Origin of the sequence: Rheinheimera sp. 1928-s (assembly GCF_029269265.1) — a bacterium.
Lineage (GTDB): Bacteria > Pseudomonadota > Gammaproteobacteria > Enterobacterales > Alteromonadaceae > Pararheinheimera.
On the sequence record NZ_JARIXP010000001.1, the window covers coordinates 173015 to 401094 of the forward strand.

A 228080-nucleotide genomic window follows, 5' to 3' on the forward strand; every position below is an offset into this window, starting at 1 on the left:
GCTACTGCTGCAATTGCCGATTATAACTTCAGAGGGAACAGCATGATCCGTATAGGTTTATTAGGCGCAGCCCGTATTGCCGACCGGGCCATTATTCAGCCCGCAGCAAAGCGTAATGACGTGGTGATAGCTGCAGTGGCTGCATCGAATCTTGAAAAAGCTCAGGCTTTTGCGCAACAGTTTGGTATAGAGCACGCATTTGGCAGTTATGACGAGCTTATTGCCCGCGATGATATCGATTTAATTTACAACGCCTTACCGCCATCTTTGCATGCAAAGTGGTCAATCAGAGCTTTATTGCATGGTAAACACGTTTTGTGTGAAAAACCTTTTGCGATGGACGTTGCTGAAGCCAAAGACATGGTGGCTACAGCGAAGATCAGTGACCGTTTACTGATCGAAGGTTATCACTACCGCTTTCATCCTGTCTTTGCTGAAGTTCAGCGTTTAGTGGCCAGTGGCGAGCTTGGCACTATTCACACAGTGCGCAGCAATTTTTCAGTGCGCATTGCCGAAACACCAGGTTCTTTGCGCCATAACGCGCCTTTAGGTGGCGGCGCTTTAATGGATTTAGGCTGCTACCCACTGCACTGGTTACGCACTTTATTTGGCGGCACACCGCAAATTTTATGGGCTGACGCCATTTGCCCTAAACCTCAACTCGACAGCAGTTTTGAGCTTCGCCTGCAGTTCCCGAACGGCCCGCTTTGTTATGTCGGCTGCGCTATGAGCGAACATTTAAGCCGCCACCACGATGCATCCTTGTATCTTGAAGGTGATAAAGGCCAACTAGAAGTGCTGAACCTGGTCGCCCCACATCAGGGCCACAAGTTATGTCTCACCAAAGGCGGCGAGGCCCATGAGTATCAAATCAAAGGCGACTCCACCTACGACCACCAACTGGCGCATGTAGTCGCCTGCATCAAAGGCGAAACCAAACCGCTGACAGGTGGCAAAGATGCTATCGACCAAATGCAACTGATTGATGATGCGTATAAAGCTGCGGGCTTGTTGCCTCGGGGGCTTTGTAGGTAGTTTTGGGTTGATGCTGAATTTGGAAGCCGCCATCGATGGTTCTTATTCAATCAGCTCTATTTATCCGAATGGGACTATATTCCTACTAAGCTATGATTTTATGGGAATATAGTCCCATTTTCACTTTCCGAATCAGGCGCTACCTTAGATTGAAATAAACCACAAAGAGGACTATATTCCCTATATAGGTCAAGTAAAGGGAATATAGTCCCATTTTGGATGGTTTTTATGTCAAAGCGCGATATGCACAGAGTGTTATTTCCTAAGCAGCAAAAAATACTCGCTACTTTTGGTGAAGACTTGCTGTTAGCTGCCAGACGTCGTGGTTTTAATAAACAAACCATCTGTGACAGAACAGGCTTTGATAACAAGACTGTCAGTAAAGTATTTGCCGGTGATCCAGGTGTCTCCATAGGGGCCTATCTGAAGGTCATGGCTGTGCTGGGTATGGAAGATAATTTTGCTGAAGTGGCGGCACATGATGAAGTTGGTACCAAACTGCAAAACATCCAGCTGTTGGAGCGAGCACGATGAGCCGAACTCTGGTAGACGTTTATGCAGCATGGATGCCGATAGCAGAGCCCTTACTTATAGGGCAACTGACCTTTGCTGAAACAACCAGAGGTGGCATTTTTAGTTTTGCCTACGACAAAAGTTTTCTTAGTTCTAAATATCGTCTGCAAATCGACCCACTGTTAGCGCTGCATAGCGGTGAGCTTTATAACGACTTGCCCGATCAAAATTTTCGTGCCTTTTTAGACTCATCGCCAGACCGTTGGGGGCGTTTATTAATGCAACGACGGGCTGCGATTGAATATCGTAAAGGCATTCGAGCTTCGGCCAGATTAACAGAGCTGGATTACCTGTTAGGTGTGCATGATACCTATCGAATGGGTGGGATCCGTTTTAAAATTGCCGGATCGCCAGACTTTCTGGATAACAACGCCGAGTTTGCCGCTCCACCTATCACATCACTCAGAGAGCTTGAATATGCTGCTATGAAAATTGAGCAGGATGAAAACATCGACAGTGACGAATACTACCGCTGGTTAAAGATGTTAATTTCTCCAGGCTCATCATTGGGTGGAGCCAGACCCAAAGCTTGTGTGACTGATGCTGATAACAACCTTTGGATAGCCAAATTCCCTAATCAAAACGATAACGTCGACGTTGGTGCCTGGGAAATGTTGTGCCATGAACTTGCGCTAGCCTCTGGCATTGAAATGTTTCCCTGCAGCGTACAGCGCTTTTCTTCCAACCATCATACCTTTCTGACCAAACGCTTTGATCGGGTGGGTGACCAACGAATTCACTTTTCCTCGGCCATGACGCAGCTGCAATACTATGATGGTGAACATTCAGCAGGAGCAAGCTACTTAGAAATTGCCGAGTTCCTGAGTAACAACGGCGCTCAGACTAAAGCAGACCTTGCGCAGTTGTGGCGGCGAATAGTCTTTAACATTGCAGTGTCGAATACCGACGATCACTTACGAAACCACGGTTTTTTATTGACGGAAAAAGGCTGGAAACTTTCTCCGGCCTACGATTTAAACCCAAGCCATGACAAACAAGGTTTGCACCTGAACATTACTGACAACTCCAACGCTCTTGATTACCAGCTGGCTTTTGAAGTGAAAGATTTCTTCCGTTTAAGTGAGGCTGAAGCTACCGCTATTTATGACGAAGTACTCAGTAAGGTGAAGCACTGGCAAGCCGTGGCAACCAAACTGGGGATCAGCCGCAGTGAGCAAATAACAAAACAAGGGGCTTTTAATCTTTAGCACTGCACTTTAGCCATCGCTGGCTGTTGAACGTTTTGGTTGTTTTGATAGTGAACCTACTGCGTTCATGGTATGGGAAAACTCTACTTTTGACGTCAGTTAGTTTGAGGGGGATTACCATCGAGTTTATGTACGTCAGGCATTTCCAGCTCAGAATTTGTTTTTTATGGTGGTAGTGGTTATTGAACTTGATGTTCGTTTCTTGAATGGGTATCGTGAGATAACAGTTGTGACAAGGCCTCAAAAGCCAATGTATGCTAATAAAGTATAAACAGAAACAAGGATTTATCTGTGCACACTATAATTACGGAGAACGACGAGTCGCAATGGAAAGACGAAACTGGTGTGCTCTATCACTTCCCAAAACGTTACCTGAGGTTTCTTCAGCCAGATACTGCTGTTATCTATTATAAAGGCAAATTGAGGCGCTCCGAGTTTAGGGATATGCGTTTATCGCCTGAACCACATTATTTTGCTAAAGCAAGAATACACACTATTTATCCGGATCCGGATAACTTAAAAGACGAAAATTATTACGCACTGATTACCGATTATTCTGCTTTTGTCCAACCCGTAATGGCTAAAATTAGTGGCGAATACTTAGAGAATATCCCTGTCGCCAAGGTGAGAAATTACTGGCGGGATGGAGTTCGTACAATTGAGAAAAATGTCTATGAGAGCATTTTAGCTAGAGTCGAATATCAGGCGGTTCTACAAAATGAAGCTCGATACGATGAGTTGGTTGCTAAACCAATAATCGCTGACGTTGATTTGGAGTCGGCGAAAGAAGGACATCCCAAGCTTAGATTCGTTACTACCTATGAACGCAATCCTGTCTATCGTAAGGCCGCTTTATTAATCCATGGAACCTGTTGTAAAGCATGTGGATTTGAGTTTGGCAGCGTCTATGGTAACTACGCTAAAGGATTTATTCACGTACATCACATCAATCCAGTATCACAAATAGAAATACCATGCGCGATTGATCCTATTACTGATTTAGTGCCTGTATGCGCGAACTGCCACGCAGTAATTCACCGGAGAAAGGATAAAACTCTAACTGTTGATGAGTTGGTAGAGATGATTAAAGAAAATACAAAGCTTTGAGCTGACAATATAATAAACATGTTTATAGACCAAAAGTTAAAAATAAAAGATCTGGCCGGTATTGAGTATTACGGCACTGCGGGAATTACTGCTCGTTGCTTGCGGGTGTTAACCATGGCTATTCAAGCTGGCGATACCATTGAAAAAGCCTATCTACTCTCCGATTTCGATAATAAATCTGGCTGTGGTACCCATTGTTTTTTGCTTTTCGCTAAACATGGTGACCCTATAGCAATAAAATCTGGCTTTGCATCCGGTTATAGCGGTGAAGGCCCACGTGGGCTGTCCAGTGCGCTGCAAATTCTAATTCGTCACAATATCGATATTGAAGAATATGACATCGATAAAAGTTTTATTGAGAGAGTGGATAGTTCCTGCCTGACACAAGCAGACTTAGAGATGCTCGAAGCTAAGCGTCCTGCGCGTCCAACCCGGTTCTATGGTTTTATTTTGCTGCATGATGATCATCATCTTTACGACGATAACTTAGTAAAAGGCTTGTTTGCTCAAGAGGTGCCATACCATATCGTCGATAACCGCATCATGAAAGAAGCAATTGATTTAAAGTACAACCCAGATGCAAACCTGATGACCTGCTACCGACGCCTGGAAGACATCATTCGCAAAAGAACTGGCCTTGATGGCCAAAGCGGCACTAAGTTGTTTTCACAAGCATTCTTAAACAATGATGCCCCGTTACATTGGCCTGATTTACCAGATGCAGAAGCAAAAGGCCTAGCCTCGTTGTTTAGTGCGGTGTATATGGCTTACCGAAATAGCCGCGCGCACAAAGAAAATGAAACCACTCCAGCTGATGCCATGCGAGAGTTCTTGCTGATAAACCAACTATTTATACTTGAAAGCGAAGCGCATACGCGACAACTTTAAAAAAGCTTAGGTTGTTATGTATAGGGAGTAATAAAATGAGTCTGACCTTTCCCCGAAAATGTTAAACCCAGCGAATGCCGGGTTTTTGTTTTCGTGAAACATCACTCAATATTCTGAATTTGTTCCCGCATCTGTTCAATTAAAACCTTGAGCTCTACCGCTGTATTGGTGATCTCGGTTGAGATAGCTTTAGAGGACAAAGTGTTCGCTTCGCGGTTGAATTCCTGCATCATAAAATCGAGGCGGCGGCCTATGGCTCCGCCTTGTTTTAAGCTGTGGCGGGTTTCTTTGATATGAGCGTCTAAACGGTCCAGCTCTTCTGCCACGTCAGATTTTTGCGCTAAAAAGGCCATTTCCTGCTCGAGGCGGTTTTGGTCCAGTTCGGCTTTTACTTCCTGCAGGCGGTTGAGCATTTTGTCGCGTTGCCATTGCAGTGCTTGTGGTAAATGGGTGCGTAAAGTGCTGACATGAGTGCCAATTTGATCCAGACGGTCGCGGATCATTTGCTCTATGGCTACACCTTCACGGCCACGGCCGGCAACGAAGTCGACTAAGGCGGCGTCAAAAGCGGCCATCAGTTCAGCTTGTAAGCTGTCGATGTCTTCTTCCTGAGTTTCCATCACACCAGGCCAGCGCAGAATATCAAGCACGTTAAGCTGGGCTTTGCCGCTTTGCTCGGCTAATACACTGGCGCTTTGCATCAGTTGTTTGGCCAAAGCTTCGTTAATTTTTAACTCACCAGCTGTGTGTGATGCGCTGTATTTCAGGTTGATTTCCAGTTTGCCGCGGTGCAGTTTCTGCCGCAGTTTGTCGCGTAATAAACCTTCTAAGCAACGAAACTGTTCTGGCAGGCGGAAATAGCTTTCCAGATAACGTTGGTTAACGGAGCGGATTTCCCAAACGGCATTGCCCCAGCTGGCACGAATTTCGTGGCGGGCATAAGCGGTCATACTGTGGATCATAATGAAGTCCTGAAAAACAAAATAATGCCGAGTATACCCAGTTCCGTGATGTTTCGTCTAATAGATGGCACTGCAAGGGTGAAATCCCTATAATGAAGCACTTTTAATATCAGGTTGAGGCTTCACCATGCGTCCTAGCGGCAGAACAGCGAGTCAAATTCGTCCTATTACTTTCACCCGTCAATTTACGGCTCATGCTGAAGGTTCAGTATTGGTTGAGTTTGGTAACACCAAAGTTATTTGTACTGCCAGCGTGATTGAAGGTGTGCCACGTTTTATGAAAGGCCAGGGCAAAGGCTGGATCACAGCTGAATATGGCATGTTGCCACGCGCAACTCATACCCGTAACGACCGTGAAGCGGCTCGTGGTAAACAGGGTGGCCGTACTATGGAAATTCAGCGTCTGATTGGCCGCGCTTTGCGTACTGCTGTGGATTTAAAGCTGTTGGGTGAAAACACCATTACTATCGACTGTGACGTGATCCAGGCCGATGGTGGCACCCGCACGGCCTCAATTACTGGTGCTTGTGTGGCTTTAGTGGATGCGCTGAATTTTATGCGTGCTAAAGGCATGATCAAAACCAACCCGTTGAATTTTATGGTCGCTGCGGTTTCTGTTGGTGTTTATAAAGGCACAGCAGTTGCCGATTTAGACTACGCCGAGGATTCAAACGCTGAAACCGATATGAACATTGTCATGACTGAAACCGGCAAAATCATCGAAATTCAGGGCACGGCCGAAGAAGCGCCATTTAGCTTTGAAGAAATGCAGCAGATGATGGAATTAGGCAAACACGCCATCCGCGAAATTATTGACGAACAAAAACGCGTTTTAGCTTAAGTTTTGCGTAAGGTTTTGAGGTCACACTAAGTTATGAAACAGTTTCAAAAAGACTTTATTGAATTTGCATTGTCGCGTCAGGTATTGAAGTTTGGCAGTTTTACGCTGAAATCCGGCCGTACCAGCCCGTACTTTTTTAACGCAGGTTTATTTAATACAGGTGGCGACTTAGCCCGTTTAGGCCGGTTTTATGCGGCTGCTTTAGAAGACGCTGGCGTAGAGTTTGACCTGCTGTTTGGCCCTGCCTACAAAGGTATTCCTATAGCAACGACTACAGCTGTGGCTTTGTTTGATCAGTATGGTAAAGATGTGCCTTATTGCTTCAACCGCAAAGAAGCGAAAACCCATGGTGAAGGCGGCAACTTAGTTGGCTCGCCTTTGCAGGGTAAAGTGATGCTGGTGGATGATGTGATCACGGCCGGTACTGCGATTCGTGAATCGATGCAGCTTATTCAGGCGCAAGGTGCCAGTTTAAGTGGCGTGTTGATTGCGCTGGACCGTCAGGAAAAAGGGCAGGGCGAACTTTCAGCTATTCAGGAAGTCGAACGCGACTTTGGCACTCAAGTGGTTTCTATCATTTGTTTAAACGACTTAATCAACTACCTGCAAGGCAAACCAGAGCTGGCCCAGTATTTAGAAGCTGTGTCTGCTTACCGTGCCCAATATGGTGTTAGCTAAGGTTTAGTTAGATCCAACAAGGACAAGCTATGAGTAAGCCAAATGGCACAGGTTTTGGGCGTATTATTAAAGCTGCAGATTGTAGCCGTAAAGGTTTTACTGCAGCTTGGGTGAACGAAGCCGCCTTTCGTCAGGAAGCCGGGCTTACTTTAGCTGCTATTCCTTTTGCCTGGTATTTAGCGGCTGATTTTGGTCACTTTGCTATTTTGATGGGGGTTTGGTTATTGGTGATTATTGTGGAGTTATTAAACTCTGCCATTGAAGCCTTAACCGACCGTGTCAGTTTAGAGCGGCATGAGTTATCAGGCCGGGCTAAAGATATGGGCTCAGCTGCTGTGACTTCAGCTTTGGCGTTCGTAACTTTGGTATGGGCAGCCGCTATCTGGCAAAAGTTCTCATAACCCTTCGTACTTGAAGCCGTAGCTTTGTTGACTTCGCTCGTAGCCCCAGTCACATAGGACAACTATGCTCCTGGGGTCTCCTTCACTTGTCGCCTCGCCACAACTCCAATTACTTTGGCTTAATGGCTTTGTTTGAGTGAGCTGTGTTTAAACAGAAAACAAAAACCGGTCAAACTGACCGGTTTTTTTTATCTCTCGCTTAAACAGCAATCTTTAAACCGCAAAGATGGTCTTTTGCAGTAAAGCCCATTGGTTTGGCCATTGAGCTGTAGGCAAGCGGGCAAACCCTGAACGGACAAACTGCTGCATTTTGCCTTCACAAATACCCAGCAACAGGTTGGCTAAATCACCTTCATCCACAGTAAAACTTTTGCCTTCACGTAACTTACGTTCGCGTAAACATTGTTTCAGCTGAGTTTCCAGTTTTTCATACAAGGCGCTGATGCGCTCCTGCAAACGCTCCTGTTCACCCTGCAAGGCATCACCGGTCAGAATGCGGCAGATACCAGGGTTACGCTCGGCGAAGATCAGCAACAGCTGCATAATCAGCTCGATACGCTGCTCGGTTTGTTTGTGTTCCTGCACTATCGCGTTAATACGCGACAACAAGGTGTCTTCAATGAAGTCGATTAACCCTTCAAACATCCGGGCTTTGCTGGGGAAATGCCGGTACAAAGCCGCTTCGGATACACCAACCTGAGCAGCCAAAGCTGCTGTGGTGATACGCTGGCCCGCATGGCTTTGCAGCATAGCGGCCAGAGCCTGCAAAATATCTTCTTTGCGGTTGGGACGTTTTGTCGTTGCCATGGATATCCTTGTCACTAATTACTGACGGCCAGAGTGACCAAATCCACCTTCGCCTCTGTCTGAAGCGTCAAAATCTGAAACTATGTTAAATTCTGCCTGTACCACCGGCATAAACACCAGCTGAGCAATACGATCGCCCGGGTTGATAGTGAAGTGTTCCTGCGAACGGTTCCACATAGACACCATTAACTGGCCCTGATAATCCGAGTCGATTAACCCCACTAAGTTACCCAGCACTATGCCGTGTTTGTGACCTAAACCAGAGCGTGGCAGTATAGTGGCGCATAAATTCGCATCACCAATATGAATAGCCAAACCTGTTGGGATCAGCGTGGTTTGGCCCGGAGCCAATTGTACTTCTGCATCCAGACAAGCCCGTAAATCTAAACCAGCACTGCCCGGTGTGGCATAAGCCGGTAAAGGGAACTCAGTGCCGATACGTGGGTCGAGAATTTTTAAATCAATGGCTTTTTTCATGCAGATAACGCTCGTTAATCAATAAAAGAAGTTGGTGTGCCAGCTCTGATTTGGCTTGTAAGCCAAACTGCTGTTCGCCGTCTGCCCAAAATACAGTGAGGGCATTGTGTTCGCTGTTAAAACCCTGGCCTGAGAGCGATACGTCGTTGGCGCAAATCAGATCCAGTTTTTTCTTCGCCAGTTTCTGGCGGGCATAATTGGCCACGTCCTGAGTTTCAGCGGCAAAACCTACAGTAAAAGGACGTTGTGATGTTAATGCGGCCACGGCGGCAATAATGTCCGGGTTTTTCACTAAGGTAAGATTTGTGCTGTCGTCGCTGGTCTTTTTCAGTTTCTGCTCTGCAACCTGAGCCACTTTATAATCTGCTACAGCAGCGCAGCCAATAAAGATGCTTGCGCTGGTCGCCTGCTCTAATGCGACCTGATACATCTGGTCGGCCGTGACCACATCAATACGTTTTACCTGATCAGGAGTCTTAAGCTGCACTGGTCCTGCAATTAAAGTGACCTGTGCACCCAATTGCACAGCGGCTTCAGCTAATGCAAAACCCATCTTGCCCGAGCTGTGATTGGAGATATAACGCACCGGGTCTATCGGCTCGCGGGTCGGGCCAGCAGTAATCACCAGTGATACGCCAGTTAAAGGCTGAACTTTAGGCGCAAAATGCTGCAGTACTAAATCCACCAGCTGCAAAGGTTCTAACATCCGGCCCATACCGACATCGCCACAGGCTTGTTCGCCTGCTGCAGGGCCCCAAATGTAAAAATTGCGTGACTTTAATGTGTCTATATTGTGTTTGGTGGCTATATTTTTATACATCTGCTGATTCATTGCAGGAGCCACTGCCACTGGGGCATCAGTTGCCAGCACACAAGTGCTCAGCAAGTCGTTGGCCAGTCCATGAGCTAAGCGGGCAATGAGATCAGCCGAAGCCGGGGCTATCAGTAATAAATCGGCCCATTTTGCCAGCTCAATATGACCCATAGCGGCTTCAGCAGCAGGGTCGAGCAGGCTGTTGGCCACCGGATGACCGGATAAGGCCTGCAAGGTTAAAGGCGTAATAAATTCGCGCGCTGCATCGGTTTGAATGACCCGAACTTCAGCGCCACGTTCTTTCAGACGGCGAATTAAGTCGGCACTTTTGTAAGCGGCAATACCGCCGCTAATGCCTAATAAAATGCGTTTTCCTGCCAGTAGTAGTGCCATGTCTGTCGCAGCAAAAAGTGGTTAAGTTGGCGTTAAGATAACACGGAAAGATGAAGGAAAACAAAAACTCAAGGAGGCGAAGATGAGTATCAAAAGCTGGCCTGAAGGTGAAAGGCCAAGAGAAAAACTGCTGGCGCATGGCGCAGAACATTTATCGGACGGCGAATTGCTGGCTATTTTTTTACGTACTGGTGTGGCCGGTATGGATGCGGTGGAATTGTCCCGCACTTTATTGCATCAGTTTGGTGGCCTGCGGCCTTTATTAGCTGCAAGCCAGGCTGACTTTTGCAAAGGCCATGGTTTAGGTCAGGCAAAATATGTGCAATTACAGGCGGTTATGGAGCTAAGCCGACGTTATTTAGTGCAAAGCCTGCAACGCGATACAGTGTTTACCGAACCCGCTATGGTGAAGCGTTATCTGCAGCAAAGTTTAGCGGCGCAAAAACGCGAAGTTTTTATGTTGCTGTATTTAGACAGCCAACATCGGCTAATTTGCGCCGAGCCGTTATTTTTCGGCACTATTGACGCATCTCCTGTGTATCCGCGTATTGTAGTTCAGAGTGCTTTAGCGCATAATGCCGCCGCCGTTATTTTGGCTCACAATCATCCATCCGGAGTTGCAGAGCCGAGCCGTGCCGATCGGGTTATAACGGAACGCCTGACTCAAGCCATGTCTCTGGTCGACATTAAGTTGCTGGATCATTTTGTGGTAGGTGATGCAGAGGTTATTTCCTTTGCGGAACGCGGCTGGCTATAAAGGTCTGAAGTTTGGATGTGCAAACGATCGCCTGAACCGTACAGATTTGCTTGAATTTGATCAGGCTTTCGTGTATAAATTGCGCCCTTTCAGAAATCCGGGGCATTCTTCTTGGCCAGAAGGATGAACGAAGCTCGAGCTGAAGTAATTTTGGAGAAACATTGACATGTCTAGAGTGTGCCAAATCACTGGTAAGGGTCCGATGGTAGGTAACCGTCGTTCACACGCCAACAACGCAACTAAGCGCCGTTTCCTGCCTAACCTGCAAACTCACCGTTTCTGGGTTGAAAGCGAAAACCGTTTTGTGACTTTACGTACTTCCACTCGTGGTATGCGTATTATCGACAAAAAAGGCATCGATACTGTTTTAGCCGATTTGCGTGCTAAAGGTCAGAAGGTTTAAGGAATTAAATTATGCGCGATAAAATTCGTTTAGTTTCTTCTGCTGGTACTGGCTTCTTCTATACAACTACGAAGAACAAACGCACCATGCCGGAAAAAATGGAAATCAAAAAGTTCGATCCTAAAGTGCGTAAGCACGTGATTTTCAAAGAAGCGAAAATCAAGTAATTGAACTTAAAAACCCGACGCAAGTCGGGTTTTTTTTATCTGCGCTTTAGCCCTCTGTATTTCTTCTGGTTGTTCCGCCTGTCTCTGGTTTACACTGCTGTTTTTCTTCTGTCTCGGTTTTTATCTTTATGATCCGTTTAAGTCAAAAAGGCTGGAATAACGTCATGATTTATACAGTGGTGATTTTAATCGCCCTGTTTATTGGTTTGCCTGAATACTTTAAGCAAGGGCGCAACGAACCTCAGCCGCAACTTGTTTCTGCAAATCAGACACTACTAGCTTTGCATTTTCCACAGCATCAGATTGAGCGGGCCGGGCCAAACTGGCGTGTGCAACCTGCGGTGCTTACCGACGAAGAATTAACGGTTTTATTGCTGCAGTGGCAACAAGCGGCTTTGCCGGACCAGTCACCGTTAAATCCAGTCAACCCTGTGCTGATCACCGAAGTATCAGTCTGGCTGACCGGCAAACCGGCACAGCAGCACTGGCAGTTGTATCAGGCTGGTGAGTATCATTGGCTGAACGCCGTTGATGCAGAATTGTGGTACCGCTTGCCAGCAGGCCAGGCCGACTTATTATTTCCAGCCGTTTTACGTTGAGGGTGTTATGCCAGAATTACCAGAAGTAGAAGTCTCCCGTTTAGGTATCTGCCCCCATTTGCAGCAGCAACGTATCGAAAAAGTCGTAGTACGGCAACGTCAGTTGCGTTGGTTGATTCCAGATGAAGTACTGCAGATTAGCCAGCAGCCAGTGCTTGATGTCACAAGACGAGCTAAATACCTGTTAATCCATTTGCCGGACGGCGAATTGATTATCCACCTTGGCATGTCTGGGCATTTGAAAGTAGTACCTGCAGTGACGCCTGCCGGAAAGCATGATCATGTAGATATTCACTTGAGTAATGGCTTAGTGCTGAGATTAAACGACACCAGACGCTTTGGTGCTGTGCTTTGGCAGCCAAAAGACACTATGCATACACTGATGGCGAACTTAGGGCCTGAACCTTTGCTGGGGGATTTCCACGGGGCTATGTTGCTGGCCGCCTGCCAAAAACGCAGCAGCGCGATCAAATTGGTGTTGATGGATAATCATGTGGTGGTTGGGGTAGGGAATATTTATGCCAATGAAGCTTTGTTTCAGGCCGGTATTCATCCAAAAATGCCTGCTAATCAACTGACAGCAGAACAAGCTGAATTGCTGGCGCAGGTGGTGAAACAAATTTTGGCCAAAGCTATTACCCAAGGCGGTACAACGCTGAAAGACTTTAGCCAAACCGATGGCAAGCCGGGCTATTTTGCCCAGCAATTGTTGGTCTATGGCCGGGGTGGTGAGGAGTGTTTCAGCTGCCAGACTGAACTGAAAGAAATACGTTTAGGTCAGCGCAGCACAGTCTATTGCCCACAATGCCAAAATGAGCACTAGAAACTACTTTTAGCTAACACTCGCCACTCTACTCCGGATAAGTCGTTATCACCGCCATAAGCTTTGGTCAGGTCGATATGGATCATGGTGCCACGGCTGCTGTGGCTGGACAGCAAACGTATACCGGCACCTATGCCATATAAGGTTTGATCACCTGAACTGCCAGGTAAATCCGGATTGTCACCCCAGGTGCGGCCGACATCAGCAAAAGTGGCGTAGCCTACATCAAAAATCTGCGCTATGGATAAATTGCTGTAGTAACGATATTCCATGGTTGCAAGGGCTAAACGTTCACCTGTTTGATAATACAACGGGAAAGCCCGCAATCCAGTATCTCCACCCAAACTTAAACGCTCATCACGGAATAAGTCATTACCATATTGATACGTCAGTTGGCCCACCAGGCTATGCTGTGGATCCAATTTGTGGACCCACATTAAATGACTTTTCAGCAAGGTTTGGCTCAGTTCTGCCTGTTCCAGCTGACTGGCTGACATTGACGTCAGCAGATAGTTATCCACTGTGAGTTCAGTTGCTTTATACGCAGATGCCTTCACTTGCCAGCCATGATCGTCTGCGCCCAGCACCGGCGTCAGATAAGCCAGTTTTACATCGGCCTGCCAACCCAGATTAATATCTTCAACCCTGTTAAATTGGTAAATATTAAACATCTGACGGTAGTTGGATTGCAGGTATTGCCATGCCAGCCAAAATTGCGATAAGTCGCGTCTTTCCGGAATGCCAAACAAAGTATCCTGTGTTTCTTTGAATTGCACTTCGTTGTGGGTTGCGCCGATAAAAACCCGTTGTACCCAATTATCCGCAGAGAATAGTTTCAGGCCGCCCTGAACCTCAAAGTATTTTTTTTGTTTTTGATATTCGTTGGCTTCGTCACCTAACAGATACTCGTTAATATCCTGACTGTCCTGATCCAGAGTTAAGGCAAAAGACCAGGGCGCATGCAGGCGATAAAACGGCTTTTCGATGGCGATTAAATAAGATTCACCATCTGATTTTTCAGCGTAACGGGTATTTAAACCCCAGTGGCTGCCAAACATATTCGGCGAACGGAAATTGAGCAGGTAACTGGTACGCTCACTGTCGTGCTCGTAATCCAGATTCACCTGATTACCGCTACCAAACAGGTTATCTTCCGCCAAACCAAAGGTAGAACGACTTTCTCCGCCTTCCCGACTCAAGGATACTTTTGGTAAAAGCGACCAGTTATCCCAGCTGTGGACTGTGACTATAACTTGTTGATCCGGGCACTGATGACTCACCCGAACTTCTACTTTACGTAAATAGCCTCTGGTTCTTAATAAACGTTCGGTTTCTGCCAGACTTTCGGCATCCAGTGGCTCACCGGTTTTAAACAGCACATCTTCCAGCAAGGTTTCTTCAGTCGTAATCATATGAGTACGATTAGCTAAGCGATGAAACCAGTAGGTATTAGGCTGTTCCAAATCAAAGACATCGTTGCGGATAAAACGCACTTGCGAAATAGTTTGCCCCTGATAGGCACTAAAATCAGTGGTTTGAGTTACTTCTGTACATAAGTCAGATGCCAGCACATGACTGCTGAACAATAGTGAAGAAACAGCAAAAGCTGCGGTTTTTGTCGGACGTAAAATACGGCTATACATCATCAGCATCGATAACACTACAATATCCATTTCTGTTGATTGAGTTTTATCATGACACAATTTACAGCAAGAGGTAGCAGAAAAGACTGAGAACACTATCGTTCTCAGTCCGCAACAGTAAAACTGGTTTATTTTGCAGCAGCTTTGATAGCTTCAATCTGCTTTTTAGAAAGGCGGATGGCACTACCTGGATAAGGTTTTCCCATAGGGTAATCCCATGCTTTTGGTCGTGTTTCAGCTACTACTTCTTTAAAGGCGTTACAGACTTTTTTAGAGGGAGCATCTCCAAGCTTTTTGGCGTAAGCCTCTAACATTCGGCTATCAACATCTTCATTGGCCAATACACAGTAACCTTCAGTTGAATAAATCACTTCTTCTTCAGCTACAGTGGCAAAAGTTGTTCCCAAGCAAAGTAACGCAACACAGATTTTATTTATATTTCTCATATGAGTCCTTGATTTAACTACACTTACCAAAGAGTTAGGTAAGCCAAATTAACTCTAGGACAGTTTCAGCGCTTTGCCAGTTTATCCTCAGGTTTTGTCATGTCTGTTTTGCTGCAACAAGGCTACAGTGTCTTTACTCAGGTTAAGATCACGTTGTGGGAAGGGGATCTCTATACCTTGCAGATCAAAAGCTACTTTGATTTCTTCCAGCAACGAAGTACGCAGTTCCCGGTAATTTTCTTTCCTGGTCCAGACAGAGAATTGTAAATCCAGGGAAGAATCAGCAAAACTTAAAAACTGAAATACAGGATTGGGTTCATCCAGGCTTAGCGGATTTTGTTCGGCAACCTGAAGCAGCACCTGCCGAACCTGACTGATGTTTTCTTTGTATGACACCCCAATTTTTAAATCCAGTCGTCGGATAGGAAAGCGGGTTAAGTTGGTTACTTCAGTTTTGATCAAGCTTTCATTTGGTATGCGAACAAAAAGGTTATCGAAGGTACGTAATTTAACGGAAAGCAGGTCAATCGACAAAATTTCGCCTGTGGTGTCGCCTACCCGAATGGTGTCGCCAATCTGAAAAGGCCGTTCGCCAATTAAAAATAAGCCACTAATCAGATTCGACACTGAGGTTTGAGACGCAAAACCTATGGCGACGGATAAAACACCGGCAGCTCCGAGCAATACACCTAAGTTAAAACCCAACTGTTTTAAACCGCTGGCAATAAACAAGGCTAACACCAGCCAGTACACCAGGCGGCGGCTTAAACTGGCGTGATGCGGGCTAAAGCGTTTTAAGCAGATTTTAAAAGTGGCGCGGGATAATAAGCTGGCCGCTAAAAAGCCGACTGAAAATAACAGGCTTGCCTGCAGCAAAGAGAAAAACTTGTCGGAATCTAAATAGTTAATGACCAGGTCGATCATAAAGAACCTCTGCTGGCAGCATGAGCAAATAAATCACTAAAGGCACGGAACAAGCCGTGTTTTTCCATATACAAACGCGGTTTTGCAAGGCGCTCAGCACCATCTGACCCTGCGGGCATTTTTTTACTGATTTGTAATCGACTCAGCTCTGCGTCGTCATGATGATCCAACAGTACTTGATCTGTCCATAAGCTGCCATCGGCAAGACCATACAAGGATAAATAAGGTACAGGTAAGCTGAGTTTTTCAATACTCATCATCTGGCTTGAATTATTTTTGACTGTGACAGGGGTAACGGCTTTATGCACTCGTTTTGGCAGTTCTTCTTTGCTGTGTCTGGCCTGAGTTTTATCGGCATAACAAAGTTCACCTATTTGTGTATCGGGACCAAACCAGGTATCGGATAAGCGCTGGGTCTGTACTTCCTGCAGCAATAAATTGGGCTGCTGTAACTCGATACGAATACTGACCGGGCTGCTGATATAAAAAGTAACTTGTTCACCAGGCGGTACATAAACAGGCTGGTGAGTTTTAACTACCACAGGTCGGTCTGCCAGCACTGGCTTCAGACAAAACTGCAGGGGCTCATTTTCAAAGACAAAGCGGCTGGCCTGACGATGTTGTGGCCACTGGGTTAGCAGTTGCGATTCCACATGCTGATGCTCTGCTTGTGTCAATAATTCTGTAGCAAGCCGCCATTCTCCGGCATTACGCTGTAAAAAAATCTGTAAAGGCCCAAGCAAAATTTTACAGCTTTGTTCATTCAGCAGCGTTTGGGGTTGCCACCACAGCGCCTGATTTTCAGCAAACATGCACAATCCTTGCAGCGAAAGAGTACGGGCAGAATTTAATCGCGCACTAATGACCGCTATTAAGTTGAGGTTAAGTGGTTACAGGAGTAAAATGATGCTCGTTTTTTACTGTATCAGCAATAAGTTAAGCTGATATTCCTGCCTAATCATGAAAAGAAAGGAGAGTTCCGTTTTTATGGACCTTCCCAGTCACAGGCCTAGCCTGATACATAACTTAGCATTGTAGTTTTGCTGTAGACCGCTGGTTTGTCCTGACCTTGCGACTACGGCCCGTAGTTCGAGGTGAAAACATGGAACCCTTAGTTCTGATCCATACATTACGTGCGGCTCTTGAGAGCGGCGATTTATCTGTGTTGTCTGTTCGTTTGGCTGATACTCACGCCGCCGACTTAGCGGGCGCTTTGGCTGAGTTTTCCACAGAGCATGTGTGGCAACTGTTAAGCTGTTTTCCGTTAAGCACACAAGCGGACGTGTTCAGTTATTTACCTGAAGACCAACAGGTAGAGCTGGCCCATAATGTCAGTCGGCAGGATTTTATGCCCGTGATCCGGCAGATGTCGTCGGATGAACGAGCTGACTTATTTAACCAGTTGTCGGATGCACAAAAACAAGCTTTGTTACCTGCCTTGGCTCAGGCAGAGCGCGATGATGTATTAAGTTTATCTGCGTATTCAGAAGGCACTGCAGGTGCCATTATGAGCTCAGATTACGCCATGCTATCGCCAGACTTAACCGCTGCGCAGGCTATTGAAGTGCTTCGTAACGAAGCGCCGGATAAAGAAACCATTTACTTGTCGTACGTGGTGGATCAAGACCGCACTTTAATTGGGGCTTTGTCGTTACGTGAATTAATTCTGGCGCCGACTTATGCGTTGGTTGATGACGTGATGAAACATGATCCTATTCATGTCAAAGTCGATACGGCGCAGGAAGAAGTGGCCACGCTCGTGGCTAAATATGACTTAATAGCTATTCCGGTGGTCAATGCGCAAGGTCAGTTAGTTGGTATTGTCACTCACGATGATGCAATGGACGTAGCCGCCGCTGAAGCCACTGAAGACTTTCACAAAACCGCCACTATAGGCAAGCTGGAAGGCAGTGTCAGAGATGCCAAAATCAGTTTGTTATACCGCAAACGTGTGGTCTGGCTGGTGGTGCTGGTGTTTGGCAATATCTTCTCAGGCGCAGGTTTAGCGGCCTTTGAGCAGATTATTTCTGACCATATAGCTCTGCTATTTTTCCTGCCATTACTGATTGCCAGTAGCGGTAACGCCGGTGCTCAGGCTGGCACTTTAATGGTGCGGGCTTTAGCGACTGGCGACATTAAACTACGACACTGGGGCAAGATGTTGGGTAAAGAAGTACTGGTGGCTGGTTTATTAGGTATGACTATGGCTGTTGCTGTCTACGCGCTGGGCTACTGGCGTGGCGGGCTGGACATAGCGTTAGTGGTGGCTGCCACCATGCTGATTGTGGTGCTGGTGGGCAGTTTAGTTGGCTTATCTTTACCTTTTTTACTCAGCCGTTTTGGTATGGACCCTGCAACCGCCAGCGGACCTCTTATTACGTCTATCGCCGATGTGGCTGGCGTCGTGATTTATTTCTCTATTGCCAGCTGGTATTTACCTGCTTTGGTTTAATTCGTAAGCCAGATCTGTATAAAGTTACAGATCTGGCAATTGCCTGTCTGAAAAAAAGCCGTTACACTCCGCCGCGAACCAAGGGGTGCTTTTAGCTGAGACGCCGTCAAACGCGAACCCTTCGAACCTGATCCGGATCATACCGGCGGAGGGATGGTACTTCTGTATTCCTTTTGCTTTGGTGATCCTACTTTTTGATATGGAGTAGAATCATATGTCTCGAGTTTCCTGTTTGTCTTTGGCCATTCTGGCCGCGTTATCCACAACTGTGAGTGCTGAAGAGAACCCTGTGTCCGAACAGGCTGTTGAACGCATTCTGGTGCAGGGCGATTTCCGTCAAGAGCAACTGCAAAAGCTACCCGGCAGTATTCTGGTATTGAGTCAGCAGGATATCAGCCGTCAGAACGCCCAGCATTTAGATGATGTATTGCAACAAGCCGCCAACGTGAACTTTTCAGCTGGTGCGTCCCGTGGCCGTTTTTTACAAATTCGTGGTATAGGCGAGCGCAGTGAATTTGTCGACAGTATCAATCCTTCAGTGGGCGTGCTGATTGACGGCATTGATTATTCAGCTTTAGGTGTCAGCTCTTTAGCTGATGTGCAGCAAGTTGAAATTTTTCGTGGCCCGGAAGCAACTCGTTTTGGTGCCAATGCGATGGCCGGTATGCTGAATTTAACCTCCAATGCCCCCAGCTTTGACGGCGAAGGTCAGCTCAATGCCACCCTGGCAAATTACGATAGTTATCAACTAGCTGGCGCATACAGCAATGCGATAAACGAGCAGTGGGCTTATCGGCTGGCTGTCGATCATCAAAGCTCAGATGGTTTTATCGACAATATCTTTTTAAACCGTGACGATACCAACCATATTGACGAAACCTCGGCCCGTGCTGCGCTGCGTTATCTGGCAAACAAAGAACTGACACTGGATTTCATTGCTCACTACCGCGATATTCACAATGGCTACGATGCGTTTTCACTGGATCGTAACCGCACCACCTTATCGGATAAGCCTGGCCAGGACTTACAACAAAGCCGGGCTTTAGCAATAAAAGCCGATTATCAGGGCTTTGATTGGGCTAATGTCTATACGCAATTAAGTGGCCTGACAGCTGACACTGACTATGGTTTTGATGAAGACTGGAGTTATGAAGGTATTCATCCTGATGGCTATGCCACTGAAGACCGCTATTTACGAGTACGTGATCAGTGGAGTCTCGAGCAACGCTTTTTAGGCAAAGATCAAAAGGATTGGGTGCTTGGCTGGTATGCCAGTGGTCAAAAAACTGAGCTGGAGCGCCAGTTCTGGAACTGGGATTTATGGCAGGCCGCACAGTTTTTCAGTGATTTTAAACGCCAGAATATGGCGGTATTTGGGCAGTGGTCGACAGATTTAGGCGATGGCTGGAGTTTAACTTCCGGCGCCAGGGCTGAGCGTTATGATGATGAGTACAGCGACAGCAATGGCATCACCCAGCAAAACGACGAACTGATGTGGGGCGGAAAACTAAGTTTAAGCTTAGCGCTGACGGATTCAACCAGTTTGTATCTGTTGGGTTCACGAGGTTACAAAGCCGGTGGTGTTAACGGTGAAGCTCTTGGTAAAGCGCTGGGCAGTGGCGTGGATGAGCTTTCTGAGTACTTAAACAGCAAAGCTAATTTTTCACCTGAAACCTTATGGAATGCTGAGTTTGGTGTCAAAGGCAGTTCTGCCGATCAGACTATTGTCAGTCGAGTGGCGCTATTTGCCATGTGGCGTGATGATATGCAGGTGAATAGCTGGGTAACACGAGATCAGTCTTTTGTCGGTTTTATTGATAACGCCGCTTCAGGCCGCAATCATGGACTGGAGCTGGAAAGCCGTGTTCAACTGACGGACAGCTGGACTTTATTCGCCAATGCCGCCTGGCTTGAAAGTGAAATCCGTGGTTTTATCACTGAAGAGGGTGTAGATAAAACCGGTCGTGATCAGGCCCATGCGCCGCACTACCAATACAGTGTCAACAGTGAGTGGTTACTGACTACTGATCTGAGTTTTAATCTGGGCGTGCAAAGCAAAGCCGCTTTTTATTATTCCGACAGTCACGACGCGCGTTCAGAGCAAATGCACTTAGTGAATTTACGTTTGCAGTACCAGTGGGATCAAGTTCAGCTGGCTTTATGGAGCCGCAATGCATTGGATGAAGAATACGGAGTGCGGGGCTTTTATTTTGGCAACGATCCACGGGATGGTTACGAGCCTCATACCTATGAACAATTGGGTGAACCGCGCCGTATAGGTTTCACCGCCAGCTATCAGTTTTAAAAGGTGAATCATGAAATTATCTATTGAAATCAGTAAGTACCCACTAACCAGTGACTATATAGAGCCTATAAAAGGTTTTATCGAATTGCTGAACAGCAATCCAAATGTACTGGTGATCACCAATACATTAAGCACTCAGGTGTTTGGTGATTACGACGAAGTGATGGCGTTGTTACAGCAAGGCATTCGCTGGTCTTTTGAGACCTATGGCAAAGTGGTGTTTGTGGTGAAATTTCTGCATGGTGATTTACGACCATGACACAAGAGTGGCAACAGGTATTTAGTGGCTGGCAAACGCTGACTCAGCTCGAGCTTGCCGCTACTTTGCTGGCGCTGGCTTATGTGCTGCTGGCGATGAAGCAAAGCTTATGGTGCTGGCCTGCCGCTTTACTCAGCACTTTGTTGTACACCCATATTATGTGGCATTCGGCGTTGCTATCTGATGCCTTACTGCAGGTGTATTACGCAGGTATGGCGTTGTATGGCTGGTACAGCTGGCGGCAACAACAGCTACAACTACCTGCTGGACAGTCGGGGATGACCGAATGGTCGGCAGGGACTCATCTGAATTTAATTGGTGGTACAGCGCTCTGTGGATTGCTGTTGGGTTATCTGATGGATCAGTACACTCATGCAGATTTTGCTTACATAGATGCGCAAACGACGGCCTTTAGCGTGATGACGACCTATCTGGTGGCACGTAAAGTGGTGTCCAACTGGTTGTATTGGGTGGTGATCGATGCCATCTGTATTTATGTGTATATACAAAAACATCTGTATTTTACGACGGCACTTTTTGTACTCTATACCATTATTGCATTGATCGGATTTTTTGTATGGCGCAGCAGTTATCAGCAACAACAGCAGATCAACCCCGCCTGATCTGGCATTTATGCCAGCAACTGGAGTTTTTTGCTGATCACCAGCCGTTGTTGTTAACGCAACTGACGCAAGGTAAAAGAACCAGCTCTTATCAGGTGCAAACCAACAGAGGCCATTATGTGTTGCGCCACTATGGCCCTTCGGTGCTGGGCGTTTGTCGTCAGCAGGAACTAAGGTGTCAGCATGCGGCCGCAGCTGCAGGCTTAGCGCCAGCTCCTTTGTGCCTGAATAACCATCAACGTATGTTGATCACCGAATTTTTACCAGAAGCTCAAAGCCCTTCCGTAGCCTATGTCCGGCAGAGTATTCCGGCCTTAGCTAACAAGCTGGCCACGTTACATCAGTTGCCAGTGCAAACCGCTGTGCTGGATCCCTGGCTGTATTTGCAGCAACTAAAAACTCAGCTGGAACCGCATTGGACGGATCAAGCTCAGAAAATCTGGTTGCCATTAATCAACGCTGCCCGCGATTTACAGTATTTTCAGGCGGACATTGGCTTGTGTCATATGGATTTGCACCAGCAAAATTTGTTGCTTTGGCAACAGAAATTGTGGCTGATTGATTTTGAATACTGCCAGTTGGCTGATGTGGTCTTTGATTTAGTGGCAATCATGGTGCAGTTTGACTTGTCAGACACCGAACAACAGCAACTACTGGATAGTTACAGAGCAGCCAGAGGTTCGGCTTGCAGCGTGCAGTTACTGGAAAAAGTGGCGCTGGCGAAAATAGTGTATTCAGGCTTTTGCTGGTTGTGGTACTGGCAGGAAGAACTGGACAATCAGGATCCCAGATACAAACAAGCCGCAGCAGACTGCTATCAGCTGTTACTGCGGCTTGTTCAAGCTTAGGGTTTTAAAGTCCGCCTAAACGCTCGGCCAGAATTTTGTAACGTTTTACATCTTCCTCATCGAACACTGGTTTGCCTTGTTCGTCCTTGCCATTTGCAACCAACAGATTTTCGCGTGCCAGACGTTCAACACGGATCTCCTGAATACCTAAAAAGGCGGCGACTTCTGCAACGTTGAGTATTGCCATAATGAGTTCCTGCAGTAATTATTTGAATTAATTTAAGCTGATATTTTTATTTTAGTGAATAAAGTTTAACAAGCACTGATGTTTTACTTACTTTTTTCCGGTGTGACAACTGATGCGCTGTGAAATTTGTGTTTTTTTTGAGTTTTCTTTGTTTTACGTCCAGGACATTGTATTTCGTCGGCAAAATTGAGTTTTTAGTCAGATTTAGTGGCAAAGCCGGGGTTGGTCTTTTTGTTTATTGTTTTAGTCTCTTTGTTCCTGTTGTCTGTCTGGACAAAAACAAGGGCACTGGGTATAACAAACTGAACTACCTAATAATTTTTGTGTAGTTGTCATCACCATTACACAGATTTGAACTATGGTAAATAACAAAACCTAAATCCAACGCGCAACAATCCGAACCTGAGTAATCATTATGAAAGCATCCGGCATGTCATTAGCCTTGTACAATAATTTTCTTGGGCAGGCACCCAACTGGTACAAACTGTCTATCATCGCGTTTTTGTTTATTAATCCTCTATTGTTTTTACAAAACCCTTATTTAGCGGGTTGGGTTTTAGTGGTGGAGTTTATCTTCACTCTGGCTATGGCGCTGAAGTGTTATCCGTTGCAGCCTGGTGGCTTGCTGGTGCTACAGGCTATTGCGATAGGTATGACCAGTACCACCAAAGTGATGCATGAAATTGAAGTTAATATTGAAGTGATTTTATTGCTGGTCTTTATGGTGGCCGGCATTCACTTTGTCAAAGACTTGCTGTTATTTGTCTTTACCAAGCTGTTGATCCGGGTGCGTTCCAAAACATTATTATCTTTGGCATTTGTTTGTATGGCGGCTTTTTTATCGGCATTCCTTGATGCTTTAACTGTAGTCGCCGTTATTATTGCTGTGGGTATAGGTTTTTATGCTATTTACCACAAAATATCCTCGGGCAAAAAGTTTCCTGACCCTCACAATCATAATGAAGATCATGAAGTCGCAGAGTTGTCCCGTGCAGATTTAGATGCTTTCCGTGGTTTTTTGCGTAATTTACTGATGCATGCCGGGGTGGGAACCGCTTTAGGTGGTGTTTCTACTATGGTGGGTGAGCCACAAAACCTGATTATTGCCGAAGCTGTCGGCTGGGGCTTTGGCGAGTTTGCATTACGCATGGCTGCTGTCAGTATTCCTGTGCTGATAGCCGGTTTGATTACGACTGTAGTGCTGGAGAAATTCCGCTTATTTGATTTTGGTGTGCGTTTGCCTGTAGCGGTGCAGGATGTGCTGATTGCCTATGATAACTATCAGACTGAGCGTATGACGGCTTCGGATATCAGCAAGTTATGGGTGCAAAGTGTTATTTCCGTTCTGCTGATCCTGTGCTTAAGTTTGCATCTCGCTTCTGTGGGTTTAATTGGTTTAATGGTGATTATTCTGGCCACTACTTTTTGTGGTGTAACAGATGAGCACGCTATAGGTAAAGCCTTTCAGGAAGCCCTGCCTTTTACCTCTTTATTGGTGGTGTTTTTTGCCGTGGTCGCCGTTATTATCGACCAGCACTTATTTAAACCTGTGATTGATTTTGTTTTAACCTTTGATGGGCAGCAACAAACGTCAGTATTGTTTCTGGCCAACGGCTTATTGTCTATGGTCAGTGACAATGTGTTTGTCGGCACCGTCTATATCAATGAAGTTAAAGCAGCCTGGCAGGCCGGCGACATTAGTCGGGAGCAGTTTGAAATGCTTGCTATCGCTATTAATGCCGGAACAAACTTGCCGAGTGTAGCTACACCTAATGGTCAGGCTGCATTTTTGTTCCTGCTGACCAGTGCATTAGCTCCGCTTATTCGCTTGTCCTATATGAAAATGGTCTGGATGGCTGTGCCTTACACCATAGTGCTGGCAGTAGTAGGGCTGTTAAGTACGACTTTCCTGTTGCCTGAAGTGATTCATTGGCTCTACGCAGCAGGTTGGATCCAGCCTTATGATGCGGCAGCGGCTGCTGCTACAGTAGTTGGCGGACATTAAGTTGTTATGGATCAGAGGTCTAATTCCTCTGATCCATATTTTTACCCCCTTCAGCTTGTTGCAGGTCAGAACGTCTGGACAGCTTGTATTCAGACAGGTATAAAGTACGGCATGTAAAATTTTCAGGGCATTTTACCCTCTGTCAGGCGCAATAGCTTTTGTTGCTTGCCATATTGCTCAGGGTGTTTTCTTTGCAAATACAAGTGAACACAACTCAGCCCGCTAAGAGGATGCAAGTACATGATTGAGCTTCTGTTTATAGTCTTATTTCCTTTAATAGGCTCTTTAGTGCCAGTACTGACAGCGCGATGGTCACGTAGCCACAGTGCTCTTGCAACAGCTTTATTACCCCTGGCCGCTTTAGTTGTCGTATTGCAGCTTGCTCCAGCAGTATTTTCCGGTGAAACCTTATTTTATAAATTGCCTTGGGTTGAGGCTTTAGGCTTGTCTTTAAGCTTCCGGCTGGATGGTCTGTCTCTTTTATTTCTGTTTCTGATCCTCGGCATTGGTTTGCTGATCATTTTATACGCCCGTTATTACTTGTCTGAAAAAGATTCGATGGCGCGTTTTTACGGCTTTTTAATGCTGTTTATGACGGCCATGCTCGGCATAGTGTTGTCGAATAACCTGCTGCAGTTGTGGGTGTTCTGGGAGCTGACCAGTATCAGTTCTTTTTTACTCATTAGTTTCTGGTGGCACAGAGCTGACGCGCGTTTAGGCGCCCGCATGGCGCTGATGATCACAGGTTTTGGTGGTTTAGCCTTGCTGGCCGGTATCTTATTGATTGGCAATGTACTGGGTAGTTTTGAACTGGATGTAGTGTTGTCTCAGGCCTATGTGTTGCAACAACACTCCTTGTATCCGGTGATTTTAATTCTGGTATTGCTCGGCGCTTTCACTAAGTCTGCGCAATTCCCGTTTCATTTCTGGCTGCCCAATGCGATGTCTGCGCCAACCCCGGTCAGCGCTTATCTGCATTCGGCCACTATGGTGAAGGCTGGTATTTTTTTGCTGGCCCGGATGTATCCGTTACTGGCAGGCAGTGATTTATGGTTTTTGATGGTCACTATCACCGGCATGACCACTCTGCTGGTTGGTGCTTATCTGGCGTTGTTTCAACATGACTTAAAAGGCTTGCTGGCGTATTCCACCATCAGTCACTTGGGTTTAATTACCTTATTGTTTGGCTTAGGCACAGATCTGGCTGCTGTTGCTGCTATTTTCCACATTATCAATCACGCTATTTTTAAAGCCTCGTTGTTTATGGCTGCAGGTATTATTGACCATGAATCGGGTTCGCGTGATATGCGAAAACTCAACGGTCTCTGGCAATTTATGCCAGTGACCGCCACTCTTGCCATGGTGGCATCTGCTTCTATGGCGGGTGTGCCTCTACTTAACGGCTTTTTATCCAAAGAAATGTTTTTTGCCGAAACTCTGCATCAGGAAGTATTAGGGGCCTTGTCCTGGTTGATCCCCGTGCTTGCTACTGTAGCTGCAACTTTGTCTGTGGCTTATTCAGCGCGCTTTATTCACGATGTGTTTTTTAATGGTCAGCCTAAGGGGTTGCCACGCACTCCTCATGAGCCGCCTCGTTATATGAGGGTGCCAGTTGAAGTGCTGGTCGCGCTTTGTATTTTGGTCGGACTGGCACCTGCCTATGTAGTAGGGGATTTATTAGCCGTTGCTTCCACAGCTGTGCTCGCTGGTCCTTTACCCTTGTACAGTTTGTCGATTTGGCATGGCGTCAATTTGCCATTAATGATGAGTGTATTGGCTTTAACTCTGGGTATTGTGTTGTATTTCAACCGCAAGCATCTGTTTCGTTTTCAGGCTGAATTGCCAGAGCTGAACCCGTTGCAGTTTTTTGAAGTAAAAATTAATGCCTTATTAGGCTTCGCAAAAAAATGGCATCACCGTATTGAGTCCGCCGCGCTGCAACGCTACCTGATGTGGATGTTTGTCATAGTGGCCATACTACTGATTTGGCCTTTGCAGCAAATGGGAGAATTCACCCGCCACAACGCTGTGCAAGCGCCTGATACATTGATGTTTGCCGCCACTTTTGTCGCCGCTATAGCTGCTGTAGCTACTGTGTTATGTCAGCGCCAGCGCCTGCTCTCTTTAGTAATGATTTCTATTGTTGGTTTAGTGGTCACGCTGATTTTTGTGCGGTTTTCAGCACCTGATCTGGCTTTAACTCAGTTGTCGGTGGAAGTGGTGACTATAGTTCTGTTGATGTTGGCGTTATTTTTTCTGCCGCATAAAATCAGCAGGGCATCCAACGCTGGCCGATTGATCCGTGATGGTGCCATTGCTTCCATCTGTGGTGTGGTGATTGGCAGTTTAAGTTATGCATTGATGCTGGAACCGCAGCAACGTATCTCAGATTTTTTCCTCGCTAACTCTAAAATTGGTGGCGGTGGCTATAACGTCGTCAACGTTATTCTGGTCGACTTCCGCGGTTTTGATACCCTCGGCGAAATTACAGTGTTGGGTATTGCCGCTTTGGGCATCTTTAAACTACTGACACGTTTACCTTTGTTCAGATCCAGCTCAGATTCACAAGGGCGACAATGGGCGCTGGATAAACATCCGATGTTGCTGGCAGTGGTCTCTCAAGCCTTGTTACCTTTAGCCTTGTTAGTCTCTGTGTATATTTTCTTCCGTGGTCACAACTTACCTGGTGGCGGATTTGTCGCTGGTTTAGTGACTGCTATAGCCATCATTTTACAGTACGTGGCGCAAGGTGTGGATTGGGTGCGTGAACGTTTAACGCTGGAGTATCATCGTCTGGTTGCGGCCGGAGTGCTGATATCCACCTTAACCGGGGTTGCCAGCTGGGCTTTTGGACGACCATTTTTAACCTCCTGGTTTGATTATTTCCAACTGCCACTTTTTGGCGAAATTGAACTGGCCAGTGCTATCGCTTTTGATTTAGGGGTTTATCTGACAGTAGTAGGGGCGACTCTGATGATTTTGGCTAATTTAGGCAAAATGACCACTGAACACAGACCTGTAAATAAGGGGCAAAGCTAATGGAATTACTGGTCGCTATTATTATAGGTGTACTCACCTGCTGTGCTGTTTTTCTGATTTTACGGGCCAGGACCTTTGCTGTCATGCTGGGTTTGACCATGTTGTCTTATGCCGTAAATTTATTTATCTTTTCCAGCGGTGGATTAAAAATAGGCGTTGGAGCTGTGCTCAATGCCACAGAGGAATATGCCGATCCTTTGCCTCAGGCTCTGGTGCTCACTGCTATTGTGATTGGTTTTGCGATGACGGCTTTTCTGGTTGTATTGTCTATCCGTGCCCGCGCTGATTTAGGCAATGATCATGTGGATGGTAAATTACCCGTAGCGAAAAACACCCGACAGGGAGCTTCGTCATGAACCATCTGATTATTCTGCCGATCATTTGGCCTTTGCTGGTCGCTTTGCTGACCTTGCTGCCGCCTTTTGACCGAAGCTTGTTATTACGCCGGTATTTAAGTGTTGGTGGTTCTGTGGTGTTGCTGGTGTTCAGTGTTTTGCTGGCGATACAAAGCACCAACAGTCCGGCACAACTCTATCAACTAGGCAATTGGGCTGCACCTTTTGGTATCAGCTTATTATTAGATCAGGTCAGTAGCCTGATGTTATGCCTGACTGCTGTGCTGGCAGTCGCATCCAGTTTATATGCCAGCAGCGGTGAAGATGAAGGGGGCTTCTTTTTTCACTCTTTGTTGCATTTCCAACTGATGGGCATCAACGGCGCCTTTTTAACCGCAGATTTGTTTAACCTCTTTGTATTTTTTGAAGTGCTGTTGATTGCGTCCTACTCCTTACTGATCCATGGCGGTGGCAAGGCAAAGACAAAAGCTGCTGTGCATTATGTCATTCTGAATCTGGTCGGCTCCGCCTTGTTTTTATTTGCTCTGGCGCTGATTTATGGTGCATCAGGCACCTTAAATATGCTGGATTTGGGCACTAAAGTCGCGACTTTGTCTGACACTCAACTGCAGTTATTGCAGGCCGCTGTAGCGCTGTTGTTGGTAGTCTTTGGCTTAAAAGCCGCAGTGATGCCGCTGCATTTCTGGTTAGGCAGTGCTTACTCTTCAGTGACGCCAGCTGTGGCTGCTTTGTTTGCCATTATGACCAAAGTGGGAATTTACAGTTTGCTGCGGGTTTTTGCCATGGTGCTGCAGGATGCTGGTTTTGTCGCGAGCTGGGTGTTTCCGGTGCTGTGGTGGACTGGTCTTCTGACCATTGTAATGGGTGTGCTGGGCGTTTTAGCCAGTGAAGATTTGCGTAAAATGGCCAGTTATCTGGTGGTCGTATCAGTCGGGACTTTAGTCGCTATGCTGTCGTTAGGCACGCCAGAGTCTGTGCAGGCCTTGTTGTATTATCTGGTGCATTCAACCTTAGCCACTGCGGCTTTATTTTTACTGGCCGATCTGATTGCTCATCAGCGTGGCAAAGCCGGTGACCGTTTGGTTAATGGCCGGAAAATTGTCCAGCCTGTGTTGCTTGGTTCTGCCTTTATTGTAGTGGCTCTGAGCATAGTAGGGATGCCACCATTTTCTGGTTTTATCGGTAAGTTATTGCTGTTGCAAGCAGTACCCCAAGGTCATGCTATGTTGTGGTACTGGTCGGCCTTGTTAGGCAGCAGTCTGTTATTGCTGATTGCGCTGAGCAGGGCTGGCAGTATTTTATTCTGGCAGGTTGCAGGTGCTGATACCGAAGCCCGTATGGCAGGTGGACGCAGAGGTACTGCCTTAGTGCTGCTGGTGTTGGCCAGCCCGTTGTTAAGTTTGTTTGCCGGGCCTTTAACTGACTGGTGTCAGGCTGCTGCGGTTCAATTGCAGACTATTGTTAATCTCAGTCCGGGAGCCCTCTGATGAACTCATTAAAGAAGTGGTGGCCAACCCCTGTCCGTAGTCTGTTTTTATTTCTGGTTTGGTTATTACTGAATAACAGTGTGGAGTTTTTTCATCTGTTTTTTGGTTTGGTGCTGGCATGGTTGATCCCGCAGCTTATTCATAAATTCCGCCTGATCCAGCCGGGCATGAAAAACCCTGGTGCAGCGCTGCGTTATGGTTTTATGGTGCTTTGGGATATTGTTGTGGCTAATATGCAGGTTGTGAAGCTGGTTTTGGGACCGAATAAACGCTTACGGCCTGCTTTTATTAAAATCCCGCTGGATTTAACCGACAATTTGTCCATTACTATTTTGGCCAGCACAGTGTCTTTAACGCCAGGTACTGTCAGTGCCGAAGTTTTAGCTTTGAATGTAGGTGTTGATGAGCCCAGGTATTTGCTAGTGCACGTACTTGATTTAGCTGATGAAGCTGAATTAATTCAGCAAGTGAAACAACGCTACGAAGCTCCATTAAAGGAGATATTTTAATGCTTGATCTGATTTTGCAAGGCTGCTTCTTCGTGGTCGGACTCGCCTTGTTGATGAATTTATACGCGGCTATTCGCGGGCCTTCGGTGATCGATCGTTTGTTGGCGCTTGATACTATGTATATCAACAGTATAGCGCTGTTGTTGCTGTACGGCATTTATCTGGGTACCAGTTTGAATTTTGAAGTGGCTTTGCTGATAGCCATGTTGGGTTTTGTCAGTACTGTGGCTGTATGTAAGTTTCTGCTGCGTGGCGACATCATTGAGTAAAGCGCTGATACTGAGGAGTGAGATATGAGTTGGCTTGAATGGCTGGTAGCCTTGTTAGCTGTGGCAGGGTCGTTATTTGTGTTGTTAGGATCCTTTGCGCTGGTGAAACTACCTGATTTTTATACCCGCCTGCATGGGCCAACCAAAGCCACAACGCTGGGTTTAGGTGCTCTGGTGTTGGCCTCTATGGTCTATTTTAACTTTGTCAAAGCGGAGTTGAGTTTACAGCAGTTGCTTATCGCTTTATTTTTATTTATTACCGCACCTATTACCGCTCATATGCTAATCAAAGCTGCGCTGCACTTAAAGCTGAAGACATCTGCATCAACCTCAGGAAAGCAAAACGCCGATCTTTAACTGAATTTTGCAGTAGCCTTAGTTTTCTTCGTCAAAGCCGTTTTCGATTAAAGTCACTACAGCTGTTAGTGCTTCTTGTGCCTGAGAGCCTTGGGTACAAACTTCCAGAGTTTTACCTTTGCTGCTTGCCAGCATCAGGAGTGCAAGCACACTGCTGGCATCCGCAGTCTGACCTTCCTGCTGTAACTCTATTTTGGCGTCAAACTGACGGCACAATTGCACTAACTTAGTGGCCGCTCTGGCATGTAAGCCGAGTTGATTGACGATAGTGACGGTTTTCTGAAGTTTATCGGCCATGATGTCTTACCAATTCGCGGTGACGAATTTGCACGTCTTCCCGCTGTAAGCGGTAACTCTCAGCCAGAGATTCAGCGATATACACTGAACGGTGTTGGCCACCTGTGCAGCCGATGGCAATGGTCAGGTAACTGCGGTTATTGCGCTCTAAGTGGGGCAGCCAGGTGCCGATAAACTGATTAATTTGCCAGATATACTGAGCCACTACAGCTTGTGACGACAGATAGTCCTGCACAGGTTTATCCAGCCCCGTCAGTATTTTTAACTCTGGTTCCCAATGTGGATTTGGCAAAAAGCGGGCATCAAATACATAGTCAGCGTCTTTGGGAATACCGTATTTAAAGCCAAAGGATTCAAACAATATAACCAGACGTCCGGTTTTTTGCCCCAGAATACGTTCCCTAAGCTGCTCTGCCAGCTGATGTACGTTCAGCTCTGTGGTATCCAGGTATAAATCGGCACGGCTGGAGATAGGGTCTAACAGCTGCTGTTCGCGTTGTATGGCTTCATCCAGTGACATGGCCTGATGCGACAAAGGATGCAGGCGGCGAGTCTCACTGAAGCGTTTAATTAAACTGGTATGGTCGGCGTCGAGGTAAAGAATGGTCAGGTCAACTTTGTGCGGTAGATAAGACAGAATATCTGTGAGTTCTTCAGGGTCTTGCGGTAAATTCCGTACATCTATACTGACCGCGACTCTTTCATACTGACCCATAACGGCGTTAGCCAAAGTGGGCAGTAAATTAACCGGGATGTTGTCTACACAATAATAACCAAGGTCTTCCATGACGCGCAGGGCAACAGACTTGCCCGAACCCGATCGACCACTGACGACCAGTAACTTCATTTTGCTATCACCTGTTCAGCACTTGTCATCAATAACTGATACAAATCGTGGCTGGTTGCGCTATGACGGATTTTTTTGGTGAAATCTTTCTGGCTCAGCATACGTGCTATGCCTGATAAGGTGGATAAATGGGTTTGACATTGATTTTCCGGGATCAGGATGGCGCAGAAAATATCCACAGCCTGATTATCAATAGCATCAAACTGTATTGGATCTTTGCTGACAACAAACACCAGCATAGGTGTGGTGACATTTTTTAATTTGCCATGGGGAATAGCAATACCACCGCCAATACCTGTAGAGCCAAGCTTTTCACGGCTCATCAGGGCTTCGAGTATGTTGTACTCAGGAATTTCCGGTAAACGCTGATGTGCCAGTTCAGCTATGTATTCCAGAATGCGTTTTTTACTATTAAAAAGGACCGCACTCTTGGTGCAGTCCTCCGATAACATTGAGCTCAGGTTCATAGTTTCAGAATCAATGACGAGAAATTTTCTCTTTATGTTTAATAACTTGGCGATCCAGTTTGTCGATCAACTGGTCTATCGCAGCGTACATATTTTCGTCTTCCGATACAGCGAATACTTCACCTCCGTTGAGGTGCATCTTAGCCTCTGCAATCTGCTTCAATTTTTCCACGTTCAGCACTACATGTACATTGTTAATATGATCAAAATGACGTTCAAGTTTGGAAAATTTGCTATCGACGTAATCTCTCAGTGCTTCAGTGATTTCTACATGACGACCAGTTAAGTTGATTTGCATAGACTCTTCCTTCTTTGTAGAGCTGTTAAAGCAAGCTCTTGCGCTGATTAGACGGCGGAATAAACAAGGCTTCACGATACTTGGCAATGGTACGCCGTGCGACATTAATCCCTTGTTCTGACAGTATTTCTGCCATCCTGCTGTCACTTAAAGGTTTGGCAGGATTTTCCGCCGCCACCAATTTTTTAATAAAGGCGCGGATGGCGGTGGATGAACATTCACCACCACTCTCTGTACTTACATGACTGGAGAAAAAGAACTTAAGTTCAAATATTCCTCTGGGAGTGTGCATATATTTTTGTGTCGTAACACGGGAAATTGTTGATTCATGCATTCCCACCATTTCAGCGACATCGTTTAATACCATGGGTTTCATGGCTTCTTCACCGTGTTCAAAGAACGCCTGCTGCTGCTGTACTATGCAGTTCGCTACTTTGAGTAAAGTTTCGTTGCGACTTTCCAGACTTTTTAAAAACCATTTGGCTTCCTGCAAATGGGAACGGATAAACTGACCATCGGAGGCGTTACGGGCATTACGTGACATGGCGGCATATTGCTCGTTAATTCTGATCTTTGGCATCGCATCAGGATTTAACTCAACCATCCAGCGTCCTTTAATTTTCGCTACCGATACATCAGGGATCACATACGACTGTTCTTGTCGAATCACATCTGCCCCAGGTCTTGGGTTCAGGCTGTGGATAAGGCGCATCACTTCTTTTAAGTCGTCTTCTTTGAGTTTAGTCACACGCATCAGAGAACGGAAATCTCTGTTGGCTAAAAAGTCAGTATATTCTTTAATAATATGCCGGGTTTCGGCCAGATAAGGTGTTTTAGGGTCAAACTGACGCAGTTGTACCAATAAACATTCCTGGATGGTACGGGCTCCAACACCTACAGGGTCGAATAGCTGGATACGTTTGATCACAGCTTCGACTTCGTCGGCCTCTACATCAGGCATTCCCAAAGATTCGAGGATCTCTTCTGTACCTATCGTCAATAAACCGTTTTCGTCTATGGCTTCGATAATAATTTCAGCAATGGTGCGGTCTGTGTCTGAGAACGGGGTTAGCTGCATCTGCCAGCGTAGGTAGTCTTGCAGAGTTTCGCTGGTTTCGCCCTGAAATACCGTATCTTCATCACCGTTGTAGTTATTGGCTCCTGATACAGGGGCTGCACTGACTAAATCATCCCAGTGGCTGTCCAGCGGTAAATCTTCTTTAATATTTTGCTCGGACATCGCTTCGCTGCTGTCCTTTACCTCAGGCTCGTAGTGCTCATCATGGCTGCTGTCGTAGTCGGGGGCGTCAAACTCTGCACCATGATTTAAATCTTTAGAGGAGGGTTCCTGAAGTACAGCATAGTCATCTTCAGCTTCCAGCAATGGATTAGCATCCAGCGCTTCCTGAATTTCCTGTTGCAGTTCAATAGTAGACAATTGCAGCAGTTTAATTGCTTGCTGCAATTGAGGAGTCATTGTGAGCTGCTGACCAAGACGAAGTTGCAGAGACGGTTTCATGTACTTCTTATTTTCTCCAAACAACCCTATTCGGATGTTGTTTTAAACTATAACCTGAATTGCTCACCAAGGTAGACATCCCGGACTTGTTGGTTTGCTAAAACCTCAGCCGGCGTACCTGCAGCAATCAGTTCTCCATGACTTACAATATAGGCAATTTCACAGACATCAAGCGTTTCGCGCACATTGTGGTCGGTGATAAGCACTCCAATGCCTCGTTGGCACAGATGCTGAATAATTTTTTTAATATCTAACACTGAAATAGGATCAACACCAGCAAAAGGTTCATCCAACAGGATAAATGCCGGATCTGCAGCCAGTGCCCGTGCTATTTCCACTCTGCGGCGTTCACCACCGGATAAACTCATGCCAAGGCTGTTACGGATATGACCTATATGGAACTCGTCCAGCAGGGCGTCGGCTTTTTCTTCGCGCTGCTCTTCGGTCAAATCTTTACGGTGCTGCAAAATGGCTAACAGATTGTCGTAAACCGTCAGTTTGCGGAAAATTGAGCTTTCCTGCGGTAGGTAGCCAATACCGGCACGGGCACGGGCATGGATAGGGTCAAAAGTGATCTCTTTCTCATCCAGCGTGATTTTGCCTTTGTCTGATGGCACCAAACCAACAATCATATAAAAGGTGGTGGTTTTTCCTGCACCGTTCGGACCTAACAAGCCAACAATTTGCCCTGCATTCACTTCCAGACTGACGTCTTTGACCACCTGACGGCCTTTGTAGCTTTTCGCCAGATGGGACGCGACTAACTTCATTATTCTTTTCCTTCCGGGCTGAATACAGTGGTGACTCGTTCGGTTTTTTTGCCGTCAGACTCTGCTTCCAACTCTTGTTTTTCCAGATTGTATTTGATGATCGCGCCTTGCACCATGCTGCCATTCTGGCTCAGTTCAGCATTGCCTGTCAGCACCAGCGTACCGTTGGCTACATCGTAGCGAATTTCATTGGCACTGGCTTTAATCGGCTTTTCACCATCCAGTAACTGCGAATAAGTGGCAGGCTGACCTGAAGCAATAAACACTTCTTTGCCTTTACCAGCAGTGGCCAGAACTTCGAGTTTATCTGCTTCAATCAGTAAGCTGCCTTGTTCTACTTTGACGTTATCAACAAAGGTCATCACCTTATCTTTAATAGAACCAAACTGACGATCCGAACCGACCTGGATTTCTTTTTTAAAGTCATCAGGACCTGCCAGAGAAGCGCCACTGAAGGCGAAAAAGATGCTGAGTAAAATAATGTTACTTTTCATTGTAATAAACCGTTTTTGTGTGCTGTTTCAGCTCTACATTCTGTGCGTTCAAATCGGCCAGCATACCTTTACCTGTGATTTGAAAGCCCAGTCCAAAAATCCGTACCTGCTCGTTCGATTGCAGCGTATTGCTGTTGAACAGAAGCTCAACTGCATTGGTTTCTATTCGGGTAAAAAGTGGGTCAGTCGACATATTGCGCAGCTCCACTCTGTGTTCAAGAATGAGTTTGTCATCAGGATAAAGCACAGCCTGCTCGCTTGTCACTTGCCATAATGGCACTTTTTCCTGATAAATGGTGTAGATAGGGAAATCAAACTGTAAAAAGCCAAAACGCTCGAAGTGTTCCATACGTTGAGCACGGATCAGATCCGACAAATGGCCTTCTTCATCATAAATCATTCGGGTCAGGTCTACAGCCACATAGTCAGGCTGATTGTCCTGATTGCCCGGAGTGCCACTTTGCTCCTGATCCAGCACCTGCCAGCTATAAAAACCGGCAGCGGCAGCCACAATAAGCACTAACCATAAAAATTGACGGATCATGTACTGCTTCCTGAAAATTCAGCAAATTTGTTCTGACTGGTCAAAAGCAAATCACAGAGTTCACGCACTGCACCAAAACCACCTGGTAATTTACAACGGTAATTTGCATGCAAGGTAAGGTAAGGGTGAGCGTCCTGCACCGCAACACTTAAACCACAATGCTGCATGACGGCCCAGTCGGCCAAATCATCGCCGATAAAGGCAATTTGTGAGGCTTCGAGTCCAAGCGTTTGTTTGAGTTCAGCAAAAGCGGCGAGTTTATTTTCCTGGCCTTGATAAATGTACGGTACTGTTAAGGAGGTCATACGTTGCTGCACTATTTCTGAGCGACGACCTGTGATCACCGCCACTTCAATACCGGCATGGCGTAGGGCTTTAATACCGTAACCGTCGCGGGTGTGAAAGGCTTTTAGCTCCTCTCCCTGATTGCCTAAATAAATACGGCCATCAGAAAACACGCCATCTACATCACAAATTAATAAGCGGATCCCTTGGGCTTTTTGCTCCAGTTCCGGGCTGATGGCCTGATACATTTGGCTAAATAAAACAGACATCAGAGCACCCCGGCTTTCAGCAAGTCATGCATATTTAACGCACCTACAGGTTCATTTTGTTCGTTTACCACAATGAGACCATTAATTTTACGTTGTTCCATGATTTGTAAGGCTTCTGCTGCCAGCATAGCAGGTTTAGCGGTAATACAGTTTTTAGTCATCAGGCTGGCAATGCTGGCTTTGTGTAAATCAACCTGTTGATCCAGTACCCGGCGTAAATCGCCATCGGTAAATAAGCCCGCCAGCTTACCCGAATCATCCACCACAGACGTCATACCCAGGCCTTTGCGGGATATTTCCAGCAAGGCCTCTTTCAGGCTGACCTGCTGATGTACCACTGGCAAGGCATCACCAAAATGCATTACATCTTCTAAGCGTAACAATAAACGACGGCCTAAGCTGCCACCAGGGTGGGACAAAGCAAAATCATCAGCGGAAAAACCACGAACATCCAGCAAAGCAACGGCGATAGCATCACCCATAGCTAAGGTAGCAGTCGTACTGGCGGTAGGTGCCAGTCCCAGTGGACAAGCTTCTTGCTCAACCCGCACACATAAATGCACATTAGATAAAGTAGCTAAGGTAGATTCAGGACGGCCTGTCATTGCTATCATTTTGATACCGCGGCGTTTTAATACCGGCACTATAGTCAGAACTTCAGCGGTTTCGCCTGAGTTAGAAATAGCCAGCACAATATCATCCTGGGTGATCATGCCTAAATCGCCGTGGCTTGCTTCAGCCGGATGAACAAAAAACGCCGGCGTGCCGGTAGAGGCTAAGGTGGCGGCAATTTTATGAGCAATATGGCCGGATTTACCCATGCCAATCACTATCACCCGGCCTTTGCAGTCAAACATCATCTGGCAAGCCAGATTAAAACTTTCGTCTATATAAGCTGCAAGTTGGGTTACAGCTGCGGCTTCAATCTGCAACACCTGCAGGGCCTGAGGGCGAAAATCCAGAGTCATGCAAAAATCCCCATCAATTAGTTGTTGCCGGCTTTTTCGGATCTGCAGTTCTTTGGAAAGGATCCAGTAAGAGAACCTGTCAGATCATAGAGATAGCTTAAGCATTAAGCTGCGATTCATTTTCAGCGCGGCACACTTTGCGGCCAGATAAAGGCTGATATTTTCGTGTTTATTGGGCGTAAATGCAAAAGATTACGTAAAACAAACTGATTATTCTGTTTTTGCAATCAGTTGTTACTATTTTTTATAAGGTCGTCGTTGCGAAAAACCTATACAATAGCCGTCTTTTACGAGTCCGCTTGGCTTGAAGTCGCTGTTGTGCATAGGTATATTGCGCGCCTTTAATTTTAGCGATAAGCGCTATAGTCTTTGAATGAGGATCAACGTGTCAGATATTCTGGTAGACATTCAGCACCTGACGTTTAAACGCGGTGACCGTGTGATCTATGATGACATGAGCATGCAGTTTCAGCGTGGCAAAGTGACCGCCATCATGGGGCCTAGCGGTATTGGTAAAACCACATTGCTGCGCCTGATCGGTGGTCAGTTAAAACCTGAACAAGGGAAAATTCTGATCAATGGTCAGGATATACCTCAGCTCAATCGTAAAGATTTGTATAAAGCCCGGCAAAAAATGAGCATGTTGTTCCAAAGCGGCGCTATGTTCAGTGATATGTCGGTTTACGACAACGTAGCCTTTCCTATTCGGGAACATACCCGCTTACCGGAAGATATTATCCGCCTGATGGTGTTGATGAAATTAGAAGCTGTAGGTTTACGTGGTGCGCGGGATTTAATGCCTGCTGAATTGTCTGGTGGTATGGCGCGTCGTGCTGCGTTAGCCCGTGCTATCGCCTTAGATCCACAACTTATTATGTACGATGAGCCTTTTGCGGGGCAGGACCCGATTTCAATGGGCGTGATAGTCCGTCTGATCCGTTCTTTGAATAATGCGTTGGGTTTAACTTCTGTTGTGGTATCCCATGACGTCAATGAAGTGATGAGTATTGCTGACTATGTCTATGTAGTGGCTGAGCAAAAAGTAATAGGACAGGGCACACCTGAAGAACTGCGGGCTCATCCTTCAGCTTTAGTGCAGCAGTTTTTACAGGGTGAGTCTGATGGCCCTGTACCTTTCCACTTTAAAGCGGCCAGTTACAGTACTGAATTAATGGAGTTAGCCAAGTGATAGTGGATAAGTTACAGCAACTCGGACAAAAGAGTATTGCTAAAATTCAAGGCATGGGCCGGGCCACCGTTATGTTGTTTGGCGCTTTAGTCGCCTGGCCAACACCGCGCAAAAGCTTCCCTTTATTGTTGAAGCAGTTGTATGTGGTTGGTGTGTTGTCTTTATTGATCATTCTGGTCTCTGGTTTGTTTATCGGCATGGTGCTGGCATTGCAGGGTTACACAGTGCTGTCGAAATTTGGCGCTGAACAAATGTTAGGCCCCTTGGTTGCGTTAAGTTTACTGCGCGAGTTGGGTCCTGTGGTGACAGCTTTGTTATTTGCCGGCCGGGCAGGTAGCGCTTTAACAGCTGAAATTGGGTTGATGAAAGCGACTGAGCAGTTGTCAGGTATGGAAATGATGGCTGTGGACCCGCTGCGCCGTATTATCGCGCCGCGATTTTGGGCTGGCGTGATCAGCATGCCATTGCTGGCGATGATATTTACTGCCGTAGGCATTTTAGGTGGTCATCTGGTGGGTGTGGACTGGTTAGGTGTGGATAGCGGCGGTTATTGGTCTGCAATGCAAGCCAACGTTGATTTCCAGCAGGATATTATGAACGGCGTGATTAAAAGTGCTGTGTTTGCTTTGATTGTGACCTGGATAGCCTTACATAAAGGCTTTGATGCGGTGCCAACCTCTGAAGGCATTAGTCAGGCCACCACACAAACTGTGGTGACATCTTCTCTGGCGGTCTTAGGTTTTGACTTTATATTAACAGCAGTAATGTTTGGTGGATAAAAAATGACATCTCGCAAAATCGAAGTGTTGGTAGGTTTGTTTGTTGCGCTGGCTATAGCAGCTTTTATGTTGTTATCCCTGAAAGTGGCGAACAGCGGTATGGCGGGGTCTGGCGAAACTTATATGTTGTATGCCAAGTTTGAAAACATTGGCGGTTTAAAAGTTCGGTCCCCCATTAAAGTGGGTGGAGTGGTGGTTGGCCGTGTGCGCTCCATCAATCTCGACACTGAAGAATATTCTCCTGTAGTGGCTATGGAAATTGACAGCCAATACAACAACTTCCCTGAAACCAGTTCAGTTGCCATTTTGACCTCTGGTTTATTGGGTGAACAGTATCTTGGATTACAGCCTGGTTTTGTTGATGAAACCGTCTCCATCCTGAAAAGTGGCGATTATGTTGAAGACACCAAGTCCGCTATTGTGCTGGAAGAGTTAATCGGCCAGTTCTTATTTAACAGAGGAAGTAACTAAGCATGAAAAACTTGCTGGTAAAAATTGCAGCTACTGCGTTGATTTCATTAGGCCTGGTTGCTCAAGCATCCGCCGTGGAAGTCAAAACTTATAACGACCCGTACAAAATGATCGAAGCTGTGGCCGATCAGGCGTTTCGCCGTATTGCTAACGATCAGCCGAAGATCGAAAAAGATGTCGAGCATTTACGGGTGATAGTGAATGAAGAATTGGTGCCTTACATCGACAGTCGTTATGCTGCTTTTCGTGTGATAGGTAACTACATTAAACAAACTAAACCAGAAGAGCGTGATGCTTTTGTCGTGGCCTTTAAAGATTATATGGTAGCCACTTACGCTGGTGCTTTAACTCAGTATAAAAATCAGAAAGTGATTTTTGAACCAGCCCGCGCTGTAGGCACGCAAAATATTGTCACCATTAAAACCCGTGTTATTGATCCGGGCAAGCCAGATATCAATATCGAGTTTAAACTTCGTCGTGCCAAAGATTCTGAAAACTGGCAGGTATTTGATATGGTGGCTGAAGGTATCTCTTTGTTAGACAGCAAGAGAGCGGAGCTTGGCAACATGATCCGTCAGCAAGGTTTAGCCAGCGTGACCGCATTGTTAGTGGAGAAATCAAAAGCTCCTATCACAGCTCCTATGCAGGGTAATAATGCTAAAAATTAGTCAACAACAACAGACTCTGGTGTTTTCCGGTGCTTTGGATCGGGATACAGTACCAACACAGTGGCCATTTAAATTATTAAAAAAGTTAAGTGGCACTGTAGTCTTTGATTTCCGTGAGCTTGCATTGGTAGACACTGCAGGTCTTGCCTGGTTACTTCATCAGGTCGCTCAGGCGACTAAACTGGGGTTAACCATCCAAATGTGTCATGCGCCAGAGCAATTAATTTCTCTGGCTAAATTGTCCGATGTTCTGGCCTTGTTGCCACTGGTAGAAGAGGGTAAAGGCAATGCAGTGTAATGATATTGAGCTTCTGTTAACAGAAGAGCTGAAACTGGCTGAAGTTTATGTAAAAGCCGAAGGCAATCATTATGCTGTGACAGCAATTGGGGATTGTTTTGATGGCATCAGCCGGGTGAAACAACAACAAATGATTTATGCCCCTTTGATGGCAGCTATTGCTGATGGTAGTATTCACGCCGTTTCAATTAAAACTTTCACGCCGACTCAATGGCGCCGTGAAAAATTACTTAACCCACCTGTATAGTAGCTAAAGATGCAACAATTTCTGGTTTCAGGCGGCGCCACCTTAAAAGGTGACGTTGTTATTTCCGGCGCTAAAAATGCCGCACTTCCTATTTTATTTGCCACTATTTTGGCAGAGCAGCCGTCAGTGCTGAGCAATGTCCCTGTATTAAAAGACATTGATACCACCTTTAAATTGTTGCGCATTTTTGGTGCTGAAGTCAGCCGTGACGGCCATCAGGTGACAGTGGATGCTACTGCTATTCATAGTCAGATGGCTCCCTACGAACTGGTGAAAACCATGCGCGCTTCTATTCTGGCTTTAGGTCCTTTGTTAGCCCGTTTTGGTCATGCTGAAGTGTCGTTACCTGGCGGTTGCGCTATAGGTGCGCGACCGGTGAATTTGCATATCGACGGTTTACGCAAAATGGGCGCTGAAATCACGGTAGAGGCTGGTTATATCAAAGCCAAGGCAAGCCGCTTGCATGGTGCTCATATCTTTATGGAACTGGTCAGTGTGACCGGTACTGAAAACCTGATGATGGCGGCAGTGCTGGCTGACGGTTTAACTATTATTGAAAACGCAGCTCGTGAACCTGAAGTGGTTGATTTAGCCCGATACCTTATTGCTATGGGGGCTGATATTCAGGGCGCAGGCACTGATACTATTCGCATTACGGGTAAAGAGAAGCTGCATGGCGCTTGTCATACAGTGTTACCAGACCGCATTGAAACCGGTACTTTTTTAGTGGCAGCTGCTGTTACAGGCGGGGACGTGACCTGTTTAAATGCTTCTCCGGCAGAACTGGAAGTGGTGCTTGAGAAACTGCGTGAAGCAGGTGCTGAAGTGACAACAGGCTCGGATTGGATCCGTCTGAATATGGCGGGTCGTACGTTAAAATCAGTCAATGTAAAAACTGTACCTCACCCTGGCTTTCCTACCGACATGCAAGCGCAGTTTACTGTGTTGAATGTGGTGGCAGAAGGTGTGGGCATGGTGACAGAAACGATTTTTGAAAATCGTTTTATGCATGTACCAGAGCTGCAACGTATGGGGGCGGATATCCAACTGGAAGGCAACACAGCGCTGATTAAACACAGCGACAAGCTGACAGGTGCTCAGGTGATGGCAACAGACCTGAGAGCTTCCGCCAGTTTAGTGATTGCAGGCCTGGTCGCTGAAGGTGAGACTGTGGTTGATCGTATCTACCATATCGATCGGGGTTACGAGCAAATAGAGCATAAGCTTAAAGGCTTAGGTGCCAATATCCAGCGGATCAATGCTCCTGCATAATGCTGTGAAGTAGAACGCCATAAAAAAAGCCAGTGCTCAATCACTGGCTTTTCTATTTCAGCTCGTTGGAACTAAGTTAGTTCAGTTCTCTAATTACCACGGGCACAGTCAGTGCCTTGCCATTACGTTCAATCGACATTTGCAAAGTGGTATCTGGTGGAGTCTCTGCGATTAAATCCAGCGCATGATGTACGCTGGTTAAAGTCACACCATTAATTTTCTGTAATATATCGCCAATTTCTAAACCCGCTATAGCGGCAGGGCTTAAAGGCTCTATGGCGCTGATTTTGACACCAAATAAGGTTTGGGCTGTGGATATCATCGGATCGCCTGCAGGATTAACGACAGGGTCCCCACTGACACCTAAATAACCACGGATCACGCGACCATGCTGGATCAGTTTCTGCAGCACATTACTGGCTAAGCTATAAGGCACCGCAAAAAATATACCCTGAATGTCCAGATTACGCTGGCGTTGGAAAGCCGCAGTGTTGATACCGACTAACACGCCATTGCTGTTAATTAAAGCACCGCCTGAGTTACCCGCATTAATGGCTGCGTCCATTTGCATAAAGTCGGCATAACCGTTTGCCGGGCTCAAGCCGCCTCGGCCTGTTGCACTGATGACACCCTGAGTAATGGCCTGACCTAAATTAAAAGGATTGCCTATTGCCAGTACCACATCTCCAACCTGAGGCTCTAAGCTATCATCCTGTGGGATCACAGGTAAGTTGTCGGCTTCGACATACAACACAGCTAAGTCTGTCAGTTGGTCCTGACCAATCAGTATCGCATCAAAGACACGACCATCCTGCAACGCCACTGAAATCTGGTCAGCTCCATACACCACATGATAATTAGTCAGCACATAACCCTGGGCATTCATAATGACACCTGAGCCAAGCTCCTGACGCTCTATAGTTCTGCTTTGGTAAGAACGGGGATCCTGAGTGGTGCTTTTGGTATAGACATTAACAACAGCCGGTGCCGCGGCGCGTACTGCTCTGGAATAAGACACAGGTGCGGGCACGGATTCTTTCTGTTGCCAGAAATTCAGGTTTAATCCCTGACCCTGGTTGAAAAAAACCAACCACAGCATGGCAAGTGCAAGACCATAAGCAACACTTTTTAATAGACTAATCAGAAGTTTGGGCACTGGGAGAAGTTATGAAACAAAAGATTTTGCAAGCATAACACTAAATAGGGAGTTGCAGTAGCAAGCCACAGGCTTGCTACTGCAAAAAGTTAACGTATCAATACATAAAGGATGCGATTACCGCGTTGAACCTGTAATGCTATGATACCGGAGCTTTTGTTCAGCAGCTCTCGTAACTCTTTGGTGCTGGTCACTCTGCTGCGACTCACGCCAATAATCACATCGCCTTTTTCCAGTCCTAATGCAGCAGCAGGGGAGCGAGCCGCTACTTCATCCACAACGATGCCATTTTCACCGTCCGGTGTTTTACCATCAGTTAAACTGGCCCCTTCAAGCATTGGATGTAGCACTTTGGCTTCTGCTGTGGCGGCTTCTGCAGCTTCCAGCGTTACTTTCACCGTCAGCGCTTTATCATCCCGCAAAATACCTAGAGCTATTTCTTTGCCTACGCCCAGAGTAGCTATTTTGGCGCGAACTTCAGTAAAAGACTCAACTTTTTTGCCATTCAGATGGGTAATAATATCACCACTTTTCAGGCCGGCTTTATCGGCTGCTGAACCTGGGATCACTTCTTGTACCCAACCACCTTTGCTGGTTTTAGTTTTCATGGCCTTGGCAATTTCAGCGTTTAAATCACCGCCACGTACACCTAAAGCACCACGACGCACTTCACCGAATTCAACAAACTGGGCGACCAGGTTTTTCATCATATTGGCAGGAATAGCAAAACCTATGCCTATATTGCCGCCATTAGGACCTATGATGGCGGTATTGATACCAATCAATTGGCCTTTGAGGTTGACCAGAGCACCGCCTGAGTTGCCACTGTTAATGGCTGCATCGGTTTGAATAAAATCTTCATAACCTTCAATGCCTAAACCACCACGGCCTAAAGCACTGACAATACCTGAAGTGACGGTTTGCCCTAAGCCAAAGGGGTTGCCTATCGCTATGGTAAAATCACCCACTCGTAAAACATCTGAATCTGCCAGTTCAACCTGAGTCAGATCGTCAGCTTCAATTTGTAGCAGGGCTATATCGCTTTCTGGATCTTCACCAATTTTTTTCGCTTTGTAGCTGCGACCATCTTTTAAGGTCACCTGAATTTCAGAGGCTTCATTAATCACGTGATGGTTAGTCACCACATAACCTTTTTTAGCATCGATGATGACACCTGAACCCAAACCACGGAAAGGTTGTTCCTGGCGTAACTCGCCACGGCGGCCAAGGAATTGCTCTAAACCACCGGGTAAGCGTTGACGAACTTCGCGGCTACCAGCCACTGAGATATTGACTACAGCAGGAGTCACATTCTCCAGCATAGGCGCCAGACTTGGCATTTCCTGATCGCCAGCGCCAAAAAATGGCAACTTGGCCTGAGCTGGCGCGGGTTGCGCCAGCAGAAAGGCGGTTAAAATACTGACAGTAACTAAAGATAACTGCGACTTCATATAGGTAATGCTCCTTCGTACGGATGACGCCACTAAGAATGCTTTACCAGTCGAAAAGTTCAGTTGTCCGATGAGTTCCGCTCAGTTTTATTTTTCATTAAGCCACTGGCTGTATTGGAATAATCCAGTGGCTGATAGGACGGTTCGTCCTTCACTTTGCGACGCTCATCCAGTTTATGGATCGACTGGCGTATCTGTGCCGTAGTGTCTGCTGCGAAATAATTCAGCTCGCTACGGTTGTCAAAAGTTGGTCTTTCGATCAACTGCATCTTGGTCTGAGCCATATGGCGGGCAATTTTTTCGTAGTTTTCGTGAAGCTGACTCATCAGTTGATGCGTTGTTTCCACGTGCTCTGTGACATCGCTACGGTATTGCTGCAGCTGCTGTTTGGTTTCGTTTAGCTCCACCTGCAGTTTGCTTTGATTAAATTGACGCAAACAATACAAGCGGGTTGCCACTATGCCAACCACTAAGCCAGCTACTAACCAGGCCAAGGCAAAAGTAACAGTCATAACAACTCCTGAAAAATTAGTTAGTTCAACAATAGTTTAACCTATCTTCTTATCCAGAGTGGTAAGGCATGTTACTATTACGACCATTATTTAAGGTTAATTGGCTTATTTTTCAATATCCAGCATGACTACACCACTGCAAAAATATCAACAAGACCTCCAACGTGATGATTTTCTGTTTGATGCTGCCCAGCAAAATGCAGTGCAGCACCTGGAACGTCTGTATCAGCAATTTGTGCAACAGAAGCCTTTGAAACAAGGTTTTCTCGATAAGTTGTTGGGTAAAAAGCCAGAAGCACAACCATTGAAAGGCCTGTATTTCTGGGGCGGAGTAGGCCGGGGTAAAACCTATCTGGTGGACACTTTTTATGAATGTCTGCCGACCACACGTAAGTTGCGAATCCACTTTCACCGCTTTATGCACAAGGTGCATCAGGAGCTAAAATCCCTGCCTGGTGTGTCTGATCCGTTAAAAGTAGTAGCCGACAGGTTTAAAGCCGAAACCGATATTTTGTGTTTTGACGAGTTTTTTGTCTCTGACATTACAGACGCAATGATTTTAGGCACCCTGATGCAAGAGTTATTTGCCCGTGGTATTACATTGGTGGCCACCTCAAACATTGAGCCTGACGGTTTGTACCGCAATGGTTTGCAGCGAGCGCGTTTTTTGCCTGCGATAGCTTTGATTAAGCAACATACGGAAATAGTGAATGTAGACAGCGGTATCGATTACCGTCTTCGCACTTTAACTCAGGCCGAAATTTATCATTCGCCGCTGGATGAAAAAGCAGATTGCAATCTGGCTGAATACTTTTTGGCCTTGTCGGTGGAGCCTCGTCAGGATAAAGCACAAATAGAAATCGCAGGCCGCACACTCACCAGCCGCAAAGAAGCGGATGGTATTATCTGGTTTGATTTTCCAGAGCTATGCGAAACAGCCCGTAGTCAATATGACTATATGGAGCTGAGTAAGTGTTATCACACAGTTTTGCTGTCGAATGTGACGCAGATGGGGCAAACCCGTGATGATGTGGCCAGACGTTTTATTGCATTAGTAGACGAGTTCTATGAGCGCCACGTCAAACTGATTATTTCAGCCGCAGTGCCAATGGATAAGCTCTATACAGAGGGCATTTTGTCCTTTGAATTTAAACGTTGCTTAAGCCGTTTACAGGAAATGCAATCGCACGACTATCTGGCGAGTGAACATTTACCGTAATTTTTTACAGAAATGGCTGTTTTTTGTCATTGGTTACTATATAATCCGCGCCCGGCCCACGTTACAGCCTGAAATTGCCGTAGCCTGGCAGTTTATGTACTCGAAGGGGTGCGATAAGCGACACAATGAAGATTGTGTTAGGTGTAACAGTGTTATTTTTTTTGGGTAGTTTTTAGATGAAAACTTTTACTGCTAAGCCAGAAAGCGTTCAACGTGACTGGTTCGTTGTTGATGCAACAGGTAAGACACTTGGTCGTATCGCAACTGAGATCGCTCTTCGTTTACGCGGAAAGCACAAACCAGAGTTCACTCCACACGTTGATACCGGTGATTACATCATCGTTGTAAATGCTGATAAAGTGACTGTCACTGGTAACAAAGCAAAAAACAAAATGTACTACTCTCACAGTGGTTTCCCAGGTGGTATCAAAGAAATTAACTTTGAAAAACTGCTTGTGAAGAAGCCGGAGATGGTATTGGAAGCAGCCGTAAAAGGTATGTTGCCTAAAGGTCCTCTGGGCCGCGCTATGTTCCGTAAGTTAAAAGTATATGCAGGCGCCGAGCATCAACATGCTGCTCAGCAACCGCAAGTTTTAGATATCTAATCGGAGCAGAACATGGCAACTAATCAATATTACGGTACTGGTCGTCGTAAGACCTCTACAGCTCGTGTATTCATCAAAGCAGGTTCAGGTAACATCGTTATCAACCAACGCTCTATCACTGAATACTTCGGTCGTGAAACTGCTCGTATGGTTGTTATGCAACCGTTAGAGTTAGTGGAAATGGTAGGCAAGTTTGACTTATACGTCACTGTTAAAGGTGGTGGTATTTCTGGTCAGGCTGGCGCAATCCGCCACGGTATCACCCGCGCTCTGATGGAGTTCGACGAGTCTCTGCGCCCTGCATTACGTAAAGCTGGTTTCGTCACTCGTGACGCCCGTAAAGTTGAACGTAAGAAAGTGGGTCTGCATAAAGCTCGTAAGCGTCCACAGTACTCAAAACGTTAATTCGTTTTTTGTTGCAAAGAACCCGGTCTTGTACCGGGTTTTTTATTTTCGGCCCTAAACCACCTACTTCAGTAGGTGGTTATCATCCAAAAGGCTTTGCCTGAAACTCTGTTTGTATTTTTCTTATGAGCTATACCAAGCTGGGATTAGGCATCAAGTTCTTTGGCACAGACTAAATAAAAAAGTAACGGACGCTGCAGTTGCTCAGTTACTCGACAAAGGGCCCCTTTTAGGGGCTTAACACAAAGCCACCTTCTTCAGAAGGTGGATTCTTTACTTGTGCTTTGCGCAAAATACTCATCGGGCTATAGTGGTCTTGCTTCTCTTCTTCTATTTTCATTTTTTGTCCGTCAATTTGAACTCTGGTGGATTTTGAAGCTGCTCCTTTTGCGCCTGATCACAACAGAATGGTCTTTTTCCGGTTAAAACATGGTGATGCAAAGTTTTACTGACTATTCTGGTTTCGTATTTCGTCGAAAAACTGGTGTCATAACAAAGAGAATTCGGCTAAATCCTTGTGTAAAGCAGGGCTTTTCATTATGATCCGCCGTATTTTTCAACTTATAATAATCGCTGTAATTCAGCCGCTTAAAATATCAGTATTTAAGCGTTTAACGTGGAGATGAGTGGATGAGCAATGCGCCTGTAGATCATGGTCGCCGTCGCTTTCTGACCATAGCAACTTCTGTAGTTGGTGGGGTTGGTGCGATTGGAGCTGCTGTTCCCTTTATTGCTTCCTGGAATCCGAGTGAAAAAGCTAAACAAGCTGGTGCTGCAGTCACCGCTGACATTAGCAAACTCGAAGACGGGCAGTTAATTCGGGTTGAGTGGCGGGGCAAGCCGGTGTGGATCGTTAAACGGACTCCAGCCATGCTGGAAACCTTAACCAATTTCGATGATAAACTTCGTGACCCAGCGTCAGAAGACCCGCAACAGCCTGATTACGCAAAAAATACTCACCGTTCAAAAAAACCAGAAATTTTTGTCGCTGTGGGGATCTGTACTCACCTCGGTTGTTCTCCAACTTATATCATGAAAGATTTTGAAGCTCAGGTGGAAGGCATGCCTTCTGGTTTCTTCTGCCCATGTCACGGTTCTACTTATGATATGGCTGGTCGTGTGTTCTCTGGCGTTCCGGCACCTAAGAACCTGATGATCCCACCTTATATGTTTGTCGATGACACCACCATTTTGATTGGTGAAGATGAGGGGACAGCTTAATGTTTAAAAACTTTATGAGCTGGATTGAGTACCGCATGCCATTCATGGAGAAAATGAATCTCCACGTGATGCAGTACCCGGCACCAAAAAACTTTAACTTCTGGTATTTCTTTGGCTCTTTAGCCATGTTAGTGCTGGTGAACCAAATCCTGACCGGTATCTGGTTAACGATGAACTTCGTGCCAAGTGCTGAAGGTGCGTTCGCTTCTGTTGAATACATCATGCGCGATGTGGAGTACGGCTGGTTGTTGCGTTATATGCACTCTACCGGCGCTTCAGCCTTCTTTGTTGTTGTTTACCTGCACATGCTGCGTGGCATGATGTATGGCTCTTACCAGAAACCACGGGAACTGCTGTGGATCTTCGGTATGTTGATTTTCTTAGTCTTAATGGCTGAAGCTTTCATGGGTTACTTATTACCATGGGGTCAGATGTCGTTCTGGGGCGCTCAGGTTATTATCTCGATCTTCGGTGTAATTCCGGTGATTGGTGATGATTTAACGCTGTGGATCCGTGGCGACTATGTTATTTCAGGTGCAACTTTAAACCGTTTCTTTGCTTTACACGTCATTGCCTTGCCACTAGTTTTAGTGGTTCTGGTATTCCTGCACATCATTGCTTTGCATGAAGTGGGTTCAAATAACCCGGATGGTATTGATGTAAAACGTGAAAACAACGGTGAAAAAATCGAAAACAACGTCTCTGACAAGTTTACCTTTCACCAGTACTTCACCAAAGGCGGTAAAAAAATTATCGTTGATGCTATTCCTTTCCACCCGTATTACACGGTGAAAGACATAGTGGGTGTGGTTGGTTTCCTGTTTATTTTCTGTTTTGTGATCTTCTTTGCACCTGAAGGTGGTGGTTACTTCTTAGAGCCGCCTAACTTTGAACCAGCAAACCCAATGAAAACACCTGACCATATAGCGCCAGTCTGGTATTTCACACCTTTCTACGCCATTTTACGTGCTGTGCCTGATCAGTTGTTAGGAGCAGTCTTCATGTTCCTGGCTATTGTCTTCCTGGCCTTGTTGCCTTGGTTGGACCGTTGCCCGGTGCGTTCTGTTCGTTACCGCAGTACTCTGCACAAAGTGAACCTGGTTAATTTCTGTATCAGCTTTGTAGCTTTGGGTGTGTTAGGTGTGTTACCTGCAACTCCAACTTATACCTTGTTAGCGCAGATTTTCTCTTTCACTTATTTTGCTTACTTTGGCCTGTTATGGTTCTACAGCAAAAATGAGAAAACCAAGCCGTTGCCAGTGAGGTTATCCTGATGATTAAAAAGTTATTTACTGTCTTAGCGCTGGTTGCTTCCAGCGCTGCTATGGCGGCAGGTCCAACAGTACCTCTGGATAAAGCCCCTATTGATTTGACGGATAAGGAATCACTGCAACGTGGTGCCCGTATATTCCAGAACTATTGTCTGGGTTGTCACCAGATGGAATACCAACGTTATTCACGTACCTTTCGTGATTTAGGTATTCCTGATGATATTGGTATGGAGACTTTAGGTTTTACGGCCAATAAAGTAGGTGACCACATTAAAAATGCGGCTCCTAAAGCGGATCTGGCAAACTGGTTTGGTGCTGCACCACCAGATTTAAGCAACGTAGCCCGTGTACGTGGACCTGATTGGTTGTACACTTATATGCGTTCTTTCTACGCTGATCCAACACGCCCATTTGGTGTGAACAACGAAGTGTTCCCAATGGTTGGTATGCCTCATGTGTTACAAGAGCTGCAAGGTATTCCTTATAAAGCCACTGAAACACGTTTAGTTGATGGTGTATCAACAGAAGTTTATGTAGGTATTAAGACAGATGGTTCTGGTGAGCTGAGTACTGAAGAATACGACAGTACAGTGGCTGATCTGGTGAACTATCTGGAATATGTAGGTGAGCCTTCCAAACTGGAATCGCGTAGCTTAGGTATTAAAGTTCTGATCTTCTTAGGTATTTTCTTTATCTTCGCATTCTTGCTGAAGAAAGAATACTGGAGAGACGTCCACTAAGGACACAAGTGTTAGCCTTTAAAGGGGCCGCGAGGCCCCTTTGTATTTTTGCTTATAACCGGAGGATCCTATGGCGATTTCTGCCAACAGACGTGCTGTGATGACCTTGTTTTCAACAGCCAATGACATGTACTGTCATCAGGTCAGAATGGTACTGGCGGAGAAAGGCGTCACAGTCGATATTATTCAGGTCAGCACAGACTGCCTGCCTGAAGATGTCTACGAGGTTAATCCTTATGGTTCTTTGCCCACTTTGATGGACAGAGATTTAGCTTTATTTAAAGCCGATATTATTAACGAATACCTGGACGAGCGTTTCCCACATCCCCCTTTAATGCCTGTCTATCCAGTGGCTCGCGCTAACGCCCGTTTAATGATGCATCGTATCGAAAAAGACTGGTATGGTTTAGCTGACAAGATTCTGAAGAATGCTCCGGATGCCGCTATAGCACGTCGTGATTTACGTGAAGGTTTACTGGCGATGGCGCCGTTGTTCCAGGAACATCCGTATTTTATGAGTGACGAATACAGCCTGATTGATTGTTATCTGGCGGCTTTGCTCTGGCGTTTGCCCATGCTTGATATTGAACTGACCGGAACCGGCAGCAAGTTATTGCAAACTTATATGACCCGTATTTTTGAACGCGACGGTTTTCAGCAGTCTTTAACTGAAGCCGAACGTGAAATCCGTCGGGGGCGTGGTTACTGATGGATATGACCCCGAATAAGCCTTATTTAATCCGGGCTTTTTACGAATGGATAGTGGATAACAATTTAACGCCTTACCTGGTCGTGAATGCCAGTATTCAAGGCTGCAAAGTACCGACTCAGCATATTCAGAACGGCCAGATAGTGCTGAATATTCTGCCTTCAGCTGTAGGCAATATGTTGATGGGTAATGATGCCATCACTTTTAACGCCCGTTTTGGTGGTAAACCTTTTGCTCTGACTGTGCCTATCAAAGCTGTTTTGGCTATTTATGCCCGTGAAAATGGCGCAGGTACTATGTTTGATGCAGAAGACGATGGCGATGAAGATATCCATCATTTAGAAGCAGTGTCAGATGATGAAGAGATGGATAGTCCTGAGCGCAGTCCGTCAGATGACGAACCTACGGATCCAAACAAAGGTAAAAAAGTGTCTCATCTTCGGGTGATCAAATAAGCATCAGAGCTAAATAAGCTCAGATGCGACCTGCCAGAATGCTCTTAATAGCGGCTCATGCAGCCGCTTCGATAAAATACATAAACCTAAATCAAAAGGGGCAAACTCATCGCCCTGAGTTAAATAACGCACTCTGTCCCGTGCCGGGCTTTGCTGCGCCACTATAGCTGGCACTAAGGCCACGCCAGTGCCTAAAGCCACCATACTGACCATAGCCTCATGACCTTCCACTTTGGCGACTACTTTAGGTTCGGCAATGCGGGGTTTACGCCACAACTCAAAACGACTACGCACCGGGCCATGCTCTGGCAGAATAAAAGGCACTTGCTCCCAGGGAATAGGGCTTTGGCTAAGCAAATCATTGGTTTTGCATGGGATCACCGGAGCTATCAATTGCAGTGGTACTTTGGCAATACTGCGAAACGCCATATTCAGCGGAAAATGCTCCGGATAAACAGCCAAAGCTATATCAGCTTCGTCTTGTTTGACTTTCTCCAACGCGGCAGAGGCGTCTCCAGTAATAAGCTTAATTTCTGCCAAAGGGCACACCAGACGGAATTTATCCAATATAGCGGGCAGGTGGCTGAAGCTGGCGGTGACAGTGCAAAATAGCCGGATTTCACCACTTAATGACGCACTGGTTTCGCTCAGAGCAATTTGCAGTTGATGCCATTGTTCTAAGTAATTTTTCACAAAAATCTGTACTTTTTGCCCGGCCAAAGTCAGTCGCACCGATCTGTTATCGCGTTGAAATAATTCGACGCTTAGCTCTTCTTCCATTCGCTGGATCACCCGGCTTAGGGTGGAGGGGCTGACATACATTTGCTCGCTGGTGCGGGCAAAGTTCAGGCTACTGGCCAGATGCAAGAAAAGCTGGGCGTTGCGAATATCCATGGGAGTCTCTGCGATGATGCTTTGTGTTGCATAAAGTGAAATACTGTATTGTGAATATATCACTTCACGCAATCATTGCACTGTTTTATTCTCAAAGGCATCAAAACAGTGCATGACTTCTCTGCCCTGTTACGCTGAGCCCAACAGATAGCCAGCTAAAAGAATTCGTCGGGATTTGTTATGAGTAACTACTTCAATACATTAAATTTGCGTCAACAGTTAAAACAGTTAGGTAAATGTCGTTTTATGGCCAAAGAAGAGTTTGCTAAAGGCTCTGATTTATTAAAAGGCTGGAAAGTGGTGATCGTAGGTTGTGGTGCTCAGGGCTTAAACCAGGGCCTGAATATGCGTGACTCAGGCATTGATATCTCTTATGCCTTGCGTGCTGAAGCTATTGCTGCCAAACGTAAATCGTTCCAGAACGCTTCTGACAATGGTTTTAAAGTAGGTACGTACGAAGAGTTGATCCCAACTGCAGATTTAGTATTAAACCTGACGCCGGACAAGCAGCACACCAGCGTTGTTAAAGCTGTGATGCCATTGATGAAACAAGGTGCAACTTTAGCTTATTCGCACGGTTTCAACATTGTGGAAGAAGGCACACAAATTCGTAAAGACATCACTGTGGTGATGGTGGCGCCTAAGTGCCCTGGTACTGAAGTACGTGAAGAATACAAAAGGGGTTTTGGTGTACCAACATTGATTGCAGTGCACCCGGAGAACGACCCTAAAGGTTTAGGTTTAGAGATTGCCAAAGCGTACGCTTCAGCAACTGGCGGCGACCGTGCCGGTGTACTTGAGTCGTCTTTTGTCGCTGAAGTGAAATCCGACTTAATGGGCGAACAGACCATTTTATGTGGCATGTTACAAACCGGCTCTATTCTGGCGTACGACAAGTTAGTGGCTGAAGGTGTGGAAGCAGGTTATGCCGCCAAGTTAATCCAGTTTGGCTGGGAAACTGTGACTGAAGCTTTAAAACACGGTGGCATCACTCATATGATGGACCGTTTGTCGAACCCAGCCAAAATCAAAGCTTATGATTTGGCGGAAGAATTAAAAGTAACCTTACGTCCGCTGTTTGAAAAACATATGGACGATATCATCAGCGGTGAATTCTCCCGCACTATGATGGCAGACTGGGCCAATGATGATAAGCAGCTGTTTGGCTGGCGCGAAGAAACCCGTCAATCTGGTTTTGAGAATGCGCCTGTATCCAGTGAACAAATTCCAGAGCAGGATTACTTCGACCGCGGCATTTTGTTTGTTGCTATGGTCAAAGCCGGTGTTGAGCTGGCGTTTGAAACCATGGTTGCTGCAGGTATCGTGGAAGAATCAGCTTATTACGAGTCATTGCATGAAACACCGTTAATCGCCAATACCATAGCGCGTAAACGTTTGTATGAGATGAACGTGGTTATTTCTGACACTGCGGAATACGGTAACTACCTGTTCAGTAACGCTGCAGTGCCGTTGTTACGTGATTTCGTCAACAAGCTGAGCACTGACTATGTAGGCAAGGGCTTAAGCTCTGCTGCCAATGGTGTCGACAATATTCGCCTGATTGCTGTGAACGAAGCAATCCGCCTGCATCCTGTAGAGCTGGTTGGCAAAAAGTTAAGAGGCTATATGACCGCGATGAAAAAAATCGTCGGTTGATAGATTAACCTCAAGTACCGAGTTTTTACGTGGACCTTGGTTGTTTGCCCGGCTTTGCCGGGCTTTTTTTTATTCGCAGCCATCCATGGCGCTCACCCTGTCGGGCCATCGTCGCTGCGCTCCGATGTTCACAAAAAGCAGGATAGCTGTTTTGCACAGCTTCAGCTGCCGTTGGCGAACATCATGGACGATGTGAGTGAAAATCGCTCCAGACGATTTTGTTATTTTCAGACTTTGGTGCTGAACTCTATGCAAAACTCGGTGTATGCTTGCAGCAATCTTAAGGGGGAGAACAATGAAAACTATAGCTTTAGTAGCGCATGATGGAAAAAAGGCTGAATTGCTGGCTTGGGTAAAACAACATGCTGATTTTTTTCAGGATAAACAATTGGTGGCGACAGGCACCACGGGGCGTTTATTGAACGAAACCTTAAACAAAGAAGTACTGTGTTTGGCCAGCGGGCCTTTGGGCGGCGACCAGCAAATTGGTGCTTTAATTGCCGAGCAGAAAATCGACTGGCTGGTATTTTTTTGGGATCCGCTATCGTCTCAGCCTCATGATCCTGATGTTAAGGCACTGATCCGTTTAGCTGTGGTATGGAATATCCCTGTCGCTTGTAATAAAGCCACAGCGGATTTTATTGTCACATCAACATTAGTGGGGCAGGACTATCAGCGCACTGTGCCGGACTTTTCAGCCCACAATAACAGATTGTCTTGAGTCGTCCTGCCACAGAGATCAGAAGCCAGTTAAGACCAGTTTACCTATGGCTTGTTGGCTTTCGATCAACTGATGGGCTTTGCGCAGGTTTTCGGCGTTAATTTTGCCAAAGTCTGAGTTCAGGGTGGTTTTTAACTTACCTGCGTCAACCATATCCGCTACCTGTTGTAATAGCTGCTGTTGAGCAATCATATCTTCGGTTTGATACAAAGAACGGGTAAACATCAGCTCCCAGTGCAGCGACAGACTTTTGCGTTTCAGTAGTCGTATATCAATAGGCTCTGGATCATCAATCAGCGCCAGTTTGCCCTGAGGTTTAATCAACTCCAGTATGTCGTTAAAGTGATAGTCGGTATGAGTCAGACTGATCACATAATCCACTTCAGCCAGACCAAGTTCTTTCAGCTGCGCAGCCATCGGCTTTTTATGATCCAGTACTAAATCCGCACCTAAAGTTTTTATCCATTCGGCGCTTTCTGCTCTGGACGCAGTGCCAATAATCTTTAACTGAGTTTTATGCTTTGCCAGTTGTAACAGCACTGAACCTACGCCGCCAGCAGCACCAATCACCAGTAAAGATTTACCTTTGCTGTTGTGTTCATTCAGTTCCAGTCGGTCAAATAACAGCTCCCATGCTGTGATGGCTGTTAAAGGTAAAGCTGCGGCTTCGGTAAAACTTAAGCTTTTTGGTTTGTGGCTGACAATACGCTGATCCACCAGCTGAAACTCGTTGTTTGAACCTGGCTTATCAATAGCACCTGCGTACCAAACTTCATCACCCGCTTTAAAGGTAGTCACTGCGCTACCCACAGCAACCACAACACCTGCAGCGTCCCAGCCTAATACTCTTTGTTGGCCTTGGGTGTCGGCATTGCGGCGGATTTTGGTATCGACCGGATTAACGGAAACAGCTTTAACTGCGACTAGCAGGTCATGTTCACCCGGCGTTGGAGTGGGCAATTCTGTATCGTATAAAGACTGAGGATCTGTGGCTGGTAAATTCTGGCTGTAAACTATGGCTTTCATCTGGATGCTCCATTGGGTTGATGCTGTTAGTTTAAGGGCGCTGACTATTTAGAAAAATATGCTAAATTTGAATTCAGTTTCAAAAATAATTTGATAATGATGCTTAGAACCGACGATTTACAACTTTTTGTGCTGACAGCTGATTTAGGTTCTATTTCTGCTGCTGCGCGTGAGCTGGATCTTTCCCCTGCGTTGGCCAGTGTGGCGTTAAAACGATTGGAGCAGCAGCTGAATACTCAGCTTATTTTACGCTCCACCCGCAGTTTAAGATTGACCACAGCAGGTATGGCCTATCTGGATTATGCCCGCCAAGCTATCCAACTGCTGGGGCAAGGCCAGCAGTTATTACAATTGGGTAAAGAGCAGTTATCCGGTGAGTTGACCTTATCTATGCCGTCAGATTTTGGCCGCAATAGCATGGCCGTCTGGCTGGCGGAGTTTCAGCAGCAACATCCTAAATTACAGCTGAAAATCCGGGTCAGTGATCGCTTAGCTGACTTAGGGCGACAGCCTGTGGACCTGGCGATACGTTATGGTGAACCTAAAGACTCACAGCTGATTGCTATGCCTTTGGTGCCGGATAATCATAGAGTGCTTTGTGCTTCTCCTGATTATATTCGCCGCTGTGGTACTCCAGAGCAACCACAAGACATCAGCTCGCATCAGGTATTACAGCTGGTGTTGGGTGAGGCTGTGCATAGCAAATGGCAATTCTGGCTGGATGGGCAATTACAACAGGTGCAGGTGCGTGGAGCTTTAGTGGCAGACGACGGTGATGTGGTGCGGCGCTGGGCAGTGGCAGGTTTAGGTATTGCCTATAAATCCCGTTTAGATATTCTGTCCGACTTACGCTCTGGCGCTTTGCTGAAGTTGTTACCTGAGTATCAAACTGAACAAGCACCTTTGTATTTGCTGGCTGTACAGCGATTGTCTTCATCCCCTGTACTTAAAGCTTTATCAGAGTTTTTACTGCAAAAGTTGCGGCTGCATTGGCAAGGTGAGTGAGAGGCTGGGTGAAAAACTTACAAATGAAGGATTAGAACAGATGACATGGTTACACAATGAGGTGTTAGAAGGTGAGTTTGTCCGGCTGGAGCCTATGGCGTTGTCGCATATTGCAGATTTGCAGCAGGCTGTTGCTGATGGTGAAAGCTGGCAGCTCTGGTATGCCATGGTGCCGACAGTGGAGGAAATGCCAGCTTATGTACAGGCTGCTTTGGCAGGCAAAACCCAGGGGGATTCACCTTATGTAGTGCGCTGCAAAACCACTGGCCAGATTGTTGGCACCAGTCGTTATTATATGGTCGACGCAGCCAATAAAAGGGCTTTAATAGGTTACACCTGGTATGCCGAGTCAGTACGGAGAACACCCATCAATACTGAAGCTAAACTGTTGTTATTGCAGAACTTGTTTGAGCAGTATGGCGCTATAGCAGTAGAGTTTCGCACCCACTTTTTTAACCACAGCTCCCGCAAAGCTATAGAACGTCTAGGCGCGAAAATGGATGGTATCTTACGTCAGCATATGATTTTAAAAGACGGCTCAGTACGCGACACTGTGGTCTATTCCATCATAGCCTGCGAATGGCCGACGGTAAGACGGCATTTATTGTCGAAATTAGGCCGGGACTAAGGCGTCAAATGTAGGATGCAATCGCCACGAAGTGGCATTGCATCATTACCATAGGATCAAAACATCAGCCCAGATAACTCCTTTAAGTACAAAGGCGTCGCTGGGTGTTGGCTTAATTCAAAAAACAAAAAAGCCGTCAGGAAGATACTAACTACAGAACCCCAGAACCAGTGGTGTTTAGGTTTATCCTGCTCTTTGTGTTGCAAGTATTTTTTCAGCAAATAACTGCTTAATACGGCCAATAGCACTGAGCCTGCCAGTAAGCTGTAAAACAAGGTCAGGTTAGTGCCTTTGAGCTGCCAGGCTACACCAGCCAGAATACCTGGCAGGAAATAAGCGATAGGCCATAACACACAAGCCAGAGTGGCCGCAGGGAAATAACGTGATGGCGGTAACTGCAACATACCAGCTAACAAAGGCAATAAAGGCCGGCTTGGGCCGATAAAACGCCCTGCAACTATAGCCAGCCAGACATTATTTTCTAAAGCACCGCTTATTTTATCCAATTCTTTTTGCTGACGGGATAACCAGTTCCAGCTTTCCAATTGAGGTCTGAATTTGCGCCCAGCCAGATAAGACAATGAATCGCCAACTAAACCTGCTGCTGTAGCTACCATGCAGGCTGTCCAGAAGCCCATTTGTTCTGCACCAATCAGCACACCAAAACTAAACATCAGCGCTGTACCTGGCACTAACAGCCCCAACACGGCGACAGACTCAGCAAAAGTCAGTAAAAATAAAATCAGCAGGGCATAAGCCTGATACTCAGTCAGCAACTGCTGTAACCATTGTTCCATCTAGCACTCACATCAATTGAGAAAAGCCTTTATTAAGGCAGTATCAGGGCTGAGGTAGCCATATTCAAGCAACTTTGCCGCCAGAACAACAAAGAGATCAGATAAATCTATTGGCGAATGGAGATGTTATATTGTATCATTTTGGCGTTTTCTTTATCGATTCAGCCCACGTCTTTGTTGTTACTGGACCCAAAACATCATGCCAAGCCTAAATTTTAAACTTTCCTTTCTTATGCTCTCTCTTGGCTTTATTGCCACAGTTCCTGTCGCTGCAGCAGAATCGCAGGAGGATATTGAGCGTATTGAAGTGCTGTATCGTCAGGCTTACCGTGGCGATATCCCTGCCCAATCTTTACCTCAGTCCATTACCGTCATCGACAAAAGCTTATTACAAGACAACGCCTTAACGCGTTTTCAGGATGCTTTGGATTTTTCAGCCAGTATTTCCCGGCAGAATAACGGCGGTGGTTTATGGGATAGCTTTTCACTGCGTGGTTTTCCGGGCAATGAAAATATGCCGTCCGGCTATTTAATTAATGGTTTTAACGGCGGCCGCGGTTTTAGTGGTCACCGTGATTTATCCAATGTGGAATATGTTGAAATTTTAAAAGGGCCAGGTTCAGCACTTTATGGTCGATCAGAACCTGGTGGCACCATCAATGTGGTGACTCGTAAACCACAAAAGGAGCAGGAGGGTTATCTGCAACTCTCTACTGGTCGTTTTGATCAGCATAGAGTAGAAGCCGATTACACCAATGGTGTCAGCGACAATGTGGCAGTGCGGATTAATGGCGCGGTACAGGACTACGGCAGTTTCCGTGATCATGTCACCAGCAAAAAACAAGTCTTTACCCCTTCAGTGCGTATTGATCTGGATGACCAATCCGCCTTGTTGTACGAGTTTGAATTTCTGAAGCAGGAGCAGTTGTTTGACCGCGGTATAGTGGTGTTAAACGGCGATTTTAATACTGTGCCACGTTCCCGTTATTTAGGTGAACCTGGTGACGGCCCCACAGAAATTGAAGCAACAGGCCATCAGTTGTCTTATGAAACCAGCCTGAGCAACGACTGGTCTTTTTTGGCAGGTTTAGGTTATCGCGACTCGTCGTTAAATGGCTTTTCTTCTGATGCTGAGTTAGCAGCAGCTCGTCAGTCCTTATTTGACGACGGCCAAACCTTAACCCGGCAGCGTCGTTACCGTGATTATCAAGCGGAAGACACTTCTGTGCGGTTTGAGTTGAGTGGCCACCTGACTACAGCTGGTATTGTGCATCATCTGCTGTTGGGAGCTGATGCCTACGACTATGATTTATATACCTTATTGTCACGTTTTCGTGGTCCGAAAGGCAGCTACGCTTTAGATATTTTTAACCCTGTTTACGGCGGTACAGCCACAGATCCGGCGCCTTTGTATGAAAACAAAGAATCGCAACAAGCCTGGGGTATGTATCTGCAGGACCAGATGGATTTAAGCCAAAACTGGAAGTTGCTGCTGGGCTTACGCTTTGATAGTTATCAGCAGGAAATTCAGGAGCTACTCAAAGCGACTCGATCGGATAAAAAAGGCTCTCAGCTTAGCCCTCGTATTGGTTTAGTCTATGAAGTAAATCCGCAATTAAGCTTCTACAGCAGCTATTCCGAAGGTTTCCTGCCGTTAAGTGGCACCGACTATGCTGGCAATTCCTTTGACCCTGAACAAAGCGACTCCTTTGAAGTGGGGGCCAAATTTGCAGCTGCAGGTATCACAGGCACAGTCGCGTTATTTGACGCAAAAAAGTCCAATATCCTGACCTCAGATCCGGTGAATGTCGGTTTCTCTGCCACCTTAGGCGAAGCGACCAGCCGTGGTATTGAACTGGACTTACAAGGCCAACTGACAGATCAGTTAGCTGCCCAATTGTCTTATGCCTTTTTAGATACCCAAACCGCCAACGATATGATTAACCTGGAATGGGGTGTGAATGTGCCTGCGGGCAGCCGTTTGGTGAATATTCCTAAACACAATGCCAGCCTGATGCTGACCCAAACTCTGGCTTTGGGCTCTGTTGAAAGCCGCTTAGGCCTGCGGGTCAATCATGTGGCGAAACGATTAGGTGATTCAGTCGACAATAGCTATATGCTGCCGTCCCATACCTTATTTGCTTTGTCTTGGGCGGCTGATCTGGACCAGAACTGGAAAGCTCAGTTGAATGTCGACAACCTGTTTGATAAATATTACATCCATAACTCGTATTCGGCACTGTGGACTGTGCCGGGTGAACCACGTAGCTACCGTATGAGCCTGACCTATGCATTCTAACCCCGTCGTACTTGAGGCCGTAGCTTCGTTGACTGCGAGCTCTCGCCCCAGTCACATAAGACTTCTATGCTCCTGGGGTCTCACACTCTTGTCGCCTCGCCACAACGTCAATTACTTAGGGGTTGGGAAATGATTGTCCGTAGTCGTATTCAAAGCATCGATATGATGCGGGGTCTGGTGATGCTGATTATGCTGCTGGACCATGTGCGGGAGCGATTTTTTTATCACCTGCAGGTGTCTGATCCTATGGATCTCGACATTACCTCTGCTGGCCTGTTTTTCAGCCGCTTTGCTGCGCATTTATGTGCGCCGGTTTTTGTGTTTTTAACCGGTTTGTCGGCTTGGTTGTATGCCAATCCAGCCAATGGGCCTGTGCGTTCCCCGCGCAGCTTTTTGCTGAAAAGAGGACTCTTCCTGATAGCACTGGAATGGATAGTGTTGCCCCTTGCCTGGATGGGAAACTATGACACCATTTGGTTGCAGGTGATTTGGGCTATTGGCCTGAGTATGGTGGTGTTGGCGCTGGTGAATCAGTGGCCAAAAGCTGTGTTGGCCCTGCTGGGTTTTGGCATAGTCTTTGGGCACAACCTGCTGACGCCTATCAATTTCCAGCCGGATGAATGGGGCTATACGCTCTGGACCATTTTGCATGACCGCAATTATCTGATCAGTGAGGGCGCCATTAAGATCAGAGCAAGTTATCCGGTATTACCCTGGATAGGCGTGATTCTTCTGGGTTATCTGGCGGGGCCTTTATACAGTAAAACAATGTCTGCAGAACGTCGTGGCACTTTATTGCTGCAGATAGGAGCCAGCTGTTTGGTACTTTTTATGCTGCTGCGCGGTTTTAACATCTATGGTGAAACTTTGGATTGGCAATGGTACCCAGACTTGATCACCAGCCTGATGTCGATACTGAATCTGACCAAGTACCCACCTTCGTTAAATTTCCTGCTGGTGACTTTAGGTCTGATGTTTTTCTTGCTCTGTGCGCTGGAGAAACGACAAGGTCGGTGGAGTCAAATCCTGGTGAACTTTGGCTCTGCTCCTATGTTTTTCTACATACTGCATTTGTATGTACTGTTGGCGCTGCACTGGCTTTTATTAACTCTATTTGGCGCGAATCAGGGAGACCGATTTGGTATGGAGCATATGGGCTGGATCTGGCTGACTAGCGTGGTATTAGCTGCAGCTTTGTATTACCCAACCAAGCAATTCTCTTTGTATAAAAAACGCAGCCAGCAGGCCTGGATACGTTATTTGTAAACTATGAAAATGCAGCTTCTGCGGTTTGGCTTTGGCCAGCCGCAGCAGCTTGCCACTGCTGCATTTCAAATAAACGTGACTCGCAGCGGGCAAAAGCAAACTCCAGCTGTTTCGCCTGGTACAGCTCTGAAATCGCTACAGCTGAGGTCAGTAGCAATAAACAGCCTCTGTCATAACATTCATCCACTAATGCAATAAAACGCCGGGCTTCGTTGTCCAGCTTGCTGATATAAATATCCTGATGCTCGCGCTGATAACTGTCTTCCACACCATGCAAAATAGCAGTGTCCGATACAGCACTAAATTGCGGTACGTCCAGCACTGCTATCGCCTTGTAGCGGCTTGCCAGCTGCATATAATCCAGCTGACTGCGTGGCCCGGAGCAGAGCGCCATAAAATCAAAGCCGATGATCTGTTCGTTACTCCATAAAGCCGGAAAGCTCCGGCCCAACAATTCAAAGTCTTGCAGGGGATGCACTTCACCAAACAGCTGCTCTGCCTGCTGTTTTAGCTCAGCTTCAGTGCTTCCCAGGCGGTAATAACGCATCGGGCTTTGTGTTAAGCGGCGGTAATCTACACCGTTATCCAGTGCTAAAATCTTGCAGTGTTGACGCAGCAAATCAATAGTGGGCAAAAAACGCTGCCGTTGCAGACCGTTTTTATACAGCTCTTCAGGTACTGCGTTAGAGGTGGTGACCAGTACCACGCCACACTGGAACAAGTAACGCCATAAGGTGCCCAATAACATGGCATCACCTATGTCGTTAACAAAAAATTCGTCAAAACACAGCACTTTGTATTGTTGCGCCCAGTCTTTGGCGATTTGTAATAAAGGGTCGGCTTCGCCCTGATGCTGTGTTAATTCCTGATGCACCCGCGCCATAAAATGATGAAAATGCAGCCGGATTTTGCCATCCACAGGCAATTGCTGGTAAAACAAATCCATCAGCATGGTTTTGCCACGACCTACAGGGCCATGCAGATACAAGCCCACAGTTGGGATGTCACAAACCAACTGATCGGCAATCTGCTGCAGCGCTAATACCGCCTGATATTGTGGCTCGTCATACAACAACAGGCCCTGCTGGACCTGTTGCTGATAAAGCGAGGTGAAAGAGTCAGAACTCAATCTGTTGGACCCGCCGGCACATAACGTTTTAACCAACTGGTGAATTCGTTAAACCAGAAAATGGAGTTGTTGGGTTTTAAAATCCAGTGGTTCTCATTCGGGAAATACACCAAACGTGCATCTAAGCCTTTACCTTTGTAGACACCATAAATCTCCAGCCCCTGAGTCACGGGTACGCGGTAATCCTGCTCACCATGCATAATCAGCATAGGGGTGACAAACTTATCGGCAAACATAGCCGGGCTCCACTGCAGCATAGTGTCCAGTCCACTCCAGGGGGCGCCACCATAAGCGTGTACCCGGTGTGAGGTGCCATCTGAAGCAAACTGGCCCATCAGGTTATACACACCAGCATGGTTAATCAGTGCTTTATAGCGTTCGGTATGACCTGCAATCCAGCTCACCAGATAACCACCATAACTGCCGCCTGCAGCAGCTAAACGGCTGGCGTCGATAAAGCCACGCGAAAGCATATAATCTACAGCGGCTTCACTGTCCATAAAAGGTTTTATCGGGTGTTCGCCATGAATAGACTCCGCAAAAGCCTGACCAAAACTGGTTGAACCGTGAAAGTTGGGTTGGATCACCACATAACCAGCAGCGGCAAATACCTGTGAGTTCCAGCGGTAACTAAAGCTGTCGCCTGAGTAACTGTGTGGGCCTCCGTGTAATACATTCAGCAAAGGCCATTTTTTGCTGGCGTCAAAGTTGGGCGGATAAGTAATGTAGGCCTGCACCATTTTGCCATCGGCTCCGGCAAAGCTGATATCTTCGGTTTTACCCCAGCTGATCTTCTGTTGCAGTTCCTGATTTAACCGGCTGAGCTGTTTTAAAGTGCGGCCTTTATTATCCAGACTATAGACTTCAGGCATCTGGTTCATGCTGTGTTGCGCCATGTATAGTTGCTGCTGTTGACCCACTTGCAGCTGGCTGATATCGGCCTGACGCAACAGTTGCTGCACCTGACCACCAGCCAACGGCATGCTGTACAGTGCAGATTTGGCTTTGTCCGCAGCGCGGAAATACAAAGTGCCGTTTGGACCAAATTCCCAATCATCCGCCGAAATATCCCAGTCTTTGGTTAAATTGGTTTTTTGTTGAGGTTTAAAATCAAAACGGATCAGCTGGTTATTGTCTGCGGTAAAAAATGTGCTGCGCTGGGCGCCATACACCAGACTTTTACCGTCCGGGCTAAATTTAGGGTTGTTATCACTGGCTGGGTTATCTGCTGTGATATTAACAAACTCACCTGAGCCGTCGGTTTTAACAATTAAAATGTCGTGATTAATCTGATCAAAAGGCGGCGTACTGGTGACTGCGCTGACGGCAATCTGACGGCCATCCATCGAAATATCAAATTCTGCATCACCATTTAAGCTAAACCAGCGATCCCAGCCAGGGGTTAAATCAGCAATTTCGCCTGTGTGAATATTGATACTGAATAAATGCGGATAACTGTCGTCGGTTAACCAGCGATCCCAGTGTCGGTAGACTCTGTTTTCCGTCACTTTGGCTGTTACTTTATTGTCTTTTCGTTGTTTTAGCTGTTCGGCTAAAGCAACAAAATCGCCATTAAAACCTTTAGGCACATTGGCCAAAAACAAAATACGCTGGCCATCAGGAAACCATTTTGGCTGCTGCACTGCGACAGGTAATTTGGTTAAAGCTTTGGCTTCACCGCCAGTTAAAGGCAATAAAAACAGTTGATTATGTTCATTGCCGCGTTTGGATAAAAACACCAGTTGACGACCATCCGGGCTCCAGGCTGGCGCACTGTCCGAATCCGGGTGTTGAGTTAAGGCGGTCAGTTGCTGGGTACGAAGATCCAAAATATGAATATCGGCATCGCCTTTATCTGCCGCCAGATCATAACGGGTGACGGTCAGCGCCAGTTGTTGGCCATTTGGAGATAAAGTTAAAGCGCCGGGTCTGGCGACCTGCCATAAATGCTGAGCTGTTAAAGGTTCAGTAGCGGCCTGAGCGACACCTGCTGCCACCATCATGATCAGGGCTGAAAAACTAAATTTCATACACACTCGCGTTTGGTCAATCAAAGCAATAAGTTGACGCTAGCATAGGCCAGTGGCGTGATAAATAAAACCCTGATGAGTGGCGTACTATTTAAGACTAATCTGAAGTGCCTGGGCGGGAAACTTCATAGCCGAAGTTTTTTGACGAAGAGGTTACGGAAAATCAGCACTATACTTAAAGGGCCATAACTAAAGTAGTGGAGGTATTTATGTTAAGCCGTGAATTTTGGCAAACCTTTGTACAACTGTTGAGTTTTAACGGCTATATACTGCCGGACGAGTTGCATCATTATCCTACAGAAGATAAAGAGTCGGACCAACCGTCTTAAGTCTCTCTTGTACAGAGCGGGGGGAGCCTGGCTCTCCTTCTCCTTTTTTTTCCCGCACATTATTCTAACTTTGTACTTGCGCTTATCGATTACAGATGTAATAGTTTATGTATTACATTTGTAATCGATAGGTGATATGCAATGAAAGATATCAGTCAGGCTGAGCTTGAAGTGCTCAAAGTGTTGTGGCAGCAATCGCCTGCGACAGCCAATCAGGTCGTTGACGCTTTAGCGGATGCCAGTCAGTGGCATGAAAAAACCGTCAAAACACTACTGAACCGTTTAGTCACTAAAGGAGCTGTGTCTTTTGAAAAAGACGGCAGGGCCTATTTATACAGCCCAGTATTGCAACAAAGCGATTATCAGTTAAAAGAAAGCCAGAGCTTTATTCAGCGGGTTTTTTCAGGCCGTATTGCGCCTCTGGTCGCAGGTTTTGCGCAACATGACAAACTGGCAGAGCAGGATATAGCTGAGCTGAAACAGTTGATTGCCCGCTGGGAGCAGGAGAATAAAAATGATTAGTCTGTTGCTGGAGTTACTGCTGCCGCTGTCGTTGATGCTACTGACGTTGCTGGTACTGCGGCCTTATTTACTAACGCGGCGTGGAGCCCGCACCTCATACGCCTTGTGGAGTCTGGTGCCTTTATTGCTGCTGTGTTTTATTCTGCCGTTGCAGTTAAGCAGCAACCCCACTTCGACAGCCATGCAGGTTTATCAGGTGGGTTTACAGCAGGCAGAACAGCAGTTCAGTAGCAGTTCTTTATTGCTGTGGTTGTGGCTGGCTGGTGTTTTGCTGTTTGCCGCACTAGTGCTGCGCAGCCAGTTGCAGCTTCATAAAGAAAAAGCCGCCGCCAAATCTGTTGATCTCGATTCGGCTGAGCTGGTGTCCGATTTGCCGTGTTTGTTAAGTCACAAAGCGCAGGGACCTTACATCAGCGGGCTGTTTAAAGCCGAAATTCTGTTACCAACCGACTTTTTCCAGCGTTTTTCGCCCACTCAACAGCAACTGATTATTCAGCATGAACTCACACACTGGCGTCGTGGTGATTTGTTTTGCAATCTGCTGGCGCTGACTTTGTTGATGTTGTTCTGGTTTAACCCTTTGTGCTGGTTGGCCTACCGCGCCTACCGTCACGATCAGGAATTAGCTTGTGATGCGCTGGTATTAGAAAACGCATCCAAAGCCGACAAAATTGCTTATGGTAAAGCTTTACTAAGCAACTCAGAGCCAACGCCAGTCAGCTGGCAGGGGATCACTACTCACTATGGAGATTTAAAACAAATGAAACAACGTTTACAGCAATTACAAAGCCAGCAGGGATTTAGTAAAAATACGCTGATAGCGGCGGTAGCAGCCGTTTTAGTGGCGGGCCTTTGGTTGCAACAACCTGCGCAGGCTGCCGGTGTTACAAATGCTAAGGGTGAACCAGTTCCTGTAATGCGGGTTGAACCTAAGTATCCAATTCAGGCCGCCGAACAAAAAATAGAAGGTTATGTGGATGCTAAGTTTGATATCTCAGCACAAGGCAACGTCAGTAATGTGCGTATTGTACGTTCAGTACCCCAAGCCACTTTTGACAAAGTCAGTATCACAGCTTTGGAGCAATGGCAGTATTCAGCCACAGGCCAGGGGCGTAAAGATATGCTGGTGAGGCTGGAGTTTGCTATGGACTTACTGGATGCGAACATAGAAAGAGTGGACGTGACACCTGCTGCAAAGCACTAATTAAGTAGGAGTCACAGTCTAAACAGCAAAGGGGCCACAGGCTCTTTTGCTGTTTGGATTGCAACCGAAATTGTGACTTAAATAAGCAAAAGCTCATCCATCCAAAATGCGATAAGTCAGATCCATATCAACTAACAAAACAAATACACAGGCGTATAATCGGCTTCCGTTTTACTTCTAAGGAAATAGCAGATGTCTGATTTAATCAGCAAATTAGAATGGCGTTATGCCACCAAAAAATTCGATCCTAGCCAGGTGGTTTCACAGGATAAAATCGACTTTATTCTGGAAGCTATCCGCTTAAGTGCTACCTCCAGTGGTTTACAGCCTTATGAAGTGCTGGTGATCACCAATAAAGCGGTGCGTGAACAAATTAAGCCTCATGCCTGGAATCAGGGGCAAATCACTGACAGCTCACACTTACTGGTGTTTGCGGCATGGGACAACTACACAGCTGAGCGCATTAATCAGATGTTTGATTTAACCAACGAAATTCGTGGTTTTAAAAACGAAGGCTGGGAAAACTACCGCGCTATGCTGCTCAGTACTTATCCGCAGCGTGACGCCGAAACTAATTATCAGCATGCGGCCCGTCAGGCGTACATTGGTTTAGGTTCTGCTTTAATTGCTGCTGCCGAACTGAAAGTAGACAGCACGCCTATGGAAGGTTTTGATCCGGTGAAAGTGGATGAAATCCTTGGCTTAAAAGAAAAAGGTTTACGCTCTGTGTTGTTATTGCCTTTAGGCTACCGAGCTGATGAAGGTGACTGGCTGGTGGATTTGAAAAAAATCCGTCGTAGCCGCGAGCAGTTTGTTACTGAAATTAATTAATGCTTTGAAAAAGTTAAAGAAGGCCTTGAGTGGCCTTCTCTGTTTTCACTCCTGAAGCCCTATTGTTTGTTTTGCCTCTCTGACATCGTTGTCAACGTTCTGTCATATCCATCAGTTATGGTTTGTCCCTTAGTGAAAGTATGGGGGCTTTATGTCTATAGTTGAAAAGCCGGAGCAGGATGTGCATCAGGCGCTGAAAAATGCTGCGCCTCTGGCACGTTATCTGGAGCGCAATGCCAGTAGTGCAGACGCCGCCGATATTTTTCAGGAGTCTATTGCCCGTGTGCTGGAACAGGCGAAACAACGGCCTATTCTGAATCCTCTGGCTTATGCTTTTACTGTGGCCCGCCATATGCTGATGCGATTAAAACCAGCTGCTGCAGAAGAGCCGGATGAAGTGGTATGCCAAAGTGCTAACCCGGAAGAAATGGCCAGTATGCAGCAAACTGTGGATCTGTTTAGTCAGGCTTTAGCCGCTATGCCCACATTAAGGCGACAAGTCTTTGTGCTGTTCCGGATGGAAGGTAAAAGCCGCAGCGATATTTCGGCTTTACTGCAAATCAGTGAGGATGCAGTATCTAAGCATGTCAGCAGAGCGCTGGCAGATATTCAGCGTCTGATCGATCAGCGTAATGTTTTATAAATACTGTTTTATCAGCCAGGTTTTGTGAGTCCTATTTTGAGTGAACAAGAAAAGTTGAATGCAAAAGAACAGGCAGAGCAGGACTTGTATCTGCAAGCCGCCAGTTGGGTGGAGAGACTCGCCAGTGGTGAGCTGGATAGTCTGAGCAAAAGGCGCTTCAGTAATTGGCTGGAGGCCGATGCCAGACACCCTGTGCTGCTGCAGTCTATGGTCGAAACCTGGCAGGACCCGGCTTTAACTAAAGCTTTGGCGGCCTATCAGCCTTCGCCATTAAAACGTGTTTTACCTCAACGGCCAAAATTGCAGATGACTGCTGTCGCTATGGCGTTCAGTTCAGTGCTGCTGATGTTGTTCTATTTTGGCGATAGCAGTTTATTTTCTGGTCCAGCTCCTTACGAGCTAAAAACAGCTCAGGCCAATAGCATGCAACAAGGCCTTGATGATGGCTCTGTGGTCGATATAGCGCCAGACAGTCAGCTGACGGTATTTTTTACCGCAGATAAACGTCAGGTGCTGCAAGGCCAGGGCGCGGCTTATTTTGCTGTGGCCAAAGACAAACAACGGCCTTTTGAGGTGCGACTGGATCAAGCCAGCGTAGTAGCTGTAGGCACTGAATTTAATATTGACCGCGACCCGGATCTGATTGATATCACAGTGTACGAAGGTGCTGTTCAGGTGCAAGCCACTGCGGCTGGCCCAAGTGTTTTGCTGAAAAGCGGCGAGCGAATTCGTATTCAGCAGCATAAATTATCAGAAGTGCAAAAAGTGGATTTGCAGCAGTTAGTCGACTGGCGCTCTGGCTGGATTGAAATTGAAAACGAAACCTTAGCTTATTTGCTGCACCGGCTAAATCGTTCCGCTGTGGTACCCGTCAGCGCCAGTGCTGAGGTAGCAGATTTACGGGTTGCTGGCCGTTTTGAATTGGCCAATACCCAACAAACCTTGTCGGCATTGTCTGAAGCTTATGGTTTGACGCTAGAGCAAAACAGCAGTGGCATCCGGCTCAGCCGATCGCCCTCTCAACTTCAATAAGAATGGGGGCGGGTTGTGTGGTTCCGACCTGAACTCTGTCTGGTTTTTTTCTTGCTGTTGTGCTGTTGCCAAAGCCCTATAGCATGGGCTGCTGCACAGCAGAAGCCTGAGCAGCATCAGTTCTACAATCTTCCTGCCCAGCCTTTATCCGCTGCTTTGCTGCAATTTGCCCGCACTGTGAATCAGCCGTTAGTGTACGATCCGGCCCTGCTTGAAGGGCTGGCCGCTCCTGCTGTGGTGGGTGAGTTTTCAGCCACAGAGCTATTAAACCAGCTGTTAGCGCAGCACCCTTTAGAGGCCATTCCCCGCGCCAAAGGCTGGCTGATTAAAACCAAAGCTGTGACAGCGAAAGCTGAAGTCGCAGCGCCAATTGCTGTCACTGCAAGCAAGGCCCCTGCAGCACCTGTAGAAGTGATAGCTGTACGCTCCAGCTCACTAGCGCAACAACAGGATCGTGCTACAACGCTGTTACCTTCGGCTAAAACTTTAAAACGCCAAGCCATGGTCCGGCAGGATTCTCTGGTGGCAGAAGACATTACCCACTTTCCCGCCCTGAACTTAGCCAATTCATTACTGCGGATCCCTGGTATTACCATTAACAGAGAGTGGGGCGAAGGTCGGCAAATTTCTTTGCGGGGTTTAAGTGCTGATTTTACCCGCGTGCAAGTGAATGGTATGGAAGCTCTAGGGACTTCTTCTTCACCTATGGATGCGCGTGGTGCTGTGTCCAGAACCCGGGCTTTTGACTTTAATATTTTTGCCTCTGAGCTGTTTAACCAGATTGATGTGAAAAAGTCTTTTTCTGCGGATCAGGAAGAGGGTGGTATAGCGGGCACTGTTGATTTACACACCGCCAAGCCTTTTGACTATGACGGCGCAAAAACCAGTATTTCTGCTCAGTTGGGCAGCAACAGCAACACCCAAAGTACAGATCCTCGTTTTTCTGCCTTGTTCTCGCACCTCTGGTCAGATGTTGGCGCTTTGGTTTCTGTCACGCACAGCATTCGATCCACCAACGAATATGGCAGCAATACCACGCGTTGGCGGCGCGAAAGTGGCAAACAAGCAACAGACAGTAGCAATACAGAACTGCAAAATTTGCTGGATTCAGGCGAGTTGTGGTTTCCACGTGGCCAGCGTTTTTCGGTCTGGGAAAATGAGCAAAATCGCTTAGGGATCACAGGCGCTTTGCAATACAAACCCAATCCGGATTTCAGTCTGGTGCTGGATTGGATGCACGGCAGGCTGGAAAACCAGTTGTCCGAACATCATATGGCGGTGAAAGACAATAACCTGGTGAACTCTCTGATCTGGCGTGAAAGCGCGACAGGAGACAAAGAGGTTGTTTACGCCAGTTACCAAAATGCCAGTTGGCGTAATGAAAACCGCGAAGATTATAACGAGTCGGTGTTTGATCAAATCAGCTTAGCCGCAGAATGGGCGGCAACTGCTGATCTAAGCATCAAGGCTATGCTGGGGCATAGTTCATCCGACTACCGCCAGCCCCGCCTTTTGAAGCTGAATATCGAAGCTAAACATAAAGCTAACATCATCACCGACTTCACTCAGGACGCTTTTTATGGACGTAGTTATTCGCCGGATTTTGACGTAGCGGCTATCGAAGGCTACAGAGTGAGAGATCTGTTTTTTCAGTCGAACTTTATCTATTCCAGCTTCGACAATGCCAAGCTGAATGTTGATTACCGCTTAAGCGACAGCAAAGCGCTGCTTTTTGGTGTGCATCATAAAAAGTTCAGCAATTCAGGTTTTGAGCAAGAAGCCAGTGGTTTTCCGTTGAACAGTGCTACGCCAGCCAATCAGGGCATGCTAAGCCTAACGCCTGAGCGGGTGCAGCTTTACAGGGGGCATCCGGGCCAAAGCTGGCTGCAAGGCAATATAGCTGCAGTGCAGAGTTTTTATGGCCTGAGCGATTTTGTGTTAACAGAGGCTAATACCATCAACAGCTCGGTTTATGATTTAAAAGAACAAACCAATGCAGTTTACCTGCTGTACCACAGCGACTATCAGCTGGCCGATTCGCCTTTACGCTCCAGCCTTGGCTTGCGTTTTTTCGATACTCAAATGAGCTCAGAAGGTTTTGCTGAAATGCAGCCCACCGGCATCAAGCGGCGGTATTCAGGTTATTTACCCAGCCTGGATTTAGCCTATGAGTTCGCTGACGACCTGATTTGGCGCACAGGCCTGAGTAAAAATATGACTCGCCCGGCGCTAAGCGCTATGGCGTTTTCGGTCAATGTCAGCCAAACCTCGCTCGGCGAAAACGATATAGGCCAAATTTCAACAGGCAACCCAGAGCTGCAACCCTATGGATCCGACAACTTCGATATGGCGCTGGAGTGGTATTTTGAACAGGCAGGTTTGGCATCTGTAGCGGTGTTTTACAAAAATATTGATCACTTTATTGTGACTAAAACCCAGCAAAGGTTATACAGCGAACTTGGGCTGCCTGCGTCTTTATTGCCAGCAGGAAAAACGGTCAACGATATCTTTAATGTATCGTCGCCGCAAAACTCAGACTCGTCCAGTATTCGGGGCTTTGAGCTGGCGCTACAACGTGATCTGGATTTCCTGCCTGCGCCTTTTGATCATTTGGGTTTGATAGCCAACTACACCTGGGCTGATGGCACCACTTTGTATCCAAACGTAGAGAACTCAGGCGAAGATCAGCGAAAAGCTTTTCCGGGCTTGTCGAAACAAAGCTATAACCTGACGTTGTATTACGAAACCCAAGGTTGGGGAGCACGTATAGCGACAGCCTACAGAGACAAGTACATCACAGGAGTGGAAAGTGGCTCCATCGACGATGATGAACGCGGTTATCACGCCACCACCCATCTCGATTTTTCAGCCTATTACCGGCTAAACCAGCATATCAAACTAAACCTTGAAGCCATCAACCTGACCAATGTGCGCGACGAGTTATACAGCGACTCCAGCAACAGAGCCTACAACAGCACCTACAGCGGCCGCACTTATATGTTTGGGGTTACGGCGGAGTTTTGATGGCTGGTCGTCTCGATTAAACAACTAACAAACCTATTCAATTTTTAATAGCCGTGTGGCAAATCCTCTTGCAGGCATAATGTTATTTTAAACATTATTGTCACAAACAAAATGATGCAGTTGATTTGATGTAATTTTAAGGTTATTTTCGAAGCGTAAAAATCATGGAAGATTGCAAATGTATCTGGAACTGTTGAGTTCTTTGCATTCTTTTAAGTCATTGCATTTAACTTACTTTTTTCGGAGCCATTTTAATGAAACAGTATCTGCTTGCACTTTCTGTTCTTACCCTTACAGCTTGTTCAACCTTTACTCCACAACGTTACAGCATTTCAGCCGATAACAACGTCGCTTTAAAGTCTATGGGCGTTAGCAATATAGGTGTTGGATCATTTACAGGACCAGCATCATTTGATCGTGCATGCAGAGGTGCGGGCCCAATAGCCCCACCAGATAACATGAGTTTCGAAGCTTATATTCAAAAAGCACTTTCAGATGAACTGAAAGTAGCAGGCATGTTTGACGACAAAGCACCAAATACTACGCTTTCAGGTATTGTTGAACAACTGAGCTTTTCATCGTCACGTGGGCTAACCGGCGGTGAATGGATAATAAACTTACGAGTTAATTCATCAAACGGGAAATCAATATCTGTTTCAGAGCATTATTTATTCGAGAGTGGTTTTATTGCTGACACAGCTTGTAAACAAACAGCTGAGGCCTATCTTCCGGCAGTACAAAATTTAATAGGCAAGTTGGTTAAATCTCCTGAGTTCAAATCACTTCTAGTGGCGATCTAACGACTATCCTCACTGACCCTGCGTAAAGAAGCGCAGGGCGGTGAATTCAAACTTTTAGAGCCTGCCGCTTATTTTCTATAACTGCCTCGAGATCAGGCGACCATAAAATGGTTTCACTTATCACTGAAAGACAAGCCTTCAGCACAAGCAGCACTTATGCTCGGGGTTGCCGCTGAGTTTTAAACTTAAAGAGGACGCTTCAAAGGAACTGAGTTGTTTTACAGTGGTGGACATTGCTGTATCCATAAATGCATATAATGAACTACAATGGATATTATAGTGTCCATTGTGAGGTTGCCATGAAGTATCTGTTGCTTGCTGAAAATGATGTGCAAAAGGCTTTTTCTGAACATTTGCGCAAACTAAGGCAACAAGCCAAACTCTCCCGGCTGGAGTTAGCAGAGCGCAGTACTGTGCCGGCTGCAACCATCAAAAAATTTGAGCTGACAGGGCAAATTTCATTTCGCCAGTTGCTTCTGCTCTGGCAGACGCTGGATGACTTAAAGCGCCTTTATGGATTAACTCAACAACAAGCCCAAAGCCTGACAGCTCCGCAATCTATTGAGGAGGTGTTGAGAGATGGCCTTTAAACCTGTTCAAAAACTGCATGTGTCCCGCACGCTGGAGTCAGGTCAAAAAGTGTCGGTTGGTGTGCTTGCCCAAAACCGGCAAGGCGTGTTTTTTCAGTATGATCAGGACTATTTGAGCCAGTTTGAAAACCTGTCGCCTTTTGTCATCCACTTTAATTCTGCAGTGCAACAAGCGCCAAAAACGCCACATGGCGGCATACATGGCGTATTTGCCGACGCCTTGCCTGATGGCTGGGGATTGTTACTGCAGGATCGTGTTTTTCGCCGTCACGGCATCTTACCCGCAACTATTACAGTCATGGACAGGTTGGCTTTTGTTGGTGATTCCGCTCTTGGCGCTTTATCCTTCAGCCCAGGTTCTGACTATATAGAAGAATCAGCGGCAGACATTAGTCTGGACAGTTTGGGGCTGAATGCTCAGGCGATTTTTGATGGGCAAACTGAAGAGGTATTAAGCGCATTAATTGCTGCTGGCAGTGCCGGTGGAGCAAGACCCAAAGCACAACTTTATTTCCAGGGCGACAACTACAGGGTATGCCGGACCACACCTATAGCCAATGATTATGCATGGTTAGTCAAATTTACCTCTGCCAATTTAGCCTTGGGCCATGAAGAGGGCTTATGCGAAGCCGCTTATTTAACCCTGGCAGAGCGGGCAGGGCTAATGCCTCCAGAGTGGAAGTTATTAAATGCGCCTAAAGGGTCGGGGGCGACTAAATGGCTTGCAGTGAAGCGTTTTGATTACATCAATAACCCGGATGGAAGCAGCGGAAGGCGTCACCTGCATAGTGCCTGTGGTCTGCTGGATGCTGATTTTCAGGTACCAAGTTTAGATTACGAAGACCTGATTAAAGCGACCCGTATTTTATGTAAATCGCCCGCTGCAGGCCAACTGCAATTTAAAAGGGCTATGTTTAACTTACTGTTCTGCAATCAGGATGATCACAGTAAAAACTGGGCTTTTATGCAAAAAGACAGTGGGGAATGGCAACCAGCACCCTTTTATGATGTCACTTTTAGTCCAAATCCTTTTGGCGAGCATGCCACTTCTTTTTGTGGTTTCGGCAAGCAACCACCCCTCAAAGCCCTGCAAAAACTGGCTGAAGCAGCAGGCTTTGCGCGTTGGTCAGTTGCAGAACAATTGATCAGGGAACTGATGGATCTTGTATCAGGTTTTAATCAGGTGGCTAATGAATTAGCGATCAAACCTCAGACTAGTGCTTTAATCACTGCACAGATAAGCAGTTCGCGACAGCATCTGGCCGGTATTCTTGGTTAAGCGTAGGGGCAGGGTTTATCCCTGCCCGTCTTGCATCCAAACGAAATTAAAGCGACAGCTTTAACTAGCTTCGGTATAAAAAGCTTCTACTTTGCCTTTTAAAGTCATCAGTAAAGGCTGGCCACGACGGTCCAACGCTTTGGCCGCTGCCACTTTCACCCAACCTTCGCTGATGCAATACTCTTCCACGTCAAAACGCTGTTTGCCGTTCAGGCGAATACCCACGTCATGTTCAAAAATTGCCGCTACATAATGCGGGCTACGTGGGTTGGTGCAAAGGCGATCCGGTAAATCCGGGCGTGCTGCTGTGTCTTGAGTGCTAGTGTCTGTCATGGCTCTGGCCTGTAATAAATAAAACGTGCGCCATTGTAGGCAAAGCCAGCAGTGGGCTCAAGAGCGGCGGCCAGAAACAAAGAAAAACAAAAAGAAACAAAGAAAAATGGAAGACTTTTGCCGCAAGACCGGTTTCTATCGAGGTGTGGTAGGCTGCACTCGACGCGAAGCGTCAGTGCAACAATCCAGAACCCACAACCCACAATCACCTCATCTTTGACCAAAACCAACATTAACAATAAGATGGCTGTTACCTAGCTAAATTAACCGGACTCACCATGAAAATTGCTTTAATTGTTTTAGTTCTCGCTTGTGTCGCTTATTACTTCTACAACAGCGCCAGTTCTAAAAAAGCCGCTCTGCTGAACCATGAAAAAGGCAGCGCATTTTTAGCTGAAAACTCTAAAAAAGAGGGTGTAAAAACCACAGCTTCAGGCCTGCAGTATGAGGTTTTACAAAGTGGCAATGGCGAAACCCATCCAAGCGCCAGCAGCACAGTACGAGTGCATTACCATGGCACGCTTACCGATGGCACAGTGTTCGACTCATCAGTTGAGCGCGACGAAACCATCTCTTTCCCATTAAACCGCGTTATTCCAGGCTGGACCGAAGGCTTGCAACTGATGAAAGTGGGCGATAAATTCCGCTTTTTTATCCCATCAGGCTTGGGTTATGGCAACCGCAGCGCAGGCAAAATCCCGCCAGGTTCAGTGCTGATTTTTGATGTGGAATTGTTTGAAATCCAATGAAGCATGTGAGGCAGGTTTTGCCTCACTGCTTTAGTTATTTTTCCTTATTTGCGTTTGGTTTGACGTTGATTAACTTTTAAATTATTGATTTTTAATCCTAAGTGTTGGAGCCGTGAAGCTAACAGCTTGTGCAGGTGAAAATCAGTCTTTGAGTATTGGATTTAAAAATTATGGAAGAACCTCTTAAGCTAATTGAACTAAATTACCTTGACCGATTCAGGCAACACCTGATGGCAGACGATTCGCCTGAATCTGTAGAAAGGCACCTTAGGTGGTATTTAGAGTTCTTTGGAGGGTTGAATATAAGATTCGGCTATGACAGGCCAATTGTAAGGGCAAGAATATGCGCTGACTCAAGTGGTTTTAGTCACATTAGCGAGTTGTTTTGTCCACCACCGGAAATTACTAATGTAGGACGAATGAACGATAAAGGTAATCCAATGTTTTATGCTGCTTATCACATTGGAACCGCGATTGCTGAGATTAATGCTAAAGAGGGAGATATAGTTCAAGTTGCTCAGTTTCAGTTGCCAGAGACATCAGAGAGAGGTCTCAGGTGTTTGATAATTGGTGAGATATACAACGCTTATCACGGGACGAGCACATTTTCGCAATCTTTATTCGATGAAATTCGTAAGCTAATTGAAAGGCTCGGAAAGAAAAATATTCGTGCACTACTTTCCTACTTGTATATGGATGCTCTATCTTCGGAGTTGCTAAATGATGTTTCAGCATCCAAAAAGGATTACATTTACTCAAGAACTTTAAGTCGACTTTTATTGGAAAAGCACCCAGATATCGATGGGTTGATATTTCCAAGTGCAAAGATAAAAGGAACGTCGAATATAGTGTTACGTCCAGGAGCCGTTTTGCATAAAGCAAAAGTAGTTTCAAGTCATATTTTTAGAATATCTAAGTTGTATCCATATGGGCTATGTGATTTTGAGCTTATAAAAGAAGCGAAAGGAGAGGGAATTGACGGTCGAATTATATGGTGAATAAAACTTGCAGAGAAACCAACATACCACTAGCTATTACCCCCACTGTAAAAAAACCTTCATAAAATTCTCTGTCCATAAATCACTGGTCGTTGCTCTTTAGGGGGACTGCTGCGCATTTGCGCCTGGCAGATTTACTTAATCAGCTTAACTAACCAGGAATAATGGATTAATTATGAAGACGAATCTTCGCAAGAGTCATCTGGCTTTGGCCGTTCTGGCTGCACTTCCGGCTTTTTACAGCCCTGTATTGCTGGCCCAATCTGCTACGGAAACTGCTGCGGCAGAAACTGAAGTTATTGAAGTCAAGGGTTTTCGCAGCTCCATTATCAAAGCCAAAGATCTGAAGCGTGAAGCCATGATCGCTCAGGATTCGATAGTGGCGGAAGATATTGCGGATTTCCCGGATTTAAACCTGGCCGACTCATTACAGCGTGTGCCTGGTGTCACTATTACTCGTGAAGGTGGTGAAGGCCGGCAGATTTCTTTGCGTGGTTTAGGCCCTGATTTTACCCGTGTTCAGGTGAATGGCATGGAAGCTTTAGGCACGTCGTCTTCGCCTATGGATGCGCGTGGTGCTGTGTCCCGTACCCGGGCTTTTGACTTTAATATTTTTGCCTCTGAGCTGTTTAACCAGATTGATGTAAAAAAATCCTTTTCTGCCGATCAGGAAGAAGGGGGCATAGCTGGTACTGTCAATTTACGTACCGCCAAACCTTTTGATTATGACGGCGCTCAGGCAGCTGTTTCCGCTCAGGTAGGCACCAACAGCAATACCGACAGCACAGACCCTCGTATCGCGGCTTTATTGTCTAATACCTGGTCGAATTTTGGTGCGCTTGTGTCTGTGGCGTATAGCGACAGAGCCACGAACGAATACGGCACTAATACCACGCGCTGGCGCCGTGAAGGTGGCAAAAAAGCTGCCGATGCCAGCAATACTGAACTCCAGGCAGAGCTGGATTCAGGCGAATTATGGTTTCCTCGTGGTCACCGTTATTCGGTCTGGGAAAATGATCAAAACCGTTTAGGTATTACTGCTGCTTTGCAGTACAAACCCAATCAGGATTTCAGTCTGGTGCTTGATTTAATGCACGGCAAACTGGAAAACCAGTTGTCTGAGCATCATATGGCGGTAAAAGATAACTCTGTGGTCAACGACTTAGTCTGGCGCGAGAAAAACGGCGAAAAAGAAGTGATTTATGCCGATTATAAAAATGCGACCTGGCGTAATGAAAACCGTCAGGATTACAACGACTCGGTATTTAATCAGGTCAGTTTAACGGCCGACTGGACTTTAACTGACGACTTAACAATGAGCGCCATGCTTGGCCACAGTTCGTCAGATTATGAGCAACCGAGAGTCAATAAACTGAATATCGAAGCCAGTAAAAAAGTGAATATTATTACTGATTTCACTCAGGACGCTTTTTATGGTCAGAGTTATTCACCTGACTTTGATGTGGCCGCTCTGGATGGTTACACAGTCAAAGACTTGTACTTTCAGTCGAACTTTATTTACTCCGATTTTGACAATGCCAAACTGGATTTTGAGTACCACTTAACCGACAGCTCGAGCCTGAAATTTGGTGCGAATCATAAGAAATTTACTAACTCAGGTTTTGAACGTGTGGCGCAGAATTTTCCAACCAATGCAGCTACACCACAAAATCAGGGCGTAAAAACGCTGACGGCAGAGCAGGTGCAGGTGTTTAACGGTCATCCGGATCAAAGCTGGTTACAAGGTGATATGGCGGCTTTGCAGGCTTTTTATGGTCTGACGAACTTTGCCTTAACGGATGAACATACAATAGAAAGCTCAGCCTATGATATAGCGGAAGAAACCCAAGCCGCTTATCTGGTGTACGACACCGAATATGATGTGGCTGGTATGCCGCTTCGTGCCAATATAGGCGTGCGTTACTTCACTACAGAGCTAAGCTCAAAAGGTTTGTCGAAAGGCATTCCAACGCAGATGGTGCGTGATTACTCAGACTATTTGCCTAGCCTGAACATTGCTTATGAATTTGCCGAAGATGTCATTTGGCGTACCGGCCTGAGCAAAAACATGACCCGTCCTTCGTTAGGTTCTTTGGCCTTTTCGGCCAACGTCAGCCAAACCTCTTTAGGCGAAAACGATATAGGTCAGATTTCAGTGGGTAACCCTCACCTGAAACCTTTTGAATCCAATAACTTTGATACCGCAGTCGAATGGTATTTTGAAGATATAGGTCTGGCTTCAGTGGCGCTGTTTTACAAAGACATTGATAATTTTATTGTTACTGAAACTCAGCAGATCGTGTACAGCGAATTAGGCCTGCCTGCACAGTTATTGCCTGTAGGTAAAACTGTGGATGATATTTTTAACGTATCGTCGCCACAAAACTCTGACTCATCCAGCATCAAAGGTTTTGAACTGGCGATGCAACGCGACCTGGATTTCCTGCCAGCGCCATTTAATAACCTGGGCGTGATCGCCAACTACACCTGGGCAGATGGCAATACTTTGTATCGCAACGTCGAAAACTCAGGTGAAGATCAGGTGAAACCTTTTGCTGGTTTGTCGAAGCAGAGCTACAACTTCACGCTGTATTATGAAACAGAACAGTGGGGTGGCCGTGTGGCAGCCGCTTATCGCAGCGACTACATCACAGGTGTGGAAAGTGGTTCTATCGACGATGACGAACGGGGTTACCATGCCACTACTCACGTGGACTTCTCAGCGTTTTACCGCTTAAGCGAGCATGTAAAACTGAATATTGAAGCCATGAACCTGACCAATGTGCGTGACGAGTTGTATAGCGATTCCAACGACAGAGCGTACAACACGACCTTTAGTGGACGGACTTATATGGCCGGGGTGACAGTGCAGTTTTAATCCTGCGTTTTAGCTGTCTAGTTTGATTGTAGTAAGAAAAAAGCCCTGATTCGGTTGAGTCAGGGTTTTGCTTTAACCCGAGTTTCTTAGCAGTAAGGTGTAGTGAGTGAGAACTTTTGTAGTGAATAAAAAGCAGATTGGCCTGGCTGCTGTAGTGACTTTGCTCATGGCGTCATGCCAGCAGGTTCAGCTGGAACAAAAACCAGACCAAGGCAAAAGCTGGCTGGCCGGTGATCACCATGTGCATACCCATTACAGCGTGAAATGGGATAACTCAGTGTTTCCGCCCACGCCCATTATTGGGGGAGATGCCAAATATTCAACAGCACTGAATGCGCAAATGGCCGCACATTATGGTTTAAGCTGGATGGTGGTGACAGACCACGGCGGGCCAAATCGTGCCAAACTTGCGTTGGAGCAGGCGTACCCTGAACTTGTGGCTTCACGTAAAGCTTTACCGCAGATTCTGCAATTTTATGGTATGGAGTTTGATGTACCGGGCAATAGCCCTGGTGGGCGTCATGCCAGTTTTATTATGCCGCACCGGCCAACAGAAGCAGAGCAGCTGTACCAGATAGAAAGCCGCTACAACGGCCGTCAGGGCGTACCACCTGGGCCGGAAAAAGCTGAAGATGCTTTTATGCTGCAGGCGCTTAAAGCCATGAACGAACTACCTGATAAACCTCTGCTGCTGGTGAATCATCCGGCGCGTTTAGCCACTGGTTTTCGGCAGTACAATAAAGTGACTCCAGAGCAACTACGAGACTGGCAGGACACAGCTCCGGATGTAGTGATTGGTATGACAGGCGCTGAAGGTCATCAGGCTGCAACCTTAAATCCGGATGGCAGTTCAGACCCAACCGCCATTCGCGGCGAATACCCCCATTACCCAACTATGGGCGGTTATGACCAGATGACAGCCCGTTTAGGTGGGGTTTGGGATAGTTTACTCAGCGAAGGTCGACACTGGTGGGTAACAGGGGTGTCCGACAGTCATGGTCATTACACAGACGGTTGGGCTGATTTCTGGCCAGGCCAATACGCCAAAACTTATGTTTATGCCGATAAAAACTACGACAGTATTTTTGCAGCACTGAAAGCCGGGCAAGTTTTTGTGACCACTGGCGATTTAATAGATGCATTGTTTGTTGAAGTGGCAGTAAAAAACTCAGCTAATACCGCCACAGCGGGCCAGACATTAACGGTCTCAGCAGATGATGAGCTGGTGCTGCGAGTGCGTTTTCGTGACTCCAACAGCAACAACGGCGGCGGTTTTAACCCCCAAGTACAACGAGTGGATGTGATTCAGGGTTTTATCAAAAGCCCAACCTCCGAGCGAAATAGCGACGAAGCACCAGATACCAAAATAGCCAAACGTTTTTATCCAACCGACTGGACTATCAAAGACGGCTATAGCCAGTTTGAACTGCCGCTTGGCAAAGTCCGCACCAGTCAGTACCTGCGCTTGCGTGGCACTAATAATAAAAACGAACTGGAGCCAGAGCCTGATGCCAAAGGCGAAAACCCATGGTTTGATTTATGGTTTTACAGTAATCCGGTGTTTATTAAGCTGCAATAACCTTCGCTTACCAGCAGTGAGCTGAGGTTTTTGATAGCGACAGTTGGGGCTAAGTCGTATTATCTGCTCTGTTTATTTTTGTATGCTACATCTGAAAGAGAGCAGACGTTGTGATTTCAGTGGTGAATTTAATTCAAGCGGCTTTACTGGCTGTGGCTTTATTAGGCCTGTGTTTGCTTAGTGGAAAAAAACAGCATCAGGGCTTTATCGGCTTATTGCTGTTGGTTGTATTGCTCTGCGTTTTTAATTTGCTGGAAGAAACTAACCTGACTCGTGATCTTTATCTGGTCACGCCGGTTTTTGTTTTGGGCTTGGGGCCAGCCTTTTATCTGGCCGTTAAATCGGCTTTTACCAGCAGACTTGAATGGCAAGATGCTCTGCATTTTTTACCTATGCTGGCCTTATTGCCTTTAGCTCAACAGCAACCCCAATGGGTGATTGCCATTGGCACTGTATGGCGTTTGGGCTATGCGCTGTTAACCTTCCGCCTGGTCTGGCAATTTAACCAATTGCTCAGACAGCAACGTTCTGACGCAGAGGAGTTATCTTTTGGCTGGTTTGCTTGGGTATTAGCTGTGCAGACTCTGGTCAGTATGCTGGATTTGCTGCGTCTGAATATGCAACCTGCTTTGGGTCAGCTGTTGAACCAGACAGGGCAGGGAGTGAGTACCGCTATCACTTTGGTGTTATTGGCTTATCTGATTGTGAAGCTGGTCAAAACCCCGGTGGATTTAGCCAGTTTAAGTCTGGTTTGGCAAAGTGAACACAGTTCAGACGAGCAAAGCCTGGCAGTTTCCGGAGTAGAGCCCTCTCTGATTCGCAGTGAAAATGCTGCGGACTACAGCGGTATTTTTACTGAACTGGATCAGCAAATTCGCCAGCAGCAATGGTATACCCAGCCTCGTTTAAGTTTGGAGCAGTTATCCGAGCTGACAGGTTTGAACCCAAGAGATATTTCCCGTGCTATTAATCTGGTCGCTGGGCTTAACTTCAATGACTACATCAACCAGCTCAGAGTCAAACAAATACAAAGCCAAATTCAGCAACAGCCTGATACCTCTCTGCTGACCTTGGCGCTAAACGCTGGTTTTAACTCTAAATCCAGTTTTAATACCAGCTTCAGGCAGTGGGTAGGGTTAACTCCTTCGGCTTACCGCCAGCAACAATTGAATACCTGACTTCAGGTGCAGGATCTTGTTTTCACAAGGATAAAAACAAGATCCTGTACGACCTTCAGCGAAAAAAACATCAGCATCAACAGACCCGAATTACAGAGCGGAGCTGTGATGTTAAGAAACCTTGTGATAACCAAAACTGCTTTGTTTACCTTGGCCTTGAGCCTTCTCGTATTTTGTTTTTTATTCCCGGGTTGCAGCAGTATCAAACCTTTACCTGTTGCAGCTGTGGTGGTGATTGATCAGATCAATCTGATTGATGTGAAAAACCGGCAGGTGGTCAGGCAGCAACAAGTTGAGCTGAAAAACGGCAGAATTTCTGCTATTCGCCCAGCTGGAACCGCCATTGACGATGTAAATGCTGTGGTGATTGATGGTTTAAATGGTTACCTGACGCCTGGCCTTTTTGATATGCATGTGCATCTGTCTGATCCAGCAGCGCCGCAGCTGTCTTTATCGCATGGAGTCACTCATCTGCGTGTGATGCATGGCCTGCCGCAGCTTTTAAAGTGGCGGGACTCTATAGAGAAAAATGAAATGCTCGGCAGTAGTATGACGGTCAGCAGCCCTATCCTGAGTGCCACTAAAAGACCCACTACCATCTCAGTTACTGATGCAACAGAGGCCAAAGCCGCTGTGCGCAAAGCTTATACTGAAGGTTATGATCTGATCAAAGCTTATGGCGATTTATCAGCACAAAGCCTGAGTGCTGTTTTAACAGAAGCTGCTGCTTTGGGCATACCAGTGGCGAAACATGGCCCACATCCGTCAGGTGCTATGCCTTGGCAGGAGTTGGCTGCTATGCAGTCGTTAGAGCATGTGGAAGATATTTATCAGGGGCCTTTGCATTACCAACAGGATTTAGCTGCTCTGCAAGAGGTTATCGAACAACTGAAACTACTTCAGGTGCCCATTACTCCAACTCTGAATATATTCTGGCAGCTGAACGCCATCAGTCGTGATAAAGAGACATTCTTAGCCACTTTACCCCAGGACTATATTTCCCCGCTGATCGCTTTTGAGCAGCGGCATAATCAGGTTCAGCGCTGGCTACAAAGCACGGACAAGATGGCTACACACAATGCTCAAACTTTGCAGTTTCTAGTACAAATCACCCGTCAGTTGCATCAGGCAGGAGTGCCATTGCTGGTTGGTTCTGATGCCGGAGCCTTGTTGTCACCCCATGGTTTGGCCACTCATACCGAAATGCAGTTGCTGCAACAAGCTGGTCTGGATAGCTTTGCTGTATTGCATGCAGCCACCATAGCACCAGCAAAAGCGCTTGGTTTGGCAGAGCAGGCAGCCCAAATTCGTCCAGGCTATAAAGCAGATTTTATCTACAGCAAAGAAAACCCAATCATAGAGTTATCAGTATTGCGTGAGCCTGATGCGGTGATGAAATCTGGTCGCTGGTATAACGAAGAACAGCTGAAAGAGCTGCGCCAGCAAGCCATTAACGGGCGCAGTCTGGGACAAGAGTTGTGGTTGATCCTGAGCAATTATTAATCACATGAAGTGTTTTACACCTGACTTTCAGACCAAACCGCAAATTCATTGCCGCTGGGTTCGGTAAAGTGGAAACGGCAGCCGCCCGGGAAGTCAAAAATGGCTTTGATGATAGTGCCGCCATGTTGCTGTACTTTGGCTAAAGTGGCCTTGATATCGGCACTGTAAAACACCAATAAAGCGGCGCCTGTTGCACTGGTGGAGCTTTGTTCTGAACGGAAAAATCCGCCATCCAGGCCTTGATCGGAAAAGGCGACATAATCCGGGCCGTAGTCGGTAAAACTCCAGTTAAATGCCGCGCTGAAAAATGCTTTGGTGGCGGCTAAATCTTTGGCTGGGAATTCGACGTAGTTTAATTTTCCATCTTGATTCATGGGTGCTTTTCCTTATTTTCAAATACTGCCCGTGTTTTGTTCTGGTAATTTGGCAGGTTGAGCCATGAAATACCAGACCACCACCACACCAAAAGGCACCAGATACATCAGTTGCCACCAGACACTTTGCCCAGCGTCATTTAATCTGCGCGAACCGACGGCTAAAAAAGGCACCAGCATAAGCACAGTGACAAATGTTCTTAAAGTAGGGCTGATAATTTCGGCCAGAGCACTGACCAGCAGTACAAAAACTAAAAACCACCCGTATTGATAACGACTGGCTGTGCCGGAAAAATCTGCGAACTGCAGAAAACAATCTTTGATCACTGTAAGTGGATTGGGCGCTTCAACGTCCGAAGTTTCAGTGTTTAGGATCAGGACGCTGGCATCTACTACAAATACCGCCGCTAATGCCCGCACTGATTCAATGGATGCGTTACCTGTATTTTCCAGCCGCTGAATGGTGCGCAGGTTCAGGCCACAGGCTGCTGCCAGTTGCTCTTGTGACCACTGTTTGTCGGCTCTTAGTTTTTTAATCAGTTCTGCATTAATTTTCATGGTTTGAATACTTTGAATTTACCAATAGACGCAAAGATAACCTAAACAATGGCTACAGGTTACGGCAATACCGCGACAGCTTTACGACAGCAGCTTAGCAGTGCCTTTGCTGCTGATCTTTTCAGCGCTTTTCTTCCATCAGGCCAATCAGGTTGCCGTCCGGGTCTTTCAGAAAACCAATCCATAGCTGATGATCCGGCATTTGCGCGGCAAATTGTGGTGCTCTTTCAGCAAAAGCGCCACGTTGCAGCGCTGTCGCATAAAACTGTTCTATATCTGTCGTTTTAAAATAAGGGATAGAGTTTTTGCCAATTTCGCCAGCACCTTGTGGCTGGCTCAGCATCAAACGGGTGTCGCCACATTGAACAAAGGCTAGCTGTTCGGTCGGAGCAAACAGAAACTGCAGCCCAAGCACCTGAGTATAAAATGGCAGCGCAAGCTGCACATCTTTGACTGTGATGGCAAGCTGACCTAATCCAATGATTTTATGTTCCACAACCAGCTCCTGTTCTTTGTTTTAACCTTATCACCATTGAGTTCTTTCTGGCTGGATCCGCCGTGCAAGCAAAATACCCAGCCAGGCCATTGGCAAATAAGCCATCACCAAATCCAGTGCAATAAACCAGGTTGGAGCTGGGATCATAAAACTTGCTGCTATGCCGCCACAAAGAAAAAATAGGCCAATCACATAAGCAAAACGGCTTTTATGACTGGCAGCCGTGAGGTAAGCGACCAAAGCGCCGGCCAGGGTGCCAAGGGCATGCGCCAGAAAAGGCATAATAAAATGTTTGGGTTGAAATAAGTCGATGCCCAAACTCAGGCTTTCGGTGTTCGTTACATCAACGCCTGCAGGTGGAGGAATAAGCATAGGGCTGATACTGATAAGCGCCATATTCACAGCAGCGCCCACTATTACACCTAAAAGGATAGCTGCCAGATTTCGAACCAGATTAAGCATGATGATGCTCCACTGAGGTTTGTTTAGCATTTAAGTTAGATGAGTTAAGGCTGCTAATCAATGACAATCCCTGTCGTACTTGAAGTCGCTACTTTGTTGACGGCCGTCGGTACTGATCTGAAATATCAGACGGGCAGGGACAAGCCCAGTCCCTACAATCCCCAATAGCTTTAGGGGCTAACTAGAGTCCGACAGCCGCATAAATCAAGGCAAAAGATAGGCCGACAGAAACCGCACCTATTAAGCGGAAGTAGTTTCTGCAACTATTCGCGGACTGAACTGCAAATTTTTTATGTAGTCTTGGAGGTGTTAAAGCTAAGCCAGTGCCAACTAATAACAACACTAAACCTATGACTTGAAATAGCAAAGGGAACTGAGTGTCTGCGGCATAAGCCACAAAAATGCCACCGGCAATCAGTCTGCTGATGATTTCAAAAGGATGAAAATAAGGCCGCTCGCTAAAGCTGATAATGCCTTGGGCAAAAGCATCTGGCCTGAACAGCATCATCAGGCTAAAGAGCAACATCAGCACTCCAAAAGCAGCAATAAAATACATCAGAGCGCTCCGCTGGTTTCAGAGATTATCGGCTGGCTCGTTATCAATAAGCATCAATAAATCCGTGACTCCGACATCCAGGCCCATTTGCGAAAATAAGGTTGTTAGTTGGCCGCGGTGATGAGTCTGGTGATTAAACAGATGCTGCAGTAAAGACGAAAACGGCTTGCGCATCAGCTCGCCTTTCATGTTTTTGTAAGATAAAACTTGCTGCAAATGTTGCTCATTCAGTTCGGCAGATAAACTTAAAAGCAGCTCATCAAGTTGCTTGCGGGCACCATGCAGCTGATTAAAATCCGCATACAACAGTTGATCGAGCTCTACAGGCACTGGGAAATTACTCAGTTGCTGCAACACCGAAGGCGGTATGGCAAGCTGCCGATATCTGTTCAGCCAGATTAAATCGGCCACCAGTAAGTGATTTAGAATGCCCGCAACAGAACCAAAAAATGCGCCTCTGTTTTGCAACAGTTCATCTGGATTGAGTGCAGATGCCAGCTCATACAGCTTGTTGTTCATCCACTGGTTGTAGCGGGCAAGCAAGTTGAAGTTGTGTTGTAATGACATAGAAAGCCCTCTTAAAGCTGACGTCAGACTCTATTGTTTTTCTTCTATTTAATCATAGTACAGAGCCAATTAAGGCTCTGCACCAGGTATCTGAAGCAGGTTAAATAGGTGAGCCTGGAGGCAGAGCTTTTGGCACAAAAAGTGGCGTCCACACACCGGTTTCAGTGAAACTTTGCCATAAAGTGAGTTGCAACTGATGGCCGTCGTTATCCTGCTTTTTCAGCCAGTTCGCCAGATTCACCAGTCGTTGTTGCAAAGTGGCTCTGGCTTCAGGCGCCAGTTCTTTGGCCGTCAGAGCCTGCATTAACTGATAAAAGGCCACATGCGATACCCGCTGCTGCAGTAATCCGGCCTTAGCGGATAAAGGTTTTTGCCGGATAGTGGCGGCTATCACTTTATCCAGCAGATCGCCCAGCTGTTGCTGGCCACTTAAACGGTTTAAGCGTTGTGGGTGCAATAACAGGTTAAGGGTCTGGTTGGCTGCTGCTTCGGCTGCTGATAAGGGGTCAAAGGCCAGACCATAACGGCCCTGAAAGCTTTCGCGGCCGTCGTTGTCACCATAAGCTTTAGGCGGAATTAAAGCTTCCAACTGGTCGGGTAACGCCAGATAGTCCGGGCTTAATGTGGTCAGTAAGGCTTGTAATGCTTGCTGTTGAGTGTCACGACTAACCCAACGAAAGCCTTTAGGGCTGTCGTAATCACCTTTGAGTTCATACTCATAATAAGCGCCACCTATCAGTTTACTGACAGCCTCTACCTGATAACGTTGCAGCAGGTAAATCGGCACTAAGGCTTCCTGAATAGCCGATAGCGGCTGGCCTGTGGTGATGTTATTCAGACCAAATTGTGCCAATGCCGTTTTGCGTACTTCAGCCAGCCGGTTCAGCTCGGCGACTGCATCACTGCCATTGTCCCATAAATGGCCAATGGCGCTGACGCCACCAGCAGGCCGTGCATCTTCATCAGCCATATACTGCAGGCCTTGTTGTTTGGCTTTAGATACCAGCTGAGTTAGCTCGTTGGCCGAATAATCACCATAGCCATAAGCAATGGCGTACAGGTCCCACTCTCCCAAACCCTCACGGTAGGCGTTGTCCAGACTGAGTTTGTTATTTCGCAGGTCGATCTGAGGATGTGGATAATCCATTACAGTAGATCGGCCATTCGCACTGCCGGCAAAGTTATGAATTAGCCCTAGGGTATGGCCCACTTCGTGCGCTGACAGCTGACGAATACGCGCCAGCGCCATGGCTTTTTCTTTTTCAGTGTTTATGTTATTGCCCTGATAAGGCGCGGTCAGGCCTGTGGCGATCAGAAAATCCTGCCGTACCCTTAAAGAACCAAGCGTCACATGGCCTTTAAGGATTTCACCTGTGCGTGGGTCTGTCACGCTTGCGCCATAAGACCAGCCTCGACTGGCGCGGTGCACCCACTGGATCACGTTGTAACGCACGTCCATAGGGTCGGCATCTGCAGGTAAGTCTTTCACCTGAAACGCATTTTTATAACCGATTTTTTCATAGGCGCTGTTCCACCACAAAGCACCTTCTTTCAACGCACTGCGCACAGGTTCAGGCACACCAGGGTCCAGATAATAAACAATAGGTTCAACTGCTTCGCTCATCGCAGCGCCTGGTTGTTTTTTCTCTAGCCGATGCCGTGGCAACAGGCGTTGAGTGATGGGGCTGTCAAAGTGGGTACCGTAATCCATGTACTCCACTTTCCAGTAGCCTGAGTAAGGATGAAAAGTACGGCTTTGATAACCTTGTTCCGGCAGAGCTATTAACGAATGATGCAAATGTACTGTGATAGCGTCTGGCGATGGCGTGACCTGTTTAACCCAGTCGCCTGTTGCGCTGCCCGCGTAAGTCACCATGGCTTCGAGTTCAGTGTTCTGGACAAAAGCTTTGCTGCGCTCAAGATAAACACCGCTGCGGTTGGGGTCTGCTGAGTAGCTGCCTTGTTTTTGTGTTTCCAGCGTTTTACCGACCTGATGGATATCGCTAAGTAAAAAGGCGGTGTAGTCCACCAGCACAGCATTGCCGTCGCTGGCGACCACAGGCAAACCCGCCAGTACTGAACTGGCAAAAGCTTCATCCACACTCTGGCGTTCTGCGCTGTTGGTTGAGGTGGCACGGTAATAGGTATTCAGCTGCTTTAGCATCACCTTATTGCCGAATTGTTCAAACTGTACCAGTCGGGTATCACCCAGCTGGCCTCTGTCTAAACCAATATCGTTTGAACCAATACCCCGGGGTAATGAGCTTTGAAAAATAAAAGGCTGAGCCAGCTTGTCGACCAGCAGATAAAGCTTGCCGCTATTGACTTGATAGTAAAAGTCAAAATAGCCCTGTTTGTGGATCATACCTTGGGTAAAACTTTTGATTGAAGAGGGCTGATTTTTTGTTGCAACTTGGGTTGCCGCTGGATCGGGCTGTTGCAAAGCAGCAACTAAGCCAGGCGCCAGCAATAACAGGCTAAACAAACTGACAATTTTCATTTTTCTTCCTTTTTATTTTGTTCAGGCATTAGTGAGCTACGCTGGCGTTTTTCCCTGCAGTTGCAATAAAACGATCCATTTCTGCTTCCAGAATTTCCAGTGGCAATGCGCCATTGGCTAACAGGGCATCGTGAAAAGCGCGCAGGTCAAATTGCTTACCCAGTTTTTGTTCTGCTTTGGCGCGCAATTGGCGGATTTTAATTTCACCCATCTTGTACGACAGCGCCTGACCTGGCCATGAAATATATCTGTCTACTTCAGCTCTTACATTAGCTTGTGATAAAGAGGTGTTGTCGGACAGATAATCCAGCGCTTGTTGGCGGCTCCAGCCCTGGGAGTGAATACCTGTGTCTATTACCAAACGGCAAGCGCGCCACATTTCATAACTCAGGCGGCCAAATTGCTGATAGGCATTTTCATATACACCCATTTCCACACCTAGCCGCTCGGCATATAAACCCCAGCCTTCGCCATAGGCACTTAAATACAGGTTACGACGAAATTGCGGTACGTTCTCCAGCTCTTGTGACAACGCATTTTGTAAATGGTGGCCAGGCACAGATTCGTGCAAAGTCAGCGCCACCAGTTCATACAATGGCCGCTGATCCAGTGAATCTGTGTTCAGCCAATAAGCGCCGCCACGGATGCCACCAATAGCTGCGGGGTTATAAGAGGCAGTAGTGTAGTTGGGGGCTATTTCGGCTGGAACCGGCACTACACCATAAGGCAGGCGTGGCAATTTGCCGAAAAATTCTGGCAGCCGGTAATCAATACGTTTGGCGATATAGGAGGCTTCTTTTAATAGTTCCAGCGGTGTTTTGGCATAAAACTGTGGATCAGTGCGCAGAAACTGAGTGAAGTCGCTGAAGCTGCCTTTAAAGCCGGTTTCTTTAATCAGTGCATCCATTTCGGCGCGGATACGTTTTACTTCTGCAAGGCCAGTTTTGTGGATTTCTGCAGGGTCCATATCCAAAGTGACATAAGTATTGATGGTATGACGGTAATAAGCCTTACCTTCTGGTAATTGTTCTGCCGCCAGACTCTCTGTTGCGGCCTGCATATAGTCGCCTTCAAGGAAGTCAGCTAAGCGGGCAAAAGCTGGCAAAGCGACCTGCTGAATAGCCTTCTTGGCGGCATTTTGTAATTGCTGTTGCTCGCTTTGAGAAAACGCCGCTGGCAGTGTTTCAAAAGGTTCATACAGGCTGCTTTGTGTTGGATCGCTATAAACTTGAGCCCGCACTGTAGGGGCTATACCCTGAACGACAATTTTAGGTAAGACAAAGCCGTCTTTAATACCTGTGCGCATATTGGCCATGTTCTCGTCAAAGTAACGGCCAAAGTCGTTGATTCGGGCTATGTAATCCTGATAATCCGCTACTTTGGGCATAGACAGGCCATTGCTGGCATCCAAAGCCGCGCTCCAGAAACTGTAAAAGGTATTGGCCGGAATACGGTCAAGGAACAGCTGGTTTGATTGAATAGAATTACGCAGCACCCAGCCCAGCAGCTGATGATTGACTCTGTCTGAGTCTGTTAGTTGTTGTGGTTCAATGGCTTGCAGACGTTGCAGTAAAGCTTGTTCAGCCTTCAGTCGACGAGCACGATCTGTGGCTGTCACACCAGGCAAGCGATTGTTGTAGCCTGCTAAACCCATGCGGCCTGCACTGATAGGATCTTCCTGCAGGCTGTATTGCCAATGGTCATCTATAACTTTTTTCAGTTGCTCTGTTGCAGTGGCAGCTAAAGCGGCAGGCGTCAGCCACAACAGCGTCAGACTCAGCAGGGAATGAGTAAAAAAAGACAATAATTTGCGGGACCTTAACACGGGTTTCTCCAGACTGATCAATAAGCTGAGTTGTATATCCTCACCTTAGCATGGCCTCTTTATCTGTTGGCAACTTCTAACCCGCCATTTAAGCGCCACACCGCATTCTGTTTAAATCAATGCAGGCTTTCATATACTGAGTTTGATACTCGGAGTTCGATAGGCTGTGCCAATTTGGCACTCAGCTTGATCTTTGATCAATAGAAGCAGATAATCTCCCAAAGTGCCATTTTGGCACGGAGGTAAAAGATTATGACGACTACACCACCTCGAATCACGGCTCGGGTTGATGCTGAAACTCAAAACTTGCTGTCTAAAGCTGCAGCCATATCTGGGGTTTCGAGCATCAATTCCTTTGTGCTCAGTGCGGCTGTTGAGAAAGCCAAACAAATCATTGAGCGTGAGCAAGCTCTGAAGCTTTCTCAGCGTGATGCCATGTTATTGATGGACGCTCTTGATAGCCCAGCGACTGTACATCCTCATCTGGCTGCAGCTTTTGCACGTTATGAAGGCAAAGTTCAATAATGCAAAGTGTATTACTGGATAAATCGAAGCACGACAGAAATCGATTTAACTGTGGTATTGATGCGTTAAACAACTACTTAAAAGTCATGGCCAGTCAGCAAAGTAAAAAAGACAATACCCGTACTTTTGTGCTTGAAGATAAAACTAACCCACAACACATTGTTGGTTTTTATACTCTGACCATGACTCCGATCGATATACAAAGTCTTCCGGCATCACTGCAGAAAAAACACCAGTCTTCAACGTCGGGTGGGCTGATCGCACGACTAGCAGTGGATGAACGATACAAAGGTCAGAAAATAGGTGAGTGGTTGTTGATTGACGCACTTAAAAAACTACTGCAAGCCAGTGATGCAGTAGGTTTCCCTATCATTATTGTGGATGCAAAAGACGGCGCCAAAGGTTTTTATCAAAAGTATGGCTTTCGCTATTTTGAGGATAATGAACACAAACTCTTTATCACCATAGCTGATGTGCGGGCCAGTTTTGGTTAAATAGGTGCATTGTTTTTCTGTACCTCTTTCGCCTTTGGCAAAAAACAGGACAAAACCACAGTCGCCAGAATAAAACCGCTGGACCAGACCAGGCAGGCTTCTAAGCCCTGGGTTTGATACAAATAGCCTGACAATACAGTGCCAATTAAGCGACCCATGGCGTTGGCCATATAATAAAAACCGACGTCCAGTGAGACACCATCGGCTTTGGCGTAGCTGACAATCAGATAGCTGTGCAAGGACGAGTTCACCGCAAAGACAGCACCGAATAACAGCAATACAGAGACTAACAGCGTTTCAGTTGGGAAGGGCAGAGGCAAGAGTTTAGCCAGTACAGCTGGGATCAGGCAAAGGGCAAAAGCCCATCCCACAGCAGCCCAACGCCCCGGTACTTTGCCAGAGCGCTTGCCAGTAATAAATGGGGCTAAACTTTGCACCAGACCATAACCAATAATCCACAATGCTAAAAAAGTACCTATGGCTTGTTGGCTCCAGGCCAGTTGCTGGGCTAAAAACAGTGGCAGTGCTATCACAAACCATAAATCGCGCGCGCCAAATAAAAATAAACGCGCCCCGGATAACAAATTAATAGGGCCACTTTTCGATAGCATGTCTTTAAATTTGGGCTTGTAGCTGCTTTTGCCCAAGTCTTTTTTCAACAGCACTAAACTTAGCAACCAAACCAGAGCTAAAGCGCCAGCCATAACCGCCACAGCAGCTTGGAAACCCAATTGCGTTAATAAAAAACCGCCGATAAAAAAGCCAACACCTTTCAGCGCATTTTTTGAACCAGTCAGTACAGCAACCCACTGATACAATTTGCTTTGTGAATCCTGCGGCACCAGCAATTTAATCGAGCTTTTGGCGCTCATTTTATTTAAGTCTTTGGCAACACCAGATAAAGCCTGAGCGGCCATCACCCAAGGCACTATGAGCCACTCTGCAGGAACCAATAACATCGACAGCGCTGCTATTTGTAAAAACAGCCCTATATTCATGGTTTTATTCAAACCAATACGAGCGCCCAGCCAGCCCCCGAACAAGTTAGTAATCACGCCAAATAACTCGTAGAACACAAATAACGAGGCAATTTCTAAAGGGCTGTAACCGAGTTTATAAAAATGCAGCAGCACCAACATCCGCAAAGCGCCGTCGGTCAGGGTAAAAGCCCAGTAGTTGCCTGTGACTACCATATATTGCTTCAGTGCTGTCTGCATTTTACTTTTCCTGTTTGCTAAGAACCCAAGTACCCTTGTTTAAGCTTTGTCGGATAAACCAACTAGCTTCGCTAGTTCCACTGTGCGGTTAGCGTAACCCCATTCGTTATCGTACCAGGCATAAATTTTCACCTGAGTGCCGTTAATTACCATAGTCGACAATGCATCGATAATGCTGGAACGTGGGTCGGTTTTATAATCCACTGAGACCAAAGGCCGCTCTTCATAACCCAGAATATCTTTGAGTTCCTGTTCAGAAGCTGCTTTTAATAAGGCGTTGACTTCTTCAGCAGTGGTGGCACGTTCTACTTCAAATACGCAGTCGGTAAGTGACGCATTGGCCAGCGGCACCCGCACTGCATGACCATTTAGCCTGCCTTTTAATTCAGGGAATATTTCGGTAATAGCAGTAGCTGAACCTGTGGTGGTTGGAATTAAACTGCTGCCACAAGCGCGGGCGCGGCGTAAGTCTTTATGGGGTGTGTCTAAAATAGACTGTGTATTAGTTAAGTCGTGAATAGTGGTGATAGAGCCATGTTTGATACCCAGCTTTTCATGGATCACTTTGACCACAGGAGCCAGACAGTTGGTGGTGCAACTGGCCGCTGTGACAATCTTATGTGTGAGAGCATTAAACAGATGATGATTGACCCCCATCACCACGTTTAATACGCCTGCTTCTTTGACTGGAGCGCTGACGACCACACGTTTTACGCCTTGATCTAAATAGCCCTGCAACTGGGATGAGCTTTTCATTTTTCCCGAGCATTCAATGACTATATCGCAACCTGACCAATCGGTGTCTGCAATAGCTTTATTGTGCGTGACCGCAATACGCTGGCCTTTGATCACCACTGTATTACCTTCAGCTTCGGCCTGATTTAACCAGCGGCCATGCACTGAGTCGAAATTCAGTAAATGGGCAAAAGTTGCAGCGTCACCCGCCGGGTCGTTGATCTGCACAAACTCAAATTCTGGCCAGTCAAAAGCGGCTCGTAACGCCAAACGGCCAATACGGCCAAAACCATTAATACCTAGTTTAATTTTTTGCATCTTGTGTGTCTCCGCTAAAAATTCGGTTAGGCCGATTGTTCGGCAAGGCTTTGAAAATACGCCTGATGTGGGGCTAAGGTCAGTGCGTAAGGCCGCAAAGCCTGCACTAAGGCTTGAGTTTCCACTTTGCTGTAACCCAGTTCCAGTAACAGCTGAGCCGCAACTAATCCAGTACGGCCTGAGCCACCTTTGCAATGAATAGCCACAGTGCCACCCGCTTGTAACAGCGGTAGTACTAAGGCAGAGGCGGCTGGCCAGTTGTGTTGAAAGTCCTGTTCTGGCGCATGATCGTCAGCAATAGGCAATTGAAACCACTGAATGCCAGCTTCTGCACAAAGCTCTGGCAGTTGTTCTGCATTATTCAGCTGCATTTCGGCTGTTGGCATCAGAGTTAATAACACCTGGGTACCGGCTGCTTTGAGCTGCTGCACTGAGCTGGCTAAATCCACGCCTTTGGTACCAGGGCAAGGTGTAAAAATAAGTCCGCCGCCTTGGGCCAGCGGTAATAAATCAAATGGGTGCGTCATGCTTGAGTGTCCTTCGATACGTCTGAATTTGGAAAATAACGGCGGGTTTTATTGGCATACCACACCAGCGATAGCATCACTGGCACTTCCACCAGCACACCGACTACTGTGGCTAAAGCAGCACCTGAGTGCAGGCCAAATAACGAAATGGCCACAGCCACCGCCAGTTCAAAAAAGTTAGATGCGCCTATCATGCTGGCTGGTGCTGCTATGTTGTGAGGTAATTTCATTCGGCAGGCACTGTAATAACTCAAAGCAAAAATGCCGTAAGTTTGTAGCAAAAGTGGCACCGCAATTAACACTATGGCGACGGGCTGGCTCAAAATAGTGGGGGCCTGCAAACCAAACAGCAGCACTACAGTGGCCAGCAAACCCAATATAGACCAGGGTTTAATACGGGCCAGAAATTGCGGCAGGGCATCAGGATTAGAGTTTTGTTGCAGTTTTTTTCGGGTCACTACACCAGCCGCTAAAGGCAGCACCACATACAAAAGTACAGATAACACCAAAGTGGGCCAGGGTACGCTGATATCCGACACGCCCAGCAGCAACGCTGTAATAGGAGCAAAAGCAAACACCATGATCAGATCGTTCACCGACACTTGTACCAAGGTGTAATTGGCGTCTCCTTTGGTCAGTTGGCTCCAGACAAATACCATGGCAGTGCAGGGCGCAACGCCGAGTAAAATCATACCCGCTATATACTCAGTGGCCGTTTGTGCATCCACCCAATCAGCAAATAACACGCGGAAAAACAACCAGCCAAGTAAGGCCATGGTAAAAGGTTTAATCAGCCAGTTTATGACTAAAGTCAGCACTAAACCCTTGGGTTCACGGCCCACTTGTTTGATGGCAGAAAAATCAATTTGCACCATCATCGGATAAATCATCACCCAGATAAATACCGCGATAACGAGGTTCACACTGGCATATTCCAATGCGGCCACTGCATTAAACAGCTCTGGGATCAATGAACCCAAAGCCACTCCCAACAGAATACAAAGCCCAACCCAGACCGATAAATAGCGTTCAAATAATCCCATCAGTGTCGCTCCGTGTTGATGCTGCCCTTTGATTTAGCAACAGCCCTTTTGCCGCTCTGGCCTGTCGCCCATCTGGCACAATTGCTGTTGGTTTAACTCCAGCCAGCCAGAATTTGCGGCCGCTGTCTGTTGCATGCACAACAGAGCCCACTGCGGCAATTCAGGATTTAAACGGTAATAGACCCACAAGCCTTGTTTGCGATCGAGCAAAATACCATCGCGGCGCAACTGGGCTAAATGACGGGAGATTTTGGGCTGGCTGTCGGCTAAAGCAGCCACCAGCTCGCACACACAAAGCTCTTGTTCCTGCTGAATAAGCAGCAAACAACGTAATCTGGTTTCGTCTGATAAGGCTTTAAAAAAGGTGATTGGGTGAAGTAGCATGGCCAAATACCTTACATATGGAAAATCATATGTAGTAGTTTATATATGATTTTCCATATGTAAACTTAAATTTAGTTACAACCCGGATTCGCCTTGCCTGACGCCTTTGCGCTATGCTGGCACTACGAAGAAAAAAGAGGCTTTGTCATGACCAATCAGTTGCTTGATGCCAGGTTTCTGGACGATCAATGTTTGTCCGGCCCGTTGCCAGACCAGTGGTTGTTGTTACCTGCACAGGCTTTAACCAAAAGACGTTGGCGCTGGTTGCTGACTTTACTGGTTGTGGTGGTCTCATTAGTTATTGCGCAGTGGTGGTGGAGCTCAGACTTGCCATTTTTGTTATTGCAACTCTGTTGGGGCCTGACAGGGCTGGTATTTCTGGCCAGTTGGTTCTGGTTACCCCTGGACATCCGGCACACGCGATTTTTATTACGCACTGAAGATTTTTTGCTGCAATCCGGCGTGCTCTGGCGCAAGGCTGTGCTGGTCCCACTGCATAGAGTGCAGCATGTCACTATCAGCCAGGGGCCGCTGCAAAAACGTTTTGCTCTGGCCACACTGAAAGTCTATACAGCTGGTGGTCTGGATGCGGAAGCAGCGCTGGCTGATATTGACTATGGGGTGGCTCAGGCACTGAGTGAACAACTTAGTTTGTTGATCCCGCGCGGAGATGCTGATGCTGAACACTGAAATGCCAGAACAGCCCGCCACAGCTGACAATTGGCAGCGCAGTTCCATCTGGGCGCTACTGCCACTGCTGGTAAAAGCTGTGGAGCAATGGATTGCTGTGATCATTGGTGGTGCTTATTTGACTTTCAGTGGCAGCTTTCAGACTTATGCTCCCTATTGGATCTCGGCGCTGACACTGTTAGTTCTGGGCAGTGCGTTGCTGAGCTGGCGCTACACCCAGTTTCGTGTTTCTGCCCAAGGCATAGAAGTGCGGCGCGGTTTGCTGCAAAAAGAACATTTGCTGTTGGCGCAATCGCGCATTCAGGAACTACAAGTTCAGCAACCTTTTTACTTCCGGCCGCTGCAGCTTTTTACCGTTAGTCTGGATAGTGCTGGTAGTCAGCAACAAGAGTTTTATCTGACTGGCGTGACGTCACAGCAACTTGCTTTGTTGCAAGGGGATGTGCAGGTTGAGCAGACAGTGCCTTCCACGCCATTTTTTCGGATCTGGCTTGCGACCTTATACAACAAACATTTGTGGTTGCCTTTGGTGGCTGTCTTGGGCGCGGCACAGTCGCAATTGGACGATGAGCTGTTTGAACGCCTGTTTGCGCAGGGCCGTGAGGTGTTGCAACAATCCGGGTTGCAGCAAAGCTTTGAACTGCAACTAGTGGTCAGTCTGAGCGCACTGCTGCTGGTTGCGTTGGTGTTGCTGCTAATGACCTTGATTTGGCTGTACCCTCAGCGGTTTTTACGCGATGAGCGGCAATTACAGCTAATCCAGGGGGCTTTGCTGAAAAAGTCGCAGCGGATCAAAGCAAAACGAGTGCAAATGCTCACAGTCCGGCAGCCGTGGCTGGCCCGTGTTTTTGGTCATTTCTCACTGGTTTTTCATGGCTTTACTAATTCTCAGGAACAGAGCAGTAAGTTTGTGTTGTTGGGGCAAACTGGCGATGACATTAATCAGCAATTACAGGCACAGCAGCTTTTAGCTTTGTCTGATATTCAGCGGTTGCCCTTGCAGCGTTATGTGCCCACTTATTTCCAGCGCTTGTTGTTGATCAGGGGCATTATTGCGGTATTACTTAGTTTGTTTTGTGTTGTTCTGTGGCAAACCGGAGTTGTCGCTTTCAGCACGGGCGCTCTGGTGCTGCTGGCTGCCGTATTGTGGCTGCTGACTGATCTGTGGGCCTACCGCCGTTGGCACGGATTCTGTGTGCAGGATCAGGTGTTGTATTTGTGGCATGGCGGTGTTGGCCAGTTCTGGCAGGTATTGCCGCTGTGGCAGGTACAAAAAGTACAACTGGTGCAATCCTTGTTTTTCCATCGGCAGCAGCTGGTGCAGGTTCAATTCAGTACGGCAAATGGCACAGTAACGCTGGCTGCACTACCCAATCAGCAAGCGCAGGATTTATATGATCAGGTGCTGAAGTTAAAGCCTGAGTGACTTCCGATATCTGAATTAATCGAGCGGCACTAATTCAAAATCAACAAAGTCGTCCCATTTCTTAAACCATTGATAAAAAAGCTCACTATCATTGGATTCCATCAGTTGATAGCAGACATTCAGCTCTTTATTGACCCAGGAATTCAGGTAATGCAGACCCACAGGGAACATAGAACCTAGGCTGTTATATCTTTCATAATTAGCTTCGATACAACCAGGTTTAAACTTCTCAATAATCATATATTTTTTCATTTCTGAGATCTTTTGTGCTTAAGCGCAGTAAAACAATGCAGCCAAATCAAATATGAGTGGGCGTATTAATTTCTGGGTAAGCTCATTTATCAGTTTCAGCTTTATGTTGCTTTTTCTTCTGCAAGTAACCAATCACTGCGCCTGTAAGTATGCCTGCACCTATACCCAAGACAAAATGCCCCATCGCGACTCCTAATCCGGAGCCTATAGCAAGGCCTATGCATAACCAAAATCCGATTGGGTTTGCCAGTTCAGGTTTGTTTTTCCATCTGCTCAATTTGATTTGTCCTTAATAGCCAACCAGGCTGGTTTGGCAATGAAAATAGATTTGGATCACAGCCGGGGTTTTTGCTTTCCAGTCTATTCGGATTGTGCTGCCACCTTTGACCCGATAGCTGGCTTCACCCCACTTAAGAGTTTCCTCTATTGTGCCCAAGGCATTTTCTGCTGCCACAGTAAAAATCAGGCCGCGAACATATTCAAGCTGCCTTTGAGCCTCTAGAGGATAGGTGGAGAATTTTGCTTGTATTTCAGGCGCCATAACAGCTCCGGATGAATAACAAATAGATGGCTAACAAATAACAGCAGTTTGTCTGTGCTTACCTGCTTAAGCGTCCAAATTAGAGTAGTTTTTCTGCATCAGCAACAAATTGCAGCTCAATTTGTGCCAACTCTTGTTACAAGCTGTGTCTGCATATAATCCGCTCCGTGCTGCCTGCCGTATAAATGACGAATTCAGTGGGTACGGTTTAACCCTTTTAAGCGACAATTTGCAGCAAAATTGCTTTTGTTATTTGAGAATAGTTCTTGTTTGTGGCTATACTGCGGCAACTTTCAGTGAACCTCAACGGAGTATCCGATGAAATTGTGGCAAAAATCTTTAGTTGCAGTGGCTTTGTCTGCAGCTGCTTTAGCTCAGGCAGCAGAAGTGAATGTGTATTCTGGCCGTCAGGAAGAACTGATCAAGCCAATGCTGGATAAATTCAGCAAAGAAACCGGCATTAAAGTAAACCTGATCACCGGTAAACCGGATGAACTGATCAGCCGGATGCAAAGTGAAGGCCGTAACAGCCCGGCTGATTTGTTGATCAGTACGGACGTAGGCCGTCTATACCGTGCTGAAACTCAGGGCTTGTTTCAGGCTGTGGATTCCAAGTTGTTGACCGATGCTATTCCGGCCAGCTTACGCCACCCACAGCAACAGTGGTTTGGTTTAACTATGCGTGCCCGCCCTGTGATGTACGTGCCGGGCAAAGTAAAACCAGAGCAGTTAAGCACAGTTGAAGATTTGGCTGACCCAAAATGGAAAGGCAAAATTTGCATCCGCTCTTCTGACAATATTTATAACCAGTCGATGGTTGCAGCTTTAATAGCTCAGTTGGGTGAAGAAAAAACTCAGGCATGGGCCAATGGTTTTGTCAAAAACTTCGCTCAGCCACCTAAAGGCGGTGACCGCGATCAGATCAAAGCAGCTGCTGCAGGTGTTTGTGATATTGCCATTGCCAACACCTACTATTTAGGTGGCATGTTTGATGAGGCGGGTGATAAAGCTGCCGCCGAAGCTGTGAAGGTATTTTGGCCAAATCAGCAAGACCGTGGTGCTCATATCAATATTTCGGGCGCTGGTGTAGCTAAATATGCACCAAACAAAACTGAAGCAGTGAAGTTGCTGGAATATATGGTGAAACCTGAAGCGCAAAGCTGGTACGCTGAAGTGAACCACGAGTACCCTGTAGTACAGGGTGTAAAGTGGAGCCAACGACTTGAATCTTTTGGGCAATTTAAGGCAGACCAGTTACAATTGTCGACCTTAGGTGAATTGAATGCTAAAGCTATCACCGTAATGGACAAAGCTGGCTGGAAATAATTCCCCCGCGTATTCAGTGTTATAGCTATAGACGGGCGACCATCAAGGTCGCCCCTGCGTTTTGTTAGAGTCGCGTTTTTTTGAGAAGGACATATTTCGTTTGACGAGCCCGTTATTCAGCCGGACTGTAACAGTTTTTGCCTTGCTATTGGCTGTGCCCGTGTTGGTCGTGCTTGGGTCTTTGCTCACTCCTCAGCCCGAACTTTGGGCGCATTTGCTTGATACTGTGCTGGCCGATTATGTCACTAACTCTTTGCTATTGGCTTTGGGTGTGGGTGTGCTGAGCGCAGGCATAGGTACTTTAACGGCTTGGACTGTAGCGCGTTATCAGTTTGTGGGCCGCTCTGTGGTGCAGTGGTTATTGCTGCTGCCTATGGCGATACCTGCCTACATTATGGCGTACAGCTATACAGGTTTATTAGATTTTGCCGGGCCTGTGCAAAGCCAGCTGCGGCGCTGGTTTGACTGGTCGTACGGCGATTATTATTTTCCGGAAATCCGCTCTTTGCCCGGCGCTATTCTGATGCTGTCGCTGGTGCTTTATCCTTATGTTTATATGCTGGCCCGCACCGCCTTTCGTCAGCAATCCGGCTCATTACTCGAAGCCAGCCGCACTTTAGGTTTAACGCCACGTCAGCATTTCTGGAAAGTGGCTTTGCCTGTGGCTCGCCCTGCCATATTAACCGGAGCTGCGCTGGCGATGATGGAAGCTCTGGCCGACTACGGTACAGTGCAGTATTTTGGCGTCACTACCTTTACCACTGGTATTTTCCGCACCTGGTTTGGTATGGGTAATCAGCTCGGCGCTGCGCAATTGTCGGCGCTGTTGTGTAGTTTTGTGTTGTTGCTGCTCTATCTGGAGCAATGGTCCAGACGCAAGCTGAAGTTTTATCAGCAAGGCCAAAAGCAGCAGGAACCCACTCGTCAGCCGCTGACAGGTGTGGCTGGATTCGCTTTGTTGTTGCTGTGTTTATTGCCTGTGCTGTTGGGTTTTGTCTTGCCAGCGTTGCAGCTGTTAGGCTGGGCTGCAGATCGTTTCGATCAGTTATTCTCGCCTGGCTTTATTCAGCTTTTAATCAATAGTTTTTCTCTTGCGGCCCTAACAGCTTTAGTGACAGCCAGCCTGGCCTTGTGTTTTGCTTATGCCAAACGCTTATCCGGCCATTGGTCATTGGCTTTGCCTGTGCGTATTGCTTCTATGGGCTACGCCTTACCGGGCACAGTGATTGCCATAGGTGTGATGTTGCCGCTGGCGGCTTTGGATAACTCGATAGATTTATGGGCCGAAAAGCAATTTGGCATTCGCACCGGTTTGTTGTTGTCCGGCACTTTAGTGGCGCTGGTGCTGGCCTATACGGTGCGTTTTATTGCTGTGGCTTTGCATAGTGTCGAAGCGGGTCTGATGCAAATTACCCCTTCAATGGACAACGCCGCCCGTAGTCTAGGCGAAAGCCCGGTTGGGGTGTTAAAACGTGTGCACCTGCCATTATTGCGTGCGTCGGTGCTGAGTGCTTTATTACTGGTGTTTGTCGATGTATTAAAAGAGTTGCCCGCCACTTTATTGCTGCGGCCTTTTAACTTTAATACCTTGTCGGTGCGCACTTACGAGTTGGCTTCAGACGAGCGGCTCGCCGATGCGGCTTTGCCAGCACTTGCCATAGTACTGATAGGTTTAATTCCGGTGATCCTGCTGTCCCGTGCTTTGGATAGGTCTAACAGAGGTGCAAAGTAAATGCTGGTATTAGAACAGATTTCAATAGCTTATGGCCCGGCCACTGTGGTTAAGGATGTTAGCCTCACTTTGCAACAAGGCCAGATAGGCTGTTTGTTAGGGCCTTCCGGCTGCGGTAAAACCAGTTTATTACGGGCTATTGCAGGTTTTGAACCTGTGCAAACGGGCTCTGTTCTGTTGGCTGGTGTGGCTCTGTCAGAGCCTGATCAGTTGATCAACCCTGAACAGCGCCGTATTGGTATGGTGTTTCAGGATTTTGCGCTCTTTCCACACCTGACTGTGGCGCAAAATATAGCTTTTGGTGTAAAGAAAAAGCCAAAAGCACAGCAACAACAGATAGTGGCAGATCTTTTGGCTTTAGTAGGTTTGCCCACTCTAGGCGATCGTTATGTGCATCAGCTTTCTGGTGGTCAGCAACAACGAGTAGCGCTGGCGCGGGCACTAGCGCCAGAGCCTGAAGTCTTGCTGCTGGACGAACCTTTTTCAGGCCTGGATGCCGACTTACGTGAAGCTTTGGCACAGGATATTCGTGGCATTATCAAACAACGTGGCATCAGTGCTTTAATGGTGACTCATGATCAGTTTGAAGCTTTTGCCATGGCCGATCAGATAGGCGTGATGCAACATGGCAAACTGCAGCAGTGGGGCAGTGCCTACGAGTTGTACCACCAGCCTGCCAACAGGTTTGTCGCTGACTTTGTAGGTCACGGCGCTTTGTTAAAAGGTGAAGTGCTGGCGGATGGTCAGGTGTACACAGCTTTAGGTGTCTTTACCCAAACAGAGTCGGAATTCACATCAGGTGCAACTGTGGATCTGTTGGTTCGGCCTGACGATATAGTGCATGACGACGAAAGTGGTTTTACTGCCAAAGTGGTAGGCAAGTCGTTTCGAGGTTCGCATATTTTATATAGTCTGGAATTAGAAGGGGCAGAGCAGGTGTATTGTTTAGCGCCGAGCCATCACGACCATCAGTTGCAAAGTCGCATTGGTATTAAACTGGAGCTGGACCATCTGGTGTTGTTTCAACGGCTATGAAAAGAGGCTGTCCTTAATAAACAGGTTGTAACAGCTCTAATCTGCGTTGCTGTTTGAGCTGCTGTAAGCCTTGTTCAAATTTACGCTGCATGAGCTCTGAGTCCGGATGTGCTTTTGAAAATGCAAGGTACATAGGCCGGGCTTCGACTAGAGGGCCTGTCGGGCTAAGCTGTGCTCGGTATTCGGCAAGTTCTGTGCTGAGTAGATATTCGGCAACCATTTGTTCGCAAATCACCAAATCTACCCGACCCAGGGCCAGCATTTTTAACGATTCCAGATCAGTATTTACTTCGACCCACTCAAAAGGCAGAGTGTTTATGGCTTGAGGGTAGCTGTAGCCACGAACTACGCCTAATCGCAAAGGCGTTTTGGCCAGTTGTTCCAGTTCGGTAAACCTGATGGGTTTTGTGCTGCTGTGGTAAAACTTCATGTAATTGGTGTAAAGCGGCGTAGGGTAATGTAGATAGCTGGTTCTTTCACTATCAAACCAGACACTAATAAGAGCCACAGCTTCGCCCTGCCTGGCTTGAAGTAAAGCGCGGGGCCAGGGTAAAAATTCTATCTGTATTTCCTGCTGCTGAGTGGCAAAAATCTCCCTGATCAGTTGAATAGCATAACCCTGATTTGGCAGTTGTTCGCCGTTGTGAGGCACAAACTCACTGCTGACAATACGTAACGGCTCAGCTTGCAAAGAAAAACTCAGCAAAAACAAACTCAGCTGAATCAGACGCTTCATTGTGTGCCTGCCTTGTTAATGCTAATACATTGATTGTTAGCAAAAAGAAGCAATAAAAGCAATCTGCTTTACCTGCTTCTTCCTGCCTACAAACCTCAGCAGAGTCTTACTGTTTTACAACGTAAAACGGGCTACGGCGTTGTTCAGTCCGTTAGATAAATTGCGAAGCTCGTGTGCTACCTCGCTGTTATGGCGGGTGGCTTCGCTGTTTTGCGCTGACATAGTGGCAATTCGTTCAATATGACCTGCCACTTCGTTACTGGCTGAGTTTTGCTCGTGCAATGACAGTGAAATCGATTCAATCACGCTGACCACCTGTTGAAAGCTGTGCTGGATAATATCAATAGCCTGACCTGCCTGGCCCGCCAGTTCTACCCCCATATTCACCTGTTCCACACCAGTACTCATCTGGCCTACAGCATCTACAGTTCCGTTCAGTATGACGTCAATCATGCCGGAGATTTCAGTAGTGGACTGAGTGGTGCGCTGCGCCAGTAAACGTACTTCATCTGCGACCACCGCAAAACCACGGCCTTGTTCACCAGCCCGTGCTGCTTCAATAGCGGCATTCAGTGCCAACAAGTTAGTTTGATCAGCTATGCCTTTGATCACATTGACAATAGAAGAAATTTGCTCGGATTGTTTACCCAGCTCTTCAATGCGGCCTGAGGCTGAACGCACTACTTGGGCAATACGTTCCATACTGGCCACTGTGTCATTAATCACTTTGCTGCTTTGTTGTGCTTGCTGGCCTGATTTACCTGCAATAGTCTGAGCTTCGCTGGCATTGGCTGATACTGAATCAATACTGACACTTAATTCTTCCACTGCAGCTGCAATAGATGAAGAGGCCCGAGATTGTTCTTCTGCTGAGGCTGACAGTTGTTCAGTGGTGCTGGCAACGGTGGAACTGGCACCACTTAACTCTGCTGCTGCAGATTTAATCTGGCTCATCAACTGATGCAACTGAGTTTGCATTTTGCCCAAAGCCAGCAGCAATTCAGCCACTTCATCGCCACCACTGCTGTCAATCTGGTTATTTAATTTGCCGCTTGCCACTGATGACACTAAATCTTTGGCCACTTGCAGGCGGTTTTGTAAGGTATTTTTTAAGTACAAGGCGATCAGAATACTGAACACCAAAATAACCAAACCGCCAATAATTGAGGTCGCAAAGACAAAACTTTTAGCTGCCGCTGCGTCCTGACTGCGGCTGTCCAGCAGATCTCGTTCGCGTTGTTGTAAGGTGTCCATGTGCAGACGAAGTTGGTCCATAAACTCTCTGCCAACCCCAGTGCGTATAAATTCGCGCACTGCCTGGCGTGCTGCTGTATCTGTACCTGCTGCTTTCATCTGACTGATGCTGGGGTCAATAGCTTGAGTTAGCCAATCGGTATACAGGCCTTGAATAGTTTTTAAACTTTGTTGTTGCGCCGGGTTATCCGCAGTTTTTTGCAGTAAATCTTTTAATTCTGTTTCGGCTCCGGTTTTGCCGAGGTGATAAGGCTGCAATGAACTTTCATCGCCGGTAATAATAAAACCACGCTGGCCTGTTTCTATATTCACTAAATCTTCAGACAACCTGTTGGTGGTGCGGATCACTTCAAAGGTATGGTTATTCAGTTCTACAGCTTGCTGCATTTTAGTCAGTTGATTTAACGTAATTAAGGTCGATAAAGTCACCAAAGCCACAATAGCAGCAAAAGCAAAAACAAGTTTTCTAACCAGAGTCATGGTTCACCTCAGTGGGTTAATAGTGGTGGGATTTGAGCAAAGGCCCGCTGCTGTAAAGGGGTCATTACAAACATACGTTGATGATCTGAACTAGATCAGTTGTTTGTAAGTGAAATTTATACAGGAACGGCACAAATGCGGCAAGACTTAATCGGTTTAGGAGGAGTGACTAAAACCCAGGTTTTAGCTGCAATCTGATAAAGAGAGCATACAGAGCGCAAGAGTTAATCATTTGATTAAATTGTCTATTTTGTCTCTAGGTTCGGTTTTGGCATTAAGGCTTCAATGAGGGGGGGAAACCAAAGTAACTATAAGCTTTGGGGTGACTGGAGCGCAGCTTAAGCCGCCTCAGCCGCGACAGTAACGCCTTGTTATGCATTTACTGCACTGCCGAATTAAACACAATTGAAAGACTGCTGAGAATAGCCGTAGCAAAAGCGACAAATTGTATGCGTTTTTTGAACTTAGTTGGCTCTATGGCAAAACGTTGTGTTCGTTGCGCGCTTAACATAACCAGCAGCGCTGACATCATCAATAATGCCGGTGACAAGAATGGTGCTTTACCAAACAGGACAATGATTGCAGATGAAGCAACAGCAAGTGCAATCGCAAACCAGATAGTTGCAACGATAGTATTTTGATTTGGCTCCGCAGAAAACACTCTACACTCTCCTATATGTATAACTCTCGCAGAAGGCGCGTCGCCTTTTGGCGTCGCTCCTGCTGGGATTGTTATATGGTTTACTGCTTGGGTCTAAGCGTTTCAATAAATTGTGCGTCTACCCAGAATATGTCTACGTTTTCATGGTTGCCTGGAGCCATATTTCGATTGAAAAAAAGATATTTACCATCCGATGTTACGCTGGCCATTGCTTCCCAGCCTTCGGTATTTATTTTGTCGCCTAAATTAATGGGTTCCCCCCATGTATCATCTTGCTGTCGATAGCTGATATAAAGATCTGAGTCGCCATAACCTCCTTCTCTTTTACTATCAAATATCAGATAAGATTCATCTGCGGCTATGAAGGGATGAAAACTTTTTCCACTATTGATCTCTTTCCCCAGCAGCTTGGGTTCTTCATGTTTGCCATCTACCAATCGTGAATATCGGATATCCCCGGTAAAATCTCTTTTGAATTCATCAAAAAAGTAAGTCCCTTTTGAGGATGCTGTAAGGCGCATGATAGGCAATTTGTCGAAAGGAGCACCCAGTGTTTTCACTTCAGACCAGCCAGTCTCGGTGCGCTCCTTGTAACGCTTACCCAGATGCATGGTTTTACCATCTGGCGCGATCAAAGGAGTGCCTACCCTTGGTGAAAAAACTGATTCATGCCACCGATTATTGGTACTTTTAAAAACAACCATTTCTTGCTTTTCGCTTTCCTTGCTATCTCGAATGAAATAAAACTCATTGAGTTCAGGTGTGAACGCTCCACTAACTTCCCAACCTTCGGTAGAAACAATACCAGGTGCAAAAATTTCTGGTGTTGAACCGGGTAGCTTTTGCCCAAGGTAAGGGCCTATCAGCACTGGAGATTCGTTTTTTGCATAACTTTCGCCAACGGCAAATAAAGCTGAAAACACCAGAGCTGCTGACATATAAATACGCTTCATAATTTATCCTTATTAAAACGTGGTTGATATAGTGCTCAACCTAATCAAACTGACTTTAAAATACCTGACGTCTTTATGATTTGTGGATGAGATGATTTTGTTCTGACCGCGATAAATAACGTATTGAGACCTGAATATAACGCCTGAATTAAGCCGCACCGAAAAGCGGCGTCGGCTTGCATGGATTGTTAGGCCGCGCCTGCCGGGAAAATGCACTCAAACTCTTGAAAGACGATAGGCATGTCAGGCTGAGGCTCATAGCCAGTTCCTTGAAGCTCGTGATGGTAATAATTCCAATGCGCCTTGCGCCACCAATCAAGCGAGCCGTCTCCTTCACCCTCCATTTTTGCGTGAACCTCCGTGACCTCGTTGAGCGGGAGGATCTGCACATTGGTTGTGCGAATAATACAGACGGCCTTACCGTTCCAGTCCGTCACTATGTTCAAATCGCCTATACGCGGCAAAGCCTCACCGCTGCTCTCAAAAAACCACAATGACGGTGATGTTGCGCGTTTTGTGCCGTTCACGACTAGCTGAGCACACTCATTAGCATCCGTCTCGTTGTCGCAGAAATACCAGGCTGGCGGTGCATCAGTGGGGAACTGTGATAGCTGAGACTGATGCGCAAGGTAGGCATCCCACATAAGCTTTACAGATCGGTGCATAAGAGTGTCCTAATGGCCTAACGCCTAAAGCCTAAAGCAGAGGCGCCGCTTGCGGCGTCCTGCTGGCTTTACTGGTTAGTTGCTCTACTTTTAGCCATGTCATTGCGTCAAATTTGTTGCGCTCTATTAACATGAATTTCTCTGTTGATGCCGCCGTAACCTCATAACCATGCTCGCGAAGAATCTCTGCTATAGATTGCACATACGAGCTTTTAACAAGGGCCTCCTCAAATGGCTTCCGAAGTGGGATTACTTTAGGGTTGTGCATATTACCCGCTGATAATTGAGCCGCGCTCAGTTCATTCGGATAATGTGCTTTAAGATAATTGTGAATTTCGGTTTGTAAGCTATCCGCTTGTAATTGAATTACGCGCCCAAGGTTAATACCAGACAAGATACGTTTCTCTTTTTCCAAGATAGCGCTTAGTTCTGATACATTCCCATTCCGTAACAGAAGATTGTATTTAGTTTCATCTTTATAATGATTTCTAATCTCCCACGCATTCGCGCTTAACGAAGAAACCAAAATTAGCATTGTAAATATGGCACGCATTCGAAATCCCTAGGAGCAACTAACATTTGTATATTGTGCTGGCACGCTTTGCCTGGTTCTACCAACTGCCATGCGGCGGTTAATGATCTGATGCACAAAGTGTATTTCTAAAAGGCTTAGCCATATTCAGAGAACGTCGTACAGACACCTTATTCCCTTTTGGCTACCTGTTATTGACTTGCCCTGTCATCGTAAGCCTCTAAATTAGATTGTTTTTCCTTCTTCAGCAACAAATAACTGCGCTATCCAGAGGTGAGCGTAGTTTCAGTTGAGCAACAAGATTGCTGGCCCGCTCAGCCCGAAAAAAAAACAGCTAAAGCGCTAGCTTTAGCTGAACCAGAGGAAGGCAGCCTCAACAGGGTGGATAGAAATAGTGATGGGAGAATTTACTGAGCTAAAAAGGTCCGGATTTGTTCTGCTTTGCTCTGAATATTTAACAGCCCGTCTAAATGCCCGGCCTGACCTGAAATTTCTTCATACAAAGCATTGGGCATCTGAGCTTTACTTTGTTTTGCCATAGCCGGAGTCAGCAATAAATCTCCTGTGGCCGGCAACCAGAGAGTTTTGGCCTTTACGCTTTTTAGCTTTTTCTGCCAGTTGTCGCCCATACCAGCTCGCCATAATTGTGAAGCCCTGACCAGATACAACAACGAATTGGCGTCCATTTGTGCTGAACGCTGCTTAGCCGCTTTCATTAACTGATCCCATGCTGGTAATTCGTTTTGAATATCCTGATGAATGGCTTTATCCAAAGCGGGGGCAGGGTAGCTTTGGTTAAATAAATCCGGGTGTAACGCATCCTGAATGACATAAGCCAATGCCCGCGTTAAACCTTGAGGTTGCTCTGTTAAGGGATAAGCACCTTTATGCCACTTTGGATCCTGTTTAATTGGCTGAGCCCAGCGCTCCAGCCGTATCGCACTGAAACTGTCGATATAAGCTGTGCCTATCACTGGCAGTAAACGCTCTACTTTATCCGGATAGCTGACAGCCCATTCAATAGCCTGAAAAGAACCCATGGAAGGGCCAATCACGGCATACAATTTTTCAATGCCGAGTTGATCCAGCAAAGCTTTTTGCACTTCAACAAAATCACGAATGGTAACGACCGGAAAGCTCAGGCCATATGTCTTACCTGTGTCGGGGTTGATGCTGGCAGGGCCTGTGGTAATCACATCTGGTGAAAAAGCATTCAGATTAGCCAGACTATCGACACTTACTACATAAAATGTGTTGGTATCTATGGCTTTACCCGGGCCAATAATTTTATCCCAGTAGCCAGGTGCTGCATCTGTAGCACGGTATTTGCCTGCGGCATGGGAAGTGCCGGAAAAATAATGAGTGATTAAAATCACATTGGATTTATCGGCATTCAGTTGGCCATAGGCTTCCCAGCCAGTTTTGACTTGTTTTAACACCACGCCACTTTGGGTGGTGAAGCGCTCTAGTTCCAACTGCTGTTTTTGTACCAAAGGCAGCTCTGCTGCAGCAAAAAAGCTGCTGAAGAGTAAAATAAATCCAAGCCATGACTTCATTCGTTTTGTCCTTCTAAATGCCTATGATTAAAACCATTGGAACAGGAAAATAGCCATGATCACACCAAGTGTAGGCACCACTACTGTCACAGCAGCCACAGGCCAATAGGCATTTTGGTGGCTTTCACCACAGATAGCACGAATGGTAGTCACCACATAGCCATTGTGCGGCAGTGAGTCTAAAGCACCGGATGAGATAGCAACCACGCGGTGCAGCTGTTCGGCATCCACGCCTCGTTCTAAATACACTGGGGCTATTTCCGGCAGGGCTATGGCCTGACCACCAGAAGCTGAACCTGTTAAACCGGCAATAATACTGACGGCTACTGCTGCACCTATCAGTTCAGAACCAGGTAAATGCGTCATGGTGTCTACTACAGCGGCAAATGCTGGGGTCAGTTTAGCGACAGAACCAAAACCTACCACTGCAGCTGTATTGCCTATGGCTATTAAAGCTCCGGTTGCGCCTTGATCCAAAGTCTGGCCCAAAGAGGTTAAAAACTTACGGTTCAGCAGATACAAGGTCGTGACACCACCTGTTAAAGCGACAATCAAGGCAGCTTGTTGCATGGAATCATGCAGCAGATAAGACAAAATTAACACCACCAGCAAAGGCAAAATACCCATCATTGGATGAGGTAACGCTTTGTTTCCTACAACAGGATCCGAGTCGCGGCCTTCAAATTTTTCTCCTTTGGCCATAGCGCTTTTTATCATCTTCATCAGCCAGCAGTAGCCAATAATAGCCATAAAAATAGCCACTATGATACTGACTTCCCAGCCAGCATAAGGGCTGGTGCCCAGGTATTGAATAGGGATCCAGTTTTGAATTTCCGGTGAGCCTGCTGATGTCATAGTAAAAGTGACAGAACCTAAACCTAAAGTAGCCGGAATAAAGCGCCGTGGCAGGTTGGCGTCTTTAAATAAACTCACCGCCATGGGGTAAGCGGAAAAAGCCACCACAAAAATACTGACACCCCCGTAAGTCAGCACAGCACAAGCCAGCACCACAGCCAAAACAGCTCTTTGTTTGCCTATACGTTTTACAATAGCAAGTGCCACTGCGTCAGCGGCTCCTGTGTGCTCCATCAGCTTGCCAAACAGTGCACCCAATAAAAACATCAAAAACCAGCTGGAGACAAAACCAGCAAAACCTGACATGTAACCCTGCACAAAATTGGCCGGGTTGTCGGCCAGCCAAAACGGGATGCCATTAAATAAAGCGACAAACAAAGCGCAGAGTGGCGCCAGAATAAACAGATTCACGCCGCGCATGGTCAGTACTATCAATAACACCAGTCCCGCCAGTAAACCAAATAAACTCAGCATAGAAACAACCTTGTGTTTTTTTTTCAGTCTGGTGGAAAGTAAGGCTGCAAACCATAGTACTAAGGTACAGTCTCTCAGGTGCTGGTTTGGTTAATCCTTTTATTTTCATTGGCTTGAGTGTAGTTTGTGGCGGGTATAGTACTAAGGTACAGCTTAACATTTCAGCAGGACAGCCTAGAGTGGTACTGGACAAGTTAGCAGGAGAAGGCACATGGCCCATAACAATAAGAAGACGAAGACTATATTCCAACCGACCTTATTAGCGCTGCTGATAGGCTCAGCTTTATTTAATCCGGCTTTGGCAGAACAGGCCACCGACGACACAGCAGAACAAGAAGAAGCAACGCTGGAAGTCATTCAGGTAACAGCACGTAAAACTGCGGAAAACCTGCAGCAGGTTCCTGTTGCTGTGACCTCTATAGGTGCAGAAGCTTTGGCTCAGCGTGGTATTGAAAATATAACTGCGGTGCAGGCTTATTCGCCGAACACCACTTTACAGGTGTCCCGTGGTACCAACAGTACTTTAACCGCTTATATCCGCGGTATAGGTCAGCAGGACCCACTGTGGGGGTTTGAATCCGGGGTCGGTATTTATATTGATGATGTCTATATGGCTCGTCCTCAAGGTGCAGCTTTGGACGTCTACGATGTTGAACGCATTGAAGTATTACGTGGCCCGCAGGGTACTTTGTATGGACGTAACACTATAGGTGGCGCGGTTAAATACATCACTAAACCTTTAAGTGGTGATACAGAGCTGAGTTTACGGGGTACAGTAGGTAACTACGGGCAAAAAGATTTCAAAATTGCTGGCCAGACTGCATTAACTGACAAGCTGTTTTTTGGTGCCGCCTTAGCCACACTAAACAGGGATGGTTTTGGTACTTATCTCAATACCGGCGCTGAAAACTACAATAAAGAGATCCTGTCTGGCCGCGTGAGTTTGCAGTATCAAGCGACGGATAATTTACGTTTCAGTTTTGCCGCCGACCGCACTGAAGATGATTCCAATTCCAAAGGGGGCCATCGCTTAACACCAAGTTTAGTGACTGGCGATACGCCACCAGAAAGTGTTTTTGATTCCAATACCAGTATGCCGGCGGATAACTCTGTGGTGACTGAAGGTCAGTCACTGACTATTGCCTGGGACATAAACGATAGCTGGACCTTAAAATCCATTACCGCTAAACGTGAAGGGGTGACAGACACGAATATCGACTTCGATGCCACCGAATTACCCTCGTTAGATGTACCCGCCTTTTATGAAGACGAACAAACGTCGCAAGAACTGCAGCTGTTGTTTAACGGCGACAAACTGACGATGGCATCAGGCCTGTATTATTTCAAAGGGGATGCCTGTGGTGCTTTTGGTACTGTGCTGGTGCAAGGCTTGGGCGTGACTATTGAAAACGGTGGTTGTGTAGAAACGGACAGCGTGGCAGCTTATGCCCAAGGCAGTTACCAGTTCACTGACAAACTGTCTTTTACCTTAGGGGGCCGTTACACCGAAGATGATAAAGATGCTGATGTATATCGTTTTGTTTATCTGGGGTATAAATTGCCTCGTGCAGATGGCACTCCAATTGCTGTGCAATCTGATTTTGAAGGCAGCGAAAGCTTCAGTCATTTCTCTCCCCGTTTAGGTTTTGAATATCAAAGCTCCGACAACTTTATGTGGTATGGCTCTTATACGGACGGTTTTAAATCTGGTGGCTTTGATATGCGTGGCAACCAGTCTATTAACCCGAATGCTGGCGATCCTTATCAGGAAGAAACAGTCGACACTGTTGAAGTTGGTTTTAAAAGTGAATGGAATAATCGCACTATACGTTTAAACGCTGCGGCTTTTAGTTCCAGCTATGACGATATGCAGGTGACAGTGCAGCGTGCGGTAAATAACACAGTGGCTTCTCAGGTATTGAATGCCGCCAGTGCTGATATACGTGGTTTTGAAGTCGAGATGATTTCTGTATTGACCAGTAACTTAGAATTTACCGGTATTCTCGGCTACACAGACGCGAAGTTTAATGAAGTGGTATTTTTTGACCCTGTATCACAAACTGATGTAGACGTGTCGGATGTCTGGTCTTTTGCTAATACTCCGGAATGGACTGGTACTTTAGGTCTGAAATACACTCAAAGTGCAGGTATAGGTGAAATTGTTTATAACGTCATGGGTTCGTACCGTGCTGACACTCAAATTTTTGAAGTGCCTTCGGTGCTGGATTTTGGTGGTTACACCATCTTTAACGCTGGGGCGACCTGGTACTCCAACGATGGTCACTGGGATCTATCGGCCCAGGTACGCAATATAGGTGACAAAGAAACCCGTATTGCCGGTTACAACTTCCCGCTGTTGGCGGGTGAGCAAACCATTACGGCCTATTACGGCGACCCAAGAACCTACAGCTTAACTTTAGGATATCGTTTCTAAGGCGGAGGGGCGGGGTTTATCCCCGCCCTTGTCTTCGGTTTCAGGTACGAAGGTTAAAAAACACTTGCCGGGGCGGAAGCCCCGGTTCAGTATGTTTAAAAGAGGTTTTAAAGAGTTGATACTGCGCTGTTATGATTAGTAGTTTAAAAAGTGTAACTGCTTAATGGCATTTAAGGCTCCAGCCAGTCGAAATTTGCTGTACCAGCAGTTTGACCGAAAGCACCATTTCACCAGATAGTTGATTCTGAAAGATTATTAAGGGTGTACGTGCAATGGTAAGAGCGGCTAAATGCGTGTGCGAGCTATATAAATCTTTGCTAAAAGGTAATCATGAATTTTGCCACCTTTCTTCCTGACATATTAGCTGGCCTAATCAGCGGCGCAGGACTGACTTACGCATTCTTCCTGCTAAGAGAAAAGGTATTCAAGCCTCTAGACATAGATGGTTCATGGACATACGATCAAACCACTATGTCAACTGAGTTTAAACCTTATGAAGGGATGGTTCTTCGCTATCTTGTTTTAGTTGCTAGAACTGGAAATACAATATACGGAAGCGCCGAAAAAATATATGAAAAAAACCAAAATGAGGAGAAACCCTACAACGGCAAGCAACGAACACAGGTAAAAATAACTGGTCACATAGAGCGGAATTATTTAGGCCAGGATAAAATATGTATTCACATTGAAGAAGTGGGTAAACTCAGGAATTCAACAACAATTCATATTTTGAGCCAAGAAAAAGACGGGTCACTGACTGGCCGATTTGCATCAACCATTTCAAATCAAATTGGGCAGGTCACTTGGAAAAAACGATCTTCCTGAGAGTTCTCAATCTACCGCTTAGTCTGCTTGTACTAGCAGCATCTATTACATACATTTTTATTAGTAAAAATTCTAGAAATGACTACTTAGCGATACTTAGAGCTCTTCGTACCCATAAAATTCAACCAGATCTCGCCAGCTCAATTTTGTATCTAAAACTTGCAGAGGATCATCGGTTTGACTATCACTGGGGCTTCGACTTTATAGCCATATGTCGCGCAATATACCGATATAAAGCCCTCAACAAAATTGAAGGGGCAAGCACAATAACCCAGCAATTTGTCAGGACATGTATTCAAAAATACGACGTAAATATATTTAGAAAGCTTCATGAAATATCTTTGGCCTGCCTAGTTTCCTTTAGCAGTAAAAAATCAGATATAGCCAGTGCTTACTTGGCTATCGCCTATTATGGGTCCGGAATTGCTGGCCCATACGAGGCGATGATCTACGTAAACAATATTCTCGCCCCAGAAAAGCGTGATCACCCAGCTGCACTAGCTGCATTACTTAAATATCCAGTTCCCCCAAATCCATCTTTAAGATGGAGACTTAAGCTTATAAACAGAATTGACCACATTTTGTATAAACTCGGAAAATATGGCTAACCTTCCGATCAACGATAGCTCTACAACTAGCTCACAACAGTCAGTGGATGACCACTGAAAGTCGTGGTGCACAGCGATGGCAATGAGTGGTGCACTCAAGTTTAAAGCGGTGGTAAGAGGCTGGGGTTAGCAGAACTCTTATTCATAATGATTAGCCTGACTTGTTAGAGCGGATTAGGGCTTAATCCAGTAAGTAGATAAAGATTCAGAGGGAAAGCAAACAGGGGTGCTAAAAAAGAATATGAGAAAAATCGTCGATTGCGCGGACACAATGTAGAATTGACTAAAAAATCAATACGCTAGCATCCAAGAACGCCGCTTGGACTTTGAAAATTCATCTATTGTAGGCGGTCGTCGAAAGCGCCAAGATAACTATTTTAAAGGGAAATACAGCTGGAAGCCGCAAAATGTGTAACCACAGGTATTGTTATATCTTTCAACTGTTTAGTTTTAATCACCCTGTATGTAAGGTACTAAAGGAATGATTGCAATTATTGCTGATGACCACCCGTTATTCCGTGTCGCTCTGGCACAGGCTTCCCAACAAATTCTTGGCACTGATGCTGTGCTGCTGCAAGCCAATAGCATGGCGCAGTTATGGGCTTTATTGCTGCAACACCCGGATACCGAACTGATCTTCCTGGATTTAAAATTGCCAGATGCTGAAGGTTTTGCCGGTTTAACTTCACTTCGTACTGAATACCCTGATATTGCCATTTTAATGGTGTCTGCGATTGAAGATCCTGCCGTGATTAAACAAGCGTTGCAGCTAGGGGCTTCGGCTTATATTCCAAAATCTGCGCCTTTGGATTTGTTATCTGAAGCAGTGGCTCAAGTGGTAGCAGGGGAAACCTGGGTACCAGCTGAGCTGGTGAACGATGTGGAAAAAGCCAGAGATCTGATTGATCAGGATTTTGCCCGCAGGCTGGAACAGCTGACACCTCAGCAATTCCGCGTGCTGAAAATGATTGCCGACGGTTTACTGAATAAACAAATTGCTTTTGAAATGCAGGTGCAGGAAACCACCATCAAACAGCATGTGTCGGCGATACTGCGCAAACTGAATGTGAACAACCGTACTTTGGCCGGTATTTTGTTTGAAAAGCTAAAACTACCGGATGAGTTTTAATTTAACTCTGTTCTGCGTGGAACTGCGGCGTTGCGCCCTGAGTGTTTATCCTGAGTTCGGTTGTTGGCTGCGCAATCTGTAGATCTTTACTTAAAAAAAGCCCACCGCTAGGGTGGGCACAAGAGGCGGCAACGCCTTTTAGCTAGGAACTGCTGTATGGCTGCAACTGGCAGCCACTGATGATTTTGGAATTGAGGTAACAACAGCGGGTTTTATCTGACAGGCCGTTGTTGTTTTATCAGGGGTGCTTTGGGTTACAGGAGTCACTGGCACATAACCATGAAAATCAGCTAAGCCTTTAAACACCTGAATTAAACTTTGACTGAACATAGTAGCTCCCTCCTGTTGTATCAATTCCGCTGTTTGAATACTGAGCAGTGTAAGCATTAGCTATGGCTTTGATTAGCTGCCCAAACAAAGACAGATAGTTTCCTAAAAGAAACAGTCAGAGTGAAAAAATCCGGTTAAAATCAAGGGCAAAACAGCATAAGAAAAAGGTGCAGGGATGTCGTTGCTACAACGTTTAAGTGACATGGCTACATTTGCCAAAGTAGTGGAAAGTCGCAGTTTTACTCAGGCTGCTGTGGCGCTGGATATGTCCAAGGGTGCGGTCAGTAAAGCCATCAGTCGCTTAGAGCAACATTTAAACGTGCGTTTATTACAGCGTTCCACCCGGCAACTGAGCTTAACTTCAGAGGGGGAGGCATTTTTTGAGTACTGTCAGCAGGTAGTTGTTCAGGCCGATCAGGCTGAACATCACTTGTCTGAACTGCGGGATGAGCCTTCGGGCTTAATTCGAATTAGTGTGCCCGTTACCTTTGGTACTTTGCGTATCGCCCCTTTGTTGCCAGAGTTGTTGAAACAGTACCCTAAACTCAGCGTTGAACTGGATCTAAACGACAAAGTGATAGATTTGATTGCTGACAAAATGGACTTAGGCATCCGTTTTGGCCAACTGGCGAATTCAAGTTTAATAGCCCGTTCTTTACCGGGTTTACCTATTACGCTGGCGGCTTCCCCCGGTTATTTGCAAGCCTTTGGCACACCACAAAGCCCTGCTGATTTATGTCAGCACCAATGTTTGAGTTCAGGTTCATCTATTGCCGATCGGACCTGGTATTTTCGATACCAGGATCAGCGTATTGAAGTGCTGACTACAGGCCGGGTGTTGTGTAACAGCAACAGAGCGCTGAAACATGCGGCTTTGGCCGATATGGGCTTGTTGTTTGTCACCCGTTATCAGGTGGAAAAGGAGCTACAAAACGGCAGTCTGGTGGAAGTGATGCAAGACTATATGCCGGAGCCTCTGCCGCTGCACCTGGTGTACCCCAACCGCCATCATATGAAGGCAGGTTTAAAGGTAGTGATCCAGTTTTTGCAGCAGCAGTTTGCAGTGTAAATTTTAATTCAGTAACCTTTGCAATAGCCGCTTTAACGACACTTCTTTCAGTGGCTTGAGCATAAAATGAAAACCAGCATTCAGTGCGTGTTGACGAATATCGGCGCTTTGGTCGGCTGAGTTGATCACCACTGGTGCAGTGATGCCAAAATGTTCTGCCAGCTGTATCGCCACTTCAACTCCGGTCGCACCATGATCCAGATGGTAATCAAACAACATCAGATCAGGTTTAAAGCCTTGTTGCACAGCGGCCAGTGCTTCATTGGGTGAATTCACGGCCTGCACTTCACAGTGCCAGCTTTGCAGTAATTGTGATACGGCTTGCAGCAACACGGCTTCGTTATCCATCAACAGAATACGTTGTCCGGCAAAACCACTGGGCTGACTGGATTTAAGTTGTGGCAATACACGTTGGCTGACTCTGGCCAGCGGAACTTTGATATAAAAACAGCTGCCTTTACCAACAGCAGAACTAAAACCGACTTGATGGCCTAACAAGCTGCAAATACGCTGACTAATAGCCAGGCCAATGCCTAAACCTTTTTGGTCGGCCTGGCTGCCTTGCTGAAATTCGTCAAAGATTTTTTGTTGGTCTGATTCACTGATACCTATACCTGTATCGCAGACACAAATTTGGAGCTGGGAGCCTTGTCGTTTTACTCCCAACAGAATTTTGCCGCTGTGGGTGTAACGCAAGGCATTGGCTAATAAATTCTGGATCACCCGTTTTAATAGTTTGGCATCGCTTAAGGTGCCAAGGCGGGTTGGAATATAACTGAAACTTAAGCCTTTGTTATGGGCTAATACGGCGGCTTCGCGGGCACTTTGATCCAATAATTCAGCTAAGGCAAAAGTTTCAGGCTGAGCTTTGACCACCCCGGCATCCAGCTTGGTCAGCTCCAGAATAGCCGCCAGTAATTCTTCAGCAGAATTCAGCGAATGGCTTAAATTCTGTGCCAGTTGTTTCACTTCATCCTGCTGGCTTTGCTGACGGATCAGGCCACAAAACAAGGCGGCGGCATTAAAAGGTTGCATTAAATCATGGCTGGCGGCGGCAAAAAAGCGGGTTTTGGCGGCTGTATTGGCTTCCAGTTGTTGTTTGGTCTGCTCCAGTTGGCGGTTCAGTTGTTCCAGCTCCGCAGTGCGGCTTTTCACACGTTGTTCCAGTGTATTATTGCTTTGTTCCAGTTCACGCTGCACTTCAATAAAGGAGCTGACATCGCTGTACGTCGTGACAAAACCACCACCGGGCAAAGGGTTGCCCTGCATTTCGAAAATACGGCCATCCTGTTGCTGGCGCTGAAATTTATAGCTGCTGCCCTGACGTAAATAATTCAGCCTCTTGTGTATTTCCTGGCTGAGTTCCACTTGGGATAAAGACTGACCCGCCAGACCTCGCTGCAGGTTATAACGAATGAGTTCTTCCACTGGCCTGCCCACTTCAACCAGACCTTGAGGGTAATCAAACAGCTCGAGGTAACGCTGATTCCAGGCAATAACCCGCATATCGGCGTCCACTACACTGATGCCCATACTGATATTGTCGATGGTAGCGTGCAATAAAGCCTGATTAAACTGAAATACCTGACTGGCTTCGTCAACAAAACGTGCAACAGATTCAATCGGCAACTGAGCATGTTTACCTGAAGCTTGCAGCAACAGTCGCATAGAGGCGCCACCTACTACAGCGGCCAGACTGCGTTCTACCGCCTGCATAAACTGCGGATTGGCCCATTGTTCAGGCTCTACCGCTGTTTTGCTGTAGCGTTGCAGCAGTTTCTTTGCTTCTTTTTCTCCGGCAAAGCGCCGTACTAATAAATAGCCGTCCTGCACACTTAACACAGTATTGTGGTTATTGGCGCTTGGCTGACTTGGGCGACGTAAAAAACGGTAACTTTCCAGCCATTCGCCTAAGCGGGTTTGGCTGAAGTGACTAACCAGCAGTAACATCAGCGTATTAACAGTTAAGCTCAGTACTACCCCTAAACTGACTGAATCGAGATGCCCGCCAAACAGCTGAGTAGGGGCAAGCCAGCTCAAGCCCAAAGGTCCTTCAGTCAGCCAATCGCCGCTGATAAAACCCGCTCTGGCAAGTTCTGGTAGTAATAAAATATAAGCCCAAATCGCAAGGCCGCTGCACAGTGCCGCTACTGTGCCCTGACGGTTAATGCGTTGACTGAATAAGCCTAAAATCAGCGGTGGTGCCAGTTGAGCTATTAAGGCAAAAGCCATTAAACCCAGCTGAGCTAAACCAGTACCAGTGCCTATCCAGCGATAATACAAATAGCCCAGAAACAGCACGGCCAACATGGACCAGCGCCTTAAAGTCACTACTTTGATTTTTTGCTGGCCCGGATCTTCGTTGTGTTGTTTGCGGTAAATCAGCGGAGTAAGTAAGTCGTTGGTGACCATTATACCCAGCACCACAGTAGCGACTATTACCATACTGGTTGCGGCAGAGAATCCGCCTAAATAAGCCAGCAAGGCGATGTCGGTGCGGTTGGCCGCCAGTGGCAGTTGCAGCACTACTAAATCCACATTGGCTTGTGGCCCCAGCATCATAATGCCGGCTAAAGCTAAGGGCAGGGTAAAGAAGCTCATCAGCAACAAGTAGCCTGGGAATATCCAGCGGGCTTGATGCAGGTGACTTAACTGCTGGTTTTCGACAAAACTGACATGGAACTGACGGGGTAAACATAAAGTAGCGACAAAACCCAATAACACATGCACCCAGTACACATAAGAAGGCTGGCCTTGTTGCTGCAGCTCTTGCACGGCCTGGTGTTCAGCCGCTTTGCTGAAAATATCAGTGATACCATCAAACATGCCCCAACAGACGAAAATACCTATGGCAATCAGCGCCAGTAATTTCACCAGAGATTCAAAAGCTATAGCCGCCATTAAACCTGGATTCGGCTGATGCGCTTTGGCGCTGCGCCCGGAGAATAATAAAGCAAAAACAGCTAACCAAAGCGTGACATAAAGCCCGGTGTCCTGATACCAGGGCCTGTTGTCTTGCATCACCACCAGCGCCTGAATGCTGGTGCTGATGGCCTGTAGCTGCAACGAGATATAAGGAATGATAGCGATCAGCACTATGACTGTAGTGAGTATCGCCAATAAGCGGGAATGACCATAACGGGTGGCAATAAAGTCGGCGACAGAAGTAATACGGTAGCGACGGCAGGCAATGGCTATCCGGCCTATTAAGCCAAAAGCAAACCAGAATAAAATTAGTGAACCAATGTAAGTGGGGGGTATCCACCAGCCATTTACCGCAGCCTGAGCGGTAACACCATAAAAAGCCCAGGAGGTGCAATAAATGGATAAAGCAAAGCTGAAAATCCAGGGCGAAAGTGGATGACGGCGCTGCAGCCTGCGGCCCACAGCACCAACGCCCAATAACACCAGTAAATACAGTAAAGACAAAGCAGCAATGGTGCCCAAACCAATGGTGCTGGCAGGTAAGGTCATAATCACTTCAGCGGCCACAGCATATTTTCATTCTGCCCTGATGTTGGATCTGCTGTCCAGCCAACAGCGCAATATTTGCGCTGCAGCATCTATCGCGCCGTCCAGCCGCCATCCAGTACCAGGGTTTGAGCTGTGATATGCCGGGCCGCAGGTTCGCATAAAAAAGCTGCTGTGCTGGCAATTTCGTCCACACCAATAAAAGCCTTTTGTGGCATGGGTGCCAGCATGATTTGGTCGATCACCTGTTGTTCGGTCAGGTTATGTTCTTTGCTCTGAGCTGCTATTTGCTGATCGACCAAAGGAGTGCGGACATAAGCAGGGCAAATGGTATTAATAGTGAAATCAAAGTTGGCATTCTCTAACGCGACCACTTTGCTAAAGCCCAATAAGCCATGTTTAGCCGCCACATAAGCCGATTTGAACGGCGAGGCAACCAGTGCATGAATAGACCCTATATTAATCACCCGGCCAAAACCTTGCTGTTGCATACGGGGTAATACAGCTTTGGTCAGCATAGCCGGACCTGTCAGCATCACCTGCAGTAGTTGCTGCCATTTTTCTTCAGGAAAGTCTTCCAGCCGCGCTACATGCTGCACTCCGGCATTATTGATCAGAATATCGATTTGATAGGCCTGGGCACAGGCTTCAATAGACGCCTGTTCAGTTAAATTCAGCAGTATGCTACTGGCTTTATAGCCTGCCGCTGTTAATTCTTGCTGGCGGATGTCTAACTGGGCTGCGTTGATATCAGCCAGAATGACATGATGGCCCATAGCACCAAAATGTTCGGCTACCGCAAACCCAATACCCCCTGTGCCACCTGTGATCAGTATATTCATTGCCAACTCCGCCGCTAAAACTGTTCTGTCTGGCAGGTTAAGAGTTTTGATTTTTTACCACAACGGTACTTTAGTGCTATAGCCTGACAATTTTGTGTGTGAGGGGATTTAGTCGTTATTTTTTGCTGAACTATGGCATAGCAAGCAACTTTGTTTTGACGGTCCCGCCTGCTGTGATAGATTTAGTCGTCACGTAAAAAATAACTACAAAGTTCTGTTGGTGGAATGGCATGGATAACTGATGTTTTTGTCTGTTATCACAAATAAATAGCGTTAAAGCTGAAAATAATAGCCATTTACTACACATCACCAGCGCTATACCCAAAGTAATTGGAATTGCATCGCGGCGACACGCCAGCAAGACCGCAGCTTCAATTAGGACGGGGATAACCGAGGAAAAATCATGGAACAATCAACCGCATTAATTACCAATGATGCTGTGGTACTGGGATTGCTGGCAGTGATCCTGGGTTTGGTATTTCATACCAGCCAAAGTAGTAATAAATATTGTCAGAGTTTTTACAAATATGTGCCTGCATTATTGTTGTGTTATTTCATCCCTTCGCTGTTTAACAGCTTTGGAGTGATAGACGGCGATAAATCTGACTTATACAAAGTAGCATCACGTTATTTATTGCCAGCCAGTTTAGTGTTGTTAACTTTAAGCATTGATTTCAAAGCTATTTTAGGTTTAGGGCCTAAAGCTTTGATTATGTTTTTAACAGGCACTGCCGGTATCATTATTGGCGGCCCATTGGCTTTGGCTCTTGTCGGAAGTTTTGCTCCTGAAGCTGTAGGCGGAGAGGGCGAAAATGCGATTTGGCGTGGCATGACCACTGTTGCTGGCAGCTGGATTGGTGGTGGCGCTAATCAGGCCGCTATGAAAGAAGTGTTCGAAGTGGGTGGGCCTATCTTCTCAGTGATGATCACTGTCGATGTGATAGTGGCAAATATCTGGATGGCGGTTTTGTTGTGGATGGCCAGCAATTCAGCGCGTTTCGATAAAGCCAATGGCGCAGATACTTCTGGTATTGAAGCGTTAAAACTTAAAATCGAAAAATATCAGGCGGAAAACTCCCGCAACCCAAGCCTGGCTGATTTAATGAAGCTGATGGCTGTGGCTTTTGGTGTCACTGGTTTGTCGCATCTGCTGGCAGACTGGATAGCTCCATGGATTGGTGCTAATGCACCAGCACTTGAAATGTACAGCTTAGACAGCGTGTTTTTCTGGCTGGTATTGCTGGCCACTACTTTTGGTTTGTTATTGTCGACCACTAAAGCCCGCAACCTGGAGTCGGTAGGCGCCTCAAAATTAGGCTCTGCCTTTTTATATATTCTGGTTGCTACCATAGGCATGCATATGGATGTGACTGCTATTCTGGATTATCCGGTGATGTTTGTGGTGGGTATTATCTGGATGAGTTTCCATGCTGGTTTACTGATTTTTGTTGCCCGACTGATTAAAGCTCCGCTGTTTTATATGGCCGTCGGCAGTCAGGCGAACGTAGGTGGCGCAGCTTCAGCTCCTATAGTTGCCGCCGCTTTCCACCCGGCTTTAGCTCCTGTTGGCGTATTGCTGGCGGTATTTGGTTATGCGCTGGGTACTTATGGCGGCTACCTCACAGGTATATTGCTGCAACTGGTTGCGCCTTAAATAAAAACATTGCCCGAATAAAATGGGGTCAGATCACATTGTTAACTGTTAACAATGTGATCTGACCCCAAATTTTTTAGCTACTAACCTGAGCTGTAGATTCCCGCACCAAAAGCTCCGGGATAAACACAGGCTGATCTTCAGTCTGGCTATGGTTACCTGGTCTGGTATGCTTAAACAATAATTCTGCTGCACTTTGCGCTATGGTGCTGTTCGGTTGGTGCGCTGTAGTCAATGGTGGCCAGGTTTGCCGCGAGAACGGGCTATTTTCAAAACCAACTATAGAAAGCTGTTGCGGAATTTCAATATGCTGCAAACGCGCACTAAATAAAGCACCTGCTGCAATTTCATCGTTACAGGCAAAAATAGCTGTTGGCTTGTTGGGCAATGCCAGCAACTGAGTTGCGCCTTTTACGCCGGATTCAAACGAATAGCTGCCAGGCACAATAAACTTTGGATTGGCGTTGATGCCTCTTTTGGTTAATGCTGCCTTAAAGCCTGCCAGACGTTCGCCACTTGAACTGTGTTCGTCGTCTCCACATAAAAACGCGATCTGACTATGACCCAGCTCCAGCAGATGGTTGGTGATTTTGAATGCCGCCGTGAAGTCGTCAACCAGCACACAGTTGGTTTGCTTGGGGGATGGCGTAGAGCCGGAAATAATACGGACAAAATCAACATTAATGCTGCTTAGGGCTTCAGCTATTTCAGGCATTTCGGAAAATGGTGGTGTTAATACTAAACCTGCCAGTCTGGAATGCTGAACAAGATCAATGACTTCCTGTACTATGCCAGGTGATTTTGCATTGGTTGGATGGATCAGCAATTCATAACCGTGACGGCGGCACGCATCCAACAAGCCTCGTTGCATATCAATCACATAATAGGCGTTTGGATTGTCGTAGATGTAGCCTATGCTGTACGACTTAGTACTGGCAAGATTACGGGCAGCAGCACTTGGCTGATAATGCAGCTCTTGCATCGCCTGATTCACTTTATCGATCGTCGCTTGTTTTACCGACGGTTCGTTGTTCATCACCCGCGACACTGTCTTGATTGACACACCGGCTCTGGCCGCTACGTCATGAATGGTCACTTTCATTGCTGGATCCCAAAAAGCACAACACCAAATGGCGTTATGCTGAAAATAAATAAGCTAATTTTTGTACCGATCCAGCTAACTTTATGACAGCGCTGGTCATTTTGTAACAAATATTAAGTTAAGGGATAACTCTTTTTTGCTGAAACGGCAAACATTTATTCCAGCTTTTTTGCTTAAAAAATGTTCTTTTTTATTTTTACTAAAATATTTTTTAAATTTATTTATATTAATCATGCAGATACGTTAGGTGCTTTCTAAGGCGCAGAGGAGGCGCTGAACAGTTCGTTATAAAAAACAGTTCTAACGGGACATTTCTGACTTTTGAAATTCGTTTAAATTTTCATCTAAAGGAGTTTGCAAAGCTGATTTTTTTTGTGTATGTTAAATTTCAATGACAGCGTTGTCATGATGGGATCATGAAAATCTGTTGTTTCAGGACAATAAAATCATCGCACAAAAAAAATCAGGAATGGGAGAGAAGCTTATGCTGCACAATAAAATGAATAAGTGTGCTCAGGCCGTAAAAATGAGTTTGTTGATCGGTGTTGCAACTTGCGCACTGCCGGTTTTAGCTCAGGATCAGGCTCAGGTTGCACAAGAAGAGAAAGTAGAAGTTATTGAAATTCGCGGTATTCGTGCTTCGCAGGAAGCCAATATCAATGCCAAACGTTTTTCTGGCGCTGTAGTTGATGTCGTAACCGCTGAAGATATAGGTAAATTTCCGGATAAAAACGTTGCAGAGTCTTTGTCACGTATTACAGGTGTATCTGTGACTCGTGGTTTTGGTGAAGGCGAAAAAATTGCAGTTCGTGGCACAGATCCAGCGCAAAACCGCACTTTGTTAAATGGTGCTTCAGTTGCTTCCGCTGACTGGTTTGTATTGGATAATCCATCACGCGCTTTTAACTTCACATTATTACCTTCAAACCTTGTTTCTGATTTAGAAGTTTACAAATCACCTCAAGCTGATATCCAGGAAGGTTCTCTGGGCGGTACAGTGTACCTGAAAACCCGTAAGCCATTGGATTTGGACGCTAATACTGTTTCACTCCAAGTGCAGAATCAGTACAGCGATGTATCTGAAGAGTGGGATCCTCAGTTATCTGGTCTTTATTCCTGGAAAAATGACGATGAAAACTTCGGTATTCTGGTGTCATTAACAAAACAAGACCGTACTTTGGCCCGTGAAGGTAAAGAAGTTTTAGGTTTTGGCCGTCAGGAAGTGGATGGCGAGGACTATTGGGCTCCACGCATTATTGGCGATGCTTTTTTCCAGCAGGAGCGTGAGCGTGAAACAGGTTTAGTTTCAGTGCAATGGCGTCCGTCAGATCAAACCGACATAGTGCTGAACGTGCTGGATACCACCTTAGACGCGAACAACATCAACCACAATTTGTATACGTTTTACAATTCAGGTTTTGTGGAAGATTCAGCTGTTATCAGAGGTAGCGGTATAGTGTCAGGTACTGCAAACAATGTTGGTTCTGAGTTTGCAATCATAGACCGTATTTCTTACAGCGATGCTCAGTCTTATGATTTTGAGATCAACCATACTCTGGATAGCGGTAGCAAAATTACCGGTAAGTTAGGTACCACCGAGGCCGAAGGCGGTACGTCGCGTGACAGATACCATCAGTTTAACGGTACTTATGCGACGTCCAGTTATGATTCAGGTTTAAATCTGTCGAACTATGTGACTGCGGGTAATCTTGAAACTCAGGATGACATTCTTGGCCGTACACTGGACTGGATGCAGGAAGGCTCCCGTGTTATGACGGATAAAGAAGACTACGCAGGCCTGGATTATTCATTTGATATTGATCATGGTCTGTTTAACACCATCAAAACCGGTGTGTTTTATCAGGACCATACTAAAAGTCAGAAGCAGGATGGTATTCGTTTCCACTGGAGTTCAGACGCTCAACATGTTGACCCGGTCAATGGTCCATATGGAACTTTAAGACCAGGTGAAACCAACTGGGCTAATCAGGTGTTAGGCCAATACACCTTTGCCGATTTTGCCGGTGGAGACAGTTATGCTTATTACCCCCTGATGAATCGAGCTAACTCTGCCAGCCTTGCTTTCCCTGCAGAGGCCTATGGTTCACCAACGGCACGTTTCCTGTTTTTACCTAACACCTGGGAAGTAAACGAGAAGATATGGGCCGGTTACATTAAGGGCGACTTCTCCGGTGATGGTGTACGTGGCGATATGGGCGTACGTTTGGTGAAAACTCAGGTTGAGTCATCTGGTTACAATTGGGATGGTGACTGGGTTGCGGCCTCTATCTCTATGCTGGATGGCTATAACTTATTAGCTGGCGCAGTTGATGCCGCTAATGAAGGCAACTGGAATGTTCGTTATGCGACAGTGGATCACGAATACACCGATATACTGCCGAACCTGAATATAGTCTTTGATGTAGCGGAAGATACGCTGTTACGTTTCTCTGCTGCCCGTGTTATGTCACGTCCTGATTATGTGAATATTGCCAACCAGCAATCCACTAACACTGTGACTTTGACAGGTAGCCGTGGTAACCCAATGCTTGACCCGGTGCGTGCAAACCAGTTTGATGTCGCCTATGAGTGGTACTTCAATCCAAGCTCGCTATTAGCAGCAACCTTCTTCCATAAAGATATCAAGGGTTCGGTGCTTAATACTGTGACTATGGAAACTGTATATGACGAGATCAATGATGTAGACGTGCAGGTTGCTATCACTGAGCCAGCTAATGGTTTAGGTGGCACAGCTCAGGGTTTAGAGTTGTCTTATCAGCAGGCCATAGGTGATTTTGGTGTTATTACCAACTATACCTACACTGATTCTGACAGTGATCAGGCCCGTGATGCAGTGAATAATCCGGGGTCTGGTTTGATTATTGGTAGCTCTAAGCACATGGCTAACTTAACTGGTTACTATGAAAATGACCTGTTCAGCGCCCGTGTTAGCTACAACTACCGCACTGAGTTCTACAACGGACTGAGCGAGTTTGGTTCAGAATCCTACACCGATAGTTTTGGTCAGGTAGACGCTAGCTTAACTTACGATATGAACGAATATGTGCAGTTTGTATTTGAAGCAGTGAACCTGCTGGACGAAGAAATGTATCAGTATCATATTGATAAAGAACGTCCAACTTCTATCTACAAAAATGGCCGCAGATTTACGCTAGGTGCGAATTTAAGATTCTAATCAGAGTTTGAATGTAGAAAACGGCATAGATTGATATGCCGTTTTTTTTACCCGCTACAAAAATAAAACACCGCTCATCACACAGTTAATCTGGCTGTAAAAGACTGGAAAAATTCTGCTTTTCCTCTGGTTTCAAAGCCCAAACTGGGGTAAGTTGAGGGCTAAATTTAGCATACATCAGTCTGCTGTAAATTAGTCGGTAACCCAGAACAGGGTTAGATTCGTTAATGATGTAAAAGGTATTATTCATGTCACTGCAAATTGCTCCGCTACAAAAAGAAAAACATGCACAAACCAAAATCAACACTGCCAAGGCGTTCACCTTTGCACAAGAGCAGCATATTCTGCCTGTAGTAGTTCAGGAATTCGTTCGTATCGGCGCGGAAATGCCGATTGTTTTTATTAAAGATCCTGCATCAGAGCGTTTCGACGTTGTGGCTATGCTTGGACTGAAAACAGGTGAAAACCTGATGGTGACAGAGGGCCGGTGGCAGGGTTTTTATGTGCCAAGAGTGCTGTGGAACCACCCGTTAATTTTGGCCGATGATCCAAGCAAAGAAGGCCAACTGGTTGTTGCTCTGGTTGAATCCAGCCATATGGTGAATACTGAAACAGGTCATGCTCTGTTTAACGAAGACGGCACTGAATCTGACTTCCTTAAATCCCGTGTTGAGTCGATGCGTGAGTTTTTTATGCAATCTCAAAGCACCAGAGCCTTTAACAAAGTGTTGGCGGATATGGATCTGCTTATCCCTCAGACTTTAACTATCACGCGTGAAGGCCAGCCTCGGGAAATATCCGGCATCTATATTGTCGACGAGAAAAAATTAAATTCATTGTCTGACGAGCAGTTACTGGATTTAAACAAACGTGGTCTGATGCCTGCAATTTATGCGCATTTAATGTCATTGCAGCAAGTGCAGCGTTTAGGTGAGCGAGCTGGCAAAGCTGCAACTACCGCAGCCTGATCCCTACTGTATTAACCAGGCAGCACAGCAAGTGCGGCCTGGTTTTAGTCTGGTATACCTCTAACTTCTGCTTGCTTTACATCCTCTGAGTATTTTTGTTTTTACCTGTATTTCAGCTTTTTTATATTCATGCTGCTTTAGTACGAAAAACACTTGATTTGGTGAAAAAAAACACTAATATGAATATGACAGCGTTGTCATATTTGTGAAAGGTTACTTTTCTGCAGCCTTTGTCTGGCGGCAATAGTGGTAAGTAACGGGGCAATCAGAAGTTAGCTGGGGTCTGATTGTTGTTTTCTCCCTCGTCAGAGTCCTGTTGATTGGTAGTTGGTCCGCAGGGTTCACCAGCAGACATGGAGGTTGTGTTTTATTTGCCAATCCTTATCCAAGGGATCTTTGAGGATACTGCCTGCAGTATCCTCTTTTTTTGGCATCGGGATCATGGCATTTAAGCTGTAGTTCTGCGGCATTATTTCTATTAAGTCTCGGGCCGGGCTTTGTAATACTGGAAATCGGTCAATGGCTTCTTTAAAGTGCCTTAAACGCAGTAAAGGACAGGCAAAGATGAAACAAATCCGTTGGGGAATTATTGGTTGTGGCAATGTCACTGAATTAAAAAGTGGTCCGGCTTTTAATAAAGCAGGGCATTCCAGTCTGGTTGCTGTGATGCGTCGCGATGCGGCCAAGGCTGAAGATTATGCCAAGCGTCATCAGGTACCCCGCTGGTACAGCGATGCACAGCAGTTGATTAACGACCCCGAAGTGGATGCTGTGTATATTGCCACTCCACCAGATAGCCACAAAGACTATGCTTTGCTGGTGGCTGCTGCAGGTAAAATTTGCTGTGTTGAAAAGCCTATGGCTTTAAATACGGCAGAATGTATTGAAATGACTCAGGTGTTTGAACAAAAACAATTGCCTTTGTATGTCTCTTATTACCGTCGTTCTTTACCTCGTTTTTTAAAGATCAAAGAATGGCTGGAGCAGGGTTTGATTGGCGCGCCTCGTCAGGTGCAATGGAGCTTCAGCCGCACTCCTAATAAGGCTGATTTGACCGGGCAGTACAACTGGCGCACCGATCCGGCAAAAGCTGGTGGTGGTTATTTTATTGATTTAGCCAGCCATGGCCTGGATTTATTACTCTATCTGCTGGGTGATGTATCCACTGTGCGTGGGATCAATACCAATCAGCAGAAGCTGTATGCTGCAGAAGACGCAGTGGCTGCGGTCTGGCAATTTCAGTCGGGTTGTTTAGGCACTGGGTTCTGGAACTTTGCTGCATCTGAGCGCAACGATAAAGTAGTTATTTATGGCAGCAAAGGCCGGATTGAGTTTTCGGTATTTGAACATGAGCCTGTGCAGTTGTTTACCACTGAGCAGCAGTTAAGCTTGGACATCCCTCATCCGGAAAACATCCAGTTTTACCATATTCAGGCTATGGTGCAGGATCTGCTGCATGGCACCGGTCATCCTTCAACAGGAACAACGGCGCTGAAAACCAGTTGGATGATGGAGCAGATATTAGGGGCAGAGCTTTAATTCTGTCCCCAGATCCGAGAGCTAAACTTAGGCTGGTTCCGTTTCTCTGGCTTAGGTCTGGGTCAGAGCCGAAGCTCTGACCCAGATAACTAATCCAGTTGAGTCACTCTGCTGGTGGCACCATTTTTCGCTTTGGACCTCAGCAGTAAGTTGGTGCTTACTTTTACGGCTTCAGTGTAAGGTAACCAGTTTTGGCCCTGATCTTCACTGTATTCAACCACTAAACCTGGCCATGCACTATTGGCCAGCAATAAACCATCCTGCAGCACTGCACCTGGCGGCGGCAGATACAAAGCCACACCAGCTTCTGCTAAACGCGGCAATTCCTTTTGAGTTAAAGTCCAGCCAAAACGTTGCCAGTCTTGTTGTCTGGCTTTTGTATCCGGCTTTTCAGCTTCCCACTCTGCTTTGTGCCAGGCTCGTTCAGCCAATGCCAGCAAGCGTGGATAGAGCATTTGTTCCAGTTGTTCCGGGGTACGAATAGTTTCAGTCCAGATCTGGCCCTGAATACCAAGAATATTTTCTGGTTTTTCTAAGGCTGGCAGTTCCTGACCTAACAAAACTTCCAAATTCTCAATCACCTGGCCTTCACGGGTTTTATCGGCATTGGCGTATAAGTGATCCGGCATATAACCGAAGACCTTAGCCATATCAGTAAAACGGGCTGCCCAGTAGTAACCGCGTTCTTCCGGATGTGCTTCATAAGGATGGTCAAAATACAAATGGGTACCGTGTGACAACACCACCTGATAACCAGCATTGGCTAAACGATGGGCGCGATCACCTACACCCCATTCCCAAATGTTATCCCAGACATTGGCATACACATTTTCGTTGGCAAATTGCTGACGGTTAAAGGGGTTTTTAGCGTCATACATTAAACCATCCTCCCAGCCACCTAAGGTCAGCTGTCTGTTGGCTGCCAGCTGCGCTACTTTAGCCACAAAATAAGGTTTTAAATCGGCAACCCCTGCTACGCCATTGTCTGGTGTGGCTATCAGTTGAGCGCAGGCAGGAGAAGCTGTCCATGAACCTGCACCAGTTTCATCACCGCCCATATGAAAGGTGCTGAGTTTTAAACCGGCCTGACGATACATTTGTTGCAGTTCATAAATAACTTTGTCTACAAAAGCATAAGTGGAAGGCAGGCATACATTGATAGAGTTATCTGTATAGTACTGCACCGTCATGTATTTCGACTGATCCAGCGGATCGGACAACAAATACTGTGTCGCTTCAGCTTCTTTACCTTGCTCTTTCAGTGTCAGATAACGGGCCTGCATGGCTTTTACCGCAGCTCTGGCATGTCCTGGCATATCAATTTCAGGGATGATTTCAATATGACGCTCTGCTGCGTATTTTAAGATTTCAATAAAGTCTGCCGTGCTGTAATAGCCATTACCGTTGCCTGATGTAAAAGGGCCTGTACCCAACTGAGTCAGCAGGCAGTTGCGTTCGGATAAATCAAAACAGCGATTTGCTCCGATTTGAGTCAGTTCAGGCAAGCCTGGAATTTCGATACGCCAGCCTTCATCTTCGGTTAAATGCAGGTGCAGTTTATTTAATTTATAACGCGCCAACTGATCGATCATGCGTAAAGTCACTTCTTTACCGTGGAAATTACGCGCCATATCGTAATGCAAACCACGCCAGCCAAAACGTGGCCAGTCGGTGATAGTCAGATTCGGTAAAACGGCTCGTTCACCCTCTACCGGCAGCAATGCCAGCAAGCTTTGCACTGCATAAAAAGCTCCGGCATTGTCATTGCCACTTAAGCTAATTTGTTTATCGTCGATCACCAACTGATAAGCTTCAGCTTTGTCTTTCACCGCCTGAACAGTCAAGGCTATATGAGGCTGATTTTTGGCTGGCGCCTTGGTGGTTAAACTGAGTGATAAGCCTGAGATTTTCTGTAGTTGTTGCTGTAAATAACTCGCTTCAGAGGTTAAACGGCCACTGTGATAAATCAGCCAATCGGCGTTCAGTCGGGTTTGACCGCGCTGATAGCTGATTTGTTGTGGGCTCGGGACCACAGACAGCTGTTCTGGCATTTTAAAAGCTGATAGTTGCTGTTGATTCGCCACAAAACGGCTTTGGCTGGTGGCTACAGGGTATAAATCCGGCGACGGGTTGTTAAAACGCTGCAACTGCTCAGCTCTGGTATAAGGTTCAACAAAACGGCTGAAATCTTCAGTATCTGTGTTGGCAAAAATTTCAGGTTTTAAGCCTTTAGCGGTAATAAATGCCCGAGGCATCCAGTCGCTGTAACTGACCATAAAAGAAGATGGAGAAAACCTAAGGCGTAACTGTTCACCCGGCTTTAAACCTTTAAAGTTTTTACCAGGTCTCAGGCTATGTAAGTCGCCTTGTACATGCTGCAGTATCAAACCGTGCTGCTCAGCGCCTTCCTGTTTTCGGATGGCATGAAAATACAGTACCCAGTTACCCGTCCCTGCACTCAGAGCCTGAGATGACTTATTAGTCAGAATCAGTTCGACCTGACTTTTTGGCTCAGTAGCTGAAGTAAAATTGCTTTTGACCGCAAATTTTAATTCAGTATTTTTGGCAAATTCTGCCAGCTGAGCCTGAGTATAAGCCTGAACTTGTCCGCTAAAAAGGTAACTAATACAAAGCCATAGTAGTAAAAAATACTTCATCGTACGCTCCCCTAAACAGCGGTACACTGTACCGCGGGTTATTCCCTGATGGGTTTTATGTAAAAGACTCTGGCATCCTGCGTCTTTTTGACGCGCAAAGTGACAGAACAATGACAAGATGGACCTCTTCTAATTTATTGATTTTACAAGTAATAACATTCTTTTTTCTGCTTCTTTTGAAAAATTAAGCTCGATTTTTAAACAAGGGTCTTGTTATTTGTCAAAATTATTATATGCTGAATTGAAAAAATGACAACGCTGTCAATTCGATTTTTGATGAAATAATGGGCAGCAACAGGTGAAAGCTTAATCGGACCGGATTAAAGCTGACCAGCAGACAATGCAACGAGGTTGGTAGGATGACTACAGCAGTAGGCTATGATGGCCCGTTTTATTTAGGTGTAGATGGTGGAGGCAGCAAATGCCGGGTCATCATAGTCACAGAAGACAATCAGGTAATAGGTGAGGGCTTATCTGGCCCTGCCAATCCGTTACGTGGCATGAAAGTCGCAACCGACTCTATTCTGGCCGCTACCCAACAAGCTTTGACTTGTGCTGGTATGGCTTTTAAAGATATGTCGAAACTTGTTGTGGGCGCCGGTTTGGCTGGCGTCAATATGCCTGAATACTATCGTATTTTTTCAGAATGGCAGCATCCTTTTGCGCAATTGCACTTGACCAGCGATTTGCATGTGGCTTGTATTGGTGCTCATCAGGGCGGTGATGGTGCTGTGATTATTGCAGGCACCGGCTCTTGTGGTTTGGCTGATGTCAAAGGCCAACTGATTGAAGTGGGCGGCCACGGTTTTCCTTATGGTGATAACGGCAGCGGTGCCTGGATAGGTTTACAAATGGTACACCATGTGCTGTTAGCCAAAGATTTATTAGGTCCGCAAACGCTGCTGACTGATTTGTTATGCCATGAATTAAAGCTCAGTCAGACCCTGGCACTGGTTGATTTCTTTATGCACGCTACACCCACTACTTATGCCAAATATGCGCCTCTGGTATTTACTGCCGCGGAACAGGGCGATGTTTTGGCGCAGCAAATAGTGCAGCAAGCTGCGGCTCATATCAGCGCTATAGCCCAACGTTTATTGGTTATTCATCCACCCCGTTTGTCTTTAATTGGTGGTTTGGCGCACAAGTTACAACCTTATCTGGCGTCGGAAGTGCAGCAAAAAGTCACGCCTGCGATAGAAGCGCCAGAATTTGGTGCAGTCTGGTTTGCTAAACAGCGCCAGCAAAAAGCTCAACGTATTTCTTAATAAATCTCTTAACTTTAAGCAGTGAGTAACCCAATGATGACCCGAACTATTATGGCGCAGGAAGCTGCGGAAGCACCAAGCCGGATCCGTGAACAATTAGCTGCCAATGCCAGTCGTATTGCCGACATAGTGACGTTGATCAAACAAAAACAGCCACGTTATGTCTATATGGTAGGCCGTGGTTCATCCGATCATGCCGGCGTGTTTGCCAAGTATCTGATTGAGATTGAAATAGGTTTACCCGTTGCTGCTGCAGCCCCTTCTATTGCCAGCGTCTATAACAAACAACTGGATTTAACAGGTGCTTTAGTTCTGGTGATTTCGCAATCAGGCAGAAGCCCGGATATTCTGGCTCAGGTTGCTATGGCCAAAGCGGCTGGAGCTCTGGTTATTGCATTGGTGAATGATGAGAGCTCACCTTTAGCTGCACAAGCCGATCAGGTGATCCCTCTGAATGTGGGTGCTGAAAAAGCCGTTGCAGCGACAAAAAGTTATTTGGCCACTTTAAGTGCTTTATTGCAGCTGGTTGCCGCATGGTCTGGCAGCAGTCAGTTACAGGATGCCGTAATTAGTCTGCCAGAATTACTGGAGCGGGCCATCGAATTACCTGCTCAACTGACAGCTCAATCTTTAGAAGGTGTCAAACATCTGGTGGTGTTGGGTCGAGGTCCTGGTTATGCCATCAGCCGCGAAATTGCACTAAAACTCAAAGAAGTCTGTGGCATTCATGCTGAAGCTTTTTCCAGCGCCGAATTCCTGCATGGCCCTGTGACTTTAGTCAAAGATCAGTTCGCTATTGTTGATGTCAGCATAGCGGACGAAGCTAATGCGGCTCATCAGGCACAAATTGCCGAAGTACGTAGCCGTGGAGCCCGAATTGTGCATTTGCATCATGCTGATTTGTTATCTAATCCACGGGTACTACCACTGGCTTTATTGCAGCGCTTTTATCTGGATGTTGAAGCTGTAGCACGCAGTCGCGGTGTGAATCCGGATGCACCTCCAGGCCTGAACAAAGTGACTAAAACGGTCTGATGAGGTGGTGATGCAACAGATTTCAGTAGCCCGACTGTTTGATGGTCAGAACTGGCAGCAGAATGTAACTTTAACAATTGACGCTGGTCGTATTCATTCGATTCAACCCGCTGATGGTGCCGTACTGCAAGGTACGCTGGTGCCTGGTTTTATTGATGTGCAGGTGAACGGCGGCGGTGGCGCTTTGTTTAATACCGATACCAGTCTTGAAGCGCTACGCACTATGGTCAAAGCCCATGCTCAGTTTGGCAGCACAGCACTCTTGCCTACAGTGATCACTGATTCAGTTGCCGTAATGCAACAAGCTGCGGACGTGATAGCTCAGGCTATTGCCAGCAAAGAGCCTGGTATTTTGGGTGTACATTTTGAAGGCCCGCATTTGTCTGTGCCGAAAAAAGGTGTTCACCCTGAACCTCATATCCGGCCTTTATCAGCAGCTGAGCTGGCAATTTATCGTCGTACTGATCTGGGCATCAAACTGGTGACAGTGGCACCTGAGAACATTAGTCCTGAACAAATTAAAGAGTTAGTGAACGCTGATGTCATTGTTTGTTTAGGCCACAGCAACGCAGATGCAGCTACAGTGCAAGCCGCTCTTGCGGCCGGAGCGACTGGTTTTACTCATTTATACAATGCCATGTCGCCTTTAACCTCGCGTGAACCTGGTGTGGTGGGGGCGGCTCTTGCTGATCCGCACAGCTGGTGTGGCATTATTTTAGATGGTTTTCATGTGCATCCGCTGGCGGTAAAAGTGGCCTTAGCGGCTAAGCCAAAAGGCAAATTGCTGATCGTCACAGATGCGATGTCGCCTGTGGGCACCAGTCAGAGCGAATTTGATTTTTTTGACGGCAAAGTCATACGTGACGGCAATAAATTAACCAATTTAAACGGCAACTTAGCGGGTTCAGTGCTGGATATGGCCAGTGCTGTGTCTTATGCAGTCAAGGTGCTTGGCCTTGAACTGTCTGAAGCTGTGCGTATGGCATCTTTATACCCAGCCGAGTTTTTAGGCATCAGCCTCGAGCGTGGACAAATCAAAGCAGGGGCTGCAGCTGATCTGGTTCTGCTGAATGATGAAGGACTGGTACAGCAGTGCTGGCTAGAAGGTCAGACTTTTATCGAAACCAAATAACTAATAAATTTATCCAATAAATTCAACATAATAACTATTAAAGCAACAGGAAGGAATTATGGAAATGACAGTTGATACCCCAAAGGTGCGTAGTGGCGTTTTGCCTATGGTCATAGTGGCCATGCTGTTTTTTGTACTGGGTTTTGCCACCTGGCTTAATGGCTCTTTAATGCCGTATTTAAAACAAATGCTGCAACTAACCCCATTGCAGGCTTCCCTGGTACTGTTTTCCTTTTACATTGCCGTTACTTTTACCGCTTTGCCATCGGCCTGGCTGATCCGCAAGGTAGGTTACAAAAATGGTATGGCATTGGGGATGGCTGTGATGATGCTGGCAGGCCTTTTGTATATTCCTGCCGCACAAACTCAAACCTTCGCTTTGTTTTTGCTGGCTCAGTTGGTGATAGGCGCAGGTCAGACTTTATTACAAACAGCAGTGAATCCCTATGTGGTGAAAATTGGCCCTGAAGAAACTGCTGCTGTGCGTATCAGTATTATGGGTATTCTGAATAAAACTGCAGGTGTGGTTGCTCCCTTGGTGTTTACGGCCTTGATTGTCAGTGGCTTTACCGCTCCTGTAGAGACTGCACTGACCCCGGAACAAATTGACGCTATGGCTGCTAGTCTGGTGTTTCCTTACCTGGGATTGGCTGCCTTTTTAGGTCTGTTGGGTTTAGCTGTTAAATACTCACCTTTGCCTGAACTGGAAAAAGAGTCTGGTACAGGTACAGGTGTTGAACAGTTAAAAGCTGTATTGGCGAAACCGGCGCTGGTGTTGGGTGTACTGTCGTTATTTGTTTATGTGGCCGTTGAAGTGATAGCAGGCGACACCATAGGTTTGTTTGCGTTGTCGCTTGGCGTTGAGCGTTACACAGTTATGACGTCTTACACTATGGCTTGTATGGTGGTGGGCTATATCTTAGGTATTCTTCTTATACCACGAGTGTTATCCCAGCAAAAAGCTTTGGCAGTTTCTGCAGTTTTAGGTTTGGTTTTGACGTTGGCTGTGGTGTTTGGCGATACCAACTCTTACTTGATAGCGAATGCGCTGCTGGTGCCGTTTGGCGGTACAGCTTTGCCAGACGCCTTGTTATTTATCGCTATTCTTGGTTTAGCCAATGCCATTGTCTGGCCTGCGGTCTGGCCTCTGGCGTTATCTGGTCTTGGCACTTTAACCAGTATTGGTTCGGCTTTACTGATTATGGGCATAGCAGGCGGCGCATTTGGTCCGCTGTTTTGGGGTCTTGCCAGCGGCACAGCCTTAGGGCAGCAGGGCGCGTATCTGGTGATGTTGCCTTGTTATGCCTTTATCCTGTTTTATGCGTTGAAGGGGCATAAGCTCACTAGTTGGAAAAGCTCTTAATTTGTTAAAGGTGCCTGCATGTCTTCACCACGTTTTTATGCGCTGGATGCGTTAAGAGGCTTAGCCATAGCCTTGATGATCCTGGTCAATACTCCAGGATCCTGGCAGCATGTCTATACACCGCTTTTGCATGCGCCCTGGGATGGATTTACCTTTGCCGATATCGTCTTCCCGACCTTTTTGTTTGTGGTGGGGGCTGCGATGTTTTATTCGCTGAAAACGGCCGTCTTATCCAGACAAAGCTTGTGGCGGGTCAGCAGCAGGGCCTTAAAGTTGATTGGCATTGGTGTGTTGCTAAATTACGTGCCTTTTAGTGTCGATCTGGCCGAATTACGTTTGCCCGGTGTATTGCAACGCATAGGTTTGGCCTACTGGCTGGCCGCTTTGTTGATTTTGACGGTAAAACGCAGTTACTTGCCTTTTTTTGCTGTGGCTTTAGTGTTGTTGTATTGGTTAGCGCTGGTGCTGGGCGGTGGTGAGTTGCCTTATAGCCTGGAGCATAATCTGGTGCGGCAATGGGATTTAGCCATTTTTGGCGCTGCTCATTTGTATCAGGGTTTTGGTGTGGCTTTTGATCCTGAAGGTTTATTAAGCACTTTGCCTTGTGTGGTGGCTGTCTTAATTGGTTTTGGTACAGCCTCGTTTTTACAGGGCAAACAGCAGCACCACGCCTTGCGTCTGTTATTGCTGGCTGGTGTGGCTCTGGTGGTTCTGGCTTTGCTTTGGCAGGTACTTTGGCCTATTAATAAAGCCTTATGGTCCGGCAGTTATCTGGCGCTGGGTAGTGGCTTAATTTTATTGTTATTAGCAGCTTTGGTCTGGTGTATTGATATTAAAGGCTGGACTAGTCTGGCTGAACCTTTAAAAGTCTACGGCACGAATCCACTCTTTATTTATATTTTGTCCTGGCTCTGGGCAGTATTGATAGGGCAGCTGATTTTTATTCCTGCAGAGACAGGTTCAGTCTCTTTGTATCAATGGGGTTTTGAGCAATTGGCTTTAGTGTTCCCTGCCAAACTGGCGTCTTTTGTGTTTGCTTTACTGCATGTAATTGGCTTCTGGTATCTGTCACTGCTGCTGTATAAACGCAATATAATCATTAAGCTATAAAAATGGGGTCAGATCACATTATTTGCCTGGCAAATAATGTGATCTGACCCCATTTTTAGTTAGAACCTGTATTCCCAGGTGGTGGCTGCGGCAACTTCGTCAGCACCTTCCGGCAATAATGGCGATTGATCCAGATAACGTAACTGCAGACTCAGCAAACCATTAAAAAATGGTCGTCTGTGTTCTGCTTTGGCTTGCCAGCTTTGTTCGCTGTTGCCTGCATTGTCATAATAATTTGCCAGATACAGATGGCCTGACCAACTGATGCCGTCATACGTCTGGTAATGATAGCCAGCGCTTAATACGCGAGCGTCTTTGCCATAACCGCTTCCAATCACACGGCCGTACCTGCTGTAACCCTGAGGGTACAACTCGCCCTGATAAGCGCAATCGCCTTTAATCACTGAGTCAGGACAATCAATATAAGTATCTGAATACTCCATATTTACGGTATGAATGCCTGAGCTATTACCCCAGTAACTGCGAACACCTGCCAGTAACAAGGGGTTGTCCGGCAGTCCTTCTGCGTTATCATCATCTGCCAGTTCAACATAAGCCGTCAGAGGCTGGTTCAGCAGATTGAAGTGATAACTTAAATCTATGGCCGCTCTTTGATCGGAATTAGCGCTGGCTTCGTCTTTATTGATGACCATATCCCACCAGTCACCAAAGCCATTATTTTTACCCCGGCCACCCCATTGACTAACGCGGGATATTCCCAGCTCCAGAGTAGCTGTAGGTCTGAAATTGAAACGCCCGCCCCAATAACGGGTTTGGCTGACAGGGCTTTGATGTTCACCTAAGCCTATAAAGGTAGTGAAACTCCATGGTCCTAACCAGTTCAGCACTGGCAAATCTATGGCATCCCACCCATGGCGGCTTAAACGTACAGAAGGTAATGGCCTGGCGTTGTTACTTTGCAGCAAGGCGCTTTGCTGGCCAGGACCCCACCAGGTACTGACCTGATCGACCGACAATACCCAGTTGCCCAGCAAGGCTGCCAGATAACTATTGTCGTAGGTTAAATCCTGTTCTGTGCTGCCATCATGGCGTTTACGGTAATGCACTTCTGAACGGCCGGCAAAGACATCATTCTGAAACTCACTGAATACTGTGATGCTAGCTTGATCCTGATAGGTTTCGCCAAAACTCTGAATACCCATTTGCTCTGAATTGGCTTTAAGCTTAATCCCTGCGGTTTTATCACTTTCGTTGACATTCAGAGCTTTACGCACATGAGCCAGAGCAAAAGTCACTTCCTCACTGTAACGGCGATTCGGAGCCTTAGCTAAATCTTTGGCAATGTTTTTCCACATCAATGGATAGGTATTCACAGGACCACTGATTAAACCTGCGTGAGACAAAGTTTGCAGCGACTGGCGCAGGTAATTGTCCTGCGTATCCATCCAGGGTGTTGCCTGTGCTGACAACGCCAGAAAAGCCAGAGTAAAAGTGCTGTACTTAAGTTTTTTCATTACGACCAAAATCCGTATATCAAATTAAACCGCTGTAAACTTTTGCTTTAATGCCTGTTCAACATGAGAGGCGACAAAACGGCTGACATCGCCACCATGGCGGGCTACTTCTTTCACTAAAGTGGAAGAGATAAAGGTGTTTTTTTCTGAAGGTGTCATAAACAAACTATCTAAATCCGGGTTGAGCTGACGGTTCATGCTGGCGAGCTGAAATTCATATTCAAAGTCGGCCACAGCCCTTACACCACGCAACAGCACCTGAGCCTGATTCTGTTTGGCAAAATCGGCCAGCAAACCGGAAAAACCGACCACTGCTACATTCGGCAGATCGGCAAAACATTGTTGTGCCAACTGCACCCGCTCTGCGAGCGTAAAGAGCGGTTGCTTGCTGGGGTTAGCAGCTACAGCCACTATCACCTGATCAAACAAAAGTGCAGCCCTTTGTACTAAGTCACTGTGGCCATTAGTTAAAGGGTCAAAAGTGCCGGGATAAATCGCTTTGGTTTTCATTGTTTTATGGTCATCCCTGTGCTGCTTAAATACACGACTAGAGTTTTTAATCGAATTGGCGTTACTATAGCAAATTAATAAAAAATAAATAAAAAGAAATACGCGGATGGATAAGAAGCTACGAACCAAAGACAAGATACTGCAGGCAAGTATCGAGTTATTTAATCAGCAGGGTGAACGTTGTATCACCACCAATCATATAGCGGCGCATTTAGGTATCAGTCCAGGCAACCTTTACTACCACTTTCGTAACAAAGAAGACATAGTGAGGAATATTTTTCGCGAATACGCCAAGTTACTGGATAGCAGACTACAACCTCCCAGTCAGCCATCAGAGGCCCTGGATTCGTTGGCCCAGTATCTGGATGTGGTATTTGAGCTGATGTGGCGTTTTCATTTTTTTTACGCCAACCTGCCGGATATTTTGTCGCGTGATCAAGCCTTGCAGCAGGATTACCTGACAGTGCAAAAGGCGGTGTTAGCAAAAGTGATTTCTGTGCTCAGTGCATTAAAAAAGGCAGATGTGATTGCCATAGATGATGCGGATATCGCGAACTTCGCTCACACCATCAAGCTCGTGGTGACTTTCTGGATCAGTTACTTAAAAACCCAGGAACCACAAACCACTATGAGTAAAGAGCAGGCCTACCTTGGGGTATTAAAAGTGCTGCTGTTATTTAAGCCTTATGCCACAACTCAGGCTCTGCCTCGTATCGAAAAACTGCAGCAGCATTATCAGGCTTTGTCTGGTGATCAGACGATTTAACGGTCCGCTGGCAACTATTTGCTACGCAACTAATCCGATCTGCAGCCTTTTCTGACAGAAAAGCGCTGCATCCCTTGCGCTTAGTGATTACAATACGGCGGATTTTACCAAGCCCTCAGCCTTTCTGGAGAAAGTTATGCGAACGACTCCTTTCCTTGCGCACTTACAACAACAAATAGAAGACGTAAAAGTGCAAGGCCTGTACAAAGCCGAACGAGTGATCAGCTCGCAGCAACAAGCCACCGTGACCGTAGGTCATGAACAAGTACTAAATTTCTGTGCCAATAACTACTTAGGTTTAGCCAATAATCCGGAGCTGATTCAAGCAGCCCAGCAAGGCCTGGACTCCCATGGTTTTGGGGTAGCCTCTGTGCGTTTTATCTGTGGTACTCAGGATATTCACAAAGAACTGGAACAAAAAATCAGCGGCTTTTTAGGCACTGAAGACACTATTTTGTATTCCTCTTGCTTTGATGCCAACGGTGGTTTGTTCGAAACCATTTTAGGCGCTGAAGATGCAGTGATTTCCGATTCGTTAAACCATGCCTCTATTATCGACGGTGTACGTTTATGTAAAGCCAAACGCTACCGTTATGCCAATAACGATATGGCCGAATTAGAAGCTCAACTGAAACAAGCGGATGCTGATGGTGCCCGTTTTAAACTGATAGCCACAGACGGCGTGTTTTCTATGGATGGCGTCATCGCCGACTTAAAATCCATTTGTGATTTAGCCGATAAATACAATGCACTGGTGATGGTGGACGACAGCCACGCTGTAGGTTTTGTTGGTAAAAATGGCCGTGGCACTCACGAATACTGTGATGTGCTGGACCGTGTTGATATTATCACCGGTACTTTAGGCAAAGCTTTAGGTGGCGCTTCTGGTGGCTACACCTCCGGCAAAAAAGAAGTGATTGAGTGGTTACGTCAACGTTCACGTCCTTATTTATTCTCTAATTCTTTAGCGCCTTCTATTGTGACAGCGTCCATCAAAGTGCTGGATTTACTGGCAAACGGTGATGCACTGCGCGCTAAATTGTGGGACAACGTTAGTTATTTCCGCGAAAAAATGTCAGCCGCTGGTTTTACTCTGGCAGGCAAAGATCACGCTATTATTCCTGTGATGTTAGGGGACGCCAAAGTTGCAGCTGAAATGGCGCGTCGAATGCTCGCTGAAGGTATTTATGTAGTGGGTTTCTCCTTCCCTGTAGTGCCAAAAGATCAGGCGCGTATCCGCACCCAGATCTCGGCTGCACATAACAAAGAACACCTGGATAAAGCCATCAATGCCTTTATCCGTATTGGTAAAGAAATGGGCGTAATTGCCTGAGGACGCCATGATGAAAGCATTAGCAAAATTAAAAGCAGAACCGGGCATTTGGCAAACCGAAGTGGAGATGCCAAAAGTAGGCCCAAATGATGTTCTGATCAAAATCAAAAAAACCGCTATTTGTGGCACAGACGTGCATATCTATAAATGGGATGAATGGGCACAAAACACTATTCCTCATGGCATGGTAGTGGGTCACGAATATGTCGGCGAAGTGGTGGATATGGGCTCTGAAGTTCGTGGTTTTGCCAAAGGCGACCGCGTATCAGGTGAAGGCCATTTAGTCTGTGGTTTTTGCCGTAACTGCCGCGCCGGTCGTGTGCATTTATGCCGCAACACCATAGGTGTGGGCGTCAACCGTGAAGGCTCTTTTGCTGAATACCTGTCTATTCCGGCTTTTAACGTCTTTAAAATTCCGGACAATATTCCGGATAATATCGCGGCTATCTTCGACCCATTTGGCAACGCAGTGCACACTGCATTGTCTTTTGATTTAGTGGGTGAAGACGTACTCATCACAGGCGCAGGCCCTATCGGCATTATGGCTGTGGCTGTAGCCCGTCATGTTGGTGCCCGCCATATCGTCATTACCGACGTGAACCCATACCGCCTGGAGCTGGCGCGTAAAATGGGCGCGACACGGGCAGTAGACGTCAGCAAAGAAGATTTAAAAGACGTGATGAAAGAGCTGGGCATGACTGAAGGTTTTGACGTCGGTCTGGAAATGTCCGGTGTGCCTTCAGCCTTTCGTGGCATGTTAGACACCATCAACCATGGTGGCAAAATTGCCATGTTAGGTATTCCACCTTCAGATATGGCAGTGGATTGGAACAAAGTGATTTTTAAAGGCCTGGTGATCAAAGGCATTTATGGCCGTGAAATGTTTGAAACCTGGTACAAAATGGCCAGCTTAATTCAATCAGGTCTGGACTTAACTCCTATCGTCACTCACGAAATGCCAATGGAAAACTACAAGGAAGGTTTTGAGATTATGTGCTCAGGCCAGTCCGGCAAAGTGATCCTCAACTGGTAATTTGACGGGGGCAGAGTTTTGCTCTGTCCCCGTACCTCACTCTCTGTTTTTCTCTGTTTTCTGCTATTTATTTCCTGCTTGGCAGTCTAAATGCGATCTGTTATCATTTGATAATCATTCTTATCTGAACCTGTTGCTGTTCCAATGATCACGCTGATTTTCGCTCTGCTGTTTTTGACATTCTTCCTGTTTGGCCGTGGTTACTGGCAGCATATTGTGTTGCCAAAATTACAGAACCAGCGTTTACAACTCCGACTTGCTCGGGTGAAACGCCAGGGCCAGTATCTGAAGTTATGGCTGCAACATCCGGACGGCTTGTTATTACCCAAAGCCAAAGCAGGTCAGCATATCTTGCTTTATGGCAAAGATTTACAGGGCAAGCCTGTCAGTCGCGCTTATTCATTGGCGCAGGATTGCAGTCAGCAACGTTACTACCAACTGGTGATTAAAGCTGAAACCGATGGCCGTTTGAGTCAGGCATTATTTCAGCATTTAAAAGTGGGGGATCTGGTCGAAAGCTCTTATCCACGTGGCCATTTTTTATTAAACCGCTCGCGCCAGCCACTGGTATTGGTGGCCGGTGGTGTCGGCATAACCCCTATGCTGGCTATGGCGTATGCCGCTATCCGGCAAAAACGTCAGGTGTTTCTGGTGTATCAGGCGCGCCGGTTGGAAGATATCGTATTTTACCCTTTACTGCGGCGATTACCCCGTTTACAGCTTCGTATTGCCTTAACTCAGCCACCTGCAGACTGGCAAGGCTTTAAAGGCCGTATTGATGCTGGATATTTATACAAGTTGGCGGGCCCACAGGCCCAGTATTATTTTTGTGCTTCGGCCAAAATGACAGAGCAACTGATTTATGATTTAGGCATTTTAGGTGCTTTGTATTGTTATGCCGAGCTCTTTAGTGCTTCAGCCAGCGAGCAAAGTTTCCCTATTGAAATCAATGGCGTATTTGCCGACAGTCAGGGTCATAAATCAGTACTGGATGCTATTCTTGCTGCCCGTGTGCCGCTGAATTATGACTGCAAAGGTGGCTCTTGTGGCCTTTGTAAAGTTCGGGTGGTCAAAGGGGAATACCAGCAGGTGCTGGAGCCCAGTATGAGTTGTGGCGGGGATGAAGTATTGGCTTGTTGTATTCAGCCGACTTCTGCTTTGGTGTTGAGTGCGGATATTCAATCCGAAGAGTTATCTCCAGAGCAGTCGGCTGGTTTGGAACCTGCTGCGAGTAGTCATTGATATATACCGCAGAAGCTTTCGCCTTTGGCGAGATACTTTGCTTTTGCTTCGCCAAAAGAAAGTATCCAAAGCAAGAAAGTGCAGGAAGCACTTTCTAACAGCCGAAGGCTGGCCCGTTGGGGGAATTGCAGGGATGTAATTCATAAAAGGCGACCCCAGGTCGCAGCGACAACGTTTGCGTTGATGGCCCCAAAGGGGCACGAACGAAGTGAGTATAAAGCCCGGCCCAAAATCGTGCGCCCAAGGCGGCTAATGGGGACTGGTGCCATTAGTTGGTATGGGCTTTCCTGATTGGCAGCTAAGAGCGAATATCGGACGGTCAAGTTATTTTTGATCTGACCAATAATTCTGGCACTCTACAATTCACGGTTTGGCGAAACTCATTGGGGGTGTAACCCACCATCGCTTTAAAGGATCGGGTGAAAGGGCCAACCGAAGCAAAACCACTTTCCAGGCCAATTACTACTACCGGCCAATGTCTTTTATGGGGATCTGACAGCAATGTTTTTGCGTACTCAATGCGTAAAGTATTAATAAACTGATTAAAATTGCTGGCGTGAAACTGTGACCTGAGTAATTTACTGACACGATATTCCGGTACATCTAACAATTTCGCCAGATCTGTTAACCGCAGATTAGCCTGTAAAAATACCTGTTGCTGAAACAGCAGTTGCTGGATGTTGTCACAAAGTTCCATATCACCGTCGGTTAGAACTGTCGTCAATGGCTCTGCTTTTACCGGTTCAACCTCGAGCTGTTTTTTTGTTGTCGTATCTGCAGCAACGTGCGACTGAGAGATAAGCGGGTTATGGGAGCGGCTATAAATAAGCCATTGCGTCACCACCATTATGGATAAAGCCGCCACAGCGCTAAGTAAATCATGCTGTAACGCGGCCCCGTCGGCTGGCAGCCATATTTTTGCGATAACACCACAAATTGCTATGGCGCCACCATAGGTAGCCAAAAACACCTGCCGATGCCTGCGTTCCGCACCGCGTGCCTGACTATAACCCCGGCATCCTTCCCACAGCGTAAGCATTAAAATGGCGGAAGACAGCAAGATTAGCAGCTCTTTACAAACAACACGGGCCGAAGCCAGCAGTGTTTGGCTTTCCGGCCAGAATTGTTGCAGCAACTGCATGGCCTGTAAGCTCACCATTAATAAGGCAATCGCAGCAGCCACCAGAATATGCCGCAATAAAATAGCCCTGCCTTGCCTAAATAACGCCCGGGCTAGCAGCCAACCGCCGTTGCATGTCATGCATGCGCCCATCGCCAAAAAATACTGGTAAAAGCCAAAGCCGTCGCCTCCCAGGCGTTTAATCGCCGTAATCGCCATAGAACCACAGAATGCAGCAAATAACAGATGCACCAGCTTTTTTTGCTGCACGAACAGTTGGCTGCACAACAAGCCAAAGCTGACAATCAGCAACACAATATGAATAGTCTGGTACACCTTTCTTCTCCCTCAAGCCTCAACGCTTAATGCTAACAGTTGGCTTAAGTTAACGTCAAAGTGCAATTTTCCTTTATTGCCGATTGCTGTGTTACAAAAAGTAACCGCCTATAAAAACCTAATTTTGAACATAAAACCATGCGCCGAATTTGAAATTTGGCGCGATAAGGGGCGTATTGGCTGGCAGGATGACAGTGTTTCAAAGGAACAAGAAGCCAGAACATGTTAAACGAAAATAAAGTGGCTATTCCAACGATAGATAGCAAGCAGTGCCGGATATATGCCCGCCAAAATACAAGGAAACACAATGACCGATATTACAATTGACGCCAACACGTCTATACAGCAGAAACGTAAACCAGACTGGCTTACCCTCTCTGCAAAAACCTGGTTTATCGTCACGGCTATAGGCCAGTGGCTGTTCGTGGCTTATATCGCGGGCTACTACGGCCTGCGGTTTGCCACAGATGGCGTCGGCGGCTTTGCAGGAACCCATCTGGTAAATGGCTTTATCGCCGGAGACAGCATTGGCAATATCGCATTGGTAATTCATATTCTGGTGGCGGGCCTGATTATTGCTGCCGGCCAAATCCAGCTGGTACCGGCCATCCGTAATAAATTGCCCCTACTGCACCGTAGCAGCGGCTGGTTCTTTATGGTGGCTTCGGTGATTGTCAGTATCGCTGGATTTTACCTCACCTGGTCACGGGAGCGGGTCATCGGTTCACTGATTCAGGATATTGGTGTCACCGGCAGCGGCGTGCTGGTCATGCTTTTTGTGCCTATAGCACTTTACTATGCAATCAAACGCAACTTTGCCGCACACCGTCGCTGGGCACTGCGGCTGTTTATGGTGGTCAGCGCTGTGTGGTTTCTTCGGCTGATGATATTTGGTTGGTTTATGGCTACAGGCGGCATCGGCATCGACGGCAAAACCCTCACCGGCCCTTTCCTCGAAGTGGTGTCCTTTGCCCAGTATTTGCTGCCGCTAGCGGTGCTGGAACTGTATTTCTGGGCTGGTAAGCCTAAAAACAAACGCTACCAGACTGCCGTCGCCAGTCTCATCTTTGTGATTTGTGCCGCGATGGCATTAGGTATATTTGCGATCAGCAGTGTTTCATGGCTCCCCAAAATCGGCGCATAGCACAACTACAGCTTAAACAAATAGAGGAGGTTCTTTGTGCTTATTTACTTGCATATTTTGACAGGCACGGTCGCACTAATTAGTGGTGCATTAAGTTTTGCGGTAAAAAAAGGTAGCAATTCACATAAGAAATTCGGGCTGACTTTTGTTCTTTCAATGATAGTCATGGCCATGTCAGGTGCATTTCTGGCGTTTCTCGCTACGGAAAAGCTTAATATGGTCGCTGGTCTTGTAACCTTTTATCTTGTGGTTACGGCTTATCTAACCGTTAACTCTCCTAAAAATAAGGCGATGATAATCCATTCAATTTTTATGGCTTTAGGTTTTACCATCGGAGTTTATGCAATTTATACCGGTTTAACTGCGTTAAATAACGGTTTGTCTTCAATAGATGGCAATCCTGTACAAGCTATAATTGTTTTTGGTTCAATATCACTTTTAGCTGCAACTTTAGATATCCGCGTGATAGCGAAAGGAAGGCTTAGGCATAAATGGCAACTCGTCCGCCATGTTTGGCGCATAGGTTTTGCAATGCTTATTGCCACCGCTTCTTTTTTTCTTGGCCAGTCTCAGTTTATTCCCGAAGCAATGAGAAATATCTATACCCTTGCTGGGCCAGTGGTACTGGTTTTATGTTTAACAGCGTATTGGGTTATCCGCGTTAGTATTTGGGGTTTAAATAAGCGAATGTCAGCGCAGACGCAAACTGCCGTTGCACAGTCGCGCTAAATTTTGGTTTTAACGGATTCAGTCAGTATGTTCAAACACAAGAAGTAATGCTCAGGTATTTCTTACAATGCCGAATGTCCGCTTCACGCCCTGAGTCGTTCAACAAGTCTTTATGCAGCCAATAAATGTGAATTTCTATCTCTCAGTGATTTGAGATAAGTAGATTCATCATATGGCTGTTTGGTCTTCCAACACCTGAATACGATCCTGGCCCATTTGTAAGCCAATGCTCTTACCGCTGACTGGTGTGATTTCCCTTTTTTACGTTGCTGTTGGTAGTAAAGCTCTGCCCAGTAAGACTGGTGAACACTTTTAGCTGCCCACTCTACGAAGCTTTGCCTGACGAATTTGGCACATTGCCATCGCCAATGTACCCAGCTCTTCTTTCCGCTTCTCTCTGTCACTGGTGACAGACCAGCAAAGTTCTGAAGTTGTTGGGCAGTAGTGAATCGTTCTCTGTCATCACCCATTGCGGCAAGAAGCCTAGGGGCTAAACAAGGCCCGGTTCCTGGTAAAGATTCAAAAATGTGTGCGTCAGGCATTTTACTGAATAACGACTTGATTTCTAAATCGTAGAGTCGAATGTTCTCGATCTGCACTTTTATTTGCCTGACAAGCGAACTTACAAGCATCTGATGAGAAAAAATAACACCTTCATCATGTGTGATTGGGATAGCCGAATGAATTGCTGTTAAACGTTTATCGGTTAGTTTTACTGCATTACCTCCACGGCTTTGGAAAAACATACGGATTGTGTTTTCACGAGAACGCTTGAGGCTTTGCAATGACGGCCATCTCAACAAGAAGTCACAGAACAGTTCACTATCTCTGTGGGAGAACCACTCTAAGGGCTGAGGATAATATTGCTTCAAGGCATTAATCAGCCTATTCACTTGTCGACGCTTGTCATCAATCAACAATCGTCTCTGCTCAACAAGATGAAATAACACTCTGACAGCCTTACTACTGGGTTTTAGTGGTTTCACTTTTGATGGGTACTTCAACATTAAATCCAACGCAATTTCTGCGTCTGACGGATCATCCTTGGCACCGCTGGGTGCAAATGCTTGTCTGTATCGGGCTAAAGACAAGGCATGAATAGGAAAAACCGTAATAAATGAATACTTCTGGAGCAAGTAAACAATCGGTCCTCGAGTCAATTCAACAGCAACGGCGATGTTACCACCAGCTTCTTTTTGCAAGTTCCCCAACCAAGAATCTAAAGCCTCTGGAGAATGAGGAATAACCTCAAAACGGCGTTTCCCATCGCATCCAATTTGGACACAAACATCGTGCTTTTTACTCGCCCAGTCTAAACCTATAAACGCAGAAAACCCATTGATTAGATTTTCCATTGCACCACTCCTATTAGATCGAAGTTCGCTATGTAGTCTTTACTCTGCGAAGTAAATATAGACAGCTGGTTAGGCAAGCCCTGAGTATTCGTTAAAGAGTAAAGGTACTTACTGCTTCGAAGGAAAAGCGGCGATCATCGAAGTGATACTGGCACATTAGTCGTAAACAGTAAGTACATACCTGAACACTCATTAGTATGAATGATTAAGGCTAAACGACTATATTTGGCACAAAGTGAAGATACAAAGGGAGTCGGGAAACGGCCGGACAACTGCGTTAGCAGACCCTGTGAGGCAAGGACGCCGAACAGGAGCCTACATGGATGTATTTACGGCGTGTCTGCGTTGTAGTTGACCGCGCCGTTTGAGTCTGCTCTCTGCGGGTTAATGTTCGTAGGTGTCTGAAATCTGAAGCAAAGCCCCACGCAAAGTCGCCACTAAATCCGGTGCTTTTTGCTGTAAACGTAATTGCTGGAATAAGACTTCAGCTTCAACGTACTGCAGTTTCAGGTAACTAAACCACTGTTTGATGCGGTTGGAATAATACAGGCCTTTATCGCCTGCGATCTCAAAATCTGAGTACTGCAACAGCAGCTCCAGCACTTGCGGCCATGGCATTTTCTGATGAACGCCACTGGCAAAGTGCTGCTTGATATCACGGGCTAAGCCAGGGCTGGCTAAAGCGCCACGACCTAACATTAAGTCCGTGCTGCCGGATTGTTCTAAACATAAAGCCGCATCTTCCGGTGTCCAAATTTCGCCGTTGGCCACCACGTTGAGAGGAATAGTCTGGCGGATTTGTTTGATCCAAGGCCAATAAGCCGGTGGTCTGTAACCATCACTTTTAGTGCGGGCATGCACTGTCAGCTCGCTCGCTCCTGCTTCATAAATAGCGCGGGCGTTGTCCAGAGTTAAGCTGGTATCGTCAAAACCTAAGCGTATTTTTGCCGTGACCGGAAACTGGGATGGCACAGCATCACGCACTGCTTTAATGATTTGGTATAGGGTTTCGGTTTCTTTTAACAGTACGGCGCCACCACGGCTGTTATTTACCGCTTTAGCTGGACAACCAAAGTTTAAATCCACACCAGGAGAGCCAAGTTGCACTGCACGTACGGCATTTTCGGCAAGCCATTGCGGCTCTTGACCTAACAATTGCACCCGAACTGGTACACCGGCTGGAGTCACGCCGCCTTGTTTTAATTCAGGGCAAATACGGGTGAATACCCGGTTTGGTAAAAGTTGATCGACCACCCGGACAAATTCAGTGATGCATAAATCAAAACCACCAATACGGGTTAACATATCCCGCATTAAATGGTCCACCACGCCCTCCATTGGGGCTAAAACAATACGCATCTTGAATATAACTCTGGTTAGTGAATAAAGGCGTTCTAAAAACAAAGGGAGCCTAAGCTCCCTGTCTTAAGCGTGGTATCTATTAGGCACACCTTGCTGTTGCAAGTAGTCGCCTAAGTCGTGCAGGGCCAGTTCATCCAGTTCCAGAATATCCAGAATAGTGGCTTTATATTGGTCCCACTCCGGATCCATATCTAAATCCAGCAAAACTTTGCTTTCATCCGTCATATGCTCCGCCAGTTTCAGCAACGCAAACAAACGTTTTTCGTAGATATCATCAGACGCCAGGATCAGCGCATGGCTGTGGTGGTACGCAATCACATTGGTCAGCTCAGGCGCTAAACCCCAGGACTGAGCTATCATATAGCCCAGCAGTTCGTGGGTGGTTTGAAAATTCTGATCTTCGGCGTCTGACATGCTGATACCAGCCAAATGAGCTTGTTTCAGCACTTTGGCATAATCTTTAAACTGGCTGCTGATCAGCAGCATACCGGCATTATGGAATAAGCCTAAGCTGTAGGCATCGTCAGCGCAATCAGTGCCATAACGCAACTGTTGGGCTAGTAAGGTTGCTGCATTGGCAACATTGGCTGCACTTTGCCACAGATTTTCAGTAAATCTGTCCGTCCGGCCTTCGCTTAAGGTAAATCTCAGTACCACAGAGCTGACTAATTTAATCACCCGATTTAAACCTAAAAACTTACAGGCATGTTCTACCGAGCTGATTTTACGGCGCAGACCAAAATACACTGAGTTCACTACTTTTAAAGTAAAACCAGCTATCCCCAGATCCTGATTGATCAGTTCAGCAATACGTTTGATATTGGGATCATCACTTTCAATTTCTGCTTTGATACTAAGTAAAACAGTGGGCTGAGGAGGAATAGTAAAGCCACTTAACGCTTTTTCTACCTCGGCCATATTAATTGCTTTTGCCATGCTGCGGTTCCGGCGTACTGAGTGATGAAATAAAGTGCATATAGTAAAAGGCCCGTGCGTAAAAAGCAAAACGGGATCAGAAGATCCCGTTCAGACAGAGTGGGTTTCAAGCCTTTTTCAGTTGTTTTTCCAGTTTTTTTAGCTCGCTTTGCAGCCGATCATCGTCCTGCTGCTGGTTTTTGATCTGCTGTAGCAACTCTTTTGCTTTATCCTGCTGTTTTTGTACCAGATAAATCTGGGCTAATCGTAATTGTGCCCAGCTGAATCTGGCGTTGTCACTGTCCTGATAAAAAGCTAAATAGTCCAACAGTGCCTGCTGACCGAGTTGTGGATCTTGTTGGGCTGTCGCAGCTAAGCGACCCAGTTGATAGTAGTAACCTTGCTGCTCTGACAAATCTGTCGCTGCAGTAGCTGCTTTTTGATACTGAATAAAAGCATTGGCCGGGTCGTTATTTAAGCTGAGTAAATTTGCATAAGCGCCTAATAAAGCGGGGTGTTTTGGATGCTGTTGCAGTTGTTGTTCTGCGAGCTGAATCGCCTGCGGTAGTTTGTCATCGTCCATTAATACGTTGATACTCACTAAGGTACCTTCTGGCTGATGTTTTTCCGCCATAGCTCTCGCTAGTCTTTTCGCTTCTTCCGTGTCGCCACCAGCAATAGCAGGAGCCTGCAGGTAAAAACCAATGAGAGTCTGTTGAGTTTCCAAATCTGTTGGATCCGCAGCCATTGCCTGTTTCAGTAAAGCTAGACCCGCTTTGGCATAAGAGCCTGCAGAAAAAATGCTGCTCTCTTGCGCCAGATTAAATTGATTTAATGCCGCCAGACGCAGCAGCTCTGCATCTTGTGGATAGGCTTTAAGCGCCTGATTAGCCAATTGTTCTGCCTGTTCAGATTGGCGCAAGCCCAGCATGGTTTTCAGTTGCAGTGCCCACAGTTCTTTATCGGGTAAATTGGTTGTCTTATCTAGCTGTTGTTGTAACTGACGGAATTTATCCTGCTCGAGCAATAAATCGTATGAGCTTAAATCACTGGCTAGTAAGGGGAAACTACTTAAAGCGGCGAAAAGATACAGAGTTTTCATAACGGATCCTGCGTTATAGGTTAACCCTTATTTAACAGGAGTTGGGCCTGTGTTTACAATAGGCCGAAGGTCACTTTTTCCGCCGACAGCGCTCTGAGCAATATTTCACATCAGGCCAGTTTTTTTGCCATTTTTTCCGCCAACTGAAAGCTAAACCACAGCAGGCGCAGATTTTCTGGGGCAGATGTAATTTGTGGTGAGTCATGACACCTCCTAGTTGATCAATTACGGCGGTTCATTGTCAGCGGATCTGCCTGCATGAGCTCGGTTTTGTATCACATGCGAAACTTCCATGCAAAAGCCACCTGTTATTCGGCTGAATCATTGCCAGTTGTACATATTTTCTTCATAACCAATAACGGAGGAAAGACAAAGATTGAGTCGGCTGTCTTATCGTGAAGAAACCTGAATTTTGACTTCCCCTAAATTAACTATAATAAAATCAACAGGGTATCCAGTTGTTGTCGCTGTATCTAACAAGCTGAGCCCGGGACAAAGGGTAACATAATGACGTTAAATAAAACTTTGCTTGCCATACTGATCAGCACCAGCCTGATGGCAGGTTGTAACAACTCAGACGACGAAGTAACGCCGGTACCGGACAACAACGCGGTCACTCCTCCGCCGGATACCAGTGTCGTGGCATTAACCAATCTGGACACTGTTTATGGTTATGCTTCGGAAAATGGTGGTACCACAGGGGGCAGCGGCGAAAATAAAGTAGAAGTTACAGTCTGTACAGGCGAAGAGATGATCAACGCTATTCAAAACAAAGATCCGGCCAGACCGCTGACCATTTGGGTAAACGGTGCCATTACCTTACAAAATGCCAAAAATAGCCGTATTGATATTAAAGATGTGTCAGATCTTTCTATCCTGGGTTTAGGTACTCAGGGTGAAATGGCCGGTATAGGTTTTAATATTGTCCGTGCCAATAACATCATTATCCGTAACTTACGTATTCACCATGTACGGGCCAACCTGGGGGCTCCGGGTGATGGGATCAGTATGGAAGGGCCGGTTCGTAATATCTGGATTGATCACAATGAAATTTACAACAGCCTGACGGTGAATGATCCTGCTTTGACTGACGATCAGGTGAAAGATTATTACGACGGTCTGGTCGATGCGAAAGGGGATGCACAGTTTATTACGATCTCATTTAATAAGTTCCATAACAGTTGGAAAACCTCACTGTCAGGCTCGTCTGACAGTGACAACTTTGAGCGCACTTTAACTTACCATCACAACCACTGGCAGAACGTAAATTCACGTTTGCCTTTGTTCCGGTACGGTAAAGGCCATATTTACAACAACTATTATGATGGCGCGCTGGAAAGTGGCATTAATTCGAGAATGGGGGCTGTGATCCGTATTGAACACAATCATTTTGCCAATATGAGAAACCCGGTGATGTCTATGTACAGTCAAGAGCCCGGATATTGGCAACTGATTGACAATCTGTTTGAAAATATCAGTTGGGTTGAAAGCCCTGCAGACGGCATAGTGGCTGGCGCAAATCCACAATCAACGGGTGAGCTGAATGTACCTTATAACTATCAGGCCAACCTGATTCCTGTACATAATGTGAAAGCCACAGTGCTGGCTTATGCAGGTGTTGGCAAAATAGACACGCCCCCCAGCCCAGGACTCTGTGCTGTGCCAGAACCTGTGGAGCCAACTCCTGATCCGGATCCGGTTCCAATTGACCCAATCGACCCTCCGGCTCAGGTTGATTGGGCCAGTTATGATGGCAGTCAGGATCCTTTTGCTGCCAATGCTGTGGTATTAGCTGATGGCACTTTAAGTCAGTTTGCCCGGCAACAAAGCGGTGGAGCAGACGAACCTAATTTATTTAGCCTCAATGGTGATGGCACTGTGCGTTTTGACAGTACAGCAAGCGGCGCGGATCGGAGCCGGGCCAAGCTGACTAATGTGCTGCCGGACGATGGAGTTTATCCGAAGTTCTTTACTTTATTGATGGGGATAAAAGGCAATGTAGGTGGCAACCGTATCCTTGAAACTGAAATTGCTTTAGGGGATCTGGCAGCGAGCAGCGATACCAGTCGTCTGAAAATAGTGTTCCGTAATGACGGCAACAACTCGGGTGTACAGCTGGAAAATGCCAACAATGGTTCTTCGGTGACAGCGGGTAAAGGCAATGAACCTGATGCTATTGATATGAGTGTCTACCGGGTGTATCACTTTACCATCAGCATGACTTCACCGACTACGGGTAATGTTGCGGTTTATGTAGAAGGAAATAACACGCCGCTGCTTGCTCTTGAAGGCGTGACGATGCGTCCTGCCAGCACCAATACAGATAATTACCTGCAGATTGGTGATGCCGGAAGCAGCAGTTATCTGGGCGATATAGACTGGGTATTATGGAGCAATGCGGGGGCTTATACTCCTCAAATGCTGAAGGGCTTATTACCCACTGATATTGGCGATATCACGGGTTATGAAGCTCAGCCTTAGGCTTTGCTGCTTTACTAACTAAAAAGGAGACAGCACAGTCTCCTTTTTACTTTATGTTTCAAGCCATCTGTTTACTAAGAATCTAAATAAGGCCGGCCTGACATCATTTGTTGTGCCAGCTGTGATTCTGCTTCGGCATCATTCAGTTCAAGGGTGGCAAACTGCACATCAAACTGAATTAAATCATCATCTGGCAATAACTGAGCTATCAGTTTATCCGGCACTTGACCCACCTGACGGTAAGCGTTGATAGCGACCTGAGCGGCTTGTTCCATCAACTGAAAGAACTGACCCAAAGGGAATTGCTGAAAAATTTCTGCATCCAGTTGTGCCCAACCCAATAAGTCGCCACTGATACTGCCATCGGCATGATCGGTAAATAACATAGAGACAGCCGGAAAAGGTGGGTTTTCACCGGATTGGTAGCTCTCCAGATCCTGCTCGTCAAACACCAGTATAAAACCAAATCCCGGGCAGCCTTCGGCGTCCATATCATCAAAGGCAGGATCGTAAATTAAATACAAGGGACTATCTGACATGGGTATTCTGTTTCCAAACCAACAAGGCGCGCTATTTTACCTAAGCTTCTGCTTTAGCTAAAGCTGTAATTGTTAACTTGGTGTTTTAATGCGGTATTTAGCTGCTTCAGGCTGATTATTTCTTCGTCAATTACCTGCAGTTCAGCGGATCCGGCATAAGCGATGGTACTCAAGGCGTGTCAGCTGGGCTACTATAGCGTCATCAATCTGAAGTTTGAGCCGTAACGGAGTGACCCATGAGTGAATTCAGTCGTATTTCAGTAGCCACAGCGCTGGAGCAAATAGAGCAGCATAAAGCAGTGGTCGTCGATATTCGTGACGAGCAAAGTTATGCATCAGGCCATATTGCTGATTCTTTCCATTTAACCAACGGCAGTCTGAATCAGTTTATCCAACAAACTGAATTTGAAACTCCTGTGGTGGTGGTCTGTTATCACGGCAATTCCAGTCAGGGTGCTGCTCAGTACTTAGCACAACAAGGTTTTGAAACTGTATTCAGTATGGATGGTGGTTTTGAAGCCTGGCGTCAGCAATTGCCTTTTGTTACGGACTCCCATGATTAAAATTGGTGATTTTGCTTCTTCCGCTGCGGCTTTGAGTCTGGCTGATTATTGTAAAAGTCAGCAACTGGATGTCAGTGTGGTGGTGCATTCTGCAGAGCAAGCTGAGCTTTGGAGTGCACCTGAACATGCAGAGCTGGTGGTTGCTGAGTTAGAACGCTTTTTGTTAAATCCTTATGCCGACCGCTATCAGGCTGCAGCATGGGACAGGGCGGAAGTGGTGGACTCAAGTACAGGCTCAGCGGGTTTATCGGGTTACTGGCAACAGTTATGGGCGAATGGTGGCTGGTTTTGTCATCTGGTCTGGTTGTCGACATTGCTGGTGTACGGCTGGCAACAAGTGGATCCCTGGTCTGCTTTGGCAGCTTTGCAACTCAAACCTGAACTTGGGCTTAGTCTGGAACAAGGCTGGCGCTGGTTTACGCCGGGCTGGTTGCATTTTTCCGGCTCTCATCTGGTGTTTAACCTGATCTGGGTTTGGTATTTGTTGGGGCCTCTGGAGCTGAAATCAGGCCGTGTGGTCGCTATGAGTCTGACCCTGTTGGTGTTGTTGTTTTCCAACCTTGCACAGTTTGTGATGGTTGGTGCTAATTTTGGTGGTATGTCAGGCTTGGTGTATGGCTTATTTGGTTTTTATTGGATCTGTGGTTGGTTAAAACCGAACTGGGGTTTGCAGATCAGCACTGGTTTAATAGGTTTTATGCTGATTTGGCTGGTGATTGGCTTTTTTGATCTACTGTGGATTTCGATGGCAAACTGGGCACATTTAGCAGGCTTACTGACAGGCATGTTCTGTGCTGTTTTACTGGTAGCTGCAAACAAGGCTCTCACCGTACAGCGCTGAAGGTACGGTGAGCCAGGCTCTGGTGGTTAGTGGTACAGATACTTAGTAAACAATACGTCTTTTAAAACATCCTGACCTGTCTCTTTTTTCAGGGTATCGCGTAGCTGATTCAGAATTTTTAAGCGAATTTCTTCACGCCCTGTTAATGAACGGATGGTATCGCCGTTTTCACGACCAAAGGCAAACACAATCTTATCCAGGATCAGCGGTTCGTGATGCTCAATAACATCCAGATATTTTTTGTCCATAATCATCAACTCCATAGTCACCCGAACATAACCCAGTTCTTCAGTGGTTGGAGTCACATAGTTAGTGACTATATCCGGATCAAAACCAAAATAAGCATAATTGACTTTTATCGGGGCATTGGCTGCGTTCTGAGCCCAAAGGTTTTGGCTTAACAATAAAAAAACAAAACAAGTCAGCGCTTTTTTCATCCGAATTACTCTTTCATTTTTATCAAACATTCAAAAAAGGATATTACCCGAAGGCCCGACGTTAAGCTATCAAAGCTGGCATTTCTTTTGCCAGTCGCAAACGTTGCGCTACCATTTTTCCGGTCAGGGCGAAACCAAGTAACTGACCTGACGGGCTTTGAAACTTCGCAACCCAATCCATTCCTTGTCCTTCATAGAACCACTCGCCTTGCTGCTGAGGCGCAACAGGCCAACTGACAACAGCCAAAGCCGGCGATTTAACTATCACCGGCATGACGGGAAATTGCACTGCTGTACTTTTGCCTGTCAGCGTCGAAGCCAAAGCTCTGGCAGATAAACTAATAGGCTGAATATACATCAGGTTATAGCCACAGATTTCTGCACAGTCGCCCAAAGCATAGATATCAGCGGCTGAAGTTGCCAGAGTCTGATCCACTTTTATGCCTTTGTTGCAGTCTATGCCAGCGTGCAGCGCAAGCTGCAGGTTTGGCTTTAAACCCACTGCAGATAAGATCAATTCTGTCTCCAGACTGCGGCCATCGGCAAGCTGAAGGTTTAATTGCTGTTGGGTTAGCTGAGCATCTTTTATCGACGATCCCCAATAAAACTCAACGCCTGATGCGCTTAACTGCTGCTGCAACAGCTCACCCAGTGCAGGCGGCAGAAGTTGAGCTAAAGGGTGTTGCTCCAGCGCTATCACCGATACCTGAAACCCTGCGGCAGCTAAATCATTCGCATATTCGATGCCAACTAAACCTGCGCCTAACACAGTGATCTTTTGTTTGCCCTGACTGAGTTGCAGAAAATTCTGGTAGTCAGTTAAGTCATTCACTGAACAGATTAAGTCTTGTGTCGCTGCGGGCAATGACAGTTTCACCGGGCTGGCTCCTGTCGCCAGCACCAGTTGCTGATACTGGATCAATCCTTTATCTGTCAGCAGCTGATGTGATTCTGTATGGATCTGCAAGGCCTGGCAGTATGGCCTTATATCAATAGTCAACTCAGTGGCCATTTGCGCTGCGGTTTTCTGGACCAAATCGGTCGCGCTTTTTTGTTTGCTAAAGCCGTTGGACAGCAAAGGTTTGGAGTAGTAATCAGCGCTGTCGCTGCTGATCAGGCAGATGCTGCGCTCTGGGTCTAGTTTACGCAGTTCTTTGGCAAGGCTATAACCAGCGTAACCTGCTCCGACAATTAAGGTGTGGTAATGGGTCATAAGGCAAAGGGGCGGCGACTAACTAATGGCGCTATGGTAATCAATTTTTCCCTCAAAGGCATTACATACCAATACGATGGCAAAATTGTTATGATGCGCGGCAACTTAGCTGCAGTTTAATTTTATGCACAGCACAGATAGTCTTTTCCAATTGAATGCAGTGTGGCAAAGCGCCCAACAGCTGCAATTTCCTGATGCTCTTGAACCCTGGTTGTTATGTCAGGGTTCACTAACAGCATTGCTGAAAAGTCATTGTCAGACTTTCAGGCTGGAATTGGTGGCAGAGCACTGGCAAAGGCTGCCGGATTTTTTACAGCAGCAATGGCAACAGCCGCAGGGCTTAAAACGCGATGTGATCCTTTGGTGTGATAACAAGCCTTGTGTCTATGCGCAAAGCTGGTTGCCAGAATCCACCTTGGAAAAAATGGAGCCGTTAGCTCGTTTGGGAGCGCAGCCATTAGGTGAATATATTTTCCAGCACGCCAGTTTAGAGCGTGGTGGTATTGAAGTGGCTTTACTTGAAGCCGGATTGCAGTTGCCTGTAGTGGGGATGCAAAACGAACTTTGGGCCAGACGATCTGTTTTTTCAGTACAAAACCAAGAATTATTGGTGCAGGAAATCTTTTTACCTGGAGTGCTTGAGCTATGAGATGGCAGTTGCAATGGCAACAGTGGCCTTATTACCGCCAGTTAATGCGCCTGGACAGGCCTATTGGTATTTATTTGCTGCTATGGCCGACCTGGTGGGCTTTGTGGCTTGTGTCATCCGGCCTGCCGGATTTAACGTTGCTTGCTGTATTCAGTGTCGGCGTTGTACTGATGCGCTCTGCTGGTTGTGTTATTAATGATTACGCCGACCGTCATTTTGACGGTCATGTGGAACGCACTAAAGCCCGGCCACTGGCTGCCGGACTGGTCAGTAGCGACGAAGCTTTACAGCTTTTTATTGTACTGTTGCTGTGCAGTGCCAGCCTGCTGTTGTTTTTGGATTTCGCCACTGTATTACTGGCTTTGGTGGCGGTGGTTCTGGCTGTGCTTTATCCTTTTATGAAACGTTTCACCTACCTGCCACAGTTTGTATTGGGTGCAGCTTATAGTTGGGGCATTCCTATGGCCGCTATGGCCATCACAGGCTCTGTCCCTTTGTGGGTCTGGGCTTTGTATCTGGCGAATTTGCTCTGGACTGTCGCTTATGACACTTTTTACGCCATGGTGGATATGAATGATGATCAGAGGATAGGCGTGAAATCCACCGCCTTGTTGTTTGGTCGTTATTGCCATCCTGTTATAGCCAGCTTACAGCTGATGTTTTTAGTACTGATGGCCTGGGTAGGGCAGCAAAATGGTCTTGGCCTGTTTTTTTATACCGCTTTGGTTTTGGTATTGCTGAGTTTTATCCACCAACACTGGCAGGCGAAAACTCAGGGCAGGGCAGGTTGTTTTCAGGCTTTCTTAAATAACCACTACAGTGGTTTATTGCTGTTTGCAGGTATAGGTCTGGACTTGTTATAGGCTGATACTATTTCTGCTTAGAGCGCTGGATCGATCCGGCCCTGAATACTGCTGTTATGCCGAAACCAACCCGCTATGCTGTAGCGGGGTTCCGATGCGGGCAATACTTCATGCGGGAAGCGACAACTTTCAAACACCACCAGAGTACCGGCTTTAGGCTGAACTTTAGTTAACAGTTGATCCTGTTCGTCATACAAAACCAGCTCGCCGCCTTGCTCTGCTGTATTCAGATAACAGACAGTGGAGAGCACTCTGTTAGAACGCCCCACAAAAGCATCCAGATGTTTCTGATAAAAGTCACCTTGCTGGTAGCGGGCGTAATGCGCTTCAAAATCTATTAAACCTAAAAAACAGCGCTGGTTCATATCGTGTTGCAGTTGTGCCATCATATGCAAATACTGCTGTTGCACCGGGTTATCAGCATTCAGCCAGGCGGTTTGATCCCGTCGCACCTGTAAGTCCAACAGATGCTGGCCCTGACGGCCAACGCCTGCTGCTTTTAGCTCTTGTTGTTGTACGTCCTGATACAAAGCCTGACATAAATCCGCCGGAATAGCCTGTTCCAGCACCACATAGCCTTGCTGATAAAAAGGGCTGGCTAGTTGTTCAAGCCAATTTGTTATGCAGGGCCACTGATAGGACATAAAGACGGTTCCGCCGTATTTCGCTGTGAAATTGCGGCTTTGTACGTCAGAAGATGAACTGCTGTCAAGACAACACAGAAGCGAGCCTCTGTGTTGTCTGAGGGGAAGAGCTGTTAGTACTGGTAATAACTGGCTTTTTTCAATAAAGCCGGTGCATCAATTTTGCCTGTGACACACTGGTTGATATCGGCTTTTTTCACCACCCAATAGTGATCTTTGGCGTTATTACGGCCAGATAAGCTCAATTGAAAAGACACAAACTCCTGCTCTTTTAAATCACGTAAGCTGGCACCGTAATCACATAAAGTACTGCTGAATACCTGCCCCACTTTTGCCACCAGCTCAGTCTGGCGTTGTGCTGCCAGCTTTTGTTGCTCAGCGCGTTTTTTATTGTATTCCTGCTCCTGCTCGGTCAGGCTCTTTTGTAACTGGGCCAGCTGAGTTTTCAGTTGTTCTGACTTTTGGTTAATCTCTTTTAGCTCCTTTTGCTGCTCCGCAGTGAGCTTACTGACTTTAGACGAAAACTCGATATCGCGTTTTTCCCGTTCGTAATCCCGTAAATCCCGTTCTATATCCCGGCGTTCTTCCCGCAAATCACGTAGTTTTTCACTTTGATCCTGTTGCTGTTCAGCCAAAGCTTCGGCGGCTTCCGCCATTTCTTCAATAGCCTCTTCATCAAAGCTAAAACTAAAGCTATTGCCATTTTCCGAGATGCTGATGGAGTTGGCTACATTAGTGGCAACTGCCATCGCAGTACCCGGAGCTCCCGGTGCCGCAGGAGGCATAGGCGGCATCGGAGGCATAACAAAATGGCGTAACCAGCCACTGTTGCTGTCGACTCTGAATGCAACACCTTGTCCCATCAGGTAACTGTGTTGGATCCGGCCTATGCTGGAATGTTCCTGACCGCCCAGCGAGGTTTGCAGTATGTCCTGCATTATTTTCAGGTTTTGTCCAAGGCGGCCATTGACTTCGGCTGCTGTTAAACCCGTACTTGCGATAATAAGGCCTGCCAACAAGGAGACTTTGCTGAATAGCTTCATGAGTTTGTTACTCCACTAGGTTATCTGTTCTGAGTGTTCTGTGATGTACCAAGATCCAGTCTGGCTTGGCTTGGCTGGTAATTTTCCTGCCAGTAATGCCAGTCAGACTGACGTTGCTGATTCAGGTATTCAACCAGTTCCAGCATGTCGGTGCGTCTTTCTTTGGTTTGTTGTTCGGTTAAATAATCCTTCAGCAAAATCAGCTGCGATGCCTGTTGCTGTTGCGTACCCTGCAACTGAGTCTGGATATAATCCTGCTGCTCTTTGCGATAGCTTGCCAGCAAGGTTTCCAGTTGTTGCTGTTGCATTTGTTGTGCGCCACGCCAGCTTAACGTCAGGCCGCTGTCCTGCATTTGCATTTCCAGTGGCGACAGGCTGATCACTAAAGCCAGGACGGAAAAAGCCACACTCAACTTTGGCCACCAGCTATGACTTTTTGTGGGTCTCTGCCATTGCTGGGCAAACATCGACATGCTGTCAATTTCAGGCACCGGCGCGAAAAAGGGCGCTTTGGCCTGACGCTGAATCACCTGCGCTGTCTGGAAACGGCTGTACCATTCACTGTTCTGGTCCAGCTGCTGTTCGCATTCGCTGGCCGTCAATTTTCCGGCCAGCCATGCTTCAAAAATTTGCTGACTGTTCGACATCTGTTAACTCCAACTGCGTACGCAGTTTATCTAAGGCCGCATAAAATCTGGATTTGATGGTATTGCTCGACAGCGCCAGCTGATCGGCAATTTCATCAAAAGTAAACTGCTGGTAAAACCGCAATTCCACTACCAGTCGTTGCTCTGGCGGTAAAGTTCGCAACTGCTGTTGCACCATCCGTTGCGTGTGCTGGCCATAAAGTTGTTGTTCAAAACTTGGTGCTTCATCATCATAAAAATCATGGTCGTCGGTAAACTCTGTGGTTGCTTTACGCTTCCTGAGCATATCCATAGCCCTGTAGTTGGCGATGCCAAACAACCAGCTTTTAAACGAACTGTCACCACGGTACTGCGCCAGGTTACGGCAAAGCACCATCAATACATCCTGCAATAAATCGCGGGCGTCATCGGGCGAACCCAGTAAACGCAGGCCAAAATAATACAGGGGCGCCTGATATCTCGACACCAATTGCTGCCAGGCTTTGGCATCGCCGCCTATGGCTTTTTCTATTAAGCTCTCGTCGCTGCGTTTAAACACTTTTGATCTGTGATGAAGTTGTATTGATGATAAGTCGTATCAGGTCTGAAAATAGTTTGCCTGATTTAACAAAAAAGCAGGAATATTTTTGAGGTGTTTTTAAGTTATTAAATTAAAAGGGAAATTTTTTAATCGATTTCCCTTCGGTTGTACAGATTATGACGCCTGGCTCCTTATTGGTTGAGATAAGCGGCGTTTAAACCAGATAGTTGCTGGGATACCTATCAGGCTGGGGATCAGCCATGGCACCATCATCCAGTGGCCTGTTAATAACTCTTCAAATAAAGCGCGGCCGCCAAAGGCAAAAAATGCGGTGTAGGCTGCAATACCAGAACCAATCATGGCGGAGGCATGTTCTATTAACCAGCGGTTGTTTGTCACAGTTTTTGTATGCAGGTAACTCAGAATACTAAAGCAGGTGATCAATGATATACCGGCAAACACCATCACCAGTGGCATACCAAATTTAAAACCTTGCCAGGCAGCATAGGGGGCGACGATCACAAGCAGCCAGACAGGCGCCTGGTAGCTCCAGTGTTTCAGCGGATCACGGTTTTGTTTGCATAACAGAGTCCCTGTGGCATGACGTATAGTGACCCAGGTCAGCAGGCTAAGTAAAAACAGGAACAGGTTAAGCATCATAAAAAAGTTTAATTTGCGCTGCTGGATTTGGCCATCGACTAACAGAGCCGCACCTTTAATTCCTATAGGATCAAACCAGACCAGACTGGTCATCACCAGACCGCTTAAGGCCACAGCCTTCATAATGTGACCATAATAACGACCTGAGCTGCGGTGTAACGAGCTGCCTTTGCGGCTTAGCATGGGCAACCAGAACAGCAGCAGTGCAATGACACCTAAAGCAATATGTAGTTTTAATAACAGGCTATGTAGCATTAACATCATTAGTCTCCCTTTAGCAGATGATGTCAGACTAAAACTTCAGCTTTGCTTTTACAGGTGCCATAAGTCAGGACTTTTGACTGTGACTTTTGGCCTATTGAGCCAGCCTCTAAATAAGGCATACTGCAAATCAACGCAGCAACGATCATTAAAGCCGCAATGAAATTAAAGTATTCAATAGCATGGGATGTTTTGGCGGGGTTACTCACCTGGTTTTTGGTGTTTGGCCTGACTTTATACCTGAGTTGGCCCCATGAGCGACTCTGGTCGTTGTGGCCTTGGGTTGTGCCTTTATTTCTGCTAAACGGCGCTGGTTTTTTTATGGTCACCCGCAGTGATGAACGTAATGGGCCCTTACCCCGCTTAGCGTTCATTGGTTATATCCTGCAGCTTTTGTCTGCTCTGGTGTTGAATTGGATGCTGCCTTGGGATTTTCTGGCGATCCTGAGCATTATCTGGGTGTCAGTGTTACCTTATCTGGTGTCGATGCGAACGGCTGTGTTGATCACTATTGCGCTGCTTGGGCTTTGGTATGGTGTGGATTCTACGTTGGAACAACGCTCAATGTGGATCACCGGGTTATTGTTCAGTAGCTTTCACTTTTTTGCTTTGTTGATGACCAATCAGGCTCGTTCTGAACAAAAAGCCAAACAAGAATTGCAGCAAACCCATCAGCAATTACTGGCGACTCAGGATCTGTTGATGATGGCCTCTCAGCAGCAGGAGCGTTCCCGTATAGCCCGGGATTTACATGATGTGTTGGGTCATCATTTAACTGCTTTAACTATTAACTTGCAGGTCGCAGGACATTTAACCCAAGGCGAAGCCAAAGCCAAAGTGGATCAATGCCATCAGATCGCGAAGTTATTGTTGTCGGATGTGCGTGAAGCGGTTAGTGCCTTGCGTGAACAGCAGCAGTTTTCTATTTACCAGGCACTGGAGACGCTTCTGACTGAATTACCGGGACTGAAGGTGAACTGGGATTGCCCCCGGGATGCAGACGTTGCCGATGTGAAAGTTGCACAGCAACTGCTGTTGATTGTGAAGGAAGCTTTAACTAATACTTTAAGACATAGTCAGGCTACAGAGTTTAATCTGTCGGTAAAGCTTGTGGATGGATTTTTGCACCTGATGATTGATGACAACGGCAAAGTTTCGCCTGACTGGAAAGCGGGCAATGGCTTAACAGGTATGCAGGAGAGAGTGGCTTCATGTGCCGGTACTTTGGTCTGGCAAGTGAAAGACAACCACTTTTGTTTACAAGTCACTTTACCTTCAGGAATTCAACCATGACTTTGCGTGTGCTGTTGGTGGACGATCAAATGCTGATCCGTCAGGGCATTAAAAGCCTATTGCAGCTGTCTGGCCAGGTGGATGTGGTTGCCGAAGCCCCGGATGGCTCGACTGTGGTGGAGCTGGTGCAGTTGCATCAACCAGACGTGATTTTATTGGATTTATCTATGCCCAAAGTGGATGGCATCGCCACACTGGAGCTGCTGAAGCAACAGCAACTGAAAACGCCCGTGCTTATTCTGACTACTTTTGAAGAGCATGATCTGGTGTTAAAAAGCATCCAGCTTGGAGCTAAAGGCTATTTACTCAAAGACGTGTCGCTCGACAGTTTAGTCTCTGCCATTCAAACCCTGCAGCAAGGCGGCACCTGTTTTCAAAGTACCATCACAGAACGTTTGTTGTCAGGATTGAACCCGGTCAGTAATTTCCCGCGCCCTGCCGCTATTGAAGAGTTATCCGACAAAGAACTGCAAATTCTGCAATTGATGGCGTCGGGTTATGCCAATAAAGAAATAGCCAGCGCGCTGTATAAATCTGAGGGCACTATTAAGAATCAGATCTCCAGCATTTTGGCTAAATTAGGGGTGCGTGACAGAACTCGTGCTGTGCTCTTGGCTTTAGAGCTTGGCTTGATCCACTGAAATTGCTAAGTCGCTGATTTAAGGCGCCGTAATCCCTATTATTACCGCTATACTGGAACTGTCGACAAAGTCAGAATCGGAGTTTTTTGTCTTTATGCGGTCAAAGCGCCCTTTACACAACGGAATGTCCTTGCGGCTCTTTTTTACAGTGCCTGTCTTATTGCTGTTTATTCTGACCGCAGGACTGGTCAGTCTGATTTCTTATGTCAACGGACAACATGCGGCCTTGAGTTATGGCGAAAAACTGGCTGACCAGATCAGCCTGCGCGTGAATTCTCATTTGCACTATTTATTGGCAGTGCCAAAAACTGTATTGGATTCCACCCTGCAATCCATAGACAGCGGTATTCTGGACCTGCAATCAGAGCAGGATCTGGCTCGTTTTATGACAGTGCAAATTCGTAGTGCTCCTTATTTAACCTATGTCTCAGCTGGTTTTGCCAATGGTCGTTATCTGGCGGTCAACAGAGATGTTGGTGATGGTCAGTTGACCCTGATCAGCTCTATGAATCAGCAAGATTTAGTCCGGGTGCGTTACACCTTGCAGGAAGTGGGTTTACCTGGTGCAGCTTTGGAACAAGGCATCCCCTATGATGTCAGAACCCGCAGCTGGTTTCAGCATGCAGTGCAACAAGGTAAACCCAGCTGGTATCCGATCTACAAATATCAATCCTATGACGGACTTGGCGTAGGATTGGCGGCGCCCACTTACAACCGAAGCGGTCAGTTAGAGGCCGTCATTGCTGCAGATATGAGCTTGCGTCATCTGGAGTTGTATCTGCAGGCCCAGCCCGTGGCAGGCAATGGCATGATTTTTATCACAGATCAGCAAGGTTACCTGATTGCCTCATCCACTCAGACGCCATTGGTTAGTGAACGTGGAGCCGAAATTACTCAACTGATGGCCAGTCAAAGCGAACACCCTTTACTGCAAAAAGCTGCTGCTGTACTGAGCGGGCAAAAACACAACGAAGGTCAGCAGCAACTGGAACTGGATGGTGAACATTATTTGCTGAACTATACCGAGTTCAGTGATCCACAAGGTTTAAAGCTGCGCATCGCAGTGGTTCTGCCACAGCAACCACTGATGAGTTTTGTCGATGAAAATTCTTTGCAGGCTTTATGGTTAATTTTGTTAGCCGTGATAGTGGGGGCGCTGTTGATTTTTGTGTTAAGCCGTAAACTGGTGCAACCTATAGAAGCTTTGCATCGCCGGGCGGATATGCTGGCCAGTGGCGACAGAACAGATTTTGAACTGTATCAGACCCCGGTTTTTGAACTTAATGGCCTGATCCACTCTTTTAGCATGATGGCGACTAAACTCAGCGATGCTTTTGCACAACTGGAGCATAAAGTAGAGCAAGGCACAGCATCGCTGGAACGTTTGTCTTTGGTGGTCAGCCGAACCAGTAATGGCGTGATTGTGACCAATACTGCGGGCTATATTGAATGGGTCAACCCGGCTTATGAACGTTTATCCGGTTACAAGGCCAGTTCTTTACAGGCTAAAGCTATAACCCAGGTATTAGCCAATCAAAAAGCGGATGCTTTAGCGCTGCAACGTATTCATCAGGCTATTAGCGGGGGCTCAGGTTTTTCTGAAGAGCTGTTGTGTTACAGCACATCAGGTCAGGCTTGCTGGTTGAGTCTGGAGTGTGATGCCGTATTCAGTGAGCAAGGCCAACTGACAGGATTTGTGCTGATTTGCCTGGATATCAGCAGCAGGAAAAAGTCTGAGTCTGCGGAAAAAGACAGTCAGGATCGGACCGTACGTCAACGCAGTACTTTGGCGCAACTGGTGGTGGATGAAGCTGTTGCCATTGGAGACAGTCTGGCTTTCGCTAAAAATCTGGTGCAGGCAACATCTTTGGCCCTGCTTTGTAACAGAGTCAGTGTCTGGATGTTGTCTGAGCAAGGCGACGAAATGTTTTGTTTGGCCTTACACCAACACGAAGGTGAACAGCATTTAGGTCAGCTGTTGTTACGAAGAGCGGATTACCCGCAGTATTTTGCCGCTGTCGCTTCGCGTGGCTGGATCTGTGCCAATGATGCGATTAACGACCCTGCCACCAGTGAGTTTGCTGAACTTTATCTGAAACCTTTAGGCATCAGTTCTATGCTCGATGCAGGTATTATTATTGCCGGTAAAGTGGTAGGGGTGTTGTGTCTTGAACATATAGGCCCGCAACGACAATGGTATTCCGACGAAGAAGCTTTTGTCAGTGCTGTTGCAGCCATCATGGCGCAAACTTTATCAGTAGCGCAGCGCAAAGATGCAGAGCAAATAAGTAAAGAATATGCTCAGCACACTCAAACCATTTTAAACAACGTGGTGGATGGCATTATCACTATTGATGAAAATGGCCGTATTGCCAGTATGAACCCTGCCGCCCAGGATTTATTCCGCTGCAAGGCTGAAGACTTTTTAGGCCACTATGCCACCAATCTGCTGCCAGCTGTGTTGAGACAACAGCAGGAATCCCAGCAGGCTTATTTACCCACCCCAGGGGTAAAACCTTTATTAGGTTGCAACCGCGAGTTGGATGGGTTACGTGCGGATGGCAGTATCTTTGCGATGGAATTGGCCTTGTCAGTGATCCGCAGGCAAGGGCGACTGATTTACATCTGTACTGTGCGGGATATCAGTGACCGTAAACGTATAGAGCGGTTAAAAAATGAATTTGTCTCCACAGTCAGCCATGAACTGCGTACGCCTTTAACTTCTATAACCGGAGCTTTGGGTTTGTTGCATGCTGGGGTGATGGGCGATATGCAGGAAAAAGTCAGCAGCCTGATCAGCATCGCCTATAAAAATTGCCAACGTTTAACCTTATTGATTAATGACTTACTGGATATTGAAAAAATAGCAGCAGGAAAAATGCAGTTTGATTTAAAAGTTGAGCTGGTGTTGCCCTTAATCCAGCAAGCTTTGGATGCCAATAAAATGATGGCTCAGGAACGGCATATTCAGCTGCATGTTCAGACCATCATGACGGATGTCAGCATCAGAGTGGATGCCAAGCGTTTTATTCAGGTGTTATCAAATTTTTTAAGTAACGCCATTAAATTTTCACCTGCTGCCGCCACAGTGGTGGTGGAGTTGAGTCTGAATGAACAAATGGTGCGTATCGCCGTGGTGGATCAGGGGCCAGGTATCCCGGAGAAATTCCGCGACCGTATTTTTCAGCGTTTTTCACAGGCCGACGCTTCTGATACCAGGCAAACTGGAGGCACTGGTCTTGGTTTGGCCATTTCAAAAGAGCTGGTGCATGGCATGAATGGTTTAATTGGTTTTGAATCTGTGGAAGGCCAGGGGGCTACTTTTTATTGCTGCTTTGCTTTAGCCCAAGACTGAGCCAGATTGGCTGTCGCTCCGTATAGCTTCTTTATCTTGCTAAAGGAGTTTTTAATATGCGTTTTATCGCTTTGCTTGCCACCTTGCTGCTTTGGGGTTGCAGTCATCAGGTTCAGGATTATCAGCAGCAAACCCCAACCTTTCATTTGCCTGACTACTTTAGTGGGTCGTTGAATGCCTATGGTGTAGTTAAAAACTGGCAAGGCAAACAAAGTGTGCGCTTTTCGGCAGAGCTTTGTGGCCAGTGGCAAGGCAATGAAGGTACTTTATTTGAATTGTTTCACTTCAGCGATGGCCGGGTAGAACAACGGATTTGGCAATTAGCAGTAGATCAAGACGGAAAAGTCACAGGTTCAGCCGCTGATGTCACAGGTCAGGCGTCAGGGCAACAAGCTGGCAATACTCTGTATTGGGAATATGTGTTGCAGATTCCGGATGGTGATGGCGTGATCGAAGTCAAAGTGGAAGACTGGTTGTATCTGGTGACGCCACAACAACTAATGAACCAGTCTACCTTGTATAAATTTGGCCTGCCGGTTGGTGAGATTATTTTGTCTATCCAGCAACAGGACCCAACAGCGGATTGCAGCGCGTTAGAGCAACAGCTGGCTGAACTTAGAGCAGGTTAAGCCTGCTCTTGCTCCATACTTTCCAGTTCTATTTTAATGGCATTACAGGAAATCTGAATTTCGTATAGCGATACCAGTAAACTCAGCATTAAGCTGGCGAGGCTGGCACCAAAAGCAAGCTGACCTGCTAATGCCCACTGCATAAACAGAAAAAACATGGATAAGGTACAAAGTACAAAACTAATCACGCCCCAGCGTTGCATCGAACGTATTAAAAACATGCGTTGCCTTAAGTTTTCGATCTGACGTTTCGCCATATCCCGCACTTGTCCACCTTCACGGGTATTCAGTTGGCGAATAAGTTGAGCCAGTACTAAAAACCTGTTGGTATACGCCAGTAATAACAGCGAGATGGCAGGAAATAACAAAGCTGGGGTGGTCATGGTCATCAACATAAAGTCACCTGTGTTCAGAGTGGGAAAGACTGACTTGAATTCTGATCATATTCGCATTAGTACCATGCTGATAGTACACTGGGCAAAAATAACAGAGTTTTCTGAGCGCAGCCTCTTGTGTATGATGCGCAGCCAGAGCGGCCAGACCAGAACGGATAAAACATGAAACAAAAAGCAAACAACTTCCAGAATATGCGGGAACTGGGGTTTTATCAGCAAGCGGCTATAGCTGCAACTTTGCTGGAACGCATGTTACCCAATTATCAACTGTTTAGTGAAGTGACAGGTTTTGGTGATGCCAAGTTGTGCCGGGATATTTTGAATCTGGTGTGGGAATGGCTTTTTGTGAAAAAGGTTAAAATTAACTTTGAGCGTTTATGCAATGAGTTAGAGCTGGCGACACCGGATCAAAGTCAGTTTGATATGTTTGGTGTGTACCCTGCTATTGATACAGCGACCGCACTGGACTCCATGCTCAACGGCATTTTGTCACAGGATGCGACTGAGTTTGTCAATGTAGCCAAAATTTCACAGGCCTCAGTGGCCCGCTTAATTGAATATCAGGCTGAAGAGATCGATATCACCACTGAAGCTGAACTAAAAAAGTGGGTGCGGGATCACGAGCTGATGGAATATGAAATGGACTGTCTGTCGGAGCTGATTGAACTGGTGACACCATTAAATGACGGTTTTCAGCGTGAGCAGGTACAAATGTTAAAGGCCTGGGTGCGTGAACAAGGGTTAAGCAATCTGGGGATGGAGCTTGTTCCTGATATTCAAAATTCAGACGGCTAAAAGTCTTGCTGTCTGGAAGAATAGTTCTTTTAGAGTCAATACCTTAACTTTTTTAAAAAGCCTTAAAATTCTTCTTGCATAATAAACAGTCACTGCTTAAAATGCGCGCGCTCGAAAGGCAAGTCTCCCGAAAGGGAGTACACGCAAAGCTGCAGATCTAAGGGGAAACCTACGATGGCTGGGCTGCCGTAATCTAATGATTACGTAGGACGCATCTACACCAGTTTCTGGTATCAAAGCTCCTCCTTTCGTGTTCGCTGATAAACAACAGCTAACATGCTGTTGTTGAAGTTTCAGCCTGTTTATACAGACCAATCAGCCTGATCCTATGATCAGTGTTAGCCAACACCGGAGCTTATTATGAAATTTAAATTTGTTGCTTTAATCGCCATCGCTGCTGCTCAATTTGTTGCCCCAACGGCATCAGCTAACGATCAAATGGTTCAGTCTATCTGTGCTTACGTGGCCGATGACAACAAGAATAACCTGCGTAAAACTTTATCTGATAACCGTATGCGTTTAAAGAACGTGTATGACGGTATTACGTGCGATGGTTTACCTTTAGTTCGCCATGCGATTAAACACAATGCTGCAGACACTGCTGAGTTTATCATCAAGCAGTTACCAGGCAGCCAGGTTTCAGCATCAGGTGACTTAGAGTGGGCAGCAAGCAATGGTTTTGCAGCTTCTCCAATACTGGAAGCCATCAAGGCCCGTAGCGCAAGCTAATCGAATTTTTTATAAAAAGAAGGCGCCTGATGGCGCCTTTTTTGTCACTTCTAAATCGGCACGCTAAGTACTAAGTATCATATGTACTGGCTGATCAATGATCTGACACTGTTAGCCGTGTGCCAACTGCCAACTCTCGCTGCACATATGGACGAATACACAGAGTTATTTGCTTCCATCATAAAACAGGCACGCTTTGAGTACATCAATAGGCACATTTATCTGTTGCTGAAGAAGGAAAAACACTCTAATTTAGATACTTAGCGTGGGCCAAGCTAAAAATAACAGGCCAGATAAAAGTAATAATGTTCCAGCACGATTTTGGTTGCAGCTAGCAGTGGTTGATTGTAATTAATAGCTTTTTATCAATAAGTTAACGCTGGTTTGTCATCTGGTAATACCAGAGGAAGCGTGCCGGCACAATATACAAATGTTAGGGCCAAATGAACTATGGATATTTCTCCAGCTACGCTAGGGGCAATCTCGGCAGCAATTGCTGTCCCAATATTTATGGGGCTAATGCGAAATGTCGACGGGCTAAAACATTCACCTAATTCAGAAAAATCTCTTGAGGAATTAACTCAGGAGTATGGCCGCTGGGAGAAAGCAGCATCTTTTCTATTAATTGTTTTCGCTGCAGCCATTGGTTTTACACTTTGGAAAGGCCTGAGTATCCTATCAGCCTTGCAAATGTCTTACGTCGACAAGAGTATATACTTAATACCTCAGCCCTCTGTAACTTGGGCTCTTCCTGCACTATTTCTAGCAATATTTTTGTCTGCAGTCCCTCTACACTACTTATATCTATCTCTGTTAGGAAGGCAAAGATACGCAGAATATACAGAATATGGAAACCAGAAATCTCGTGTAAATTCTTGGAAGCTTCTACGGTATATGGGATATGTTGTCATTCCTATATGCTTGGTCTTTACGTTTCTATCTCTTGATTCATACGCTCGAGTTACTAATAGTTCACTTATAATTAATCGCTTCTTTAGTGTTGGCGAGGCCGAATACAGGTTTAGTGAAATAAAGGCTATTGAACTCACCAAATCTTTTAAGGCACCAAATGGTAATGTCGTAAGAAAGCCTTACTACTCTATCGAGTTTGTTGATGATACTAGTTACAATTTTCACAAGTCATTACATGATTTAAGTTTTGAACAACAGACGGAAATTATCAATTACATTAGCGGAATTGCCGGTAGTGAAATATCAGTCATTGATCCCTACCCAAGGTAATGCCCTAACAAGGCGCGGCTGTCGGACAAATTTTCCGCTGCGCTCCAAATTTGCTGCAGAGCGCGGCGTTGCAGTGCAATTAATCCCAACCTTAAAAGGAAGTTAAAAATGAAGGAATTACTAATCAGTGCTGTTGTTTTAGGAATGAGCCTGGCTGTTTCAGCGGAAACCTATGATGTTTCCGCTTCTTACAGCGCCGGTACAGAATATTCTGGCGAGCTGGTTTTCCGTGTTGATGAAGGCAAAAGCGCATCTTTTTCAAACGAGCAAGTGCAGAATTTTGCTGTTGTAGTGAGTAAAAAAACTGAAAGTCAGGTTCTAGTTAACTTCGATTTTGCAGGTGGGGCTTACAAAAGCGAAGCAGAGGTTGTCTTAGACCTTGACCGACCAACAGAACTGAATTTTAACGATCAAAAATTTACTTTTTTAGTTAAAAAGCATTCCAGTTAGATATTTGTGGCAGCGCGTGCACTGCTAACAATGCGCATCACTTGCGGCCTGCGGCGGCCGCTGGGATGCTAACCGCTACGCTGTCGTAATCCGTGTGCTAAGCGTTAATGTTCGCAATTTGCTTATAGCACCTTCTCACAGAAGTGATAGGGTGCTACCAATATCGATTGTCAGATGGAATGCCGATTCATCCTGTTCAAACTGTTCCATGTCAGGCTTGCCAGAGGCGGTAAGCGAGTTGCCCTGCCACTTTTTCCTTTAGTAAGACCCAGTCTGTAGGCAGTTGATCCAATGCCAGTTCTTTTTCTGTTTCCAGATAAATCAAAGCGCCAGGTTTAAGCCAACCTTGTTCGACTAAAGACTGACAGCAGGGCACTGCCATATTCTGGCGGAAAGGTGGGTCAATAAAAACCAAATCAAATTGGCGTTGTGCTGGTTTTTGTAACCAGAGCAAGGTATCTGTTTGTAGTACCTCGGCTTGTGTGCTGCCCAGACTGCTTAGATGTTGCTTCAGCAAGCTGGCCGCTTTGGCTTCTTTTTCCAGTAACAGCACAAAATCGGCATACCGCGATAAAGCCTCTAAACCCAAACTGCCGCTGCCAGCAAAACAATCCAGCACTGTGCTTCCTGCTACATCCTGCATGAGCCAGTTGAACAATGTTTCTTTCACTCGGTCTGAAGTGGGTCTTAAACCTGCAGCATCTAACACAGGTAAACGCCGCCCTTTCCATTTGCCACTAATCAGTCTGACAAAACCCGGCCCCTGATGTGTTGCCACTGCGCTGCGGCCCTTTGCTGTTTTCATGGAGTATTTTTGTCCTGCATCTTAAAGATGGTACTATATGGGCCAATTTTACCTTAGTTTTCGGATCTTCTGGCAGCGACCTTTATGACAAAGCAAAATAAACTCTTCTCCTGGCTTGGTTTTGGTAAAAAAACAGAGGCTGCGCCTGTTGAAAATGCAGCAGAACAGCAGATCCAGCCAACAGAACCACAGGCTGACACTGAAGTTGTTCAAGTCACTGAAACATCGGAAGCCACAGAAATCATTGCGCCTGTTGAAGCGGCGGATGTGGTGGAAGTGAAAGCTGAAGTGGTTCAAACCGATGCTTTAACCTCAGTCGCTATAGCTCCTGTGACTGAATTACAGCCACAGCCAGCTGAACGGCCAGGCTTTTTTGCCCGCCTAAAACAAGGCTTAACGAAAACCAGCCAAAATTTAGGCAATGGCTTAGCCAGCCTGTTTACAGGTAAAAAAATTGACGATGATTTATACGAAGAGCTGGAAACTCAGCTGTTAATGGCCGACGTAGGTGTGGATACCAGCCAGAAACTGATCAAACAGCTGGTGCAGCACGCCAATCGTAAACAGTTAAAAGACGCTGATGCCTTGTATGACAAACTACAACAGGAAATGGCGCTGCTGTTAGATGAAGTGGAGCAACCATTGCAACTCAAAGGCGCTGATGGTCCTTTTGTCATTCTGATGGTAGGTGTCAATGGCGTAGGTAAAACCACCACTATTGGCAAAATGGCGCAACAGTTTAAGCAACAAGGCAAGTCAGTGATGTTAGCTGCTGGCGACACCTTCAGAGCTGCAGCAGTGGAACAATTGCAAGTCTGGGGGGAGCGTAATGCGATTCCTGTGATAGCCCAGCATAGTGGTGCTGACAGTGCATCGGTGATTTTTGATGCCTATCAGGCGGCTAAAGCCCGGGGTGTGGATGTATTAATTGCTGATACTGCCGGTCGCTTACAAAATAAAGCGCATTTAATGGAAGAGCTGAAAAAAATTGTTCGTGTGATGAAAAAAATTGATGTGAATGCACCGCATGAAGTGATGTTGACGCTGGATGCTGGTACAGGACAAAACGCCTTAAGTCAGGCGCGGTTATTTAAAGAAGCTGTGGATATTAGTGGTATCAGCTTAACCAAGCTTGATGGTACTGCCAAAGGTGGCGTTATTTTTGCCATCGCCGATCAGTTTAAATTACCTATTCGCTACATTGGTGTGGGTGAAGGAATAGATGACTTGCGGGTATTTGATAGTAAAGATTTTATTAAGGCATTGTTTGCCAGGGATCTCTGATTATGTTGCGTTTTGAGCAAGTCACAAAAAGTTATAGCGGTGGTTTTGTAGCGCTCGACAGGGTTAGTTTTCATCTGGAAAAGGGTGAGATGGCTTTTTTAACAGGGCATTCTGGCGCTGGTAAAAGTACCTTATTAAAACTGATCAGTCTGATTGAGCGTCCAACCACAGGCAAAGTCTTTATTAATGGTGTGGACTTAAGCCGGGTGAACAGAGGTCAGGTGCCTTATGTTCGCCGTGATATAGGCATGATTTTCCAGAACCATAAACTGCTGATGAACCACAGTGTGTTTGATAATGTGGCTTTGCCTTTAGTGATAGAAGGCTTTAGTGGCAAAGACATGACCAAACGAGTGCATGCGGCTTTGGATAAAGTGGGGCTTTTAGATAAAGTACGTTGTCTGCCTCACACTTTATCTGGTGGTGAACAGCAACGGGTCGGTATAGCCCGTGCAGTGGTGAATCGCCCACCTTTATTATTAGCCGATGAACCCACAGGTAACCTGGACCCTGATTTATCCAAAGATATTATGAATGTATTTGAAGCCTTTAATCAGGTGGGGGTATCGGTGCTGATTGCCAGTCATGATTTAAGTTTATTGGCACGGATGCGTTATCGTACTTTGACGTTAAAAAATGGCCGCATGATCAATGATGGTTTAACCTCATTTGGAGCTGACGAATGAGTATTTTGTTTCAGGGCCGTGCCACAGGTGCCACTGCAGTAAAACAAAGTTTGTGGAACAGATTTGTGATGTTTTGGGTGCATCATATTCGTCAGGCCATGACCAGCTTAGGTGAAATCTGGTTAACCCCGGCGTCTTCTTTATTAACAGTGGCCGTATTAGGGGTGAGTTTAACCTTACCTGTGACTTTGCATTTAATGGTGAAAAACCTGCAGCAGGTCAGCAGCAGTATTGATCAAGCGGCGCAAATCAGTTTGTTTTTAAAAGCGGACACCAATGAAACCCAGATTGCGGAGCTGATAGCCTTATTGCAGGCTAATCCTGAAGTGGCAGATGTGCAGTTTATTGATAAAGGCCAGGCTCTGGCTGAATTTACTGCGGAGTCTGGTTTTGGTGATGCGTTCAGTTATATCGAAGATAACCCTTTACCTCATGTGATGCTGGTCAGTCCAAAAAACACCTCCAGTGTCGCTGCTTCCGCCTTGCTTGAGACGTTAAAGCAAGAACGTTATGTCGAGCTGGCCAAACTGGATATTGGCTGGTTAGAACGGCTGGATGCTATTGTCAGTTTAGTGCGTCAGGTGGCTATGGCCGTGGCATTATTGCTGATGGTGGCTGTGCTTCTGGTGGTGGGAAATACCATTCGATTGATGATCCTGACGAAAAAAGATGAAATTGAAGTGATGAAACTGGTCGGGGCTACCAATAGTTATATTCAACGTCCTTTTTTATATACCGGCATCTGGCTTGGTTTTTTTGGCGGCATTCTGACCTTTTTAATTGAAGAAGTGCTGCTGTGGTGGTTAAAACACGCTATTGCTGGTGTGACTCAGCTCTATGACAGCACTTTTAGTTTACAGCCGCTCAGTCTGGCTGAGTTAGGCTATTTACTGTTGGTTGCCGTAGGGCTGGGTTTTATTGGCTCCCTTTTGGCGGTGCGTCGCAATATTAGTCAGATTGAAGCGACAGGGCTTTAACCGAGACAAAAGACGTGGGGTTAATGCTGCTGCACTGTCAGCAAGCGTTGACCCCATTCTACTGCTTCAAAGTACACCAGATTCAAATCCACTGTCTCCGGCACCATACGGGAGGACAGATCAGTTTGTTGTTGCCACAAACCTTGCTCAAAAGTGCGTTCAACCGTCAGGTAATCTGCCAGTATTCCTTTATTTTCCAGCAAAGCTACTTTAATTTCTGGCAGCAGAGGCAACTGAGCTAACAGTTCTTCCAGCGGCTGTTCCAGTAAAGCATCCACCAGCGAAAACAAACCTGTTAAAAACGCCGCAGGCGGATTCTCCTGATCTCCACGTATATTGGCCAGTCGATCACAAAAGCGTGCCCGGATCAGAGACATAGCTAATAGCTCATCCGATTGCCCCTCGGCCAGATTGGCCAGTGCCAGCAGGGAAATAAATTTTTTCAGTTCAGCTTCGCCCATATACACCATGGCGTGTTTCAGCGAGCCAATAGATTGTTTGCGGGCATACTGGACGCTATTAATAAAGCGCAGCAGCTTATAGGAGATATCCAAGTCACGTTCAACTATGGCTGCCAGCCCATCAAAATCCAGCCGTACCTTACTGGATTCACTGATTAGTGCCAGCAGGTTCAGTTTATTGCTGCCGAGTTGTTTATGTTTCAGCATCTCCGGCCGGGCAAAAAAGTAGCCCTGATACAAATCAAAGCCAAGTTGTTTGAGTTGTTCATATTCATCTGCAGTTTCCACTTTCTCTGCCAGTAAGGTCACAGGGTACTTAGCAATGCGGCGCAGATATTTACTGATCTGCAGTATGTTAAACATCCTCACGTCTACCTTAATAATGCTGACATAAGGTAAAAACACGTCCCACTTTGCATCAAAGTCATGATCGTCCAGCGCAAGGCGATAGCCCATTTTATGCAGCTCTTTGCACGCCGTCAGTAGCTCGTCACTAATAGGCACGGTTTCCAGAATTTCAATCACCATACTGTTAGGATCAATAGAGGTGGGGAAGTGATGAATTAAGGTGTCAGCTGAAAAGTTAATAAAAGCTTGTTTGCCGCCAGTGATCTTTTCAACTCCCAACAATAAATGGTGCTGGGTGATGAGTTTAGAGGTGGCTTCGTCTGCATCAATATTTGGAAAGCAGTTGTCTACGCCATCCCGGAACAACAGTTCGTATCCTGTTACGGCTTTTTGGCGGTCAAAAATAGGCTGGCGCGCGACATAGCAATACATATGGGTAGCCTTGAATTGTTATATTTTTATCATTAGCACTGATCGCAAGTTCTAAATTTATCATATAAGAAAACTCAGCTGTTATATATGAATTGATATTATTAAAAAACAGGGCTTATACAATTCGGATCTTAAAAGATGGAAATTTCTTTTAGCACTCTCAGCTAAAGAGTGCTAAGATTTGACCCAATCAAGCAAGTAAGGGGAAATTACATGACTCAGGCTTCACAAATGATGACTCTGACAGTGGCTGGAAGTGGCAGCCTTGAAGCTTACACTCATGCGGTAAGTACCATCCCTATGCTCACAGCAGAAGAAGAGCGTTCTTTAGCTGAAAAATTACAGCAAGACGGTGATTTAGAATCGGCTCGCGTGTTGATTATGTCTCACCTGCGCTTTGTAGTGCATATTGCCCGCAGCTACTCAGGTTACGGTTTACCAATAAGCGATCTGATCCAGGAAGGCAATATTGGCCTGATGAAAGCAGTCAAACGTTTTGACCCTTCAGTTGGTGTGCGTTTAGTGTCTTTTGCTGTGCACTGGATCAAAGCTGAAATTCATGAGTTTGTGCTGAAAAACTGGCGTATTGTCAAAGTGGCAACGACCAAGGCGCAACGCAAGTTGTTCTTTAATCTGCGTAAAGCCAAAAAACATTTAGGCTGGTTCAGTAAAGAAGAAGTGCAAAACGTAGCTGACTCTTTAGGCGTTCCTGTACACGAAGTGGTGGAAATGGAATCCCGTATGAGCAACTATGATATGCCTTTTGATGCATCTGATGATGAAGAAGAAAGCAATTACACTGCTCCGGTATTTTATTTACAGGACAAAGAGTCTGATTTAGCCAACCGTATTGAAGAAGACCAGTGGGACACTGCCGCTGTTGATCGACTGCAGGCTGCAGTAAGCACATTGGATGACCGCAGTCAGGACATAATCCGGGCCCGTTGGTTAGATGATCAGAAACTGACTTTGCAGGAATTAGCTGACCGTTATCAGGTGTCTGCTGAACGTGTACGTCAGCTGGAAAAAAATGCGATGAAAAAACTGCAGGCTGCAATGGCTGCTTAAAGCGTTTTTTTATAGTAAAAAGCCCTGACTTGTCAGGGCTTTTGTGTTTCTGAAGGCCAGTTACAAACTACCGCCTAACTGATAAAACGGCAGAGACCGGGCTGGTTTTTTAACTGGCTCCGGTAATTCCCAGGGGTTTTGCATCAGTGGCTGAGTAGGTTTAATCCGGGGCAGAGTCATAGGATTCAGCAGGGCAGGTATCTCCCATTGCACCTGGTACATGGTGATAATAGCTGCAGGATCATCAATGGCTGGGGTAAATACTGTCGTGGTTTCAGCATTCATTGGTTTTTTCTCTGCTTTTGCAAGCTGTACAGCTTGAATTGGATCCTGTTCTGGCAAGGATAAAGGCACATCTGCAGTTTGCGCTGCGGTGATAATGGCATAGTCGGAGGGTAACAAGCTGGATAGTTTGACCACTTCTATGCCTTGGGCTGCCAAATCAGGTAAGTGTTTTTTCAGATACGCATAAGTTTCAGGGTAAGGATGGCCTATAGCTATGGCGTATTGCTGCTGTTTTGCCAGCTTGATCATCAAGTTAAATTGTTTATCCAAAGCCTGATAAGAGCGGTCGTTATCCAGAAAAACCTGACGGGTTAACAGCGGGATTTGGTGTTTTTTGGCGTAAACACCAGCCTGGCTGCGGGCTGTGGTTTTACTGTCGAGGAAAAATAGCTGGCGTTTGGCGATGTAAGCTAAAGTCCAATCCATCACGTCAGTTTGCTCAGTAAAATAACCGCCCATATGGTTATTCATACCAATAGCATAAGGCACATCAGCAAAAGCGGCCTGAAGTTTGCTCTCTATTTGAGATCGGCTCATGGTCACTTTAAGTGCATTTTTACTTAAATCAGCCCGGCGTGCAGACTCCATCGGCATATGCAAAATCACATCACGGCGCTGCTGATAGGCCGCTTTGGCGACCGCATTACTGTGCGTGGTATGAGGAATGACGGCAAAGGTTAAATCATAAGGCAATTCCAGCAGCTTGTAGTCAAGCTTGTGGTAACCAATGTCGTCAATCACTATAGCCACTTTAGCGGCGATAGAAGGTAAGCTGCAAAGCGCAAAAGCTAAGCTGATCCAATACTTCATGACTAAGATCCTGCGCGTTTCTGTAACCAGGTAATAGGGTTAATGGCTGAGCCTTTTTGCCGGATCTCAAAATACAATCCAGCCTGAGCCTGACCACCACTGGCACCTACTAAAGCCACAGCGTCACTGGCATTGACCGACTCGCCTGGCTTTTTCAATAAGGTTTGATTGTGACCATACAGACTCATGACTCCGTTGCCGTGGTCCAGTACTATCACCCAGCCATAACCTTTGAGCCAGTCCGCATAAATCACTTGCCCGTCTGCCACAGCTTTGACTTTAGAGCCTTCAGCTGCAGCTATTAAAATGCCACGCGAGCTGACACCTGCCAGACGTTTTTCACCATAACCCTGCAAAATATCACCTTGCACAGGCCAAGGCAGCTTGCCTTTGGTTTTTGGCAAATTGATGCGTTTTTTCGCCGCAATAGCAGCAGCTTTTAATTTACCTAAGGTGTTTTGCAGGCTTTGTTCGTTTTGTTTCAGGTAGTTCAGCTGTTGCTCTTGATCAGTCAAAAAGCTTTTCATCTTTTTGACTGAAGCCAGCTGGCTACTTTTTGCTTCTGTCAGCTCTTGCTGTTGTTGTTCCAGCTGGGCCTGCAGTTGTTGTTGTTGCCGTGCTTTAGTTTGCAAATCCAGCTCAATCTGTTTCAGTTCGGCTGCTGTGTGCTCTATCTGTTTTAGCTGCTGCATCCGCGCCTGATTCAAATACTGATAATAAGTCAGCACCCGCTCCAGCTTGTTGCTGTCTTGCTGGTTCAGCAGCATCTTGGTGTAATCATGCTCGCCTGTGACAAAAGCGCCTTTGAGTTGCTGCGCAAGCAACGACTTTTGCAACTCAAAATTTTGTTGCAGTTGCTGCTGCTGCAGTTCCAGTTGCTGTTGCTGTTTATGTAGTTCCGCCAGTTCTGTATTGCTTTGACGTAGTTGTCGTGCCAGCCGGGCTAAAGACTGATCAGCAGTTTTCAACAAGTCCTGGGCTTTAGTAAAAGCTTTTTGCTGTTGCTTCAGTTCTTTTTCAGTTTGTTGAATTTGACCTTTGAGCTGCGACAGTTCCTGTTGCACCTCTTTTTGATCCTGAGCCAATAAAGGGGTTGAGGCTAAACAGAGCAGCAGAGCTAAGCTCTGCTGCATCCTCAGCCTGTAGTTGACGAGTCTTACCGGCATTAATTTGTCTTCATCAGAATTTTGCCTGTCATTTCGGCAGGAATTGGCATACCCATTAAGTGCAGCATAGTTGGAGCTATATCACTCAAAATACCACCTGGGGTCACTGCGGCATGACGACCGACATAAATCAACGGCACCGGATCGCTGGTGTGAGCTGTGTGAGCCTGACCAGATTCTGGATCCTGCATTTGTTCAGCATTGCCATGGTCGGCTGTAATTAAACATTCTCCGCCCACTTGCTGTAATGCTTCTACCACACGACCAATGCAGTGATCCACTGCTTCTACCGCTTTAATAGCCGCAGATAAAATACCGGTATGACCGACCATATCACCATTTGGATAGTTACAGATGATCACATCAAACTCGCCGCTGTGAATAGCGCCCACCAGTTTGTTGGTCAGTTCGGTCGAGTTCATTTCTGGCTGCAAATCGTAAGTGGCTACGTTAGGCGATGGCACCAGAATACGTTGTTCACCATCAAATACATCTTCACGGCCGCCGCTGAAAAAGAAGGTCACGTGGGCATATTTTTCAGTTTCGGAAATACGTAACTGAGTTTTCTGGTGTTTGGCCAGCCATTCACCCAAAACGTTATTCAGACTTTCTGGCGGATAAGCACAAGGCGCTTTAATATCAGCAGCGTATTCTGTCAGCATCACAAAGCTTGCCAGTTGCGGTTGATATTCGCGGGCAAAACCTGTGAAATCGGCATCAATAAAAGCACGGCTGAACTGACGGGCACGGTCGGCACGGAAGTTCATAAAAACAAGACTGTCGCCTTGCTGCATTTTAATTACATCACCAGCAGCATTTTTAATGGCTGTCGCTTTAACAAATTCGTCATTTTCATCGCGGCTGTAGGCAGCTTTTAATGCGTCCACTGCTGTAGTTGCAGTAAATTCAGCTTTACCCTGAGTCAGTAAATCGTAGGCTGCCTGCACGCGGTCCCAGCGTTTATCCCGGTCCATCGCAAAATAACGGCCAATCACAGAAGCAACCTGACCGACACCTATAGCTTTAAAGTGATCTTCTACCCTTTGCAATGACGCTTCAGCACTGCGTGGTGGAGTATCACGGCCATCTAAAAAGGCATGCAGATAAATTTCAGTGGCGCCTTGTTGTTTGGCTAAATCAATCATCGCGATGATGTGATCTTCATGGCTATGCACGCCACCCGGCGATAACAAGCCCATCAGATGCACGGCTTTGCCATGGCGCACAGCAGCCTGTGTCGCTTCAACCAGCACAGGGTTTGTAAAGAAGTCCCCATCCTGAATAGCTTTGGTGATGCGGGTAAAATCCTGATAGACCACACGGCCTGAGCCTAAATTGACATGGCCTACTTCAGAGTTGCCCATCTGACCATCTGGCAAGCCGACATCCAGACCAGAGCCTGAAATCAGCGTATGAGGATACTCTGCCCATAACTTGTCCATTACCGGGGTATTGGCTTGTAAAATGGCATTGGATTCACGTTCTTCTCTGTATCCCCATCCATCCAATATCAGTAAGACTAACGGCTTTTTCGGCTGCATACTCATGGCTCCGTGCTATATCATTTAAAGATTCTTTGATGGCCTATCTTACCTTGTTTTTCCTGTGAAAACAGTGACGAAATAGTACGGATAGGGCTTCAATGCTGCATTCTTTTATCAAACTAGGTATACTCGGCCGCAAAGTTTTGCTCCTGAAATGAAACAGAATGGTGTTTATGCAGCAATATATTGATTTTTTAAGTAATCATCCGTACCTGACCGCCGCTTGGGTGGCGTTATTTTTAGCCTTAGTGGTCAGCTGGATTAAATCTTTAACTTCTTCAGTCAAACAAATTACTCCTACTCAGTTGACGTTGATGGTAAACAGAGAAGATGCAACAGTGATCGATATTCGCGCTGAAGCTGACTTTAAAAAGGGCCATATTACCGGTGCCCGCCATCTGACCACCGAACAAATTAACACTCAAGCTGTGGGCGGCCTTGAAAACAAAAAAGACGCACCCATCATAGTAGTCTGTCAGGCAGGTATGTCTGCACAAGGCGCAGCCGCTACTTTGACCAAACAAGGCTTTACAAAAATCTTTGTTTTACAGGGCGGCATGAGTACCTGGACAGGTGCAAACCTGCCTGTTGTTAAAAAGTAAGTTGGAGTACTGATGGCACAAGTCACTATTTACACTAAGGCCTATTGTCCTTATTGTGTTCGCGCTAAGGCGTTATTAAGCCAAAAAGGCGTGCAGTTTGACGAGATTAAAATCGACGAACAGCCCGAATTGCGTCCAGCCATGATTGAGCGGGCCAATGGCCGCACCACAGTACCGCAAATTTTTATCGGCGATACTCATGTAGGTGGCTGTGACGATCTTTTTGCACTGGAAAATGCCGGTACTTTAAATTCGATGCTCGCTGCGTAACTGCAGTTGGTTTTCTGTCGATCACTAAATAAAATAACTAGGATTTATCATGGCCGAACAACAAGTCGCTGAGCAATTTGCCATCCAGCGTATTTATGTCAAAGACATTTCTTATGAGTCACCTAACGCTCCGGCAATATTCCGTAAAGAGTGGCAACCAGCGATTCAGTTAGATTTAGATACCCGCAGTGAGAAGTTAGATGATAATACCTTTGAAGTCGTATTATCTCTGACTGTAACGGCACGTATCGAAGAAGAAGTGGCATTTTTATGTGAAGTACAACAAGCTGGTATTTTCAGTGTTCCAGTGCTGGAAGATGCACAAATGGCGCATATGTTGGCTTCGTTCTGCCCAAACATTCTGTTCCCTTATGCCCGCGAAGCTGTGTCTAATCTGGTAAACCGCGGTACTTTCCCACAACTGAATCTGGCACCTGTGAATTTTGATGCCTTATTTGCTCAATATGTACAAAAACGTCAGGCTGAAGCTCAGGCCCAGCAAGGCGTAGAACTACAGTCTTAAGATGAACGCTGCAATTGCTGTGTTAGGGGCGGGCTCGTACGGGACCGCCCTTGCTATTTCACTGGCCCGCAATGGCAATCCAACTTTGTTGTGGGGCCGCAATGCGGATGATATCCGTGTGATGGCAGAACAACGAATGAATCAGCGCTATTTGCCGGATATTCGTTTGCCGGACTCTTTAGCTGTGACTGATGATCTGGCTTATGCTGTGGCTTCATGCCGGGATATTCTATTGTCTGTGCCAAGCCATGCTTTTGCTGACACCTTAAGACAAATCAAACCTTTTTTGCAGCACAATGCCCGTGTGGCCTGGGCTACTAAAGGTCTGGAGCCGGAAACCGGCCGATTACTACAGGATGTCGCCAAAGAAATACTGGGTGAGCAGGTGTCCTTAGCTGTACTGTCAGGGCCGACTTTTGCTAAAGAACTGGCCAAAGGTTTACCCACTGCCATTTCATTGTCTTCAACCGATCCAGAATTTATTTCGGCACTCTCTGACTTATTGCATTGCACTAAAACCTTCAGGGTTTATACCAATCCTGATTTTATTGGGGTGCAACTGGGTGGCGCTGTGAAAAACGTCATCGCTATTGGTGCTGGTATGGCCGACGGTATTGGCTTTGGTGCCAATGCACGTACGGCACTTATCACTCGTGGTTTAACAGAAATGTGCCGTTTAGGTTGTGCTTTAGGTGCAAAAAAAGAAACCTTTATGGGCATGGCTGGTTTAGGTGATTTAGTTTTAACCTGCACAGACAACCAATCCCGCAACAGACGTTTTGGTTTGTTATTAGGTGAAGGCAAAGGCGTAGACGAAGCCATGACGGCCATAGGCCAGGTGGTGGAAGGTTATCGTAATGCCAAGGAAGTCTTTAATCTGGCGCAACGTGTTGGGGTAGAAATGCCTATCACAGAGCAAATATACCAGGTGTTGTATCAGGGCAAAGATGCCCGTTTAGCGGCGATGGACTTGCTAGGCCGCGAAAAACGCGACGAATAGTTTACCCGTCGTATTTGGCGCCGCAGCGTTGTTGCCTGCTCTCTCTCGCCCCAGTCGCATAGGACAACTATGCTCCTGGGGTCTCGTTCGTTTGTCGCCTAGCTGCAACACCAACTACTTAGGGTAAACGGCCGTCGTCCTTGAAGCTGCAGCTTTGTTGGCTGCGCTGCTCGCCCCAGTCACATAGGACTACTATGCTCCTGGGGTCTCGTGCACTTGCCGCCGCGCTGCAACTCCAATTACTTAGGGGATTACCCGTCGTATTTGGCGCTGCAGCGTTCGGGCGGGGATAAACCCCGCCCCTGCAATTAGGTGTCTTTCTTCGGTTCTTTATCCAGCAGCAACGCAATCTGTTCAGGTTGTACTGGTGGGCTGAATAAGTAACCCTGCACCACCTGACATCCCATTACGTGTAGCAAATAGGCCTGCATTTCAGTTTCCACACCTTCGGCCACTACTGCGATTTTCAGATAACTGGCCAGCCGGATAATAGTGGAGGTGATATTGCGATCCTGCTCTGAGCTATCCATGTCTTTGATAAAAGCCCGGTCAATTTTTAAGGTATCGATAGGGAAACGTTTCAGGTAACCCAAAGAGGAATAGCCGGTACCAAAATCGTCCAGCGCCAGTGTAAAACCAAGAGCTTTAAGCTGATGCATCACTTCAAGGCACTGATCTGCGTCGCGCATCATAGCGGTTTCGGTGATTTCCAGTTCCAGTACACTGGCATCCAGTTGGTAATGCTGTAGTTCCTGTTGTAAAAAGTCCAGTAAATCAGGTTGTTGCAGTTGTTGTACTGACAGGTTCACTGCGACACGACCCCGCATCCGGCCTTGTTGTTGCCATTGACGGATCTGAGCGCAAACCTGACTGAATACCAGCCTGTCCAGTTGAATAATGACGCCATTTTCTTCTGCGATAGGGATAAACATCACAGGAGAGACCATGCCTCTGGCTGGATTATGCCAGCGACATAAAGCTTCATAGCCCACTATGGTATTGGTGCTGACATTGTATTTAGGCTGGTATAACACTTTAAACTCGCCCTGGCTGATGCCCCTCCATAAATCGCTTTCTAACGCCAGATATTCAGGAGTGCGTTGCAGCATCTTGTCATTAAAAAATTGCGAATTGTTGCGACCCATTTGTTTGGCATGGTGCAAGGCTGTATCAGCACTGCGCAACAAAATATCTGAAGAGCGGCCGTCGTCAGGATAGACAGCAATACCAATACTGGCGGTCAGAGTGATTTCCAAATCCCCCAGCAACAGTGGCTGTCTGATGTGCTGCAGCAGCTGTAAACTCAGTCGGTTCAGCAACAAGTCAAACTGTTCAAGACTGAAATGAGATGGCACCAGAACGGCAAACTCATCTACGCCTAATTTCGCCAGAATATAGCCTGCGGGCAATTGTTTTTGCAGGCGTTCAGAAACCATTTTCAGCAGCATATTACCGCTGTCGTGGCCTAAGGAATCATTAATTTTGGCAAAACGATCCAGGTCGATCAGCAGCACAGCAAAGTGTGGAAAACGGCTGTTGCAGCTAAAGAATGCTCTGTCCAGATGTTCCAGAAACAAAGCACGGTTAGGCAACTGGGTGAGGGGATCTCTGGTGCTGAGTTTTCGCAGCTCACGTTCATTCAGCTTACGATTGGTGACATCAGAAAATATTGCCAGATAAAGTTTGGCTTCCGAAGCCCCTTTGCCGGATAACAAGGTAATGGCCAGTGATAAGGCAAAGCTGTCACCATTAGCTTTTTTACTCCAGACCTCACCTCGCCAGAAGCTGAATTGCTGCAGCTGCTGCACTATAGTTTTTAGTAGTTCAGTCTGATGTCCTTGAGCTGTATACAGCTGTAAGGTTTTACCTTCCATCTGTTTGGCATCAAAACCGGTGATCTGACAAAAAGCCTGGTTTACTTTTTCAATACGCAGCTGCTCATCGCCTAACCAGACTGCATCCTGGGTGTTGTCGAATAGGGAGCTTATCATCAGCTGCTGTTCCATCGCCTGATGCAAACGATTCTGGTGCTTTTTATAGCGCCATAACAACAGAACCAGCATCAATACTGAGGCAAACAACATCAGCCAGAGCCAGCTTTGTTGGATCCACCAGTAGCGGTTAAACTGCAATTGATAGTCACCCACATGTTGCCAGCTCAACCCATCCTGACTTGCTTCAATGGAGAGCCGATACATAGCGCTGTTATCCAGATGCAAGGTAAACTGGCGCTGAGGGTAAGTCAGCATCACAGCTGGTGCATTATCCAAACGATAACGGAAGTAATTCCATTGCTTACCAGCCGTTGGGTAATGGCTTAGGCGAAACTGTAGCAGTGGGCCCCAGCTGTCCAGTTGCAACAGATGATCCTGTTGTTTCAATCGCTGGCCATTTTCGGCAACGAGTTCAAGACGCAAAGGGTTCGCTATGGTGCTGCTTTTGTGTTGAGTCAGTGGCAATCGGTAATGACCTATGGAGCTGTTGATGTGCAATTGCTGATCCACTAACTGAACCTGAAAGGGGTTCAATTGTTCAGCCTGGTTCAGTTGCCATTGCAGCAAAGACTGATCGGTCAGATCCAGTAAGCTCAGCTGTTGTCTGGACCAAAGCCATACTTGCTGATCCTGCTTCAGCATACGTTGCTGTTGCCAGGGCACCTGCCATTGGTTTTGCAGGATCAGAGTTAATTTAGAATGATTTTGTTGAGCCTCGTAGTGATACAACTGATCCGGAGTCAGCAGCCACAGCTGTTGCTGTTCCGGCACAATATCCAGAATTTGTCGCGCATCCAGACAAGGTGATGTAGTGCAGGGGCTGAGGTCGTAGGTCGCCAACTGTTGCGCAGCCAATTGATAGGAATACAGTCTGTCGCTGCCAGAGAGCCACAATTGTCCTGACTGATAACGTACTAAAAGCCAGTTGGCATGATCACTCAATAAGCTGGACGTTGTAGAGGATTGTTCCCATTGCCATAACCCCTGATGCGTCAGATACCAGAATTGATCGTCTGCCAACGCCAGATCCAGTACAGGTTGTTGCTCCACTGACACCCAGTTTGCTGTGCTCTGGTTATAACGCCAGATTTGTTGACCAACCCAAACAAAATACTGTTCCTGATACCAGCATTTTTTTACCTGCTGCAAAGCAAAAGGAAAAACCAGGGGTGGGGTGGGGTTTTGATCGGGGGTCACCTGAGTTAATTGCTGTTGGTCCAGTTGCCAGTGTTGACCTTTGTGATCCACTATGACCGATTTCCCTCTGGCTTGAACTTCTAAAGCCGAAGATTGTGCCAGAGCTAAGGTACCGACCGGATCCGCCAGCCAGATATTCTGATGCCGATCGGCAAAAAGCTGAACCCAGGGTTGAGCCAGGTGTTGAGTTTGCCAGCTTTGGTTATCTTTTTGGTAGAGGTAAAGTGTTTGGGCAGATAACAGCCAGACCTGACCTAAAGGATCGACTTCTAAAGCTGTGGCATAAAAATGTTCTGGAGTCTTTACCTGCTGGAGCTGCTGTTGCTTTAACTGATAGAGTGTTTGATTTTGTGCAAGCAGCCAGAGTTGTTGATCCGGACCTAAAGCTAAGTCGGTTTGCTGGGGTAAATTCATCGGATAATGCTGCCAGCTTTGGTTTTGCAAATCATAGCGGGCTAATTTTGCATCTTTAGACCATAACCATAAATAGGCGCCATCACTGACCCCCTGAGCCCAGCCCGCTGCTGTACTACTGCCTCGCCACAACAACTGCGCATCAGTGGATTCGGCTGACCACTGCCAGATTTCCTGTTCGGTTAAGATCAATGGCGTGGAATTGCCAGATAAAAACAAGGCTTTAATAGGGGTTTTGCTTTGCCAAATCTGGCGGAATTCACCACTTTGTTGTTCAAACAGCCAAAGTTGGTCAACACTGGCCAACCAGAGTTTATGTTGATCCAGTGTCAGTAGCTGCACCAGCGCCTGAGTCTGTAGTTCGGCAGGTAAAGTATAAGAGCGGTGATCGTGCCCGTCAAAACGGTGTAGCTGGGTACTGGTGCTCCACCACAATAAACCGGATTTATCCTGAGTGAACAGCTCAATAGCTAAATGTTGTGACTGACGTGAGTGCACCATAGGTTGCACTTGCAAATAAGCGTGCAGGCCAAAACTGCTGCAAACAAGCCAAAGCGCCAGACAAAATTTTAGGCAACGCAGCAGCATCTGAATGTAATCCCTGGGTAATTTCATTAAAAATACTGATAAATCAGCAGGCTGAGTATCACTATAGCTCTATGATTCAGAGCTTGGCAAACTTAGGCTCTGGCGCCTGCATAACCTAACTGACGCCATGATTCATAAACAAATACCGACACTGCATTGGACAGATTCATCGAACGGCTATCGGGTGTCATGGGGATGCGTAACCACTGCTCTTTTGGCAAGGTTGCCAGCAGATCCGCAGGTAAACCCCGGCTCTCAGGGCCAAATACCAAGGCATCTCCTAACTGGTACTGCGCATCGCTATGATGATTGCTGCCTTTGGTGGTGCAGGCAAAAACCCTTGTTGGCTGAACCTCTGCTAAAAAGGCTGCAAAGTTCGCATGACGTTTCACATCAGCAAATTCGTGGTAATCCAGGCCAGCTCTTTTGATGCGTTTATCATCCCAGGCAAAACCCAGTGGCTCAATTAAATGCAGGCGAAAACCTGTGTTGGCACAAAGGCGGATAATGTTGCCGGTGTTTGGCGGAATTTCAGGTTCGTATAACACTATGTCTAGCATGATGATTTCCAGTATCTGAAGCGCGGTGAGTGTATCAAAATTGGCGTACAATGCCTATGGATGCAGATGATGAAAGAGGCTGACGTGAGCAGTTTGAATAAGCAAACAAATCAAAGCACAGATTATCAACTTTGGGTGAAGCGCTCTGGTTATCTGACCCTGACCTTCGCATTGACTATTTTAGTGCTGAAGTTATGGGCCGTACTAGCCACGAACTCGAGCTCTGTGCTGGCCTCATTTACGGATGCATCGCTGGATTTATTGGTCTCGGTATTAAACTTTGCGGTGCTGAGTTATGCACTGCGTCCTGCGGATAGCAACCATAGTTTTGGTCATGGCAAAGCCGAAGCTGTAATGGCGTTGTTGCAGGCTGCCTTTTTAACCGGAGCCGCTTTGCTGTTATTCACCCAAACGGTGAGCCGCTTTCATCAAACCGGAATAGTGCAGCAACTGGCTTTTGGTATGTGGATCACTGTGCTTTGCGCTGGCCTAACTTTGACTTTGGTGTTGATCCAGCGCTGGATTATCCGGCGCACAGGCTCTTTGGCTGTGAAAGCTGATTTATTACATTATCGCAGTGACTTGCTGATGAACCTGTTGGTGCTGGTAGCGCTGTTTCTAACCAGCCAGAATTTTTTATGGGTAGATAATTTGGTGGCGGCACTGATCTGTGGTTATTTGCTGTATAGCGCTGTAGTGCTGGCTAAAGAAGCCTTGCAGCATTTGTTAGACGAGCAACTGCCAGCTGAACAATTGCAGCGTATCAAAGACACAGTATTAACCCAAACCGAAGTGCTGGCGGTCGAACAACTAAAAACCCGCCAGGCGGGGCCTGCAGTATTTATTCAGCTGCGGCTGGTGTTACAGGATGATTTATCTTTACTGGCAGCTCATGCCATAGTGGATCGCGCTGAGCAGCAATTAATGGCCTTGTATAAACAGGCGGAAGTGATTATTCACGCTGAGCCTTATTCAGAGTCTGAGCTAAAGCAGAAGTGATGATTCGGGCTGAGTTTGATATTCATAATCCAACTTGAAGAAAAAACTTATTTAGCGCTCTGAACAACTGGTTACGCAGTGCATCGCTTTCAAAAATAATTTCGTGCAAGGCGCCTTCAATCTTTACTAACTCAGCGGACGGATGTTTTTGTTGATAGCGCTGTTGTTGTTCATTATCCACTACCGGGTCTGCAGTCGCCTGAATAATCAGTTGAGGTAAAGACAAAGCCTGGGCTTGCTGTAACTCTTCAATAGCAAGCAGAGCCTGCGTCAACCAACGGCAGGATACTCCGCCTAATTGCAGTTCAGGCTGCTCAATATACAGTTGCCGAAACTGCTGATAACGCACCTGGCTGTGTGTCAGATGATTGCCGGTAAAAGGTCTGTCTTTATAACGGGTTTGGCCCGGGAAATACCAATTTTGGCTGCTACATAGTCTGTTTAGTCTAGCCATCAGCCGGGCAAAAGGCTCAGCTAGTGCTTTTGGTAAAGGATGACTTCTTATACCAAACATAGGGGAGCAATACACAGCTCCAATCAGCCCATGCTGTGTGTACTGCTGCAGATAACGACACAAAATAGCGCTGCCCATCGAATGAGCCAGCCCCAGCAAAGGTGCCTGCTGCTGTGGCAGAATATGACACTGTAACCAGAGCGCAAAATCCTGCACATAATGCTGAAAATCAACCACGTCGCCTAAATGCCGATCCGGGTTTATTCTGTCTGACAAACCCTGACCTCTGTGATCAATCAGATGCACAGTAAAACCGGCCTGATATAAATCAAAACAGAATTCCTGATACTTCTGGCTGGCTTCAATCCGTCCTGGTGACAGCACTATTTCAGCTCTGGGCTTTGGGTGGCGAAAACTGCTGTAACAAAGCCGGGTTTGATCAAAACTTAAAAAAGACTGATGCTGGCCTTGTTGCCAGAATTGCTTGAGCAAAGGCAATGCCGGTGCCAGTTGTTCTTCAGTAAAACTGGCAGACAGAGGGTAAATGTTTGTTTCAGGCAAAGGGCCGTCCTTCGTTGTGCAGGGGTAACAGAATACGGATCACTAAACCACCGGTTTCAGGCAAACTGGCGCTGATACTACCTTGATGTTGCCGTATGGCTGAAGCAGCAATAGCCAAACCCAAACCTGTGCCATTCTGGTGTTCACGCACTGTGGATACCCGGTAAAAAGGTGCAAAAATTTGCGATAAACTCTCTGCTGGCACGCCTGGTCCCTGATCCTGGATCAGTAACTCAAGCTGCTGTTCGTGCTGCTTGAGTGTGCATAAAATCAGGCTTTGCTCCGGGCTGTATTTAATGGCATTACGCAGCACGTTTTCAATAGCACGGCCTAATAAGCGTTGATCGGCATCCAGCCAGCACTCTTCAGGCGCATTCAGATGGACCTGCTGTTGTTTAGCGTCGGCTTCGAGCTGATTCAGTTCAATAATGGCATTGAGCAACTCAGTTAAATCCAGTTGCTGTTTTTCCAGTGGGTATTGACCTGCGTCCAGTCGGCTGAAGGTTAAGAGTTCGTCCAGCAGTTGATCGAGCAACTTCAATTCCATTTCAATACGTTGCAACTGAGGATGATCCCCCTGTCGTTGCTGCAACGCCAGCGCCAGTTGTGAGCGGGTCAGCGGAGATCGGAGCTCATGCGACACATCCCGCAGCAAGCGCTGCTGGTTATGGATCAGGTTTTCTATCTGAGCGGCCATGGTATTAAAGCCCCGACCTAAATCGCCCAGTTCATCTTTACGCGCAGCCAGTGCCGTGACTCTGTTGTCCAGCTCACCTTGAGCAAATTTTAAATGGCTGCTACTTAGTTCACGCAAAGGTCGGGTAATGGACAAGGCCAGAATTAAGCTGGCGACGGCAGATACGGCCAGCAGCAACATCAGCAAAAAGCCTTCCGGTAATGCATGCAGTTGCCACCAGGCTTGTTCAGGCCGTTGTTTTAGCTGAAATAAGGCGACATTTTTATCCGAAGCCACGATCACTAATGGCCCCATCACAAAAGTATTTTTATACACCAGCATACGGGGCCTGTTGAGCTGCGATAGCTCAGTCAACCAGTTCGGGTCAAAGTTTTTCGGGAGAGCCTCCGGATTCAGCAACTGATTATTGTCTACATCGACCATTAGCCAGCGGCCTTTGTATTTGCGTTCCAAATCCTGTTGTAATCGGGTGAGATTGGCAATTGGCTGAAAATGTTCTTTCAGATGCCTGAATTGCTCAGCCACAGGGTGGGGTAAACGCCGTATTTCCGTTTGTTCAGGCCAGCCTCTGGCCAACAAAATAGCGCCAGCTACAGCCACAGACAATACCAGCCAGAACCATAAAAATATGCGGCCAGCCAGATAATTCACCGGGTTACAACGCGACCAGTTCATCAGTTCTCACCCTGGAGTAACAGATAACCTAAACCTCTTAAGGTCTGAATTTTTTCACCTTCATCATACTGGGCAATTTTTTTGCGGATATTACTGATATGCATATCCAGACTGCGATCGTACAGCTGCAATCTTTTACCTAAAGCCAGTTGGCTTAAATCTTCTTTACTGACCACATCACCCGCATGGCGCATTAATAGCTCAAGAATTTGATATTCGGTGGCTGTTAATACCAAAGGGTTATCCAGTACACAGATTTGGCGTTTGGCGCTATCGAGTTTCAGTTGATTCACCTGCAAAGAACTGGCTTGAGGTTGCTGCTGTTGTTGCACCAACTCGACCCGGCGCAAAATAGCTTTAATGCGCGCCACCAGTTCTCTTGGGCTGAAAGGCTTCGCCAGATAATCATCAGCGCCCAGTTCCAGGCCAACCACCCGATCGATTTCATCCCCCCGGGCAGTAAGCATCAGCACAGGGCAGTAGCTATGCTGGCGTAACTGCTTCAGCACTGTTAAACCGTCCATGCCGGGCAACATAATATCTAACAATACCAATTGAAAGGCGTTGGATTTAGCAAGTTCAAGACCTTCAGGCCCCTGATGCACTGCCGTAAACTGATAACCATCCAGCTGCAGGTATTCCGCCACCAACTGGGTCAGAGCTACGTCATCATCAATCATCAATATAGAAGTCATTTCAGCTCCGGGCTGTTTTTTTGCCAGTGTAAAAGACAAGGCCATCTTGTTGCAGTCCTTTACACAACCTTTACGTTGGCTTTGCGCTGCTTTGCATTCAGTGTCGTAAGCTATCACTGTCGCAATACAGCCCAAACGAGGAAAGACACTATGAAACATTCTACAGTGATTGCATTATTATTCAGTGGTTTAGTTGCCGCAACCAGCATCAGCAGCTTTGCAGGTCCTGAACGTGGTCATCAAGGCCATGGCCCGGCAGCCGGCTTCCATATGAAGGCTTTAAAAGGACTGGATTTAACCGATGCGCAAAAAACACAGATTAAAACTCTGATGGAACAACACCGCGCCACTATGCCAAAACGTGGTGAAGCAAAACCAGAAATGGAGCAGTTAAAAGCCCTGGTACAAGCGGATCATTTTGATGAAGCAGCGGTACGGGCTTTATTAGAGTCCAAACAAAAAGACAGACTGGATCACGAAGTGGCCCGCGCCAAATTACAGTTTGAGATCAACCAGGTACTGACGGTTGAGCAAAAAGCTAAACAGGCAGAGCGCCAACAGAAATGGCAGGAAAAAGCCAAAGCAAAGGCAGAAGCCAGAGCTGAAGCCAAGTCTTAAGTTGTAGTACCAGAAAACGGCAGTCTGCTAAGCAGGCTGCCGTTTTTTTATGGAAAAGGAAGCTGTTTGCAGATCAGACGCAGGATAGTTTTCCGCTTTCCTAAAACCTGCGACACTGCTACCTTAGCGACTTTTACATTGTGGGGGTAAACCGATGAAAAAGAGCCTGTCGTATCTGAACTGGAGTTTGCGGCGTTTAAAGTGGAGCGGTGTGTGCAGTTTTTTGCTTGCAGCTGTCGCGGTGGCCGTTTTTGTCTGGTTTCCCAAATACATAGTGCAAAGTGATGGCTCTGATTTGTTGCAGGTTCCTGCGGTACTAAGTGGTATGAATTGCGATGCCGATTTAGGCGGTAAAGGTATTATTTATTTAAAAAGCAGCTTGTCGACCGAATGGTTACCTCTGCAAGGCAGACAGGACTGCGACAATACCCAGCAGTTGTACGGCTTTTTAAACAGAGACAACCAGCTGATATTTTTTATTGAAAATAAAGTAGGTGACTTTTTAATCCATGGCATCCGCACTTCGGCGACCAATAAAAAGCTGTTGTGGCCAGAAGACAACATCATTGTGATGCAAAAATGGAACAGTCTGCCGCTGGTGCTGGCTTTTATGTTTTTGGTTTGTGGTGTGATGTTCTGGCGGGCCTACACGCAGCGCACTGAATATTGAATCAGCGCACTGAATACTAAATCAACGCGCTGAATTCGGAACAACTTGTGGCTGAAGTTGTTCCGTCAGCCATTGAATAAACTGCTCTACAGCAGTAGCTTGCACACTGTCGGCTTTGTAATGCAGCTGATACTGGCCCCAGGGCAACTGATAACTAAACTGACGCAAGGCAATCAGCTGGCCTGCGGCTACAGCAGGCCCTGCGATAAAATCATTCGACAATGCAAAGCCACTGCCACAACTGACGGCTTTTGTTGCCAGTAACGCCAGATTGACATAACGCAGCTGCAAAGCTGCAGGGCTGCGTAGTTGTTGATGCTGACACCATAACTGCCAGTCTTCGCCTGTTTCTGAGCTGTACAGTGGGTAATCCAGTAGTTCTGCTGCTTCTGCGCCAGTTAACAACTGAAACTGTGCTGGCGCACAAACCGGGTACCAAAACTCTGTGCGTAATTGCTGACTGACAAAGCCAGCAGGGGCGGGCCAGGTGCCCAGGATCATATCGTACTGCTCTGCATCGGCATGATGCGCCATAGACGCCATATCCAATAAGGTGTCCAGGTCAGGATAACGCTGTTTAAATAATTCCAGTCGGGGGGCCAGCCATTCCACTGCAATAGAGGTTTGTGCCAGAATTTTTAACTGCACAGGAGGCTGGTTTAATAAATGCTGAGTGACAGAGTTCAGCCGGACAAAACAATCCCGCACCACTGAATACAGCATATCGCCCGACTGTGTCAGCTCTACGCTTTTGTTTTGCCGCAGCAACAAAGGCTGGCCGATAAAGTCTTCCAACAGTTTCACCTGATGACTGATGGCGCTTTGTGTGACAAACAGCTGTTCTGCGGCTTTGCTGAAGCTTTTTAGTCGGGCTGTGGCTTCAAAGGCCTGCAGCGCTTTCAGTGGAGGCAACATAGATGAGCTCAATTCATGGGTTGTTGAGTTTATATCATTTTAATTCATGCAATCACAGTCGCATACTCAGCTTATCAGTTGAAAACCGGAGTAGATGATGAGTCAGATAGGTGGTCAAACCAAACAACAGGCGCTGGACAGCTTAAGCTCAATGACGGCGGGTGTGCAGCCTATAGGGCTGGCGGAGTATCAGGCTCGGATCAAAAAGGCTCAGCAGTTGATGCGTCAGCATGGCATCGATGTGTTGTATCTGAATGCCGGCACTAATTTAAGTTACTTCACAGGTACAGTCTGGTATGCCAGCGAAAGGTTAGTGGGGGCCCTGCTATTTGCAGAAGAGCTGGCTGAAGGTGAACTGCTGTATATCAGTCCTGTGTTTGAAATTCCTACGCTCAGCGGTTTTCAGGTGGTACAGGGCGAAGTGCTGGGCTGGCAAGAGCACGAAAACCCCTATCAATTGCTGCTTGATAGCGTCAAACGCATTTGTCATAAAGCAGATCCTGTGCTGGCTTTGGATGACAGCAGCGCATTTTTTATTTTTGAAGGCTTACGTCAGGCCAATCCACATCAACAGATTGTCAGTGGTAAAGTCATTACTCAGGGCTGCAGGGCGCAAAAGTCAGCGGCTGAACTCGCCATTATGCAGAGGGCTATGGATATGACTCTGGCAGTGCATCAAGCCGTCGCCAGTATCTTGTATCAAGGCATCAGCACCACTGAAGCCGAAGCTTTTATCAACGAAGCACATCGTAAAGTAGGCGCCAGTGGATCCTATTTTTGTATCGTATTGTTTGGCCCGGATTCAGCGTACCCACATGGCGTGAAAACACCTAAAAGCCTTGAAGCTGGCGATATGGTATTGATTGACACTGGCTGTCGTTTATTGGGTTATGTCTCTGATATTACTCGTAGTTATGTCTTTGGCACGCCCTCTGATCGTCAGCGCGAAATCTGGGCTGTAGAAAAAGCGGCTCAGGCTGCTGCTTTTAGCGCAGCAAAGTTGGGTATGGCTTGTGGTTTGGTGGATGCAGCAGCGCGCCAAGTATTGGAAGCTCATGGCTTAGGGCCGGATTATGCACTGCCGGGTTTACCGCACAGAACTGGCCATGGCATTGGCATGGATATTCATGAAGGCCCCTATTTGGTGCGTAATGAACATACTTTATTGGCGCCAGGTATGTGTTTCAGTAACGAACCTATGATCTGTGTGCCGGGTGAGTTTGGTGTGCGGCTGGAAGATCATTTTTATATGACAGCTGCTGGTCCTCAATGGTTTACACAACCCTCCGTCAGTATTGATCAACCCTTTGCTTAAACCCAAACAAACCAGCCGCATCTGACGGCTGGTTTTACCTTTGGTTGTATCCTGTAACTTTTGCCAACCTAACCATTACAAATGGTCACAGCGCCACTTTTTCTTGCCCTTAGACTCAAGGCAGCAAAAAGGAGATCGATGATGCAACGTTTGGCTTTGGTAATGGTGTTTAGTGGGTTGTTCCTTTCAGGCTGTGATGTGGAGCTGATATCAGGTAAGGACAAAGCCTACAATTTTAATTTCAACTCCGGAGCTCAGGGCTGGACCGCTGGCTTTTCTGATTATCCTGCCGACAATGCAGCTATTTACCAGTTGGCGTCAGGTATCCGCACTTTGCCGGGTGAGGCATCGACTAAAGGCTTCTACCTTTCTGGCATGAATCGCAGTGATGATTTGTTTATGTTCCTGAAAAACCAGTTTTCCGGGCTTGAACCTTCAACTAAATATTACGCCAGGGTTCGACTGACCTTTTTATCTAATGCTGGTGTCAATTGTGTCGGAGTAGGGGGCGCACCAGGTGAAAGTGTTTACCTGAAGTTTGGTTACGGTGACAAAGAACCAAAACAAGAGGGCTACTATTTAAATCTGGACAAAGGTCAGCAGTCACAATCAGGCAGTCATGCCAAAGTGATAGGTGATGTTGCCGCCCAAGGCGCAGCCTGTGATGGCTCTGTATTTGCCGAAAAAACAGTTCAAACCACAACCAGTCAGCGCATTCCTTTGTACAGTGATGGACAGGGTAGGGTTTGGGTCTTTGTTGGCACAGACTCTGGCTACGAAGGTTTAACCTCGCTGTATTACAAAAGCATAGAAGTTGCGCTCGAACCTTTTTAAACGCAATTCAGTTTCCTGCCGGCCAGATGGAATGATGTGCCATCTGGCTGGTTTTTTTTATGACAGAGAAGGAGAAGATCTCCTACTCCATATTCAGCTCTTTCAATTTACGGGTTAAGGTATTACGACCCCAGCCTAAACGTTTAGCCGCATCTTGTTTGTGGCCATGGGTGTAATGCAACGCCTGTTGCAGTACAATTTTTTCAAATTCTGGTCCAGCTTCAGCCAGAATATTTTCTTCACCGGCATTGAGTTTCTGACTGACCCAGGCGGCTAAAGCGTCTTGCCAGCTTTGTTGGCCGCCGGCTGTGGAATTTATTATCACTTTTGGCGCACTGGTGAGTTCTGGCGGTAAGTCGGATAACAGTACTTGTTTGCCACTGGCCATGACTGTTAACCAGCGACAGCTGTTTTCCAGTTGGCGTACGTTACCAGGCCAGTCGAGCTGAGCTAAAAACTTCTCAGTTTCACTAGCCAGGCTTTTTGCTTCAACATTCAGCTCGCGGGCTGCCTGTTGCAGGAAATGCTGGGCCAGTTTGGGAATATCCTGTTTGCGATCTTTTAATGCCGGAATTTGAATACGGATCACGTTCAGACGGTGAAACAAGTCTTCGCGGAACTTACCTTCAGCCACCAGCACCTCAAGATTCTGGTGAGTGGCTGCAATAATACGTACATCCACGCTAATACCCTGATGACCACCGACCCGATAAAACTGACCGTCTGCCAATACCCTTAATAAACGGGTTTGCACATCCAGTGGCATATCGCCAATTTCATCAAGAAATAAAGTGCCTCCATCGGCTTGCTCAAAGCGGCCTTTACGCAAATTAGCCGCGCCGGTAAAAGCGCCTTTTTCATGACCAAAGAGTTCAGATTCAATTAAATCTTTTGGAATAGCCGCCATATTCAGTGCAATAAAAGGCTGCTCTGAACGTGGACTGTGTTTATGCAGGGCATGCGCCACTAACTCTTTACCTGTACCGGACTGGCCGTTGATCAGCACGCTGATACTGGAGCGCGATAAGCGACCAATAGCGCGAAACACTTCCTGCATAGCGGGAGCTTCGCCAATAATTTCCGGTACTTCAGTTTGCACTACAGCCTGTTGTTTGGGTTGTTTGGCCTGACTATGCGCTAAAGCACGCTGAATAAGCGATACCGCCTCATTGATATCAAAAGGTTTTGGCAGGTATTCAAATGCGCCTTTTTTAAAGGCGTTCACTGCACTATCCAAATCCGAATGCGCGGTCATAATAATAACCGGCAACTCGGGCGAGAGTTCCTGTAACTTGGTCAGCAACGCCATACCATCAGTGCCTGGCATCCGGATATCAGATACCACTACTGTTGGCTGTTCATACTGCAGACGTTGTAACATTAAATCGGCCGAAGCATAACTTTCACAGGCAATATCAGCCCTGGCTAACGCCTTTTCCAATACCCAGCGGATCGAGTTGTCATCATCAATAATCCAGACTACTTGCTGCATTGTTCTTCTCCAGAGTTATTGAGCGGTAAATACAAAGTAAAAGCGGTTTGCCCGGGCCAGCTTTCGCAGTCAATCCAGCCACCATGTTGATGGATCAGGGTTTGAGCTATCGACAAGCCCAGGCCGGTACCACCAGGTTTGCCTGTGACCATAGGGAAAAATAAGGTGTCTTTAATTTCAGCAGGAATGCCGGGGCCATTGTCTATCACTTTTATGGCGGCGACTAAACGGTGGCGACGGCCATGGATAGTATGCTGATTTAAGATCCGGGTTTGTAAGGTGATTTGACCACCTTCGGTCAGCACTTGTTGGGCGTTGCCAACAATATTTAATAAGGCCTGTTCAATCAGTTCAGGATCAAAGGAAAAGTCCGGAATACTCGGATCGTAATCGCGCACAAACTGCACATGAGTAGGGTTATCCATTTGTGCCAACTGACTGACGCGCTCCAGTACCTGATGCACGTTAGATATTTTTTTACTCGGTGCTTTGTAGGGGCCCAACAAACGGTCGACCAGATTACGCAACCGGTCTGCCTGGGCAATAATTAGCTGAGTGTATTCTTTTTGATCGTCATTCAACGACTCTTCCAGCAACTGAGCTGCACCACGCAAACCACCTAAAGGGTTTTTAATTTCGTGGGCTAAACCGCGGATCAATTCACGGGCTGCCAGATGCTGATGCTGTTGCAAACTTTCCAGACTGATTTTGCGTTGCTGATCAACCTGACGTAGTTCCAGCATCAGGGCTAAATGGGGTTGTTCAATCAGATTGACTGTGACGTCCAGTAGAATATGCCGTCCATCCAGCAACACGGCCTGCACATCGCTGATGCCAAAACCCTGCCGGTTTTGCAGTGCAGTTAAAAAGAAGCTGGAGGTTAAATCTGTGTACTGAAATAAGGTAAAAAAATACTGCTGCGCCAGTCGTTTTTCGCCCACACCAAACATCGCCGAACTGGCGGTATTAAAATACTGCACCTGCAACTGGCTATCCAGCACCAATATGGCGGTGCTGAGTTGATCGGTAAAGTCGGTGGTGGAAAAATCCATCGTCTTTTGTTGTTGGGTCACTGCGCTCACCTATTGCACCAAAATGGTGCTTTAATTTCACAGTGTACTGTAAAATCGGACGGATCACCGTCAAAACGCACTATTTTGGTGTAGCTATTGTAGTTTTACGTAAATAAAAGGTTGTGACAGGACTTTCTGCAATTAGCTTGCCGTTTTGATCGAGTGCTTGCAGCCGGAGTTGATGTTCGCCTCGTTCCACGCCCAGCAAGCGAAAGTTGCTGCTTTGCTGCAAAGGGCTGTAGTGACTGTTATCCAGTACTAAACGTAGCTTGTGATGATCGGCAAGTTCAGGGCTGACATCGCTTTGCACCACCACTTCGCCTTGGTTGGAAATCACAGTGTCTTCTTGAGCAGGCGTCAATATAGTCAACTGGTAAAGCGGAACTTCCTCAGTTAAAGGGGCCAGTGGGTCGATTTGAGTGGCTTGTTGTGGCTGTTGGCTTTGCAGAGATACTTTCAGTTCCAGTTTTTTAGAGCCTGCAACAGCTTTGTCTGAATACAGTGGGACGCCATTTTTATCGACGCTGACATAAACCTGCTGCGCAAATGCGTTGGTGTAAAATGCAGTGGTGCAGAGTAAAACAAAAAACAGCATCAGCTTGTTCATGGAAATCCGGATTATGGTCGCAGCTGTATTTACTCTAATCCGTCCGGGCATGGATCTCAAATTCCAGCCAAAGAAAAACCCGCGACAGGCGCGGGTTTCGATGTCAAAACAGCGGATTAACTATGAATTAAACGCTGTAGTACAGTTCGTATTCCAGTGGGTGCACTGCAACAGATACACGTTTGGATTCAGCACGTTTCAGTTCGATGTAGGCATCGATCATCGCGTCAGACATAACGCCGCCTTTAGTGAAGATAGCGCGGTTTGCATCTAATGCATCCAGAGCTTCGTCTAAAGAACCACAAACCTGAGGGATCAGTGCTTCTTCTTCTGGTGGCAGGTCATACAAGTCTTTATCCATGGCATCGCCTGGGTGGATCTTGTTCTGAATACCATCTAAACCAGCCATTAACTGAGCTACGAAAGCCAGGTAAGGGTTCGCTGCCGGATCCGGGAAACGCACTTCGATACGACGTGCTTTAGCACTTGGTACCAGTGGGATACGGATAGACGCTGAACGGTTACGGGCTGAGTAAGCCAGCATTACAGGAGCTTCAAAGTGCGGCACTAAACGCTTGTACGAGTTAGTAGAAGGGTTAGTGAAGGCATTGATTGATTTAGCGTGTTTGATGATACCGCCAATGTAGTACAGGGCAGTTTCTGATAAACCAGCATATTTATCACCAGCAAACAGGTTGACACCATCTTTTGCTAATGACTGGTGGCAGTGCATACCTGAACCGTTATCGCCAACCAGTGGTTTTGGCATAAAGGTTACAGTTTTGCCATACAGGTTCGCTACGTTATGAACAACGTATTTTAATACCTGAATTTCGTCAGCTTTTTTAGTTAACGTATTGAAACGAGTTGCGATTTCGTTCTGACCTGCAGTAGCAACTTCGTGGTGGTGAGCTTCAACCACCTGGCCCATTTCTTCCAGCACTACACACATAGCGCTACGGATATCGTGGTGTTGATCTACTGGTGGTACCGGGAAGTAACCGCCTTTGATACCTGGGCGGTGAGCTTTGTTGCCGCCTTCGTATACTTTGTCTGAGTTCCATGCTGCTTCTGCTGAATCGATAGCGAAGAAGGCAGTAGACATAGTGTTTTTGAAACGCACGTCATCAAACATAAACCATTCTGGTTCAGGTCCAAACAATACGGTGTCAGCAATACCGGTAGATTTCAGGTACTCTTCAGCACGTTTAGCGATTGAACGCGGGCAACGCTCGTAACCTTGCATAGTGCTTGGTTCGATAACGTCACAGCTGATATTGACTGTAGTTTCTTCAGAAAAAGGATCCAGCAGCATTGTGTCAGGCTGTGGCATCAGGATCATGTCTGAGTCATTGATACCTTTCCAGCCGGCGATAGAAGAACCGTCGAACATTTTACCGTCTTCAAAGAAATCTTCGTTGATCTGGCTGACTGGGATAGTGACGTGTTGTTCTTTACCTTTGGTATCTGTAAAGCGTAAATCAACGAATCTTACGTCGTTCTCTTTGATAAAACTCAGTACTGTAGATGCAGACATGCATTCCTCCGGTTTGTGCTGTTGACGGGTGCCATAAAGCACCTGTTTTTATAATGCTGGCTTAGGCCAAAGCTTTGCGCTTTGTAATGCTATTCTTGTGCCAAAGATTTATGGTATTGATTTGTAATGACTTTATATCTTGATGCTTCGTAATGAAGCAGGCTTTTGCGTTAAGTTGGTGCAATGCTGCCTCATTGTGAGGCAAGGGCCCCAAGCTGGTGCTTTTTCAAATAAACCTGATTTAAAATAGCAAGTTTCATCGCGCTGTCACTGAAAAGCGTTGAAATTCATCAGGTAGTCGTTATGTTGTAAAAATAAGCCACAGCAGATCACAGTTAATTTTTCTTTCTGCGTAAAAACAGAGTAGAATACGCGCCCTTGAATTCGAACAACTTTTAGTCAATGCCTAGTAGTCAAGATTATGGTCAGCTAGTGCCACAGAGGAAATATAAATGAGCGGAACCGCTTCAGCGATCGAAAAACTGCGTAATGTCGCCATTATCGCGCACGTTGACCATGGTAAAACAACTTTGGTAGACAAATTACTGCAACAGTCAGGCACTTTTGATGCCCGCGCCAAGTTGCAGGAACGTGTCATGGACTCCAACGCCCAGGAATCCGAACGCGGTATAACCATTTTGGCAAAAAATACTTCAGTACGCTGGAACGGTTACCACATCAACATCCTGGACACACCAGGCCACGCCGACTTCGGTGGTGAAGTTGAACGTGTATTGTCTATGGCTGACTCTGTATTGTTATTAGTTGACGCTGTTGAAGGCCCAATGCCACAAACACGTTTCGTAACTCAAAAAGCTTTTGCCCACGGCTTAAAGCCTATTGTTGTTGTGAATAAAATTGACCGTCCGGGCGCACGTCCTGATTGGGTTATTGACCAGGTATTCGATCTGTTTGACAACTTAGGCGCAACTGACGAGCAGTTAGATTTCCCTATCGTTTACGCATCAGCGATCAATGGTTGGGCGACTCTGGATTACAACGAGCCAAAAACAGATATCAACGATTTGTTCGCAGCTATTGTTGAGCACGTAGCTCCGCCAAAAGTTGAACTGAACGGTGATACCCAAATTCAGGTGTCTCAGCTGGATTACTCAAGCTACTTAGGCATTATCGGTATCGGCCGTATCAAACGCGGTACTTTAAAGCCTAACCAGCAAGTCACAGTGATTGGTGCCGATGGCAATAAACGTAATGCTAAAGTAGGTCAGGTTTTTGGTTACTTAGGCTTGGAGCGTATTGAAGCGACTGAAGCTAACGCTGGTGATATTGTTGCCTTCACTGGTTTAGGCGAGCTGAAAATCTCCGATACGATTTGCGCTCCAAACAATCTTGACCCGTTGCCAGCTCTGCAGGTAGACGAACCAACAGTGACTATGACCTTCCAGGTTAATACGTCTCCGTTTGCTGGTAAAGAAGGTAAATTTGTTACTTCACGTCAGATTTTAGATCGCTTAAATGCTGAACTGAAACACAACGTAGCTTTACGTGTTGAAGAAACTGAAGACGGTGACAAGTTCAAAGTATCAGGCCGTGGTGAATTGCACTTAGGCGTGTTAATCGAAAACATGCGTCGTGAAGGTTTTGAACTGGCTGTATCACGTCCTGAAGTAATCATGAGAGTAGACGACGGCGTTAAAACTGAACCAATGGAAAACGTCACCATTGACGTGGAAGAACAGCACCAGGGTTCTATCATGGAAAAAATGGGTGAGCGTAAAGCTGACCTGACCAATATGCAACCGGATGGTAAAGGCCGTATTCGTATGGACTTCAACATGCCAAGCCGTGGTTTAATTGGTTTCCGTACAGAGTTCATGACTTTGACTTCAGGTACCGGTCTGATGTACCACAGCTTCGACTGCTACGGCCCGTACAAAGGCGGTACTATTGGCCAGCGTATGAACGGTGTATTGATTTCTAACGCTACGGGTAAAGCTGCTGGTTACGCTATTTTCTCTTTGCAGGAACGTGGTCGTATGTTTATCAGCCATGCTGAAGAAGTGTATGAAGGTCAGGTCATCGGTATTCACAGCCGTAGCAACGACTTAACTGTAAACTGCTTAAAAGGCAAACAGTTAACTAACGTACGTGCTTCTGGTACTGACGAAGCCATCAACCTGGTTCCGCCAATCCGTTACGCTTTAGAACAGGCTCTGGAATTTATCGATGACGACGAACTGGTTGAAGTAACACCAGCTTCTATTCGTATTCGCAAACGCCACTTAACTGAAAACGACCGTAAACGTGCTGGCCGTGCCGGTTAATACGTTGTTTTAGTTAAATAAAAAACCGCCTCCGGGCGGTTTTTTTCATTGGTGCGCCCAACAAAAGTTCATTGTATTGCCAACCAATAAGAAACCAGCACAAGGACTAATGGGTTCACTGTCAGGCTTTGTCAGCAAGGTATTACATCTGAACACGTCTTGGCACAATTAATCACTTCAGACAAAGGAACAGACTGGGCTATAGTGATGTCTGTAGAATAAGAGATTGTGGATCATTGATTCAGAGTTATCTGCCATCTGTTTTGTTGAAGTATTTGTGTGTCAGGTGCAAAAAAGAAGAGGTGTATTATGCGTTTTATAAAATCAGCTGTAGTGATGCTTTCCCTACTTGCCATGAGTGCTGCAATGGCAGGCGAAGTAAAAGTGGAATACAAAGACTACAAAAAGTTTACTGATATGAAACCAGCTAACGAAGTCCGTGGCGCCTATGAAAAAAGAACTATGGCCAGCTTCGATAAAATGTTTGCAGACCTAGCGAAAGAATTACCAGAAGGTTATAGCTGGGATGTTGTAGTCACAGATATAGATTTAGCCGGTGATGTGAACCATATGTTCACCCAGACAGGTGAGCGGATCCGTGTGATCAAAGAGGTCTTTATTCCACGCATCAATTTCAGTTATATCCTGCTTGATCAAAGCAAGACGGTTGTAATGGAAGAGAAAGATCTGAAGTTAAAAGATATGAGTTTCATGAGCAGAATTGGTACGTTCAGAGCGGATCAGTCTTTTGAATTTGAACGTGTCATGTTAGAGCGTTGGTTTAAAGACAATATCAAACCTGTAGTGGCTTCACATCAGCAAAAAACGGCTAAATGAGATTAGCAATTTCTCTGTAAATGGCAACGGCCTCCTCCCGGCTTAACTGGCCACTGGAGGCTGCTTTTCCTATAGTGCTTGTTACCCGAATTGAATCCTGCCGGCTTTCTTCCTTCTGCGGTTGCTCTTGTGGCAAGCTGGAGATTGTCTGCTGAAATTTGTTTTGCTGTAATGCGGGTTCCAGCTCCCTTGAGAGCAAAGATCCGGGATTAGGGTGCGACGGAGTGCCGGAAAAGGCAGATTGCCGAGCTTCCTGTTTGATGCTGTCTAATGACGTTGTTAAAGTGGCCATGGCGTACTCCTTCTCCTCTGTTAGAGTAGTGCAACGGCCTTTTTGCGTTAGAATAGTTTTTTATAAGAAGGTTGAAAAATAACCTATTTTGTAATGACCTGGCGGAACTCAGCTAAGGTTTTGTGTAATAACTGAATTTGTTTGACTACTCGCTGCAAGGTGGCGGTATTAAACTGCTGAGTTTGACGCATAGCTGCAACCTGTTCAGCTGCTTCGCTTAAATAAGGCATGAATCTGTTGCTGCTGACCTGAAAACTCTTATCGTTCACAAAAATAGTCTGATAGTTGCCATGACCTTGTTGCTGGATATCGTCTAAAACTGCGTCTGCATCCAAAGCTTTGCGATACAGATCTTTTAAGTTTTGATCCAGTTGTTCCAGTAATTGATCCATGATTTTGTCTCCAAAAAATTTTCAGCATTATGCCACAGCCAGCAACAGATGCCGATTGAGCCGGGCAGCTTTTCTCTGCGAATTGGGAAAGATTGAGGCAGGCGGTTTGTTTTTGTTTTGATTTGTTATATTATCTCACTCCTTCAAAATCGGAGTGTCAATTCGTGCTAAGTCAGGTTCGCAATACGTTGGATAAAGTAGGTATAGCCATCACATCTTTGTGCGCTATCCATTGTATTATGCTGCCTGTATTATTGCCTTTATTACCGCTGTTAGGCTTAAGCGCCTGGCATAACCATGCCTTTGAGCAGGTTATTTTACTGATCACTATGGCGTTGGGTTTTATTACCTTGTTTGCTGGTTTCCACCGTTATCACAAAAAGATTTATCCTTTTTATTCGTTATTTTTAGGTGGTTTTATCTACTGGCAAAAAGATATTTTTGGCCATGACTACGAACATTACATTCTGATTGTCGGCGCATCTTTTGTGGTGCTGGCACATATCTTAAATATACGTCTCTGCAATCAGTGCCATAGTTGTGACAGCCACAAACACTGATCTTTTTTGGAATGCTACCAGCTTCTGGCTTCCAGCGGATAATTACAAAAAATTCCATCCACACCTAACTGCTGCATTTTTGCGGCAGTGACAGCATCGTTTACTGTGTAAACCCACACTTTTAAGCCACGTTGATGCGCATCCAACACCATCTGTTGGTTAATAAAACCTTTATCACAGTTCACTGACCATGCCCCCAGCTCTGATGCAAAGGCGGCGTAATCCAGCGGTAATGAGGCTGTTAAAGCGCCGAGTTTTAAATCAGATCTTTGGCTTTTAACTTGTTTGAGCAAATGGTGATTAAAAGAAGAGATCACTAATTTTTGGGGATCTGTATTTAGCTGTGTTTCGGCTTTTTTAAGCAGCTCTAGTAATGGTTTCGCCGTGTCTGCACCTTTGAGTTCAATATTCAGCAGCGTCTGATTGTTCACCAGTTGCAGCACTTGCCATAAAGTCGGCACCTGCTGACCAGAGCCTGCGTCCAGTTGCTGTAATTGCTTGAGTGTAAAATCCTGCAACAAGCCTGTGCCATTAGTGGTGCGATTGACATTTTCGTCATGGATCACCACCAACTCGTTTTCGACACAAAACACATCAATTTCAATACCATCAGCATTTGCCAACAGAGCTTGTTCTATCGCCAGCAAGGTATTTTCCGGGTAAAAACCGCTGGCACCACGGTGGGCAATAATCTGCATGTTTATTCTCCAGAAACGTCGCAACGTCGCAACAACGTTCCCGACAGTTGCGACGTACCGTACATCCTGTACATAAAAAGCAGAGACTAAGCTCTGCTTTTTATTTGATTAAGCCTTGTTGACTATATCGGCAAAAGGCTCGCCCATGCGGGTTACTGCTGTTGGATATTGCTTGTCAGTAAATTCAATCTGACCCGCCTGGAACGCCAGGATCACTGTGGATCCTAATTTAAAGCGGCCCATTTCTGCACCTTTTTCTAAAGTCACAGCTTGTGGCCCTGTGGCAGGGTAAGTCCAGCGGAACACGTCTTTACCTGCAGGTGGAGTCACAGTGCCAGCCCAGACAGTTTCTATGCTGGCTACTATAGTTGCGCCTACCAATACCAGTGCCATTGGGCCCAATTCAGTATCAAAAATTGCCACTACACGCTCATTACGGGCAAATAAATCAGGCACGTTTTCGGCGGTTAGTGGGTTCACAGAAAACAAGTCGCCTGGCACATAAATCATTTCACGTAAGGTGCCTGTTACAGGCATATGAATACGGTGATAGTCTTTTGGTGCTAAATAAATAGTGGCAAATTTACCGCCAGCATAAGGCGCTGCCGTAGCTGCATCACCGCCTAATAAAGCCTGTAGTGAGTAGTTGTGGTTCTTCGCCTGAATAAGCTTGCCGTCGACGATGTCACCTAACTGACTAATCGCACCATCGACCGGCTGACAGACTACATCAGAGTCGGTATTTATTGGGCGTATACCTTCTTTTAATGGGCGGGTAAAAAATTCATTAAAGCTGGCGTAGTCAGACGCTTTTTCAAATTGGGCCTCGGCCATATTAATTTTATAGGCCTTGATAAACAGGCTGATCAGCGCATGGCTGATAAAGCCCAGACGAGCCGCTGCCAGATAGCCAACAAGACGGGACAACAAATGCTTTGGCATTGCGTATTGCAATGCAATTTTGACTTTATCCATAGTGGATTTAAACCTCAGGGTTGAAAATAATTCGGTTTGTCCTGCGCCATACTCAGCAGGATTTTATGATAACTGGCAAAACGTTCCGGGTGAATTTCACCAATACTGACCGCATGTTGCAGCGCACAGCCCGGATCGTTTAAATGTTTACAATCACGGAATTTGCAGCGGCCGAGCCAGTCTTTGAATTCCGGAAAACCTAAAACAATTTGGTCTGGTTCTAAATGCCACAAGGCGAATTCACGGATACCAGGTGAATCAATTAAATCGCCGCCATCAGGTAAATGATACAAACGTGCTGTGGTCGTCGTGTGTTGGCCTAAACCTGAGTTTTCTGACACGGCGCGGGTTTCTACACCCAAATCAGGCAGCAGGTTATTCACTAAAGAGGACTTTCCTACACCAGACTGACCGACAAAAATACTGACGCCTTGCTTCAAATAAGAATCCAGCTGAGCTGTGCCTTCACCTGTTTTAGCGCTCAGTAATAAAAACTCGTAACCAATGTTTTGATAAATAGCCAACTGCTGATCGACTTCCGCGCGCTGCTCTTCGGTTAATAAATCAATTTTGTTCAGCAATAACAACGGCTTGATATGCATGGCTTCGGCCGCGATTAAATAGCGGTCGACAATATTCAGCGAAAACGCAGGTAAAACGGCGGAGACAATAATCATTAAATCTATATTGGCTGCTACAGGTTTTAAACCATCATAAAAGTCGGGGCGCAGTAATACAGACTCACGTTCAGCGACAGCTTCCACCACACCTTCAGGGCCACCACCTGGCACCTTGGTGCGGCAGAAAACCACTTTGTCGCCTGTGACTAAGGAGTTGATAGTGCGACGGATATTGCAACGGAAAATCTGGCCTGAGCTATCTTCAATATCGGCATGTTGACCAAAACGACTGATCACTAAGCCATGTTCGGCTTCAGCCAATAAGTCAGAATCCAACTCTTTTTTGTTGGTTTTATTCTGAGCCCGGGCTAAACGACGATCCTGGTTGGCGGCTATACGTTGATGCTGGCGTTGATTGAGGTGCTTTTTTTTGGTCACTGTGGCCTTGTGCCTTTACTGTCGCCTGACTGCGGCGGTTTTTACTTTGCTTAAGGCATAGTATGATACCGCTATTCGGGCAAGTTACAAAGCAGCAAAACTGGCTGCAAATAATCAAAGGTATTTAAGCATGGCGAGCAACGACAATAATCTGGTGTGGATCGATCTGGAAATGACAGGTCTGGATCCGGAAAAAGATGTGATTCTGGAAATGGCCACTATAGTGACCGACAGCCAGTTAAATATCCTTGCTGAAGGCCCGGTGTTCGCCATTAAAACACCAAAAGAAGTTTTAGATGCTATGGACGCATGGTGCACTGAAACCCATGGCAAAAGCGGTTTAACCAAACGTTGCCTGGAAAGTGAAGTTGAATTAGCCGACGCTATGGCACAGACCATCAGCTTCCTGTCTGATTATGTGCCTGCGGGAAAATCTCCTATGTGTGGTAACAGCATTGGTCAGGACAGACGCTTTCTAGTCAAGTACGCGCCGGAATTTGAAGCCTTTTTCCACTACCGCAATCTGGATGTCAGTACTGTGAAAGAGTTAGCCAGAAGATGGTACCCGGAAGTGACTAAGCTGGTTAAAAAGTCATCAAGTCATTTAGCTTTGGATGATATTCGGGAATCTATTGCTGAATTAGCAGTTTATAAAACGCATTTTTTCAAAATACCTGAATAAAATCTCTTGCAAAGGGCAGAGAATTTTGTAAAATGCGCGCCGCTTCGAACGAAAATTCAATTGAAGCGGCGTTTTTAGTAATCTTCTTTATAACCAACATAAAGAGCAATAATTACTAACAACAGGATGCGGGCATAGCTCAGTTGGTAGAGCGCGACCTTGCCAAGGTCGAGGTCACGAGTTCGAGCCTCGTTGCCCGCTCCAAATTAAAACTTGTTAACCAACAACAAGTTTTACGAAAGAACCCACCCATGCGGGCATAGCTCAGTTGGTAGAGCGCGACCTTGCCAAGGTCGAGGTCACGAGTTCGAGCCTCGTTGCCCGCTCCAAATTTTCCTCACTTTTCTATTTTCATTCTAAATCCCAAACTTACTCTTTTGTCCTGAACCCAACTTGCTGGCTGATTTTATTACTGCTATCTTTGCCAGACTAAAACTTACAGGTAAGACCAGTATGGAAGCCATCAATAAACTTGGCCGTTATGTTGCCAAAATCAATCACTACTCGCCTTGGTTACGCTCGCCTTTATTAAGCTTGTTATTTGGCAAAGCTGTAAAGTTTGCCGGTACCGCTTCAGTCAAAGTCGATGTACTAAATTTTCAGCAGGCGCAGTTAAGTCTGGCCAATAAAACCAAAGTGCAAAACCATATAGGTTCTGTGCATGCAGCTGCTATGGCCTTGTTGGGCGAATCAGCCAGTGGTTTTTTAGTGGGTTTGCATGTAGCCGACGATCGTATTCCGCTGTTAAAGTCGATGCAGCTGAATTATGTCAAAAGGGCCACTGGCAAGCTCATCGCTACGACATCGTTAACTGAAGAGCAGATCCAGTTTATTCGCGACACAGAAAAAGGTGATATCACTATGGTGGTAAAGATCACTGACGAACTGAATGTGGAGCCAGTAATCGCAGAGTTTGTCTGGGCCTGGGTGCCTAAGCAGAGAAAATAAAGCTTGGATGGTTTGTTGCAGGCTATGATTAACCCAGTAACGGAGACTTCTATGCCTGCATCACCTTGTAACCGCATTTGTTGTTTAAATCATTCTGACGTCTGTTTAGGCTGTGGTCGTACTTTGCAGGAAATTAAAGACTGGCATGTCGCTGATCGCACACAGAAGTTGGACATCTTACTGCAGGCGCAGTTGCGGCTTATGGCTCAGCCCCAGTTTGACCTCAGGCATCCCGAGGTAATCCCTTCTGAATAACCCGCACTAAGCGGTCGGTTTGCCGACTTAATAAATTCTGCTGCAGCAGGCGTTTTTTCTGCTGTTGTAGCAAAGCCCACTGAATATGCTCTGACACCAACTCATCACTTTGCGGCAGTTGCTGTTGTAAGGCTTCAATAATGGCCAAATCAAAAGGCGCATTACCCAATGCCACAGCTATATTACGTTGCCAGCGTTGATAGCCTATTCGACGAATGGCTGAACCTTCGGTGTAGTTTAAAAATTCAGTTTCAGTCCAGTGCCATAAATCCAGCAAGGATTTATTCAGCCACTGTGGCCTGCGCTGAAAGTCTTGCTCTTGCGTGGTGTCTGCTACTCTGTTCACAGGGCACACCAACTGGCAATCGTCGCAGCCATAAATACGGTTACCGAGCAAAGGCCGGAACTCTTCAGGAATAGCGCCTTGCAGTTCTATAGTCAGATAAGAAATACAGCGTCTGGCGTCTACTGTGTAGGGCGCGACTATGGCTTGAGTGGGGCAAATTGTGATACAGGCAACACAAGGTCCACAATCGCCGGTATGAACAGCGTCAACAGGCAGGGGGATATCAACCAGCAACTCACCCAGGAAAAACCAGGATCCCGCGTCCTGATTTAGTACCAGACTATGTTTGCCTTGCCAGCCCAAACCGGCTTTAACTGCAAGTGGCCTCTCCAGAATTGGGGCTGAGTCAACAAAAGGCCGGAAACCCAAAGCACCTAACTCTTTTTCAATACGTTCGCCCAGTTGTTTTAAGCGATTGCGAATGAGCTTATGGTAATCCCGCCCCAAGGCATAACGGCTAATATAAGCCATAGAAGGGTTGGCCAGGTTGGCTGCAAACTGGGCATGCTCCGGCAAGTAATCCATTCGGGCGCTGATGACTCGTATAGTGCCGGGATGCAATTCGGCAGGGCGCGCTCTTTTCATGCCATGAGCGGCCATATACTCCATTTCACCATGAAAACCAGCGTCCAGCCATTGCTGCAATTTAGCTTCTTCCGAAGTTAAATCTGTATCGGTAATGCCTATCTGCTGGAAGCCAAGTTGCTGGCCCCAGACTTTTATTTGCTCTGCAATATGCTGCCAATTGATGCTGCTGGTCATAATAGAATCCGCTGATTTTCGCCGCGCACTTTAGCATAAAAGCCAATCAGGTTTTTGCTTTGACCGTTGCATATACTATTGCAGAAGAAACTGGCTGCACTGCGCTGTTTTTGTTAGCATAGCCGCCAATTCATCTGCTGTACTTGAACAGCACGTGCGCTTACAAAATAGTTATGACTGAGATCACTCAGCTTAGGTACAGATGACAGCTAAAAGCTACATTTTTCATTTAGCGGATGAAGCCGCTACTTTGGCATTGGCCGCCTTATTTGCACCCCATTTGCGGCAAGGTGCTGTGCTGTATTTGCAAGGTGATTTAGGTGCGGGAAAAACTACCTTCAGCCGTGGTCTGTTGCAGGCCATGGGGCATCATGGCAATGTAAAAAGCCCAACTTACACTTTGGTTGAACCTTACACTATTGCCGATCAACACATATTCCATTTTGATTTATATCGTCTGCGCGACCCGGAAGAGCTGGAGTTTATGGGCATTCGTGATTATTTCTCCAAAGGCAACTTGTGTTTGATTGAATGGCCAGAACGTGGTTATGGTTTATTGGCTGATGCCGATTTGGAACTGCAATTACAGATTAATCAAAACCAACGCCAGCTTCGAGTGACAGCAAATCAGCCGCAAGCTGTGGCATGGATGGACGCTATCGATCTTCAATGGAGTCAGCCTCAATGAGTCTGATAGTGCGGGTGCTTAGCCTGATGCTGTTGCTGCTCTGCAGTCACAGCTGGGCAGTGAACAGTGTCAAAGGCGTACGGATTTGGCATGCACCTGATAACACCAGACTGGTGCTGGATTTAGCCAATGCACCTTCACATAAAGTAAAGCGCTTAAGTAATCCAAGCCGGTTGGAAATCGAACTGGCCGGTGTAAACAGCTTAAACATCGGCACTGTCACTGGTGACTCGCCCTTAGTTAAACGTGTGTATGCCAGCCGCACTCCAAGTGCTGCCACAGCAGTAGTGATTGAATTGTCTTTTCCTGTCAGCGACAGCATTTTCTCTTTGCCACCTTCACCTCCTTATGGCCACCGTTTAGTTGTTGATTTAAAAGCTCAGGGGAGTGCTTCTTCCGCCAGTCAAGGCGCACCTGTCAGCTCAGCAAAACCTGCGCCTGTGGTGTCTCAGCCTGTTCAATCAACAACAAGCAGCAGAGTCACGGGCCGCGATATTATTATTGCAATTGATGCTGGTCATGGTGGTCAGGATCCAGGTGCCGTGGGGCCTAAAGGTACCCACGAAAAAATTATTACTCAGTCGGTATCACGCCAGTTAGCCGCGATGATCAATCAACAGCCTGGTTTAAAAGCTGTGTTAACCCGTACCGGTGATTATTACATCCACCCGAACAAAAGACCTGAGATAGCAAGGCAGAAACAAGCCGATTTATTAATCTCCATTCATGCAGATGCAGTGCAAAACCGTAAAGCTCATGGCGCTTCGGTCTGGGTCTTGTCAATGCGTCGCGCTACTACTGAAGTGGGTCGGATGCTGGAACAAACAGAGCAGCACTCGGAGTTATTAGGTGGCGTGGCTGAAGTCATCAAAGATTCAGCTAACGAACGTTATCTGGCGCAAACCGTATTGGATCTGTCGATGAACCATTCGATGGTGACTGGTTTTGAAGTGGCCAAAGAAGTACTACGTGAAATGTCGACCGTGGCGCATTTGCATAAAAAGGAGCCTCAGGCTGCCAGTTTAGCTGTATTAAAAGCACCTGATATTCCGTCTATTTTGGTAGAAACCGGTTTTATCTCTAACTACAACGAAGAGCGTTTACTGAAAGACCCAAATCATCAGCATAAGCTTGCACAGGCTATTTTCAGGGCTGTAAAAGGTTATTTTGAGAAATCACCACCGGCAGATTCATTATTTGCGGCACATAAAAATAATGGCCGTTCTGTGCCCACTGTGATGCCCACTTCGCAGAACAGATCGGCGACAGTGGCCAGCAGTGGTAACCGTACTCATAAAGTAAAACGAGGTGAGTCTTTATCCAGAGTGGCAAAACAGTATGGCGTTAGCATGGCGGAACTGCGTCGGCACAACAATCTGAAAAGCGACAATATTCTGATTGGTCAGGTGCTTAGGATCCCCTGATGCCTATTCAAATTTTACCTCCTCAACTGGCGAACCAGATTGCCGCAGGCGAAGTGGTAGAGCGGCCAGCTTCTGTGGTTAAAGAACTGGTCGAAAACAGCCTGGATGCAGGTGCCGATCAAATTTTGATTGAGATTGAGCGCGGCGGCAGTAAAAAAATTCTGATCCGTGACAATGGCTCAGGCATAGCTGAAGCAGAATTAAGCCTGGCGTTAAGCCGACATGCCACCAGTAAAATCAGTTCTTTGGATGATTTGGAGCAAATTGTCAGCCTTGGATTCAGGGGCGAAGCTTTAGCCTCGATCAGTTCAGTTTCCCGTCTGACTTTAACCTCCAAGCCTGCAACTCAGGATAAAGCCTGGCAGGCCTATGCCGAAGGCCGTGATATGCAGGTGCAAATTAAACCTGCAGCTCATCCGGATGGCAGCAGTATTGAAGTGCTGGATCTGTTTTTTAATACGCCGGCCCGGCGCAAATTTTTGCGCAGCGATAAAACTGAATTTGCTCATATAGACGAGCTGGTCAAGCGCCTGGCATTAAGCCGTTTTGACGTCAGTTGGACTTTAATTCATAACGGCCAGACAGTTCGACAACTGAAAAAAGCCGACAGCCGCGAAGCCCAGCAAAAACGCGTAGCCGCTTTGTGTGGTAAGAATTTTCTGGAGCAGGCCGCTTTTGTCGAAGTGGCATACGACGATTTAAAACTCTGGGGTTGGGTGTTGCAACCCTCAGCCTGTAAAGAGCAACTGCAATGCCAATACAGCTATGTCAACGGCCGTATGATGAAAGACAAATTGCTGAATCATGCGATACGTCAGGCTTATGGCTCTCTGCTAAGCGCAGAACAGCAGCCGGCTTTTGTACTCTATCTGGACATTAATCCACGTCAGGTAGATGTCAACGTGCATCCGGCTAAACATGAAGTGCGGTTTCATCAGGCCCGTTTAGTGCACGACTTTGTCGCGTCGGCTTTAACCAATGCTTTGTTGCAGTTAGAACCACAACAACACAATGTTGAGGTGGCGACCACAGTTGAATCTGCCACATTTTCCAGGGCTGATACTGCTGCACAGCAGAGAGGCGTTGAACAAAGGCAGAAGCCAACAAGTTCACCCGCTTATGCCGCCCGACCTTCAGCTTATGCAGGGCAACCGTACCGACCTGCGGTGGCACAGCCAACAGCACAAAGCTGGCCGGTTTTCCCTGAAAAAGTACAGTTATCAGAGCCATCCGGCATCGAACTACAAAACGATACTCTGATCAGCCAGAATCGTTATTTAATCTGTTCAGCTGTGGAACAATTATGGCTGGTGGATATTGCCAGCAGCACAGCCAACTTATGGTTGGAGCAAGGTGCTGAGCCTTTACCTTTATTAATGCCTGTGCGGTTAACGCTGCAACAAACTGAGCAAGAGTTTTTACTAAGCAAAGCGGATTTATTAAGCCATCTGGGTTTTGATTTTTTGGTCAATAACCAGACACTGATTGTCAGAGCTGTACCTGCATGGCTGCGACAAAGTGCGGTAGCACAGTGGTTACCTCTGTGGTGGCAAGACTGGTTGCAACCGCAGGACACACAACTGCTAAGCTTATTGCTGCAACAGTTATTAAACTGTGGAGTGCTGCAGGCTGCTTCTTTAGTAAAACATTTTCCGATGTTAAATCAGCAAGGGCCACATTGGCATGCTGTGCCTTTGGATTTAACCACCTCTATCAAGTTATTACAGGACTCAGATGGATCCTAAAGTTATTTTTTTAATGGGACCTACCGCCAGCGGTAAAACTGCATTGGCTATTGATCTGTATAAAAGCATCCCATCTGAGCTGATTAGCGTCGACAGTGCCTTAATTTATAAAGGTATGGATATAGGCACTGCCAAACCTACTGCGGCAGAACTTCTGGATGCACCTCATCATTTAATTGATATTCTTGATCCGGCTTCTGCTTATTCGGCAGCTGACTTTCGCACTGATGCGCTACGACTTATTGCTGATATCCACAGCAGAGGGAAAACCGCTATTCTGGTGGGCGGCACCATGTTGTATTTTCGCACCTTGTTGCAGGGCATATCGCCTTTGCCTGAAGCAGATCCAGAAATACGGCTGCAGATAGAAGCAGAAGCAGCAGAGCACGGTTGGGGGTATTTGCATCAGCAACTGGCAGAGTTTGATCCTGTGTCGGCAGCTCGTATTCACCCTAATGATCCACAGCGGGTCAACAGGGCGGTGGAAGTGTACCGGTTAACCGGGAAAAGTTTAACTGAACTGACAGAGCATAAAGGTGAGCCTTTTCCATACCCAGTGCAACAATTTGCTATCAATCCAACAGATCGGTCTGAACTTCACCACCGTATAGCTGTCAGATTCCGGCAAATGCTGGATTGTGGTTTTGCTGATGAAGTAAAAACTTTGATGCAACGACCTGATCTGCATTTAGATTTACCTTCAATGCGTTGTGTGGGTTATCGTCAGATGTGGTTACACCTGCAAGGACAGCTGTCTGAGCAGGAGATGCTGGAACAAGGTATTGCCGCGACTCGTCAACTGGCGAAACGGCAATTGACCTGGTTACGCAGTTGGCCTGAATTAAATTGGTTAAAAACCGAAGACAAACAGGCGGAAAACTTGCAAGCCATTTTAACTTCGCTAAGCTAGTTGAAGATAATTGAAAAAAAGTTGTTATTTAACGACTTGAAAATAATATAATAATCCATATATAGAGAAACATAATTAGAAATAAGGAAAGCGAAAATGGCAAAGGGCCAATCGTTACAAGACCCGTTTTTAAATACTTTAAGACGCGAGCGTATCCCAGTCTCTATTTATCTGGTGAACGGTATTAAACTGCAGGGACAAATCGAGTCTTTTGATCAATTTGTGATCCTTCTTAAAAATACAGTGAGTCAAATGGTGTATAAACACGCCATCTCTACTGTAGTCCCGGCTCGTGCTGTCAATACTATGGCTAACCATGGTACTGGTACAGGCGAAATGGACGAGATGGAATAACCAGGAATTCTAAAGCTTGTTTGACAGCGATATGGTGCCCGAGCAAGCGATCCTTGTGCATATCTATCTTTCACAAGACAGTGCCAGTGAAGATTTGCAGGAACTGGAGATGCTTGTTTCGTCGGCTGGAGTTGAATCACGTGCTGTGATGACTGCCAACCGTAGTACGATCGACGCCAAATTTTTTCTTGGTAGTGGTAAAGCGGCAGAACTAGCGCAAGCTGTCGCTGAGCTACAAGTTGATCTGATTATTTTTAATCACTCTTTAACCCCAGCTCAAACCCGTAACCTGGAACTGCTTTGTCAGTGCCGGGTTATTGATCGTACCACTCTGATCCTGGATATCTTTGCCCAGCGCGCCCGCAGTTACGAAGGTAAGTTGCAGGTTGAACTGGCGCAGCTGAAGCATTTGTCGTCACGTTTAGTACGTGGCTGGGATAATGCTGAGCGGCAAAAAGGTGGCATTGGCATGAGAGGCCCGGGTGAAACCCGTCTCGAAACTGACAGACGTTTACTGCGGGATAAAATCACGGCTTTATTACTGAAGCTGGATAAAGTCAGTAAGCAACGCGAGCAGGGCCGCAAAGCCAGGCAACGTGCTGAAATTCCCGTGGTGTCTTTAGTGGGCTACACCAATGCTGGTAAATCTACCTTATTTAACCGCCTGACCAGTGCGGATGTGTATGCAGCCGATCAGCTGTTTGCAACCTTAGACCCAACGCTGCGGCAAGTTAAATTGCCTGAGTTTGGTTCTATCATCTTTGCCGACACCGTGGGTTTTATCCGGCATTTGCCTCACGATTTAGTTGCAGCTTTTAAGTCGACCTTGCAGGAAAGCCGTGATGCCGACTTGCAGTTGCATGTGATTGATGTAGCCGACCAACGCATGGCGGACAATATCAAGCAAGTGCAACTGGTGTTGCATGAGATTGACGCTGATCAGGTACCGCAGTTACTGGTGTTTAATAAAATTGACCAGACTGAGCAGCAGGCCCGTATAGAATACAACGAGCAGGCTGAACCCATTGCCGTATATATTTCTGCAAAGCAAGATGTCGGTATCGAATTACTGTTGCAAGTGATCCGCGAGCGTTTAGCTGATGATTATATGCAGCTGGATTTAAAGCTGCCTGCCGATGCAGCTGTGTGGCGGGCACGTTTACATGAATTATCAGCGGTTCAGACTGAATCTTTTACCGATCTGGGTGAAACTCAGGTGAGAATAGCGTTATCAAAAGCAGAGTGGGCACGTTTACTGAAACAAAGTGACGGACTGTTACAAAACTATATCGTCAGTCTTTAGTTTTTTATCGTCAGCCCTGAGCTTTTTTTGATACATTAGTTTCAATATCACAATTAGAGATGGAGTGAAGCATGGCTTGGAACGAGCCGGGCAATAACGGCAAAGATAAAGACCCTTGGAAACAAGGTGGTCGTGATCAAGGCCCGCCCGATTTAGATGAAGTCTTCCGCAACTTAAGCAAAAAGTTCGGTGGTATCTTTGGTGGCAATAAAAACAGCGGTAACAGCAACAGTAATAACAGTGGTGGTTCTGCCGCTCTGATACTGATACTGGTTGTTGCATTACTGGTTTGGGCTTTCAGTGGTTTCTATACCATTAAAGAATCAGAACGGGGTTTGATCTTACGTTTTGGTCAGTATCACTCTGAAGTGATGCCTGGCATTCACTGGAAACCGACTTTTATCGATACAGTCACACCTGTTGATGTCACCAGCGTGCGTTCATTACGTACCGATGGTTTTATGCTGACTCAGGATCAAAACCTGGTTCGTGTTACCTTTGAAATTCAGTACCGTGTGTTTGACGCCCGTGCTTATAAGTTTTCTGTGGTTGATGCCGACAGCAGCTTACGTGAAGCCACAGACGCAGCCTTACGTTATGTCGTAGGTCACTCCATTATGGATGACGTACTGACCAAAGGCCGTGAAGTGATCCGCCAGAACACCAGAACTGAGCTGGAGCAAATTATTTCACCTTACGCTATGGGTTTACAGTTGGTTGATGTCAACTTCCGTGATGCCCGTCCACCAGAAGAAGTGAAAGCAGCTTTTGATGACGCGATTTCTGCACAGGAAGATGAACAACGTTATATCCGTGAAGCTGAAGCCTATGCCCGTGAAATTGAACCACGTGCCCGTGGTCAGGTCAACCGGATGATGCAGGAAGCAGAAGCCTATAAACAACAAACCTTGTTAAAAGCTCAGGGTGAAGTGGCTCGTTTCGAGAAACTGCTGCCTGAATATCTGGCTGCACCGCAAGTGACCCGTGACCGTATGTACTTAGAGACTATGGAACAGGTGTACGGCAACAGCTCTAAAGTACTGGTTGATGTTAAAAATGGTAATAACATTATGTATTTACCTTTGGACAAAATGATCAACAACAGCGGCGATACCAAAGCCCCTGTGGTGAATCCATTAGCGCCAAGCAGCAGAACCAATGATAACGACAGCAGAACTCCGGATCTGCGTCCTGAAGCAAGCCGTGCTGACAGCACCAGAACTGGCAGAGGTTAAGTGATGAAAAATTTAGTATTAGCCTTAATCGCTATCCTGGGTATTGGAGTGGTGTCTTCAGTCTTTGTTATTCCTGAAGGCGAACGCGGCATAGTCATTCGTTTTGGTAAAATCCAGCGTGATGACGCCGAACTTGTGCGCGTATTTGAGCCTGGTCTGCATTTTAAAGTACCGCTGATTGAAAACGTTCGTAAGTTGGATGCGCGTATCCAGACTTTGTCCGATCCGTCGTCTGATCGTTTTGTCACAGCGGAGAAAAAAGATCTATTGGTTGACAGCTATGTAAAATGGCGTATTGCCGATTTTGGTAAGTATTTCTTATCTACAGGCGGTAATTTGTCGCAGGCTGAAGTGCTGTTAAAGCAATACATCAACAACGGTTTACGGACTGAGTTTGGTAGCCGTACCATTCAGGAAATTGTGTCTGGTGAGCGTACTCAACTAATGCAACGCGCGATGGAACAGGCTGATGCTGGTGCAAAAGAATTAGGTATTAATGTTCTTGACGTTCGTGTGAAGAAAATCAATTTACCTGACGAAATCAGTAACTCGATTTTCCAGCGTATGCGTGCTGAACGTACTGCAGTGGCAAAAGAACACCGCAGCCGTGGTATGGAACAGTCTGAAATTATCAAAGCTGACGTAGACGCCCGCGTGACTATTATGGTGGCCGACGCTGAACGTAACTCCCGTACTGTGCGTGGTGAAGGTGATGCTTCTGCTGCAAAAGTTTATGCAGATGTGTACAGCAAAAACAGCGAGTTCTACAGTTTCGTTCGTAGTTTAGAAGCCTATAAAAACAGCTTCCAGAACAAAAACGACGTGATGGTGATCCAGCCAGACAACGACTTCTTTAAATACATGAAGTCAGACAAAGTGCAAAACTAAGCTGACAACAGCTGGTTTTCACTAAATAGAAAAGGCCCTGCGGGGCCTTTTCTATTTAAACTACTTTCGGTTACTCTGCCTGTGTCTTTCGAAAGGATCTTCCTATGTATCAGCAGTTGTATCAGCACTTTTTAAATGCCAACCCAGGTAAACAACATTTTGCCTGCCACTCCCATCATTATTGGCCTGATGTGACACGAGACGCTACCTTGGCGTACTGGGATGACACCGCTTGCTTAGTGGATGATAAATGGGAGCTGGTGTTTGGTGAAAAAGTGCCTGCAGTTCAGCAACATATAGCCCGAATTTTAAAGCTGCCAGAGCCAGAGCAAATTGTGTTTGCGCCTAATACCCATGAATTTGTTATGCGTTTATTAAGCTGCTTTGACTGGTCCAGACCTTTGACAGTAGTCACCACAGACAGCGAGTTCCATAGCTTCCATCGTCAGATTAACCGTCTTTGTGAGTTAACTACAGTCAATGTGATTCGAGTGCCGACTGAACCTTTTGCCAGCTTTCCACAGCGATTAGCGGCCGCAGTTGCAGCTCAGCCTGTTGATCTGGTGTTCTTCAGCCAAGTGTTTTTTAATTCTGGTGTCGGTATTAAAGATTTACCAGCTTTGGTGCAGGCGCTGGATAAAATCACGGACGCTATGATTGTCGTCGATGGTTATCATGGTTTTATGGCAGTGCCAACTGATTTATCTGCAATTGCACAGCGAATTTTTTATCTGGCTGGTAGTTATAAATATGCACAGGGTGGGGAAGGTTGCTGTTTTTTGGCTGTACCACAAGGTAGCGATCACAGACCCATCTACACCGGTTGGTTTGCCGAATTTGGTGAATTGGCAAAGGCCAAACAAGGCCAGGTGCAATATGCCAACAATGGTTATCGTTTTGCCGGTGCCACCATGGATTGTTCGGCTTTATATCGGGTATTAGCGGTATTTGAGTTGTATCAACAACAAGGCCTTAGCGTCGAAAAAGTGCAGGCCTATATCCAAAACCTGCAACAGGCTTTTCTTCGCTTACTGGATGAAATACAGCATCCACTTTTAAATCGTGAGCATTTACTGGATAAACAAGATCAGCAACAAGGCCAGTTTTTAACTTTTCGTTTTGCCGCTGACGACGTTGCCCGTATTGCTGCTGCATTAAAACAGCAGGGCATCATGACGGATTATAGAGGCGACAGACTACGTTTTGGATTTGCTTTGTATCACAATTCTGCTGACTACAACTTAAGTTGCCTGAAGGATATTCGCTAAATGGCTGACTATTGGTGGGCCGCTTTAGGGCTGGTTCTGATCATTGAAGGTTTGGGCCCTATGTTCTTTCCGAACAGATGGCGAGCATACCTGCGAAAAATTGCAGATCAACCCACAGTGCAAATGCAACAGCTGGGTGGTTTTTTGGTAATCGCCGGAGTTTTACTGCTGATTTTCTTTGCGCCATAAGCATTTTTTGTCCCTCTTAGTTGTTGAAAAAGAACCAGAAAGAAAATATCTGGTTTTTTTTTCTTAATCGCGCTGAACTTTGGTTGTTAATTTGGTAGAATCCCCGCCTAATTTTTCTCCATGATGTAGGAACCATGGCCAAAAACGTTGTCGTACTCGGAACCCAATGGGGTGACGAAGGAAAAGGAAAAATCGTTGACTTGTTAACTGACAAGGCAAGCTATGTGGTGCGCTATCAAGGCGGCCATAATGCCGGTCATACGTTAGTAATTGACGGTGAAAAAACGGTATTACATTTGATCCCATCAGGTGTTTTACGTGCAAACGTAAAATGTGTGATAGGTAACGGTGTGGTGTTATCCCCTGAAGCTTTATTGAAAGAGATGGCCATGCTGGAACAAAAAGGTGTTCCGGTGAAAGAGCGTCTGTTGTTGAGCGAAGCTTGTCCGTTAATCCTGCCTTTCCATGTGGCTTTGGATAAAGCGCGCGAAGTAGCCCGTGGCGATAAGCCAATTGGTACTACAGGTCGTGGCATTGGTCCAGCCTATGAAGACAAAGTAGCGCGTCGTGGTCTGCGTGTAGGTGATTTGTTTAATCCTGAATTGTTTGCTGAAAAGCTGAAAGTTCTGATGGATTTGCACAACTTCACTTTAACTCAGTACTACAAAGTGGATGCAATCGACTTCCAAACTACTTTAGACAACGCTTTAGCTATAGCTGACGTGTTAAAGCCTATGGTAGTAGACGTAACCGATTTACTGGATAAAGCCCGTAAAGCCGGTAAAGAAATCATGTTTGAAGGTGCCCAGGGCACTTTATTAGACATTGACCACGGCACTTACCCATACGTGACTTCGTCTAACACCACTGCTGGTGGCGTAGCTACTGGTGCTGGTTTTGGCCCACGTTACTTAGACTATGTGTTAGGTATTGTGAAAGCTTATACCACCCGCGTAGGTTCAGGCCCGTTCCCAACAGAACTGGACTGTGAAGTCGGCGAACACTTAGGTGTTAAAGGCCATGAATTTGGCGCAACCACTGGCCGTAAACGTCGTTGTGGTTGGTTTGATGCTGTTGCAGTAAAACGTGCAGTGCAGTTAAACAGTATCTCTGGATTCTGCTTAACCAAGCTCGACGTTTTAGATGGCTTAGATGTCGTCAAAATTTGTATTGGCTACAAAGCAGCTGACGGTTCTATCACTGACGTGCCTCCAATGGCAGCTGAAGGATATGAAATCGTTACTCCGGTATTTGAAGAAATGCCGGGCTGGACCCAAAGCACTTTTGGTGTACAGAAGCTGGAAGACTTGCCAGTTGAAGCTCGCAACTACATTACTCGTCTGGAAGAGATTACTGGTGTACCTATTGATATTATTTCAACAGGCCCGGATCGTATTCAGACCATCACGCTGCGTCATCCATTTGCCGTTTAATTACGGTAAGTAGAAAAAAAACGCTGCCTTGTGCAGCGTTTTTGCTTTTAGTGCAGACTATTTTGCTCTGCGAACTAAACAGGATAAGCTGGTGTCAGAACACTGTCTTTTGCGATGGCCTGATTTTTGTATAGATTTTATCTAAGTGTATAAATATCAGTGGCTATGGCCTGGGGTAACTATGAAGTTTTGTTTTTTAGTCTTAAGTTCCGTCCTTGTGCTGCTTAGCTTGCCTGCCAAAGCGCAGGAGGTAACAGTAGTGCAGCTGTATACCCAGGATGAATTACTGGATTTAATTAAACAAAATGTGCATTTACAGCGGGTGCAAAAAGATGACTGCCAGCTGGTGAATGATATTCAAGCCAGAGCCGATGTGATGAAAGTGCCAGCCTATCAATTTTTATATGGTGATATGCTGGCCTTTGGCGTTTGTGTGAAAAAAGACGTTGAACGTGGCTGGGATTTAATGCAACAAGCTGCATCTCAGGGTTTACCTGAAGCACTGGAGCAAGTTGGGCGCTATTATCATATTGGCCGTTTTGTTCAGCAGGATAACAGCAAAGCTGTGTTATATCTGCGTGAAGCCGCGGGTTTGGGCAACTTAAAAGCGCAA

The 228080-nt window shown here is 46.4% G+C and carries 228 protein-coding genes, 2 tRNA genes and 2 riboswitches (2 of these 232 running past the window's edge); of the genes, 135 read left to right on the top strand and 95 right to left on the bottom strand.

Features of this window, described 5'->3' with window-relative positions; all coding sequences use genetic code 11:
* The 6 genes from P3C17_RS00710 to P3C17_RS00735 all read left to right on the top strand — a co-directional run.
* Positions 1–46: the final stretch of an amylo-alpha-1,6-glucosidase gene (locus tag P3C17_RS00710; RefSeq protein ID WP_300927659.1), read on the top strand. The gene continues 2351 nt to the left of window position 1, outside the view; only the last 46 of its 2397 coding nucleotides appear in the window; the start codon falls outside the window, past its left edge; its stop codon occupies positions 44–46.
* On the top strand, positions 43–1035 hold the full coding sequence (locus P3C17_RS00715; RefSeq protein WP_300927660.1) for a Gfo/Idh/MocA family oxidoreductase: 993 nt from the start codon (positions 43–45) through the stop codon (positions 1033–1035). Before P3C17_RS00710 ends, P3C17_RS00715 begins: the two co-directional genes overlap by 4 nt.
* 228 nt (positions 1036–1263) lie before the next feature.
* Positions 1264–1569, top strand: a complete 306-nt coding sequence (locus tag P3C17_RS00720; protein WP_300927661.1) for a transcriptional regulator — start codon at positions 1264–1266, stop codon at positions 1567–1569.
* Positions 1566–2816: a type II toxin-antitoxin system HipA family toxin gene (locus P3C17_RS00725; protein WP_300927662.1), complete on the top strand. Its 1251-nt coding sequence runs from the start codon at positions 1566–1568 to the stop codon at positions 2814–2816. The genes P3C17_RS00720 and P3C17_RS00725 overlap by 4 nt, the downstream gene beginning before the upstream one ends.
* Before the next feature lie 291 nt (positions 2817–3107).
* Positions 3108–3923, top strand: a complete 816-nt coding sequence (locus tag P3C17_RS00730; RefSeq protein WP_300927663.1) for an HNH endonuclease — start codon at positions 3108–3110, stop codon at positions 3921–3923.
* Positions 3924–3941: 18 nt separating this feature from the next.
* Entirely contained in the window at positions 3942–4811 is an 870-nt protein-coding gene (locus tag P3C17_RS00735; protein ID WP_300927664.1) for a TIGR02391 family protein, read from the top strand.
* Between the two features lie 101 nt (positions 4812–4912).
* On the opposite strand, the gene P3C17_RS00740 is transcribed toward P3C17_RS00735, so the two are convergent.
* Complete coding sequence (locus P3C17_RS00740) at positions 4913–5773, bottom strand: YicC/YloC family endoribonuclease (protein WP_300927665.1); 861 nt, start codon at positions 5771–5773, stop codon at positions 4913–4915.
* 127 nt (positions 5774–5900) lie between these two features.
* Here P3C17_RS00740 and rph point away from each other — a divergent pair, with 127 nt between their 5' ends.
* From rph to P3C17_RS00755, 3 genes are read left to right on the top strand one after another with little or no spacing between them, the layout of a single operon-like run.
* Entirely contained in the window at positions 5901–6614 is a 714-nt protein-coding gene (rph, locus tag P3C17_RS00745; protein WP_127019779.1) for a ribonuclease PH, read from the top strand.
* A 33-nt stretch (positions 6615–6647) separates the two neighbouring features.
* Positions 6648–7292 carry an orotate phosphoribosyltransferase gene (gene pyrE, locus P3C17_RS00750; RefSeq protein ID WP_127019781.1) on the top strand — a complete coding sequence of 215 codons (645 nt, stop codon included), beginning with the start codon at positions 6648–6650 and terminating at the stop codon, positions 7290–7292.
* Positions 7293–7321: 29 nt separating this feature from the next.
* The gene (locus P3C17_RS00755) at positions 7322–7693 is read left to right on the top strand and encodes a diacylglycerol kinase (protein WP_264345221.1); all 372 of its coding nucleotides are present in this window, start codon (positions 7322–7324) and stop codon (positions 7691–7693) included.
* Positions 7694–7906: 213 nt separating this feature from the next.
* On the opposite strand, the gene slmA is transcribed toward P3C17_RS00755, so the two are convergent.
* The 3 genes from slmA to coaBC are packed head-to-tail and all read right to left on the bottom strand — an operon-like array spanning position 7907 to position 10184.
* On the bottom strand, positions 7907–8500 hold the full coding sequence (gene slmA, locus P3C17_RS00760) for a nucleoid occlusion factor SlmA (RefSeq protein ID WP_233080038.1): 594 nt from the start codon (positions 8498–8500) through the stop codon (positions 7907–7909).
* A gap of 18 nt (positions 8501–8518) precedes the next feature.
* Entirely contained in the window at positions 8519–8977 is a 459-nt protein-coding gene (gene dut, locus P3C17_RS00765) for a dUTP diphosphatase (protein WP_264345224.1), read from the bottom strand.
* Positions 8961–10184: a bifunctional phosphopantothenoylcysteine decarboxylase/phosphopantothenate--cysteine ligase CoaBC gene (gene coaBC, locus P3C17_RS00770; protein ID WP_300927666.1), complete on the bottom strand. Its 1224-nt coding sequence runs from the start codon at positions 10182–10184 to the stop codon at positions 8961–8963. The genes dut and coaBC overlap by 17 nt, the downstream gene beginning before the upstream one ends.
* Before the next feature lie 82 nt (positions 10185–10266).
* On the opposite strand from coaBC, the gene radC reads away from it, so the two are divergent.
* The 5 genes from radC (at position 10267) to mutM (ending at position 12933) form a co-directional block, all read left to right on the top strand.
* Positions 10267–10941, top strand: coding sequence for a DNA repair protein RadC (gene radC / locus P3C17_RS00775; protein WP_300927667.1), 675 nt, complete (start codon positions 10267–10269; stop codon positions 10939–10941).
* Between the two features lie 166 nt (positions 10942–11107).
* Positions 11108–11344 (top strand): 50S ribosomal protein L28, encoded by a 237-nt coding sequence (gene rpmB / locus P3C17_RS00780; protein ID WP_300927668.1) that lies wholly within the window; start codon positions 11108–11110, stop codon positions 11342–11344.
* A gap of 11 nt (positions 11345–11355) precedes the next feature.
* Complete coding sequence (rpmG, locus tag P3C17_RS00785) at positions 11356–11511, top strand: 50S ribosomal protein L33 (RefSeq protein WP_008219722.1); 156 nt, start codon at positions 11356–11358, stop codon at positions 11509–11511.
* Positions 11512–11639: 128 nt separating this feature from the next.
* Complete coding sequence (locus P3C17_RS00790) at positions 11640–12110, top strand: hypothetical protein (protein ID WP_300927669.1); 471 nt, start codon at positions 11640–11642, stop codon at positions 12108–12110.
* A gap of 7 nt (positions 12111–12117) precedes the next feature.
* Positions 12118–12933: a bifunctional DNA-formamidopyrimidine glycosylase/DNA-(apurinic or apyrimidinic site) lyase gene (mutM, locus tag P3C17_RS00795; RefSeq protein WP_300927670.1), complete on the top strand. Its 816-nt coding sequence runs from the start codon at positions 12118–12120 to the stop codon at positions 12931–12933.
* On the opposite strand, the gene P3C17_RS00800 is transcribed toward mutM, so the two are convergent.
* The 4 genes from P3C17_RS00800 to P3C17_RS00815 all read right to left on the bottom strand — a co-directional run bounded on the left by P3C17_RS00800 (position 12930) and on the right by P3C17_RS00815 (position 16758).
* On the bottom strand, positions 12930–14606 hold the full coding sequence (locus tag P3C17_RS00800) for a BamA/TamA family outer membrane protein (RefSeq protein ID WP_300927671.1): 1677 nt from the start codon (positions 14604–14606) through the stop codon (positions 12930–12932). The two genes, mutM and P3C17_RS00800, sit on opposite strands and share 4 nt — an antisense overlap.
* A gap of 98 nt (positions 14607–14704) precedes the next feature.
* Entirely contained in the window at positions 14705–15022 is a 318-nt protein-coding gene (locus P3C17_RS00805) for a hypothetical protein (RefSeq protein WP_300927672.1), read from the bottom strand.
* Positions 15023–15109: 87 nt separating this feature from the next.
* Complete coding sequence (locus P3C17_RS00810; protein ID WP_300927673.1) at positions 15110–15946, bottom strand: mechanosensitive ion channel family protein; 837 nt, start codon at positions 15944–15946, stop codon at positions 15110–15112.
* Positions 15943–16758, bottom strand: coding sequence for a DUF432 domain-containing protein (locus P3C17_RS00815; protein ID WP_300927674.1), 816 nt, complete (start codon positions 16756–16758; stop codon positions 15943–15945). Before P3C17_RS00815 ends, P3C17_RS00810 begins: the two co-directional genes overlap by 4 nt.
* Positions 16759–17048: 290 nt before the next feature.
* Here P3C17_RS00815 and mgtE point away from each other — a divergent pair, with 290 nt between their 5' ends.
* The 5 genes from mgtE to P3C17_RS00840 all read left to right on the top strand — a co-directional run bounded on the left by mgtE (position 17049) and on the right by P3C17_RS00840 (position 22433).
* Positions 17049–18398, top strand: a complete 1350-nt coding sequence (mgtE, locus tag P3C17_RS00820; RefSeq protein ID WP_300927675.1) for a magnesium transporter — start codon at positions 17049–17051, stop codon at positions 18396–18398.
* A 71-nt stretch (positions 18399–18469) separates the two neighbouring features.
* Positions 18470–18569: riboswitch (TPP riboswitch) on the top strand.
* Between the two features lie 43 nt (positions 18570–18612).
* Positions 18613–20703 carry a TonB-dependent receptor gene (locus tag P3C17_RS00825; RefSeq protein ID WP_300927676.1) on the top strand — a complete coding sequence of 697 codons (2091 nt, stop codon included), beginning with the start codon at positions 18613–18615 and terminating at the stop codon, positions 20701–20703.
* A 10-nt stretch (positions 20704–20713) separates the two neighbouring features.
* Positions 20714–20962, top strand: a complete 249-nt coding sequence (locus P3C17_RS00830; RefSeq protein ID WP_300927677.1) for a YkoF family thiamine/hydroxymethylpyrimidine-binding protein — start codon at positions 20714–20716, stop codon at positions 20960–20962.
* Positions 20959–21585, top strand: a complete 627-nt coding sequence (pnuC, locus tag P3C17_RS00835) for a nicotinamide riboside transporter PnuC (protein WP_300927678.1) — start codon at positions 20959–20961, stop codon at positions 21583–21585. Before P3C17_RS00830 ends, pnuC begins: the two co-directional genes overlap by 4 nt.
* Positions 21540–22433 carry a phosphotransferase gene (locus tag P3C17_RS00840; RefSeq protein ID WP_300927679.1) on the top strand — a complete coding sequence of 298 codons (894 nt, stop codon included), beginning with the start codon at positions 21540–21542 and terminating at the stop codon, positions 22431–22433. The genes pnuC and P3C17_RS00840 overlap by 46 nt, the downstream gene beginning before the upstream one ends.
* Positions 22434–22437: 4 nt before the next feature.
* On the opposite strand, the gene P3C17_RS00845 is transcribed toward P3C17_RS00840, so the two are convergent.
* A complete protein-coding gene (locus P3C17_RS00845) occupies positions 22438–22620 on the bottom strand; it encodes a helix-turn-helix domain-containing protein (protein WP_127019812.1) in 183 nt (60 codons plus the stop codon).
* Positions 22621–23050: 430 nt separating this feature from the next.
* Between P3C17_RS00845 and nhaB the strand changes: the two genes are divergently transcribed.
* From nhaB to P3C17_RS00880, 7 genes are all read left to right on the top strand, one after another.
* The gene (gene nhaB / locus P3C17_RS00850) at positions 23051–24625 is read left to right on the top strand and encodes a sodium/proton antiporter NhaB (RefSeq protein ID WP_300927680.1); all 1575 of its coding nucleotides are present in this window, start codon (positions 23051–23053) and stop codon (positions 24623–24625) included.
* Positions 24626–24865: 240 nt separating this feature from the next.
* Positions 24866–27664, top strand: coding sequence for a monovalent cation/H+ antiporter subunit A (locus tag P3C17_RS00855; RefSeq protein ID WP_300927681.1), 2799 nt, complete (start codon positions 24866–24868; stop codon positions 27662–27664).
* A complete protein-coding gene (locus P3C17_RS00860) occupies positions 27664–28020 on the top strand; it encodes a Na+/H+ antiporter subunit C (RefSeq protein WP_233081593.1) in 357 nt (118 codons plus the stop codon). Before P3C17_RS00855 ends, P3C17_RS00860 begins: the two co-directional genes overlap by 1 nt.
* A complete protein-coding gene (locus tag P3C17_RS00865) occupies positions 28017–29507 on the top strand; it encodes a monovalent cation/H+ antiporter subunit D (protein ID WP_300927682.1) in 1491 nt (496 codons plus the stop codon). The genes P3C17_RS00860 and P3C17_RS00865 overlap by 4 nt, the downstream gene beginning before the upstream one ends.
* Positions 29507–30016 (top strand): Na+/H+ antiporter subunit E, encoded by a 510-nt coding sequence (locus P3C17_RS00870; RefSeq protein WP_300927683.1) that lies wholly within the window; start codon positions 29507–29509, stop codon positions 30014–30016. Before P3C17_RS00865 ends, P3C17_RS00870 begins: the two co-directional genes overlap by 1 nt.
* The gene (locus P3C17_RS00875) at positions 30016–30285 is read left to right on the top strand and encodes a K+/H+ antiporter subunit F (RefSeq protein ID WP_300927684.1); all 270 of its coding nucleotides are present in this window, start codon (positions 30016–30018) and stop codon (positions 30283–30285) included. Before P3C17_RS00870 ends, P3C17_RS00875 begins: the two co-directional genes overlap by 1 nt.
* A 24-nt stretch (positions 30286–30309) precedes the next feature.
* Positions 30310–30642 (top strand): Na+/H+ antiporter subunit G, encoded by a 333-nt coding sequence (locus P3C17_RS00880; RefSeq protein ID WP_300927685.1) that lies wholly within the window; start codon positions 30310–30312, stop codon positions 30640–30642.
* 18 nt (positions 30643–30660) lie between these two features.
* Here P3C17_RS00880 and P3C17_RS00885 read toward each other — a convergent pair whose 3' ends face one another.
* Genes P3C17_RS00885 through P3C17_RS00930 form a run of 10 tightly spaced genes read right to left on the bottom strand, consistent with a single transcriptional unit; the run spans position 30661 to position 37400 of the window.
* Positions 30661–30939 (bottom strand): HPr family phosphocarrier protein, encoded by a 279-nt coding sequence (locus P3C17_RS00885; protein ID WP_300927686.1) that lies wholly within the window; start codon positions 30937–30939, stop codon positions 30661–30663.
* Complete coding sequence (gene rapZ / locus P3C17_RS00890; RefSeq protein ID WP_300927687.1) at positions 30929–31786, bottom strand: RNase adapter RapZ; 858 nt, start codon at positions 31784–31786, stop codon at positions 30929–30931. Before rapZ ends, P3C17_RS00885 begins: the two co-directional genes overlap by 11 nt.
* The gene (ptsN, locus tag P3C17_RS00895; protein WP_300927688.1) at positions 31783–32253 is read right to left on the bottom strand and encodes a PTS IIA-like nitrogen regulatory protein PtsN; all 471 of its coding nucleotides are present in this window, start codon (positions 32251–32253) and stop codon (positions 31783–31785) included. The genes rapZ and ptsN overlap by 4 nt, the downstream gene beginning before the upstream one ends.
* A 10-nt stretch (positions 32254–32263) precedes the next feature.
* Positions 32264–32551 (bottom strand): ribosome hibernation promoting factor, encoded by a 288-nt coding sequence (gene hpf / locus P3C17_RS00900; protein WP_233081581.1) that lies wholly within the window; start codon positions 32549–32551, stop codon positions 32264–32266.
* A gap of 25 nt (positions 32552–32576) precedes the next feature.
* Positions 32577–34070 carry an RNA polymerase factor sigma-54 gene (locus tag P3C17_RS00905; RefSeq protein WP_300927689.1) on the bottom strand — a complete coding sequence of 498 codons (1494 nt, stop codon included), beginning with the start codon at positions 34068–34070 and terminating at the stop codon, positions 32577–32579.
* A 47-nt stretch (positions 34071–34117) separates the two neighbouring features.
* The gene (lptB, locus tag P3C17_RS00910; RefSeq protein ID WP_346015644.1) at positions 34118–34840 is read right to left on the bottom strand and encodes an LPS export ABC transporter ATP-binding protein; all 723 of its coding nucleotides are present in this window, start codon (positions 34838–34840) and stop codon (positions 34118–34120) included.
* The gene (gene lptA, locus P3C17_RS00915) at positions 34840–35334 is read right to left on the bottom strand and encodes a lipopolysaccharide transport periplasmic protein LptA (protein ID WP_233081577.1); all 495 of its coding nucleotides are present in this window, start codon (positions 35332–35334) and stop codon (positions 34840–34842) included. The genes lptB and lptA overlap by 1 nt, the downstream gene beginning before the upstream one ends.
* Positions 35324–35878, bottom strand: coding sequence for an LPS export ABC transporter periplasmic protein LptC (lptC, locus tag P3C17_RS00920; RefSeq protein WP_300927690.1), 555 nt, complete (start codon positions 35876–35878; stop codon positions 35324–35326). The genes lptA and lptC overlap by 11 nt, the downstream gene beginning before the upstream one ends.
* Positions 35875–36432: a 3-deoxy-manno-octulosonate-8-phosphatase KdsC gene (gene kdsC / locus P3C17_RS00925; protein WP_300927691.1), complete on the bottom strand. Its 558-nt coding sequence runs from the start codon at positions 36430–36432 to the stop codon at positions 35875–35877. Before kdsC ends, lptC begins: the two co-directional genes overlap by 4 nt.
* Positions 36432–37400, bottom strand: coding sequence for a KpsF/GutQ family sugar-phosphate isomerase (locus tag P3C17_RS00930; protein WP_233081572.1), 969 nt, complete (start codon positions 37398–37400; stop codon positions 36432–36434). The genes kdsC and P3C17_RS00930 overlap by 1 nt, the downstream gene beginning before the upstream one ends.
* 373 nt (positions 37401–37773) lie before the next feature.
* On the opposite strand from P3C17_RS00930, the gene P3C17_RS00935 reads away from it, so the two are divergent.
* The 7 genes from P3C17_RS00935 to murA are packed head-to-tail and all read left to right on the top strand — an operon-like array spanning position 37774 to position 42324.
* Positions 37774–38589, top strand: a complete 816-nt coding sequence (locus tag P3C17_RS00935) for an ATP-binding cassette domain-containing protein (protein WP_300927692.1) — start codon at positions 37774–37776, stop codon at positions 38587–38589.
* A complete protein-coding gene (mlaE, locus tag P3C17_RS00940; protein WP_300927693.1) occupies positions 38586–39368 on the top strand; it encodes a lipid asymmetry maintenance ABC transporter permease subunit MlaE in 783 nt (260 codons plus the stop codon). The genes P3C17_RS00935 and mlaE overlap by 4 nt, the downstream gene beginning before the upstream one ends.
* A 3-nt stretch (positions 39369–39371) precedes the next feature.
* Positions 39372–39839: an outer membrane lipid asymmetry maintenance protein MlaD gene (mlaD, locus tag P3C17_RS00945; protein WP_127684977.1), complete on the top strand. Its 468-nt coding sequence runs from the start codon at positions 39372–39374 to the stop codon at positions 39837–39839.
* 2 nt (positions 39840–39841) lie between these two features.
* Positions 39842–40507, top strand: a complete 666-nt coding sequence (locus P3C17_RS00950) for an ABC transporter substrate-binding protein (protein WP_300927694.1) — start codon at positions 39842–39844, stop codon at positions 40505–40507.
* Entirely contained in the window at positions 40494–40805 is a 312-nt protein-coding gene (locus P3C17_RS00955) for an STAS domain-containing protein (protein ID WP_300927695.1), read from the top strand. The genes P3C17_RS00950 and P3C17_RS00955 overlap by 14 nt, the downstream gene beginning before the upstream one ends.
* Positions 40795–41052 (top strand): BolA family protein, encoded by a 258-nt coding sequence (locus P3C17_RS00960; protein ID WP_233081567.1) that lies wholly within the window; start codon positions 40795–40797, stop codon positions 41050–41052. Before P3C17_RS00955 ends, P3C17_RS00960 begins: the two co-directional genes overlap by 11 nt.
* Before the next feature lie 9 nt (positions 41053–41061).
* Positions 41062–42324, top strand: a complete 1263-nt coding sequence (gene murA, locus P3C17_RS00965; RefSeq protein WP_300927696.1) for a UDP-N-acetylglucosamine 1-carboxyvinyltransferase — start codon at positions 41062–41064, stop codon at positions 42322–42324.
* Positions 42325–42400: 76 nt separating this feature from the next.
* Here murA and P3C17_RS00970 read toward each other — a convergent pair whose 3' ends face one another.
* The 3 genes from P3C17_RS00970 to P3C17_RS00980 form a co-directional block, all read right to left on the bottom strand.
* Positions 42401–43423 (bottom strand): trypsin-like peptidase domain-containing protein, encoded by a 1023-nt coding sequence (locus P3C17_RS00970; protein ID WP_300927697.1) that lies wholly within the window; start codon positions 43421–43423, stop codon positions 42401–42403.
* Between the two features lie 146 nt (positions 43424–43569).
* Positions 43570–44931, bottom strand: coding sequence for a Do family serine endopeptidase (locus P3C17_RS00975; RefSeq protein WP_300927698.1), 1362 nt, complete (start codon positions 44929–44931; stop codon positions 43570–43572).
* Positions 44932–44990: 59 nt separating this feature from the next.
* Positions 44991–45443, bottom strand: coding sequence for a DUF1043 family protein (locus tag P3C17_RS00980; protein WP_008899946.1), 453 nt, complete (start codon positions 45441–45443; stop codon positions 44991–44993).
* Positions 45444–45567: 124 nt separating this feature from the next.
* On the opposite strand from P3C17_RS00980, the gene zapE (P3C17_RS00985) reads away from it, so the two are divergent.
* The 8 genes from zapE (P3C17_RS00985) (at position 45568) to P3C17_RS01020 (ending at position 52068) form a co-directional block, all read left to right on the top strand.
* Positions 45568–46662, top strand: a complete 1095-nt coding sequence (gene zapE, locus P3C17_RS00985; RefSeq protein WP_300927699.1) for a cell division protein ZapE — start codon at positions 45568–45570, stop codon at positions 46660–46662.
* A 176-nt stretch (positions 46663–46838) separates the two neighbouring features.
* On the top strand, positions 46839–47267 hold the full coding sequence (rplM, locus tag P3C17_RS00990; RefSeq protein WP_008899944.1) for a 50S ribosomal protein L13: 429 nt from the start codon (positions 46839–46841) through the stop codon (positions 47265–47267).
* A gap of 12 nt (positions 47268–47279) precedes the next feature.
* A complete protein-coding gene (gene rpsI, locus P3C17_RS00995; RefSeq protein ID WP_008899943.1) occupies positions 47280–47672 on the top strand; it encodes a 30S ribosomal protein S9 in 393 nt (130 codons plus the stop codon).
* Positions 47673–48302: 630 nt separating this feature from the next.
* Complete coding sequence (gene petA / locus P3C17_RS01000; RefSeq protein ID WP_127684985.1) at positions 48303–48893, top strand: ubiquinol-cytochrome c reductase iron-sulfur subunit; 591 nt, start codon at positions 48303–48305, stop codon at positions 48891–48893.
* The gene (locus P3C17_RS01005; RefSeq protein ID WP_233080851.1) at positions 48893–50167 is read left to right on the top strand and encodes a cytochrome bc complex cytochrome b subunit; all 1275 of its coding nucleotides are present in this window, start codon (positions 48893–48895) and stop codon (positions 50165–50167) included. The genes petA and P3C17_RS01005 overlap by 1 nt, the downstream gene beginning before the upstream one ends.
* On the top strand, positions 50167–50904 hold the full coding sequence (locus P3C17_RS01010; RefSeq protein WP_233080850.1) for a cytochrome c1: 738 nt from the start codon (positions 50167–50169) through the stop codon (positions 50902–50904). Before P3C17_RS01005 ends, P3C17_RS01010 begins: the two co-directional genes overlap by 1 nt.
* A gap of 70 nt (positions 50905–50974) precedes the next feature.
* Positions 50975–51613, top strand: coding sequence for a stringent starvation protein SspA (sspA, locus tag P3C17_RS01015; protein WP_233080849.1), 639 nt, complete (start codon positions 50975–50977; stop codon positions 51611–51613).
* Positions 51613–52068, top strand: a complete 456-nt coding sequence (locus tag P3C17_RS01020; protein ID WP_300927700.1) for a ClpXP protease specificity-enhancing factor — start codon at positions 51613–51615, stop codon at positions 52066–52068. Before sspA ends, P3C17_RS01020 begins: the two co-directional genes overlap by 1 nt.
* A 9-nt stretch (positions 52069–52077) precedes the next feature.
* Here P3C17_RS01020 and ilvY read toward each other — a convergent pair whose 3' ends face one another.
* Positions 52078–53025 carry an HTH-type transcriptional activator IlvY gene (ilvY, locus tag P3C17_RS01025; RefSeq protein WP_346015650.1) on the bottom strand — a complete coding sequence of 316 codons (948 nt, stop codon included), beginning with the start codon at positions 53023–53025 and terminating at the stop codon, positions 52078–52080.
* 117 nt (positions 53026–53142) lie between these two features.
* Here ilvY and ilvC point away from each other — a divergent pair, with 117 nt between their 5' ends.
* The gene (ilvC, locus tag P3C17_RS01030; protein WP_300927701.1) at positions 53143–54618 is read left to right on the top strand and encodes a ketol-acid reductoisomerase; all 1476 of its coding nucleotides are present in this window, start codon (positions 53143–53145) and stop codon (positions 54616–54618) included.
* Positions 54619–54913: 295 nt separating this feature from the next.
* Positions 54914–55339, top strand: a complete 426-nt coding sequence (locus P3C17_RS01035) for a methylglyoxal synthase (RefSeq protein WP_300927702.1) — start codon at positions 54914–54916, stop codon at positions 55337–55339.
* An 18-nt stretch (positions 55340–55357) separates the two neighbouring features.
* Here P3C17_RS01035 and P3C17_RS01040 read toward each other — a convergent pair whose 3' ends face one another.
* Positions 55358–56365 carry a zinc-binding alcohol dehydrogenase family protein gene (locus tag P3C17_RS01040; protein WP_300927703.1) on the bottom strand — a complete coding sequence of 336 codons (1008 nt, stop codon included), beginning with the start codon at positions 56363–56365 and terminating at the stop codon, positions 55358–55360.
* 96 nt (positions 56366–56461) lie between these two features.
* On the opposite strand from P3C17_RS01040, the gene P3C17_RS01045 reads away from it, so the two are divergent.
* Both P3C17_RS01045 and P3C17_RS01050 read left to right on the top strand, forming a co-directional pair.
* A complete protein-coding gene (locus P3C17_RS01045) occupies positions 56462–57370 on the top strand; it encodes a LysR family transcriptional regulator (protein ID WP_300927704.1) in 909 nt (302 codons plus the stop codon).
* Positions 57371–57410: 40 nt separating this feature from the next.
* Entirely contained in the window at positions 57411–57998 is a 588-nt protein-coding gene (locus P3C17_RS01050; protein WP_300927705.1) for a GNAT family protein, read from the top strand.
* Positions 57999–58054: 56 nt separating this feature from the next.
* Here P3C17_RS01050 and P3C17_RS01055 read toward each other — a convergent pair whose 3' ends face one another.
* The gene (locus P3C17_RS01055) at positions 58055–58795 is read right to left on the bottom strand and encodes a DedA family protein (protein WP_300927706.1); all 741 of its coding nucleotides are present in this window, start codon (positions 58793–58795) and stop codon (positions 58055–58057) included.
* Between the two features lie 199 nt (positions 58796–58994).
* Between P3C17_RS01055 and P3C17_RS01060 the strand changes: the two genes are divergently transcribed.
* Both P3C17_RS01060 and P3C17_RS01065 read left to right on the top strand, forming a co-directional pair.
* Complete coding sequence (locus P3C17_RS01060; protein WP_300927707.1) at positions 58995–61094, top strand: TonB-dependent siderophore receptor; 2100 nt, start codon at positions 58995–58997, stop codon at positions 61092–61094.
* Between the two features lie 129 nt (positions 61095–61223).
* Positions 61224–62360 carry a heparan-alpha-glucosaminide N-acetyltransferase domain-containing protein gene (locus P3C17_RS01065; RefSeq protein WP_300927708.1) on the top strand — a complete coding sequence of 379 codons (1137 nt, stop codon included), beginning with the start codon at positions 61224–61226 and terminating at the stop codon, positions 62358–62360.
* Position 62361: 1 nt separating this feature from the next.
* Here the strand turns inward: P3C17_RS01065 and zapE (P3C17_RS01070) are convergent, their stop codons facing one another.
* Positions 62362–63489 carry a cell division protein ZapE gene (gene zapE, locus P3C17_RS01070; protein WP_300927709.1) on the bottom strand — a complete coding sequence of 376 codons (1128 nt, stop codon included), beginning with the start codon at positions 63487–63489 and terminating at the stop codon, positions 62362–62364.
* On the bottom strand, positions 63486–65519 hold the full coding sequence (locus P3C17_RS01075; protein ID WP_300927710.1) for a S9 family peptidase: 2034 nt from the start codon (positions 65517–65519) through the stop codon (positions 63486–63488). The genes zapE (P3C17_RS01070) and P3C17_RS01075 overlap by 4 nt, the downstream gene beginning before the upstream one ends.
* A 470-nt stretch (positions 65520–65989) precedes the next feature.
* On the opposite strand from P3C17_RS01075, the gene P3C17_RS01080 reads away from it, so the two are divergent.
* The 9 genes from P3C17_RS01080 to P3C17_RS01120 all read left to right on the top strand — a co-directional run bounded on the left by P3C17_RS01080 (position 65990) and on the right by P3C17_RS01120 (position 75773).
* Positions 65990–66370, top strand: a complete 381-nt coding sequence (locus P3C17_RS01080; RefSeq protein ID WP_300927711.1) for a BlaI/MecI/CopY family transcriptional regulator — start codon at positions 65990–65992, stop codon at positions 66368–66370.
* Positions 66363–67574, top strand: coding sequence for a M56 family metallopeptidase (locus P3C17_RS01085; RefSeq protein WP_300927712.1), 1212 nt, complete (start codon positions 66363–66365; stop codon positions 67572–67574). Before P3C17_RS01080 ends, P3C17_RS01085 begins: the two co-directional genes overlap by 8 nt.
* A gap of 192 nt (positions 67575–67766) precedes the next feature.
* Positions 67767–68405, top strand: a complete 639-nt coding sequence (locus P3C17_RS01090) for an NAD(P)H-dependent oxidoreductase (protein ID WP_300927713.1) — start codon at positions 67767–67769, stop codon at positions 68403–68405.
* 151 nt (positions 68406–68556) lie between these two features.
* A complete protein-coding gene (locus P3C17_RS01095; RefSeq protein WP_300927714.1) occupies positions 68557–69048 on the top strand; it encodes a sigma-70 family RNA polymerase sigma factor in 492 nt (163 codons plus the stop codon).
* A gap of 36 nt (positions 69049–69084) precedes the next feature.
* Positions 69085–70080, top strand: a complete 996-nt coding sequence (locus P3C17_RS01100) for a FecR domain-containing protein (protein ID WP_300927715.1) — start codon at positions 69085–69087, stop codon at positions 70078–70080.
* Positions 70081–70095: 15 nt separating this feature from the next.
* Entirely contained in the window at positions 70096–73104 is a 3009-nt protein-coding gene (locus P3C17_RS01105) for a TonB-dependent receptor (RefSeq protein ID WP_300927716.1), read from the top strand.
* A 254-nt stretch (positions 73105–73358) separates the two neighbouring features.
* Positions 73359–73904 (top strand): hypothetical protein, encoded by a 546-nt coding sequence (locus P3C17_RS01110; protein ID WP_300927717.1) that lies wholly within the window; start codon positions 73359–73361, stop codon positions 73902–73904.
* Positions 73905–74203: 299 nt separating this feature from the next.
* Positions 74204–74494, top strand: coding sequence for a helix-turn-helix transcriptional regulator (locus tag P3C17_RS01115; RefSeq protein WP_300927718.1), 291 nt, complete (start codon positions 74204–74206; stop codon positions 74492–74494).
* On the top strand, positions 74484–75773 hold the full coding sequence (locus tag P3C17_RS01120; protein ID WP_300927719.1) for a type II toxin-antitoxin system HipA family toxin: 1290 nt from the start codon (positions 74484–74486) through the stop codon (positions 75771–75773). The genes P3C17_RS01115 and P3C17_RS01120 overlap by 11 nt, the downstream gene beginning before the upstream one ends.
* 60 nt (positions 75774–75833) lie before the next feature.
* Here the strand turns inward: P3C17_RS01120 and P3C17_RS01125 are convergent, their stop codons facing one another.
* On the bottom strand, positions 75834–76106 hold the full coding sequence (locus P3C17_RS01125; protein ID WP_233007539.1) for a DUF3297 family protein: 273 nt from the start codon (positions 76104–76106) through the stop codon (positions 75834–75836).
* Positions 76107–76384: 278 nt separating this feature from the next.
* Here P3C17_RS01125 and P3C17_RS01130 point away from each other — a divergent pair, with 278 nt between their 5' ends.
* From P3C17_RS01130 to P3C17_RS01155, 6 genes are all read left to right on the top strand, one after another.
* The gene (locus P3C17_RS01130; RefSeq protein WP_300927720.1) at positions 76385–76855 is read left to right on the top strand and encodes an FKBP-type peptidyl-prolyl cis-trans isomerase; all 471 of its coding nucleotides are present in this window, start codon (positions 76385–76387) and stop codon (positions 76853–76855) included.
* Positions 76856–77025: 170 nt separating this feature from the next.
* Positions 77026–77853 (top strand): RES family NAD+ phosphorylase, encoded by an 828-nt coding sequence (locus tag P3C17_RS01135; protein ID WP_300927721.1) that lies wholly within the window; start codon positions 77026–77028, stop codon positions 77851–77853.
* 175 nt (positions 77854–78028) lie between these two features.
* The gene (locus P3C17_RS01140) at positions 78029–80731 is read left to right on the top strand and encodes a TonB-dependent receptor (protein WP_300927722.1); all 2703 of its coding nucleotides are present in this window, start codon (positions 78029–78031) and stop codon (positions 80729–80731) included.
* A 106-nt stretch (positions 80732–80837) separates the two neighbouring features.
* Complete coding sequence (locus P3C17_RS01145) at positions 80838–82310, top strand: phosphoesterase (protein WP_300927723.1); 1473 nt, start codon at positions 80838–80840, stop codon at positions 82308–82310.
* Between the two features lie 110 nt (positions 82311–82420).
* Positions 82421–83488: a helix-turn-helix domain-containing protein gene (locus P3C17_RS01150; RefSeq protein WP_300927724.1), complete on the top strand. Its 1068-nt coding sequence runs from the start codon at positions 82421–82423 to the stop codon at positions 83486–83488.
* A 108-nt stretch (positions 83489–83596) separates the two neighbouring features.
* Positions 83597–84991, top strand: a complete 1395-nt coding sequence (locus P3C17_RS01155; protein WP_300927725.1) for an amidohydrolase family protein — start codon at positions 83597–83599, stop codon at positions 84989–84991.
* A gap of 14 nt (positions 84992–85005) precedes the next feature.
* On the opposite strand, the gene P3C17_RS01160 is transcribed toward P3C17_RS01155, so the two are convergent.
* The 8 genes from P3C17_RS01160 to P3C17_RS01195 all read right to left on the bottom strand — a co-directional run bounded on the left by P3C17_RS01160 (position 85006) and on the right by P3C17_RS01195 (position 92329).
* Positions 85006–85365 carry a VOC family protein gene (locus tag P3C17_RS01160; protein WP_300927726.1) on the bottom strand — a complete coding sequence of 120 codons (360 nt, stop codon included), beginning with the start codon at positions 85363–85365 and terminating at the stop codon, positions 85006–85008.
* 18 nt (positions 85366–85383) lie between these two features.
* On the bottom strand, positions 85384–85923 hold the full coding sequence (locus P3C17_RS01165; protein ID WP_300927727.1) for a DUF805 domain-containing protein: 540 nt from the start codon (positions 85921–85923) through the stop codon (positions 85384–85386).
* A 121-nt stretch (positions 85924–86044) separates the two neighbouring features.
* Entirely contained in the window at positions 86045–86419 is a 375-nt protein-coding gene (locus P3C17_RS01170) for a VOC family protein (protein WP_300927728.1), read from the bottom strand.
* Positions 86420–86449: 30 nt separating this feature from the next.
* A complete protein-coding gene (locus tag P3C17_RS01175; RefSeq protein WP_300927729.1) occupies positions 86450–86881 on the bottom strand; it encodes a hypothetical protein in 432 nt (143 codons plus the stop codon).
* Between the two features lie 181 nt (positions 86882–87062).
* Complete coding sequence (locus P3C17_RS01180) at positions 87063–87437, bottom strand: hypothetical protein (protein ID WP_300927730.1); 375 nt, start codon at positions 87435–87437, stop codon at positions 87063–87065.
* Positions 87438–87455: 18 nt separating this feature from the next.
* Complete coding sequence (locus P3C17_RS01185; RefSeq protein ID WP_300927731.1) at positions 87456–88004, bottom strand: DinB family protein; 549 nt, start codon at positions 88002–88004, stop codon at positions 87456–87458.
* A 100-nt stretch (positions 88005–88104) separates the two neighbouring features.
* Positions 88105–90504 carry a zinc-dependent metalloprotease gene (locus tag P3C17_RS01190; protein WP_300927732.1) on the bottom strand — a complete coding sequence of 800 codons (2400 nt, stop codon included), beginning with the start codon at positions 90502–90504 and terminating at the stop codon, positions 88105–88107.
* A gap of 28 nt (positions 90505–90532) precedes the next feature.
* Positions 90533–92329, bottom strand: coding sequence for a DUF885 domain-containing protein (locus P3C17_RS01195; RefSeq protein WP_300927733.1), 1797 nt, complete (start codon positions 92327–92329; stop codon positions 90533–90535).
* Between the two features lie 252 nt (positions 92330–92581).
* On the opposite strand from P3C17_RS01195, the gene P3C17_RS01200 reads away from it, so the two are divergent.
* Positions 92582–92854, top strand: a complete 273-nt coding sequence (locus tag P3C17_RS01200) for a DUF1778 domain-containing protein (protein ID WP_127688290.1) — start codon at positions 92582–92584, stop codon at positions 92852–92854.
* Complete coding sequence (locus P3C17_RS01205; protein ID WP_300928357.1) at positions 92851–93348, top strand: GNAT family N-acetyltransferase; 498 nt, start codon at positions 92851–92853, stop codon at positions 93346–93348. The genes P3C17_RS01200 and P3C17_RS01205 overlap by 4 nt, the downstream gene beginning before the upstream one ends.
* On the opposite strand, the gene arsJ is transcribed toward P3C17_RS01205, so the two are convergent.
* From arsJ to P3C17_RS01230, 5 genes are read right to left on the bottom strand one after another with little or no spacing between them, the layout of a single operon-like run.
* Positions 93345–94565, bottom strand: coding sequence for an organoarsenical effux MFS transporter ArsJ (gene arsJ / locus P3C17_RS01210; protein WP_300927734.1), 1221 nt, complete (start codon positions 94563–94565; stop codon positions 93345–93347). The two genes, P3C17_RS01205 and arsJ, sit on opposite strands and share 4 nt — an antisense overlap.
* A 39-nt stretch (positions 94566–94604) precedes the next feature.
* Entirely contained in the window at positions 94605–95618 is a 1014-nt protein-coding gene (locus P3C17_RS01215; protein WP_300927735.1) for an ArsJ-associated glyceraldehyde-3-phosphate dehydrogenase, read from the bottom strand.
* Positions 95619–95644: 26 nt separating this feature from the next.
* Positions 95645–96145 carry a tyrosine-protein phosphatase gene (locus tag P3C17_RS01220; RefSeq protein ID WP_300927736.1) on the bottom strand — a complete coding sequence of 167 codons (501 nt, stop codon included), beginning with the start codon at positions 96143–96145 and terminating at the stop codon, positions 95645–95647.
* The gene (gene arsB, locus P3C17_RS01225; protein WP_300927737.1) at positions 96142–97188 is read right to left on the bottom strand and encodes an ACR3 family arsenite efflux transporter; all 1047 of its coding nucleotides are present in this window, start codon (positions 97186–97188) and stop codon (positions 96142–96144) included. Before arsB ends, P3C17_RS01220 begins: the two co-directional genes overlap by 4 nt.
* Before the next feature lie 33 nt (positions 97189–97221).
* On the bottom strand, positions 97222–97572 hold the full coding sequence (locus P3C17_RS01230; protein WP_300927738.1) for a metalloregulator ArsR/SmtB family transcription factor: 351 nt from the start codon (positions 97570–97572) through the stop codon (positions 97222–97224).
* 147 nt (positions 97573–97719) lie between these two features.
* Between P3C17_RS01230 and P3C17_RS01235 the strand changes: the two genes are divergently transcribed.
* Together P3C17_RS01235 and P3C17_RS01240 are read left to right on the top strand one after the other, a co-directional pair.
* Positions 97720–98262 (top strand): PH domain-containing protein, encoded by a 543-nt coding sequence (locus tag P3C17_RS01235; protein WP_300927739.1) that lies wholly within the window; start codon positions 97720–97722, stop codon positions 98260–98262.
* A complete protein-coding gene (locus tag P3C17_RS01240; RefSeq protein WP_300927740.1) occupies positions 98249–99688 on the top strand; it encodes a PH domain-containing protein in 1440 nt (479 codons plus the stop codon). The genes P3C17_RS01235 and P3C17_RS01240 overlap by 14 nt, the downstream gene beginning before the upstream one ends.
* 15 nt (positions 99689–99703) lie before the next feature.
* Here the strand turns inward: P3C17_RS01240 and P3C17_RS01245 are convergent, their stop codons facing one another.
* From P3C17_RS01245 to P3C17_RS01255, 3 genes are all read right to left on the bottom strand, one after another.
* Positions 99704–99940 (bottom strand): DUF3303 family protein, encoded by a 237-nt coding sequence (locus tag P3C17_RS01245; protein ID WP_300927741.1) that lies wholly within the window; start codon positions 99938–99940, stop codon positions 99704–99706.
* A gap of 82 nt (positions 99941–100022) precedes the next feature.
* Positions 100023–100217: a hypothetical protein gene (locus P3C17_RS01250; protein ID WP_300927742.1), complete on the bottom strand. Its 195-nt coding sequence runs from the start codon at positions 100215–100217 to the stop codon at positions 100023–100025.
* A 12-nt stretch (positions 100218–100229) separates the two neighbouring features.
* Entirely contained in the window at positions 100230–100481 is a 252-nt protein-coding gene (locus tag P3C17_RS01255) for a hypothetical protein (protein WP_300927743.1), read from the bottom strand.
* Positions 100482–100799: 318 nt separating this feature from the next.
* On the opposite strand from P3C17_RS01255, the gene P3C17_RS01260 reads away from it, so the two are divergent.
* The 3 genes from P3C17_RS01260 (at position 100800) to P3C17_RS21235 (ending at position 104574) form a co-directional block, all read left to right on the top strand.
* Complete coding sequence (locus P3C17_RS01260; protein ID WP_300927744.1) at positions 100800–101807, top strand: Fe(3+) ABC transporter substrate-binding protein; 1008 nt, start codon at positions 100800–100802, stop codon at positions 101805–101807.
* Positions 101808–101907: 100 nt separating this feature from the next.
* Positions 101908–103539, top strand: coding sequence for an iron ABC transporter permease (locus tag P3C17_RS01265; RefSeq protein ID WP_300927745.1), 1632 nt, complete (start codon positions 101908–101910; stop codon positions 103537–103539).
* Complete coding sequence (locus P3C17_RS21235) at positions 103540–104574, top strand: ABC transporter ATP-binding protein (protein WP_346015645.1); 1035 nt, start codon at positions 103540–103542, stop codon at positions 104572–104574.
* Between the two features lie 13 nt (positions 104575–104587).
* On the opposite strand, the gene P3C17_RS01280 is transcribed toward P3C17_RS21235, so the two are convergent.
* The 8 genes from P3C17_RS01280 to P3C17_RS01315 form a co-directional block, all read right to left on the bottom strand.
* Positions 104588–105310: a transporter substrate-binding domain-containing protein gene (locus P3C17_RS01280; RefSeq protein ID WP_300927746.1), complete on the bottom strand. Its 723-nt coding sequence runs from the start codon at positions 105308–105310 to the stop codon at positions 104588–104590.
* Between the two features lie 114 nt (positions 105311–105424).
* On the bottom strand, positions 105425–107044 hold the full coding sequence (locus tag P3C17_RS01285) for a methyl-accepting chemotaxis protein (RefSeq protein ID WP_300927747.1): 1620 nt from the start codon (positions 107042–107044) through the stop codon (positions 105425–105427).
* 379 nt (positions 107045–107423) lie between these two features.
* Positions 107424–107705: a hypothetical protein gene (locus P3C17_RS01290; protein ID WP_300927748.1), complete on the bottom strand. Its 282-nt coding sequence runs from the start codon at positions 107703–107705 to the stop codon at positions 107424–107426.
* A gap of 80 nt (positions 107706–107785) precedes the next feature.
* Positions 107786–108658: a hypothetical protein gene (locus P3C17_RS01295; RefSeq protein WP_300927749.1), complete on the bottom strand. Its 873-nt coding sequence runs from the start codon at positions 108656–108658 to the stop codon at positions 107786–107788.
* Positions 108659–108846: 188 nt separating this feature from the next.
* A complete protein-coding gene (locus P3C17_RS01300; protein ID WP_300927750.1) occupies positions 108847–109323 on the bottom strand; it encodes an ASCH domain-containing protein in 477 nt (158 codons plus the stop codon).
* 31 nt (positions 109324–109354) lie between these two features.
* A complete protein-coding gene (locus P3C17_RS01305; RefSeq protein ID WP_300927751.1) occupies positions 109355–109876 on the bottom strand; it encodes a hypothetical protein in 522 nt (173 codons plus the stop codon).
* Between the two features lie 386 nt (positions 109877–110262).
* On the bottom strand, positions 110263–111411 hold the full coding sequence (locus tag P3C17_RS01310; RefSeq protein ID WP_300927752.1) for a homoserine O-acetyltransferase: 1149 nt from the start codon (positions 111409–111411) through the stop codon (positions 110263–110265).
* A gap of 27 nt (positions 111412–111438) precedes the next feature.
* Complete coding sequence (locus tag P3C17_RS01315) at positions 111439–112740, bottom strand: GntP family permease (RefSeq protein WP_300927753.1); 1302 nt, start codon at positions 112738–112740, stop codon at positions 111439–111441.
* A gap of 211 nt (positions 112741–112951) precedes the next feature.
* Between P3C17_RS01315 and P3C17_RS01320 the strand changes: the two genes are divergently transcribed.
* The 4 genes from P3C17_RS01320 to P3C17_RS01335 all read left to right on the top strand — a co-directional run bounded on the left by P3C17_RS01320 (position 112952) and on the right by P3C17_RS01335 (position 117736).
* Positions 112952–115174, top strand: coding sequence for a TonB-dependent receptor (locus P3C17_RS01320; protein ID WP_300927754.1), 2223 nt, complete (start codon positions 112952–112954; stop codon positions 115172–115174).
* A 330-nt stretch (positions 115175–115504) separates the two neighbouring features.
* The gene (locus P3C17_RS01325; protein WP_300927755.1) at positions 115505–115999 is read left to right on the top strand and encodes a hypothetical protein; all 495 of its coding nucleotides are present in this window, start codon (positions 115505–115507) and stop codon (positions 115997–115999) included.
* The gene (locus P3C17_RS01330) at positions 115978–116607 is read left to right on the top strand and encodes a transglycosylase domain-containing protein (RefSeq protein WP_300927756.1); all 630 of its coding nucleotides are present in this window, start codon (positions 115978–115980) and stop codon (positions 116605–116607) included. The genes P3C17_RS01325 and P3C17_RS01330 overlap by 22 nt, the downstream gene beginning before the upstream one ends.
* Positions 116608–117088: 481 nt before the next feature.
* Positions 117089–117736 (top strand): response regulator transcription factor, encoded by a 648-nt coding sequence (locus P3C17_RS01335; RefSeq protein WP_008899872.1) that lies wholly within the window; start codon positions 117089–117091, stop codon positions 117734–117736.
* Between the two features lie 138 nt (positions 117737–117874).
* On the opposite strand, the gene P3C17_RS01340 is transcribed toward P3C17_RS01335, so the two are convergent.
* Positions 117875–118066, bottom strand: coding sequence for a hypothetical protein (locus tag P3C17_RS01340; RefSeq protein ID WP_300927757.1), 192 nt, complete (start codon positions 118064–118066; stop codon positions 117875–117877).
* Between the two features lie 175 nt (positions 118067–118241).
* Between P3C17_RS01340 and P3C17_RS01345 the strand changes: the two genes are divergently transcribed.
* Positions 118242–119135 (top strand): LysR family transcriptional regulator, encoded by an 894-nt coding sequence (locus P3C17_RS01345; protein ID WP_300927758.1) that lies wholly within the window; start codon positions 118242–118244, stop codon positions 119133–119135.
* Positions 119136–119138: 3 nt separating this feature from the next.
* Here the strand turns inward: P3C17_RS01345 and P3C17_RS01350 are convergent, their stop codons facing one another.
* Together P3C17_RS01350 and P3C17_RS01355 are read right to left on the bottom strand one after the other, a co-directional pair.
* A complete protein-coding gene (locus tag P3C17_RS01350) occupies positions 119139–122627 on the bottom strand; it encodes a PAS-domain containing protein (RefSeq protein WP_300927759.1) in 3489 nt (1162 codons plus the stop codon).
* Positions 122628–122698: 71 nt separating this feature from the next.
* Positions 122699–123448 carry a 3-hydroxybutyrate dehydrogenase gene (locus P3C17_RS01355; RefSeq protein WP_300927760.1) on the bottom strand — a complete coding sequence of 250 codons (750 nt, stop codon included), beginning with the start codon at positions 123446–123448 and terminating at the stop codon, positions 122699–122701.
* A 403-nt stretch (positions 123449–123851) separates the two neighbouring features.
* Here P3C17_RS01355 and P3C17_RS01360 point away from each other — a divergent pair, with 403 nt between their 5' ends.
* Positions 123852–125102 (top strand): DUF819 family protein, encoded by a 1251-nt coding sequence (locus P3C17_RS01360; protein ID WP_300927761.1) that lies wholly within the window; start codon positions 123852–123854, stop codon positions 125100–125102.
* A 76-nt stretch (positions 125103–125178) separates the two neighbouring features.
* Here P3C17_RS01360 and P3C17_RS01365 read toward each other — a convergent pair whose 3' ends face one another.
* Positions 125179–126204: a LacI family DNA-binding transcriptional regulator gene (locus tag P3C17_RS01365; RefSeq protein WP_300927762.1), complete on the bottom strand. Its 1026-nt coding sequence runs from the start codon at positions 126202–126204 to the stop codon at positions 125179–125181.
* Positions 126205–126730: 526 nt separating this feature from the next.
* Here P3C17_RS01365 and P3C17_RS01370 point away from each other — a divergent pair.
* The 3 genes from P3C17_RS01370 to P3C17_RS01380 all read left to right on the top strand — a co-directional run bounded on the left by P3C17_RS01370 (position 126731) and on the right by P3C17_RS01380 (position 131907).
* Entirely contained in the window at positions 126731–129400 is a 2670-nt protein-coding gene (locus tag P3C17_RS01370; RefSeq protein ID WP_300927763.1) for a TonB-dependent receptor, read from the top strand.
* A 248-nt stretch (positions 129401–129648) separates the two neighbouring features.
* Positions 129649–130368: a SapC family protein gene (locus tag P3C17_RS01375; RefSeq protein WP_300927764.1), complete on the top strand. Its 720-nt coding sequence runs from the start codon at positions 129649–129651 to the stop codon at positions 130366–130368.
* A gap of 564 nt (positions 130369–130932) precedes the next feature.
* Positions 130933–131907 carry a Gfo/Idh/MocA family oxidoreductase gene (locus P3C17_RS01380; RefSeq protein WP_300927765.1) on the top strand — a complete coding sequence of 325 codons (975 nt, stop codon included), beginning with the start codon at positions 130933–130935 and terminating at the stop codon, positions 131905–131907.
* Positions 131908–131996: 89 nt separating this feature from the next.
* On the opposite strand, the gene P3C17_RS01385 is transcribed toward P3C17_RS01380, so the two are convergent.
* Positions 131997–134564, bottom strand: a complete 2568-nt coding sequence (locus P3C17_RS01385; RefSeq protein ID WP_300927766.1) for a family 20 glycosylhydrolase — start codon at positions 134562–134564, stop codon at positions 131997–131999.
* 359 nt (positions 134565–134923) lie between these two features.
* Here P3C17_RS01385 and P3C17_RS01390 point away from each other — a divergent pair, with 359 nt between their 5' ends.
* The 5 genes from P3C17_RS01390 to P3C17_RS01410 are packed head-to-tail and all read left to right on the top strand — an operon-like array spanning position 134924 to position 140472.
* The gene (locus tag P3C17_RS01390; RefSeq protein ID WP_300927767.1) at positions 134924–135832 is read left to right on the top strand and encodes a BadF/BadG/BcrA/BcrD ATPase family protein; all 909 of its coding nucleotides are present in this window, start codon (positions 134924–134926) and stop codon (positions 135830–135832) included.
* A 33-nt stretch (positions 135833–135865) separates the two neighbouring features.
* Entirely contained in the window at positions 135866–136867 is a 1002-nt protein-coding gene (locus tag P3C17_RS01395; protein WP_300927768.1) for an SIS domain-containing protein, read from the top strand.
* A gap of 10 nt (positions 136868–136877) precedes the next feature.
* Positions 136878–137999: an N-acetylglucosamine-6-phosphate deacetylase gene (gene nagA / locus P3C17_RS01400; RefSeq protein ID WP_300927769.1), complete on the top strand. Its 1122-nt coding sequence runs from the start codon at positions 136878–136880 to the stop codon at positions 137997–137999.
* Between the two features lie 58 nt (positions 138000–138057).
* Entirely contained in the window at positions 138058–139362 is a 1305-nt protein-coding gene (locus tag P3C17_RS01405) for a sugar MFS transporter (protein ID WP_300927770.1), read from the top strand.
* An 18-nt stretch (positions 139363–139380) separates the two neighbouring features.
* Positions 139381–140472, top strand: a complete 1092-nt coding sequence (locus P3C17_RS01410) for a heparan-alpha-glucosaminide N-acetyltransferase domain-containing protein (RefSeq protein ID WP_300927771.1) — start codon at positions 139381–139383, stop codon at positions 140470–140472.
* A gap of 59 nt (positions 140473–140531) precedes the next feature.
* On the opposite strand, the gene P3C17_RS01415 is transcribed toward P3C17_RS01410, so the two are convergent.
* Positions 140532–141947, bottom strand: coding sequence for a capsule assembly Wzi family protein (locus tag P3C17_RS01415; RefSeq protein WP_300927772.1), 1416 nt, complete (start codon positions 141945–141947; stop codon positions 140532–140534).
* Positions 141948–141971: 24 nt separating this feature from the next.
* On the bottom strand, positions 141972–142457 hold the full coding sequence (coaD, locus tag P3C17_RS01420; protein ID WP_300927773.1) for a pantetheine-phosphate adenylyltransferase: 486 nt from the start codon (positions 142455–142457) through the stop codon (positions 141972–141974).
* A gap of 106 nt (positions 142458–142563) precedes the next feature.
* On the opposite strand from coaD, the gene P3C17_RS01425 reads away from it, so the two are divergent.
* From P3C17_RS01425 to P3C17_RS01440, 4 genes are all read left to right on the top strand, one after another.
* Entirely contained in the window at positions 142564–143223 is a 660-nt protein-coding gene (locus P3C17_RS01425) for a TetR/AcrR family transcriptional regulator (protein WP_300927774.1), read from the top strand.
* Positions 143224–143359: 136 nt separating this feature from the next.
* Positions 143360–144556: a glycine C-acetyltransferase gene (locus P3C17_RS01430; protein ID WP_300927775.1), complete on the top strand. Its 1197-nt coding sequence runs from the start codon at positions 143360–143362 to the stop codon at positions 144554–144556.
* 10 nt (positions 144557–144566) lie between these two features.
* Positions 144567–145589 (top strand): L-threonine 3-dehydrogenase, encoded by a 1023-nt coding sequence (tdh, locus tag P3C17_RS01435; protein WP_346015651.1) that lies wholly within the window; start codon positions 144567–144569, stop codon positions 145587–145589.
* Positions 145590–145733: 144 nt separating this feature from the next.
* Positions 145734–146831, top strand: a complete 1098-nt coding sequence (locus P3C17_RS01440; protein WP_300927777.1) for a 2Fe-2S iron-sulfur cluster-binding protein — start codon at positions 145734–145736, stop codon at positions 146829–146831.
* Between the two features lie 319 nt (positions 146832–147150).
* Here the strand turns inward: P3C17_RS01440 and P3C17_RS01445 are convergent, their stop codons facing one another.
* A complete protein-coding gene (locus tag P3C17_RS01445) occupies positions 147151–148287 on the bottom strand; it encodes a helix-turn-helix transcriptional regulator (protein WP_300927778.1) in 1137 nt (378 codons plus the stop codon).
* Between the two features lie 307 nt (positions 148288–148594).
* On the opposite strand from P3C17_RS01445, the gene P3C17_RS01450 reads away from it, so the two are divergent.
* Both P3C17_RS01450 and P3C17_RS01455 read left to right on the top strand, forming a co-directional pair.
* Positions 148595–149431, top strand: coding sequence for a DUF2306 domain-containing protein (locus tag P3C17_RS01450; protein WP_300927779.1), 837 nt, complete (start codon positions 148595–148597; stop codon positions 149429–149431).
* A 36-nt stretch (positions 149432–149467) separates the two neighbouring features.
* The gene (locus P3C17_RS01455) at positions 149468–150160 is read left to right on the top strand and encodes a DUF2306 domain-containing protein (protein ID WP_300927780.1); all 693 of its coding nucleotides are present in this window, start codon (positions 149468–149470) and stop codon (positions 150158–150160) included.
* Positions 150161–150270: 110 nt separating this feature from the next.
* Here P3C17_RS01455 and P3C17_RS01460 read toward each other — a convergent pair whose 3' ends face one another.
* The 5 genes from P3C17_RS01460 to P3C17_RS01480 form a co-directional block, all read right to left on the bottom strand.
* Positions 150271–151515, bottom strand: a complete 1245-nt coding sequence (locus P3C17_RS01460; RefSeq protein ID WP_300927781.1) for an IS110 family transposase — start codon at positions 151513–151515, stop codon at positions 150271–150273.
* A 384-nt stretch (positions 151516–151899) separates the two neighbouring features.
* A complete protein-coding gene (locus P3C17_RS01465; protein WP_300927782.1) occupies positions 151900–152874 on the bottom strand; it encodes a tRNA-dihydrouridine synthase in 975 nt (324 codons plus the stop codon).
* Between the two features lie 66 nt (positions 152875–152940).
* Complete coding sequence (locus tag P3C17_RS01470) at positions 152941–153813, bottom strand: HDOD domain-containing protein (RefSeq protein WP_300927783.1); 873 nt, start codon at positions 153811–153813, stop codon at positions 152941–152943.
* 106 nt (positions 153814–153919) lie between these two features.
* Complete coding sequence (locus tag P3C17_RS01475) at positions 153920–154894, bottom strand: hypothetical protein (RefSeq protein WP_300927784.1); 975 nt, start codon at positions 154892–154894, stop codon at positions 153920–153922.
* Positions 154895–154964: 70 nt separating this feature from the next.
* A complete protein-coding gene (locus tag P3C17_RS01480) occupies positions 154965–155099 on the bottom strand; it encodes a DUF2256 domain-containing protein (protein ID WP_300927785.1) in 135 nt (44 codons plus the stop codon).
* 302 nt (positions 155100–155401) lie between these two features.
* On the opposite strand from P3C17_RS01480, the gene P3C17_RS01485 reads away from it, so the two are divergent.
* A complete protein-coding gene (locus P3C17_RS01485; protein WP_300927786.1) occupies positions 155402–157375 on the top strand; it encodes a hypothetical protein in 1974 nt (657 codons plus the stop codon).
* Positions 157376–157449: 74 nt separating this feature from the next.
* Here P3C17_RS01485 and P3C17_RS01490 read toward each other — a convergent pair whose 3' ends face one another.
* Positions 157450–157914, bottom strand: a complete 465-nt coding sequence (locus tag P3C17_RS01490; protein ID WP_300927787.1) for a hypothetical protein — start codon at positions 157912–157914, stop codon at positions 157450–157452.
* 236 nt (positions 157915–158150) lie between these two features.
* Between P3C17_RS01490 and glpE the strand changes: the two genes are divergently transcribed.
* Together glpE and P3C17_RS01500 are read left to right on the top strand one after the other, a co-directional pair.
* The gene (glpE, locus tag P3C17_RS01495) at positions 158151–158477 is read left to right on the top strand and encodes a thiosulfate sulfurtransferase GlpE (RefSeq protein ID WP_008899841.1); all 327 of its coding nucleotides are present in this window, start codon (positions 158151–158153) and stop codon (positions 158475–158477) included.
* Entirely contained in the window at positions 158470–159318 is an 849-nt protein-coding gene (locus P3C17_RS01500; RefSeq protein ID WP_300927788.1) for a rhomboid family intramembrane serine protease, read from the top strand. Before glpE ends, P3C17_RS01500 begins: the two co-directional genes overlap by 8 nt.
* Before the next feature lie 26 nt (positions 159319–159344).
* On the opposite strand, the gene P3C17_RS01505 is transcribed toward P3C17_RS01500, so the two are convergent.
* Positions 159345–159755 (bottom strand): flagellar basal body-associated FliL family protein, encoded by a 411-nt coding sequence (locus P3C17_RS01505; RefSeq protein WP_300927789.1) that lies wholly within the window; start codon positions 159753–159755, stop codon positions 159345–159347.
* A gap of 61 nt (positions 159756–159816) precedes the next feature.
* The gene (locus P3C17_RS01510; RefSeq protein WP_300927790.1) at positions 159817–160968 is read right to left on the bottom strand and encodes an FAD-dependent oxidoreductase; all 1152 of its coding nucleotides are present in this window, start codon (positions 160966–160968) and stop codon (positions 159817–159819) included.
* Positions 160969–161092: 124 nt separating this feature from the next.
* Between P3C17_RS01510 and P3C17_RS01515 the strand changes: the two genes are divergently transcribed.
* Positions 161093–161617, top strand: a complete 525-nt coding sequence (locus P3C17_RS01515) for a chorismate lyase (protein WP_300927791.1) — start codon at positions 161093–161095, stop codon at positions 161615–161617.
* Positions 161614–162480 carry a 4-hydroxybenzoate octaprenyltransferase gene (gene ubiA, locus P3C17_RS01520; RefSeq protein ID WP_300927792.1) on the top strand — a complete coding sequence of 289 codons (867 nt, stop codon included), beginning with the start codon at positions 161614–161616 and terminating at the stop codon, positions 162478–162480. The genes P3C17_RS01515 and ubiA overlap by 4 nt, the downstream gene beginning before the upstream one ends.
* Positions 162481–162497: 17 nt before the next feature.
* Here the strand turns inward: ubiA and P3C17_RS01525 are convergent, their stop codons facing one another.
* The 5 genes from P3C17_RS01525 to P3C17_RS01545 form a co-directional block, all read right to left on the bottom strand.
* On the bottom strand, positions 162498–163124 hold the full coding sequence (locus tag P3C17_RS01525) for a 2OG-Fe(II) oxygenase (RefSeq protein WP_300927793.1): 627 nt from the start codon (positions 163122–163124) through the stop codon (positions 162498–162500).
* Between the two features lie 113 nt (positions 163125–163237).
* The gene (locus tag P3C17_RS01530; protein WP_300927794.1) at positions 163238–164167 is read right to left on the bottom strand and encodes a hypothetical protein; all 930 of its coding nucleotides are present in this window, start codon (positions 164165–164167) and stop codon (positions 163238–163240) included.
* A 20-nt stretch (positions 164168–164187) separates the two neighbouring features.
* Positions 164188–164814, bottom strand: coding sequence for a hypothetical protein (locus P3C17_RS01535; protein WP_300927795.1), 627 nt, complete (start codon positions 164812–164814; stop codon positions 164188–164190).
* A complete protein-coding gene (locus P3C17_RS01540; RefSeq protein WP_233079660.1) occupies positions 164789–165352 on the bottom strand; it encodes a sigma-70 family RNA polymerase sigma factor in 564 nt (187 codons plus the stop codon). The genes P3C17_RS01535 and P3C17_RS01540 overlap by 26 nt, the downstream gene beginning before the upstream one ends.
* Positions 165353–165508: 156 nt before the next feature.
* The gene (locus P3C17_RS01545) at positions 165509–166258 is read right to left on the bottom strand and encodes a hypothetical protein (protein ID WP_300927796.1); all 750 of its coding nucleotides are present in this window, start codon (positions 166256–166258) and stop codon (positions 165509–165511) included.
* Positions 166259–166414: 156 nt separating this feature from the next.
* Between P3C17_RS01545 and P3C17_RS01550 the strand changes: the two genes are divergently transcribed.
* The 4 genes from P3C17_RS01550 (at position 166415) to P3C17_RS01565 (ending at position 172173) form a co-directional block, all read left to right on the top strand.
* Positions 166415–167548 (top strand): sensor histidine kinase, encoded by a 1134-nt coding sequence (locus tag P3C17_RS01550; RefSeq protein WP_300927797.1) that lies wholly within the window; start codon positions 166415–166417, stop codon positions 167546–167548.
* A complete protein-coding gene (locus tag P3C17_RS01555) occupies positions 167545–168189 on the top strand; it encodes a response regulator transcription factor (RefSeq protein ID WP_300927798.1) in 645 nt (214 codons plus the stop codon). The genes P3C17_RS01550 and P3C17_RS01555 overlap by 4 nt, the downstream gene beginning before the upstream one ends.
* A gap of 130 nt (positions 168190–168319) precedes the next feature.
* A complete protein-coding gene (locus tag P3C17_RS01560) occupies positions 168320–171544 on the top strand; it encodes a PAS domain S-box protein (RefSeq protein WP_300927799.1) in 3225 nt (1074 codons plus the stop codon).
* Between the two features lie 56 nt (positions 171545–171600).
* Positions 171601–172173, top strand: a complete 573-nt coding sequence (locus tag P3C17_RS01565; RefSeq protein ID WP_300927800.1) for a DUF3833 domain-containing protein — start codon at positions 171601–171603, stop codon at positions 172171–172173.
* Here P3C17_RS01565 and P3C17_RS01570 read toward each other — a convergent pair.
* Positions 172170–172568 (bottom strand): DUF2721 domain-containing protein, encoded by a 399-nt coding sequence (locus tag P3C17_RS01570; RefSeq protein WP_233079666.1) that lies wholly within the window; start codon positions 172566–172568, stop codon positions 172170–172172. The two genes, P3C17_RS01565 and P3C17_RS01570, sit on opposite strands and share 4 nt — an antisense overlap.
* Before the next feature lie 162 nt (positions 172569–172730).
* Between P3C17_RS01570 and P3C17_RS01575 the strand changes: the two genes are divergently transcribed.
* The 4 genes from P3C17_RS01575 to P3C17_RS01590 all read left to right on the top strand — a co-directional run bounded on the left by P3C17_RS01575 (position 172731) and on the right by P3C17_RS01590 (position 175784).
* Entirely contained in the window at positions 172731–173363 is a 633-nt protein-coding gene (locus tag P3C17_RS01575) for a YjaG family protein (protein ID WP_300927801.1), read from the top strand.
* 107 nt (positions 173364–173470) lie between these two features.
* Positions 173471–173554: riboswitch (cyclic di-GMP riboswitch) on the top strand.
* A gap of 169 nt (positions 173555–173723) precedes the next feature.
* Positions 173724–174092, top strand: a complete 369-nt coding sequence (locus tag P3C17_RS01580) for a DUF3718 domain-containing protein (RefSeq protein WP_300927802.1) — start codon at positions 173724–173726, stop codon at positions 174090–174092.
* Positions 174093–174542: 450 nt separating this feature from the next.
* A complete protein-coding gene (locus tag P3C17_RS01585) occupies positions 174543–175334 on the top strand; it encodes a hypothetical protein (RefSeq protein ID WP_300927803.1) in 792 nt (263 codons plus the stop codon).
* Between the two features lie 108 nt (positions 175335–175442).
* Positions 175443–175784 (top strand): hypothetical protein, encoded by a 342-nt coding sequence (locus tag P3C17_RS01590; RefSeq protein WP_300927804.1) that lies wholly within the window; start codon positions 175443–175445, stop codon positions 175782–175784.
* Between the two features lie 211 nt (positions 175785–175995).
* Here the strand turns inward: P3C17_RS01590 and rsmD are convergent, their stop codons facing one another.
* Entirely contained in the window at positions 175996–176589 is a 594-nt protein-coding gene (gene rsmD / locus P3C17_RS01595; protein WP_300927805.1) for a 16S rRNA (guanine(966)-N(2))-methyltransferase RsmD, read from the bottom strand.
* Positions 176590–176673: 84 nt separating this feature from the next.
* On the opposite strand from rsmD, the gene ftsY reads away from it, so the two are divergent.
* Genes ftsY through ftsX form a run of 3 tightly spaced genes read left to right on the top strand, consistent with a single transcriptional unit; the run spans position 176674 to position 179536 of the window.
* Positions 176674–177873, top strand: a complete 1200-nt coding sequence (gene ftsY, locus P3C17_RS01600; RefSeq protein WP_300927806.1) for a signal recognition particle-docking protein FtsY — start codon at positions 176674–176676, stop codon at positions 177871–177873.
* A 2-nt stretch (positions 177874–177875) separates the two neighbouring features.
* Entirely contained in the window at positions 177876–178559 is a 684-nt protein-coding gene (gene ftsE / locus P3C17_RS01605; protein WP_300927807.1) for a cell division ATP-binding protein FtsE, read from the top strand.
* Positions 178556–179536, top strand: a complete 981-nt coding sequence (ftsX, locus tag P3C17_RS01610; RefSeq protein ID WP_233079673.1) for a permease-like cell division protein FtsX — start codon at positions 178556–178558, stop codon at positions 179534–179536. Before ftsE ends, ftsX begins: the two co-directional genes overlap by 4 nt.
* Before the next feature lie 20 nt (positions 179537–179556).
* On the opposite strand, the gene P3C17_RS01615 is transcribed toward ftsX, so the two are convergent.
* Positions 179557–180777 (bottom strand): EAL domain-containing protein, encoded by a 1221-nt coding sequence (locus P3C17_RS01615; RefSeq protein WP_300927808.1) that lies wholly within the window; start codon positions 180775–180777, stop codon positions 179557–179559.
* Between the two features lie 213 nt (positions 180778–180990).
* Here P3C17_RS01615 and rpoH point away from each other — a divergent pair, with 213 nt between their 5' ends.
* Positions 180991–181845: an RNA polymerase sigma factor RpoH gene (gene rpoH / locus P3C17_RS01620; RefSeq protein WP_300927809.1), complete on the top strand. Its 855-nt coding sequence runs from the start codon at positions 180991–180993 to the stop codon at positions 181843–181845.
* 60 nt (positions 181846–181905) lie between these two features.
* Here the strand turns inward: rpoH and P3C17_RS01625 are convergent, their stop codons facing one another.
* Genes P3C17_RS01625 through gpmM form a run of 3 tightly spaced genes read right to left on the bottom strand, consistent with a single transcriptional unit; the run spans position 181906 to position 185647 of the window.
* The gene (locus P3C17_RS01625) at positions 181906–182940 is read right to left on the bottom strand and encodes a divergent polysaccharide deacetylase family protein (RefSeq protein ID WP_300927810.1); all 1035 of its coding nucleotides are present in this window, start codon (positions 182938–182940) and stop codon (positions 181906–181908) included.
* Positions 182941–182942: 2 nt separating this feature from the next.
* Positions 182943–184106 carry a peptidoglycan DD-metalloendopeptidase family protein gene (locus P3C17_RS01630; protein WP_300927811.1) on the bottom strand — a complete coding sequence of 388 codons (1164 nt, stop codon included), beginning with the start codon at positions 184104–184106 and terminating at the stop codon, positions 182943–182945.
* Positions 184106–185647: a 2,3-bisphosphoglycerate-independent phosphoglycerate mutase gene (gpmM, locus tag P3C17_RS01635; protein ID WP_300927812.1), complete on the bottom strand. Its 1542-nt coding sequence runs from the start codon at positions 185645–185647 to the stop codon at positions 184106–184108. The genes P3C17_RS01630 and gpmM overlap by 1 nt, the downstream gene beginning before the upstream one ends.
* A 176-nt stretch (positions 185648–185823) precedes the next feature.
* Here gpmM and P3C17_RS01640 point away from each other — a divergent pair, with 176 nt between their 5' ends.
* The 4 genes from P3C17_RS01640 to gpsA are packed head-to-tail and all read left to right on the top strand — an operon-like array spanning position 185824 to position 188045.
* Positions 185824–186252 (top strand): rhodanese-like domain-containing protein, encoded by a 429-nt coding sequence (locus P3C17_RS01640; RefSeq protein WP_300927813.1) that lies wholly within the window; start codon positions 185824–185826, stop codon positions 186250–186252.
* Between the two features lie 12 nt (positions 186253–186264).
* Positions 186265–186522, top strand: a complete 258-nt coding sequence (gene grxC / locus P3C17_RS01645) for a glutaredoxin 3 (protein WP_300927814.1) — start codon at positions 186265–186267, stop codon at positions 186520–186522.
* A 49-nt stretch (positions 186523–186571) separates the two neighbouring features.
* Complete coding sequence (gene secB, locus P3C17_RS01650; RefSeq protein WP_008899801.1) at positions 186572–187045, top strand: protein-export chaperone SecB; 474 nt, start codon at positions 186572–186574, stop codon at positions 187043–187045.
* A gap of 1 nt (position 187046) precedes the next feature.
* Positions 187047–188045: an NAD(P)H-dependent glycerol-3-phosphate dehydrogenase gene (gene gpsA, locus P3C17_RS01655; protein ID WP_300927815.1), complete on the top strand. Its 999-nt coding sequence runs from the start codon at positions 187047–187049 to the stop codon at positions 188043–188045.
* Between the two features lie 308 nt (positions 188046–188353).
* Here gpsA and P3C17_RS01660 read toward each other — a convergent pair whose 3' ends face one another.
* Entirely contained in the window at positions 188354–192265 is a 3912-nt protein-coding gene (locus P3C17_RS01660; protein ID WP_300927816.1) for an EAL domain-containing protein, read from the bottom strand.
* Between the two features lie 65 nt (positions 192266–192330).
* Positions 192331–192798, bottom strand: a complete 468-nt coding sequence (trmL, locus tag P3C17_RS01665; protein ID WP_233079682.1) for a tRNA (uridine(34)/cytosine(34)/5-carboxymethylaminomethyluridine(34)-2'-O)-methyltransferase TrmL — start codon at positions 192796–192798, stop codon at positions 192331–192333.
* 84 nt (positions 192799–192882) lie between these two features.
* On the opposite strand from trmL, the gene P3C17_RS01670 reads away from it, so the two are divergent.
* Positions 192883–193797, top strand: coding sequence for a cation diffusion facilitator family transporter (locus P3C17_RS01670; protein WP_300927817.1), 915 nt, complete (start codon positions 192883–192885; stop codon positions 193795–193797).
* Between the two features lie 22 nt (positions 193798–193819).
* On the opposite strand, the gene P3C17_RS01675 is transcribed toward P3C17_RS01670, so the two are convergent.
* Genes P3C17_RS01675 through P3C17_RS01685 form a run of 3 tightly spaced genes read right to left on the bottom strand, consistent with a single transcriptional unit; the run spans position 193820 to position 196879 of the window.
* Positions 193820–194812: an alpha/beta fold hydrolase gene (locus P3C17_RS01675; RefSeq protein ID WP_300927818.1), complete on the bottom strand. Its 993-nt coding sequence runs from the start codon at positions 194810–194812 to the stop codon at positions 193820–193822.
* Positions 194805–196184: an ATP-binding protein gene (locus P3C17_RS01680; RefSeq protein WP_300927819.1), complete on the bottom strand. Its 1380-nt coding sequence runs from the start codon at positions 196182–196184 to the stop codon at positions 194805–194807. The genes P3C17_RS01675 and P3C17_RS01680 overlap by 8 nt, the downstream gene beginning before the upstream one ends.
* Entirely contained in the window at positions 196184–196879 is a 696-nt protein-coding gene (locus tag P3C17_RS01685) for a response regulator transcription factor (protein WP_233079686.1), read from the bottom strand. Before P3C17_RS01685 ends, P3C17_RS01680 begins: the two co-directional genes overlap by 1 nt.
* Positions 196880–197029: 150 nt before the next feature.
* Between P3C17_RS01685 and P3C17_RS01690 the strand changes: the two genes are divergently transcribed.
* Both P3C17_RS01690 and P3C17_RS01695 read left to right on the top strand, forming a co-directional pair.
* Positions 197030–197497, top strand: a complete 468-nt coding sequence (locus tag P3C17_RS01690) for a Spy/CpxP family protein refolding chaperone (RefSeq protein WP_300927820.1) — start codon at positions 197030–197032, stop codon at positions 197495–197497.
* A 154-nt stretch (positions 197498–197651) separates the two neighbouring features.
* On the top strand, positions 197652–198167 hold the full coding sequence (locus P3C17_RS01695; RefSeq protein WP_300927821.1) for a hypothetical protein: 516 nt from the start codon (positions 197652–197654) through the stop codon (positions 198165–198167).
* Positions 198168–198188: 21 nt separating this feature from the next.
* Here P3C17_RS01695 and P3C17_RS01700 read toward each other — a convergent pair whose 3' ends face one another.
* On the bottom strand, positions 198189–199082 hold the full coding sequence (locus P3C17_RS01700) for a LysR substrate-binding domain-containing protein (protein ID WP_300927822.1): 894 nt from the start codon (positions 199080–199082) through the stop codon (positions 198189–198191).
* A 94-nt stretch (positions 199083–199176) separates the two neighbouring features.
* Between P3C17_RS01700 and P3C17_RS01705 the strand changes: the two genes are divergently transcribed.
* Entirely contained in the window at positions 199177–200397 is a 1221-nt protein-coding gene (locus tag P3C17_RS01705; protein ID WP_300927823.1) for a Xaa-Pro peptidase family protein, read from the top strand.
* 138 nt (positions 200398–200535) lie between these two features.
* The gene (locus P3C17_RS01710; protein WP_300927824.1) at positions 200536–201231 is read left to right on the top strand and encodes a hypothetical protein; all 696 of its coding nucleotides are present in this window, start codon (positions 200536–200538) and stop codon (positions 201229–201231) included.
* An 82-nt stretch (positions 201232–201313) separates the two neighbouring features.
* Here P3C17_RS01710 and glnG read toward each other — a convergent pair whose 3' ends face one another.
* The 4 genes from glnG to glnA all read right to left on the bottom strand — a co-directional run bounded on the left by glnG (position 201314) and on the right by glnA (position 205940).
* Positions 201314–202723 (bottom strand): nitrogen regulation protein NR(I), encoded by a 1410-nt coding sequence (gene glnG, locus P3C17_RS01715; RefSeq protein WP_300927825.1) that lies wholly within the window; start codon positions 202721–202723, stop codon positions 201314–201316.
* Positions 202711–203805, bottom strand: a complete 1095-nt coding sequence (gene glnL / locus P3C17_RS01720; RefSeq protein WP_300927826.1) for a nitrogen regulation protein NR(II) — start codon at positions 203803–203805, stop codon at positions 202711–202713. Before glnL ends, glnG begins: the two co-directional genes overlap by 13 nt.
* Before the next feature lie 70 nt (positions 203806–203875).
* The gene (locus tag P3C17_RS01725; protein WP_300927827.1) at positions 203876–204403 is read right to left on the bottom strand and encodes a DUF4124 domain-containing protein; all 528 of its coding nucleotides are present in this window, start codon (positions 204401–204403) and stop codon (positions 203876–203878) included.
* 127 nt (positions 204404–204530) lie between these two features.
* Positions 204531–205940, bottom strand: coding sequence for a glutamate--ammonia ligase (glnA, locus tag P3C17_RS01730; protein ID WP_300927828.1), 1410 nt, complete (start codon positions 205938–205940; stop codon positions 204531–204533).
* Between the two features lie 452 nt (positions 205941–206392).
* Here glnA and typA point away from each other — a divergent pair, with 452 nt between their 5' ends.
* Positions 206393–208225, top strand: a complete 1833-nt coding sequence (gene typA / locus P3C17_RS01735; RefSeq protein WP_300927829.1) for a translational GTPase TypA — start codon at positions 206393–206395, stop codon at positions 208223–208225.
* A 309-nt stretch (positions 208226–208534) separates the two neighbouring features.
* Positions 208535–209062, top strand: a complete 528-nt coding sequence (locus tag P3C17_RS01740; RefSeq protein ID WP_300927830.1) for a DUF3016 domain-containing protein — start codon at positions 208535–208537, stop codon at positions 209060–209062.
* On the opposite strand, the gene P3C17_RS01745 is transcribed toward P3C17_RS01740, so the two are convergent.
* Entirely contained in the window at positions 209055–209354 is a 300-nt protein-coding gene (locus tag P3C17_RS01745) for a hypothetical protein (RefSeq protein ID WP_300927831.1), read from the bottom strand. The genes P3C17_RS01740 and P3C17_RS01745 overlap by 8 nt on opposite strands.
* A gap of 83 nt (positions 209355–209437) precedes the next feature.
* Positions 209438–209746, bottom strand: a complete 309-nt coding sequence (locus tag P3C17_RS01750; RefSeq protein ID WP_233079699.1) for a prephenate dehydrogenase — start codon at positions 209744–209746, stop codon at positions 209438–209440.
* Between the two features lie 164 nt (positions 209747–209910).
* On the opposite strand from P3C17_RS01750, the gene P3C17_RS01755 reads away from it, so the two are divergent.
* Entirely contained in the window at positions 209911–210306 is a 396-nt protein-coding gene (locus tag P3C17_RS01755; protein WP_233079700.1) for a MerC domain-containing protein, read from the top strand.
* Between the two features lie 14 nt (positions 210307–210320).
* Here the strand turns inward: P3C17_RS01755 and P3C17_RS01760 are convergent, their stop codons facing one another.
* The 3 genes from P3C17_RS01760 to rsgA form a co-directional block, all read right to left on the bottom strand.
* Positions 210321–211004 carry a glycerophosphodiester phosphodiesterase family protein gene (locus tag P3C17_RS01760; RefSeq protein WP_300927832.1) on the bottom strand — a complete coding sequence of 228 codons (684 nt, stop codon included), beginning with the start codon at positions 211002–211004 and terminating at the stop codon, positions 210321–210323.
* Positions 211005–211112: 108 nt separating this feature from the next.
* Complete coding sequence (gene asd / locus P3C17_RS01765) at positions 211113–211979, bottom strand: archaetidylserine decarboxylase (protein ID WP_300927833.1); 867 nt, start codon at positions 211977–211979, stop codon at positions 211113–211115.
* A gap of 14 nt (positions 211980–211993) precedes the next feature.
* Entirely contained in the window at positions 211994–213037 is a 1044-nt protein-coding gene (gene rsgA / locus P3C17_RS01770) for a small ribosomal subunit biogenesis GTPase RsgA (protein WP_233007651.1), read from the bottom strand.
* A 130-nt stretch (positions 213038–213167) separates the two neighbouring features.
* Here rsgA and orn point away from each other — a divergent pair, with 130 nt between their 5' ends.
* The 5 genes from orn to P3C17_RS01795 all read left to right on the top strand — a co-directional run bounded on the left by orn (position 213168) and on the right by P3C17_RS01795 (position 214922).
* Positions 213168–213719, top strand: coding sequence for an oligoribonuclease (gene orn, locus P3C17_RS01775; RefSeq protein WP_300927834.1), 552 nt, complete (start codon positions 213168–213170; stop codon positions 213717–213719).
* A gap of 128 nt (positions 213720–213847) precedes the next feature.
* Positions 213848–213923: transfer RNA gene (locus tag P3C17_RS01780), tRNA-Gly, on the top strand.
* A 49-nt stretch (positions 213924–213972) separates the two neighbouring features.
* Positions 213973–214048: transfer RNA gene (locus P3C17_RS01785), tRNA-Gly, on the top strand.
* Between the two features lie 124 nt (positions 214049–214172).
* Positions 214173–214667 carry a DUF4442 domain-containing protein gene (locus P3C17_RS01790; protein ID WP_300927835.1) on the top strand — a complete coding sequence of 165 codons (495 nt, stop codon included), beginning with the start codon at positions 214173–214175 and terminating at the stop codon, positions 214665–214667.
* Between the two features lie 51 nt (positions 214668–214718).
* Positions 214719–214922: a DUF1289 domain-containing protein gene (locus P3C17_RS01795; RefSeq protein WP_300927836.1), complete on the top strand. Its 204-nt coding sequence runs from the start codon at positions 214719–214721 to the stop codon at positions 214920–214922.
* Here P3C17_RS01795 and queG read toward each other — a convergent pair.
* Complete coding sequence (gene queG / locus P3C17_RS01800) at positions 214891–216030, bottom strand: tRNA epoxyqueuosine(34) reductase QueG (protein ID WP_300927837.1); 1140 nt, start codon at positions 216028–216030, stop codon at positions 214891–214893. The genes P3C17_RS01795 and queG overlap by 32 nt on opposite strands.
* Before the next feature lie 202 nt (positions 216031–216232).
* Here queG and tsaE point away from each other — a divergent pair, with 202 nt between their 5' ends.
* From tsaE to P3C17_RS01860, 12 genes are all read left to right on the top strand, one after another.
* Complete coding sequence (gene tsaE, locus P3C17_RS01805; RefSeq protein WP_300927838.1) at positions 216233–216718, top strand: tRNA (adenosine(37)-N6)-threonylcarbamoyltransferase complex ATPase subunit type 1 TsaE; 486 nt, start codon at positions 216233–216235, stop codon at positions 216716–216718.
* On the top strand, positions 216715–218142 hold the full coding sequence (locus tag P3C17_RS01810; RefSeq protein WP_300927839.1) for an N-acetylmuramoyl-L-alanine amidase: 1428 nt from the start codon (positions 216715–216717) through the stop codon (positions 218140–218142). Before tsaE ends, P3C17_RS01810 begins: the two co-directional genes overlap by 4 nt.
* Entirely contained in the window at positions 218142–219887 is a 1746-nt protein-coding gene (gene mutL / locus P3C17_RS01815) for a DNA mismatch repair endonuclease MutL (protein ID WP_300927840.1), read from the top strand. The genes P3C17_RS01810 and mutL overlap by 1 nt, the downstream gene beginning before the upstream one ends.
* A complete protein-coding gene (gene miaA, locus P3C17_RS01820) occupies positions 219877–220797 on the top strand; it encodes a tRNA (adenosine(37)-N6)-dimethylallyltransferase MiaA (RefSeq protein ID WP_300927841.1) in 921 nt (306 codons plus the stop codon). Before mutL ends, miaA begins: the two co-directional genes overlap by 11 nt.
* Before the next feature lie 96 nt (positions 220798–220893).
* Positions 220894–221151: an RNA chaperone Hfq gene (gene hfq, locus P3C17_RS01825; protein WP_300927842.1), complete on the top strand. Its 258-nt coding sequence runs from the start codon at positions 220894–220896 to the stop codon at positions 221149–221151.
* 16 nt (positions 221152–221167) lie between these two features.
* Positions 221168–222454: a ribosome rescue GTPase HflX gene (gene hflX / locus P3C17_RS01830; RefSeq protein ID WP_300927843.1), complete on the top strand. Its 1287-nt coding sequence runs from the start codon at positions 221168–221170 to the stop codon at positions 222452–222454.
* A gap of 71 nt (positions 222455–222525) precedes the next feature.
* Positions 222526–223689, top strand: coding sequence for an FtsH protease activity modulator HflK (gene hflK / locus P3C17_RS01835; protein ID WP_300927844.1), 1164 nt, complete (start codon positions 222526–222528; stop codon positions 223687–223689).
* A 3-nt stretch (positions 223690–223692) separates the two neighbouring features.
* Positions 223693–224577, top strand: a complete 885-nt coding sequence (gene hflC, locus P3C17_RS01840) for a protease modulator HflC (RefSeq protein ID WP_300927845.1) — start codon at positions 223693–223695, stop codon at positions 224575–224577.
* Between the two features lie 104 nt (positions 224578–224681).
* Positions 224682–225845 carry an aminotransferase class V-fold PLP-dependent enzyme gene (locus P3C17_RS01845; protein WP_300927846.1) on the top strand — a complete coding sequence of 388 codons (1164 nt, stop codon included), beginning with the start codon at positions 224682–224684 and terminating at the stop codon, positions 225843–225845.
* The gene (locus P3C17_RS01850) at positions 225846–226034 is read left to right on the top strand and encodes a DUF2065 domain-containing protein (RefSeq protein WP_300927847.1); all 189 of its coding nucleotides are present in this window, start codon (positions 225846–225848) and stop codon (positions 226032–226034) included.
* Positions 226035–226168: 134 nt separating this feature from the next.
* A complete protein-coding gene (locus P3C17_RS01855) occupies positions 226169–227467 on the top strand; it encodes an adenylosuccinate synthase (protein ID WP_300927848.1) in 1299 nt (432 codons plus the stop codon).
* A 181-nt stretch (positions 227468–227648) separates the two neighbouring features.
* Positions 227649–228080 carry the 5' portion of a tetratricopeptide repeat protein gene (locus P3C17_RS01860; protein WP_300927849.1) on the top strand. The gene runs 186 nt beyond the window's last position, so 432 of the gene's 618 nt are visible here — the first part of the coding sequence; its start codon is at positions 227649–227651; the stop codon falls past the right edge of the window.

Coding starts and splice junctions, on each gene's coding strand:
- P3C17_RS00715 (WP_300927660.1), top strand. CDS start 43: ATGATCCGTATAGGTTTATTAGGCGCAGCCCGTATTGCCGACCGGGCC.
- P3C17_RS00720 (WP_300927661.1), top strand. CDS start 1,264: ATGTCAAAGCGCGATATGCACAGAGTGTTATTTCCTAAGCAGCAAAAA.
- P3C17_RS00725 (WP_300927662.1), top strand. CDS start 1,566: ATGAGCCGAACTCTGGTAGACGTTTATGCAGCATGGATGCCGATAGCA.
- P3C17_RS00735 (WP_300927664.1), top strand. CDS start 3,942: ATGTTTATAGACCAAAAGTTAAAAATAAAAGATCTGGCCGGTATTGAG.
- P3C17_RS00740 (WP_300927665.1), bottom strand. CDS start 5,773: ATGATCCACAGTATGACCGCTTATGCCCGCCACGAAATTCGTGCCAGC.
- rph (WP_127019779.1), top strand. CDS start 5,901: ATGCGTCCTAGCGGCAGAACAGCGAGTCAAATTCGTCCTATTACTTTC.
- pyrE (WP_127019781.1), top strand. CDS start 6,648: ATGAAACAGTTTCAAAAAGACTTTATTGAATTTGCATTGTCGCGTCAG.
- P3C17_RS00755 (WP_264345221.1), top strand. CDS start 7,322: ATGAGTAAGCCAAATGGCACAGGTTTTGGGCGTATTATTAAAGCTGCA.
- slmA (WP_233080038.1), bottom strand. CDS start 8,500: ATGGCAACGACAAAACGTCCCAACCGCAAAGAAGATATTTTGCAGGCT.
- dut (WP_264345224.1), bottom strand. CDS start 8,977: ATGAAAAAAGCCATTGATTTAAAAATTCTCGACCCACGTATCGGCACT.
- coaBC (WP_300927666.1), bottom strand. CDS start 10,184: ATGGCACTACTACTGGCAGGAAAACGCATTTTATTAGGCATTAGCGGC.
- radC (WP_300927667.1), top strand. CDS start 10,267: ATGAGTATCAAAAGCTGGCCTGAAGGTGAAAGGCCAAGAGAAAAACTG.
- rpmB (WP_300927668.1), top strand. CDS start 11,108: ATGTCTAGAGTGTGCCAAATCACTGGTAAGGGTCCGATGGTAGGTAAC.
- rpmG (WP_008219722.1), top strand. CDS start 11,356: ATGCGCGATAAAATTCGTTTAGTTTCTTCTGCTGGTACTGGCTTCTTC.
- P3C17_RS00790 (WP_300927669.1), top strand. CDS start 11,640: ATGATCCGTTTAAGTCAAAAAGGCTGGAATAACGTCATGATTTATACA.
- mutM (WP_300927670.1), top strand. CDS start 12,118: ATGCCAGAATTACCAGAAGTAGAAGTCTCCCGTTTAGGTATCTGCCCC.
- P3C17_RS00800 (WP_300927671.1), bottom strand. CDS start 14,606: ATGGATATTGTAGTGTTATCGATGCTGATGATGTATAGCCGTATTTTA.
- P3C17_RS00805 (WP_300927672.1), bottom strand. CDS start 15,022: ATGAGAAATATAAATAAAATCTGTGTTGCGTTACTTTGCTTGGGAACA.
- P3C17_RS00810 (WP_300927673.1), bottom strand. CDS start 15,946: ATGATCGACCTGGTCATTAACTATTTAGATTCCGACAAGTTTTTCTCT.
- P3C17_RS00815 (WP_300927674.1), bottom strand. CDS start 16,758: ATGTTTGCTGAAAATCAGGCGCTGTGGTGGCAACCCCAAACGCTGCTG.
- mgtE (WP_300927675.1), top strand. CDS start 17,049: ATGGAACCCTTAGTTCTGATCCATACATTACGTGCGGCTCTTGAGAGC.
- P3C17_RS00825 (WP_300927676.1), top strand. CDS start 18,613: ATGTCTCGAGTTTCCTGTTTGTCTTTGGCCATTCTGGCCGCGTTATCC.
- P3C17_RS00830 (WP_300927677.1), top strand. CDS start 20,714: ATGAAATTATCTATTGAAATCAGTAAGTACCCACTAACCAGTGACTAT.
- pnuC (WP_300927678.1), top strand. CDS start 20,959: ATGACACAAGAGTGGCAACAGGTATTTAGTGGCTGGCAAACGCTGACT.
- P3C17_RS00840 (WP_300927679.1), top strand. CDS start 21,540: ATGGCGCAGCAGTTATCAGCAACAACAGCAGATCAACCCCGCCTGATC.
- P3C17_RS00845 (WP_127019812.1), bottom strand. CDS start 22,620: ATGGCAATACTCAACGTTGCAGAAGTCGCCGCCTTTTTAGGTATTCAG.
- nhaB (WP_300927680.1), top strand. CDS start 23,051: ATGTCATTAGCCTTGTACAATAATTTTCTTGGGCAGGCACCCAACTGG.
- P3C17_RS00855 (WP_300927681.1), top strand. CDS start 24,866: ATGATTGAGCTTCTGTTTATAGTCTTATTTCCTTTAATAGGCTCTTTA.
- P3C17_RS00860 (WP_233081593.1), top strand. CDS start 27,664: ATGGAATTACTGGTCGCTATTATTATAGGTGTACTCACCTGCTGTGCT.
- P3C17_RS00865 (WP_300927682.1), top strand. CDS start 28,017: ATGAACCATCTGATTATTCTGCCGATCATTTGGCCTTTGCTGGTCGCT.
- P3C17_RS00870 (WP_300927683.1), top strand. CDS start 29,507: ATGAACTCATTAAAGAAGTGGTGGCCAACCCCTGTCCGTAGTCTGTTT.
- P3C17_RS00875 (WP_300927684.1), top strand. CDS start 30,016: ATGCTTGATCTGATTTTGCAAGGCTGCTTCTTCGTGGTCGGACTCGCC.
- P3C17_RS00880 (WP_300927685.1), top strand. CDS start 30,310: ATGAGTTGGCTTGAATGGCTGGTAGCCTTGTTAGCTGTGGCAGGGTCG.
- P3C17_RS00885 (WP_300927686.1), bottom strand. CDS start 30,939: ATGGCCGATAAACTTCAGAAAACCGTCACTATCGTCAATCAACTCGGC.
- rapZ (WP_300927687.1), bottom strand. CDS start 31,786: ATGAAGTTACTGGTCGTCAGTGGTCGATCGGGTTCGGGCAAGTCTGTT.
- ptsN (WP_300927688.1), bottom strand. CDS start 32,253: ATGAACCTGAGCTCAATGTTATCGGAGGACTGCACCAAGAGTGCGGTC.
- hpf (WP_233081581.1), bottom strand. CDS start 32,551: ATGCAAATCAACTTAACTGGTCGTCATGTAGAAATCACTGAAGCACTG.
- P3C17_RS00905 (WP_300927689.1), bottom strand. CDS start 34,070: ATGAAACCGTCTCTGCAACTTCGTCTTGGTCAGCAGCTCACAATGACT.
- lptB (WP_346015644.1), bottom strand. CDS start 34,840: ATGAAGTTAGTCGCGTCCCATCTGGCGAAAAGCTACAAAGGCCGTCAG.
- lptA (WP_233081577.1), bottom strand. CDS start 35,334: ATGAAAAGTAACATTATTTTACTCAGCATCTTTTTCGCCTTCAGTGGC.
- lptC (WP_300927690.1), bottom strand. CDS start 35,878: ATGATCCGTCAATTTTTATGGTTAGTGCTTATTGTGGCTGCCGCTGCC.
- kdsC (WP_300927691.1), bottom strand. CDS start 36,432: ATGTCTGTTTTATTTAGCCAAATGTATCAGGCCATCAGCCCGGAACTG.
- P3C17_RS00930 (WP_233081572.1), bottom strand. CDS start 37,400: ATGACTCTGGATTTTCGCCCTCAGGCCCTGCAGGTGTTGCAGATTGAA.
- P3C17_RS00935 (WP_300927692.1), top strand. CDS start 37,774: ATGAGGATCAACGTGTCAGATATTCTGGTAGACATTCAGCACCTGACG.
- mlaD (WP_127684977.1), top strand. CDS start 39,372: ATGACATCTCGCAAAATCGAAGTGTTGGTAGGTTTGTTTGTTGCGCTG.
- P3C17_RS00950 (WP_300927694.1), top strand. CDS start 39,842: ATGAAAAACTTGCTGGTAAAAATTGCAGCTACTGCGTTGATTTCATTA.
- P3C17_RS00955 (WP_300927695.1), top strand. CDS start 40,494: ATGCTAAAAATTAGTCAACAACAACAGACTCTGGTGTTTTCCGGTGCT.
- P3C17_RS00960 (WP_233081567.1), top strand. CDS start 40,795: ATGCAGTGTAATGATATTGAGCTTCTGTTAACAGAAGAGCTGAAACTG.
- murA (WP_300927696.1), top strand. CDS start 41,062: ATGCAACAATTTCTGGTTTCAGGCGGCGCCACCTTAAAAGGTGACGTT.
- P3C17_RS00970 (WP_300927697.1), bottom strand. CDS start 43,423: ATGCTGTGGTTGGTTTTTTTCAACCAGGGTCAGGGATTAAACCTGAAT.
- P3C17_RS00975 (WP_300927698.1), bottom strand. CDS start 44,931: ATGAAGTCGCAGTTATCTTTAGTTACTGTCAGTATTTTAACCGCCTTT.
- P3C17_RS00980 (WP_008899946.1), bottom strand. CDS start 45,443: ATGACTGTTACTTTTGCCTTGGCCTGGTTAGTAGCTGGCTTAGTGGTT.
- zapE (WP_300927699.1), top strand. CDS start 45,568: ATGACTACACCACTGCAAAAATATCAACAAGACCTCCAACGTGATGAT.
- rplM (WP_008899944.1), top strand. CDS start 46,839: ATGAAAACTTTTACTGCTAAGCCAGAAAGCGTTCAACGTGACTGGTTC.
- rpsI (WP_008899943.1), top strand. CDS start 47,280: ATGGCAACTAATCAATATTACGGTACTGGTCGTCGTAAGACCTCTACA.
- petA (WP_127684985.1), top strand. CDS start 48,303: ATGAGCAATGCGCCTGTAGATCATGGTCGCCGTCGCTTTCTGACCATA.
- P3C17_RS01005 (WP_233080851.1), top strand. CDS start 48,893: ATGTTTAAAAACTTTATGAGCTGGATTGAGTACCGCATGCCATTCATG.
- P3C17_RS01010 (WP_233080850.1), top strand. CDS start 50,167: ATGATTAAAAAGTTATTTACTGTCTTAGCGCTGGTTGCTTCCAGCGCT.
- sspA (WP_233080849.1), top strand. CDS start 50,975: ATGGCGATTTCTGCCAACAGACGTGCTGTGATGACCTTGTTTTCAACA.
- P3C17_RS01020 (WP_300927700.1), top strand. CDS start 51,613: ATGGATATGACCCCGAATAAGCCTTATTTAATCCGGGCTTTTTACGAA.
- ilvC (WP_300927701.1), top strand. CDS start 53,143: ATGAGTAACTACTTCAATACATTAAATTTGCGTCAACAGTTAAAACAG.
- P3C17_RS01035 (WP_300927702.1), top strand. CDS start 54,914: ATGAAAACTATAGCTTTAGTAGCGCATGATGGAAAAAAGGCTGAATTG.
- P3C17_RS01040 (WP_300927703.1), bottom strand. CDS start 56,365: ATGAAAGCCATAGTTTACAGCCAGAATTTACCAGCCACAGATCCTCAG.
- P3C17_RS01045 (WP_300927704.1), top strand. CDS start 56,462: ATGATGCTTAGAACCGACGATTTACAACTTTTTGTGCTGACAGCTGAT.
- P3C17_RS01050 (WP_300927705.1), top strand. CDS start 57,411: ATGACATGGTTACACAATGAGGTGTTAGAAGGTGAGTTTGTCCGGCTG.
- P3C17_RS01055 (WP_300927706.1), bottom strand. CDS start 58,795: ATGGAACAATGGTTACAGCAGTTGCTGACTGAGTATCAGGCTTATGCC.
- P3C17_RS01060 (WP_300927707.1), top strand. CDS start 58,995: ATGCCAAGCCTAAATTTTAAACTTTCCTTTCTTATGCTCTCTCTTGGC.
- P3C17_RS01065 (WP_300927708.1), top strand. CDS start 61,224: ATGATTGTCCGTAGTCGTATTCAAAGCATCGATATGATGCGGGGTCTG.
- P3C17_RS01075 (WP_300927710.1), bottom strand. CDS start 65,519: ATGAAATTTAGTTTTTCAGCCCTGATCATGATGGTGGCAGCAGGTGTC.
- P3C17_RS01080 (WP_300927711.1), top strand. CDS start 65,990: ATGAAAGATATCAGTCAGGCTGAGCTTGAAGTGCTCAAAGTGTTGTGG.
- P3C17_RS01085 (WP_300927712.1), top strand. CDS start 66,363: ATGATTAGTCTGTTGCTGGAGTTACTGCTGCCGCTGTCGTTGATGCTA.
- P3C17_RS01090 (WP_300927713.1), top strand. CDS start 67,767: ATGTCTGATTTAATCAGCAAATTAGAATGGCGTTATGCCACCAAAAAA.
- P3C17_RS01095 (WP_300927714.1), top strand. CDS start 68,557: ATGTCTATAGTTGAAAAGCCGGAGCAGGATGTGCATCAGGCGCTGAAA.
- P3C17_RS01110 (WP_300927717.1), top strand. CDS start 73,359: ATGAAACAGTATCTGCTTGCACTTTCTGTTCTTACCCTTACAGCTTGT.
- P3C17_RS01115 (WP_300927718.1), top strand. CDS start 74,204: ATGAAGTATCTGTTGCTTGCTGAAAATGATGTGCAAAAGGCTTTTTCT.
- P3C17_RS01120 (WP_300927719.1), top strand. CDS start 74,484: ATGGCCTTTAAACCTGTTCAAAAACTGCATGTGTCCCGCACGCTGGAG.
- P3C17_RS01125 (WP_233007539.1), bottom strand. CDS start 76,106: ATGACAGACACTAGCACTCAAGACACAGCAGCACGCCCGGATTTACCG.
- P3C17_RS01130 (WP_300927720.1), top strand. CDS start 76,385: ATGAAAATTGCTTTAATTGTTTTAGTTCTCGCTTGTGTCGCTTATTAC.
- P3C17_RS01135 (WP_300927721.1), top strand. CDS start 77,026: ATGGAAGAACCTCTTAAGCTAATTGAACTAAATTACCTTGACCGATTC.
- P3C17_RS01140 (WP_300927722.1), top strand. CDS start 78,029: ATGAAGACGAATCTTCGCAAGAGTCATCTGGCTTTGGCCGTTCTGGCT.
- P3C17_RS01155 (WP_300927725.1), top strand. CDS start 83,597: ATGTTAAGAAACCTTGTGATAACCAAAACTGCTTTGTTTACCTTGGCC.
- P3C17_RS01160 (WP_300927726.1), bottom strand. CDS start 85,365: ATGAATCAAGATGGAAAATTAAACTACGTCGAATTCCCAGCCAAAGAT.
- P3C17_RS01165 (WP_300927727.1), bottom strand. CDS start 85,923: ATGAAAATTAATGCAGAACTGATTAAAAAACTAAGAGCCGACAAACAG.
- P3C17_RS01175 (WP_300927729.1), bottom strand. CDS start 86,881: ATGCTTAATCTGGTTCGAAATCTGGCAGCTATCCTTTTAGGTGTAATA.
- P3C17_RS01180 (WP_300927730.1), bottom strand. CDS start 87,437: ATGTATTTTATTGCTGCTTTTGGAGTGCTGATGTTGCTCTTTAGCCTG.
- P3C17_RS01185 (WP_300927731.1), bottom strand. CDS start 88,004: ATGTCATTACAACACAACTTCAACTTGCTTGCCCGCTACAACCAGTGG.
- P3C17_RS01190 (WP_300927732.1), bottom strand. CDS start 90,504: ATGAAAATTGTCAGTTTGTTTAGCCTGTTATTGCTGGCGCCTGGCTTA.
- P3C17_RS01200 (WP_127688290.1), top strand. CDS start 92,582: ATGACGACTACACCACCTCGAATCACGGCTCGGGTTGATGCTGAAACT.
- arsJ (WP_300927734.1), bottom strand. CDS start 94,565: ATGCAGACAGCACTGAAGCAATATATGGTAGTCACAGGCAACTACTGG.
- P3C17_RS01215 (WP_300927735.1), bottom strand. CDS start 95,618: ATGCAAAAAATTAAACTAGGTATTAATGGTTTTGGCCGTATTGGCCGT.
- P3C17_RS01220 (WP_300927736.1), bottom strand. CDS start 96,145: ATGACGCACCCATTTGATTTATTACCGCTGGCCCAAGGCGGCGGACTT.
- arsB (WP_300927737.1), bottom strand. CDS start 97,188: ATGGGATTATTTGAACGCTATTTATCGGTCTGGGTTGGGCTTTGTATT.
- P3C17_RS01230 (WP_300927738.1), bottom strand. CDS start 97,572: ATGCTACTTCACCCAATCACCTTTTTTAAAGCCTTATCAGACGAAACC.
- P3C17_RS01235 (WP_300927739.1), top strand. CDS start 97,720: ATGACCAATCAGTTGCTTGATGCCAGGTTTCTGGACGATCAATGTTTG.
- P3C17_RS01240 (WP_300927740.1), top strand. CDS start 98,249: ATGCTGAACACTGAAATGCCAGAACAGCCCGCCACAGCTGACAATTGG.
- P3C17_RS01245 (WP_300927741.1), bottom strand. CDS start 99,940: ATGAAAAAATATATGATTATTGAGAAGTTTAAACCTGGTTGTATCGAA.
- P3C17_RS01255 (WP_300927743.1), bottom strand. CDS start 100,481: ATGGCGCCTGAAATACAAGCAAAATTCTCCACCTATCCTCTAGAGGCT.
- P3C17_RS01260 (WP_300927744.1), top strand. CDS start 100,800: ATGAAATTGTGGCAAAAATCTTTAGTTGCAGTGGCTTTGTCTGCAGCT.
- P3C17_RS21235 (WP_346015645.1), top strand. CDS start 103,540: ATGCTGGTATTAGAACAGATTTCAATAGCTTATGGCCCGGCCACTGTG.
- P3C17_RS01280 (WP_300927746.1), bottom strand. CDS start 105,310: ATGAAGCGTCTGATTCAGCTGAGTTTGTTTTTGCTGAGTTTTTCTTTG.
- P3C17_RS01285 (WP_300927747.1), bottom strand. CDS start 107,044: ATGACTCTGGTTAGAAAACTTGTTTTTGCTTTTGCTGCTATTGTGGCT.
- P3C17_RS01295 (WP_300927749.1), bottom strand. CDS start 108,658: ATGAAGCGTATTTATATGTCAGCAGCTCTGGTGTTTTCAGCTTTATTT.
- P3C17_RS01300 (WP_300927750.1), bottom strand. CDS start 109,323: ATGCACCGATCTGTAAAGCTTATGTGGGATGCCTACCTTGCGCATCAG.
- P3C17_RS01305 (WP_300927751.1), bottom strand. CDS start 109,876: ATGCGTGCCATATTTACAATGCTAATTTTGGTTTCTTCGTTAAGCGCG.
- P3C17_RS01310 (WP_300927752.1), bottom strand. CDS start 111,411: ATGAAGTCATGGCTTGGATTTATTTTACTCTTCAGCAGCTTTTTTGCT.
- P3C17_RS01315 (WP_300927753.1), bottom strand. CDS start 112,740: ATGCTGAGTTTATTTGGTTTACTGGCGGGACTGGTGTTATTGATAGTA.
- P3C17_RS01320 (WP_300927754.1), top strand. CDS start 112,952: ATGGCCCATAACAATAAGAAGACGAAGACTATATTCCAACCGACCTTA.
- P3C17_RS01325 (WP_300927755.1), top strand. CDS start 115,505: ATGAATTTTGCCACCTTTCTTCCTGACATATTAGCTGGCCTAATCAGC.
- P3C17_RS01335 (WP_008899872.1), top strand. CDS start 117,089: ATGATTGCAATTATTGCTGATGACCACCCGTTATTCCGTGTCGCTCTG.
- P3C17_RS01340 (WP_300927757.1), bottom strand. CDS start 118,066: ATGTTCAGTCAAAGTTTAATTCAGGTGTTTAAAGGCTTAGCTGATTTT.
- P3C17_RS01345 (WP_300927758.1), top strand. CDS start 118,242: ATGTCGTTGCTACAACGTTTAAGTGACATGGCTACATTTGCCAAAGTA.
- P3C17_RS01355 (WP_300927760.1), bottom strand. CDS start 123,448: ATGAATATACTGATCACAGGTGGCACAGGGGGTATTGGGTTTGCGGTA.
- P3C17_RS01360 (WP_300927761.1), top strand. CDS start 123,852: ATGGAACAATCAACCGCATTAATTACCAATGATGCTGTGGTACTGGGA.
- P3C17_RS01365 (WP_300927762.1), bottom strand. CDS start 126,204: ATGAAAGTGACCATTCATGACGTAGCGGCCAGAGCCGGTGTGTCAATC.
- P3C17_RS01370 (WP_300927763.1), top strand. CDS start 126,731: ATGAGTTTGTTGATCGGTGTTGCAACTTGCGCACTGCCGGTTTTAGCT.
- P3C17_RS01375 (WP_300927764.1), top strand. CDS start 129,649: ATGTCACTGCAAATTGCTCCGCTACAAAAAGAAAAACATGCACAAACC.
- P3C17_RS01380 (WP_300927765.1), top strand. CDS start 130,933: ATGAAACAAATCCGTTGGGGAATTATTGGTTGTGGCAATGTCACTGAA.
- P3C17_RS01385 (WP_300927766.1), bottom strand. CDS start 134,564: ATGAAGTATTTTTTACTACTATGGCTTTGTATTAGTTACCTTTTTAGC.
- P3C17_RS01390 (WP_300927767.1), top strand. CDS start 134,924: ATGACTACAGCAGTAGGCTATGATGGCCCGTTTTATTTAGGTGTAGAT.
- P3C17_RS01395 (WP_300927768.1), top strand. CDS start 135,866: ATGATGACCCGAACTATTATGGCGCAGGAAGCTGCGGAAGCACCAAGC.
- nagA (WP_300927769.1), top strand. CDS start 136,878: ATGCAACAGATTTCAGTAGCCCGACTGTTTGATGGTCAGAACTGGCAG.
- P3C17_RS01405 (WP_300927770.1), top strand. CDS start 138,058: ATGGAAATGACAGTTGATACCCCAAAGGTGCGTAGTGGCGTTTTGCCT.
- P3C17_RS01410 (WP_300927771.1), top strand. CDS start 139,381: ATGTCTTCACCACGTTTTTATGCGCTGGATGCGTTAAGAGGCTTAGCC.
- P3C17_RS01415 (WP_300927772.1), bottom strand. CDS start 141,947: ATGAAAAAACTTAAGTACAGCACTTTTACTCTGGCTTTTCTGGCGTTG.
- coaD (WP_300927773.1), bottom strand. CDS start 142,457: ATGAAAACCAAAGCGATTTATCCCGGCACTTTTGACCCTTTAACTAAT.
- P3C17_RS01425 (WP_300927774.1), top strand. CDS start 142,564: ATGGATAAGAAGCTACGAACCAAAGACAAGATACTGCAGGCAAGTATC.
- P3C17_RS01430 (WP_300927775.1), top strand. CDS start 143,360: ATGCGAACGACTCCTTTCCTTGCGCACTTACAACAACAAATAGAAGAC.
- tdh (WP_346015651.1), top strand. CDS start 144,567: ATGAAAGCATTAGCAAAATTAAAAGCAGAACCGGGCATTTGGCAAACC.
- P3C17_RS01440 (WP_300927777.1), top strand. CDS start 145,734: ATGATCACGCTGATTTTCGCTCTGCTGTTTTTGACATTCTTCCTGTTT.
- P3C17_RS01450 (WP_300927779.1), top strand. CDS start 148,595: ATGACCGATATTACAATTGACGCCAACACGTCTATACAGCAGAAACGT.
- P3C17_RS01460 (WP_300927781.1), bottom strand. CDS start 151,515: ATGGAAAATCTAATCAATGGGTTTTCTGCGTTTATAGGTTTAGACTGG.
- P3C17_RS01465 (WP_300927782.1), bottom strand. CDS start 152,874: ATGCGTATTGTTTTAGCCCCAATGGAGGGCGTGGTGGACCATTTAATG.
- P3C17_RS01470 (WP_300927783.1), bottom strand. CDS start 153,813: ATGGCAAAAGCAATTAATATGGCCGAGGTAGAAAAAGCGTTAAGTGGC.
- P3C17_RS01475 (WP_300927784.1), bottom strand. CDS start 154,894: ATGAAAACTCTGTATCTTTTCGCCGCTTTAAGTAGTTTCCCCTTACTA.
- P3C17_RS01480 (WP_300927785.1), bottom strand. CDS start 155,099: ATGACTCACCACAAATTACATCTGCCCCAGAAAATCTGCGCCTGCTGT.
- P3C17_RS01485 (WP_300927786.1), top strand. CDS start 155,402: ATGACGTTAAATAAAACTTTGCTTGCCATACTGATCAGCACCAGCCTG.
- P3C17_RS01490 (WP_300927787.1), bottom strand. CDS start 157,914: ATGTCAGATAGTCCCTTGTATTTAATTTACGATCCTGCCTTTGATGAT.
- glpE (WP_008899841.1), top strand. CDS start 158,151: ATGAGTGAATTCAGTCGTATTTCAGTAGCCACAGCGCTGGAGCAAATA.
- P3C17_RS01500 (WP_300927788.1), top strand. CDS start 158,470: ATGATTAAAATTGGTGATTTTGCTTCTTCCGCTGCGGCTTTGAGTCTG.
- P3C17_RS01505 (WP_300927789.1), bottom strand. CDS start 159,755: ATGAAAAAAGCGCTGACTTGTTTTGTTTTTTTATTGTTAAGCCAAAAC.
- P3C17_RS01510 (WP_300927790.1), bottom strand. CDS start 160,968: ATGACCCATTACCACACCTTAATTGTCGGAGCAGGTTACGCTGGTTAT.
- P3C17_RS01515 (WP_300927791.1), top strand. CDS start 161,093: ATGCACAGCACAGATAGTCTTTTCCAATTGAATGCAGTGTGGCAAAGC.
- ubiA (WP_300927792.1), top strand. CDS start 161,614: ATGAGATGGCAGTTGCAATGGCAACAGTGGCCTTATTACCGCCAGTTA.
- P3C17_RS01525 (WP_300927793.1), bottom strand. CDS start 163,124: ATGTCCTATCAGTGGCCCTGCATAACAAATTGGCTTGAACAACTAGCC.
- P3C17_RS01530 (WP_300927794.1), bottom strand. CDS start 164,167: ATGAAGCTATTCAGCAAAGTCTCCTTGTTGGCAGGCCTTATTATCGCA.
- P3C17_RS01535 (WP_300927795.1), bottom strand. CDS start 164,814: ATGTCGAACAGTCAGCAAATTTTTGAAGCATGGCTGGCCGGAAAATTG.
- P3C17_RS01545 (WP_300927796.1), bottom strand. CDS start 166,258: ATGATGTTAATGCTACATAGCCTGTTATTAAAACTACATATTGCTTTA.
- P3C17_RS01550 (WP_300927797.1), top strand. CDS start 166,415: ATGAAATTAAAGTATTCAATAGCATGGGATGTTTTGGCGGGGTTACTC.
- P3C17_RS01555 (WP_300927798.1), top strand. CDS start 167,545: ATGACTTTGCGTGTGCTGTTGGTGGACGATCAAATGCTGATCCGTCAG.
- P3C17_RS01565 (WP_300927800.1), top strand. CDS start 171,601: ATGCGTTTTATCGCTTTGCTTGCCACCTTGCTGCTTTGGGGTTGCAGT.
- P3C17_RS01570 (WP_233079666.1), bottom strand. CDS start 172,568: ATGTTGATGACCATGACCACCCCAGCTTTGTTATTTCCTGCCATCTCG.
- P3C17_RS01575 (WP_300927801.1), top strand. CDS start 172,731: ATGAAACAAAAAGCAAACAACTTCCAGAATATGCGGGAACTGGGGTTT.
- P3C17_RS01580 (WP_300927802.1), top strand. CDS start 173,724: ATGAAATTTAAATTTGTTGCTTTAATCGCCATCGCTGCTGCTCAATTT.
- P3C17_RS01585 (WP_300927803.1), top strand. CDS start 174,543: ATGGATATTTCTCCAGCTACGCTAGGGGCAATCTCGGCAGCAATTGCT.
- P3C17_RS01590 (WP_300927804.1), top strand. CDS start 175,443: ATGAAGGAATTACTAATCAGTGCTGTTGTTTTAGGAATGAGCCTGGCT.
- rsmD (WP_300927805.1), bottom strand. CDS start 176,589: ATGAAAACAGCAAAGGGCCGCAGCGCAGTGGCAACACATCAGGGGCCG.
- ftsY (WP_300927806.1), top strand. CDS start 176,674: ATGACAAAGCAAAATAAACTCTTCTCCTGGCTTGGTTTTGGTAAAAAA.
- ftsE (WP_300927807.1), top strand. CDS start 177,876: ATGTTGCGTTTTGAGCAAGTCACAAAAAGTTATAGCGGTGGTTTTGTA.
- ftsX (WP_233079673.1), top strand. CDS start 178,556: ATGAGTATTTTGTTTCAGGGCCGTGCCACAGGTGCCACTGCAGTAAAA.
- P3C17_RS01615 (WP_300927808.1), bottom strand. CDS start 180,777: ATGTATTGCTATGTCGCGCGCCAGCCTATTTTTGACCGCCAAAAAGCC.
- rpoH (WP_300927809.1), top strand. CDS start 180,991: ATGACTCAGGCTTCACAAATGATGACTCTGACAGTGGCTGGAAGTGGC.
- P3C17_RS01625 (WP_300927810.1), bottom strand. CDS start 182,940: ATGAAGTATTGGATCAGCTTAGCTTTTGCGCTTTGCAGCTTACCTTCT.
- P3C17_RS01630 (WP_300927811.1), bottom strand. CDS start 184,106: ATGCCGGTAAGACTCGTCAACTACAGGCTGAGGATGCAGCAGAGCTTA.
- gpmM (WP_300927812.1), bottom strand. CDS start 185,647: ATGCAGCCGAAAAAGCCGTTAGTCTTACTGATATTGGATGGATGGGGA.
- P3C17_RS01640 (WP_300927813.1), top strand. CDS start 185,824: ATGCAGCAATATATTGATTTTTTAAGTAATCATCCGTACCTGACCGCC.
- grxC (WP_300927814.1), top strand. CDS start 186,265: ATGGCACAAGTCACTATTTACACTAAGGCCTATTGTCCTTATTGTGTT.
- secB (WP_008899801.1), top strand. CDS start 186,572: ATGGCCGAACAACAAGTCGCTGAGCAATTTGCCATCCAGCGTATTTAT.
- gpsA (WP_300927815.1), top strand. CDS start 187,047: ATGAACGCTGCAATTGCTGTGTTAGGGGCGGGCTCGTACGGGACCGCC.
- P3C17_RS01660 (WP_300927816.1), bottom strand. CDS start 192,265: ATGAAATTACCCAGGGATTACATTCAGATGCTGCTGCGTTGCCTAAAA.
- trmL (WP_233079682.1), bottom strand. CDS start 192,798: ATGCTAGACATAGTGTTATACGAACCTGAAATTCCGCCAAACACCGGC.
- P3C17_RS01680 (WP_300927819.1), bottom strand. CDS start 196,184: ATGAACTGGTCGCGTTGTAACCCGGTGAATTATCTGGCTGGCCGCATA.
- P3C17_RS01685 (WP_233079686.1), bottom strand. CDS start 196,879: ATGACTTCTATATTGATGATTGATGATGACGTAGCTCTGACCCAGTTG.
- P3C17_RS01690 (WP_300927820.1), top strand. CDS start 197,030: ATGAAACATTCTACAGTGATTGCATTATTATTCAGTGGTTTAGTTGCC.
- P3C17_RS01695 (WP_300927821.1), top strand. CDS start 197,652: ATGAAAAAGAGCCTGTCGTATCTGAACTGGAGTTTGCGGCGTTTAAAG.
- P3C17_RS01700 (WP_300927822.1), bottom strand. CDS start 199,082: ATGTTGCCTCCACTGAAAGCGCTGCAGGCCTTTGAAGCCACAGCCCGA.
- P3C17_RS01705 (WP_300927823.1), top strand. CDS start 199,177: ATGATGAGTCAGATAGGTGGTCAAACCAAACAACAGGCGCTGGACAGC.
- P3C17_RS01710 (WP_300927824.1), top strand. CDS start 200,536: ATGATGCAACGTTTGGCTTTGGTAATGGTGTTTAGTGGGTTGTTCCTT.
- glnG (WP_300927825.1), bottom strand. CDS start 202,723: ATGCAGCAAGTAGTCTGGATTATTGATGATGACAACTCGATCCGCTGG.
- P3C17_RS01725 (WP_300927827.1), bottom strand. CDS start 204,403: ATGAACAAGCTGATGCTGTTTTTTGTTTTACTCTGCACCACTGCATTT.
- glnA (WP_300927828.1), bottom strand. CDS start 205,940: ATGTCTGCATCTACAGTACTGAGTTTTATCAAAGAGAACGACGTAAGA.
- typA (WP_300927829.1), top strand. CDS start 206,393: ATGAGCGGAACCGCTTCAGCGATCGAAAAACTGCGTAATGTCGCCATT.
- P3C17_RS01740 (WP_300927830.1), top strand. CDS start 208,535: ATGCGTTTTATAAAATCAGCTGTAGTGATGCTTTCCCTACTTGCCATG.
- P3C17_RS01745 (WP_300927831.1), bottom strand. CDS start 209,354: ATGGCCACTTTAACAACGTCATTAGACAGCATCAAACAGGAAGCTCGG.
- P3C17_RS01750 (WP_233079699.1), bottom strand. CDS start 209,746: ATGGATCAATTACTGGAACAACTGGATCAAAACTTAAAAGATCTGTAT.
- P3C17_RS01760 (WP_300927832.1), bottom strand. CDS start 211,004: ATGCAGATTATTGCCCACCGTGGTGCCAGCGGTTTTTACCCGGAAAAT.
- asd (WP_300927833.1), bottom strand. CDS start 211,979: ATGGATAAAGTCAAAATTGCATTGCAATACGCAATGCCAAAGCATTTG.
- orn (WP_300927834.1), top strand. CDS start 213,168: ATGGCGAGCAACGACAATAATCTGGTGTGGATCGATCTGGAAATGACA.
- P3C17_RS01790 (WP_300927835.1), top strand. CDS start 214,173: ATGGAAGCCATCAATAAACTTGGCCGTTATGTTGCCAAAATCAATCAC.
- P3C17_RS01795 (WP_300927836.1), top strand. CDS start 214,719: ATGCCTGCATCACCTTGTAACCGCATTTGTTGTTTAAATCATTCTGAC.
- queG (WP_300927837.1), bottom strand. CDS start 216,030: ATGACCAGCAGCATCAATTGGCAGCATATTGCAGAGCAAATAAAAGTC.
- tsaE (WP_300927838.1), top strand. CDS start 216,233: ATGACAGCTAAAAGCTACATTTTTCATTTAGCGGATGAAGCCGCTACT.
- P3C17_RS01810 (WP_300927839.1), top strand. CDS start 216,715: ATGAGTCTGATAGTGCGGGTGCTTAGCCTGATGCTGTTGCTGCTCTGC.
- mutL (WP_300927840.1), top strand. CDS start 218,142: ATGCCTATTCAAATTTTACCTCCTCAACTGGCGAACCAGATTGCCGCA.
- miaA (WP_300927841.1), top strand. CDS start 219,877: ATGGATCCTAAAGTTATTTTTTTAATGGGACCTACCGCCAGCGGTAAA.
- hfq (WP_300927842.1), top strand. CDS start 220,894: ATGGCAAAGGGCCAATCGTTACAAGACCCGTTTTTAAATACTTTAAGA.
- hflK (WP_300927844.1), top strand. CDS start 222,526: ATGGCTTGGAACGAGCCGGGCAATAACGGCAAAGATAAAGACCCTTGG.
- hflC (WP_300927845.1), top strand. CDS start 223,693: ATGAAAAATTTAGTATTAGCCTTAATCGCTATCCTGGGTATTGGAGTG.
- P3C17_RS01845 (WP_300927846.1), top strand. CDS start 224,682: ATGTATCAGCAGTTGTATCAGCACTTTTTAAATGCCAACCCAGGTAAA.
- P3C17_RS01850 (WP_300927847.1), top strand. CDS start 225,846: ATGGCTGACTATTGGTGGGCCGCTTTAGGGCTGGTTCTGATCATTGAA.
- P3C17_RS01855 (WP_300927848.1), top strand. CDS start 226,169: ATGGCCAAAAACGTTGTCGTACTCGGAACCCAATGGGGTGACGAAGGA.